The 230,686-nt window shown below is 33.7% G+C and carries 187 protein-coding genes and 6 tRNA genes (1 of these 193 running past the window's edge); 70 read left to right on the top strand and 123 right to left on the bottom strand.

Annotation, left to right across the window (positions count from 1 at the left end; all coding sequences use genetic code 11):
• Window positions 1–164: 164 nt before the first annotated feature.
• The 3 genes from HQN85_RS02270 (at window position 165) to HQN85_RS02260 (ending at window position 2,516) form a co-directional block, all read left to right on the top strand.
• Entirely contained in the window at window positions 165–377 is a 213-nt protein-coding gene (locus HQN85_RS02270; RefSeq protein WP_173268726.1) for a PG1828 family lipoprotein, read from the top strand.
• A gap of 135 nt (window positions 378–512) precedes the next feature.
• Window positions 513–1,859 carry an adenylosuccinate lyase gene (purB, locus tag HQN85_RS02265; protein ID WP_173268725.1) on the top strand — a complete coding sequence of 449 codons (1,347 nt, stop codon included), beginning with the start codon at window positions 513–515 and terminating at the stop codon, window positions 1,857–1,859.
• Between the two features lie 105 nt (window positions 1,860–1,964).
• Complete coding sequence (locus HQN85_RS02260) at window positions 1,965–2,516, top strand: NifU family protein (RefSeq protein WP_173268724.1); 552 nt, start codon at window positions 1,965–1,967, stop codon at window positions 2,514–2,516.
• Between the two features lie 83 nt (window positions 2,517–2,599).
• Here the strand turns inward: HQN85_RS02260 and HQN85_RS02255 are convergent, their stop codons facing one another.
• The 24 genes from HQN85_RS02255 to HQN85_RS02140 form a co-directional block, all read right to left on the bottom strand.
• Window positions 2,600–3,388, bottom strand: coding sequence for an inositol monophosphatase family protein (locus HQN85_RS02255; protein WP_173270184.1), 789 nt, complete (start codon window positions 3,386–3,388; stop codon window positions 2,600–2,602).
• A 2-nt stretch (window positions 3,389–3,390) separates the two neighbouring features.
• Window positions 3,391–4,548, bottom strand: coding sequence for a prolipoprotein diacylglyceryl transferase (locus HQN85_RS02250; RefSeq protein ID WP_173268723.1), 1,158 nt, complete (start codon window positions 4,546–4,548; stop codon window positions 3,391–3,393).
• A 102-nt stretch (window positions 4,549–4,650) separates the two neighbouring features.
• The gene (mtaB, locus tag HQN85_RS02245) at window positions 4,651–5,970 is read right to left on the bottom strand and encodes a tRNA (N(6)-L-threonylcarbamoyladenosine(37)-C(2))-methylthiotransferase MtaB (RefSeq protein WP_173268722.1); all 1,320 of its coding nucleotides are present in this window, start codon (window positions 5,968–5,970) and stop codon (window positions 4,651–4,653) included.
• 179 nt (window positions 5,971–6,149) lie between these two features.
• Window positions 6,150–6,719 carry a UbiX family flavin prenyltransferase gene (locus tag HQN85_RS02240; protein WP_216847204.1) on the bottom strand — a complete coding sequence of 190 codons (570 nt, stop codon included), beginning with the start codon at window positions 6,717–6,719 and terminating at the stop codon, window positions 6,150–6,152.
• A gap of 360 nt (window positions 6,720–7,079) precedes the next feature.
• Window positions 7,080–8,705: an NADP-dependent glyceraldehyde-3-phosphate dehydrogenase gene (locus HQN85_RS02235; RefSeq protein ID WP_173268721.1), complete on the bottom strand. Its 1,626-nt coding sequence runs from the start codon at window positions 8,703–8,705 to the stop codon at window positions 7,080–7,082.
• A gap of 2 nt (window positions 8,706–8,707) precedes the next feature.
• Window positions 8,708–10,282 (bottom strand): MFS transporter, encoded by a 1,575-nt coding sequence (locus HQN85_RS02230; RefSeq protein WP_173268720.1) that lies wholly within the window; start codon window positions 10,280–10,282, stop codon window positions 8,708–8,710.
• A 41-nt stretch (window positions 10,283–10,323) separates the two neighbouring features.
• Window positions 10,324–10,989, bottom strand: coding sequence for a bifunctional 4-hydroxy-2-oxoglutarate aldolase/2-dehydro-3-deoxy-phosphogluconate aldolase (locus HQN85_RS02225; RefSeq protein WP_173268719.1), 666 nt, complete (start codon window positions 10,987–10,989; stop codon window positions 10,324–10,326).
• A complete protein-coding gene (locus HQN85_RS02220; protein WP_173268718.1) occupies window positions 10,982–11,998 on the bottom strand; it encodes a sugar kinase in 1,017 nt (338 codons plus the stop codon). The genes HQN85_RS02225 and HQN85_RS02220 overlap by 8 nt, the downstream gene beginning before the upstream one ends.
• Window position 11,999: 1 nt before the next feature.
• The gene (uxaC, locus tag HQN85_RS02215) at window positions 12,000–13,400 is read right to left on the bottom strand and encodes a glucuronate isomerase (RefSeq protein WP_173268717.1); all 1,401 of its coding nucleotides are present in this window, start codon (window positions 13,398–13,400) and stop codon (window positions 12,000–12,002) included.
• A gap of 70 nt (window positions 13,401–13,470) precedes the next feature.
• Window positions 13,471–14,283: an SDR family oxidoreductase gene (locus tag HQN85_RS02210; protein WP_173268716.1), complete on the bottom strand. Its 813-nt coding sequence runs from the start codon at window positions 14,281–14,283 to the stop codon at window positions 13,471–13,473.
• 90 nt (window positions 14,284–14,373) lie between these two features.
• Window positions 14,374–15,204, bottom strand: a complete 831-nt coding sequence (gene kduI / locus HQN85_RS02205) for a 5-dehydro-4-deoxy-D-glucuronate isomerase (protein WP_173268715.1) — start codon at window positions 15,202–15,204, stop codon at window positions 14,374–14,376.
• Between the two features lie 91 nt (window positions 15,205–15,295).
• Window positions 15,296–16,939, bottom strand: coding sequence for a UxaA family hydrolase (locus tag HQN85_RS02200; protein ID WP_173268714.1), 1,644 nt, complete (start codon window positions 16,937–16,939; stop codon window positions 15,296–15,298).
• Window positions 16,939–18,453: a tagaturonate reductase gene (locus HQN85_RS02195; protein WP_173268713.1), complete on the bottom strand. Its 1,515-nt coding sequence runs from the start codon at window positions 18,451–18,453 to the stop codon at window positions 16,939–16,941. Before HQN85_RS02195 ends, HQN85_RS02200 begins: the two co-directional genes overlap by 1 nt.
• A 172-nt stretch (window positions 18,454–18,625) precedes the next feature.
• Window positions 18,626–20,605, bottom strand: a complete 1,980-nt coding sequence (locus HQN85_RS02190) for an alpha/beta hydrolase family protein (RefSeq protein ID WP_173268712.1) — start codon at window positions 20,603–20,605, stop codon at window positions 18,626–18,628.
• Window positions 20,606–20,634: 29 nt separating this feature from the next.
• Window positions 20,635–21,672, bottom strand: a complete 1,038-nt coding sequence (gene pelA, locus HQN85_RS02185; protein WP_173268711.1) for a pectate lyase — start codon at window positions 21,670–21,672, stop codon at window positions 20,635–20,637.
• Window position 21,673: 1 nt separating this feature from the next.
• Window positions 21,674–23,608, bottom strand: a complete 1,935-nt coding sequence (locus tag HQN85_RS02180; RefSeq protein WP_173268710.1) for a glycoside hydrolase family 88 protein — start codon at window positions 23,606–23,608, stop codon at window positions 21,674–21,676.
• 1 nt (window position 23,609) lies between these two features.
• Complete coding sequence (locus HQN85_RS02175; protein ID WP_173268709.1) at window positions 23,610–25,280, bottom strand: glycoside hydrolase family 28 protein; 1,671 nt, start codon at window positions 25,278–25,280, stop codon at window positions 23,610–23,612.
• Between the two features lie 135 nt (window positions 25,281–25,415).
• Window positions 25,416–27,032: a glycoside hydrolase family 43 protein gene (locus HQN85_RS02170; RefSeq protein ID WP_173268708.1), complete on the bottom strand. Its 1,617-nt coding sequence runs from the start codon at window positions 27,030–27,032 to the stop codon at window positions 25,416–25,418.
• A 6-nt stretch (window positions 27,033–27,038) separates the two neighbouring features.
• Window positions 27,039–27,986: a pectinesterase family protein gene (locus HQN85_RS02165; RefSeq protein WP_173268707.1), complete on the bottom strand. Its 948-nt coding sequence runs from the start codon at window positions 27,984–27,986 to the stop codon at window positions 27,039–27,041.
• Window positions 27,987–28,040: 54 nt separating this feature from the next.
• Entirely contained in the window at window positions 28,041–29,009 is a 969-nt protein-coding gene (locus HQN85_RS02160) for a pectinesterase family protein (RefSeq protein ID WP_173268706.1), read from the bottom strand.
• A gap of 1 nt (window position 29,010) precedes the next feature.
• Window positions 29,011–29,745 (bottom strand): rhamnogalacturonan acetylesterase, encoded by a 735-nt coding sequence (locus HQN85_RS02155; protein WP_173268705.1) that lies wholly within the window; start codon window positions 29,743–29,745, stop codon window positions 29,011–29,013.
• A gap of 153 nt (window positions 29,746–29,898) precedes the next feature.
• Complete coding sequence (locus tag HQN85_RS02150; protein ID WP_173268704.1) at window positions 29,899–31,452, bottom strand: DUF4957 domain-containing protein; 1,554 nt, start codon at window positions 31,450–31,452, stop codon at window positions 29,899–29,901.
• A gap of 10 nt (window positions 31,453–31,462) precedes the next feature.
• Complete coding sequence (locus tag HQN85_RS02145; protein ID WP_173268703.1) at window positions 31,463–33,259, bottom strand: RagB/SusD family nutrient uptake outer membrane protein; 1,797 nt, start codon at window positions 33,257–33,259, stop codon at window positions 31,463–31,465.
• 19 nt (window positions 33,260–33,278) lie between these two features.
• The gene (locus tag HQN85_RS02140; protein WP_173268702.1) at window positions 33,279–36,461 is read right to left on the bottom strand and encodes a SusC/RagA family TonB-linked outer membrane protein; all 3,183 of its coding nucleotides are present in this window, start codon (window positions 36,459–36,461) and stop codon (window positions 33,279–33,281) included.
• Window positions 36,462–36,694: 233 nt separating this feature from the next.
• On the opposite strand from HQN85_RS02140, the gene HQN85_RS02135 reads away from it, so the two are divergent.
• Window positions 36,695–37,711, top strand: a complete 1,017-nt coding sequence (locus tag HQN85_RS02135; protein WP_173268701.1) for a LacI family DNA-binding transcriptional regulator — start codon at window positions 36,695–36,697, stop codon at window positions 37,709–37,711.
• 2 nt (window positions 37,712–37,713) lie between these two features.
• On the opposite strand, the gene HQN85_RS02130 is transcribed toward HQN85_RS02135, so the two are convergent.
• The 3 genes from HQN85_RS02130 to HQN85_RS02120 form a co-directional block, all read right to left on the bottom strand.
• Window positions 37,714–37,944 carry a hypothetical protein gene (locus HQN85_RS02130; RefSeq protein WP_173268700.1) on the bottom strand — a complete coding sequence of 77 codons (231 nt, stop codon included), beginning with the start codon at window positions 37,942–37,944 and terminating at the stop codon, window positions 37,714–37,716.
• A gap of 102 nt (window positions 37,945–38,046) precedes the next feature.
• Window positions 38,047–38,475 carry a nuclear transport factor 2 family protein gene (locus HQN85_RS02125; protein WP_173268699.1) on the bottom strand — a complete coding sequence of 143 codons (429 nt, stop codon included), beginning with the start codon at window positions 38,473–38,475 and terminating at the stop codon, window positions 38,047–38,049.
• Window positions 38,476–38,659: 184 nt separating this feature from the next.
• Window positions 38,660–39,028: a response regulator gene (locus HQN85_RS02120; protein ID WP_262888138.1), complete on the bottom strand. Its 369-nt coding sequence runs from the start codon at window positions 39,026–39,028 to the stop codon at window positions 38,660–38,662.
• Between the two features lie 531 nt (window positions 39,029–39,559).
• On the opposite strand from HQN85_RS02120, the gene HQN85_RS02115 reads away from it, so the two are divergent.
• Window positions 39,560–39,784 (top strand): hypothetical protein, encoded by a 225-nt coding sequence (locus HQN85_RS02115; protein ID WP_173268697.1) that lies wholly within the window; start codon window positions 39,560–39,562, stop codon window positions 39,782–39,784.
• 44 nt (window positions 39,785–39,828) lie between these two features.
• On the opposite strand, the gene HQN85_RS02110 is transcribed toward HQN85_RS02115, so the two are convergent.
• Window positions 39,829–40,893, bottom strand: coding sequence for a phosphotransferase enzyme family protein (locus tag HQN85_RS02110; RefSeq protein WP_173268696.1), 1,065 nt, complete (start codon window positions 40,891–40,893; stop codon window positions 39,829–39,831).
• Between the two features lie 955 nt (window positions 40,894–41,848).
• On the opposite strand from HQN85_RS02110, the gene HQN85_RS02105 reads away from it, so the two are divergent.
• Complete coding sequence (locus HQN85_RS02105) at window positions 41,849–42,670, top strand: hypothetical protein (protein ID WP_173268695.1); 822 nt, start codon at window positions 41,849–41,851, stop codon at window positions 42,668–42,670.
• Window positions 42,671–42,813: 143 nt separating this feature from the next.
• Window positions 42,814–43,674: a hypothetical protein gene (locus HQN85_RS02100; RefSeq protein WP_173268694.1), complete on the top strand. Its 861-nt coding sequence runs from the start codon at window positions 42,814–42,816 to the stop codon at window positions 43,672–43,674.
• Window positions 43,675–43,798: 124 nt separating this feature from the next.
• Here the strand turns inward: HQN85_RS02100 and HQN85_RS02095 are convergent, their stop codons facing one another.
• The 4 genes from HQN85_RS02095 to HQN85_RS02080 form a co-directional block, all read right to left on the bottom strand.
• Complete coding sequence (locus tag HQN85_RS02095; RefSeq protein ID WP_173268693.1) at window positions 43,799–44,248, bottom strand: Hsp20/alpha crystallin family protein; 450 nt, start codon at window positions 44,246–44,248, stop codon at window positions 43,799–43,801.
• 215 nt (window positions 44,249–44,463) lie between these two features.
• Window positions 44,464–45,312, bottom strand: a complete 849-nt coding sequence (locus tag HQN85_RS02090; protein WP_173268692.1) for an NAD(P)-dependent oxidoreductase — start codon at window positions 45,310–45,312, stop codon at window positions 44,464–44,466.
• 94 nt (window positions 45,313–45,406) lie between these two features.
• The gene (locus HQN85_RS02085) at window positions 45,407–47,041 is read right to left on the bottom strand and encodes an ABC-F family ATP-binding cassette domain-containing protein (RefSeq protein ID WP_173268691.1); all 1,635 of its coding nucleotides are present in this window, start codon (window positions 47,039–47,041) and stop codon (window positions 45,407–45,409) included.
• Between the two features lie 128 nt (window positions 47,042–47,169).
• Entirely contained in the window at window positions 47,170–48,405 is a 1,236-nt protein-coding gene (locus tag HQN85_RS02080; RefSeq protein ID WP_173268690.1) for an exo-beta-N-acetylmuramidase NamZ family protein, read from the bottom strand.
• A gap of 259 nt (window positions 48,406–48,664) precedes the next feature.
• On the opposite strand from HQN85_RS02080, the gene HQN85_RS02075 reads away from it, so the two are divergent.
• Entirely contained in the window at window positions 48,665–49,225 is a 561-nt protein-coding gene (locus tag HQN85_RS02075; RefSeq protein WP_173268689.1) for a hypothetical protein, read from the top strand.
• Window positions 49,226–49,356: 131 nt separating this feature from the next.
• Here the strand turns inward: HQN85_RS02075 and HQN85_RS02070 are convergent, their stop codons facing one another.
• Window positions 49,357–49,641 (bottom strand): hypothetical protein, encoded by a 285-nt coding sequence (locus HQN85_RS02070; RefSeq protein ID WP_173268688.1) that lies wholly within the window; start codon window positions 49,639–49,641, stop codon window positions 49,357–49,359.
• A gap of 110 nt (window positions 49,642–49,751) precedes the next feature.
• On the opposite strand from HQN85_RS02070, the gene HQN85_RS02065 reads away from it, so the two are divergent.
• Window positions 49,752–50,729 (top strand): Gfo/Idh/MocA family protein, encoded by a 978-nt coding sequence (locus tag HQN85_RS02065; protein ID WP_173268687.1) that lies wholly within the window; start codon window positions 49,752–49,754, stop codon window positions 50,727–50,729.
• 36 nt (window positions 50,730–50,765) lie between these two features.
• Here HQN85_RS02065 and HQN85_RS02060 read toward each other — a convergent pair whose 3' ends face one another.
• From HQN85_RS02060 to HQN85_RS02050, 3 genes are all read right to left on the bottom strand, one after another.
• Complete coding sequence (locus HQN85_RS02060) at window positions 50,766–52,502, bottom strand: FAD/NAD(P)-binding protein (RefSeq protein WP_173268686.1); 1,737 nt, start codon at window positions 52,500–52,502, stop codon at window positions 50,766–50,768.
• A 324-nt stretch (window positions 52,503–52,826) separates the two neighbouring features.
• Entirely contained in the window at window positions 52,827–54,530 is a 1,704-nt protein-coding gene (locus HQN85_RS02055) for a Kelch repeat-containing protein (RefSeq protein WP_173268685.1), read from the bottom strand.
• A gap of 357 nt (window positions 54,531–54,887) precedes the next feature.
• Window positions 54,888–54,961: transfer RNA gene (locus HQN85_RS02050), tRNA-His, on the bottom strand.
• 175 nt (window positions 54,962–55,136) lie between these two features.
• Here HQN85_RS02050 and rnhA point away from each other — a divergent pair.
• Together rnhA and HQN85_RS02040 are read left to right on the top strand one after the other, a co-directional pair.
• On the top strand, window positions 55,137–55,601 hold the full coding sequence (gene rnhA / locus HQN85_RS02045; protein ID WP_173268684.1) for a ribonuclease HI: 465 nt from the start codon (window positions 55,137–55,139) through the stop codon (window positions 55,599–55,601).
• A gap of 230 nt (window positions 55,602–55,831) precedes the next feature.
• Window positions 55,832–56,470: a DUF6266 family protein gene (locus tag HQN85_RS02040; protein WP_173268683.1), complete on the top strand. Its 639-nt coding sequence runs from the start codon at window positions 55,832–55,834 to the stop codon at window positions 56,468–56,470.
• An 82-nt stretch (window positions 56,471–56,552) separates the two neighbouring features.
• On the opposite strand, the gene HQN85_RS02035 is transcribed toward HQN85_RS02040, so the two are convergent.
• The 5 genes from HQN85_RS02035 to gloA2 all read right to left on the bottom strand — a co-directional run bounded on the left by HQN85_RS02035 (window position 56,553) and on the right by gloA2 (window position 60,143).
• Entirely contained in the window at window positions 56,553–57,143 is a 591-nt protein-coding gene (locus tag HQN85_RS02035; protein WP_173268682.1) for a hypothetical protein, read from the bottom strand.
• A 97-nt stretch (window positions 57,144–57,240) separates the two neighbouring features.
• Window positions 57,241–58,317: a class 1 fructose-bisphosphatase gene (gene fbp / locus HQN85_RS02030; RefSeq protein ID WP_173268681.1), complete on the bottom strand. Its 1,077-nt coding sequence runs from the start codon at window positions 58,315–58,317 to the stop codon at window positions 57,241–57,243.
• Between the two features lie 24 nt (window positions 58,318–58,341).
• Window positions 58,342–58,833 carry a metallophosphoesterase family protein gene (locus HQN85_RS02025; protein ID WP_173268680.1) on the bottom strand — a complete coding sequence of 164 codons (492 nt, stop codon included), beginning with the start codon at window positions 58,831–58,833 and terminating at the stop codon, window positions 58,342–58,344.
• Between the two features lie 220 nt (window positions 58,834–59,053).
• A complete protein-coding gene (locus HQN85_RS02020; protein WP_173268679.1) occupies window positions 59,054–59,758 on the bottom strand; it encodes a tRNA1(Val) (adenine(37)-N6)-methyltransferase in 705 nt (234 codons plus the stop codon).
• Between the two features lies 1 nt (window position 59,759).
• On the bottom strand, window positions 59,760–60,143 hold the full coding sequence (gloA2, locus tag HQN85_RS02015; protein ID WP_173268678.1) for an SMU1112c/YaeR family gloxylase I-like metalloprotein: 384 nt from the start codon (window positions 60,141–60,143) through the stop codon (window positions 59,760–59,762).
• A 68-nt stretch (window positions 60,144–60,211) separates the two neighbouring features.
• On the opposite strand from gloA2, the gene purL reads away from it, so the two are divergent.
• Both purL and asnB read left to right on the top strand, forming a co-directional pair.
• A complete protein-coding gene (gene purL, locus HQN85_RS02010; protein ID WP_317170025.1) occupies window positions 60,212–63,913 on the top strand; it encodes a phosphoribosylformylglycinamidine synthase in 3,702 nt (1,233 codons plus the stop codon).
• 229 nt (window positions 63,914–64,142) lie between these two features.
• On the top strand, window positions 64,143–65,984 hold the full coding sequence (asnB, locus tag HQN85_RS02005; protein WP_173268676.1) for an asparagine synthase (glutamine-hydrolyzing): 1,842 nt from the start codon (window positions 64,143–64,145) through the stop codon (window positions 65,982–65,984).
• Window positions 65,985–66,065: 81 nt separating this feature from the next.
• On the opposite strand, the gene HQN85_RS02000 is transcribed toward asnB, so the two are convergent.
• On the bottom strand, window positions 66,066–66,905 hold the full coding sequence (locus tag HQN85_RS02000) for an energy transducer TonB (RefSeq protein ID WP_173268675.1): 840 nt from the start codon (window positions 66,903–66,905) through the stop codon (window positions 66,066–66,068).
• Window positions 66,906–67,201: 296 nt separating this feature from the next.
• Here HQN85_RS02000 and HQN85_RS01995 point away from each other — a divergent pair, with 296 nt between their 5' ends.
• Both HQN85_RS01995 and HQN85_RS01990 read left to right on the top strand, forming a co-directional pair.
• On the top strand, window positions 67,202–69,385 hold the full coding sequence (locus HQN85_RS01995) for a glutamine synthetase III family protein (RefSeq protein ID WP_173268674.1): 2,184 nt from the start codon (window positions 67,202–67,204) through the stop codon (window positions 69,383–69,385).
• Window positions 69,386–69,503: 118 nt separating this feature from the next.
• On the top strand, window positions 69,504–70,691 hold the full coding sequence (locus HQN85_RS01990) for an AIR synthase related protein (RefSeq protein ID WP_173268673.1): 1,188 nt from the start codon (window positions 69,504–69,506) through the stop codon (window positions 70,689–70,691).
• Between the two features lie 115 nt (window positions 70,692–70,806).
• Here HQN85_RS01990 and HQN85_RS01985 read toward each other — a convergent pair whose 3' ends face one another.
• A complete protein-coding gene (locus tag HQN85_RS01985; RefSeq protein WP_173268672.1) occupies window positions 70,807–71,658 on the bottom strand; it encodes a dienelactone hydrolase family protein in 852 nt (283 codons plus the stop codon).
• Between the two features lie 118 nt (window positions 71,659–71,776).
• Window positions 71,777–75,139, bottom strand: coding sequence for a TonB-dependent receptor (locus HQN85_RS01980; RefSeq protein ID WP_173268671.1), 3,363 nt, complete (start codon window positions 75,137–75,139; stop codon window positions 71,777–71,779).
• Between the two features lie 329 nt (window positions 75,140–75,468).
• Here HQN85_RS01980 and lpdA point away from each other — a divergent pair, with 329 nt between their 5' ends.
• From lpdA to HQN85_RS01945, 7 genes are all read left to right on the top strand, one after another.
• Entirely contained in the window at window positions 75,469–76,857 is a 1,389-nt protein-coding gene (gene lpdA / locus HQN85_RS01975; RefSeq protein WP_173268670.1) for a dihydrolipoyl dehydrogenase, read from the top strand.
• A 96-nt stretch (window positions 76,858–76,953) separates the two neighbouring features.
• Window positions 76,954–77,793, top strand: coding sequence for an MBL fold metallo-hydrolase (locus HQN85_RS01970; protein WP_173268669.1), 840 nt, complete (start codon window positions 76,954–76,956; stop codon window positions 77,791–77,793).
• 45 nt (window positions 77,794–77,838) lie between these two features.
• A complete protein-coding gene (locus HQN85_RS01965) occupies window positions 77,839–78,645 on the top strand; it encodes a metallophosphoesterase family protein (RefSeq protein WP_173268668.1) in 807 nt (268 codons plus the stop codon).
• Window positions 78,611–79,219, top strand: coding sequence for a hypothetical protein (locus HQN85_RS01960; protein WP_173268667.1), 609 nt, complete (start codon window positions 78,611–78,613; stop codon window positions 79,217–79,219). Before HQN85_RS01965 ends, HQN85_RS01960 begins: the two co-directional genes overlap by 35 nt.
• A 240-nt stretch (window positions 79,220–79,459) precedes the next feature.
• The gene (locus tag HQN85_RS01955; protein WP_055130013.1) at window positions 79,460–80,320 is read left to right on the top strand and encodes a sigma-70 family RNA polymerase sigma factor; all 861 of its coding nucleotides are present in this window, start codon (window positions 79,460–79,462) and stop codon (window positions 80,318–80,320) included.
• A gap of 136 nt (window positions 80,321–80,456) precedes the next feature.
• The gene (locus HQN85_RS01950) at window positions 80,457–81,905 is read left to right on the top strand and encodes a glyceraldehyde-3-phosphate dehydrogenase (protein ID WP_173268666.1); all 1,449 of its coding nucleotides are present in this window, start codon (window positions 80,457–80,459) and stop codon (window positions 81,903–81,905) included.
• Window positions 81,906–81,998: 93 nt separating this feature from the next.
• On the top strand, window positions 81,999–82,784 hold the full coding sequence (locus HQN85_RS01945) for a PhzF family phenazine biosynthesis protein (protein ID WP_173268665.1): 786 nt from the start codon (window positions 81,999–82,001) through the stop codon (window positions 82,782–82,784).
• A 107-nt stretch (window positions 82,785–82,891) separates the two neighbouring features.
• On the opposite strand, the gene HQN85_RS01940 is transcribed toward HQN85_RS01945, so the two are convergent.
• Window positions 82,892–83,875: a potassium channel beta subunit family protein gene (locus HQN85_RS01940; RefSeq protein WP_173268664.1), complete on the bottom strand. Its 984-nt coding sequence runs from the start codon at window positions 83,873–83,875 to the stop codon at window positions 82,892–82,894.
• 145 nt (window positions 83,876–84,020) lie between these two features.
• Between HQN85_RS01940 and HQN85_RS01935 the strand changes: the two genes are divergently transcribed.
• Window positions 84,021–84,968 carry a M28 family peptidase gene (locus HQN85_RS01935; RefSeq protein ID WP_173268663.1) on the top strand — a complete coding sequence of 316 codons (948 nt, stop codon included), beginning with the start codon at window positions 84,021–84,023 and terminating at the stop codon, window positions 84,966–84,968.
• 76 nt (window positions 84,969–85,044) lie between these two features.
• On the opposite strand, the gene HQN85_RS01930 is transcribed toward HQN85_RS01935, so the two are convergent.
• From HQN85_RS01930 to HQN85_RS01915, 4 genes are read right to left on the bottom strand one after another with little or no spacing between them, the layout of a single operon-like run.
• Window positions 85,045–86,661 (bottom strand): S41 family peptidase, encoded by a 1,617-nt coding sequence (locus tag HQN85_RS01930; RefSeq protein ID WP_173268662.1) that lies wholly within the window; start codon window positions 86,659–86,661, stop codon window positions 85,045–85,047.
• Window positions 86,662–86,698: 37 nt separating this feature from the next.
• Window positions 86,699–87,307 carry an HAD hydrolase-like protein gene (locus HQN85_RS01925; RefSeq protein ID WP_173268661.1) on the bottom strand — a complete coding sequence of 203 codons (609 nt, stop codon included), beginning with the start codon at window positions 87,305–87,307 and terminating at the stop codon, window positions 86,699–86,701.
• An 11-nt stretch (window positions 87,308–87,318) separates the two neighbouring features.
• On the bottom strand, window positions 87,319–87,810 hold the full coding sequence (locus HQN85_RS01920) for an ATP-grasp domain-containing protein (RefSeq protein WP_173268660.1): 492 nt from the start codon (window positions 87,808–87,810) through the stop codon (window positions 87,319–87,321).
• An 8-nt stretch (window positions 87,811–87,818) separates the two neighbouring features.
• Window positions 87,819–88,469 carry an ABC transporter ATP-binding protein gene (locus HQN85_RS01915; protein WP_173268659.1) on the bottom strand — a complete coding sequence of 217 codons (651 nt, stop codon included), beginning with the start codon at window positions 88,467–88,469 and terminating at the stop codon, window positions 87,819–87,821.
• Window positions 88,470–88,630: 161 nt separating this feature from the next.
• Here HQN85_RS01915 and HQN85_RS01910 point away from each other — a divergent pair, with 161 nt between their 5' ends.
• The 3 genes from HQN85_RS01910 to HQN85_RS01900 all read left to right on the top strand — a co-directional run bounded on the left by HQN85_RS01910 (window position 88,631) and on the right by HQN85_RS01900 (window position 90,390).
• Window positions 88,631–89,260, top strand: a complete 630-nt coding sequence (locus HQN85_RS01910) for a hypothetical protein (RefSeq protein WP_173268658.1) — start codon at window positions 88,631–88,633, stop codon at window positions 89,258–89,260.
• Window positions 89,260–89,556, top strand: coding sequence for a winged helix-turn-helix domain-containing protein (locus HQN85_RS01905; RefSeq protein ID WP_173268657.1), 297 nt, complete (start codon window positions 89,260–89,262; stop codon window positions 89,554–89,556). The genes HQN85_RS01910 and HQN85_RS01905 overlap by 1 nt, the downstream gene beginning before the upstream one ends.
• A gap of 72 nt (window positions 89,557–89,628) precedes the next feature.
• Window positions 89,629–90,390, top strand: a complete 762-nt coding sequence (locus tag HQN85_RS01900) for a ferritin-like domain-containing protein (protein ID WP_173268656.1) — start codon at window positions 89,629–89,631, stop codon at window positions 90,388–90,390.
• A 534-nt stretch (window positions 90,391–90,924) separates the two neighbouring features.
• On the opposite strand, the gene HQN85_RS15675 is transcribed toward HQN85_RS01900, so the two are convergent.
• Window positions 90,925–91,101: a hypothetical protein gene (locus HQN85_RS15675; RefSeq protein ID WP_216847202.1), complete on the bottom strand. Its 177-nt coding sequence runs from the start codon at window positions 91,099–91,101 to the stop codon at window positions 90,925–90,927.
• Window positions 91,102–91,141: 40 nt separating this feature from the next.
• On the opposite strand from HQN85_RS15675, the gene sucC reads away from it, so the two are divergent.
• Window positions 91,142–92,335 (top strand): ADP-forming succinate--CoA ligase subunit beta, encoded by a 1,194-nt coding sequence (gene sucC / locus HQN85_RS01895; protein WP_173268655.1) that lies wholly within the window; start codon window positions 91,142–91,144, stop codon window positions 92,333–92,335.
• A 572-nt stretch (window positions 92,336–92,907) separates the two neighbouring features.
• Entirely contained in the window at window positions 92,908–94,107 is a 1,200-nt protein-coding gene (locus HQN85_RS01890) for a GAF domain-containing sensor histidine kinase (RefSeq protein WP_173268654.1), read from the top strand.
• On the opposite strand, the gene HQN85_RS15850 is transcribed toward HQN85_RS01890, so the two are convergent.
• Window positions 94,100–95,431: a sensor histidine kinase gene (locus HQN85_RS15850; protein ID WP_173268653.1), complete on the bottom strand. Its 1,332-nt coding sequence runs from the start codon at window positions 95,429–95,431 to the stop codon at window positions 94,100–94,102. The two genes, HQN85_RS01890 and HQN85_RS15850, sit on opposite strands and share 8 nt — an antisense overlap.
• A gap of 143 nt (window positions 95,432–95,574) precedes the next feature.
• Between HQN85_RS15850 and asnS the strand changes: the two genes are divergently transcribed.
• Window positions 95,575–97,011 (top strand): asparagine--tRNA ligase, encoded by a 1,437-nt coding sequence (asnS, locus tag HQN85_RS01880; RefSeq protein WP_173268652.1) that lies wholly within the window; start codon window positions 95,575–95,577, stop codon window positions 97,009–97,011.
• Between the two features lie 104 nt (window positions 97,012–97,115).
• On the opposite strand, the gene HQN85_RS01875 is transcribed toward asnS, so the two are convergent.
• Window positions 97,116–98,753: an FMN-binding glutamate synthase family protein gene (locus HQN85_RS01875; protein ID WP_173268651.1), complete on the bottom strand. Its 1,638-nt coding sequence runs from the start codon at window positions 98,751–98,753 to the stop codon at window positions 97,116–97,118.
• A gap of 109 nt (window positions 98,754–98,862) precedes the next feature.
• Between HQN85_RS01875 and HQN85_RS01870 the strand changes: the two genes are divergently transcribed.
• The 4 genes from HQN85_RS01870 to HQN85_RS01855 all read left to right on the top strand — a co-directional run bounded on the left by HQN85_RS01870 (window position 98,863) and on the right by HQN85_RS01855 (window position 108,581).
• Window positions 98,863–99,483 carry an L-threonylcarbamoyladenylate synthase gene (locus HQN85_RS01870; protein ID WP_173268650.1) on the top strand — a complete coding sequence of 207 codons (621 nt, stop codon included), beginning with the start codon at window positions 98,863–98,865 and terminating at the stop codon, window positions 99,481–99,483.
• Between the two features lie 169 nt (window positions 99,484–99,652).
• A complete protein-coding gene (locus HQN85_RS01865; RefSeq protein ID WP_173268649.1) occupies window positions 99,653–105,601 on the top strand; it encodes a lamin tail domain-containing protein in 5,949 nt (1,982 codons plus the stop codon).
• A 41-nt stretch (window positions 105,602–105,642) separates the two neighbouring features.
• On the top strand, window positions 105,643–106,533 hold the full coding sequence (locus tag HQN85_RS01860) for a PorP/SprF family type IX secretion system membrane protein (RefSeq protein WP_173268648.1): 891 nt from the start codon (window positions 105,643–105,645) through the stop codon (window positions 106,531–106,533).
• Between the two features lie 209 nt (window positions 106,534–106,742).
• Window positions 106,743–108,581 (top strand): glycoside hydrolase family 2 protein, encoded by a 1,839-nt coding sequence (locus HQN85_RS01855; RefSeq protein WP_173268647.1) that lies wholly within the window; start codon window positions 106,743–106,745, stop codon window positions 108,579–108,581.
• 67 nt (window positions 108,582–108,648) lie between these two features.
• On the opposite strand, the gene trpA is transcribed toward HQN85_RS01855, so the two are convergent.
• The 4 genes from trpA to trpD all read right to left on the bottom strand — a co-directional run bounded on the left by trpA (window position 108,649) and on the right by trpD (window position 112,442).
• Window positions 108,649–109,419, bottom strand: coding sequence for a tryptophan synthase subunit alpha (gene trpA, locus HQN85_RS01850; protein ID WP_173268646.1), 771 nt, complete (start codon window positions 109,417–109,419; stop codon window positions 108,649–108,651).
• 98 nt (window positions 109,420–109,517) lie between these two features.
• Entirely contained in the window at window positions 109,518–110,699 is a 1,182-nt protein-coding gene (gene trpB, locus HQN85_RS01845; protein ID WP_173268645.1) for a tryptophan synthase subunit beta, read from the bottom strand.
• Window positions 110,700–110,704: 5 nt separating this feature from the next.
• A complete protein-coding gene (locus tag HQN85_RS01840; protein WP_173268644.1) occupies window positions 110,705–111,349 on the bottom strand; it encodes a phosphoribosylanthranilate isomerase in 645 nt (214 codons plus the stop codon).
• Window positions 111,350–111,452: 103 nt separating this feature from the next.
• The gene (gene trpD / locus HQN85_RS01835) at window positions 111,453–112,442 is read right to left on the bottom strand and encodes an anthranilate phosphoribosyltransferase (protein WP_173268643.1); all 990 of its coding nucleotides are present in this window, start codon (window positions 112,440–112,442) and stop codon (window positions 111,453–111,455) included.
• Window positions 112,443–112,644: 202 nt separating this feature from the next.
• On the opposite strand from trpD, the gene HQN85_RS01830 reads away from it, so the two are divergent.
• Window positions 112,645–113,586: an ion channel gene (locus HQN85_RS01830; protein WP_173268642.1), complete on the top strand. Its 942-nt coding sequence runs from the start codon at window positions 112,645–112,647 to the stop codon at window positions 113,584–113,586.
• Window positions 113,587–113,591: 5 nt separating this feature from the next.
• Here the strand turns inward: HQN85_RS01830 and HQN85_RS01825 are convergent, their stop codons facing one another.
• The 4 genes from HQN85_RS01825 to recR are packed head-to-tail and all read right to left on the bottom strand — an operon-like array spanning window position 113,592 to window position 116,622.
• Window positions 113,592–114,413, bottom strand: a complete 822-nt coding sequence (locus HQN85_RS01825; protein ID WP_246249580.1) for an alpha/beta hydrolase — start codon at window positions 114,411–114,413, stop codon at window positions 113,592–113,594.
• A gap of 20 nt (window positions 114,414–114,433) precedes the next feature.
• Complete coding sequence (locus HQN85_RS01820) at window positions 114,434–115,249, bottom strand: SDR family oxidoreductase (RefSeq protein ID WP_173268640.1); 816 nt, start codon at window positions 115,247–115,249, stop codon at window positions 114,434–114,436.
• On the bottom strand, window positions 115,249–115,998 hold the full coding sequence (locus tag HQN85_RS01815; protein WP_173268639.1) for a phosphatidylinositol-specific phospholipase C/glycerophosphodiester phosphodiesterase family protein: 750 nt from the start codon (window positions 115,996–115,998) through the stop codon (window positions 115,249–115,251). The genes HQN85_RS01820 and HQN85_RS01815 overlap by 1 nt, the downstream gene beginning before the upstream one ends.
• Before the next feature lie 6 nt (window positions 115,999–116,004).
• The gene (recR, locus tag HQN85_RS01810; RefSeq protein ID WP_173268638.1) at window positions 116,005–116,622 is read right to left on the bottom strand and encodes a recombination mediator RecR; all 618 of its coding nucleotides are present in this window, start codon (window positions 116,620–116,622) and stop codon (window positions 116,005–116,007) included.
• A gap of 123 nt (window positions 116,623–116,745) precedes the next feature.
• On the opposite strand from recR, the gene HQN85_RS01805 reads away from it, so the two are divergent.
• Window positions 116,746–118,254, top strand: coding sequence for a sodium:solute symporter (locus HQN85_RS01805; protein ID WP_173268637.1), 1,509 nt, complete (start codon window positions 116,746–116,748; stop codon window positions 118,252–118,254).
• A gap of 106 nt (window positions 118,255–118,360) precedes the next feature.
• Window positions 118,361–119,068 carry an LOG family protein gene (locus HQN85_RS01800; RefSeq protein ID WP_173268636.1) on the top strand — a complete coding sequence of 236 codons (708 nt, stop codon included), beginning with the start codon at window positions 118,361–118,363 and terminating at the stop codon, window positions 119,066–119,068.
• Between the two features lie 76 nt (window positions 119,069–119,144).
• Here HQN85_RS01800 and HQN85_RS01795 read toward each other — a convergent pair whose 3' ends face one another.
• On the bottom strand, window positions 119,145–119,735 hold the full coding sequence (locus HQN85_RS01795) for a DUF502 domain-containing protein (protein ID WP_173268635.1): 591 nt from the start codon (window positions 119,733–119,735) through the stop codon (window positions 119,145–119,147).
• Between the two features lie 9 nt (window positions 119,736–119,744).
• Entirely contained in the window at window positions 119,745–122,204 is a 2,460-nt protein-coding gene (locus HQN85_RS01790; RefSeq protein ID WP_173268634.1) for a bifunctional UDP-N-acetylmuramoyl-tripeptide:D-alanyl-D-alanine ligase/alanine racemase, read from the bottom strand.
• Window positions 122,205–122,261: 57 nt separating this feature from the next.
• Between HQN85_RS01790 and HQN85_RS01785 the strand changes: the two genes are divergently transcribed.
• The 4 genes from HQN85_RS01785 (at window position 122,262) to HQN85_RS01770 (ending at window position 123,682) form a co-directional block, all read left to right on the top strand.
• Entirely contained in the window at window positions 122,262–122,753 is a 492-nt protein-coding gene (locus tag HQN85_RS01785; protein ID WP_173268633.1) for a regulatory protein RecX, read from the top strand.
• Between the two features lie 124 nt (window positions 122,754–122,877).
• Window positions 122,878–122,950 (top strand) — tRNA-Gly (locus tag HQN85_RS01780).
• Between the two features lie 53 nt (window positions 122,951–123,003).
• Window positions 123,004–123,088 (top strand) — tRNA-Leu (locus HQN85_RS01775).
• A 165-nt stretch (window positions 123,089–123,253) separates the two neighbouring features.
• A complete protein-coding gene (locus HQN85_RS01770; protein WP_173268632.1) occupies window positions 123,254–123,682 on the top strand; it encodes an SRPBCC family protein in 429 nt (142 codons plus the stop codon).
• A 28-nt stretch (window positions 123,683–123,710) separates the two neighbouring features.
• Here HQN85_RS01770 and HQN85_RS01765 read toward each other — a convergent pair whose 3' ends face one another.
• The 3 genes from HQN85_RS01765 to HQN85_RS01755 form a co-directional block, all read right to left on the bottom strand.
• Window positions 123,711–124,517 carry a PAS and helix-turn-helix domain-containing protein gene (locus HQN85_RS01765; RefSeq protein ID WP_173268631.1) on the bottom strand — a complete coding sequence of 269 codons (807 nt, stop codon included), beginning with the start codon at window positions 124,515–124,517 and terminating at the stop codon, window positions 123,711–123,713.
• Window positions 124,518–124,977: 460 nt separating this feature from the next.
• A complete protein-coding gene (locus tag HQN85_RS01760) occupies window positions 124,978–128,490 on the bottom strand; it encodes an ABC transporter permease/M1 family aminopeptidase (RefSeq protein ID WP_173268630.1) in 3,513 nt (1,170 codons plus the stop codon).
• 5 nt (window positions 128,491–128,495) lie between these two features.
• Window positions 128,496–129,392: an ABC transporter ATP-binding protein gene (locus tag HQN85_RS01755; protein WP_173268629.1), complete on the bottom strand. Its 897-nt coding sequence runs from the start codon at window positions 129,390–129,392 to the stop codon at window positions 128,496–128,498.
• 381 nt (window positions 129,393–129,773) lie between these two features.
• Here HQN85_RS01755 and HQN85_RS01750 point away from each other — a divergent pair, with 381 nt between their 5' ends.
• Window positions 129,774–131,270: a sensor histidine kinase gene (locus HQN85_RS01750; RefSeq protein ID WP_173268628.1), complete on the top strand. Its 1,497-nt coding sequence runs from the start codon at window positions 129,774–129,776 to the stop codon at window positions 131,268–131,270.
• Entirely contained in the window at window positions 131,267–131,989 is a 723-nt protein-coding gene (locus HQN85_RS01745) for a LytR/AlgR family response regulator transcription factor (protein WP_173268627.1), read from the top strand. Before HQN85_RS01750 ends, HQN85_RS01745 begins: the two co-directional genes overlap by 4 nt.
• Window positions 131,990–132,058: 69 nt before the next feature.
• Here the strand turns inward: HQN85_RS01745 and HQN85_RS01740 are convergent, their stop codons facing one another.
• The 15 genes from HQN85_RS01740 to HQN85_RS01670 all read right to left on the bottom strand — a co-directional run bounded on the left by HQN85_RS01740 (window position 132,059) and on the right by HQN85_RS01670 (window position 148,311).
• A complete protein-coding gene (locus tag HQN85_RS01740) occupies window positions 132,059–133,462 on the bottom strand; it encodes an efflux transporter outer membrane subunit (protein ID WP_173268626.1) in 1,404 nt (467 codons plus the stop codon).
• A 10-nt stretch (window positions 133,463–133,472) separates the two neighbouring features.
• Complete coding sequence (locus tag HQN85_RS01735; protein WP_173268625.1) at window positions 133,473–136,646, bottom strand: efflux RND transporter permease subunit; 3,174 nt, start codon at window positions 136,644–136,646, stop codon at window positions 133,473–133,475.
• A gap of 42 nt (window positions 136,647–136,688) precedes the next feature.
• Window positions 136,689–137,858: an efflux RND transporter periplasmic adaptor subunit gene (locus HQN85_RS01730; protein ID WP_173268624.1), complete on the bottom strand. Its 1,170-nt coding sequence runs from the start codon at window positions 137,856–137,858 to the stop codon at window positions 136,689–136,691.
• 33 nt (window positions 137,859–137,891) lie between these two features.
• Window positions 137,892–138,476: a TetR/AcrR family transcriptional regulator gene (locus tag HQN85_RS01725; protein ID WP_173268623.1), complete on the bottom strand. Its 585-nt coding sequence runs from the start codon at window positions 138,474–138,476 to the stop codon at window positions 137,892–137,894.
• Window positions 138,477–138,588: 112 nt separating this feature from the next.
• The gene (locus HQN85_RS01720) at window positions 138,589–139,605 is read right to left on the bottom strand and encodes a WD40/YVTN/BNR-like repeat-containing protein (RefSeq protein ID WP_173268622.1); all 1,017 of its coding nucleotides are present in this window, start codon (window positions 139,603–139,605) and stop codon (window positions 138,589–138,591) included.
• Between the two features lie 81 nt (window positions 139,606–139,686).
• On the bottom strand, window positions 139,687–140,121 hold the full coding sequence (locus tag HQN85_RS01715) for a DUF2147 domain-containing protein (RefSeq protein ID WP_173268621.1): 435 nt from the start codon (window positions 140,119–140,121) through the stop codon (window positions 139,687–139,689).
• Between the two features lie 89 nt (window positions 140,122–140,210).
• Window positions 140,211–140,480, bottom strand: coding sequence for a hypothetical protein (locus tag HQN85_RS01710; protein WP_173268620.1), 270 nt, complete (start codon window positions 140,478–140,480; stop codon window positions 140,211–140,213).
• A 78-nt stretch (window positions 140,481–140,558) separates the two neighbouring features.
• A complete protein-coding gene (locus HQN85_RS01705; RefSeq protein WP_173268619.1) occupies window positions 140,559–140,951 on the bottom strand; it encodes a DoxX family membrane protein in 393 nt (130 codons plus the stop codon).
• A gap of 80 nt (window positions 140,952–141,031) precedes the next feature.
• Window positions 141,032–141,550: a DinB family protein gene (locus tag HQN85_RS01700; protein ID WP_173268618.1), complete on the bottom strand. Its 519-nt coding sequence runs from the start codon at window positions 141,548–141,550 to the stop codon at window positions 141,032–141,034.
• A 14-nt stretch (window positions 141,551–141,564) separates the two neighbouring features.
• Entirely contained in the window at window positions 141,565–142,059 is a 495-nt protein-coding gene (locus tag HQN85_RS01695) for a DinB family protein (RefSeq protein WP_173268617.1), read from the bottom strand.
• Window positions 142,060–142,224: 165 nt separating this feature from the next.
• Window positions 142,225–143,931, bottom strand: a complete 1,707-nt coding sequence (locus HQN85_RS01690) for a PAS domain-containing protein (protein WP_173268616.1) — start codon at window positions 143,929–143,931, stop codon at window positions 142,225–142,227.
• 161 nt (window positions 143,932–144,092) lie between these two features.
• A tRNA-Leu gene (locus HQN85_RS01685) sits at window positions 144,093–144,176 on the bottom strand.
• A gap of 18 nt (window positions 144,177–144,194) precedes the next feature.
• A complete protein-coding gene (locus HQN85_RS01680) occupies window positions 144,195–144,959 on the bottom strand; it encodes an MBL fold metallo-hydrolase (protein ID WP_173268615.1) in 765 nt (254 codons plus the stop codon).
• A gap of 104 nt (window positions 144,960–145,063) precedes the next feature.
• Complete coding sequence (locus tag HQN85_RS01675) at window positions 145,064–145,714, bottom strand: LolA family protein (RefSeq protein WP_173268614.1); 651 nt, start codon at window positions 145,712–145,714, stop codon at window positions 145,064–145,066.
• A gap of 53 nt (window positions 145,715–145,767) precedes the next feature.
• On the bottom strand, window positions 145,768–148,311 hold the full coding sequence (locus tag HQN85_RS01670; protein WP_173268613.1) for an FtsK/SpoIIIE family DNA translocase: 2,544 nt from the start codon (window positions 148,309–148,311) through the stop codon (window positions 145,768–145,770).
• A gap of 295 nt (window positions 148,312–148,606) precedes the next feature.
• Here HQN85_RS01670 and HQN85_RS01665 point away from each other — a divergent pair, with 295 nt between their 5' ends.
• Window positions 148,607–149,263: an ankyrin repeat domain-containing protein gene (locus tag HQN85_RS01665; protein ID WP_173268612.1), complete on the top strand. Its 657-nt coding sequence runs from the start codon at window positions 148,607–148,609 to the stop codon at window positions 149,261–149,263.
• A 57-nt stretch (window positions 149,264–149,320) separates the two neighbouring features.
• Here the strand turns inward: HQN85_RS01665 and HQN85_RS01660 are convergent, their stop codons facing one another.
• From HQN85_RS01660 to pyrF, 4 genes are all read right to left on the bottom strand, one after another.
• Window positions 149,321–149,542, bottom strand: coding sequence for a PspC domain-containing protein (locus tag HQN85_RS01660; RefSeq protein ID WP_173268611.1), 222 nt, complete (start codon window positions 149,540–149,542; stop codon window positions 149,321–149,323).
• A gap of 1 nt (window position 149,543) precedes the next feature.
• Entirely contained in the window at window positions 149,544–150,824 is a 1,281-nt protein-coding gene (locus HQN85_RS01655; RefSeq protein ID WP_173268610.1) for a DUF2851 family protein, read from the bottom strand.
• A 130-nt stretch (window positions 150,825–150,954) separates the two neighbouring features.
• Window positions 150,955–151,860, bottom strand: a complete 906-nt coding sequence (locus HQN85_RS01650) for a DMT family transporter (RefSeq protein WP_173268609.1) — start codon at window positions 151,858–151,860, stop codon at window positions 150,955–150,957.
• A complete protein-coding gene (gene pyrF / locus HQN85_RS01645; protein WP_173268608.1) occupies window positions 151,857–152,687 on the bottom strand; it encodes an orotidine-5'-phosphate decarboxylase in 831 nt (276 codons plus the stop codon). Before pyrF ends, HQN85_RS01650 begins: the two co-directional genes overlap by 4 nt.
• Before the next feature lie 270 nt (window positions 152,688–152,957).
• Between pyrF and rho the strand changes: the two genes are divergently transcribed.
• Entirely contained in the window at window positions 152,958–154,760 is a 1,803-nt protein-coding gene (gene rho, locus HQN85_RS01640) for a transcription termination factor Rho (RefSeq protein ID WP_173268607.1), read from the top strand.
• A gap of 86 nt (window positions 154,761–154,846) precedes the next feature.
• Entirely contained in the window at window positions 154,847–155,548 is a 702-nt protein-coding gene (gene pssA / locus HQN85_RS01635; RefSeq protein ID WP_173268606.1) for a CDP-diacylglycerol--serine O-phosphatidyltransferase, read from the top strand.
• Here the strand turns inward: pssA and HQN85_RS01630 are convergent.
• Complete coding sequence (locus HQN85_RS01630) at window positions 155,545–155,922, bottom strand: Hpt domain-containing protein (protein ID WP_173268605.1); 378 nt, start codon at window positions 155,920–155,922, stop codon at window positions 155,545–155,547. The two genes, pssA and HQN85_RS01630, sit on opposite strands and share 4 nt — an antisense overlap.
• 17 nt (window positions 155,923–155,939) lie before the next feature.
• Window positions 155,940–156,434: a 2-amino-4-hydroxy-6-hydroxymethyldihydropteridine diphosphokinase gene (gene folK, locus HQN85_RS01625; protein ID WP_173268604.1), complete on the bottom strand. Its 495-nt coding sequence runs from the start codon at window positions 156,432–156,434 to the stop codon at window positions 155,940–155,942.
• Between the two features lie 113 nt (window positions 156,435–156,547).
• Here folK and sppA point away from each other — a divergent pair, with 113 nt between their 5' ends.
• Together sppA and HQN85_RS01615 are read left to right on the top strand one after the other, a co-directional pair.
• The gene (gene sppA, locus HQN85_RS01620; protein WP_173268603.1) at window positions 156,548–158,314 is read left to right on the top strand and encodes a signal peptide peptidase SppA; all 1,767 of its coding nucleotides are present in this window, start codon (window positions 156,548–156,550) and stop codon (window positions 158,312–158,314) included.
• A 105-nt stretch (window positions 158,315–158,419) separates the two neighbouring features.
• Window positions 158,420–159,811, top strand: coding sequence for a gluzincin family metallopeptidase (locus HQN85_RS01615; RefSeq protein WP_173268602.1), 1,392 nt, complete (start codon window positions 158,420–158,422; stop codon window positions 159,809–159,811).
• Window positions 159,812–159,822: 11 nt separating this feature from the next.
• Here the strand turns inward: HQN85_RS01615 and HQN85_RS01610 are convergent, their stop codons facing one another.
• Complete coding sequence (locus tag HQN85_RS01610) at window positions 159,823–160,434, bottom strand: hypothetical protein (protein WP_173268601.1); 612 nt, start codon at window positions 160,432–160,434, stop codon at window positions 159,823–159,825.
• 76 nt (window positions 160,435–160,510) lie between these two features.
• Here HQN85_RS01610 and HQN85_RS01605 point away from each other — a divergent pair, with 76 nt between their 5' ends.
• The 8 genes from HQN85_RS01605 (at window position 160,511) to HQN85_RS01570 (ending at window position 166,751) form a co-directional block, all read left to right on the top strand.
• Complete coding sequence (locus HQN85_RS01605) at window positions 160,511–162,199, top strand: DNA polymerase/3'-5' exonuclease PolX (protein ID WP_173268600.1); 1,689 nt, start codon at window positions 160,511–160,513, stop codon at window positions 162,197–162,199.
• Window position 162,200: 1 nt separating this feature from the next.
• Window positions 162,201–162,806 (top strand): DUF4254 domain-containing protein, encoded by a 606-nt coding sequence (locus HQN85_RS01600; RefSeq protein ID WP_173268599.1) that lies wholly within the window; start codon window positions 162,201–162,203, stop codon window positions 162,804–162,806.
• Window positions 162,806–163,840 carry a glycosyltransferase family 9 protein gene (locus HQN85_RS01595; protein WP_173268598.1) on the top strand — a complete coding sequence of 345 codons (1,035 nt, stop codon included), beginning with the start codon at window positions 162,806–162,808 and terminating at the stop codon, window positions 163,838–163,840. The genes HQN85_RS01600 and HQN85_RS01595 overlap by 1 nt, the downstream gene beginning before the upstream one ends.
• Entirely contained in the window at window positions 163,833–164,333 is a 501-nt protein-coding gene (locus HQN85_RS01590; RefSeq protein WP_173268597.1) for a SixA phosphatase family protein, read from the top strand. The genes HQN85_RS01595 and HQN85_RS01590 overlap by 8 nt, the downstream gene beginning before the upstream one ends.
• A 32-nt stretch (window positions 164,334–164,365) precedes the next feature.
• Window positions 164,366–164,719, top strand: coding sequence for a DHCW motif cupin fold protein (locus HQN85_RS01585; RefSeq protein WP_173268596.1), 354 nt, complete (start codon window positions 164,366–164,368; stop codon window positions 164,717–164,719).
• Window positions 164,706–165,221, top strand: a complete 516-nt coding sequence (locus HQN85_RS01580) for a MepB family protein (protein WP_173268595.1) — start codon at window positions 164,706–164,708, stop codon at window positions 165,219–165,221. The genes HQN85_RS01585 and HQN85_RS01580 overlap by 14 nt, the downstream gene beginning before the upstream one ends.
• Window positions 165,222–165,304: 83 nt before the next feature.
• Entirely contained in the window at window positions 165,305–166,369 is a 1,065-nt protein-coding gene (locus HQN85_RS01575; protein ID WP_173268594.1) for a tetratricopeptide repeat protein, read from the top strand.
• Between the two features lies 1 nt (window position 166,370).
• Complete coding sequence (locus HQN85_RS01570) at window positions 166,371–166,751, top strand: hypothetical protein (protein WP_173268593.1); 381 nt, start codon at window positions 166,371–166,373, stop codon at window positions 166,749–166,751.
• 28 nt (window positions 166,752–166,779) lie between these two features.
• Here HQN85_RS01570 and HQN85_RS01565 read toward each other — a convergent pair whose 3' ends face one another.
• The 6 genes from HQN85_RS01565 to HQN85_RS01540 form a co-directional block, all read right to left on the bottom strand.
• Entirely contained in the window at window positions 166,780–167,640 is an 861-nt protein-coding gene (locus tag HQN85_RS01565; protein ID WP_173268592.1) for an AMP nucleosidase, read from the bottom strand.
• Window positions 167,641–167,758: 118 nt separating this feature from the next.
• The gene (gene clpX, locus HQN85_RS01560) at window positions 167,759–168,997 is read right to left on the bottom strand and encodes an ATP-dependent Clp protease ATP-binding subunit ClpX (protein WP_173268591.1); all 1,239 of its coding nucleotides are present in this window, start codon (window positions 168,995–168,997) and stop codon (window positions 167,759–167,761) included.
• A 71-nt stretch (window positions 168,998–169,068) separates the two neighbouring features.
• On the bottom strand, window positions 169,069–169,755 hold the full coding sequence (clpP, locus tag HQN85_RS01555) for an ATP-dependent Clp endopeptidase proteolytic subunit ClpP (RefSeq protein ID WP_173268590.1): 687 nt from the start codon (window positions 169,753–169,755) through the stop codon (window positions 169,069–169,071).
• A gap of 300 nt (window positions 169,756–170,055) precedes the next feature.
• Window positions 170,056–171,402 (bottom strand): trigger factor, encoded by a 1,347-nt coding sequence (tig, locus tag HQN85_RS01550; RefSeq protein WP_173268589.1) that lies wholly within the window; start codon window positions 171,400–171,402, stop codon window positions 170,056–170,058.
• A 140-nt stretch (window positions 171,403–171,542) separates the two neighbouring features.
• A tRNA-Leu gene (locus HQN85_RS01545) sits at window positions 171,543–171,624 on the bottom strand.
• A 351-nt stretch (window positions 171,625–171,975) separates the two neighbouring features.
• Window positions 171,976–172,779 carry an ABC transporter substrate-binding protein gene (locus HQN85_RS01540; protein ID WP_173268588.1) on the bottom strand — a complete coding sequence of 268 codons (804 nt, stop codon included), beginning with the start codon at window positions 172,777–172,779 and terminating at the stop codon, window positions 171,976–171,978.
• A gap of 134 nt (window positions 172,780–172,913) precedes the next feature.
• Here HQN85_RS01540 and HQN85_RS01535 point away from each other — a divergent pair, with 134 nt between their 5' ends.
• The gene (locus tag HQN85_RS01535; RefSeq protein ID WP_173268587.1) at window positions 172,914–173,126 is read left to right on the top strand and encodes a hypothetical protein; all 213 of its coding nucleotides are present in this window, start codon (window positions 172,914–172,916) and stop codon (window positions 173,124–173,126) included.
• 3 nt (window positions 173,127–173,129) lie between these two features.
• Here HQN85_RS01535 and HQN85_RS01530 read toward each other — a convergent pair whose 3' ends face one another.
• The 10 genes from HQN85_RS01530 to HQN85_RS01485 form a co-directional block, all read right to left on the bottom strand.
• A complete protein-coding gene (locus HQN85_RS01530; RefSeq protein WP_173268586.1) occupies window positions 173,130–175,601 on the bottom strand; it encodes an ABC transporter permease in 2,472 nt (823 codons plus the stop codon).
• Window positions 175,602–175,683: 82 nt separating this feature from the next.
• Window positions 175,684–178,104 (bottom strand): ABC transporter permease, encoded by a 2,421-nt coding sequence (locus HQN85_RS01525; RefSeq protein WP_173268585.1) that lies wholly within the window; start codon window positions 178,102–178,104, stop codon window positions 175,684–175,686.
• A gap of 42 nt (window positions 178,105–178,146) precedes the next feature.
• Complete coding sequence (locus HQN85_RS01520) at window positions 178,147–178,830, bottom strand: ABC transporter ATP-binding protein (RefSeq protein WP_173268584.1); 684 nt, start codon at window positions 178,828–178,830, stop codon at window positions 178,147–178,149.
• A gap of 86 nt (window positions 178,831–178,916) precedes the next feature.
• Window positions 178,917–181,313: an ABC transporter permease gene (locus tag HQN85_RS01515; RefSeq protein ID WP_173268583.1), complete on the bottom strand. Its 2,397-nt coding sequence runs from the start codon at window positions 181,311–181,313 to the stop codon at window positions 178,917–178,919.
• Between the two features lie 74 nt (window positions 181,314–181,387).
• Window positions 181,388–183,760, bottom strand: coding sequence for an ABC transporter permease (locus HQN85_RS01510; RefSeq protein WP_173268582.1), 2,373 nt, complete (start codon window positions 183,758–183,760; stop codon window positions 181,388–181,390).
• 72 nt (window positions 183,761–183,832) lie between these two features.
• Window positions 183,833–186,214, bottom strand: coding sequence for an ABC transporter permease (locus tag HQN85_RS01505; RefSeq protein ID WP_173268581.1), 2,382 nt, complete (start codon window positions 186,212–186,214; stop codon window positions 183,833–183,835).
• A 24-nt stretch (window positions 186,215–186,238) separates the two neighbouring features.
• Window positions 186,239–188,608 (bottom strand): ABC transporter permease, encoded by a 2,370-nt coding sequence (locus HQN85_RS01500; RefSeq protein ID WP_173268580.1) that lies wholly within the window; start codon window positions 188,606–188,608, stop codon window positions 186,239–186,241.
• Window positions 188,609–188,634: 26 nt separating this feature from the next.
• Window positions 188,635–191,013 (bottom strand): ABC transporter permease, encoded by a 2,379-nt coding sequence (locus tag HQN85_RS01495; protein ID WP_173268579.1) that lies wholly within the window; start codon window positions 191,011–191,013, stop codon window positions 188,635–188,637.
• A gap of 56 nt (window positions 191,014–191,069) precedes the next feature.
• The gene (locus HQN85_RS01490) at window positions 191,070–191,768 is read right to left on the bottom strand and encodes an ABC transporter ATP-binding protein (protein WP_173268578.1); all 699 of its coding nucleotides are present in this window, start codon (window positions 191,766–191,768) and stop codon (window positions 191,070–191,072) included.
• Between the two features lie 96 nt (window positions 191,769–191,864).
• Window positions 191,865–193,109 carry an efflux RND transporter periplasmic adaptor subunit gene (locus HQN85_RS01485; protein WP_173268577.1) on the bottom strand — a complete coding sequence of 415 codons (1,245 nt, stop codon included), beginning with the start codon at window positions 193,107–193,109 and terminating at the stop codon, window positions 191,865–191,867.
• A 164-nt stretch (window positions 193,110–193,273) separates the two neighbouring features.
• On the opposite strand from HQN85_RS01485, the gene HQN85_RS01480 reads away from it, so the two are divergent.
• The gene (locus HQN85_RS01480) at window positions 193,274–194,644 is read left to right on the top strand and encodes a sigma-54-dependent transcriptional regulator (RefSeq protein WP_173268576.1); all 1,371 of its coding nucleotides are present in this window, start codon (window positions 193,274–193,276) and stop codon (window positions 194,642–194,644) included.
• Window positions 194,645–194,667: 23 nt separating this feature from the next.
• Window positions 194,668–196,026, top strand: a complete 1,359-nt coding sequence (locus tag HQN85_RS01475; RefSeq protein ID WP_173268575.1) for a sensor histidine kinase — start codon at window positions 194,668–194,670, stop codon at window positions 196,024–196,026.
• Window positions 196,027–196,031: 5 nt separating this feature from the next.
• Here HQN85_RS01475 and HQN85_RS01470 read toward each other — a convergent pair whose 3' ends face one another.
• The 15 genes from HQN85_RS01470 to HQN85_RS01400 all read right to left on the bottom strand — a co-directional run bounded on the left by HQN85_RS01470 (window position 196,032) and on the right by HQN85_RS01400 (window position 213,257).
• Window positions 196,032–196,631 (bottom strand): CDP-alcohol phosphatidyltransferase family protein, encoded by a 600-nt coding sequence (locus tag HQN85_RS01470; protein ID WP_173268574.1) that lies wholly within the window; start codon window positions 196,629–196,631, stop codon window positions 196,032–196,034.
• Between the two features lie 83 nt (window positions 196,632–196,714).
• Entirely contained in the window at window positions 196,715–197,986 is a 1,272-nt protein-coding gene (locus HQN85_RS01465) for a glucose-1-phosphate adenylyltransferase (RefSeq protein ID WP_173268573.1), read from the bottom strand.
• 12 nt (window positions 197,987–197,998) lie between these two features.
• The gene (locus tag HQN85_RS01460) at window positions 197,999–199,405 is read right to left on the bottom strand and encodes a glycogen synthase (protein WP_173268572.1); all 1,407 of its coding nucleotides are present in this window, start codon (window positions 199,403–199,405) and stop codon (window positions 197,999–198,001) included.
• 189 nt (window positions 199,406–199,594) lie between these two features.
• Complete coding sequence (cobA, locus tag HQN85_RS01455) at window positions 199,595–200,389, bottom strand: uroporphyrinogen-III C-methyltransferase (RefSeq protein ID WP_173268571.1); 795 nt, start codon at window positions 200,387–200,389, stop codon at window positions 199,595–199,597.
• 147 nt (window positions 200,390–200,536) lie between these two features.
• The gene (locus HQN85_RS01450) at window positions 200,537–201,787 is read right to left on the bottom strand and encodes a sulfate adenylyltransferase subunit 1 (protein WP_173268570.1); all 1,251 of its coding nucleotides are present in this window, start codon (window positions 201,785–201,787) and stop codon (window positions 200,537–200,539) included.
• Window positions 201,788–201,875: 88 nt separating this feature from the next.
• The gene (gene cysD, locus HQN85_RS01445; protein ID WP_173268569.1) at window positions 201,876–202,781 is read right to left on the bottom strand and encodes a sulfate adenylyltransferase subunit CysD; all 906 of its coding nucleotides are present in this window, start codon (window positions 202,779–202,781) and stop codon (window positions 201,876–201,878) included.
• A 1-nt stretch (window position 202,782) separates the two neighbouring features.
• Window positions 202,783–203,505 carry a phosphoadenylyl-sulfate reductase gene (locus tag HQN85_RS01440; RefSeq protein ID WP_173268568.1) on the bottom strand — a complete coding sequence of 241 codons (723 nt, stop codon included), beginning with the start codon at window positions 203,503–203,505 and terminating at the stop codon, window positions 202,783–202,785.
• A 1-nt stretch (window position 203,506) separates the two neighbouring features.
• Window positions 203,507–205,018 (bottom strand): TSUP family transporter, encoded by a 1,512-nt coding sequence (locus HQN85_RS01435; protein WP_173268567.1) that lies wholly within the window; start codon window positions 205,016–205,018, stop codon window positions 203,507–203,509.
• Window positions 205,002–205,778, bottom strand: a complete 777-nt coding sequence (cobA, locus tag HQN85_RS01430) for a uroporphyrinogen-III C-methyltransferase (RefSeq protein ID WP_173268566.1) — start codon at window positions 205,776–205,778, stop codon at window positions 205,002–205,004. The genes HQN85_RS01435 and cobA (HQN85_RS01430) overlap by 17 nt, the downstream gene beginning before the upstream one ends.
• A complete protein-coding gene (locus HQN85_RS01425; RefSeq protein WP_173268565.1) occupies window positions 205,775–207,868 on the bottom strand; it encodes a HEPN domain-containing protein in 2,094 nt (697 codons plus the stop codon). The genes cobA (HQN85_RS01430) and HQN85_RS01425 overlap by 4 nt, the downstream gene beginning before the upstream one ends.
• A gap of 147 nt (window positions 207,869–208,015) precedes the next feature.
• Window positions 208,016–208,444: an RrF2 family transcriptional regulator gene (locus HQN85_RS01420; protein ID WP_173268564.1), complete on the bottom strand. Its 429-nt coding sequence runs from the start codon at window positions 208,442–208,444 to the stop codon at window positions 208,016–208,018.
• A gap of 97 nt (window positions 208,445–208,541) precedes the next feature.
• Complete coding sequence (locus HQN85_RS01415; RefSeq protein ID WP_173268563.1) at window positions 208,542–209,810, bottom strand: NAD(P)/FAD-dependent oxidoreductase; 1,269 nt, start codon at window positions 209,808–209,810, stop codon at window positions 208,542–208,544.
• A 39-nt stretch (window positions 209,811–209,849) separates the two neighbouring features.
• Entirely contained in the window at window positions 209,850–210,848 is a 999-nt protein-coding gene (locus HQN85_RS01410; protein ID WP_173268562.1) for a 4-hydroxyproline epimerase, read from the bottom strand.
• Entirely contained in the window at window positions 210,845–212,329 is a 1,485-nt protein-coding gene (locus tag HQN85_RS01405) for an aldehyde dehydrogenase (NADP(+)) (RefSeq protein WP_173268561.1), read from the bottom strand. Before HQN85_RS01405 ends, HQN85_RS01410 begins: the two co-directional genes overlap by 4 nt.
• A 10-nt stretch (window positions 212,330–212,339) precedes the next feature.
• The gene (locus HQN85_RS01400) at window positions 212,340–213,257 is read right to left on the bottom strand and encodes a dihydrodipicolinate synthase family protein (protein ID WP_173268560.1); all 918 of its coding nucleotides are present in this window, start codon (window positions 213,255–213,257) and stop codon (window positions 212,340–212,342) included.
• Between the two features lie 226 nt (window positions 213,258–213,483).
• On the opposite strand from HQN85_RS01400, the gene HQN85_RS01395 reads away from it, so the two are divergent.
• From HQN85_RS01395 to HQN85_RS01385, 3 genes are all read left to right on the top strand, one after another.
• Window positions 213,484–214,365, top strand: a complete 882-nt coding sequence (locus HQN85_RS01395; RefSeq protein ID WP_173268559.1) for an AraC family transcriptional regulator — start codon at window positions 213,484–213,486, stop codon at window positions 214,363–214,365.
• Window positions 214,366–214,439: 74 nt separating this feature from the next.
• Window positions 214,440–216,215, top strand: coding sequence for an aminopeptidase P family protein (locus tag HQN85_RS01390; protein WP_173268558.1), 1,776 nt, complete (start codon window positions 214,440–214,442; stop codon window positions 216,213–216,215).
• A gap of 222 nt (window positions 216,216–216,437) precedes the next feature.
• Window positions 216,438–216,755, top strand: a complete 318-nt coding sequence (locus HQN85_RS01385) for an HPF/RaiA family ribosome-associated protein (protein ID WP_173268557.1) — start codon at window positions 216,438–216,440, stop codon at window positions 216,753–216,755.
• A 155-nt stretch (window positions 216,756–216,910) separates the two neighbouring features.
• Here the strand turns inward: HQN85_RS01385 and HQN85_RS01380 are convergent, their stop codons facing one another.
• Window positions 216,911–218,890: a DUF2075 domain-containing protein gene (locus HQN85_RS01380; RefSeq protein WP_173268556.1), complete on the bottom strand. Its 1,980-nt coding sequence runs from the start codon at window positions 218,888–218,890 to the stop codon at window positions 216,911–216,913.
• A 607-nt stretch (window positions 218,891–219,497) separates the two neighbouring features.
• Here HQN85_RS01380 and HQN85_RS01375 point away from each other — a divergent pair.
• Window positions 219,498–219,947, top strand: coding sequence for a hypothetical protein (locus HQN85_RS01375; RefSeq protein ID WP_173268555.1), 450 nt, complete (start codon window positions 219,498–219,500; stop codon window positions 219,945–219,947).
• A 19-nt stretch (window positions 219,948–219,966) separates the two neighbouring features.
• On the opposite strand, the gene HQN85_RS01370 is transcribed toward HQN85_RS01375, so the two are convergent.
• Complete coding sequence (locus tag HQN85_RS01370) at window positions 219,967–220,377, bottom strand: VOC family protein (protein WP_173268554.1); 411 nt, start codon at window positions 220,375–220,377, stop codon at window positions 219,967–219,969.
• Window positions 220,378–220,523: 146 nt separating this feature from the next.
• Here HQN85_RS01370 and HQN85_RS01365 point away from each other — a divergent pair, with 146 nt between their 5' ends.
• The 6 genes from HQN85_RS01365 to HQN85_RS01340 all read left to right on the top strand — a co-directional run bounded on the left by HQN85_RS01365 (window position 220,524) and on the right by HQN85_RS01340 (window position 225,895).
• Entirely contained in the window at window positions 220,524–221,510 is a 987-nt protein-coding gene (locus HQN85_RS01365) for a GlxA family transcriptional regulator (protein WP_173268553.1), read from the top strand.
• Window positions 221,511–221,581: 71 nt separating this feature from the next.
• Window positions 221,582–222,352 (top strand): non-homologous end joining protein Ku, encoded by a 771-nt coding sequence (gene ku, locus HQN85_RS01360; RefSeq protein WP_173268552.1) that lies wholly within the window; start codon window positions 221,582–221,584, stop codon window positions 222,350–222,352.
• Between the two features lie 86 nt (window positions 222,353–222,438).
• On the top strand, window positions 222,439–223,341 hold the full coding sequence (locus HQN85_RS01355; protein ID WP_173268551.1) for an SDR family oxidoreductase: 903 nt from the start codon (window positions 222,439–222,441) through the stop codon (window positions 223,339–223,341).
• A 26-nt stretch (window positions 223,342–223,367) separates the two neighbouring features.
• The gene (locus HQN85_RS01350; RefSeq protein WP_173268550.1) at window positions 223,368–223,544 is read left to right on the top strand and encodes a hypothetical protein; all 177 of its coding nucleotides are present in this window, start codon (window positions 223,368–223,370) and stop codon (window positions 223,542–223,544) included.
• 9 nt (window positions 223,545–223,553) lie between these two features.
• Window positions 223,554–224,291: a DNA-formamidopyrimidine glycosylase family protein gene (locus HQN85_RS01345; protein WP_173268549.1), complete on the top strand. Its 738-nt coding sequence runs from the start codon at window positions 223,554–223,556 to the stop codon at window positions 224,289–224,291.
• A 134-nt stretch (window positions 224,292–224,425) separates the two neighbouring features.
• Window positions 224,426–225,895 (top strand): glycoside hydrolase family 130 protein, encoded by a 1,470-nt coding sequence (locus tag HQN85_RS01340; RefSeq protein WP_173270179.1) that lies wholly within the window; start codon window positions 224,426–224,428, stop codon window positions 225,893–225,895.
• 19 nt (window positions 225,896–225,914) lie between these two features.
• On the opposite strand, the gene HQN85_RS01335 is transcribed toward HQN85_RS01340, so the two are convergent.
• Window positions 225,915–228,194, bottom strand: a complete 2,280-nt coding sequence (locus tag HQN85_RS01335; RefSeq protein WP_173268548.1) for a glycosyltransferase family 4 protein — start codon at window positions 228,192–228,194, stop codon at window positions 225,915–225,917.
• 222 nt (window positions 228,195–228,416) lie between these two features.
• Between HQN85_RS01335 and HQN85_RS01330 the strand changes: the two genes are divergently transcribed.
• Window positions 228,417–228,496: transfer RNA gene (locus HQN85_RS01330), tRNA-Leu, on the top strand.
• 102 nt (window positions 228,497–228,598) lie between these two features.
• Here the strand turns inward: HQN85_RS01330 and HQN85_RS01325 are convergent.
• Entirely contained in the window at window positions 228,599–229,264 is a 666-nt protein-coding gene (locus HQN85_RS01325; RefSeq protein ID WP_173268547.1) for a M15 family metallopeptidase domain-containing protein, read from the bottom strand.
• Window positions 229,265–229,598: 334 nt separating this feature from the next.
• The gene (locus tag HQN85_RS01320) at window positions 229,599–230,267 is read right to left on the bottom strand and encodes a response regulator transcription factor (protein ID WP_173268546.1); all 669 of its coding nucleotides are present in this window, start codon (window positions 230,265–230,267) and stop codon (window positions 229,599–229,601) included.
• Between the two features lie 94 nt (window positions 230,268–230,361).
• Here HQN85_RS01320 and HQN85_RS01315 point away from each other — a divergent pair, with 94 nt between their 5' ends.
• On the top strand, window positions 230,362–230,686 hold the 5' portion of the coding sequence (locus tag HQN85_RS01315; RefSeq protein ID WP_173268545.1) for a hypothetical protein. The gene runs 89 nt beyond the window's last position; 325 of the gene's 414 nt are visible here — the first part of the coding sequence; the start codon lies at window positions 230,362–230,364; the stop codon falls past the right edge of the window.

Here is a 230,686-nt window from a genome sequence, read left to right as displayed (position 1 = left end):
AATGATAGCTCGCAGAAAAGAATTATATTTTTTAAATGATTGTTTATTCTATTAAAAAGACCATTTAAAAAATAATTTTAACTTTATTTCACATTTGCGGGTTACCTTTTTACCTTTGCGGTATTAACATGTAAATTAATTAATTATTTAAACAGAAAATTAAAATGAAAAACTTATTCAAATTTGGCTTTTTAGCTTTAGCATTATCTTTAGGAGTAGCAGCTTGTAATTCAGAGAAAAAAGCAGATGCAACTGATTCAGCAGCTATCGATTCAGCTAACATGGCAGTAGATTCAGCTAAAGCAGCAGTTGATACAGCTAAAGCAGCAGTAGATTCAGCTAAAGCAGCAGTAGATTCAACTAAAGCTGTTCACTAGTCAATAGTAAATCTTACAAAAAAGTCCTGGCAATTTGCTGGGACTTTTTTGATTCTAGGGATTTTATGGGGTTTTAACTATCATAAAATGCTTGATAAATGTTACCTTTGCGGCTGAAACAATTTCCTCAGTCAAATGAATTTATCTCCGCTTCAAGCCATTTCTCCTGTAGATGGTCGTTATAGAAAAACCACTGCAAAACTTGCTAATTATTTTTCTGAATATGCATTAATAAAATATCGTGTTTTTGTAGAAATAGAATATTTTATCGCACTTTGTGAAGCAAAAGTACCTGGATTAGAACAATTTGACACCTTACTTTATCCAAAATTAAGAACCATTCATCAAAATTTTAATGAGGTAGATGCACAACAAGTAAAAGATACTGAAAGCATCACCAATCATGATGTTAAAGCCGTAGAATATTTCATTAAAACAAAATTTGATGAACTTAATTTACAGCCTTATAAAGAATTTATCCATTTCGGTTTAACTTCTCAAGATATTAATAATACTGCAATACCTTATTCATTTAAACTCGCATTAGAAGAAAGTTATTTCCCAGCTCTTACTGAACTTATCGAAAAAATAAAAGGTTTGGCCCAAGAATGGAAAGATGTTCCTTTGCTAGCCCATACCCATGGACAACCTGCATCGCCAACAAAATTGGGTAAAGAGTTTATGGTTTTTGCAGAACGTTTGAACATTCAATTACAAAATTTAAATAACATACCTAACAGCGCTAAATTTGGTGGAGCTACAGGAAATTTCAATGCACATCATATCGCTTATCCTCAAATTAATTGGGTCGATTTTTCAAATAACTTTGTAAATAAGAGTTTAGGTTTAACTCGTGCTCAGTATACCACGCAAATAGAACATTACGATCAATTCGCAGCACAATGCGATGCATTAAAACGTATAAACAATATTATTATAGATCTTGATAGAGATATTTGGGCCTATATTTCTAAGAATTATTTTAAACAAAAAATTAAAGAGGGTGAAGTTGGTTCTTCGGCAATGCCACATAAAGTAAACCCAATCGATTTTGAAAATGCTGAGGGAAATGCCGGGATTGCTAATGCTTTATTTGAATTTTTCGCTGCTAAATTACCTATTTCACGTTTACAAAGAGATTTAACAGATTCTACTGTACTAAGAAATGTTGGTGTTCCTATGGCGCATACCATTATAGCCATCAGTTCTACGTTAAAAGGTTTAAATAAGATTATTCTTAATAATGATGCAATTTCATCAGATTTAGAAAATAACTGGGCTGTTGTTGCAGAAGCAATCCAAACGGTATTAAGACGTGAAGCTTATCCAAACCCATACGAAGCATTAAAAGCATTAACACGTACTAATCAGAAAATTACTGCACAAACTATGTCGGTATTTATTGATGCATTGGATGTGAATGATACGATCAAAACAGAATTGAAGCAAATTACCCCATTTAATTATACAGGAATATTTTAATCTCTATTTGTGAATAGGATTTTATTATAAATGACCTAAAATAGACATCTACTATCTATTATTTAGAATTAGAATTAATTATTTTTGTACCATAAAATTAAAGACATGACTATTAACGTATATACTGAGCAAACACCAAATCCTGCTACCATGAAGTTTATGGTTAATAAACTTTTAATTAATGGTAGTGAAGATTTTGCGACTAGAGAGAGTGCTGAACATTCTCCTTTTGCTAAAGAATTGTTCAAATTTAACTTTGTAAATGGTGTATTTTTCGCAAGCAACTTTGTAACGATTACTAAAACTGAAGATGCTGAATGGAATGATATTGAAGCTATTTTAAAAGAATTTGTTAAAGGTGCCGTAGAATCTGAGCTTAAAATAAAAGACAATACAAGTGAAGAAACTCCTGCTTTTGAAGGAACAGATTTAGAAGTTAAAATTCAGCAAATATTACATGATTACGTACGCCCTGCTGTTGAACAAGATGGTGGTGCAATTAGCTACAAATCATTTGATGAGGGTGTGGTAACTGTAGAATTAAGAGGATCTTGCAGTGGATGTCCATCATCTACAATCACCTTAAAATCAGGTATTCAAAATTTATTACAGAGAATGGTCCCTGAGGTTAAAGAAGTAGTTTCTGAAGCTTTATAGAAGATTGTTGCAATTAAATTGCCTAATTATAGATAAGTCGTAGCATTAGTTACGACTTTTTTATTGCTATAAAAATTAATCCATTAAAAATATTTCTTAATGGTATCTAAAATTTCATTGGTGACTTTTCCATTGGTTGCTAAAACTTCGCGAGTTTCTAAGAACTCATCTCCACCGGCAAAATTCATAATCTTGCCTCCAGCTTGTTGCACTAAATATGCTCCAGCAGCAACATCATAAGAGTTTAAATTATATTCGAAATAAGCATCAAATCTGCCGCAGGCCACATAAGCAAGATCAACCGCTGCTGAGCCTATACGTCTCAATCCATGACACTTTTGCATCATTTCTGTAAAAAGCTGAATGTACTGTGCTTGTTTATCAAATTGGTAATATGGAAAACCTGTTGCCAAAAGGCTTTGGGATAGATTTGCATTCTCTGAAACACGAATTTCTTTATTGTTTAAGTAAGCTGCACCACCTTTAAATGTAAAAAACATTTCCCCTCTATTTACCTCATATACCACACCGATTACAGGCTTATCTTCTTCATATAAAGCAATGCTGATAGAGTATGTTGGTATACCGTGAATAAAATTTGTTGTTCCATCTAAGGGATCAATAATCCAAGTATAGGTTTTTCCTTTTGTATTAATGGTTTCTTCTTCAGTAATAAAGCCAGCATCAGGTATTAATTTTGTTAAATTTTTTACCAAAAGCTTTTCCGCATTTTTATCTACATAAGAAACTAAGTCGTTTAGTCCTTTATATTCAATTGCATTCGCATCAAATGCCATCGCTTCTTTGCGAATAAAATTACCCGTTAGACGTGTAATCGCAATTACTTTTGAGCACAATAATTCGTAATTCATCATTAGTAATTTGCCAATTTTTCTTTATTCTTTATTGAATATGCTACCAAACACCAACCACCTACAAATAATATTGCAGAAATAAGTTCGGCTTGTGTAAAAGAGAATCCTGCAATAGTTCCTAGTTTACTATTTACTCTAATCAATTCTATGAAGAAACGCTCTATTCCATTTAAGATCATATAGATACCAAACATCATCCCTGGCAATTTGATACGGGTGCGGATTTTCCATAAGATTAAAAAAAGTATAAAGGCCATAATTACTTCGTAAATTGGCGTTGGATATACTGGTTGAGGTAGTTCATTACAATATTTCCCTATGCAGCCTGCAATGTGGTTACCTTCTGTGGCTACGTTATTTGGATATGTATAAGCCCATAGCCAATCTGGCAACCATGTGAATGGCTTAGGATTTAAATTAGGAATTCCCCAGTCTCCATCTCCAGATAAATGACACCCGATCCTACCTACACTATATGCGAGCATCATTCCAGGGCCTCCTACATCTAACATATGCAAAGGTTTTATTCCGTTTTTACGAGCAATATAAATTACAGCTGCACCGCCACAAATTAAACCTCCGTAAAATGTTAATCCACTAAAAGAAAGTAAACCTCCTATTGGATCTTTAATAAATGTATCCCAATGTTCAAGATTATCGAAAATTTTTGCTCCTAAAAATCCCCATATTGCAGCCCAAACCACCATATGGCTCATCAACTCATGTGGATGAACAGCCACTTCTACTGTTTTTGGTTTAGCTAATTTTACTTTATCTTTTTCTTTGTAAGCCCAGTATGCAAACAAGGCGGCTAATGCAAGACCACCTAAAAGGTTTCCTTTAGTAGAAAGTAGCACTGTCTGTGCATCGTTTACAAATAATTTATAATTGATGAGTGCATAAATTAATTTATAACCAATTAAAAACCCAAAAAAGGTATTTGAAACAAGTTCGAATGTAGAAGCAGGCTCACCAATTACTACATTTCTTTTCGTAGGATGAAGAATACCTAATGCTTCTTTTCGTTGCAACTCTTTAGTAAACGCCCAATAGCCTGCTACAAAAGCTAGGGCTACAAAAACACCAAAAGTATTGAATGGAAGTGGCACATCGATGCCAAAAAGATAAGATAAAAAGTGTGAAACGGTAGGAAACATAAAATAAAGTTTAAGCGAAGATAGGAAAGAGTTTTCGGTTTTTAGTTTTGAGTTTTCTGTTACTAGCTTAATTGTTAGTCATGAATAGTTAACTAATATTGACTAGTGGGCGTAAACAGTTTCTACTTCTTCTACTGCTACTTCTCCGTCTGCTAACAACTCAACTAATTTTACCTGTTTAAGTTCGTTTACCATTACCGGATCATATTTAGCTCTAACTTTTACATAGTTTTTGGTAAAGCCATGCATAAAGCCATTTTTCTGATCATCTTCAAATAGTACTTGTCCTGTTGAGCCAATCTGAGATTCGTAAAATGCTCTTCTTTTTTTATCTGAAAGAATATGCAACATTTTATTTCTATCAAAACGAGTACTACCAGCAATTTTGCCTTTCATTTCTGCGGCCTCAGTTTGCTCACGTTCCGAGTATGTAAATACATGTAGGTAAGAAATATCCAATTCGTTTAAAAACTGGTAGGTATCTAAGAAATCTTCTTGTGTTTCACCTGGAAAACCAACAATAACATCTACCCCTATGCAACAATTTGGCATAACAGCTTTAATTTTAGCTACACGTTCTGTATACAATTCGCGTTGGTAGCGTCTTTTCATCAAGCCTAATATTTTGTTAGAACCTGATTGTAAAGGGATATGAAAGTGTGGTACAAAACGTTTGGACGTGGCTACAAACTCTATAATTTCGTTGCTTAATAAGTTTGGCTCAATTGATGAAATACGAATGCGTTCAATACCTTCAACTTCATCTAATGCTTTAACTAAATCAAAGAATTTATCTTCTCTTTGGCCATTACGGATACCAAAATCACCAAGATTTACACCTGTTAACACGATTTCCTTTACTCCGCTTTGCGCAATTTGTGTAGCTCGATTAATTACATTTTCAATGGTATCGCTTCTACTTCCACCACGTGCTAATGGAATGGTGCAATAGGTACATGGATAATCGCAACCATCTTGTACTTTTAAAAAGGTACGTGTTCTATCGCCAATAGAGTAGGCTGCAATGAAATTATGATTTACTTTTTCAATGTTTTGCTGATGAACAATTGCTTTTGGATTTTTGGTTAAATCTGAAATAAATTCTACAATTCTGAACTTTTCAGCTGCGCCTAAAACCATATCTACACCCTCTATTTCGGCAATTTCTGTTGGCTTTAATTGTGCATAGCAACCTACAATAGTTACGTAAGCATTTGGTGAATATTTAAGTGCTTCTTTAACTACTTTTCTGCATTTTTTATCTGCATGTTCGGTTACAGAGCAGGTATTAATTACATACACATCTGCCGCATCGGTAAATTCTACTACAGAGTAACCTGCATCAGTAAACAATCGGCCAATGGTTGATGTTTCTGAGAAGTTTAGCTTACAGCCGAGTGTATAAAATGCAACTTTTTTCATTTGTTAGAAAATGTTTTTCAGCGGTAATGAAGCTAATATAATTTTGATACTAATTTAACTCAGTTATGTTGAAAAATTATAATGCTTTATCCGGCTGCAAAGATAATAAAATTAGTTATGAGTTGTGGATTGCGAGTAATTGCTTAGTAGAAATGACAAATGAACGATTGAACAATGAATTATTCTTCATTCCAGCGATAGCTTTCTTGCTCTAACCCTGCTAAATCTATAACTCTGTTCACTACTGTTTGTGCTACTTCTTCGATGGTTTTAGGTAGACTATAAAATGATGGATTTGCAGGACAGATAATTCCTCCTGCTTCTGTTACTGTTTTGAGATTGTTAATATGAATTAAACTAAACGGTGTATCTCTGACTACGGCAATTAATTTACGACGTTCTTTTAAAATTACATCTGCTGCTCTTGAAATTAAATCGTTAGATATGCCATGGGCGATGCGACCTAATGTGCCCATTGAGCATGGAATTATGATCATCGTATCAAATTTGGCAGAGCCTGATGCAAATGGCGCATTAAAATCCATTTTATGATAAAAAGTAAAAGGATAATTATCGTATTCTTCATTACCTAATTCAAAACGCCATACTTCTTTTGCATTATCAGACATTACTATACCTACGTTTTCAATTTGAGAGGATAGCTTTAATAAATTATCTAATAAGAGTTTAGCGTAAATAGAACCACTGGCTCCAGTAATTGCAACGATGATTTTTTTCTTTTTGATCATATGATTAACAAATATACAATAGAAAAGAATACTAAAAGGATATAAAGAGAAACCATACTGTGAGAAATGGAATATTCTACATTTCCATGAATGGAATAATTAAGCACTAAACCAATAGAACTGCAAATAATATCTCTATGAAATGCTTTCAACTATAATCTCAGAAGTGAGAAAACAAAAAAGGGCCAAGAATAAATTCTTGACCCTACATCTACCTATGAAAAACATACCCCCGAAAGGGTAAGCTCAAATGTAACTAAATTTGCAAATAAAAGAAAGTTTAAATAGGCTTTTTTTTATTATAGTGTAATTGTGACACATTTAAATTTTAAATATATATTGAATAATCTCTTTAGAGGGTTAAAACAAGTATTTTGTACTTAAAAAATTAGAGCTGTGGCTATCGATAATTTCGTTTAGCAAATGTTTATTATTCTCGTTTAACTTTGTTGCTACCAATGAGCGAATAGAGAATGAACGCAAGGCATCTACCACCGACAAAGTTCCCTCTGCACTATCTTTTCTTCCTGTAAAAGGAAAAACATCTGGTCCGCGTTGGCATTGGCAATTGATATTTACTCTGCTCACTTGATTAACTAATGGATCTATTAGTGCTGCTACTTCTTGGTCATCGTTACTAAAGATACTTACTTGTTGGCCGTGAGTTGATTCGATTAAATATTCTATGGTTTCTTCTAAGTCATCAAAAGGAACAACTGGTACAACGGGTCCAAATTGCTCTTCGGTATATAGTTTCATGGAGGCATTTACGGGATAAACAATTGCAGGATATACAAATGATTCGTTAGTTGCACCACCATTTTCATTTATGATTTTTGCACCCTTTGAAATTGCATCATCTAAACATTCTTTTAAATATGCTGGTTTGTGAGGTTCTGGAAGTGGTGTTAAAGAAACTCCATCAACCCAAGGCATTCCGAATTTAAGTTTAGCAACCGACTCGGAAAGTTGTTTTAAAAACTCATCTGCTAAGCTACGGTGTACAAAAATGATTTTTAATGCTGTACATCTTTGACCATTAAATGAAAGTGAGCCTAAAACTGTTTCTTGAACTGCTAATTTTAGATCGGCTTTTGCTGTAATAATTGCTGCATTTTTAGCATCTAAACCCAAAATAGCACGTAAACGATTTACTTTAGGGTGCATTTTTTTTAACTCGTTGGCAACTTTACTTGATCCAATTAGGGTTAACACATTTATTTTCCCTGATTCCATTAATCCTGGAATAATTTTATTTCCACGGCCGTAAATAGTGTTCACTACACCTTTTGGAAAACAGTTTTTAAATGCTTGTAACAAAGGGTAAAACAATAATGTACCATGTTTAGGTGGTTTGAATAAAATGGTGTTACCCATGATTAATGCTGGTATTAGCGTTGTAAAGGTTTCATTTAATGGGTAATTGAAAGGGCCCATGCATAAAACCACGCCTAATGGGGAGCGACGGATTTGGGCTACAATTCCTTGTTCCATTGTGAAGCCTGCAGATTGACGATCCAAATCTTTTAAGGCATCAATTGTAGCTTGGATATATTCGATTGTACGGTCAAATTCTTTAGTGGAATCGGCGAATGTTTTACCGATTTCCCACATGATAAGTTTTACAACTTCTTGCTTTTTCTCAATAATTTGATGCGTAAATTTCTCTACGCATTCTATTCTTTGAGCTACATTCATGGTGGGCCATTCGCCCCTACCGTTGTTATATGCCGCTACAGCTGCTTCTAAAGCTGCATTTGCTTCTTCCTTATCGCAAAGCGGATATGTACCAATTATTTTGCGTTCTAAACCTTTTGGGGTTTTAATGCAAATTGGTGATAAAACGGTGTGTACATCTCCTTTCCATGATAACATTTCGCCGTTGGATAAATATTCTCGTTGGTTTACTTCTTCCGCCAGTTTAAAGGCAGCTGGAATTTGCTCTTCAGTTAAAAAGAGTGAATTCAATTCTTCTTGAAAGCTCATAACTATAGGTCGGTGATTTTTTTGTATTTAGGAACTAATGATTTCATTACAACCCATGCAACTAAGTAGGCAACAGCACAAAATGCGAACATAATGGTATATGCAACTGTCATATTTGATTGAACTAATGGCTTTTGAATTTCTGAGAGTTGATTGAATAAATTTGAATCAATGGATTTTAATTTATCTGCTACTTCAACTGGTAGTTTACTTAAAGCCATTATATTGAGATTTATTTTATCGCCATATTTACTAGCTAAATCCATTGATGTAATTTGGTTAACAAATACATTATTACCTAATTCGTTGAATTTGCTGAACGATTCTGAAATCCCTTTGTGTGCGTAGCTATCAAAAATCCAACCGCCAACTTTGGTGACTAAAACACCACCTATACCTCCAGCCATACCGCCTATACCTACTACAGAGCCTATTGCTCTTTTAGGGAACATATCTGAAACTGTAGTAAAAATATTTGCTGACCATGCTTGGTGTGCTGAAGTACCAATACCTATTAAAATAACAGGAACCCAAAAAGAATAGTGACCTAGAGGTTGTGCCAACAATACTACCAAAGGGAAAAGTGCTATGATGAGCATAGCTTTCATTCTTCCATCATATACAGCATACCCTTTATCTGCAAAGTATTTAGGAAACCAACCGCCACCGATACTTCCAATCATTGTCATGCTATATAAAACAGCTAATGGCAGTACAATATCTGAGCCTGTCATTCCATATTGATCTTTTAAGTAACCAGGCAACCAGAATAAGAAAAACCACCATACACCATCTGTCATGAATTTACCAAAAGTAAAGGCCCAAGTTTGTTTGTAGGTTAATAACTTAAACCATGATACTTTTTCTGAGTTTGCTTTATCAGCAATTTCATCTTCATCACTATTAATATAGGCCAATTCGGCAGCTGATAATCTCTTTTGTTTTTCTGGAGATTCATAAAAATATAACCAAAAGAATAACCATAAAAATCCAATTGCACCAACTAATTCAAAAGCTTTTTCCCAGCCCCAATGTTCGGCAATCCAAGGCACAGTTAGCGGAGCTAAAACCGCCCCAATATTTGCTCCAGAATTAAAAATTCCTGTTGCTAATGAACGTTCTTTTTTAGGGTGATATTCTGCTGTGGCTTTAATAGCTGCTGGAAAGTTACCTGCTTCACCAATTGCCAAAACAGCTCGGGAAAACATAAAACCAAGTATAGATACAGGCAAAGCAGATAAACCAAATGTTGTTAAAATGAATGCAAGGCCGGTACCAATTGAAATAGAATATGCATGTATTATTGCACCGATTGACCAAATAATGATGGCAATTCCGTAGCCCCATTTTGTACCTAATTTATCTACAAAACGACCAGCAAAAAGCATGGAAATTGCATAGGTAAATTGAAAAATAGCCGCTATATCCGCATAATCACTATTTGACCATCCAAATTGCTCTTCTAAAGTGGGTTTTAGTAAACTAAGTACTTGCCTATCGAGGTAGTTTACTGTTGTTGCAAAAAACAAAAGGGCGCATATTGTCCATCTGTAATTGCCAATTTTAACTTGGTTCATAATTTTAGGTTTATAATTGGTTGATTAGTGTGTTTTTTATTTTATGGTTTAACTTTATTTATGATTTCGAATGCTTTCGTGGTTAGCGAATACAGTTCATCATAACCTTTATTTTCTAGTATTTTCTTACTTACTAATTTACTCCCCATCCCTACTGCGCAAACGCCTGCTTTAAACCAGGTATCTATATTGTTTTCTTCAATTTCTACTCCGCCAGTTGGCACAAATAATTGTCCCTGAAAAAGTTCCTTTATGGATAACAAATATTCTGCGCCTAAAATGTTAGCCGGAAATAGTTTGATAATCCCTGCTCCAAATTGGTGAGCAACATTAATTTCTGTAGGTGTCATACATCCTGGAATCCATAATAAACCAGCATCGTGCGTTAGTTTACCAACTTCTATGTCGACTACGGGACAAACAATGAAATCGGCACCTGCATTTAAAAAAGCTTTTACTTCTGCTATATTTTTAATTGTTCCAACGCCTAGGAATAAATCTTGCATTTCGGTTTTTAACGCTTCTTTTAAAAACTTAAAATTTTCGAGCGCAGCTTTACCCCTATTTGTGTATTCGAAAACTCGAATGCCTGCACGGTATAATGTGCGGACAATATCCAAACTTACCTGTGCATCGTCGTAATAAAAAAGGGGCAACATCCCTTGATTTTTGATGGCTGCTATTGTAGTTTCTTTATTCTTAGTCATTTTCTGCTAATGTTTTTTTAACCTCTGCAACTGTTGCTGTTGTACAATCGCTTGGTATAAATAATTTATTAAATGCTGCTGCAGTAGCGAAGTTTAGGGTTTCTGATGGGCTGTTACCGTGATAAAATCCATAAATCAATCCTGCCATAAAACAATCTCCACTACCTACTTTATCAAGTATTTTTTCTGAAGCATATTCTTTCGAGACGGTAAGTTCGTTTTCTGTATACAGTGTGGTGTAATATTTTATCCCTTGTTTATAATCGAACCTAAATGTATTTGCAACCGATTTACATTTTGGATAATTTTTAATTATTTGTTGAGAAGTAGCCTTTGCTTGTTCTAAGTAAACATTTTTGTCGCTTGTTTTGTGAATAAACTCTGGCAAACTAATGCTCAACATTTTTTCTGCAGCCCAAATATTACCCATAATCAAATCGCAGTATTGAGCTAATTGAGGAATAATTTCTGATGGTTGTTTACCATATTGCCATAATTTAGCTCGGTAGTTTAAATCGATAGATATAGTAATTCCTTTTGCACTTGCTGCTTTAACTGCTTCTAAGCAAACATCGGCAGCTGCCTGATTTAATGCTGGACAAATAGCGCTAAAATGAAACCAAGTAATTCCGTCCAAAACTTTATCCCAGTTGATAGTTCCAGTTTGCAACATTGCAAAAGCAGAGTTTGCTCTATCGTAAATTACGCCTGCATTTTTTAAGTCTTTTCCTTTTGGCAAATAATATAAACCTATTCTATCGCCTCCATGATGAATTTTAGAAGTTTCGATATTGGCAGAATCCATATAACCTATGATTTGCTCTGACATGAAATTCTGTGGCAAGGCTGTAAAATAAGCTGAAGGAATATCCCATAATGCCAATGCTGTAGCTACATTTAGTTCTGCTCCACCAATGTAAAAAGGTAGTTTATTTTCTGCAAGCCATTCACCATCTCCGTCTGGACTGATACGCAATAGTAGTTCACCAAAACTTAAAACTTTGCCCATATTAGAAATTGAAATAGTTTTTAGCGTTATTATAACAGATATCTTGAATTATTTTTCCCAGCCATGCTTCATCATACGGTAATTCTCCATTTTCGACATCTGTACCAAATAAATCGCATAAAATACGTCTAAAATATTCGTGACGAGGAAAAGAAAGGAAACTTCTAGAATCGGTGAGCATGCCTACAAACTGACTTAACAAACCCATATTAGATAGTGTATTGATTTGCTTAATCATTCCATCTTTTTGATCTAAAAACCACCATCCAGAACCCCACTGCACTTTGCCAGCAACTGTTCCATCTTGATAATTCCCGATCATGGTTGCCATTAGCTCGTTATCGGCTGGATTTAAATTATATAAAATTGTTTTTGCCAATTTGTTGTTCAAATCCAATTTGTTTAAAAACTTCGCTAAGGATTTTCCTTGTGGGAAATCTCCAATTGAATCGAAACCTGTATCTGGCCCTAATGACGCTAATAAACGATCGTTATTGTTTCTTAACGCACCAAGGTGAAATTGCTGAACCCAACCTTTTTCGTGATCCCATAAGGCAAAATTGAAAAGCATGGCCGATTTAAATTTTAAATTATCTGTTAGGCTAATCGCTTCATTATTTCTTATTTTAAGGAAGATATTTTTTACTTCTTCTTCAGTATAATCTTCAGCATAAATTTGTTCTAATCCGTGGTCAGAAACAGATGCACCATTGGCTGCAAAGTAATCATGACGAGACTTTAACGCTGATAAATATGTATCGTAATCTGTAATTTTTGATCCTATTAAGCTTTCTAATTTATTAATGTAGGCATTTAAACCTGCAACATCATCAGCATTCATCGCTTTATCCGGTCTAAATGCGGGAAGAACTCTTAAATCGATGCCACTATTTTTTATTTGCTGATGAAATTCAAGATTATCGAGCGGATCGTCTGTAGTACATAGCGTTTTCACGTTCATTTTACGCAATAAACCTTGTACACTATATTCTTTAGTTTGTAATTTGGCATTACACTCATCGTATATTTTTTTCGCATTTGCGGAAGATAAAACTTCATGAATATCGAAATAACGTTGTAATTCTAAGTGCGTCCAATGATAAAGTGGATTTCTTAAAGTATACGGAACTGTTTCTGCCCATTTCTCGAATTTTTCCCAATCTGATGCTGCTCCTGTAATAAAATATTCATCAACGCCATTTGCACGCATCGCTCTCCACTTATAATGATCACCATACAACCACACCTGAGTTATATTATCAAAATTTTTGTCTTCGGCAATTTGATCAGGCATTAAATGATTATGGTAATCAATTATTGGCATCTGCTTAGCAAACTGATGATACAGCGTTTGTGCTGTTTTGGTTTGCAGTAAAAAGTTCTCGTCTAAAAAGTTTTTCACACTCTATATTTTTTTTACCACATAGGCACATAGAAAATCTCACTATGTTATCTATGTGGTTAATTTAATTTTATACTCCACTAAAAATTGAGAAACCACCGTCTACGCAAATCATAGCGCCAGTTACAAATTGTGATGCATCGCTCAATAACCAAACTAGAGCACCTTTTAATTCATCTGGATCTCCAAAACGTTTAAATGGAGTTTGTTTAATTACTGATTGTCCACGAGAGGTAAAACCATCTGGTGTAGTTAATAAATTACGGTTTTGTTCGGTTAAGAAAAAGCCCGGCGCTAACGCATTCATTCTAATTTTGTCACCATAACGATTTGCTAATTCTACCGCAAACCATTGTGTATAGCAATCTACCGCAGCTTTACCCATATTATAACCCAATACTTTGGTTACTGCCTTTTTTGAATTCATAGAAGAAATATTTACAATACTTCCTCTTCCTGTTTTAGCAATGGCCTCTCCAAAAATTTGAGTTGGAATAAGTGTTCCCCATAAATTGAGGTCTAACACTTTTTTCATACCATCCATTTTCATGCTAAAAATGTCTTCATCTGGTTGTAAAACTCCATCAGGCATATTACCACCTGCTGCATTTACTAATCCATCTATTTTACCAAAAGCAGCAATAACTTTTTCTCTTGTAGCAATTAATTGTGCTTCATCCATTGCATCAGCAATTAAAGCAATTGCTTTACCACCGTTTTTATTAATAGCATCAGCTCTTTCATTAGCAATTTCAGCATTCCTACCTAAAATGCCAACTGCGCCACCAGCTTCTACAATTGCGTTTACAAATGAATTACCTAAAATTCCCGTTCCGCCAGTTACTACGATTACTTTACCTTCTAAAGAAAATGATTGTTCCATTATTATTTAAATATTTTTAGCACAAGTGAATTATTTATTTCGCTTTAAGATTGCTTCGTTCCTCGCAATGACGAAATAGACTAATTGACTTTATTTAAGTTCTTTTACTCCAAATGTATCCATGTCAGCATAGTCAAGATTTTCGCCTGCCATACCCCAAATAAAACTGTAATTTTTTGTCCCGCTACCAGCGTGAATGCTCCAAGTTGGAGATAAAATTGCTTCATGGTTAGCTACAATGATATGGCGGGTTTCTTGTGGTTCGCCCATATAATGGAAAACTCTATGTTCTTCATCTACATCAAAATAGAAATAAACTTCCATTCGGCGATCGTGCGTATGTGGCGGAATGGTATTCCAAACGCTACCAGTAGAAAGAATGGTTAAACCCATAACCAATTGGCAACTTTGAATTCCATCTTTATGTATGTAGCGCATAATTTTACGTTCGTTTGCTGTTTCTACACTTCCTAATTGCGCAGAAAAAGCATCGGCGTTTTGCAAATATGTTGTAGGATAGGCTGCATGAGCTGGAGCTGATAAAATATAAAACACAGCTGGTTCATTTGCATTCTTGCTACTAAACTTTACATCTTTTACGCCCTTACCTAAATATAAACAATCTAATTTTGCTAAGTGGTAAGTCGTTCCATCAGCTTCAATTGTTCCTGCAACTCCAACATTAATTACGCCCATTTCTCTTCTTTCCAAAAAGAAGTCGGCACGTAAAATATCATATGTACCCAAAGGCACAACTTCTGTGGTTGGTGTTATTAAACCAGTCACCATTCTATCGTAGTGTGAATACACAAAATTGGCTTTGTCTTTTTCTTTTAACCCATCTAACAAAAATCTTTCTCTGATTTTATCAGTTCCGTAAGTCTTGAAATCTTCTGAGTGTACGTGTTGTATAATTTTCATTTTATTGTGTTTGTCGTCATGAGAGATACAAAGTAATATTGTTCCTTCTATCGTTTAAGATTACTTCGGTCCTCACTATGACGGTTGTATATTATAAAGATACTCCTCTTTTCCAAGGAATAAAATCATCTTGATTTAGTAAAACAGCTTTGGGAATTACTTCGCCACTAGCTGCTTTAATGCAATATTCTAAAATATCTTCGCCCATTTCTTCAATGGTTTTTTCACCTTCAATTACTGGCCCAGTGTTAATATCTATAATATCGCCCATGCGATTTGTTAAGGAATTGTTGGTTGCTACCTTAATTACTGGGCAAATTGGATTTCCTGTTGGTGTTCCTAAACCTGTGGTAAATAAAATTAACGTTGCTCCGCTTGCAGCTTTACCAGTAGTCGCTTCAACATCATTGCCTGGTGTACAAACTAAGTTTAAACCACTTTTTGTGGAAGGTTCAGTATAATCTAAAACATCTACAATTGGTGATGTCCCACCTTTTTTAGCGGCTCCGTTGCTCTTTATAGCATCTGTAATTAAGCCGTCTTTTATATTACCCGGAGATGGATTCATATCAAACCCAGAACCTGCGTTTTCTGCAGACTGACTATAAGCACTCATCAACTTAATAAATTTCTGAGCTGCTGCTTCGTCTTTAGTTCGGTCAATAATATTTTGTTCTGCTCCACACAATTCGGGAAATTCTGCTAATAAAACTGTTGCCCCTAAGCCAACCAATAAATCTGAACAATAACCTACTGCTGGATTAGCAGAAATACCACTAAAACCATCGCTACCACCACATTTAACTCCTATATTTAATTTACTTAATGGCGCTGGTTGTCTTTCTATTTTATTTACTTCAATTAAACCTGTAAAAGTTTTCTTAATTGCCTCAGCAATCATATTTTCTTCGCTTTGCGATTTTTGTTGTTCGAAAATGTATAAAGGTTTATCGAAACTTGGGTTTCTTTCTTTTAAATCTGCAAGGAAATCTTGCACTTGCAAATTCTGGCAACCTAAACTGAGCACAGTAATTCCTGCAACATTTGGATGATCAGCATAAGCAGCTAATAATTTACTTAAAATTGCTGCATCTTGTCTAGTTCCCCCGCATCCACCTTGATGGTTTAAAAATTTAATTCCATCTATATTTTTAAAGACCCTATTGTTTCTCTCATTTTCAACAGAAAACGATGCTTCGAAAGTCGAAATATCAGTTCCATTTTTAAAAGCTTCTACAAGTTGATGAGTATATGCTTTATATTTTGCAGTTACGGCATAGCCTAATTCATTGTGTAAAGCTTCTCGAATAACATCTAAATTGCGATTTTCACAAAAAACAGTAGGAATAAATAACCAATAGTTTGCTGTCCCAACTTTGCCATTTTGGCGATGATATCCGTTAAATGTGCGGTTTGCAAATTTCGAAACATCTGGAGCTTGCCATTCATAATTATACGGACGGTATTGGTAAGCTGCTGCTGCATGTTTTAGATTTTCAACAGTCATTAATGCACCAGCTTTTAATGCGTATTGTGTTTTGCCAACTAAAGTTCCATACATGAAAACTTCGTCTCCAGCATTCATATCTTTTATATAAAATTTATGCTTTGCATGAATATCATCTACTAAAGTATAGGTTTCACCTTGATAACTTATTACCTCACCAGCTCTTAAATCAGCTAATGCGATAAGTACATTATCTTTTGGATGAATTTTTAAAACCTTATTCTTCATTACACTGCATTTATTTTTGAGATGTTCAGTTCTGTTAAAACTTGAGATATTTCACCAGAAATTATCTTATTGTATTTTTCTTTTACAGACTTTGTAAATCCTGTTAGCAGGCTTAAATCAGTATCCCAAAAATTTACATCATTAAGTACGTTTGTCACATAATTTGTATGACTAGTAGATATTTGATCGTAAAAATATTTAGCATTATCATCTGTAATAAGATATTCAAGTCCCTGATATGATCCGTAAAATTTACTTCCTTCTCTATGATCAACTTTCATGAAAACTAGGTAGGCAGCAAAACCAAGGGCAATATGTTCTGGAACACTATTAAATAATTTGTAATAGTTCAATAGTAAAGGCAAGATGCGAATTTTCATTTTCATGGTGTATTGAAAAGTGATATTAATCCACAAATGCTCAATAGAAGGATTTGCAAAGCGATCTTTCACAGTATTTGCAAAAGCTGTTGTTTGATCTTCCGTAACTTCATAAGGTATAGCGGGACCAATTTCTATCGCCATTAAATCTTCAATGTACGTTTTTAACTGCTCATTAGTCATTGCTTTTTTAACCGTATCAATACCTGATAGGAAAGCAAGACCAGAAGTCAATGTATGTGTTCCGTTTAATAAACGAACTTTTAATTCTCTATATATTTCTATATCTTTTGCAATAACAACACCCGAATCAATTTTTGCAAAATCTAAAACGTTTGCTACTTTTTCATCTCCTTCAATTGCCCATAAACGATAAGGCTCTGTCATTGAGAGTAAGTTATCGGTATAACCTAATTCACCTTGTAAATTCGCTAATGTTGCTGCATCTGGTTTGCCAGGAACAATTCTATCGACTAATGAATTACAAAAAGTATTTGATGAAGCGATCCATGCGATAAAACCAGGTTCCAACTGATTAAACTGTGCGAGCTGTAATACAATAGATGCTAATTTAATTCCGTTATCTGGAATTAATTCTGTGGCAATTATGATTAAACCACTTTCTTTTGAACCGTTAAATGCTTTAAATCTTTCATATAATACGGCCAAAACTTTTGCGGGAAAAGAATTTGGTGGATTTAAAGCGATGCTTTCATTCAAAAGGGTGATGCCTACTTCTGTCGTATTTGAAACAATAAGTTTCAACTCTTTTGATTTCGCAATAGTTAAAATTTCTTCCCAATTTTCTTCAGCAGAGATAACTCTACTTATTGCTGAGGAAATAATATTTTCGGATACGGATTGACCATTTTCTATTCCGCGTACACAAAGGGTATATAAAGAATTTTGCGAATCAAATTCGTTTGTTGATCCACTGGTAGATTTTACAACAGCTATTCGACCATTAAAAATTCCGTGACGATTTGCTTTATCAATGAAATAATCTGGCAAGCCTCGTAACAACACTCCTGTTCCAAACTGAAGTACCTTCTCTGGAAGTTCGAAAGTGCTCTCCTGAGGTACAATCACGTTTTTCGGATTGATTAAATTTAGATTTTCCTGAGATAAAATCATTTCTAATGAATACTGCTTTTCAATTTTAAAATTTGCTCACAAAAAGGCAGTAATGACCCTTCAAAGCATATTGGTTAAAGCAATTATACTTATTAATTGCTAGTAAAAACCTGATTTGAACGCAAATATTTGCGCAATCGTTCCCGAGAACGTTGCAAAAAAAATGGTTTATTTAAGGATTGAACTTTACTTTTTCTTCCCCTATCCAATTTATCAAATCTGGGATGTCATAATAGCTCAGTACATTGTGAACTACAACTCCATATCTATCTTTTGCCAATGGTTGATTTAAAATCTCTTGATAGGATGAAATACATTGAAATAAATTGATTTTAGCTATGCTGAAGTTTAAAAATGCAGCATGTAAAACTGACAACCCGTTTAATCCTATGGAATTGATTTCTATAGGCAATTCTTTCAATGTTATATCATTATTAATAAATTCCAATACACTTAATATATCAGTAACTCGTTGACCAATAATAGGTTTATTTATATGAAGGGCTAACATCGCATTGCGATATTCGATATTGAAATATTTAGGATCATTTAGTGCTGGTTTATCTGTGGTTTCTCCAGTTCCACGAAGATCAACAGCAATTATAATCTCTTCATTTTTATCGGATAAGGATTGAGAAATAATACTGTCTTTCTTTTTTGTATCGTCACTTACCCAAATTCTTATCTTCTTAGCATGAACTGAAGGATAGTAAATACGCATTGGCAAGGGAACTTCATCCCTTTTGCGAAGAATTAGTTCCTCGAACTTAGTATCAAAATGACCTATCTTTCCTTTTCCAACTTTTTCTATTTCTATTTTTCCGGAAGTTGATGGTATCCCTAACAATTTTCTGATTTTCTGTTGTTTTTCAGCTAGAGGTTTTAGTGCAAATAATCTTCTTTGCTCAGCTTTTTCTTTAAACATTTGAAGATTTTTTTGGGGAATATTAACTTCATCCGGATAGCTAATATTAACTTTTCCTTCTGTACTAGCAAATAAATCCTTATCTGTTAGAGTCTCTAAATTTCCTTCCTGAATGGGCTTTGCATCGTTATAAAACCATTTTCTAAACCATTGAACTGCAGCTTCTCGCTTTGGCTTAGAAATTCCATGTCCATCATCAAACGTAAAAAGTGATAACTTTTCTGGTGACTCTAATTTTTGATAAACTTTCTTGAGTTCATCTACTGATTGCAGTGTGCCAGTGTAATCTATGAAATCATATCGTCCTGCCAATACTAAAATTGGTTTGGGAGCAGCCGCTATTAAATAATCGCTCATTTCTAATTGTGCACTTCCTTCTCCTGGAATTTGCGCACAACCATCAGCTGCTCCAGTTGTCTCTAAAGTTCGTTCTCTACTTGCCAAATAACTACAAGGAGCAATAATCTTCACTCGATCATCAAAACCTGCAAAATAAATCGCCTGCATGGCACCACCACTATTTCCGATACAGCCAATTTTGGTATTATCAACTTCTGATCTTGTTTCCAAATAGTCTAATCCGCATATATTATCCAATAATTCATACGCAGCAACAGAAGTTCCCAAAAGGTTCGATGAAAGATTCAACAAGGTATGCTCAGTTGTTGAACCTCGTGTGAGTGCTTTTCCAGTTTGATCCGTTAATTGAACTCTCTCACTTTGAGAAATGGGATCAATTACAAATACCACGAAACCATTTTTTGCAAAAAGAATAGCAGTTTGTTGATATGATTCTGTAGCCTTCGCTAAATCTTCATGTCCACAAAAAAGTAAAACAGTGGGAAATTTCCCTTTTCCTTCTGGGATATACAAATTTGTAGTTACGTGATGATTTTTAAAACTTTGGTAGACTATTTTCTCTATTCGATAACCTGATTTTTGGATTGTCCCAGTTATTTGTGGATTTAAACTTGCTTTTTGAGGCAAGGTCCCAATAACTGCCTTAATTTTTTGTTTTACAGATTGGATATACGCAATTGTATTTGTTTTGGAAGTTAAAGCTTTATTAAATGTTACTTTCCTCGCATCGTATTGTAAATGCATTTGCTGAACGAGATATGTATTTAAACTTACATCTGTTTTCCAGTCGAGTATATTTGATTTTTGTGCAAAAGCAGTACAAATAAGAAATTGAAATAAAATGAAAATGGCTAAATTTTTAATCATGATCGATTCTTAGCATTTTTGTATGACAATTACGGATTAGCTTTTAACCATTTGGGAAATTCTTTGTTTATTAGATTATTGGGCCATGCCCCGTACCAAGCATATCCATTTCTGCGTTCGAAACTGATGTCTGCTACGTTAGTTTTTATCGAATTATCTCGATCACCAAATATGGGTTTGTTGGTTTGAAAATCGTAAAATCTAGCCCAAATTACAGCAGTTGGATCGGCAATTAAGCCTCTATCCCTTCCGTCAGGAAACTTTTCAAATTTGTAACCAGTAATTTTTGTTGCTTCAAACCAAGTGATTGCATTTGTAATTGAATTTTTAATTTCTGTTGAAGGATTTTTAAATCGCATTAAAAATCGAACAATACCTACAGATTCTGATGTACTTAAAGATGCTGGTTCAAAATTTCTAGCTTTAGCTGGTCTCAATGTATTTTGATCGTATTGTGCAGCCCAAATAGTTGGTTTGCCATTTTGTAAAACCTGAGTTTTTAAAATACAGTCTACTCCCCGTTTAACAGCATTTTCAGCTTTGCTTCTATAATTTTGGTCAACAACATCAAAATCATTAGTTTGTGTAGCGATATCTTGCATAATGTTCAGCACATTTACAATTGCATCATCATTATATGTTATTTCAGCTCTGTAAATGCTTTTATCTGGATAATATTGTGGCCAACCACCATTTGCATATTGAGCTTCTAATAAATAATCTATCCCTTTTTTTGCTGCTTGTAAATATTTTTTGTTGTTTGTGGTTTTATAAGCTTTTACTAAGAAATTGATTTCTCTACTTGTTGCTTTGTTATCAATTGTAGCATGTTTATCTGTTGTGGCTTTAATTTTAGCCATTAATGCATCACTTATTGGAGTTTCATATTTTACCACACTCCCATCTTCCAATTGTTTTGGCCAAGCACCATTACTTAATTGATAGATCAACATTTTCTCTGCTAGTGAATCTGTTTGTACAGTTGCATTTGTAGCATTTTGAGCTGAAGCGCATGAAAACAAACACAGGCAAATAAAAGTATAAATTATTGTTACTAATCTTTTCATCTTATTTCTTTTGGCTTGTTTGTTTTGCTAGCCAATTCATTAAATCAGCTGCTGCTTTTAAATTATCGTAGCTTGATGGTAATTTTCTACCATCAACATATTCATTATATAACCAAGGGTCGCCAATTGCATATACTGTACCTTTGCCAAACTTAGTCACCGACATTACATTATCTCCATCTTTATCTTTTAAAATTGATTTCGCATTGCCTGAAAGTTTTAAACTGCTGTATTCTTTAATAAAAAGATTAGTCGCATTTTTAAAAATTAGATTTCCTGGCGGAACTACAACTTTTGCAGTTTCAAAATTTGAAGGTACTGGTACTGTTCCCTTACTATCTTTATTAAATTGAACACCAAATTTTATGGCCAATTCATTAAAATGATCTAACTCGCAATTTGGCGCATCGTTTGCCATTAATACTAAAACCCCACCTGCTTTTACCCACTCAGTAATTGCTTTAATATGTGCGCTTATTACAAAATTTGGTTTTGGATTTTCCTTTTCAAAATCTGGATCTACAATAATATAAATAGATGATTTTTTTAAGTTTGCCGTTGTTGGTGCTTGATATAAGGTATTAGTTTTAAAACCTGCATTATTGAATTGATCTCCCCAAAAAGAAAAACCACCATTCGCGAGTTCATCCCATTTATAATGCCATGAAATTGTATTATTGCTTTGATCTTGTTTAGTTTCATTATTGAAATAAGAATCTAAGGTCACGGTTTTTCCTAAGCCAGGTTTTGGTAATGCAGCAATTTCCATTTCATTGGCCGCTAATAAAAATGCACCAACACCTTTGGGATCATTTGTAATTACTTTTTCACTTAAATAATAGGCATAACTCCCATCACGATAAGGTTTACCACCTAAACCAGACACATTCACTGTTCCTTTTAAATTGATTTTACCTGTAGACGCTTGTTCAACAAATTCAGTTTTAATGCCTTTATATCCTTTGGCTGCAACTGTGAAATACGATGAAGGCAAATAACCCATGCGCACAGCTTTTGCAAAGGTGTACACAAACATATTCGCTGCAGATGCTTCGTGATAATTGCCTTTGCCATTTGGCTGATCTAAAACATCGTACCATAAACCCGATTTTGGATCTTGTACTTTTTGAACAGCTAATGCATAACGATTTAAAATACCTAATAAAGCATCACGTTTAGGATGGTTTTTTGGAAAATTATCTAACACATCAACTAATGCCATTCCATACCAGCCCATTGCTCTAGCCCAAAAATTAGGTGATTTTCCTGTTGTTTTATTTGCCCATTGTTCGGTTTTAGACTCATCCCAGCCGTGGTAAAGCAATCCTGTTTTAGCATCTCTCGCATTTTTTTCCATCCATATAAACTGGTTTGCGATATCATCAAATGCTTTTTCATTTTTAATCAATGCGGCATATTCTGCATAAAATGGTTCGCCCATATATAATCCATCTAACCACATCTGATTTGGATAAACTTTCTTATGCCAAAAACCTCCTTCTTTTGTTCTGGGTTGTTGTTGTAATTGATCCCACAATAAGGTTGCAGCTTTAAAATATTTTTGCTGACCAGTTACTTTATATAATGTGAGCAGCGAACGACCATTTTTGACATTATCAATATTATAGTCTGCTTGTTTATAGCGGTTAATTGTTCCTTCTTTAGTTACAAAAAAATCCATGCTTTTTTGCATGTATTTAAAGTAGTCGCCATTTCCCGTTCTTTTCCAAATGCCATTTATTCCTTCTAAAATTACACCTTGATCGTATGCCCATTTTACAGGTTTTGGATTAGCTGGGTCTAGATTTAATGAATCTTTCCAAATTTCCATTACCGTACTTGCCATTTGTTGCGATAAAGGTTGTTGTGCCTTAACATGTAAAGTTAGACCTAAGAAAGTTGCTATGCTTAAATATTTAAAAATGGACGCTTTCATGCTATTTATTAATCTGTAATGATGTTTCTGTTGCCCCAGCTAAAAATTCTGTCTTATTTATCGCTTTCGAGACGTCTAAACCAGATGACTTAATAGCGCTATTTCTATCTCCGCTTATGCGGAAAAGCAATTGTGCTGTATTATAATTTATAGTCGAAAAGTTGATATTATTTCCATTTTGGACATTAATTAATGGATTAGCTTTATCAACCACTAAATTTATTCTACTTAAGCTTACGTTTTTAGCTTCCTGAATATCAATACCCTCAGTAGCTTTAACGCTAAAATTATCAATGGTAATATTGCTAATGCTCAATTCGGGCAAACCTCTAATAAAGACTGCTTTTGTGGCGCCATCGCATACTAAATTACTAATGTGGAAATCTTTAAATACTGGAGTTTCTTCAGTTATTGGCAATAATTGAATTTTAGGTGCGTCTCTTTTTTCGCCAGTTAAAGGAACAGGATCTACGGCTGCATAATACATATCAAACAAAACTGCTTCCCCTACAATATCTTTCATATTGATATTTTTAACAAAGATTTTTTCAACAACACCGCCTCTACCACGAGTGGTTTTAAAACGAAGTCCAATGTCAGTACCAATAAATGAACAATCTGAAACGAAAATATTTCTTGCACCTCCAGACATTTCACTTCCAATTACAAATCCACCATGGGCATGATAAACTGTACTATTTCGGATAATTACATTTTCGGTTGGCATTCCACGTTTCCTACCTGCAGCATCACGACCAGATTTAATACAAATCCCATCATCTCCCACATCAAAAGTACTCCCCTCAATTAATACGTTTTTACAAGATTCTATATCAATTCCATCACCATTTTGTGCATACCATGGATTTTTAACATATACATTTCTAACCGTTAAATCTTCACACATCAGTGGATGAAGATTCCAAGCAGGCGAATTTTGAAAAGTAACTCCTTCTAATAATATTTTTTTGCAAGAAGTAAATACCAATAAATTGGGGCGTAAAAAATCCTTAATTGATGCATAAAAATCAGGTGTTTTATCTGAAGTAATTTCTCCTGGATTTTTTAACGATGAACCTTTAAAAGTTTTTTCTGAAGGATACCATGTTTTTTTATCCTCACTAGTTAATCCACCAGATGCTGTTAATTTCTTCCATTGACTTTCTGTTAATTTATCTTTTTTAACCATTCGCCAAGCATCTCCACCACCATCAATAATTCCATAACCTGTAATAGCAATGTTTTCTTGTTTACTTGCAGATATAGGAGATTGATTTCGCATTTGTGGCAATCCTTCCCAATTTCCAGCTACTAATGGATATTGATCAAAATCTTTTGTAAACTGAAGAATTGCATTTTTTTGGAGATGTAAATTTACATTGCTTTTTAACTCAATTGGTCCAGTTAACCATAATCCTTTTGGAATAACAACCACCCCACCACCTTTTCTATTACAAGCAATAATAGCTTCGTTAATAGCTTTCGTATTTAAAGTCAATCCATCGCTTTTAGCACCATATTTTACAATCGTAATAGTGTCTGCTCTAAATGAAGTTTTAGCAATAACTGGAAGGTTACTAAATGAATAATTTGGTTTAGCACCAGACTGGGCATTTGCAAAGAGAGAGGCATTAAATATGAAGAAAGCGATAGTATAAGCTATTTTTTTCATGTTTGTAATTACAATTTATATTGGTTTTTGGAGCTTTATATTAACAAGTCTACATAGTTTTAAACAGGAATGAAACAAAATGACTGAAAATAACTATGCAATCGTTACCGTTTTGGGAGTTAAAAAATATAAATATTACTGATCTATTGTAAACCAGTCAAAATCTGCATAACCAGAATCGTTAGTTTGTTGTTCTCTAACACAAAACAAACCTACTTTAGCACCAATCCATTTGCCAGGCTCAGCTTGAAAAACATCATTTACCTCAATAAACTCATCGCCATTTAAACTATAACTGAATTGACATTTCGCTCCTTCACTTACTTTTACACGAAGATAAATTTGAGATTTACTAATTTTTACTAATACCTTTTCATCTTCTGCTTTCCCTTTATCTGCATTTTTGCAAGTTGTGTAAACCAAATAAATTCCATCTTTTTTGCTTTTAACAGCTAGGTTAGCATAACTTAATCCTGTTACTATTAATCCCGATTTTTCGTTTTCAAGTTTAGTATTAGGAGTAAAATTCAATTTTGTAGTTACTGTAAATTTCTCAGTCGGAAACTTTTGTAGCAGTAAATTTGGTACTTCCCAATAGTTTTTGGCACTATCAGAAATTTTTACAGAATATAATCTTAACGAACCTGTTGATGGATTTAAAAAAGACCAAGTTGCAGATGGATTAGCCTGCCATTGCCATTGGAGGCCTAAATTTATACCATTAAATTCATCACTTTCTGCAGGCGTAGATAATGCTATAGGTTTTGAAACCAAAGGTTTTTTATATGTTAAAACGGGTTCACCAATTCCATCACCATCAGCATCAATTCCAATTACTGGCCAATTGTTTATCCATTTCATAGGTTGCAAATGCACAACTCTGCCATAAGCGTTTTTATCTTGAAAATGCAAAAACCAATTCTCCCCAGCCGGCGTATTAACCCATGCACCTTGATGTGGACCGTTTATTGGAGACTTCCCTTGATTCATCACAACTTTACGTTCATATGGTCCGTAAATATTTTTTGAACGTAAAACCAATTGCCAACCGGTACTTACTCCACCAGCAGGAGCAAAAATGTAATAAAAACCATTGCGTTTATAAAATTTAGGCCCTTCTATTGTTGGGTCTAATTCGTGTCCATCGTATACCAATTTGCCTTCATCTATTACTTTATCGCCTGTGGCATTCATTTTTTTTACTACGATAATGCTTTTAACCCCAGCCCTACTACCTGCATATGCATGAACCAAATAAGCTTTTCCGTCTTCATCCCAAAGGGGACAAGGATCAATTAATCCTTTTCCTTTTTCTACTAAAATAGGTTCAGACCATGGCCCTGCTGCATTTTTAGCTTTAGTTAAATAAATGCCAAAATCCGGATCAGGATAATAAATATAAAATTCGCCATTATGGAAACGAATTGCTGGCGCCCAAACACCATTGCCATGTTGTGTTTTAGAAAAATGCTCAAAAGGTAATTGTGTTTTTAAGGCATGGCTGATAATTGTCCAATTCACCAAATCTTTAGAATGTAAAATTGGCAAACCCGGAACGGCATCAAAACTTGAAGCTACTAAATAGAAATCATCACCTACACGGACTACATCTGGATCGGAATAGTCAGCGTCTATTACTGGATTTTTATATTTCCCATTGCCTAAGTCTGGTACCCACACTTTTGAAATTATTTGTTGAGCACTTACAATTAGCGTAGAAAAAGTAAATAAAATGGTGAATAATTTCTTCATTATATTCTACTTAATAGGAATCCATGCTATATTTCCCTTGAAAATATTTGTTAACGTATATTGTTTTACTTCTTTTTTAGTGAGCTGTTTAGACCAATTCACCCTACTTTCTTTCACAAAACCGGGTCCGAAAGAGCCATATTCTCCATAAAAAGTAGTTTCATGGTTTTTATTTTCATTCCAAACATGCCATCCCTCTGGTAAAATATGCGCACCCATTTCTGTACGAATAAAAACCGTTTTGGCATAAGGTCTCCATGGTCTACCTAAATACACTTTTTGAAACTCAAGATCAGCGGTAAGTTTACAATCCAAAAATACAAAGCCATAAGGTTGAGCTTGTGTAGTTGATGCTGCTGTGATGTATGAATTTTTCTTGCTATGAATATGACAATGCTCAAAAACTACAGTTGCTGCACCAAATATAAAATCGGTTGTGCCTTCAATATAGCAATCAACATAGTACTGCCTGCTGGTATCCACAGATGGGAAAAGTGTATCTTGATTACCTAAAATTCTGCAGTTTTTGATGATTACTCTATCTGCTTCTACATGCAATGCCACTGCTTGTCCAACAGGACCAGCTGAGTTTTCAAACGTTAGGTTTTCGGCTTTAAAATCGTTTCCCTGAATTAAAACAGAATGAGAGGTATAAGTATTAATTCCATTTTTACCAGAATAATCATCAAAAGTAATGATCGTTTGGTTTTTGTCTTCTCCAATTAAGGATATTTTAGATTTTTGAGCTGGAACAACTAACTTCTCTTTATAAATTCCTTTTTTAATATAGATAGGTACTTGAACTTCAGATAAATCTCGGACAGCATTTACCGCTTCTTGGATAGTTTTAAAATCGCCACTACCATCTTTAGCTACAGTAAAAGATTTTGGATATGTTTGCGCATGAGCAGATATAATGGTAAGTAGGAAAAGGGAAGTTACTATAGTTTTCATTTATCGTTTTTTATGCTTTTACTTTTTGGATTCTTCTTCGCTCTGAGTGACAAACTACTCTTTTGGATTCCATCCGTTAAAAATTTGATCCAATGTATATTCTTTTATCGTTTTTTCATTTAATTGATGCGACCAAGCTACTCTAGCTTTAGGATTTGCACCTGCACCTGTATTATTGTATTCGGCATAAAATGCAGTTTTTTCATTTGTTTCTTTTCCCCAATTGTCCCATCCTTCTGCTTTAATTATTTTACCCAAATCGCAATTGATAAAAACGGATTTTGCAAATGGGCGCCAAGGACGACCTAAATAAAAGGAGTTTGCTGGAGCATTACCTAAAACCTTACTATTTAGAAAAACATATCCATATTTTGAGGTATCTGGAGAAGATGACGCAGTAATATATCCTGCATTTTTACAGAATATTTCGCATTCTTCAAAAACAGCAGTAGACGAACCAAAAATAAAATCAACTGTACCTTCTATATAGCATTTATAATAATATTGACGACTTGCGTAACCATAAGTATACAATGTATCTTGGAAACCCAACATTCTGCAGTTCACAAACTTAGCTTTATCGCCTGCTACGAATAAAGCAACTGCCTGTCCGACAGGGCCAGCTGTATTTTGAAAAGTTATATTTTCTGCAGAGAATTGTGGTCCGTAAATATAAAAACTTGCTGAGCCTGATGTTCCTTTCTCTTCTCCAAAATTATTTTTTCGTTGTGCCCAATCATCAAATGTTAAAATAGTTTTTTCTACGTTTTCTCCAATCATTTTCACGAGTTGCTTAGAAGCAGAAAGGTTTAATTTTTCTTTGTAAATTCCGTTCTTAATAAAAATAGTGGTTACAACTTTTCTGAAATCGGGTACTGCATTAATTGCTTCTTGCACTGTTTTGTAATTACCTGAACCATCTTGTGCAACTATAATATCGTATGCAGATCTGAAGTTTGATGCCTTAATAACAGAAGAATTCAACAGTAGAACAATCGAGCAATAAAACAATATCTTTTTCATCTTATTTCAAATACTTAGATAGATTGACTTTAATTTCTTTAATTCCTGCAACAACCAAGCCTGCAACAACCTTAGCTCCATCTGGACTTAAATGTGTATCGTCTTTTTTTCCAGCAGGATAGTTCACATTCCCAGAATCTACATAATTAAATAACCTTTTTGATGGTTCATCACCCAATCCAGTCAATAGCTTTTTTGTTTTAAGTTCCATATCAATTAATGGAATATGCAATGAATCAGCTAATTTTCTCACCACGTTAGGATAACCCTTGTGTGTATCTACTAAAATTCCATTTTTAAAATTTCGACGAGCTATTGGAGTTAATAAAATTGGAGTTGCTTTTTTTGCCTGGGTTTCTTGGATATATTTTATCAAATTGATTTTAAATTCATTTAATGATGTTCCGATTTCAGGTTTGTCTATTTTTTCATCGTTATGACCAAACTCAACTAAAACATAATCACCTTCTTTTAAAGTTGTTAAAATAGCATCCCATCTTTTTTCATTGATGAAAGATTTTGTACTTCTTCCATTTAGGGCTCGATTATCAACTTTAACATTTGTATCAAAAAAAGATTGTAACTCCATTCCCCATCCAGTTTCTGGAAAAGCCTTAGGTTGTTTATTGGCTGCAGTAGAATCACCTATAATGTAAAGTGTAATAGGTTCTCTTTTTATTGCAGTAAATGATGAGATTAGAACAAATCCTAATCCTATTAAAAAATTTTTGTGCATGCTATACTTGAAGATTTAATTAACATTATTTTAAATTTAGAAAGCAAATTAATTAACTTTCATAGCATTTACGATAATTAATTAGGCAAAGCCGCCAATTGATTTCATAAAAAATGGGCAGAGTAATCTGCCCATTTTAATATTAATAAAGTATTATCTCCATCTTGGATCACCTATTCCATTTGCTTTCAATGTGCTTTCACTAATGGTAAAATTACCCGTAGTTGGGGCTGCAAAACCTGGATTTAAAGTTGTGAATGTTCCAGTATCATTTTTAGCTCCAGATGTGGCACTAGCCGTAAAGTTAGGGGCATTATAGTAATTATTGCCTGAAACTGAGGTAAGTGTGGTTGCCGCCTGATTTGTATAATAATTTAAGCTTTCTGCAATTATATTTTTAGTAAAATTAATTTGATTTGAAGCTATACGAATATACAAGTATCTACCAGCTGCCCTATTCAGTGCGTTGTAAAAAGTATTTGTTCTAATTGTAATTACACTTGTAGTACTTGTAAAAGAAGAAGCAGCATCCATACGGAATAAATCTCTACTACCATCTTCTATTATGTTATACACTGTATTATTTTCAAACAAGAATGTTTTAGCAAATCCAGTTCTAAAATCTATAAAGCCTGCTCCAGTACATGATATGTCGTGAATGAGGTTTCCACTATAAGTAATGGATTCTGCTAATGCCGCAACATTAATGTATAATATACCTTTCACATAATTTTTAATTTCACTATCCTTTACCGATAAAGCACCGTAAGTACTAGCTGGAAGGGCTTCATCATAGATAATAGTTTGTGCAGCTATAGAACCAGTTCCATCAAGGACTAAATCTTTTAATTCTAAGCCAGCAGCACCTCTAATTTTAAAGGCAGCTCCTACTATTTTAGGCTTATCAGTTGGTCTTGCACCTTTAATCGAAATCGATTTAGGTATTGTTAAATCCGCATTAATTGTATAGGTACCCGGGAACAACGCAAATACATCGCCTGTATTAGCATTTGCAATTAAGGTAGCTAAATTATCTGTTGGATAAACGGGAAGGGCACCACCTAAATCTAATAAAGTTGTAAAAGTAATTGTACCTCTAACTTTGGTTCCATTGAGTAATTTAGCCGTATATAAGGTTTCGCCAGTTAATCCAGTTATTGTAGCCTCACCTGCGGTAATTTCTGCAGCAGTAACTGTATGTGTTATATTACCTGGAGCTAAAGTAATTGTTGTGGCAGTTTGTCCAGCTGGCCAATTTAGCACCACAGAATTTGAGGTTAGTTTAGCAGGATTTACGGTTTGAAAAATTTGTTCTGAATCAGTTTTTACAGTTGCAGAAATCCATTTCGAATCATCTACACCATCTCCAACAGCTTTAACTCTAATTGAGTATTGTGTATCCCCACTTAATCCTGTAATTGTGTAAGGAACTTGCAGAAAGTTAATGTCTTTAATTGTTTTACTTGCAGTGCCTGAAAAATCTGCATTTTCAAAAACTTCTATTGTATATGTTTTTGCATTATTAACTGCATTCCAAGTTAATTTAACCCCTGTTTTATTGACAACACTAGCCGTTAAACCAGTTGGAGAAAAAGCTCTGTCAACATCGAGCTTTGTTATTTCAGTCATCATGTCATCTTTACAGCCTGAAAAACCAACTAAGGTTAACAGAAAGAAAATGCTGATATATATATTTTTTCTATTCATCACCTTGATATTATAAGTTTAGAGGTTTATTGTTTAACATTCCGTTCGAAGCATCTAAAAATACTTGCCATATTGGCCAATATTGTTGAAGATTAGGCTGCTTTACATATAATGCATCCCAATATTTTATTGTCTCTGTTGTTGTGCCTAATGCCCAGGTTTTGTTGGCAGTATAGCCAGCGGCCGCACCAATTGCATCTGTATCTCCAAAATTTAATCCATAAATTTCGACAGTTTCTCCATTAGCTAAAGTTTTATAGTAAATCTTAGCAGGAAGATTAGCATATTTCCCTGTTCTGTTTTCTAGTTGTTGTAATTTAACTTTAGCTTCTGCCAATTTTGTATCTAATAGATTCCAACGAATTAAATCAGCTTTTCTTAACATTTCTCCTGTAAATTCTAAAGCTCTTTCGTTTACAATTGCATCAAAGAAAGTTGCTTTGGAAGCTGTAGCAGCCGCCATAAATGTCGTAACTTTTGCCGGAGCTGTTGGATATGCTCTATCACGAATCATTTTTAAATATGGAGCAGCGGCTGTAGGGCCATCAATATCATTAACTGCTTCAGCAGCCATTAAGATCACATCTGCATAACGCATGTACATCCAATTTAAGCCATCGTCGTTAGTAGAAGTAACTCTGCGTTTCATCCATTCGTAACGATATTTACCAAAATATAAGGCATTTAAATTCGATGGAACTTGAGCAGCACCTTTTGTACCATCTCCACCATCCCAATTATAAGGAACAATGCTCACATCTCTACGAACATCTTCTTTTTCATATTCATACAACATGATTGGATTAGGACCATTTGTGCCACCTTTATTTTGACCTGTATATTGATCTGTTTTTAAATGTCTTACACCTAAATCAAAAATTACCCTTCCTCTACCCTCACTAAATGGAATTTCCCACATAGATTCCAACCCTGCAGCCCCAGTCTCTTCATTTAATTTCCTAAATACTTCTTCATATCCGAGCAGTTTCAACTTATTACTAGCTATAATTTCTAAACATTCTTTTTTAGCTATGGCATACATTTTATCATGAGATAATTCTGGATCTGTACTTAATCTTACAGTACCATCTAAACGTTGTGCGTAGCCACCCGCTGCTAATGCTAAACGAGCTCTTAAACCTTTGGCAAATGCTTTATTCACTTTTTCTACACTGGTAACACTTGAATTTTCATTTGGCCAAGGCAAATAACCTGCTGCTTCATTCAAATCTGCCAACAACTGTTTGTAAATAACGTCTCTATCACTTCTTGGCAAATAACTTGTTTCGCTAGTAACTGGTTCAAATCTTGCAGGAACATCACCCCAGCCTTTGATTAAATCATTATATACAACCGCTCTTAACGTTAAGATTTGACCTAAAATTTGTGCCATTTGCGGGTTACTCTCTATCTTCCCATAAGTTCTAATTCCTCTAATTGCTAAATTTGCCCTTTCAATACCTTCATAAAATTTAGCATAGGCATTATCCAATGTATTCATTTGGCTATTGTTTACGTTGGTGTTATAATTACTCAATCTCGCCTTATCATCACCAGTTGATTTTAAAGAGTTATTTACTTCGGTATCATTATTAATTCCGTAGTAAACCAAAAAGCGACCTCTATAAGAATTAGTTTCCCCGAATGACTGAAGTACCCCTGCAATTGCACCTTCAGCTAAACCTGGTGTAGAAAAAATCACTGATTCATCTAATGTAGATTTTGCTGGAGCATCCAAAGCATTTTTACAACTACTAATTGCAGCAAATCCAGCGAAAACAAATAGTATATATATTATCTTTTTCATGTTCTTAATTTAATATGTCTTAAAAATTAACATTTAGCCCAAAAATGAATGATTTGCTTCTTGGGTAAGCAGAATAATCTACTCCAGGTGTTAAATTATCTTTTCTTCTTGTAGATACTTCGGGATCAAAACCTGTATAATTTGTCCATAACCACAAGTTATATCCAGAAGCATAAACTCTCAATTTTTTCATCTTCAATTTTTCAGAGATTTTAGCGGGAAGTGTATAACCTAAAGTAACAGTAGATAACCTTAAAAACGAACCATCTTCTACTGCCCAATCACTCAGTACAAATGACTTCATGTATGGTGACCATAATGTAGTATTGGCATTCATTGCTGATAATTCTGCTGGATCATTACTAATTGTACCATCGGCACGTAGATTTGTCCAACGCTTACCTGTTGCCATGATATCGATCATATTTCTAGAGCTGTACTTACTAGTTGATGTATATTCAATTTTGTTGGCATTATAAATATCATTTCCATAACTCCAGTTAAAATAAGCGCCAATATCAAAATTATAAATTCGAGAGTTTAATGAGAATCCTCCTGTATTTAGTGGATTAGCATTACCAATAACAGATCTGTCTGATTGGTCAATTTTACCATCACCAGAAATATCCTGGATTTTCATTGTACCAGGACGAATGGTTCCTAAAAATTCTTTGCCATCAACAACACCAGCTTTTAATGTCCAAGTATCTGTTACTGAATTATATCCAGAAAAATCTGAAACCTCATATCTACCAGCATTTTTATAACCATAAATTCGACCAATTGATGCTCCTGTCTCTACCAAATAATCTATACCAATTTCAGTTGATGCCCAATTAGAAGTACCATTAAGATTTTTAAGAGGACCCAATGAAATTACTTTATTTCTATTGAAACTAATATTGGCGTTTACAGAAAGATCAAAGTTTGTTTTTTTCACAGCATTCCAACTCACAGAAAACTCTAAACCTTTATTTTCTGTTTGGCCCACATTACGATATTGTATATCATACCCCGTACCTGGAGTTTGAACCGCAAGCAATAGATCTTTAGTTTTATTTAAATAGGCATCTATTGTCCCTGTGATTTTAGAATCAAGTAAAGCAAAATCTAAACCTATATTTCTAGTTACGTTTGTTTCCCATTTTAAATCTGGATTTGCCATTGTTTTTGAAGCTGCCCAATAATTGCTAGCTCCATTTATCCAAACAGTATTAGAATTTAAAAAAGATTGGGTCATTTGACCGGTAGGAATATTATTGTTTCCGGCAGCACCATAACTTGCTCTTATTTTCAAATCGCTTAACCAAGATTTTGTACTACTCATGAAATCTTCTTGAGATACTCTCCAGGCTCCAGAAGCTGAAGGAAAATATCCCCATTGATTACCAGGAGCGAATCTTGAGGAACCATCTGCCCTTAAGGCTAAGCTTAATAAATACTTTCCTTTATAATCATAATTGGCCCTTCCGAAAAACGATAGTAATTTATCGTCAGGTTCGTAAATATTAGCAATAATAGAAGCCTTGCCTTGAGTTGTTAATACTCTTGTTTGATCAAATCCGAAAGTTTTCGGATAACCACGAACCTCATTTGTTAAAACATTTAATTCAGTTTTATTGTATTCATGACCCAATAACACATTTAGGTTATGATCTTTATTTAAAATTTTACCAAAGCTATAATTTAAGGTATTGGTATTTCTTATCCCATTTCTATTTGTATTCATGCTATTGAGAACAGGTAGATTAGGGAAATCAGAAAGGTTTTTCACATAATATGTTGTAAGCCCGTAAAAACGATCTTGATCATTTCTTAAACCATCATAACCTACTTCAGAACGGAGCTTCAGATTATCAATTATCTCATAAGTTACCGCTCCGTTTAAGTTGTAAGTTTTACGGTGAATGTTTTGATCATTATCGGTAATGGATGTTAAAGGGCTATATAAGTTAAACTCATCATTGGTTTCTGTAGATGATGTTAAGCCGGCCACTGGAAATGGAGGAAATAACATGGCATTCTTTAAGCGGGAATCTGCAGAAGATTTTTCATTTTGCTCATTTGCACCACCGCCATTGGTTTTAGTATCAGAATAACGAACTCCAAAATCTAATGTCAGGTTATCAAACAATTTATGATTAAGCTTAAAATTAACATTATGTCTTTGAAAATCAGACATCTGCATAATCGCCTTATCTTTAACAAAATTATGGCTTAAACTATATTTAGTTTTATCACTTCCACCACTAATACTTATATTACTATTAAAAGTTGTTCCCGTACGTCCGAATATGATGTCTTGCCAATCGTTTGGTTGTACATTGGCATATAAATCAATATCCTGATAATTCCCGAAATACTGAGTGTAATCTGTTGGGGATTTATCCAAGAGAGATCTTTCGTATTGCCAGGTAACATAATCTAACGGAGTAAGTACATTTAACTTATTTGCCATTTCTCTTGTACCTGCAAAAACATTATAGCTAATGCTAGTTTTGCCAGCCTTACCACTTTTTGTGGTTACCAAAACCACACCATACGCACCTCTAGCGCCATAAATGGCCGTTGAAGAAGCATCTTTCAAAATATCTATGCTTTCTATATCTTGAGGGGCAATATCTGCAATTGAACTAACAGTAAAACCATCTACAATATATAATGGTGCATTGTCGCCAGTAATTGAACCTCCTCCCCTAACTCTCACATTTATTTGTGCATCAGGCGATCCTTCTGTTGAAGAAATGATAATTCCAGGTACACGGCCTTGGATGGCCTCCAGTGCAGAAGAAACTGGTGCAGCAGCAATCACATCAGCACTAACTGATGATACTGAAGCGGTTAAATCCTTTTTACGGACTGTTCCATAACCTACATTAATTACAACTTCATTTAAATTTGAAACCTCTTCTTCAAGTGCAAAGTTTAGTCTGGTCTCATTACCAACAGTCATTTCAAGCATTTTAAAACCTAAATATTTGGCTTGTAAAACAACAGTACCAGCTGTAGGAACAGTAATTGAGAATTGACCATTTGCATCGGTACTTGCTACAGTTGAAGTACCTTTTAAGGTAACAGAGGCACCTGGAATTGACATTTTAGTTGCCTTATCGGTTACCTTTCCTGTAATTTGCCTAGTTTGTGCTTTAGCTATATTTATGCCCATAGCAAGCACACAAAAGAACAGTAAAATTTTTTTCATACAATTAGGTTATATTTTGGTTGGTTATGACGACGTATTAAGTCATCTATTAACAAGTCTACATTGTTTTTTTTATAAAGCATATCAGTACATGACACTAAATTTGTGCAATCGTTCCCGACAACGTTGCCAAAAATTCAATCTAAAAAGTTATATTTAAAATCATAAACAAATACTACTATTATTAACTTAGCTTTTTATTCCTTCTACTTGTCAAAATATAGCGTTGAACCATGTTTGAGCCCGTAACCATAAAAGATATTGCAAAGGCCCTAGGCTTATCCACTTCTACTGTTTCAAGAGCACTAAGAGATACACATGAAATAAGCGCTGCAACTAAACAAATTGTTCTAGCCTATGCAAAAGAGATTAATTATCAACCAAATCCAATTGCTTTAAGTCTCAAGGAACGCCGCAGCAAATCCATTGGAGTTATAGTGAGCGAGGTTGCAAACAGTTACTTTTCTCAAGCAATTAATGGCATAGAATCCATTGCATATGACAGAGGTTACCATGTTATTCTTACACAAACTCATGAGTCTTATGATCGTGAAGTAATCAATGTTCAGCATTTAGCTTCAAGATCTGTAGATGGCTTATTAGTTTCTTTATCGTCTCAAACTAACGACATTTCACATCTTAGTTATTTACATGAAAAGGGCTTACCTATTGTTTTTTTTGATCGAGTAGCAGATGAAATTGAAACGCATAAGGTTATTGCAAACAATGAAAAAGGCGCTTTTGAAGCAACTAGTCATCTCATCAAATCAGGTTATAAACGGATTGCTCATTTAACAAGTTCAACTCAATTATCAATTAGTATAGAGCGATTAAAAGGATATGAAGGTGCTTTAAAGGCCAATAACATAACAATCAATCCATCTTACATCAAACATTGTCCACATGGTGGAATGATTTATGAAGAAACTGAAAATGCAATTAAAGAGTTAATGGCTTTAGATGAAAAACCAGATGCCATTTTTGTTGCTGGCGACAGATTAAGTACTGGATGTTTAAGTGTATTTAAAAACCTTAAAATTAGCGTTCCAAAAGATATGGCCATTGCTGGCTTCAGCAACTCTGATGTATTAGACTTGTTTAATCCTTCTTTAACTTCAGTTCGACAACCTGCTTTTGAAATTGGTCAGCTCGCAACACAAATGCTTTTACAATTAATTGAAGCTAAATATCCGGTAGAAGAATTTGAGAAAAAAATATTAGACACCAGTTTATTTGTACGAAATAGTTAGGACTATCCTATTTCAAAACCACTAGCTAATTGCTGTAATTCTTCTTTAGAAATTAATTTAGGGTTATTGTATTGTTTTTCCAACATAGACAATGCTACTTTGATATGTCCTGTTGTTGTATTAATTAAACACTCACCATTATCAATTGTGGCAGAGATGTACCTTCCAATTCCTCTATTAACATCAGAAAACCTAAGTACTAATTCATGGAATATAAACACTGGATAATTCATGAGTTAAAAGTAAAAAGCCAATGTTAAATTTATATGAAGTTAAAGTTATTTTTTGTTAACATTAACTTAACATTGAAATGATTTAAAACTATGAATAGAAACTTAAGGTATTTTATAAGCCTGTCTGCCTAATAATTTCCAATCCTTACCTTGCTTTTGCCATACTAAAAGAATACCCAAATGAACTTCACCAGGCTTTCCACCATCATTAGTTTTCGCATGTAACTCATGACGTACTATTGCGGTTTTGCCAGTAACTTTTACAGTTTGATTTTTAAATTCTATACTTACAAAATCTGAAGCACCGCTAACTATTCCTTCTACAAAAGCAGCTTTATCTTGTATTTTCCCGCTAGAATGTCCATAGCTTAAATCATCTGCTGCAATATTTTCTAAAGCCAATTTTTCCCCACTAATTAATGCTAGCCTTAGATTCTCTACAGCATTAAGCACTCTTTTTTCTTCAATAGTTTGAGCTTTTGCCATCACATTTATACTTAGAAATAAAAAGAGAATAATATACTTTTTCATACTTATAAATTGAATTCCGTCACTGTTATATTTCCCCAATATACAGTTTTTAGCATCATTTTTAAAAATGCAAAGAGAAGGAATAATCAGCAAAAGATTTTCTATTAATGTTTTGCCATAAAAAAACCCCTCATATTATAAGGGGTTTCTACAAAAAATTATGAGGAGCTTAACTTAAAAAATTCTATATAATCGGAGCAAAAGCATTTTTATCTAATGGCTTTAAAATAAGTTTTGATACATTTGGATGCGCTTGGATATGTTCAATATCAGCTTGTATTTCTGAAGCAGTAAGCACTACAATACGACATATACTTTTCACTTCTCTACTAAATTTTTCAAATTTCCTTAAGAACCCTAATCCATTTAGTTCTGGCATATCCAAATCAAGCACTATAAGTGATGGCATCGCTAATGGGTTATTTTGGTTTTCGTAAAGATATTCAAGTGCTTTCATGGCACTCTCCATTACTATTACTTCTCCATTAGTATTGACATTCTTCAACACATGTGCAGTGATCATCTGATCTATGAGGTTATCATCGACCACCATTATCCTATTCCTTTGCTCCATCAATACTAATTATTGCTTTACTGTTCCTAAAACATGACCAGCATATTAAATTATAGACAAAATAAACGCCATACTATTTTTATTTATAATACAGCCAGTAAAAGATGGATACTTTGTAATGAAGTTTTAAATTTAATGCTAAAATCGTGTTTTTAAGAGTGTAACATTTTAGTTTTATAATCACTGCCTGTTATTGATTTTATATAAATAGTAGAATATTTTCCACAAAATGTGTAAAATATATTAAAATTGAGGAATTAATTCCCATTAACCAAGTGTTATAATTGTATATATTTTTTATCAAGAACCAAGAAGTGATTTCCCCATAATTCCCCGATTTTTCCTAACCTTTAAAAAAGTCCACACTTCCCACTTATAGCTGCCTTTTTTATAATTTATAAAAAAACATGGTTAAACATCTAATTTTCGGGGTTATAATCAATACAGCACACTTAGAAAGGCAAATGGCATTGCTCTTGCCTAGTTGGTAATATAATAAATCAATCCCTAATGAAATATTCGAAATTATTTATCAGCATTCTTTTTTTAGCTTTAGCTGTTACAGTAGCATCTAGCCATAGTGTGTTATTAGCTAAAAATAAATCTACCTCAACTTTACCAGTTAAAGAAAAGGTAAATCATGAAAACAAAAATTTGCCTTTACGTGGCGATGTTTGGTTTGCATTTGCAGCAATGGGCGCCATAAGTACCTACCTAACATTTAAAAGAAAATAGATTTAATTTGTTTAAACAAATTAAATCTATTCATTTGAAGTTGCTTATTTTACCAATGAGTTTTCTTGAAAAATCTTTTCAAAAATATACTCTGAAGCTAAATATGACTTCAATAGTTGAACCTGATTTTTTGCTCTCACTAAATTATGTTCACTATAAGTAGTGTGATAATAGATATCGTCATTTAAGAAATCAGTTAAAAATCTTAGTGCCTGCATATAAATCATAAACTTACCACTAAAAATAAATTGTTCTTTTTCAGAAATTGATAACACCTCTCCCATTTCTTCCATATACCCTCTATAAATAGCAAAAAACATTTCTTCCCTCACAAAAACTTTAGTTAACTCTTTTTCCTCCTCATTTGCCTCAGATAAGTAAGTTCGCATCATATCTCCTACATCGCTGATGTAATAACCAGGCATTACCGTATCCAAATCTATTACACAAATTCCTTCACCTGTTTCATCGTGAAGCAGAACATTATTAATTTTTGTATCATGATGAACTACTCTTTCTTTAAGTTTTCCATTTTGAATAAGTTCTTGATATTTTATTGCGATATAATCAAGATGAGTTAGTTCCTCTATTTCCGCTGTTGCTTGTTGCAGACGATCTATACTTGCATTTTTTAAAGCACTTTTAAATTGCTCCACACGAAGTGAAAGGTTATGGAAGTCGGCAAGTGTATACTTTAATTTTCTCGTATCAAATCCATCTAATTCTTTGGCAAATTGCCCAAATTGTCTTGAGGCCTGATACGCCTCATCTGCATACTTTACATAATCAGCTGATTTAGAGTTTTTAATAAAAGGGAAAATTCGGTAATATTCTTCGTTAACCACCACCATCGTTTCATTTTTTAAATTAGGCAATGGAGATACAAATAAGTAATCTGGCGAATATTTGTCCAGAAATTTTCTCAATTCTACTAGATTTTCATCTATATGTATGGGGTCCTTAAAAACAGTTGTATTTATTTTCTGTAACAGATAGTCATTTTCAACACCTGAAACTTTCCAGGTGTAATTAATTAGCCCAGAACCGTGAAGTTCTATTTTATAATCATCGAATTGCAAACCATAGCTAGCTAAGATTTCTTGAAACATATTATTTAGTGTGGTATAAAAAGTTTAATTGAGCAAATTATAGTAATATTATGCTAAACCCTTTGCTATCAAGATAGCAAAGGGAGTATGCAACCAATTAAAACTATTATTTAAGAACTCGAATGCTGTGTTTTTCAAAATGTAGTATCTATTGATAAGAATCTTAATAGCTAAAATTCTTATCTACTTTAGATTTAAAGAGAATATTCTCTGGAATACAATGTAATTTTTTTGATCATTTGTGTTAAATTTAAGTTGTTTAATCCTTGCCATAAAAAATAGAGCAAGAACGGTAATTGTATTTTATTCTACCTTGGTTAAAGATTTCTTCTTCTTCATGCTTCTTTTATAGCTCAAACTTTGTCTTATCGTTTCTAGTTTGTTAATGCAAGATATATATTCAAAAAGCACAGATTTTATTTTTTATAGCGCAAACGTTTGTTTAAAATATAGCAACTTTCATAAAGTATAAAAGAAGAAATGACCCAGAAACCATCCCCTTCTTCTTATTTCATCATCTCTATCTTGCTATATGACAAGCAAAAATTCCAACATAAATTATTAATTCTTCGAAAAGGTTTATTTATAGCCTTTCCCCTATATGATTAGCAGTTAAAATAAATCAACAAATTGATTTCAAAAACTGAGTGCAAACGTTTGTTTCCCAATAAATTGCATAACTATTAATCAAATCGCCTTAAAACTATGTTATTCTTCTTTCAATTATCGAAATCTCGGTTTATGAATGGAAAAAGAGGAAAATAATTTTCTTTTAAAGAAACTATAATTCAAAAAAATCACCCATAAGAGTGATCTAGCTTTAGGATTATACATAAGGGCACGAAAAAACGCACCTTAAAGACGATTTTTTAAACCTTTAGCTAGCTATACCTTTGTTTTATAAATAGTTAACAAAATCATCCAAATTTCTAAACAAACATTTAATCCCTAAAAAATGAAACAAAAAGCCATTTATTGTCTATTGGCAACCGCTGCTATATTTTCATCATGCAAAAAGAACATCTTTCGTAAATCAGAAACACAGACAGCAACTTTAAATAATCATTCTTACGTTGGTTCCCGTCTCACTCAAATTGTCAATTCTATGGGCGATGTTACCGTATTACAGTATAATGATGATGAAAAACTTAAACGTACACTTCAATATACTTCTAGCACTAAATCAAATAGATCACTTAGTTGTATTAGAACATTTAGTTATGATAAACAAGGTCGTTTAATTAAGACAGTTGTAGAAAACCAGTATGATAAGAAGAATTTGAACGTCTATCAATATAGTTACATAGGCAATCAACTTACTAACTATACACTTTCTACAATGAACATTCAGAACCCTAATCAGCCGATTTTAACATTAAATTTCAGTTATAGTTACCGCTACTCAAATGGACATTTAGCTAGCTATTCTATCAGTAATGGTGTTGGTGAAATTGTAATGGAAAGCACTTACAATTACAAACATAATGGTAAAAATACTATCCTTACAGGAACCAATAAACAGCCTGGCCAACCTGAAGAAAGATTTGCAACAGAGTTTTATGGAGATATCGCAGATCCTTCATCAATTTTTATCCCTGGAGCAGCAAAACCAAGCACCTTACTTACTAGAGATTTTGCTTATACATCAGATATTACTGGGAAATTTATCCAAAACTATAAAACAGATGTTAAAGGAAGGGTAATTTCAGTGGAAACAACCTATCCATATCAAGTAGGCGCAAAATCAAAAACTTGTTATATCTACGAATCTATATAACCATAGCCTTAAAAATCGCTACAGTTTAACGTTACAAAAATCACCCAAAAAGATTATTTTTTTGATTTTAATACAGCAATAACTTTGAATTAGCAAGTGATGCTGCACTATTAAATAACTGATAATCTACTTAAATCAATCAGATGAAAGAAATTGAAATTGAAAAGAAAATACAATCCATTCTGAAAAAAATTTACATAGAAGATGAGGGTGTATTTAATTCAAAAAGTCAAAGAATTGAAAGAATAATTAAACCAACATGTTCAAGAAGTGAGTTTGATTTGTTAGAAAGCAGAGGACTTATTCCTAATCGATTTGAAACTTTTGAACATGATAATGCACTTGAAAGATTATTAACCTTTCAATACGACAGTAAGGTAACTTTAGACTATGTTGCTTCTCTTTTTCTTAAAGGTTTAACTGGTGAGTTATTACGGGGTCGTCAACCGTTGATGAGTTTTACTTACATTAAAAATCTAAAACCACACGCTTTTACTGGAGATACGCACTGTGTAATTTGCGGACTTCCAAAGAAGCAAACAATTGATAAAACCTACCAGCTTTACACCTATTACAGAGGAGAATCAACTAACCAAGATCCCATTAATTTCTTAATAGATCTTGAAGAAATTAGAAAATTTGATACTGTTCAAAGAAATCAAGCAGATAATCAAAAGGCTGCTGAGCTTTTAGAGGTAATTTTGGCAAGTGAAAATTCAGACGTTCCATGGGAGCTTGAAAAAAGAATAGCAAAAAATAGTGTCATCCCAGATGCTGATAGAGATAAAAGATATGGAATATTACAAACACTTGCAGAGTGTGGTATTCTTGAAAATGATTTTATTCAATCAAAATATGATGAGTTTACAACTCAAATGGATATTTCCCATGCCTTAAAAAACGTGAGAACTTCTCATCGTTCTAATATCCCATTACCTTATGGTGCATGGAGAGGTACGAACGGTATTAATTTCAATAGATTTCATGAAATATTCGGGAAGTAATTCTTCGCAGATTTATTCTGCTTACACTCTGTATACAATTAACGTATTTACCTACGAATAACAATAACTACAAACAAAAAGGGCTGCTCATACCTAGCAGCCCTTTTACTTTAGTTTTTATTAATTAACTGATAGAAATCTGACGACTAACATGCTTAGCCTCTTCCCTTTTCGGAATATCTACACTAAGTACGCCGTTATTGTATTTTGCGACAATGTTGTTTTCGTCTGCGCTGTCAGGTAATGTAAACGAACGGGTAAACGAGTTATAACTAAATTCTTTTCTTGAATAATTTTTGTCTTCTTGTTCGTTTGACTGTTCTCTTTGTACAGATATGGTCAACATCTTGCGTTCTAAGTTTATCTTGAAGTCCTCTTTACTAAGACCTGGCGCTGCAAGTTCTACATGATAATGATCTGTAGTTTCGCAAATGTTTACCGCAGGTACCAAACTCATGTCTGCTCTTGTAAAGAAATTGTCGGTAAAAATAGAATCAAATACATCACCGAATGTTGGCACCAAACCTCTTTGGTTGTTATTTGATTTGTCTGAATTGAATTTAACCAGTGTCATTGGTTTTTCCTCCTTAATTTTTTTTAATGATTAAAACTATGATTAATTAAAGTTGGGAACTGTTCCCAAAAATCAGGGAACAAGTGCTATACCAATGCATTTAAGAAACATTTCAGCTGAAAAAATTTCAGCTGAAATGAAAATTTTGCAGTTTAGATTGTCAAAATTTCAGTAAGCAATAAAGCCATTTAAAATACTATATTCAGCAATAACTGCTATAGGTTATCCTTTGCAATAATGCTCCAATCTTGACTGCCATGTCCTTTTGCAATCCAGTTATCCATTTCTTTAGCTATTGCTGGAATAACAGTAAGTTTTGTGTTTCCGTCTTCCGCTGCTTTAATCATTAATACAGCATCCTTACGAGCCATATCCAATTCCCATGATGGATTGTTAAAATTCCCTTCTAGAATTCTACCTAACCTCGCTGGCATTCCTGCACCAGGATTCCAGGTATTAAATAATGCAGCTACATCGCTAGAGGGAATTCCCTGAGCCTTTGCCAGAGATAAGGTATCAGAAAGCCCAGTAGTCATGGCCAACAAGAAAGAATTGCCTACAAGTTTTAACCCTGCTGCCTTACCTTCTTCTGGTCCAAGGTTAATAAGCTTACCCGTCATTTTCGACAACTCTGCTTCTACTTTTGTAATTACTTGTTGATCGCCCGAAACGAGCATGCTTCCACTACTTTCTAATGCATTGGGTGGCCCCATAAATACTGGCGCATGCAAATAGGTAAATCCCTTTGCTTTCCAGTCTGCTGTTCTTTGGATAGCTCCTTTAGCAGAAGTTGTTGTATGATCTATGATGATAACACCAGGTTTAAACCCTGAGCTTGCAGCCTCCAACACTTCGTTTACAGTTTCATCATCCTTTAAAGTAAGATGGATAAGATCTACTCCCTTAACAGCATCAACAATATCTTCCATAACCCTCGCTCCATCGTTTTCCAATGCTTTTGCTTTTGAAAAAGTCCTGTTCCAAACTTGAACCTGATCTCCTTTAGCGAGCATTGCTTTTACAAAATTCGAACCCAAAAGGCCCATTCCTAAAAATGCTTTCATAACTTATTTTTTTGTTAATTATGGGAAGCCAAAAATCTTCCCCAATATAAACGAGATTTATTATATTTAGTTTTCCTGCTAACCTTATAATGGATTAGTTTTGCTCAATTTCTTTTAAGCTGTTCACTTTTTTGTAGGCCAAAAATCCTTTGATATCTTCAAAATGTTCACGAACACGCTTGTTACCAAATTCAAATACCTTTTGAGCCAATCCATCTAAGAAATCACGATCGTGTGATACCAAAATCAAAGTACCATCAAAATCTTTTAGTGCATCTTTAATAATATCTTTGGTTTTCATGTCCAAGTGATTGGTAGGCTCATCGAGGATCAATACATTTACTGGCTCCAATAACAATTTAATCATAGCCAAGCGGGTCTTTTCGCCACCAGAAAGAACTTTAACCTTTTTAGTTACATCATCGCCACTAAACATAAAGGCTCCTAAAAGATCTTTGATTTTAATGGTGCCATCACTTAATGGAATTTGGTCGATAGTATCAAATACAGTTAAATTTTCATCTAACAATGCTGCCTGATTTTGAGCGAAATAGCCAATTTTAGCATTGTGCCCCACCTTTAAACCGCCTTCAAAATCAATCTCGCCCATAATAGCTTTAATCATCGTCGACTTACCTTCTCCATTTTTACCTACAAAAGCTACCTTTTCTCCTCGTTCAATCACCATGGATGCTTTTTCAAACACTACATGATCGCCATAAACTTTTGTTAACTCTTCTACCATTACTGGATATTGACCCGAACGTGGTGAGGGTGGAAATTTTAAGCGTAGTGCCGAAGTATCGACTTCATCAATCTCAATCACTTCCAGTTTTTCGAGCATTTTAACTCGCGACTGCACCTGCAAAGTTTTAGAATAAGTTCCTCTAAATCGATCTATAAATTCTTGGTTATCAGCTATAAAACGTTGTTGCTCTTCATAAGCCTTTAATTGATGTACTCGTCTATCCGCTCGCAACTGCAAATAATGCGTGTATTTAGCTTTATAATCATAAATTCTACCCATTGTTACCTCAATGGTACGATTGGTAATATTATCTACAAAAGCACGATCGTGAGAAATCACCATTACCGCTTTAGCCGAATTAATCAAGAAATCTTCCAGCCACTGTATACTTTCAATATCCATGTGGTTGGTAGGTTCATCTAATAAAATTAAATCAGGTTTCTGTAATAATATTTTAGCTAATTCGATTCGCATCCGCCAGCCCCCTGAAAATTCAGAAGTTTTCCGGTCAAAATCTTTACGATCAAAGCCTAAACCTTTCAATACCTTCTCTACTTCTGCATCATAATTAGTTTCTTCAATCGAATAAAACTTTTCACTCAACTCCGATACGCGTTCAATCAGCTTCATATAGTCATCGGTTTCGTAATCTGTACGAATAGTCAACTGCTCATTCAGCTCGTCGAGTTCCTTTTGCATTTGGTTCACCTCTTGAAAAGCCTTCATTGTCTCTTCAAAAACGGTCACGTCATCTTGGGTAAGCAAATGTTGAGGTAAATAGGCAATCACAGCATCTTTAGGACCAGTTACATTACCAGAAGTAGGTTTAGCTGCATCAGCAATAATTTTAAGAATGGTAGATTTACCAGCACCATTTTTGCCCATTAGGGCTATTTTATCGTTCTCATTAATAGAAAACGTTACGTCGCTAAATAGCGTTGTTCCTCCAAATGAAACGGAGATATTATTTACATTAATCACAAATTGGAATATTAATTGAGGCGCAAAGATAAAAGAAAGGGACTATATTATCAGGAGAAATAAAGCAGCACAAACAAAAAAAGCAGCCCTTAAAAGAACTGCTTAAATTATTTATAGCGAAAGCAAAATCAATCTGGATATAAAAGATACTTTGCACGTATCGCTTTAAATTTCGATAAACCTGGTTCCCAACTTTTTCTAATATCAGCTTCAGAAACTCCTGCTATAATTTGCTTCCTTAACTGATCTGTACCTATGCGCAAATCAAAGGCAGAAACTCCATTCGCCCTAACTGGACTAAAGAATTTATCTTTATCAGGAGAAGCTTTGTACAATTCAATTACCCAGGACAAATTAATCTGGCGTTTCTGCATAAGCTCTTTGATATCATACTGACGAAGATCAAGACCATAACAAACAGAATCTTTATTAATTGGACGTTCGCTCATGCCAGGAATACTTACAGGCTTGTAAGAGAAAGCATATTTACCTTTTAATGCAGGCGATCCTAAAATAGTAAATGGCATATAAGTTCCCCTACCCTCATTAATCGTTGTTCCTTCAAACATACATAGGCTTGGGAAAAGCATTACCGCTTGTTGCGTATTTAAATTGGGTGATGGATGAATTGGTAGTTCATAAGACATATTGTGATCATAATTAGCCACTTTTATAATTTTTAGTTTGCAAGGCTGCTTCAAATAACCTTCTCCGTTAAGATATTGAGCAAACTCTCCAATAGTCATACCATGGGTCATTGGTGTATAATGTATACCAATACCCGATTTAAATTTATCATCAGTGAGTACTGGTCCATCTACCACATAGGCATTTGGATTTGGCCTATCTAGAATAAGCAGTTCTTTGTTGTTTTCTGCGCAGGCTTCCATCACATATTGCAAGGTATTAATATTGGTATAATAACGACAACCTACATCCTGGATGTCGAAAACCATCAAATCAATATCTGCTAGCTGCTCTTTACTTGGCTTTTCATTTTTACCATATAAAGAAACAATTGGAATTCCTGTTTTAGCATCTATCTCATTGCTTACTGGAGCCCCATTACTTGCATTACCCCTAAAACCATGCTCTGGTCCAAACACCTTTACAATTTTAATTCCAAGGCTAATTAAACTATCTACGCTACTTTTTTTACCAATCATCGAACTCTGGTTTGCTACTAAACCAATCCGCTTTCCTTTCAAATATGGAAGGTATTTTTTAGTCTGATCTGCACCGGTAGTGATCACCTTTGCATAAGCTGTTGGTTTTTCAGCTATAGGATTAGCGTTTTTAAAAAATAGTGTGGGTAAACAGGTACTAAGTAACCCGAAAGACCAAATCAATACTTTTGTTTTCATTTCTTATATGTGATTGTGTGTTATGGAGCATTATTAATTATGACACCATAATTTAAAGTTATACTTATTCTGAAATAAAAATAAGGATTGAGATGATATTAATAAAGAATCTGTGAATTCGGGTCTTATAAATTACCCAAGTTAATTCGTCAGTTGTGATATCACTATTTACTTAATCATCCTAAAAGACGATATACTGTTCATATTCCTATATATAATTTCGCAGAGCGATAATTAAATTATGATCAACAATTACCTTATGAAAACCAACATCCTAATCATTGCCTTATCTTTTTCCGTGCTATTCAATAATCCGACAGCTATTACAATAGGAAAAATACAAAAGGAGCAAAATAAAATCCAAAATCAAGCTACTGTAACACCAGAACAAACGGTACGTTCTTTTATATTTTGGTATAGTAAAAATATGCAAAGGCTCAACAATATTCAGCTTGTAAATCAGCTTCAAGCACCGGCCAAACCATACTATGTTAATAAGGCTAACGTAGCCATATATCTCGCAGAATTAAAAAAGAGCGGTTTTTTAAGCAATAAATTTTTGAATTCTATTGAACATTACATCGGTATGTGTAATGAAAATTTGTTAAAGACAAAACAAATAGAAGGTCCGCCAGAAGGCTTTGATATGGATATGATATTATTAACCCAAGATTATGAAAGCAACATTAAGTTGCTCAATCAAGGAAAAATTACCCGGTTAACTAAAAACAAAGTGAGATTTACATTTGACTCTGAAGATTTTTTAGTATTTAGTTTATCACAAGGAAAAGGTAAATGGCTCATTGATAGCATTGAATAATTATTAACTACTCTGCATTCTATTGTTTTACCCTCAACCTGTTAGAATAACTTTTTTTATGAAATAACAGTTCCATTGCTGGAGATCATATAAATATTGAATTATAATATTGTTTCTCTAACATTTAGAACTTATTTGTTCAATTGCTCAAGTTTCTCTAGAATAGGTTTAAAGTAATTTTCATCATCACGATGCGCACCTTTTGGTTGCTCAAAACGTTGAATGTCTCCATTGTCGTCTCTGCAAAAACTACCAAAATCTTCACCATCTAAGTTGAGATGGTATTGTTGCCCATCTTTAATGACAATTACATGAGCCAACGTTTCTTTAATGAGGATATCAAAAATGATTTTCTCGCCTTTAATGTCACTCTCTTTAATTACAAGCGAGGTATCTCTTTTTCTGTCGTTTTCCATAACCTTTAATCGTAATAATAATCTTTTAATTAACAGCTGGTTGAATAACTTTGTTTCAATTTGCTGTGATTAGGTATTTTCTAAATTAAGCAGAATAGATACATTTGATCATGCATACTGAACAACTATTAAATTGGGGTATTATTGGCTGTGGCGATGTTACAGAAGTAAAAAGTGGGCCAGCCTTTAATCAAGTTCCAAACTCCAAACTTTACGCTGTAATGCGGAGAAATGCCGAAAAAGCAGCAGATTATGCTAGGCGTCATGACGTTCCAGTTTGGTATTCATCAGCGCATGAGTTAATTCATGATCCTCAAGTAAATGCTATTTATATTGCCACTCCTCCTTCAAGTCATGAATTTTATACTATTGAGGCACTTAAGGCTGGAAAGCCAGTTTATGTAGAAAAGCCAATGGCGTTATCTGCAGAGAGCTGTCAGCTTATGGCCAAAGCAGCCGAAACATACAATGTTAAACTAACTGTTGCACACTACAGGCGAGCAATGCCTTATTTCATTAAGATTAAAGAATTGATTACTGAAATTGGTGATCTACGTTTTGTAAATATTAAATTTTATCAACCTCCGTTTTCATCTATAATAGCAAGTTCCGAAGAAAATTGGCGTGTAAATCCCGAAATTTCAGGAGGTGGTCTTTTCCATGATTTAGCTCCTCATCATATCGATCTGCTCAATTGGTTTTTTGGAGAGCCTACAAGAGTCAATGGATTTTCAGCTAACCAGTCCCAACAAAGCAAAGCCGATGATATTGTTTCAGCTCTGCTAACCTATAATACATTACCCGTTACAGGCATTTGGTGTTTTGATGCGCCGATGAAGGAAGATTTGTGTGAAATTGTTGGCGCTAGAGGAAGTATCCAATTTGCCTTTCATGGCAGTAAGATTGTCCTAACTAAAGATGGTGAAATTACACACTTCCCTTTTATTCATTCCAAACATATACAAGAACCTATGATTGCGGAAGTTGTCAAATACTTTACAAATGAGATCGCAACAAACCCCTGCCCCGCTAAAGAAGGAATAAATACGATGGCAATAATTGATCAGCTTACAGGTAATAAATTTTAGGTGTTAGCTTATACCTAAAAGGAACAGATCAATTCATCAAGCCGATATCTGTTGCGAAAAACGCTCATCCTCATCTAAACCAGCGCATATGGAATCCATTACTTTCTCCGAGGCTGCATCTCCAAAATCAAGGCCAGAATAATCTGGATTATAACCGCCAATGAAGGGAACCCCTAGCATGTGTATTCTTTTATTAGCCGTTCCCTTTGCATCAAGAACCTGAAAATTATCATTAATCGATATCCCTGGCACACGAAGATAGTAAACCTGCCCTTCCTTAATTATATCATTACTTCCATTTGCATACGCTATAGCTGCATTTTTTTGATCTGCAAAGCGTAATTTTGCTATAGCAACAGTGCCTGAGCTAACAAGGCTTGGATAAGGCAGATCATCAATTTCAAGATGGGGCTGGCCTATGCAATCGATAAACATAGGATAGTGAACAGATCTTTGCTGACCATTGTCATCCTTGAAATGGTAATTGATTCCTCCTTCTTTACAAGTGCTTATTTCGCTATCGTTTCCTACACTTTGGATATCTAGAACACCGGCCTGATGCAGCGCAAGCAGTTCGCTCACCGAACTCTGTGGAACAAAAGCAATAACCACCGAGATCAGTGGCATAAGTGAACCCTTTAATCTTTTCATGTCCTCTGCCGAGAAGTACTTGGCTGGATAATTCATCGCAAAACTGAGAACCGCAAGCATTTCCTTCCAATAGATCGGCTCCTGATTTTCAATCGAAATCCTGGCCTCGGCAAATTCGTTACGCAGCAGTTCAAAGGCAGGTGTATTTTCCCTTCTTTCCATCATCATCTGCACAAATTTCTCTAACGGTAAATGTTTAACCAGTGCATGAAAGATGGGATGCGATCTTTCAAGCCTATCTAAAAAATTACGTTTGTAAATATAGTCCAGTGGCACAAATCCATTGTTGGCCGCCCTTACCTGATCTACCTCACTAGCACTTAGTACTGAATCCTTAGCTAACATGGAATCTTCTAGGTGAAAACGTACCGCAGGCAGCAGGCCATTACGCGAATGAATGGTCATTTTGAATGCAGGGTTCTGGGTATCTAGCTTGTAAACTAGTTTTTCGTTGGGCTCCTTTTCAAATCGCCCATTACTGCGGGCAAGCGTCCTTATAGCATCAATTGCAGTTAAAGAGGAACCCCTTATCGCTACACTGTGATTGGTTCTAAATGCTATCTTCTGCGGAGGGTAAGGCGAATCGAAATAACCAGCGTGGGAAAGTTCCATTTTTTTGGGCCAGTAATGGCCCGAACAAATAATCACCCGCTCAAAACTATAGCTGTCCCCCATACTTGTCACTATGCATGTAGAATTCTCTGCTTCCATATCAATGATATCTGCAATCTCTGTATTCAAATGTACTTCAACCTTTAAACCTAAAGCTTTGGCCTGTTCCAATAGCAGTGCAAACTGATCGGACAGGTATGCTCCGAAAAGCAGCCTTGGCAAGACTTTGTAGTCATTAAAATTTGCGCTATCAAGGTCAAATCGCTGGAGTAAACTGTCCTTGCAATCTAGCGTCCACTGGCGCACGCTGGTTACCAGTTCTGGTATCTCATTGCCCGAAACATTGGTAATATGTTCCTTGCATGCGCCTTCGGAACTATAGGGCATACCAGCACCCAAAATACTTTTGCGCTCAAAAATGCTAATGGATAGGTCGGGAATATTTTTTGCGATGAGTTTTTTGAACATCAATAAGCCAGTTGGCCCCGCTCCGATTATAGCAACTCTCATATACAGCTGGAATTGGTCATAGTGTGTATTTAATCTAATAACTTAACAAATTCTAAGATGAAATGTTCTATGTCCATATAATATGGTGTTAATTTCTTACGATACTTACTAAGATTATTTCCACACTTTTTAGTTTAGTTATGCAAATTCTTCACCTTTCTGGGCATTATAAAGATTGATTTCCTATTTTTTATACGAATTCTTTTACGGTTGTACTTATTCCATAGCTGAAATGGCCCATCATGGTTCCAATAGATATATCACTTATTAGGGTTATCTTAGTTAAACGAGGTTCAGAGACTGCAATAATTCTTTGGTAACAGCCTATTTTATTGAAAGTTGAGAAATAGTAAAATTCCTTACGCTTCCATATATATTGCCATTAGTATACCTATCTAAACCTAGTCCTATATAGAGCTTATTATTGATTGGCAGCATGAATCCATTAGTTTGACTTACCCAAGCCGTAAAGTAACTATAACCGCTTACTGGGCTCCATTTATCTATCGAAGGATCATACACTGCAAAAAGTGATGAATATAGACTGCTATAACCGGAAGAATACTGTCCGCCATATACATAGATCTTATTCCCAAAAGCTGTTAGATATGGCTTTTGGGTGCCAGCGTTTTTATTAGAGATCCAGCTCTTTTTAGAGAATGACTTGCTTTGCAGGTCCAAAATCATGAATTCATTTTTGAAAGTATCTGTCGCACCTTCCTGAACGTCATAACCACTGGTCAAAACATAGACTTTACCATCCAATACTGTAGCTTTATATAATTTATTTGGAAGCTCCATGTATTCCTTCCAGCTTTTATCCTTTACATTGAATACTTTAAGCACACAGCGAACTATGTTTGTGTTTTGAGGTGTTTCCCTAATGATACTATAGATATTATCACCAATTACAAAACTTTCCAATACATCGAGCCCCCTATCGAGATTTATATCTTTGGTATTCAGCAACTCAATCTCACTCCAGGTATTGGTTGCCAGTTCGTAAGTTGTTATTACTTCTTTGTAGTAGTATGGATTATATTGACTGAAAATGCCCCACGGACGAATGTTGGCAGGAGGAAAATAAACTATCCCATTTAAAGAAAAAGCCCTATCAATATTGCCTATGTGTAGTGTAAAATTTGGAATTGAAAGCGTGGATAATGTTTTTGTGTCTGTATTCCATTTATAAAATTTACTTTCACTAGGAATAAATCCATTGAAAAATGTATAAAGTTCGTTATTATGAACAAAAATGCTCTGCCAAGCCGAAGAGTTTAACACATGTTGATCCTTAGTCAATAATCCTCCGTTTACAATGTTCACCTGCTGAGTTAAGACCAGTTTATTTAAATGGTACAATTTGAAAATTGCCTGCCCAAGCGGATAATCGTCAGGAACATCAAAAACTACCTGTTTATGGCTGGCTGGATATACCATTAGATCGACTTTATTTATGGAAACATTGACATCATTTAAGGTTCCCTTATAGTTTTGAGAATTTACATCAGATGTAACTGCTTCTACCATAAGCGAATTATCATAAGTCCCAATAGCAACACCTTCATAATTCATGAAAAAATCTTTGGGATGCTTATTGAAGGATCCCTTACCATTAACAATATTGACATTCTTTATTTGATAAGTCGCTATTGCTTGTCGAAATACTGGTGAATATGTTCTGGTACCATCTTCATTATTCATGTATAGACGAAACCAAAAATTGTCGTTAGTAGGAGGCAGATTGTATGGCCATTCGATTTTCCCGTAATACCTGTTATCTCGAAAAACTAAATCTCGTTTCATATAATCTTCTACACGATTTACAAGTGATAGAGAATCTAGCGAAGTTAATATACCTACTATCTTTGCTGGTTTGGTAAGTTGAAAAGAAACCACAACAGAAAGCATTTGTATACTATCAATCTTTAAATCTTTATAAAAAGATACTTCTGATTCCTTAGGGGTGGGAGGCTGCTCAGGTTCTTGTCTGCTTTTTTTGCAGGAAAACAAAAAAGAACTTAGCATTATGAGTAATAATATCTGGCAAGAGCGCATAAACGGTAAAATTTAACTAAATATAGTGAGAATAGTTAAAATGCAAAGTGTAATATAGATGGACGAATTTCAATCATTTACTTCTGAGATATGTGTCATCATGAATAGAAAGAGCGGTTCTATATAAAAAAAATGATTATAACGCAACTCGATGATGGAGCTCCAACAAAAACAATCTAGATCAGCCTACAAAGGCATTTTTTAAAGCTATATTTTGACATTAAAGCATAGAACCACTTTTCCATGATTGAATATTCTTCAACTTATTAAAAATAAACTATTTAAACAAAAAAAGCAGGTCTTTTCAGAACTGCTTTTAAAACTAGGGGTGGCTGATGGGGCTCGAACCCACGACCCTCGGCACCACAAACCAATACTCTAACCAACTGAGCTACAGCCACCGTGTTTTTTAGTGTCACAAAAGTACGATTTTTAATATTTATTGCAAATATTTTTGACAAAGCTTTATTAAAATTTTTTAATCGATTAGCATTCAATTATTTGAAAGGCTATTTGCCGATTAAAAAAATTCAACATAGCTGATTTTAATGCTAAAAAGCTAGCTTTGCTCTGTTTATGATAGAAATTTATACAGACGGCGCAGCAAGCGGCAACCCTGGCCCAGGTGGTTATGGTGTAATTTTGCGTGCTGGTGCACATTATAAAGAATTAAGCGGTGGTTTTCGTTTAACCACCAATAACCGAATGGAGTTATTGGCTGTCATAGAAGGTTTAAAAGCAATCAAGAAGCCGGGGCAACAAGTCACCATCTATTCCGATTCAAAATATGTAGTTGATTCTGTAGAAAAAGGTTGGGTATTTGGCTGGGTAAAAAAAGCCTTTAAAGATAAAAAGAACAAAGATCTTTGGTTGCAATATTTAGCCCTCCACAAAATCCATCAAATTAAATTTATATGGATCAAAGGCCACAATGAACATCCAGAAAACGAACGGTGCGATCGCTTAGCGGTAGCAGCTTCGCAAAATAAGGGCGAACTCGCTATTGATGCTTTTTTTGAAGCAGAGCGCAAAAACGCTTAATCCAAAATCTTTCCTTAAAAATAATTCGACCTTCTTTTGGAGTGGTTTAGTTGTTTACACATCTAATTTTAACAGGGAGTTCACAGGGTGCAAACAAGGTGATAACAGGGTGCGAACTATATCGTTCACCTAATTATATACGTGTAAACATCTAATTATTAACATTTTATAACTTTTCCTGATTTGGATTAGCGAGATGCATCATCTACATTTGGTCAAAACGAAACAATATGGCAAGGTTAATTAACGGGATTTTGGGCGGCTTTTCTGGCAAGGTGGGCACAGTGGTAGGTGTGATCAGGGATGGGGACTGTCTGATCAGGTCGGTGCCTAAAAAGAGAACACACTTCACCTCTAACGAACTCATCAACCAGCAGAAAATGGCAATGGTGCAAGCCTATCTCAAGCCGTTAAAAGATTTAGTACAAGTTGGCTTTGCTAATTATTACACCAAAACAGGAGGCTTTCGTGCGGCCTTGGCCCATACCAGAAGAGAAGCTTTGGCTATTGATGCTGATGGGAATTTCCATATCGACCCTGCCCTATTTAAAATAAGTGGTGGCACATTGCCCCAGGCTATAAATCCTGCTGTAGTATGTAGTGGTTTAGAAATGCGTATTACCTGGGACATCACTGATGTAGGTTACGAACATGAGTCAGATCAACTGATGGTATTGGTTTATGATCCTTTAAAAGGAAATACGATTAAAAGGATATTTAACGGTGCCTTTAGAAGGGATGGAGAATTAAAGCTCCAACTGGATTCTGATTTTTCAAGTGTAGCAGTTCATGTGTATATAGGTTTTGTTGCTGCCGACCGTAGCTCTCAATCTGATAGCCAGTACTTGGGTAAGGTGATTGTGGTATAACTCATCCGATTTGTTAACAATAAAAAAAGCCCTACGAAGTAATTAATACCATGTAGAGCATTTTTTTATATATAAAATGATATTATGCCTTTTTAAACATCTTATTGATAGCAAGTTGGACTTTGGCAATATCATCGGTAATCGTTTTCTGAATACCTGCATCAAAAGAAGCTACAAACCTTGGTTCCAAAATAATTGCAGTTGGTTCGTTTGTAATATTTAATCTAAAAATGTGCTTACCAAATTTAAAGCCTGCTCCTATTTTAGTGACATTCGTTTCAACAGTTTGCACAAATTCATAGCTATTACTTACCTGATCAAGAAAGTCTTTAACAGCTTGGAATACAAAGTCAGTTTCAATATCTAATCCGTTGATAATAATGAGTGTTTCCTTTAAAGAAGTTTTAAGCTTTTCATCTCCCCTTACATTGTCATGAAGGTTTTGTAAGGTTTCTAATAAGTCTTCACTGAAAATAATATTCCTTTTATCGGTGATTAATATGGCATTAGGATTATCGTTAACACTTGATGTTTGTTCCAAAACGATTTCATCATTTCCATCCTTAATGGTATATGCAGTTGCTGATTTTTGCTCCACTTTCGAATCAGCTATGGCTTTCGTTAATGTCTTAACTATATAATCTAATGCTGGAAATTCCTCTGTCTTTTTCATCTCGTTCTTTTTTTGCAAAGATAAGACAGCAAATTCTTTTTCCTAGTAAAGGATGAATAAACTGTATTTGTAAAAATGAGGTTAATATAAAATTGGATTAATCTATCCCTCCTACAACACCCATTTGCTGTAATTTTTCTTCGGATCTTTCGTTCGATAAGCTTTTAACTGGGGAATATTCGGCCATTAAGGCCTCTGCCATTCTCACCATTTTTGCTGAGCCGATAAAGATCGAAGTACGCTGGTGCAATTCTGTAGGCTCGATGTCTAAAATTCGATTTAAACCATCTGAGGCTATACCGCCAGCTTGTTCAATAATAAAAGCCATCGGGTTACATTCATACAATAATCTCAACTTTCCATTTGGTGAAGCTGCAGTGGTTGGGTAAATATAAATACCGCCTTTTATTAAATTACGGTGAATATCAGCAACCATCGAACCAATATACCTTGATGTATAGGGTCTTTTCGTAGCTAAATCTTCTACCTGAGCATATTTAAGGTATTTCTTTACACCATCTGGAAAATGCACATAATTACCTTCATTTATAGAGTAGATAATACCATCCTCTGGTATTTTCATGTTAGGATGTGATAAACAAAATTCACCGATGGATGGATCTAAGGTGAAACCATTTACCCCTTTGCCTGTGGTGTACACCAGCATGGTTGAGGAACCGTAAATTACATAACCTGCTGCAACTTGTTCTGTTCCTTTTTGTAAAACATCGGCTAATGTAGCATTGCCATCTACTGATTTTCTGCGATAAATTGAAAATATGGTACCAACGGCAACATTACAATCAATGTTTGATGACCCATCTAAAGGATCGATACACACAATATATTTGGCATTTTTAGAAACCGGTGAGTCGATTGGGACGAACTCATCTTCTTCCTCTGTCGCAACAATACAACATTCCCCGCCACTGGTTAAGGCAGATATAAATTGCTCATTAGCGTATACATCTAACTTTTTTTGTCCTTCTCCTTGGATATTTGTTGTGCCGGCATCGCCCAAAATATCTACCAAACCTGCTTTATTTACTTCTCTATTTACAATTTTTGAAGCGATACCAATGTCTCTTAATAATCTTGAAAGTTCGCCTTTTGCATAAGGAAAGTCTAACTGTTTTTCAATAATGAATTGACCTAATGTTTTTATACCCGACATATTTTACTTAGTGTATTTGTTACGTTATCTATTCCCTAACTCTATGGCCTCTAAGGTATGTATTTTTTCTGCCGAAATGCAAAAACGAATCAAAGTTCTTACTTTATGCCAGCCATGTTTTCCAGCCGCACCGGGGTTAATATGTAAACATTTTATTTTTTCATCAAAAATCACTTTTAAAATATGTGAGTGGCCGCTGATAAATAGCATTGGCGGCTTAGTGTATATTTCCGCTTTTACTTGTGGAGCGTAATGATTAGGATAACCGCCAATGTGCGTCATCCAAACATCCACATCCTCACACATAAACCGTAAATTTTCGGGATAGGTCGACCGAATATCCTTTCCATCGATATTACCATATACTCCACGCAATGGTTTAAACGCCGCTAAAGGCTCAGCTACATTTGCACCAAAATCTCCAGCATGCCATATTTCATCACATTCATCAAAATATTTAAATACTGCATCGTCTAAAAAACCATGTGTATCAGAAAGTAGGCCTATCTTTTTCATCAATATATCGTTTGTTTTAATGAGATGAAACTAACATGAACATAACATTGCTGTATGCTTTGATGTTTCATCGATCAAATTTATAGATAGAAAAGCGAATTCAGCAATTCTAATTTAACGCAAGGAAGTTTGCTAAAAAGAAACCATTTGTAAAAGGTCTCTCCATTTCGCTGCGCTGCAGTCGAGATGACGGGAAAACAATGAGATGACGAAAAAGGTGTTAATATCCTAAAAAGAAATCCTTTAGTAAATTCTTATAAGCTTTAGTGTACACTTTTTCACTTTCATAAATATAAAAGTGTTCGTAAATAGGAACTTTCGAAGTTCTTTTTAAACAAACTATGCGTCGAAATTCTGGTTTGCTTTCATCAGAATGCAAATGAATTTGTTTAGCGACCGATAAACCACACTTCGCTCCATTATCGATCAGAAGTTCTGTTTGTTTAATTGGCAATACAAACCAAAAACTCCCATTCTCAGTCAATAATGCATTTACTTTTATAATTAAGTCATTAAAAAACTCTTCATTTGTATGTCTAGCAATTCCCTTCTTTTCTTCTGTATTTTTTAAATCATTAGTAAAATAAGGTGGATTAGAAACAATCAAATCGAATTGATGAGCACTGGTATATTGTTCTATTGAAATATTGTTATTATTTAATCTATTGCTAAAAATTGAGGATTTGAAGTTTCTATCTGCGGTTTTTGAGGCTTCGTCATCAATCTCTATCGCTTCAACGTAAGCATTATTAAATCTTTGCGCTAACATTAAGGCGATAACTCCTGTTCCAGTACCAATATCTAAAATGCAATGTGGTTGGTCGCTTTCTACTAATGCTGCTAGCAGTACGCCATCTGTGTTTATTTTCATGGCACAGCCCTGCTGGTCCACTTCAAACTGTTTAAACTTAAAAAGTGAACTCATTTTATTGTTGATAAATCTCTAAAGGCAATCCATCAGGATCTGTAAAAAAAGTAAATTTCTTCCCTGTAAATTCATCCACACGAATAGGCTCAGTTGTTATTCCTTTTTGGTTAAGTACTAAACTTGTTGCTTCAACATTGTCAACTTCAAAAGCTAAATGCCTTAAACCTGTAGCTTCTGGTCTTGATGGTCTGTCTGCTGGACTTTCAAAAGAAAAAAGATCAATTTGATAAGTGCCATTTACAGCTAAATCTAATTTATAAGATTTCCGCTCTGCTCGATACACTTCTGCTATGATCTCAAAGCCTAATTTATTGACATAAAAATCTTTAGAAACTTTATAATCTGCACAAATAATAGCAATGTGATGAATGCGCTTGAACATTTTTAAATATGATGATTTTTTAAACAAAAGTATCGAATATATTCCCTGCTTTAACTGGTGTTTTTAAAATTTTAAAGCTAAATTTGCATCTTCAAAAAACAAGCATGATTCATTTCTTCTTAAGTCAATCTGAGGCGGTTTTTGTTTTACAAACAGAACAAACCTTATCTGCAACTGATATTACAAAACTTGAATGGTTATTTGGCGGTGCTAAAAAACAAAATGAAGACCAATTAACTGGATATTTTGTTGGCCCTCGTGCGGCTATGATTACGCCTTGGAGTACTAACGCTGTAGAAATTACTCAGAATATGAGTATCACAGGTATAATCAGAATAGAAGAATTTAAAAAGGTTACTAAAGATTTTTCTGATTATGACCCAATGCTTTCTCAAAAATATGAAGTTTTAGATCAAGATGTTTATACCATTAACATTAAACCTGAGCCCATTTTAGAGATTACAGATATTGCAGCCTATAATAAACAAGAAGGGCTTTCTTTAAGTGATGAAGAAGTTGATTATTTAAATTCATTAGCTAAAAAACTTGAACGCCCATTAACAGACTCAGAGGTGTTCGGTTTTTCTCAAGTGAATTCGGAGCATTGCCGTCATAAAATTTTTAATGGGAAATTTGTCATTGATGGCGTAGAACAACCTACATCTTTATTCAAATTAATTCGTAAAACATCAGAAACAAATCCAAATGATATTGTTTCTGCCTATAAAGATAACGTTGCATTTATTAAAGGTCCGGTTGTACAGCAATTTGCACCAAAACGTGCCGATGAACCAGATTATTATGCCACAAGCGATTTCGAATCTGTAATTTCATTAAAAGCAGAAACACATAATTTCCCAACAACCGTTGAACCTTTTAATGGCGCAGCTACTGGTTCTGGTGGTGAAATTAGAGATCGTTTGGCAGGCGGACAAGGCTCATTGCCTTTAGCCGGAACTGCAGTTTACATGACAGCACTTTCTCGTTTAGAGGAAGGCCGTCCTTGGGAAAATGGTGTAGAGGAAAGAAAATGGTTGTACCAAACACCAATGGATATTTTGATCAAAGCATCTAACGGTGCTACTGATTTCGGCAATAAGTTTGGTCAGCCTTTAATTACAGGTTCTGTTTTAACTTTTGAACACGAGGAGAACAACCGTAAGTTAGGTTTCGACAAAGTAATTATGTTGGCTGGTGGTGTAGGTTACGGAAAAGCTAGTCAGGCGAAGAAGAAAAAGCCACAAGAGGGCGATAACATTGTCGTTCTTGGTGGTGAAAATTATAGAATTGGAATGGGCGGAGCGGCAGTTTCATCTGCTGATACTGGCGAACATGGAACTGGAATCGAATTAAATGCGATTCAACGCTCTAATCCAGAAATGCAAAAACGTGCTGCTAATGCAGTTCGTGGAATGATAGAAAGCGATCACAATTCGATTATTTCCATTCACGATCATGGAGCTGGTGGACATTTAAACTGTCTTTCTGAATTGGTTGAAGAAACTGGAGGATTGATCAATTTAGATAATCTTCCAGTAGGTGATCCAACACTATCTGCAAAAGAAATTATTGGAAACGAATCTCAAGAACGTTTGGGATTGGTGATTGACAACGAACATATTGAAACTTTGCAAAAGATTGCCGACCGTGAACGTTCGCCAATGTATACTGTTGGGAAAGTAACAGGCAATCATCGTTTTACTTTCAAATCTGCTACTTCTGGCGCTAAACCAATGGATTTGGCTTTAGCGGATATGTTTGGTAGTTCTCCGAAAGTAGTAATGGAGGACAAAAAAATCGTCCAGAATTATCAAACGATTACCTATAATAACACACTATTAAACAATTATTTAGAACAGGTTCTACAATTAGAAGCTGTTGCAAGTAAAGATTGGTTAACGAACAAAGTTGATAGATGTGTGGGTGGTAGGGTTGCCAAACAACAATGCGCAGGACCATTACAATTACCATTAAACAATTGCGGGGTAATGGCATTAGATTTTCAAGGAAAAGAAGGCATTGCAACTTCAATTGGTCATGCTCCCCTATCTGCATTAATTGACGCAGGCGCAGGAAGTAGAATTGCCATTTCAGAAGCGCTTTCAAATATAGTTTGGGCACCATTAAAAGATGGGTTAAAATCCGTTTCTCTTTCGGCAAACTGGATGTGGGCTTGTAAAAATGAAGGCGAGGACGCAAGATTATACGAAGCTGTAAAAGCTTGCTCAGATTTTGCTATTGAACTTGGAATCAATATCCCAACGGGAAAAGATTCACTCTCAATGAAGCAAAAATACAAGGATGGTGATGTAATTGCGCCAGGAACTGTGATTATTTCTGCAGGTGGCAATTGCGATGATATTACGAAAGTTGTTGAACCTGTTTTACAAAAAGATGGCGGCTCAATTTATTACATCAACCTTTCTAACGACAGTTATAAACTAGGAGGTTCTTCTTTTGCACAAATTTTAAATAAAATCGGTGCAGAAACTCCAGATGTTAAGGATGCCGAAGCATTTAAACAGTCATTTAATCTCATCCAACAGTTAATTAAGGAAGAGAAAATTCAAGCAGGACATGATATTGGTAGCGGTGGTTTAATTACTACTTTACTAGAAATGTGTTTTGCCGATCGCAATTTGGGTGCAACATTAGATTTAACCTCTTTAGGCGAAGCTGATAGTGTTAAATTATTATTCTCAGAAAATATAGGGATCGTTTTCCAAGCTGATGCTACAGTAGAAAGTGTTTTTGCTCAGCACAATATAACATTACACAAAATTGGTAACGTTACTACTTCAGCTGCGCTAGAAATAAAAAATGCAACTGACAATTTCTCTTTTGAAATAGACCATTTACGTGATGTCTGGTTCAAAACTTCTTATTTATTAGACAGCAAACAGACTGGAAACGGTTTAGCAAAAGAACGTTTTGACAACTATAAAAATCAGGTTTTAAATTATACGTTTCCACAGCAATTTGATGGGAAAAAACCAGTAATTGACAGTACTAAACCAAGACCTAAAGCTGCGATTATTCGCGAAAAAGGAAGTAATTCTGAGCGTGAATTAGCTAATGCGATGTATTTAGCAGGTTTTGACGTGAAAGATGTGCACATGACGGATTTAATTTCTGGCAGAGAAACATTAGAAGACATTAAGTTTATCGGTGCAGTTGGCGGTTTCTCTAACTCTGATGTGTTAGGCTCTGCGAAAGGCTGGGCTGGTGCATTTATGTACAATGAAAAAGCAAGAGTTGCCTTAGAAAACTTCTTTAACCGTGAAGATACACTGTCTGTGGGGGTTTGTAATGGGTGTCAATTATTTGTAGAGCTTGGATTAATTAATAAAAACCACGCAGAAAAACCAAAAATGTTGCATAACAAAAGTGGCAAACACGAAAGTATTTTCACATCCTTAACCATACAAAAAAACAATTCGGTAATGCTTTCTACACTAGCAGGAAATACATTAGGCGTTTGGGTATCACATGGTGAAGGAAGATTTCAATTGCCTTACAGCGAAGATCAATATCAGATCGTTTCTAAATATGCATATGAAAGTTATCCTGCTAGCCCTAACGGATCTGACTACAATACAGCTATGTTATGTGATGAAACAGGTAGGCACTTAGTGATGATGCCACATATTGAGCGTTCGTTGTTTCAATGGCATTGGGCCAATTACCCTAAGGGAAGAAAAGATGAAGTTTCCCCTTGGATGGAAGCTTTTGTAAACGCTAGAAAATGGGTAGAGCAACACAGTAAATAAAACCTGAAAGCTATCCATAATTAGGGTAGCTTTTTTAATATTTAGCCATTTTTAAAATAACTAACTTGGCTCAATATTTGTAAGTTTGATGCTAATAAAACCTCAAACTAAAACATTTCATAGAATACTATTTAAATTATTTTAGAATTGACGAATAGAATTTTATAACAAATAACCAAATATTAACGGAAGATAGAGGAGCAATTATGCTCAAATTCTAATTAAACTTATGTGTGGAATAACGGGATTTATTGATCATAACCATAGCATAAGTGAAGCTAATCTTAAAAAAGCCTCTGCAGCTTTAATCCATCGAGGTGGTAATGGTAGCGGCCTTATTTTCGACCAAAAAGAACATTACACCCTAGGCATAGCTAATGAGCGCCTGGCTACAATAGATTTAAGTGAAAAAGCATTACAGCCCTTAACATCAACCTGTGGCAATTACAGCATTACGTTTAACGGCACCATTTATAATTATTTAGAGTTAAGGGAAACGCTAATCAAGTACGGCGTTATATTTTCTACCTTAACAGATACTGAAGTTATTATAGAGAGTTATAAGAAATGGGGCACAAAATCATTTGAAAAACTGGATGGTTCTTTTGCTTTTGCGTTAATAGATAGAAAATTAAATCAATTAATTATTGCTAAAGATGAAATTGGCGCCAAACCCATATACTATTATAAAAATAAGGGTTGCTACATATTTGCTTCAGAAATTAGCGCATTATTTGCCTATAATGTAGTTCAGAAAAGCATCAATAAAAATGCACTAGCATCCTTTTTTAGGTATGGGTATTTTACAAATGATGAAACAGTTTACGAACATATTTTCAAATTTAAAAAAGGAACGTTTACAACTTTAGATTTACATAGTGGAAATAGTTATGATAGTCTTCTTAAGTTAAACTTCCCTCCTGTAGTAAAATCTGATGTAGAAAATGAAACTCAAATTTCAGAAAAAATAGAGGAACATTTAACAGAGTCTATTTTGAAAAGAAATGTTGCTGATGTACCTGTAGGCGTTTTATTAAGTGGTGGATATGATAGTTCTACCGTAGCTGCCATTTTACAAAAAAATCAAACGAAGCGCATAAAGACTTTTACAGTTGGCTTTAAAAATGAAAAACTAGACGAAGCTCCGCAAGCGAGTAAAATTGCTGAATATTTAAAAACTAATCATCACGAATATTACCTTAACAAAGATGAGGCTTTAACAATAGTTAAAAATTTGCCTCATATTTTTGATGAACCAGTTGGAGATAGCGTAGTTCTTCCCTTACTTTTTATAGCAGAAAAAGCAAAGAAAGAGGTTAAGGTTTTGTTAGGAGCCGAAGGTGGAGATGAATTATTTGGAGGTTATAGAACATATGCCAAAGCAATTAAATTAGAGGAATTAGTACATAAACGTATTCCAAAGTTTTTAAAAGACACTTACATCAGTTTCTTGAAGAAAACTCAGCCGAAAATGGAAGAAGTTTTAGAAGCTGACGGTTTACTAAATAAATACCTTGCAATTAATGCCTGTTTTACCACAGTAGAAATTAATAGGTTGTTAAATGGCGAGTACAATTTTTCTACTCGATCTAATAATAAAGCGCAAAACATAAAAGATCTTTTAATTCACGATTTACATGATTATTTACCTAATAACATTCTTTCTATCAGTGACAAATGCTTTATGCATTATGGTATTGACAATAGAGACGCGTTATTAAAAACGGATTTAATAGCTTATTTAACCACGCTTGATTCCAAATGGTTTATTAAAGATGGTGAGCAAAAATATCTGCTTAAAAAGATTACCAATAAATACATCCCAAAAAGCTTGATGAATAAACCTAAAAAAGGATTTGTTATTCCTTTAGCATCGTGGCTCAAAACAACTTTTGCTCCTTTAATAGCGCATCACTTATCTCCAGAAAATTTAAATCAGCATGATTTTTTAAAAACTGATGAAGTTTTAAGAATTAAATCTGCCTTTTATGCAAATTCAACTGCACATAATGCTCAAAAGGTCTGGTTATTACTACAATTTCAAATGTGGTATCAAAAATGGATGGCTTAAATTAGTTTGGATCAAAAAATCCATAACCTTTAATTGATTAATAATTCAAGATTATGGATTTATAAATGAGTATTACAAAAACTATTGACTTAGCATATAACTAATAGGCATACTATAACGAACTCTAACCGTTTGGTTATTTTGCGAGCCAGCTTTCCATCTAGGTGATTTCTTAATTACCCTTACCGCCTCATCATCACAACCATATCCAATACCTCTTGTAACTTGAACATCAGTAATAGATCCATCTTTCTCCACTACAAAACTTAAAAATACCTTTCCCTGAATTCCAGCATCCTGAGCCATATATGGGTATTTTAAATTCTTCTGAATAAATTTAGACCAAGCCGCCATTCCACCTGGGAATTCTGGATAGTTTTCAACTCCACCTTCATATATTTTAGTATCGTTAGCTCCATCTGGAGCGGTACCCAAACCACTTCCACCAGTATTCGATATAGGTTCAATATTTCCTTTTCCTTCTGCCCCCTCTTGTGGAGTACTACTGATAACTGAGTTTTGTATTTGTGCAGTTGTTGGTGGAGGAGTATTATCAACTGGATCAGCAACTACTTTAACACTAATACTTACACTCTTAGCAGCAACTTGTTGTTTAACCGGCTCTGCTTTTTTAATCGGTTCTTCTTTTTTGGGCTCTTCTTTTTTCATTTCATGAATAGCCTCAGGATTTGCAATTTCAATTACCCTAGTTGTTAAAACCTCAGGTGCTGGTTTAAAATGCGCATATAACAATGGAATAACAAACATGGAAATAAACACAGCACCGGCGATAAACAAAGACTTGGTTAAAATTGATGAAGATTGAGATCTTAACTCATAAGCTCCATAATTTTTGTTTCTGTTACTAAATACGAGAGCGAGCCACTCGCTACCATATAAATTTGATGAGTTGTTAAACATAGTTTTAAGTTTTTTAACTATGATGTTAGGTATCGAACTATTCCATAAGTTTCTGAAAAAATATTTTTAGGATGTATTTCTAAACATTTTTTGAATTTTCAACAAAAAAATCATGTTTTCACTAAAAAAATTGAAAAATCAACATAAAAATTTAAAATTGATCGAAAAAAATAGATTAAAAATTATATTTTTGAATAAAATTTAAATAAATCAATGAAACCATCATGAGTTTACATTTTAAAACCACAAAAAAAACTCATGATAGCTTCATAACAGATAAAAATAATTATTAATCAATGAAAAGTCTAAGAACAATTGCTCTAAAAGAGGCGCAAAATAGAATTTCACCAGAAGTTCATGCACCATCATCGAAAATTTCTGAATTTTTTGGTTCGAATGTTTTTGATAAGAAAAAAATGAGAGACTTCTTATCTAAAGAAGTTTATGAAAAATTAATTTCTACAATAGGTCAAGGAGAATTAATTAATCAAGACGATGCAAATCAAATTGCCTCTGCAATGAAAACTTGGGCAATGAGTAAAGGCGCTACTCATTATACACATTGGTTTCAACCTTTAACTGGATCTACTGCAGAGAAACATGATTCATTCTTTGAACCTAGTGGCGACGGAGCAATTGAAAAATTTGCTGGTAGCGCACTAGTTCAACAAGAACCAGATGCTTCAAGTTTCCCAAATGGTGGTATCCGTAATACATTCGAAGCTCGTGGTTATACAGCTTGGGATCCTTCTTCTCCTGCATTTATTATGGAGAGCAAAGCTGGAAAAACACTTTGTATTCCAACTGTATTTATTTCATATACAGGGGAATCTTTAGATTATAAAGCACCTTTATTAAAAGCATTAGCTGCTATGGATAAAGCAGCTGTTGATGTTTGTCAATATTTCGATAAAGGTATTACTAAAGTAACTGCTTCATTAGGTATAGAGCAAGAATATTTCTTAGTTGACCTCGCTTTATTTAATGCTCGTCCAGATTTAGTAATGACTGGCCGTACCTTATTCGGACATATGTCTGCTAAAGGTCAACAATTAGAAGATCATTATTTTGGTTCTATTCCTGAGCGTGTATTTGCTTACATGGTAGATTTCGAAAATGAAGCTTTAAAATTAGGTATTCCTTTAAAAACTCGTCATAATGAGGTTGCTCCTTCTCAATTTGAATGTGCTCCTATTTACGAAGAAATCAACTTAGCGATTGATCACAATCAGTTGTTGATGGATTTAATGGAAAAAGTTGCCCGCCGTCATAACTTTAAAGTTTTATTACACGAGAAACCATACGCAGGCATCAACGGTTCTGGGAAACACAATAACTGGTCTTTAATCACAGATACTGGTAAAAATTTATTAGCACCAGGAAAAACACCAAAAAACAACTTGATGTTCTTAGCATTTTTCGTGAACACCATTAAAGCTGTTCATGAACATGCAGATTTATTAAGAGCAAGCATCACTTCAGTAAGCAACGATCACCGTTTAGGCGCTAACGAAGCTCCACCAGCAATTATTTCTATCTTCCTAGGTCAACAATTAGATGAAATATTAGATGAAATTGAGCATTCTCGCATCAGCAAAAAAACCAAAGAAGATAATGGTTTATGGTTAGGTATTCCTAAAATTCCGCAAATTACTTTGGATAATACAGATCGTAACCGTACTTCTCCCTTCGCATTTACAGGTAACAAATTCGAATTAAGAGCTGTAGGTTCTACAGCGAATTCATCTGCTCCAATGACGGTTTTAAATGCGATCGTTGCAGATCAATTGGTTAAATTTAAAACCGATGTAGATAAATTGATTAAAAAAGGCGATAAAAAAGATGTTGCCTTATTAACGGTTATCAAAAGATATATCAAAGAATCTAAAGACATTCGTTTTGAAGGAAATGGTTACAGTCAAGAATGGGCTGATGAAGCTGCAAAACGCGGTTTATCAAACATTAAAACTACACCAAAAGCTTTAGATGCTTATGTAAGCGATAAATCGACTGAATTATTTACTAAAACTAATATCTTCAGCAAACGCGAATTACACGCTCGTCATGAGATTTTATTAGAAAGTTTCTTCAGAAAATTACAAATTGAAGCTCGTGTAATGGGTGATGTGGCAAACAGCCAAATTTTACCTGCCGCTATCGCTTATCAAAATGTATTAATTGAAAATGCAAAAGGATTAAAAGAACTTGGTTTAAGCAAAGAAGCTATCGCTACTCCATTAGCAATTATCAGCAAACTATCTGAGCACATTAATATTGTTAAAACTAATATCGATGCAATGTTAGAAGAACGCAAGAAAACTAATGCGATTGAGGATAGCCGTGAGAAAGCGATAGGTTATGACGAAAAAGTGAAAGTTTACTTTGACACTATTCGTTACCATACTGATAAATTAGAGCAAATTGTTGACGATAGCGTTTGGCCATTGCCTAAATTCAGAGAATTACTTTTCTTAAAATAGTTTTTTCCAGTTTTAATACTAAAAGCGTTCAGATATAAATTTGGACGCTTTTTTTATGCATACTTTCGAACATTCTAACTATATACTTTCTGACTAAAACATTATCTTTGCAAGCAATATGAGCGATAACAGGTATAACCAGCGTGGTGTTTCTGCATCAAAAGAAGATGTTCATGCTGCTATCAAAAACATTGATAAAGGTATTTTCCCACAAGCATTTTGTAAAATTATTCCAGATATTTTAGGAAATGATGAAACCTACTGCAACATTATGCATGCCGATGGCGCTGGAACCAAATCTTCCTTAGCTTATACCTATTGGAAAGAAACTGGTGATATTTCGGTTTGGAAAGGCATAGCTCAAGATGCAATTATCATGAATTTAGATGATTTAATTTGTGTTGGTGCTACCGAAAACATCCTATTATCCTCAACCATTGGACGTAATAAAAACCTTATTCCTGGGGAAGTTATTGCAGCAATTATTAATGGCACTGAAGAAATTTTAGCAGATTTAAGAGCTTTAGGAATTTCCATTTTTTCTACTGGCGGAGAAACTGCTGATGTTGGTGATTTAGTAAGAACTATTATTGTTGATTCTACCGTTACTTGTCGTATTAAGCGGGAGGAAATTATCAGTAACCATACTATTCAAGATGGTAATGTAATTGTTGGTTTAGCTTCATATGGTCAATCAACTTATGAAACTGAATACAATGGAGGAATGGGCTCTAACGGATTAACATCCGCTCGTCACGATGTATTTGAAAAATCTATTGCGAATAAGTACCCTGAAAGTTTTGATCCAGCTGTACCTTTAGATTTGGTTTTTTCTGGGGGTAAGCGATTAACAGATACAATTGAAATAGATGCTTCGACTTCGCTAAGCATAACGATTGGAAAATTAGTGCTCTCTCCTACACGCACTTACGCTCCGGTGATTAAAAAGATTTTAGATGCATATCGCAAAGATATTCATGGTTTAGTTCATTGCAGTGGTGGTGCACAAACCAAAGTATTGCATTTCATTAATAATGATGTTCATGTAATTAAAGACAACCTATTCCCTATTCCACCTTTATTTAAATTGATACAGGAACAATCTGGCACCGACTGGAAAGAAATGTACAAAGTATTTAATATGGGGCATAGAATGGAGATTTATATTCCTCAAGCAATTGCTGATGATATTATTGCAATCTCTAAAAGCTTTAATATTGATGCGCAGATAATTGGTCGAGTAGAAAAAGGAAACCAAAAACAAGTTACATTAACGAGTGAGTTTGGAGAATTTGTTTATAATTAAACAAATTGTCATCTCGACTGGAGCGCAGCGTAACGGAGAGATCCTTAAGGTGCCTCGTACTCGATGTAATTTTAATTAGTAGAAAGATTTCTCCACAAGGGCGAAATGACGAGCATTATCCTATTTTTGCTTTAAATAAATCAATAGTCCTTTGCCAAGCTAGTTTAGCGGCTGCTTCATTGTACCTTGTTGGTGAAGTATTGTTATTAAATGCATGATTTACATCATCATAAATAAAGATTTTATACTCTACGTTGTTTTGCTTTAATGCGGCTTCATAAGCAGGAATTCCAGCATTAATACGTTCATCCAACCCACCATAATGGAGCATAATACTTGCTTTAATTTTAGATACATCTTCTGCTTTTGGCTGAGCTCCATAGTAGGCAACAGCGGCTTGTAATTTAGAATCATTTACAGCTAATTTATTAGCCATGCCTCCACCCCAACAAAAACCAATGCAAGCTGTTTTTCCATTGCTATTTTTATGGTCTCTTAAAAATTCTAATCCTTTCAAATAGTTTTGAAGATTTTTTTCAGCATCCAGCTTTCCAATCAATTCCCTTCCCTTATCTTCATCAGTAGGTGTACCACCAAATGGCGACAAAGCATCAACACCTAAAGCCAAGAAACCTTCAGCAGCCACCCTTTTAGTTACATCAATAATATGCGGATTAAGCCCCCTATTCTCATGTATAACTAGAACGCTCCCTAATTTATTTTTACCTTTTGGTTGCGCTAAAACAGCTTTCATATCTCCATCAACACCTGGATAAGTAATGTTTTCACTCATCACATTCTCATTATTAAATGGAGCTGCAGCTACATAGTTATTTTCTAATAAAGGCAAAACAGTTAAAGCTAAAGCAGTACTACCTGTTAAAATAGCTAGTTTTTTCATAAACTCTTTTCTACTTAGTTGACTGTGAGTATACGAATCGTAAAGTGTAATAATTTTTTGATCCATGGTTTTGAGGTTTGTTTTCATCACAAGATACGAATTGTGAATTGTTTAAACTGCAATCCAAAAAAAATCCCGCTAACCAATTCAGGTTAGCGGGATTTTACATTAAATGTATTTAATCTTAGTTAAAGTTATAACGTAAGCCAAATTGCATATAAAATGTAGATGAAATAGTTTGAGAAGTACCAAAAGTAGTTCTTACAATATCACCATTTGCAGTGTTCATTCTAAATGTTGGTTTAGTAGTAGCATTAATTGCTGTCACATTTTGAGGAACTAAAATTGCAGCATTATTTACGAAATTAATGTTACCCCAATTTTTGTTCAACATGTTACCTACGTTGAAAATATCAACAGAGAACTGTACTGAATTTTTAGTATTTCCAACATTTTTGAAAACTTCTTGTGTTAATCTAAAATCAACTTGATTTCTCCATGGAGATTTAGCACCATTGCGCTCTGCATATTGACCTTTGCGTGTTTTCAAGTAATCATCTTGCTCAATGTAAGCCATGAAAATATCACTTTGTTGTTGAGGTGTATAGGTTTTAGCAGGAGTTGTTGCAGTAGCTGCAATAACAACATTTCCACTGAAAGTAATTTCAGATGCATCTTTCGGCACATAAATCAAATCGTTTGTTTGTCCATCGCGGTTAAAATCTGCTGAATAGGTATAAGAGAATCTTCCTTGTTGAGAACCTTCATAGAATAATGCGATTGAAGTCGCTAAGTTTTTGAAGTATTCTTTTTTGTAAGAAACCGATGCAATTACACGATCAGGATTCAAGTTAGATGAATAGCTTAAAGATGCAACATTAGGGTTTGAAGATGTTTGAGGAATTGACCATAAGTTTAACAATTGATCACCACTTCCATCTCCAAAGTTACGTTGATCTGATTTTGTATATGCAACCATTAAGCCCAAACCTCTACTAAATTGTTTGCTTAACTGACCTGTTAAACTCCAATTGTATCCGCCTTTAGCATTTTTCATTTTAATTGCATTGAACAAAGTGTTTGAAGTTGTTGCAGAACTAGCTGCAACTAAACCACCTGAAGTCAATGGAACTGCTTGTTTATCAAATGCTGTAGCAGCGAAGAAAGGTCTGTTATCTGGGTAACCAGCAATATTTAATGGAGTTGGATCTTTTAAGTTAACGTTAACCGCAACTGCCGAATACAAATCTTTACCATAAATTCCTTCTAATGTACCAACGATACCCCATGGTAATTTAGCATCAACTGCCAAACTAGATTTCCAAGTAGAAGGGAATCTTAAGTCTTTAGACATTGCACTAATTGTACTTGGTATAGTTGTACCCGCAACACCTTTTGGACCTACTAAATTAGGTGCAATGCTTGGGTTAAAGAATGGAGTAGTTGCACCAGAATAAGCTTGAGTATACTGGATTAAACCAGCATCACCAGATTGAGAAACAATCCATACAAATGGAACTCTACCTGTAAAGATACCTGTACCACCTCTAACTTGTAAAGAACGATCACCATTTACATCCCAGTTAAAACCGAAACGAGGAGAATAAGTCATTTTATTTTCTGGTAATTCGCCAGTATTGATTTTTTCACCATTAGCAAAAGTTTGTGCAGCAACCAATGGATGAGTTTTAATTTCATCTACACCTGGATATGTTGCTTGTTCAAATCTAATACCTGCAGTTAATTTTAAACGATCAGAAACATTAAACTCGTCTTGTAAATAAGCTGAATATTGAGCAAATTTGAATGAAGGGAATGCTTGCGAACCATCAGCAGTTAAAGGATAAGTAACTGAATATTGTAATGGTCTAGCATTATTCACGAAATCATCCCATGATTTAAAGGTATAGAAACCAGTACCAAAACGCTGGAAACCATTTTTGGTAGTACTAAATTCTGCTTGTAAACCTAAAGTTAAATTATGTTTGCCTAAAGCTAAACTTAAATCATCACTATAAGTATACGAAGTAACGTCTCTTAAGTTACCATATGTGAAAGCTTCGTAACCAAACGTAGTTAATACGTTACCTGCACTTGTTCCTGTTTGAGTGTTATCTAAAATATCAACTAAAGGGAATGGAGCACTATCAGAGTTTCTTGGATCATTTTGGTGAGAATAGGCAACACGTAAAGTGTTAGTTACTTTATTTCCAAATGAAGAGTTTAACTCAGCAGTTGCTGAATATAAGTTTGCAGCTTGATAATAGTTTGAATTAAAGAAAGGTAAACCTGCAGTTGAAGCATTACCAGATCTAACGTTTCCATACCCTAAAGAGCCAGCAACTGCCGAACCTGTAACTGAAGTACTTGCTGGACTTGGACTTTGGCTTTCTACTTGGTTATAACGAATGCTAAAACGGTGATTTTTTGCAATATTCCAATCTAAACGAGCAAAGAATTTTTCATTCTCACTAATATTTTCATAATTCTGATAAGGACCTGTTTTGTAACCATACTTAGCATCTAAATACGAACTAACTGTATTCATGAAATCAGCAGTTGTTTTGGTAACTGTTGAAATTGAACCATAAGGTAAAGCTGGAGTAGCCGCAATTCTAGATGTTCCTGGAGCTTTAGTAATTTTTCTCTCATAGTTCACAAAAAAGAATAATTTATCTTTAATGATTGGACCACCAAAACTAGCACCATAGTTTTTCTCATCTAATTTCTGTAAATTTTGGATAGTGTAATCACCAATTTTACGACCTTGTTGATCATCACCACGCATGGTGTAAAATGCGTTACCAAAAAACCTGTTACCACCCGAACGAGTTACTGCATTAACAGAACCACCAGTAAAACCAGTCTGACGAACATCATATGGAGTTACATTGATAGAGATTTGCTCTAATGCATCAATAGAAATTGGAGAACCACCTGCAGGAATATTAGCTCCAATACCGAATTGGTTATTGTAGTTAGCACCATCTACAGAAAAGTTGTTAGAACGGTAGTTACCACCACCAATTCCATTGTTGCTATTAGACTGAGGTGTTAAACGAGTAATATCGTTTACACTACGTGAAATAGTTGGTAAAGTTTGGATTTGCGCTCTACTCACTACAGTATTTGCTCCGCTTTTGTTAGAGTTCAAAATAGCATTTGTACCTGTACCAATAATATTAACAGTAGCTAAAGTTGAGCTATTGTCTGATAATGTCACATTTAATACAAATGGCTCACCTAATTTTAGGTAAACATCATCAAATCTTTGTGGTTTGTAACCTACAAAGCTAACTTCAATGGTGTAAGGACCACCAACACGCATGTTACCAATAGTGTAACGTCCATCAGCATTAGTAATCACGCCATAAACCGTTCCGGTTGGCGTATGTGTAGCTTTAACGCTGGCACCAGGCAAAGACTCTTTAGAGTCTTTAATTGTACCTGTCATTGACGATGTAGTTATCTGTGCATTAGCAACAGAGGTGAAACCAACAAAGGCAAAAACAATTACTACAACTTTTAATAGTAAAGATTTCTTCATACTCTTTTAATTATTTTTTTGTTTTTGTTAAGATATGTTAAAATATCGCCTGCAAAGGTAAATATTTATTTCATTCTGATTCTTATTTCCAATGTTAAATAATTATTAATTATCCCAAAACTTATTAACACTTAACATAAAGATTAAAACCTCTAACTAACACTTTATCAATCGCTTGATATTTATGTGTTTCAACCTATACATGATTATTAACTAGATTAGAAAACTTATAATTGTCAAATTGTAGTGTGTAACATCTTTAAGGTAATTTTAATCAACATTTTTTTTAATTTTGACCATTGTTTAAGTTAATTTTCCTTTAAAAAGATATGAACTACGATTTAATTGTTATAGGCAGCGGTCCTGGCGGATATGTAACTGCGATAAGAGCTTCTCAATTGGGTTTAAAAACTGCAATTGTAGAAAGAGAATCTTTAGGAGGCATATGCCTTAACTGGGGATGCATACCAACCAAAGCTTTATTAAAAAGTGCACAAGTATTTGAATATATAAATCATGCTGCTGATTATGGCATACAGGTTGGTGAGGCAAAGACAGATTTTGCTGCTGTAATTAAACGTAGTCGTGGTGTTGCAGATGGCATGAGTAAAGGCGTTCAATTTTTAATGAAAAAAAATAAAATTGACGTTATTATGGGTACAGGCAAAGTAAAACCTGGCAACAAAGTGGATGTGAAAGCTGCTGATGGAACCCAACAAGAATTAACAGCCAAAAATATTGTAATTGCAACAGGCGCTCGTTCAAGAGAATTACCAAACTTAAAGCAAGATGGTAAAAAAATAATTGGCTATCGCCAAGCAATGGTTTTACCTGAACAACCTAAATCTATGGTAGTTGTAGGTTCTGGTGCTATAGGTGTAGAGTTTGCGTATTTCTACGCAACAATGGGTACGAAAGTTACCATTGTGGAGTTTATGGAAAATATTGTGCCAGTAGAGGATGAAGATGTTTCTAAACAATTACTACGTAGTTTGAAAAAAACCGGAATTGAAATCATGACCTCTTCAAGTGTTGAATCTGTTGACACAAGTGGAAATGGATGTAAAGTCCAAGTTAAAACAGCTTCAGGAATGCAAACGATCGAATGTGATATTGTTCTTTCTGCTGCCGGCGTTGTAGCTAATATTGAAAATATTGGTTTAGAAGAAACTGGTATTAAAACTGAAAAAGGCAAAATCGTAACTGATGAATTTTACAATACTTCTGTAAAAGGATATTATGCTATTGGTGATGTAGTGGGCGGTCAATCTTTAGCGCATGTAGCTTCTGCCGAAGGCATTATCTGTGTAGAAAAAATTGCGGGTCAACATGTTGAACCTTTAGATTACAACAACATTCCAGGATGTACCTACTGCACTCCCGAAATTGCATCTGTAGGTTATACCGAGAAAGCCGCTAAAGCAGCGGGTTATGAATTAAAAATTGGCAAATTCCCATTTTCTGCGTCAGGTAAAGCAAGTGCTGCTGGTGCAAAAGATGGTTTTGTAAAATTGATTTTCGATGCTAAATACGGAGAGCTATTAGGCGCACACATGATTGGTGCTAACGTAACCGAAATGATTGCGGAAATTGTAGTTGCTCGTAAATTAGAAACTACTGGCCATGAAATGATTAAAGCTGTACATCCTCACCCTACTATGAGTGAAGCGATTATGGAAGCTGCAGCTGATGCATATGGAGAAGTAATTCATTTATAAAATATAGATAACAAACTGTTAAATTGGTTAATTGTTAATACAGTTAACCAATTTTCATTTACAGCGGATTATTTGCAAAACTAAAATCAGAATACGATGAAACTCTATACAATAAATACAGGCTTTTTTAAATTAGATGGTGGCGCCATGTTTGGCGTTGTGCCCAAATCTATTTGGCAAAAAAGCAATCCTGCAGATGCAAACAATTTATGCAGCTGGGCAATGCGTTGTTTATTGATTGAAGATGGAAATAGATTAATTTTAGTTGATAATGGGATTGGAAACAAGCAAGATGACAAATTTTTAAGTCATTATTTTCTGCATGGCGATGATACTTTGGACAAATCTTTAGCAGCACAAGGTTTTAGTAGAGATGATATTACAGATGTTTTTTTAACTCATTTACATTTTGATCATTGTGGTGGTTCAATTGAAAAAGTTGGCGATAAACTTCGCCCTGCGTTTAAAAATGCCATTTATTGGACTAATCAACAACATTGGGACTGGGCTGTGCATCCTAACGCAAGGGAAAAAGCTTCTTTTTTAAAGGAAAACATTCTTCCTATTCAAGAAAGTGGACAATTAAGATTTATCCCTTCGCAGAATGGAGTGGTTTTTCATGAGGATATTAAAATCCGCTTTGCATATGGACATACCGATGCAATGATGTTACCTCAATTGAATTATAAAGATAAAACCATTGTGTATATGGCAGATTTATTACCTTCAGTTGGACATATTCCGCTTCCCTATGTGATGGCATATGACATGTTCCCATTACAAACCTTAAAAGAGAAGAAAGAATTTTTGGAAGAAGCAGCGGCTAATGAATATATTCTTTTTTTAGAACATGACTCTATTCATGAATGCTGTACTGTACAGCAAACGGATAAAGGTATTAGGTTAAAAGAGACTTTTAAACTGACGGATATTTAACACTTATTTTTGCGAACATTCTATGCAAATAATTGTTTAATGTTTGTGAAAAATCTCTTACCGTATTGTGTTTTCTTTATTTATATCATTTCATTAAGCTGTAATTCAGACGAATACAGCCCTAATCAAGTATTTAATAGAAACACGGCAACTGATGTAAACGCTAAACAACTCGCGTTACTCTCTCAAAAACCAGCAGGCACACCGATAAAAGTTATCATTTCTGGTGATACACAAAGAAGTTATGAGGAAACTAGAATTTTTGTAGATCAGATTAACCAACGTAATGATATCGACTTTGTTATTTTAAATGGAGATATTTCTGATTTTGGTTTACTACTTGAATTTGATGGTATTTATAAGTTGTACAGTAAGTTACATGTTCCGTTCATAAGTGTTATTGGTAACCATGATCTCGTAGCAAATGGTAGAGCCGTTTATGAACGAATGTTTGGCCCTCTGAATTTTACATTTAACTATGCAGGAATTAAATTCGTTTGTCATGATACTAATGGTAGAGAATATAACTTTGATGGCTCTACACCAAACCTAACTTGGTTAAAAAGCAATTTAAAATTAGATGCTGGAATTTCTAATCTGGTTGCTATATCTCATGTACCCCCTACTGATGCAGATTTTGACCCAAAATTAGTAGCACCCTATGAAAATTTGTTAAATCAAACCCCTGGATTGTTAGCCTCTATACATTCTCACAGACATAGCAAATTAGAATTTTATTACAAAAATGGGACTGGTATACCTTTTATTATTACCAATGCCATCGTAAACAGAGCTTATACATTAGTTGAAATTAAAAATGGACAAATTACTGCAGAAGAAATTAACTTTTAAAATTATATTAGTCCTGTCGCTCTGCTTTTCTCAGCAATTATTTGCTCAAAAAACTTTCTTACAACGACTGGAACCAGATCAAATTAATTTGCAATATGCCGGAAGTATTGGTTTCTTGAGTGCTGGTGTTGGATATAATTTTTTTAAAGAAAAAACAGCTTTGAGCTTTCACATTGGATATGTTCCAGAAAGTTTAGGTGGGGAGTTAACTATTATCGCCATAAAATATGATTACAAACCATTTTCTATCAACATTAAAGACAAATTAATTATTCATCCTATAAATCCAGTAATTTTCACATCCTATACTTTAGGTAAAAATTTCGATTTTAAGTTCGAGAAACCTCAATATAGGAAAGATTACTATTTTTGGTCATCAGCGTTTAGAATACACATGGGTGCTGGTTCTGAAGTAAAGATATTGTCCAAAAAACAAGCAAAAATTAAATCAATAAGCTTATATGCGGAGGCAAACACAAACGATTTATATGCGATTAGTTGGTTTAAAAACAGAACAAGTACACCATTTTATGAAATTTTTAAATTAGGATATGGAGTGAAAGCAAATTTCTGAGAACACAGTATATAAACTTATTATTTGTTCTTTAAACATACTTGAATGCAGTAAACATTGGAAAAAATTAAATCATACATAAACCACTGCCAAACTTAATTTGGAATGATTTTTGTAGTTAAGTTTTTGTTAAAAAATATGACGTAAAGCGTAACATTTTCAGCAATTTACCCTTTCATTCTGTACAAAAATTCATACTTTTGCAGAATCGAAATTAACACACAGGACTAAAACACATAAATGAGACAACTCAAAATTACCCAATCCATCACCAACCGCGAAAGTCAATCGTTAGACAAATACTTGCACGAGATTGGAAAAGTAGATTTAATTACCGCAGAAGAAGAAGTAATATTAGCTCGTAAGATACGTGAAGGTGATCAAGCAGCTTTAGAGCGTTTAACTAAAACCAACTTACGTTTCGTTGTATCTGTAGCAAAACAATACCAAAATCAAGGTTTAACATTAGGTGATTTAATTAATGAAGGAAACTTAGGTTTAATTAAAGCGGCTAAACGTTTTGATGAAACTAAGGGTTTTAAATTCATTTCATATGCTGTTTGGTGGATCCGCCAGTCAATTTTGCAAGCTATTGCAGAACAAAGCCGTATTGTACGTTTACCTCTTAATCAGGTTGGTTCATTAAGTAAAATCAGTAAAGCTTTCTCTAAATTAGAGCAGGAATATGAACGTGAACCTTCTCCTGAAGAATTGGCAGATATTTTAGAAACAACAGTTGACAAAATCTCTGACACCTTAAGTAATTCTGGCCGTCATGTTTCTATGGATGCACCATTTGTGCAAGGTGAAGAAAATACACTACTAGATGTACTTGAAAATCACGAGCCAAATACTGACAGCAACTTAATTAACGAATCTCTTTCTGAAGAGATTAAACGCTCTCTATCTACTTTAACAGAGCGTGAACGTGAAATTATTGTTTTATTCTTTGGCTTAAGTACAAATCACCCACTTTCACTAGAGGAAATTGGCGAGAAATTCAACTTAACTCGTGAACGTGTTCGTCAGATTAAAGACAAAGCATTACAACGTTTACGTCATACTTCACGTAGTAAAATCTTAAAATCTTATTTAGGATAATCCTAAAAAAACGATACTTAGTGTGTTTTAAACACCTTGTAACATAGATTTTTACAAGAAAATAAATAGAAAAAGATTGGGTACTCACCCGATCTTTTTTACTTTTGTGCCATTCTAATCAAATAAATTTTCTTGTATGTTAAATAAGTATCAATCAGAGTTTCAAAGCTGGATTGAAAAAGAAAAAAAAGCGCTTGAATTAATCAGTGTAGTAGGACAATTATGGTTTGATCGATCAATCGAACTTGTTCTTTTTCGTAAACCTTTATTCGATGTTGGTAGCAGCGAAATACTCGCCTATCACCAATATGCAAAAGATGTAAGTGGTAAAGACATTTCTATTTACGAAACTCTTGAATTAGCCTCTACCATTGCAAAATGTAGCCTAGCTCCTTCTCGTGTAGATGTTGGTCGTTTAGCCGCTGAGTGGCTAGATGAAAACAATAAGCATTCTACAATGCGAGATTTTGTAATTAGCAAACTTAGTAAACACATAGGCAAGGACAAAATTAGCTTAAAACCCAAAGATGTTGTTTTATATGGTTTTGGAAGGATTGGAAGAATTGCCGCCAGAGAATTAATTGTGCAAGCTGGAAAAGGAGAACAATTGCGTTTGAGAGCTATTGTAACACGTTCATATAGTGATGAGGAATTGATAAAAAGAGCAGAGTTATTACGTACCGACTCTATTCATGGTCCTTTCAATGGCACTATTATAGAAGATTTTGAAAATAAGGCATTAATTATTAATGGACAAACCATTTATCTTATAGTAGCTAAAAACCCTGAAGAAGTTGATTACACTTCATACGGCATTGAAGATGCTTTATTAATTGACAATACCGGCGTTTTTCGTGATCGTGAAGGCTTGGGCAGGCATTTAAATGCAAAGGGAATTAGTAAAGTATTATTAACTGCACCAGCCAAAGGCGATATTCCAAATATTGTTACTGGAATAAATGATGGAGATTTCGATTATCAAACCGAGACTATCTTTTCAAATGCCTCTTGTACAACAAATGCAATCATTCCTGTATTAAAAGTTATTGATACTGCTTTTGGTATCGATAAAGGTCATATTGAGACTGTGCATTCTTACACTAATGATCAAAATTTATTAGATAATTACCATAAAAAATATCGCAGAGGTCGTTCTGCAGCATTGAACTTAGTCATTACAGAAACTGGAGCAGATAAAGCTGTCGCAAAAGTAATTCCTCATTTAGCTGGAAAACTTACCGGAAATGCAGTTCGCGTACCTACACCTAACGTTTCGCTAGCCATTTTAAATCTATCTCTTGATAAAATTACCTCTAAAGAGGAAGTTGAAAATGTTTTAAAACAAGCTTCATTATTTGGAGATTTATCTGAACAACTGGAATATTCGGTTTCTAATGAATTGGTAAGCACCGATTTGATTGGAAACAGCCATGCCTCCATTATTGATGGTCCTGCAACTATTATTTCACGCGATAATAGATCTGTTGTTCTATATGCGTGGTATGACAATGAATACGGCTATACGCGTCAGGTTATTCGTTTAGCAAAAAGATTGGCTGGAGTTGTAAGATTAACATATTATTAACTTCTACCTTAACTTTGTCAATCCTAATAAGCATGTAATTAATTTGGATTGACAAAGCTTATAATTCGTAAATTTGAATATTAATTAGCCCATATGAAACTTCAAATTTATCAAGCAGATGCTTTTACAGATCAACTTTTTGGTGGAAATCCTGCAGCAATTGTGCCTTTAAAAGAATGGTTATCGGCACCTTTAATGCAAAAAATTGCAGCAGAAAACAATTTAGCAGAAACTGCTTTTTTCGTTCCACAGGGTGAAAATTTTGAATTACGTTGGTTTACACCTGAAGTAGAAATAGATTTATGCGGCCATGCTACTTTAGCTACAGCACATATTTTATTTACAGAATTGGGCTACACAAAGGATATTATCCATTTCCATACTTTAAAAGCTGGAACGTTAGCTGTAAGTAAAACCGATGATGTATATACATTAGATTTTCCATCACGACCATTAGAAACCTGCGATGCACCAAATGGATTATTAGAAGCATTAGGAAATACCAACGCTGTTGAGGTTTTGAAATTAAGAGATTATGTGGTTGTCTATAAAACAGAAGCAGAAATAGCCAACTTAAAACCAGATTTTAATGCGCTACTGAAAGTAGATGCATTTGCCATTACTGTAACTTCAAAAGGCGATAATAGTGATTTTGTTTCAAGATTTTTTGCCCCTGCAGCCGGTATAAACGAAGACCCAGTAACTGGATCTGCTCATTGCAACTTAATTCCCTATTGGTCAGAAAAATTAGGTAAGACGAAATTACATGCTTTCCAAATTTCGGAACGTAGAGGAGAATTGTGGTGTGAATTAAAAGCTGATCGTGTGTTAATGGCTGGAAATGCAGTAACGTATTTAAGAGGAGAAATCTATATTTAATTGTAGTTTGAGATAGACCATAAAGAGTCATTGCGAGGTACGAAGCTATCTAAAGCGCTATAGTTGCAGGATTGCTTGTGCCTCGCAATGACAATTAATATCATATCTTAAAACGGTGACAATTCAGGTTTTGTTCCCATAATTTTATCGATATCTTCCATTACTTTATCGGTTAATAATGGTACTACTTCTAAAACTGTTAAATTTTCTTTCAGCTGTGATGTTTTAGATGCACCCAAAATCATTGTACTTACATTCGGATTTTTAAGACACCATGCTAGTGATAATTTGGCCAAAGGTAAATTCATTTTATCAGCTAATTTTTGCAGTTCAACAACCTTTTTCATTTTTTCTTCTGCCATTACTCTATCTTTGAGCCAATCCATTCCATTCAAATCTAGTCTAGTATTTTTAGTATCACCTGTGGTATATTTGCCAGATAACAAGCCCGATGCTAAAGGTGACCAAATAGTAGTACCTAAACCATGTTCTTTAAACAAATGCAAATATTCATTTTCTAACTTGTTTCGTTCTATTAAGTTATATTGAGGTTGTTCCATTGTCGGACCAATCAAGTTATATTGCTTGGCTACAACAATTGCTTCCATAATTTCTGCAGCACTCCATTCTGATGTGCCCCAATATAAGATTTTACCTTGTTGTAAAAGCGTATTCATTGCCCAAACCGTTTCTTCAATTGGCGTTTGCTTATCTGGTCTGTGACAAAAATAAAGATCTAAATAATCAACCTGTAAACGTTTCAAAGCCGCATTACATGCCTCAATTACATGTTTACGTGATAATCCAACTCTATTTGGCCCTTTATTTTCTGTCCCAAAAAACACTTTACTAGATACGATAAAAGATTCTCTTTCCCATTTCTGAGATTTTAAAATCTTTCCCATTACTTCTTCCGATTTTCCTTCTGCGTATCCTTCTGCATTGTCAAAAAAATTCACTCCTGCATCGTAAGCAATTCCCATTAATTCATCAGCAACTTTGTCACTAATTTGGTTTCCAAAAGTTAACCAACTCCCTAAAGAAAGTGCGCTCACCTGCAAGCCTGATTTTCCTAAACGTCTATATTCCATTTTCGTCTATTTTTAATAAAATTATGCTCCAAATTAAGATTTAAAAATACAACATTTTGTGAGTTCATTAAGTTTTTACAAAACTTACACTCTTCTTTTATCAGACAATATCTTTACCTTTATTTTAGAAACAAATCAAAATCGAATGAAAAAATTACTTTTAATTTCACTAGCGTTCTTACTAAGCTGTAGTACAGTAAAAAACAATCAAAGTGACCCTAAGACTGGCGAACAATTACTTAAAGATGTAGAAACACTTTCCTTAGATAAATATGAAGGTCGTAAAACCGGAACTAAAGGCTCAGAAATGGCTAGAACTTATTTAGTTGGTCGTTTAAAAGAAATAGGATTAAAACCATATCCAGGTATGAGTAGTTATGAACAAAATTTCGAAATTAAAGGTCGTAATGGTGCTGCTGCCATTCAAGGTAAAAATTTGATCTCTTATATTCCTGGCAAAAGCGATAATATAATTGTAATTTCTGCACATTATGATCACATTGGGGTGATTAAAAATGAAATTTATAATGGAGCTGATGATAATGCTTCTGGAACTGCAGGATTATTACAGTTTGCAAAGTATTTTTCTAAAAACAAACCAAATAACACACTAATCTTCGCACTATTTGACGCAGAAGAAATGGGCTTACAAGGCGCAAAAGCATTTGTTGCGAATCCTCCAGTAGCAATAGAGAAAATTAAATTGAATATTAATATGGATATGATTAGCCATAATGATAAACAAGAATTGTATGTGGCTGGGACTTTTAAATATCCAGAACTGAAATCATTTTTAGTGACAACTAATCCGAATTTAAAATTGTTAATGGGGCATGATGACCCTAAACTTGGTCACGATGACTGGACAAACCAGAGTGACCAAGGAGCGTTTAACGCTAAAAATATTCCGTTTCTTTATTTTGGAGTAGAAGATCATAAAGATTACCACAAAGCTACAGACGAATACCAAAATATTAACAAAACTTTCTTTATTGATGCTGCAAATGCGATTCAACAAGTTATTGTGAATATTGATACCCAACGTGATATACAAGCAATTTTTAGAGAAAGATTGCAGATGAAAAAACAGTAATCTATTTTACTTTTATAAATAAAAAAGGCCGCATTTAGCGGCCTTTTTTATTTATAACTTTCAAAGAATATATGTATTAATTTTTCCTTCTAGTTCTATTTTCAATCATCCCTTTAAACTCATTGTTATTGAGATCAGAATTGATGACTTCTGATGATTGTACAGCTAAACTTCTTTCTTTAGCAGCTGATAATTTGGCCTGCCCTGTAACCACTACTCCAGGAGCTAGTGCATTAAGTGCCAATTTCAAATAATTATCATTCACGTTACCAAAATCATACATCACAGTATTTGCTGGTACTTCTGATGCCGAAATATCTGGAGCAATTCCAGTATAATATCCTCCGTTTCCTAAAGAGTTTTTAGTTTCGAATAATGAAAAGTATACATCATATTTATTTTCGATAGTAATAGGGAAAAAGCCAACAGGTTTGCCATATGTTGTTAGCCCTACTAATTTCACATTCACATGAGGTTTTAAACTATTGATTACCAATTCACTCGCAGAAGCTGTTCCACTTGAAACAATAAACACTACGTTTGTTACCCCATTTAAAGAACCTTTTTTTGCAAATTTAGAAGTATTATTTTCCACAGAATATGGATCCTTTGTATAATCGAACAGGTTTACAATTTTTCCATTTGAATATTGAACTTTATTGTTTCTATCTAGTAAAGGTTGATTTTTTAATATCGTTGCTTGATTATTCTGCATAGTGGCATTATAATGCTCTGTGAACATAGTAGAACCAGTTAAACTTGGAGGTGCAATTAAATTTATTAGATACTCTGCGGTTTCAATATATCCTCCTCCATTATATCTTAAATCGATAATTAAATCATTTACGCCAGCAGCTGCAAAACTTGAAAAGGCAGCATCAAACTCCGCCTGAGAGTTAGTCATGGATGAAAATCTAGCATAAGCTAAATAGCCAATTTTTTTTGTGCCTGCTGTCAATATTTTAGTTTTATAGATTGGGCTACTTTTAAACACTGCTTTTGTTAAAGTGATATTAAAAGGATTTCCTAAACTATTAATTCCTTCTAATTTTATTGTAGTTCCATTTAATGCGGTCTCAATTGCAGAGACCTGAGATGGGAAATTAGTTCCATACTCTGCACCATTTATTTTTGTAATCTTATCTCCACGTAAAAACCCTGCTGTTTCTGCTGGAGAGCCTTGATAAATAGCTGTTGCATAAATAACATAACTTGCATTTGACCCATAAAAACCTAATCTTATACCAAAATCATTCCCATTTCCTTCCAAATCCACAGAGCTCTTCTGACTAGCAACAAACGCAGATGGATTTTTAGTAGTAACATCTTGTATATATGAATACTTTGTATCTGTAGGATCAGCTTCATAGTACTCATATGATTTACCAGTACTAGGGTTAATTTTATATCTTGTGATGGCAAATAATTCGTTGTTATAATTTGCTAAATCTGTAGTTGCACTAGTATAACTTCGTGGATTAAAAGCCTGATAAGTTGGTAATGCATCGTTCCAATAATATATTTCTTTAGCATAAAGAAATATAGAATCTAAAGACAATTGCTGTCGTGTTGCAGTTGCTACAGGAGGGTCAACAATAGGTGGATCTGGGGTTGGTGTTACTTTTGATTTTTTGCAACCAGTTATGGTTAAAACAGAAAGTGCGAGTATACTAACAAGTAGTTTAATTTTCATTTTCAATAGATTAGAATACTAATTAACGTAAAAAAAATTACAATAGTTTCGTTATAGCTAAATAATCTACACCCAAATTGAGTGCGAAATCTTTATCTTCAGCTGTATTTCCAATAATTAAAATCTCACTCTTTTTTAAACTATGTTGATCAAGAATAAAATCAACACTTTTTGATGAAGGTTTTGGCTCAAATTCTTGAGAAAAATAAACTTTAAGATATTTTTCTAACCCATGCCATTCCATTTGTTTTATTTTGTTAACCTGTTGTAGAGGTTCTCCATCAATCAGTAAAAAAATCTCTTTTCTTTCTAAAACTATTTCTTGCAAAAATGAGAGTACCTGCTGGTATAAAAGCAGCTTTAAAGGTAAACGAGCATTTTCATGCAATAACTCAAAGTTTACTTTATATTTTTGTGGGATATTAAAATTTACAGCTGTTTTCTCAAAGATATTTTCATCACCATTATTTTCAAATTCAGCTTTCATAAATGCTGTAATTTCTGCCGCGTTTAGTTGCTCAGTGTATTCAATAAATTCAGCAAACAGATAATAGACTTGTAATAAATAATCCTTTTCTGGATATAAAACATTATCCAAACCTAAAACAAATGCCTTTTTATCTTTAATAAATTCTTCAAAAGCCATAATCAAACTAATTAAATCGTTATTAAACTAAATTTAACTCTTTTATTACCTATTGTTAGATGAAATGCCCCACTTAAGTTTTCATTATTTATATCACTTAACCTAACTTCATCATTAGATGCAAAAATAATTTCTCCATCTTTTAAAACTACCCAATCACTTACTTTAGAGATTTCTTCAACAACATATTGATCTAGTTCTTCTTGACTTGGTAATAAAAGCTGAATGTTAAATTCATTAAATAGAGTCTTTGCCTTAGCGACAGCTTCTATCTCAAAATGGTGAATTGGTAAAAGTAAATCTATTCCTTCATCCAAACACTTATTTAACAGTGTATGTGCTAGTGTATCTTCATTTTTAATACCTAAACTAATTAATGAATATGCTTTTGAGGTAAAGGTTGGCACTTCAGCATAGTCTGCTAGCACAACTTGGTAGTTTCCAAATGCCTTAATTAATTTAAGCGCTGTAGCAGATTTGCCACCAGTAATTAATATTTTCAAAATACGATTTATATAATAAAACCATCTTTCATTGTAACTACCCTATCGCTAATTTTTGCCAGATCTTCGTTATGAGTTACAATTACGAAAGTCTGATCAAAATCATCACGTAGATTAATAAACAATTGGTGCAAAGCCTTGGCATTGGCCGAATCTAAATTACCAGAGGGCTCATCTGCTAAAATAATTGCGGGATCATTAACTAGCGCTCTTGCTACAGCTATACGCTGTTGTTCACCACCAGATAACTCGTTAGGTTTATGGTTTGCTCGGTCACTTAAACCTAAAAGCGCTAATAATTCATATGCTTTTTTTTCTGCTTCTTTTTTACTCTTTTTAGCAATAAATGCTGGAATGCAAATATTTTCTAAAGCAGTAAATTCTGGTAAAAGATGATGAAATTGGAAAATAAAACCAATATTTTCATTTCTAAAAACACTTAGCAATTCACCCGATAATTTATTGATTTTTGTACCCTTTAACTCCACAACACCTTCATCAGGTTTATCTAAGCTTCCTAAAATATGCAGCAAAGTACTCTTTCCAGCTCCAGAAGCACCAATAATACTTACAATTTCTCCTTTAGCAACTTCAAAATCTACTCCTTTTAAAATAGGCAAATTTCCGTATGCTTTTTTTATTCCTGTGGCCTTTAGCATTTGGTAAAGTTACATATTTGTTAAATGGTAAGATTGTTAAATTATTAAATTGTTCTTTTCACTAAAACAACATACAGCATTAAACACTTCAACAATTTATTTTAAAAAGATTTGCAATTCCAATATTCTTATTTAACTTTGAAAAACAAAGCACTTTTAACATGAGCAATCACGAAGAACAATTAAATGCCTTGAGCGACATTAGAAAAATGATGGATCGCTCATCTAGATTTATCTCTTTAAGCGGTTTATCTGGTGTATTTGCTGGACTAACGGGCTTGGTAGGTGCTTATCTAGCACACCTTGAATTAAAAAAATATACAAATGGTGACTATGGATATGGCATTGATGCTGACTCTGAAATTGAAGCTAACCTAATTAAAATCGGCTTTAGCGTATTAATTATTGCTATTGTAGGCGGATTTTTATTCACACTTCGTCAAAGTAAAAAGAAAAACCTTCCTTTTTGGGATAAAACAATTAAAACTTTATTGATCAATTTAGCTATTCCTTTATTGGCAGGAGGCTTTTTTATTATTGCATTGTTATTTAATGGTAATACCACTGGCCTTATAGCACCAACTTGTTTAGTATTTTATGGGTTAGCATTAATAAATGCTAGTAAATACACTTATACTGATATTCGTTTTTTAGGAATTTGCGAAGTCGTTCTTGGTATCATAGCTATGTTTAATACCACATATGGCTTATATTTTTGGGCATTTGGTTTCGGTGTACTTCATATTTTTTATGGCCTATTGATGTACTTTAAATATGAAAGGACAAAATAATGGTAAATCCAATTGAAGCCCTTAATAAAATATTCGATAGTCGAATAAGGCTCGGCGTAATGTCTATACTTATTGTAAACGATTCGGTAAGTTTTAACGAATTGAAGCAAATGCTAGAATTAACCGATGGAAATTTAGCTTCTCATCTCAATACACTAGAACAGGCTGACTATCTAAAAGTTCAAAAAGCATTTATCGGCAAAAAAACAAACACAACCTACTTTATCACGGATTTAGGTAGACAGGCTTTTAAAGCGCATTTAGATGCATTAGAAAAAATGATAAAAGGAGTTTAATTTTTTTTAAGTTATTACTTTGTATTTCAAAGTACTTTAAAATATTCAAAAAACAACAAAATTTAATCAGTTATGCATAATTCATTGTATTGGATAAACTATTTTACCCAAAACCTCAAAAACAAAAGAATAGATTGGAGTATTAAACCCGTACTAACCCAAACAGAGAGGGTTAACATTTTAAAATCTTTACAAGCTTGGCAATTAGGCGAAACTTCTGAAGGTAATAATTTAATAAATGCAGCGACAAAACACGCTAAGCAACTTAATGATAGGCATTACACACCTGCCATTAAGTTGTTCATTACAGAAGAGCAAAAACATGGCAATAACTTGGGCAAATACTTAGATCTTATTGGTGAAGAACGAATTAAAAAAGACTGGGGCGATAGTTTATTTAGAAAAATAAGAGGTTTAAACACACACATGGAATTTTGGACGATCGCTGTAATTACTGTTGAAAGTACTGCGCAAATATTTTATCAATGTTTAAAAGATGCAACGGAATGTAAACTACTAAAACAAATATGTACAGATATTTTAATTGATGAAGCAGCACATATTACTTTTCAAACTGAAAGGTTGAGCTTGCTTTATAATCATAAAAATGGCTTTATGAGATTTACTAGCTATTATTTTTACACATGTTTTTACTTTTCTACGCTACTTGTAGTCTGGTTTGCACATCGCAAACTGTTTAAGGCCGGACATGTAAATTTCACTAAGTATTGGATCAAAATGAAAGCCAAGTTCAAAAAGACAATTAAAAAACTAAAGTCAGAAAAACCTATAGCATTTAAAATTCGAAATATTGAAGAAGTTTTGGGTATATAATTTGAAAAGTTTCAAAGGAGTTCCTTATTGACAAATACAGTAAAGTGATTGACGCCATTAAGCCTATTTTTCTCTCTACTACAAATTGTACAACTATCATTAATCTGATAATTTTTTACGAATTAAAGTTTAAACACCGAAAAATTTTAAGTTTCCAAAGGCTTATATTTCTTTATATCTGTCGACCTCTTTTTCAGTTATATGATGCAATTAAGTTTGTTAAAAGATTAATTGTTGCGACGGACTTAAGTCGGGGTTAGTTCGGAGTTTGTTCGGACTTGTGACAATTGCATCCGACTTAAGTCCGTCGCAAATACGAACAAAGGCCAAGCTAACAATTAAGCTGTTAGATTATGAAATTATTCTTTCTTACCCAAGCTAACCATTCTAGTATTTAGTGTTCCAACTTATATTTAACTTCCGAATAATTCTCTCAGCAAAAAAAGTTCTCTAATAATATTGCAGAGAATACAAAGGTCAGATACAAGCCCTAGTAAAGCGATAGCAGAGCTGAATTGAAAAGTGCTCTAGTATTTAGTTTTCGAAAGAAAATCCAATTTTTTGAGTCATCATATCGTTTGTTTTTATTTTATAAGAAATAGTTTGTGCTAAAATGCATCTTGGACTTTGTATAAAGGTTTTGAAATTGTAGATTTGAGCAAATTTTTGAGCAAATGAACCCGGTGTGATTAAAATATTAATTTTAATCATTTAGGCTCCATCTGACAGATAAAAACAAAATTACAAACAGATGAATATCCACGAATATCAAGGTAAACAAATTTTAAAGAGTTTTGGCGTTGCTGTACAAGAAGGCATTGTTGCTGATACTGTTGATCAGGCTGTAGAAGCAGCTAAGAAAATGAAAACTGATTATAACTCTGATTGGGTTGTGATTAAAGCGCAAATTCATGCTGGTGGTAGAGGTAAAGGCGGTGGTGTTAAGCTAGCTAAAAACTTAGATGAGGTTAAACAACGTGCTACCGATATTTTAGGTATGCAATTGGTTACTCCTCAAACTGGTGCTGAAGGTAAAAAAGTAAATAAAATTTTAGTAGCTCAGGATGTGTATTATCCAGGTGCTTCTGAAACTAAAGAATTTTACGTTTCTGTTTTGTTAAACCGTGCTAATGGAACTAACATTATTATGTATAGTACTGAAGGTGGTATGGATATCGAAGAAGTTGCTGAACACACTCCTCATTTAATTTTTAAAGAAGAGATTGATCCTAAAGTTGGATTACAAGGTTTTCAAGCACGCAAAATTGCTTTCAATTTAGGTTTAAGTGGTAGTGCACATAAAGAAATGGTAAAATTTATTACAGCTCTTTATAAAGCTTATGATGCGACTGATTCATCAATGTTCGAAATTAATCCAGTATTAAAAACTAGTGATGATAAAATTATCGCAGTTGATGCTAAAGTTGATTTAGATGAAAATGCCTTGTTCCGTCATCCTGATTATGCAGCAATGCGTGATAAGTTAGAGGAAGATCCGACAGATGTTGAAGCTAGCGAAAGCAACTTGAACTATGTTAAGTTAGACGGGAACGTTGGCTGTATGGTTAATGGTGCTGGTTTAGCAATGGCTACAATGGATATTATTAAAATTGCTGGTGGTGAGCCTGCTAACTTCTTAGACGTTGGTGGAACTGCGAACGCAACAACCGTTAAAGCTGGGTTCAACATCATTTTAAAAGATCCTAACGTAAAAGCAATTTTCATTAATATTTTTGGTGGTATTGTTCGTTGTGATAGAGTTGCACAAGGTGTAATTGATGCATATAATGAAATTGGAGATGTTCCAGTTCCAATTATTTGCCGTTTGCAAGGAACAAATGCTGTTGAAGCTAAAAAATTAATTGATGATTCTGGACTTAAGGTTTACTCTGCAATTGCTTTAAAAGAAGCTGCTGATTTAGTTACTAAAGTATTAGCTTCATAAGTTTTTAGAATCTTTAGATAGATTTTAAAATATAAAATCAAGAAGACCAGTCGTGAAAACGATCTGGTCTTTTTTATGATAGGTTAATTATTAGTTCCTTTAAAATTTCTACTTCGCTCCTATTCAAAAAGTTTTTATAAGAATATAGTAAAATGAAAAAGCTCTGGCCATCCAACCAGAGCTTTAATCAAACCAAATATAAATGTACTTTTTGTATGAACAAGACAAATATAACATATTTTTAATGAAATTATATTATAGTTTACATATTTTTTTATTTTTTTAATTAAATAATTAAGATTAATAATATAAAAAATACCTAAATTTTAAATTTCAATTAAAATAACAACAAAATAACCTTAAAAAATACCTAAAAATTAAAATTTATCTAATAATTTGTTCATTAATAAAGATTTTATGAAATAATAAGCTGAATTTACACTTTAAAATGTTATAAAATGTAAAAATCACCCTAAATATTAATTAATTTTTTAAAAAAACTTAAAATCAGCACAAAAAAAATATTACATCTTATTAGATTATATTTGCTAACTACAAACTGGTAATTTATTATGAACGATTTTCAAATACCATCATCCATAATTCCATTAAACGATAATGAGCGTATTCAAAAACTTCATACCTATGATATTCTAGATTCTCCGCCAGAAGATGCTTTTGATAAAATAGCTATACTTGCGGCACAAATTTTTAACTCGCCAATTGCCCAGGTAACTTTTGTAGATCGCGGACGAGTCTTTTTCAAATCTAACATTAGCCCTCTATCCGCAACAGAGATAGAAAGAAAGGATAGTTTTTGCTCAATTGCCATTTTAAACAATGATGTTACCTTGTTTGAAAACACACTTAACGTCCCAGAGTTACTAAGCAACCCTTTTGTTTCAATGGAAAATGGAATCAGATTTTATGCAGGAGCACCACTTAGAACTATTGAAGGTTTACAATTAGGAACAGTTTGTGTATTAGATACTGAACCTAAACAAGTAACACAACAACAATTAAAAATGCTGGAAACATTGTCATCCATTGTGATGGATGAGCTGGAATTAAGACTCTCTACGCGAAAAGCATTGCGAACCCAGACCGATATGATGAACAGAATTGTTCACGACCTTAAAAACCCAAACACAACTATTGCTCTTTCTGCAGAACTGATCAAAAGAAAAGCCGAGGATCCAAAAATTGTAGCAGATTTTGCTGATCGGATAAAAAATGCGGCAAATGGAATGTTAACTAACTTGAACAATATATTAGAATTATCACAAGTAGAAAGCGGTGGATTTAGATTAAACCTTCAGGAAGTTGATGTTTTTCAATTATTAAATGCTGTAAAAAAGAATTTCGAACTTTTAGCGAAACAAAAAAAGCAAAATATTAAAATTATATGTAATTGTCCAACAACAATTTGGGCAGACATCGTAAGATTACAGGATGCTTTCACAAATTTACTGAGTAATGCTTTAAAATATGCAAATGCTGGTACTGAAGTTATAATTAATGTGAATGCGGTAAACAACGATTTAATTATCGAGTTTAAAGATCAAGGACAAGGACTTTCTGACAAAGACATGGGTAAATTGTTCACAAAATTCGCTAAACTAAGCGCTGTGCCTACGGCTAGGGAGCACTCTAATGGATTAGGCTTATCGATAGTTAAAATGTTAATTGAACTTCACAATGGTAAGGTTTGGGCAGAAAGCGAGGGCAAAGATAAAGGTGCGTCATTCTATATTTCTTTACCAATTAATTAGCCAATTTGAACGAAAGGAAAAAATTAGAACCTTTGTCAATATTACGTTCAAACCCTATAGTTCCTCCTTGTAAATCAGTAAATTCTTTACATAGCAACAAACCTAGTCCAATTCCTCTTTCATTATTAGTACCGAAGGTAGATGATGCTTTAAGCTTAAACAGCGTATCTTGTTGTTTTGGATCTATACCTAAACCGTTATCTTTAATAGAAATACAGCAATTATCTTCATTTTTATGTGTAGATATTGTAATCGTACCTCCAGCCGGGGTAAATTTAATTGCATTATTTACCAAATTACGAATCACCAATTGAAACATATTTTTATCTGCCAAAATAATAAGATTTTCATCAGCTTTTATTTGAAGCTCCACCCCTTTTATTGTAGCCGCATTTCTTTCAACATTCAGACCTTCATTGATAGCTTTGCTAACATTTAATTGAGCTAATTCTACATACGAACCTTCCATCTGTGTTTTTGACCACGACAGTATATTCAGTACCATATCAGAAGTATCACGGGTTAATTGCAATAACTGTTGTTTTAGATATTCTTTTTCTTCCTCAACAAGATCATGTTCAGATAACATTTCTAAATAACCTTGTATAGAGTTTAATGGCATTCTTATATCATGAGAAACAATAGAAAATAACTTATCCTTCTCAGAGTTTAAACGCTCTAATTCTTTTTTTTGCAATAAAATTTCTGCATGTTGCTGTTCTATTGCGATGTTTTTCTCCATTGCAGAAACACGTTCATGATCATAGTTTTGCCTTATGTAACTAACAATTAAGTAAATTAAACAACCAACGATAAGATAGGTGAAACTATAATCAATCGTCTTAGTCAATTTATCAGTATAAATATTTGGAATTAGTTCTGGATATAAATATTCAACTACAATAATTGATAAAACTAAAAGAACATTAAGTGGCAACCATATTTTAAAATTCTTTTTAGGAATAATGGATACACTCAAGAAAAAGACTAACACAAACATTAATAAGTTTGGTCCGTTTATACCAGAATTATAAAAATAACTCCCTGTTATTGCCCCATTACACAACAAACAAAAAAGATTAATTCCTAATTTGGATTTTCTCTTAAACCGCGACAAATAATAAAGTACCGTACAGAAAAATAACCCAAATATCGAAAGGAAAGCAGATACCATTAACCCCATATAAAGGTTAAATGGTATTTCAAAACACATTGAAATTAAGACAAAAAGGCAAACTGTATTAAATATTCTCTCCTCTAAAGAAAACAATTTAGGATCACCGATAAATCTTTTACTAGTTAGCTCTTTTCCTAGATATAACACAATTAACGACAGGTAATTTATGTAACAAACTTAACGATATTAAAATGAAAAATAAAAATTGATTTTAATAAAAGTAAGCACAAACAAATAAGGAAATTACTGATTAAATCCTTATTTTTGACGCCTTTATAAAGCTACTTAGCATGATCAAGAGAGAAAAAATAATAGACTTGCTGGATTCTACAGCATTTGATACAGAGGTTACTGTGATGGGTTGGGTGCGGACTTTTCGCAACAATCAGTTTATAGCATTGAACGATGGTTCTTGCATGGGAAATATTCAAATTGTGGTTGATTTTGCTAATACAAATGAAGATTTATTAAAACGCATTACAACTGGAGCAGCAATCGCTGTAAAAGGAATTTTAGTAGAGTCTTTAGGTAAAGGACAAAAGGTAGATATCAAAGCAAGCTCAATTGAAATTTTAGGAGATAGCAATGCTGAAGAATATCCATTACAACCTAAAAAACATAGTTTAGAGTTTTTAAGAGAAAAAGCACATTTACGTTTCCGTACTAATACATTTAATGCAGTATTTAAAATTCGTCATGCTTTAGCATTTGCTATTCATCAGTTTTATAACGAAAGAGGATTTGTATATATGCATACTCCTGTAATTACTGCTAGTGATGCAGAAGGGGCTGGTGAAATGTTTAAAGTAACTACATTAGATTTCGATAAGACCCCAAGAACTGAGGATGGAAAAGTAGATTTTTCATCAGATTTTTTTGGTCGTGCAACAAATTTAACGGTTTCTGGTCAGTTAGAAGGCGAATTGGCTGCAATGGCTTTTGGTCAGATTTATACGTTTGGACCAACTTTTAGAGCCGAAAATTCAAATACCACACGCCACTTGGCAGAATTCTGGATGATTGAACCTGAAATTGCTTTTGCAGATTTAGAAAACAACATGCAATTGGCTGAGGATATGATGAAATACATCATCAGCTATGCTTTAGAAAACTGCAAAGATGAAATAGCTTTTCTAAATGATCGTTTATTAGACGAAGAAAAACAAAAACCGCAGCAAGAAAGAAGTGAACTATCATTAATTGAAAAACTTAATTTTTGCTTAGCAAATGATTTTGAGCGTTTAACATATACAGAAGCTATTCAAATATTAAAGCATTCTAAGCCTAATCAAAAAAAGCAGTTTAAATATTTAATTGACGAATGGGGAGCTGATTTGCAAAGTGAACATGAACGTTATTTAGTTGAAAAACACTTTAAAAAACCGGTTATTTTAACAGATTACCCGAAGGACATCAAATCATTTTACATGCGAATGAATGATGATGGAAAAACTGTTGCCGCTATGGATATTTTATTTCCAGGAATTGGAGAAATGATTGGAGGATCGCAACGTGAGGAGCGCATGGATATGTTAACTAAACGTATGGAAGAAATGAACATTCCTCAAGAAGAACTGTGGTGGTATTTAGATACACGTCGTTTTGGCTCTGCACCACATGCAGGTTTTGGTTTAGGTTTTGAGCGCTTAGTTTTATTTGTAACTGGAATGACCAATATTAGAGACGTAATCGCTTTCCCAAGATTTCCAAAAAGCGCAGAGTTTTAAACTGAGTTAGAGAAGTAAATTGTCTGAAAGTCGGAAAGATATAATTTAATTAAAAGTCGCTTAGTAAATGTTAAGCGACTTTTAATTATCCGGATTACGGATATTTAATTATTAGAACTCGCGTTTTGATAATCTACAGCAGAAACTTTATAATCTGTTGGAGCAAAACTTGCAGATGTACTTAGTGCCATTCCTAATTCGTGTTGCGATGGATAAGGCGTTTGAGTTAAACTTCCTTCTGGAATATAAGGAAAAGTTTCCATGTAAGATTGCATTACATTCTGACCAATTCTTCTGTTAATATAAGCTCTAGTTAATTGATATGGATGTCTTAATCCAGCGGCACCTAATAATTCTACCGCACTTTGAACAGTTAATCGATGAAAATTAAACACTCTTATCGTTTTATCTTCAACTACCAAACCTTTCATTAAACTTGCATCTTGTGTTGCAACACCTGTTGGACAAGTATTACTATTACATTCTAATGCTTGAATACAGCCTAAAGCGAACATCATTCCTCTTGCCGAATTACATAAATCTGCACCAAGGGCGATGTTTTTCACTAAATCAAATCCTGAAGAAACCTTACCAGAAGCGATAATTTTAATATGCTTTTTTAGATTAAACCCACTCAATACATCATATACAAAAGCAACACCTTCACGTAAAGGCATTCCGACTGCGTTAGAAAATTCTTGAGGAGCTGCACCAGTCCCACCTTCTCCCCCATCAACAGTAATAAAATCTACATAAATTCCTGTTTCTATCATTGCTTTGCAAATGGCAAAAAATTCACTTCTTCTACCAATGCACAACTTAAATCCGATAGGTTTTCCATTAGATAATTCTCTAAGTTTCTTTACAAAATCCATCATTTCTAATGGTGTAGAAAATGCAGCATGCGCTGGAGGGGAAATTACGTCATACCCTTCTTTTACCAAACGAATACGGGCAATTTCTGGGGTCACTTTCGTTGCTGGTAATATACCACCATGGCCAGGTTTTGCGCCTTGAGAAAGTTTAATTTCAATCATTTTAACATTTTCAGTTTTGGAACGTTCAGCAAAAGCTTCATAGTTAAATGAGCCATCATGATGCCTACATCCAAAATATCCAGTTCCTATTTGCCAAATTAAATCTCCTCCAGGACCAGCGTGATAATCGCTGATACCACCTTCTCCTGTATTATGAGCAAAATTTCCCATTTTAGCACCACCATTTAAGGCTAAAATCGCATTCTGACTTAATGATCCAAAACTCATTGCAGATATATTATAAATACTAGCCGAATAAGGTTGTTTACAATCTGGTCCACCAATCATTACGCGTGGATTTGGATCCAATTCATGATGACTAATGGCTGCAATACTATGGCTTAACCATTCATAACCATTTTCATAAACGTCTAATTGCGTACCAAAAGGAATGGTATCGTTTTCTTTCTTTGCTCTTTGGTATATTAATGATCGATTTAATCGGCTAAATGGTTTTCCATTGGTATCGCTTTCTACAAAATATTGATAGATTTTGGGTCTTAATTCCTCCATAAAATATCTCAACCGACCAAAAACAGGATAGTTTCGTACAATACTGTGCTTAGGTTGGTACAAATCGTAAATACCGAGAATAACAAATGGACCAGTAAAAATAAAAATCCACCATAAAAATGGATGATACAATCCTAACATAATAGTTAAGGCTACTAAAAATGCGGCAATGGCTATAAATGCTTTTCTCATAATTATTTTTTAATTCAGATAACCTCAAAAATAAGCAAAAACCTATCTGTTTAAGTAATATTAATCTAATGATATAAACAACTAGCTCCTTATTTTGTTATTTTTACATATGTTAATTAAGATCTACCCAGAAAACCCAAATCCAAAAGCAATTGAGCAGATTGTTGAAATTTTAAAAAAGGGTGGTTTAATCATATATCCAACGGATACTGTTTATGGTTTAGGTTGCGACATCACTAACCAAAAAGCAATTGAAAAGATTTGTCGCATTCGAGGTATAAAACCAGAAAAGGCTAATTTTTCATTTATTTGTTCAGATTTAAGACATATTTCAGATTTCATTAAGCCTATTGACACCGTAACTTTTAGAGTATTAAAAAAAGCACTACCTGGGCCTTTTACTTTTATTTTTAATGCAAATAATAATGTACCAAAACTGTTAAGCTCAAATAAAAAAACAGTCGGTATTCGGGTTCCAGATAACGATATCGCTAGAGCAATTGTAGCAGAATTAGGTAATCCAATTATCTCTACTTCTATAAAAGATGATGATGAATTGATCGAATACTCGACAGACCCAGAATTAATTTACGAAAAATATCAAGAACAGGTTGATGCAGTAATTGATGGCGGATATGGTGATAATGAAGCTTCTACAGTTATCGATTGTACATCTGGAGATTTTGAAATTATTCGTGAAGGTAAGGGAAATATTGAAGATTTCTTTTAAATCGATATTTCTTTAAAAGTTAAATCATTAACTAATGGTTTCATAAAATTCTGACAACGATAAAATTAACAGAAGATTATATTTAGTTTTCCACAAAACGAATATTTAACACCAACTTAACTTTGAAATATTGTTTTTGCGTATACATTTGTTATTTAAAACAAATAATATGAGAAAACTTCTCCTTCTTTTTCTTTTTGCTATTAGTCTTTATTTACCAAATACAGTTTGTGCGCAAATTGCAAACTGGGACTTTACTGGCCAAAATCAATTAGCAACTTCAACAGCTAGTAGTTATCATGCAGGCCTTGCTACTGCACCTATCCTAACTCGAGGAAGTACAGCTACAGCAAGTGCTGGCGCAAATTCCTTCCGTACACAAGGATTTAAAAATGATGGTATTTCTATCTCAAACACCGATTATTTTCAAGTAACGCTAACTCCAGGAACTGGAAAGCAGTTTTCTCTAACCAGTATTGATGCGAAATTTGCAGGCACAGCAAGTTTCTTTGCTACTCCAGGGGTATCATCACAATTTGCATATAGTTTAAATGGAACAACTTTTACTTTAATTGGTTCACCAGTAACTTCAACAGCTACATCATTAACAACTGTAAATTTAGCAGCTATATCAGATTTACAAAATGTTGCAGAGGGTACAACCGTAACACTGCGCTATTATGCTAGTGGACAAACGGCCACTGGAGGTTGGGGCTTTAACTCTAGTTCATCTGGGACTAGCGGTTTTGCTATTGGTGGTACCGTTACCAATGCAGCTACAAATACTCCAACACTTAATGCTACTCCAACCAGTTTAGCTTTTGGTAGTCAAAACGTAGGTAGTACAACTTCTCAGAATTATGTTTTAAGTGGATCAAATTTAACTTCAAATGTAAATGTAACCGCATTAGCACCATTTACAGTCTCTAAAAACAACATAGTTTATTCCAATTCAATCAGCTTTAGCACAGCAGAAATAGCAGCCAATCCAACGGTATATGTTAATTTTACGCCTACAGTAGGAGGAAGTGTAACTGGTAATATAACGAATACTAGTAGTGGCGCAACGCAAGTTGATGTAGTAGTAGATGGAACAGGAATTTCTGGAACGGTAAACGCAAGCAAAACATCTCTTGATTTTAGCACTCAAAATGTCGGAACAAACTCTGCATCTCAAAATTATATATTAAGCGGAACAGGGTTAACAAATGATGTAACAGTAAGCACCACAGCTCCATTTACCTTATCTAAAGACAATATTAATTTTACTTCTTCTATAACCTATACAACTCTAGAAGTAGGTGCTAATCCAACTGTATATGTTCGTTTTAGTCCAACGAGTGCGACTGTTGCAAATGATAATGTTTTGAATGTAAGCACAAATGCAGTTTCAGCAAGTGTTGCATTAACTGGAACAGGAACTAATCCTCCTGCCGCACCTATTCACGTAGTAATTAGTGAAGTTTATGGTGGTGGCGGTAACGCTGGCGCTACTTATAAAAATGATTTTATTGAACTATATAACCCGAGCAATACAGCTGTAGATTTAACAGGTTGGTCGGTACAATATTTAAGTGCAACAGGAACTGGAAACTGGGCTGTTACACCATTAACAGGAAGCATCCCTGCAAAAGGATTTTATCTGGTGCAAGAAGCAGCTGGTGCAAACGGAACAGTAAATTTGCCAACACCTGATGCAATTGGAACTTTGGCACTCTCTGGCACAACAGGAAAAGTTATTCTGAGTAATTCAATTTCAGCTTTAGCTGGTGCAAATCCATCCAGCGCAGTTGTAATTGATAAAGTTGGATTTGGTCCAACAGCCACAGGATTTGAAGGCGCTCCAACCCCTGTAATATCAAACACTACCTCTATCGAGCGTAAAGCCACTGCTACTTCTACCACAGCAACATTAACAACTGGTGGCGCAGAAGAATTTGCTGGTAACGGACAAGACACTGATAATAATAATGCTGATTTTGTAGTACAAGCACCAAACCCCCAAAATTCATTAGTCATTGAACCAACAGGTGCAAATCACATAGTGATTAGTGAAGTATATGGTGGTGGTGGAAACTCCGGCGCTACCTATAAAAACGATTTCATTGAATTATACAATCCTACAAATGCAACAGTAGATTTAACTAATTGGTCAGTTCAATATACAAGCGCTACTGGAACTGGAACATGGCAAGCTACTGTTTTATCTGGCAGTATTGCTCCAAAAGGTTTCTATTTAATCCAAGAGGCAGCTGGTGCAAATGGAACATTAAATTTACCAACTCCTGATAAAATAGGTACACTTAATTTATCTGGCACAACAGGTAAAGTTCTTTTAAGTAATGTATCCACTTTACAAACAGGTGCAAACCCAAGTGGCTTAGCTATTGTTGACAAAGTTGGTTTCGGTCCTACTGCAAGCGGATTTGAAGGAACAGCTCCTGCAGTGGTCATTACAAATTCAACTTCTTTAGAACGTAAGGCAAGTTCTACTTCAACAGTGTTAACATTAGGCGTTGGTGGCACAGAAGAATTTGCAGGGAATGGTTTTGATGGTGATGAAAACTCTACAGATTTTGTAGCCACAGCTCCAAATCCTCAAAACTCAACAATTACAGAACCGGCTTCAACAAGTGGGCCATACTTAGCAACAACACCGACAAGTTTAGCATTTAGCAATCAAGCTATAGGTACTACATCAACTGCAAAAACATTTGTATTAAGTGGCGGCAACTTAACTAATACCACCACCGTTTCTGTAAGTGGTGCATTTACAATTTCGAAAGATAACCTTGCTTACACTAGCTCACTAACATTTAGCCCTGCAGAAATAGCAACTAGTCCAACAGTGTATGTTAAATTTACCCCAAGTGTTGCAGGTAATGCAACCGGTTCAATTTCAAATGCAAGTGCTGGTGCTACGACAATGAATGTTGCATTAACAGGTCCAGGAATAGATCCAAATCAAACAGCGTTTAATTTCGAAAACTGTACCACTGTAGGAAGTTCCGCTTTATCTGATGGTTTTTATCAATATAGCGTAACAGGCCCACAAACTTGGGGCTGTACCACTACATTTGGTCATGATGCTACAGATGCAACAGGTAAAGCGAGTATAGGCAATGCCTTACAGATAAATGGTTTTTCAAGTGGCAACATCCTTAATGAAGATTGGTTAATTTCTCCTGCATTGAATTTATCAGCTATGAATTATGCGGTGTTATCTTTTTGGACAAGATCTGCATTTGCGGGTGATAAACTTCAACTTAAAATATCAACCAATTATACAGGAACTGGAAATCCTAACTTAGCAACGTGGACAGCTATTGATGGTAAATTCTCTGAAACCGCATCCGATACTTGGACAAAATCAGACTTTATAGATTTATCAGCGTACAAAGCTACTCCAGTATATGTGGCATTTGTCTACACCTCTACTACTTCATCGGCTAGTCGTTGGACAATCGATGATTTTGCAGTTACAAATTCCCCTACTGTTCCGCCAGTAGATATTACAGCTTCTCCTAGTAGTTTAAACTTTGGTTTTCAATCTGCAGGCACAACCTCAACTGAAAAAACTTTCGGTTTCTCCGCAGGTAATTTAACAGATGATGTTACATTAACCGCTCCTGCAAATTTCACCATATCAAAAACAAGTGGCGGTACTTTTGGTTCAAGCCTAACCTATACCAAGGCAACCATCAATAATAGCTCACAAACGGTATATGCTAAGTTTTCACCAACAGCTATAAATTCAACATATGCAGGTAATGTTAGTATTACCACAAATGGTTCTGCTGGTAAAAATGTAGCTCTATCTGGTAATACATTTGATATTGCTAACACACTCGAAGTTGTAAACTGGAATATCGAATGGTTTGGCAGTCCAGCACAAGATCCATCAAATGATACCCAACAAGCCGCAAACGTTAAAACAGTAGTCAATAATATTAATGCAGATATATATGGCTTTGCCGAAGTAGTAGATACAACTTTATTTAGAAATACAGTTTTGCCAGCAGGTTATAATGTAATCTTCAGCGAATTTGGTTCTTATGCAGATAATAAAGCAGATGTAGATTATCCGCTAGCACAAAAATTGGCATTTATGTATCGCACTGATCTTATTAAACCAATTAGAACTTACGGCGTATTACAAGACACTTATAATCCAGCTGTTGCTTCTACTTTTGTTGATGGAACACCTTATAAAAACTGGTCATCTGGTCGTTTTCCTTTTGCAGTGGAAGCCGAAGTAACCATTAACGGCAAAAAAGATATTGTTACGTTTATAGAAATACATGCAAAAGCAAATACAGGTCCTGTTGCTGATCAAATTGATGCTTATAACCGTAGAAAAGGTGGAAATCTTCAATTTAAAAATTGGATAGACGCAAACCTTAGCGGAAAAAAAGTAATCATTTTGGGTGATTTTAACGATGTTCTAGATCCTGATAAAACAATTGCGCCAATGCCTGCTGGTACTGGAACTTCGTATTCAGATTTTATTAATGCGCCGACAGACTACTTTCCTATTACTTTACCTTTAAGTTTAGCCGGAAAGCAATCAACTGCAGGTTTCCCAACTGTTATTGACAATGTAATTATTACAAAAGCCTTAAATGCAAATTATGTACCTGGCACTGCCGAAGTATTAGATGCAGTTAAAAACTTAGTTACAAATTATAACACAACTACAACGGATCATTATCCAATAAGATCAAGATATTTATTTGGTAATGATGAACCAACTTTAGCAGCTATTGCAAATCAATCGATATGTTATACTGGAGTAAACCAAACAGTAGCTTTAACAGGAATATCTGCAGGCGCAGAAACCTCACAAACTACAACATTAACGGTGACTTCTGATAATGCAAATTTATTTGATATCCTAACCGTTGCACCCAATGGAACTGATAAAGGTACACTAACTTATCATTTAAAAAATAATGTGAGTGGTGTGGCTAACATTACAGTAACCGTTACAGATAATGGCAATACAGATTTTGATGGAATTAATACCACAAGCAAAACCTTTAAATTAACCGTAAATAGCTTAGCAACTGCTACAATAGCTGGGACTACAGCAGTTCCTGCAAATGCAACTGCCCCATTTGTTACATTTACAGGTGCAAATGGAACTGCTCCGTATACTTTTACCTATAATATTAATGGCGGCACAAATAAAACAGTAACCACCACAACTGGAAACAGTGTAACTGTAACCGCTCCAACCAATGTAGTTGGCATTTTTGCCTACAATTTAGTTAGTGTAGCTGATGCAAATTGCGGACAAGTACAAACTGGTACAGCAACAATTACCATTCGTCCTTTACCAGTTGCAACAATAGCAAGTTCAGGTCCAGTATGTATTAACGGTACATCACCTGTGGTTACCTTTACTGGCGCTGCTGGTACTGCTCCATATACATTTACCTATACTGTAAACGGAAGTAGCAATAGAACTATTACTTCTACATCAACTACAGTAAGTTTAAATGCGCCAACAAATGTTGCAGGTACATTTATTTATGCTTTAGTTAGCGTAGCCGATGCTTACGGAAGTCAGGCGCAAACAAATACAGCAACTGTAACTATAAACGCTTTACCAGTTATCAATGTAGCAAGTAACAATGGTATAACTATTTCTAAAGGCACATCTGTAATACTATCAGCAAGTGGTGCAGTAAGTTATACATGGTTGCCAAGTTCAGATATTATTGCTGGACAAGGAACTGCTACGCTAACTGTTAGACCTAAACAAACAACTACCTATACGGTAACAGGAACAAATGCAACTGGTTGTACAACTAGCCAGTCAATTACCATTCAGGTTTCAGATGACTATCAAATTACTGCACTAAACATTTTAACGCCAAATGGCGATGGTAAGAATGATAAGTTTGTTATTCAAAACATAGATTATTATCCTAACAATACGGTTAAGATTTTCGATAGATCTGGCAGAACAGTATATACTAAAAAAGGGTATGACAATCAATGGGATGGAACATTTAACGGAGTTCCACTTGCATCAGATACCTATTATTACACCATAGATTTTGGCACCAACATCGCTCCGTTTAAAGGTTATATCACTATTGTAAGAAACTAATTGTATTAAATCACATGAAATTCAATTCTAAAATATATAGTATGTTTAAGCATATCTTTTGCTTGCTTTTGTTAACAACAATTTTAACATCACTAACTAATAAAGCAAGTGCACAGCTTAACCCTTTAAGTTCACAATATTTTTTAAATCAATACCAAATTAATCCCGCTTATGCGGGATTAACTGATGGCTTAAACTTGAACTTAAACTATCGTAAGCAATGGAGTAATATTCCAGGTTCACCTAGTACCCAATCTATTACAGCAGATTATAAACTAAACAAAGTGGGTTTAGGTATTAATGTTTACAATGAAAAAGCAGGTTCTTTACAGCGCACTAAAGCAATGGCAACTTATGCTTATCATTTGCCTTTAAACAACGATGATCAGAAATTAAACTTTGGCGCATCAATAGGTATCATGAATGAGCATGTTGATTATAATGGTGTAAATGGCGATATGACCGACCCCACTATTGCTCAATTTAACAATAAAGGTTCTTTATTTGATGGAGATTTTGGCATTGCCTATACCAGTAATACCTTAAATGTAGAAGGTGTAATTCCAAATATTAGAAGTTTTATTAAACAAGAGGATGATAATAATGTAGATCGTTCTTTGTTTTATGCAGCTATTAGTTATAAAATTAATACTGGAGTTGGTGCTAACGCGATAGAAATTGAACCGAAAGTTGCTTATAGAGATATTAAAGGCTATGATAATATTTGGGATGCAGGTGCAAACTTAAATTTTACCAATAAAGTGTATCTAATGGGAATGTATCATAGTAGCAAAAGTGCATCTTTTGGGGCAGGTATAAATTACAAGTCATCTTTAGCTATTATGGGTTTCTACACTACCGAAACATCTGCCTTGCAAGGCTCTGCTAACGGCACTTTTGAGATTAGTTTAAAAGCGACACTATTTAAGTAATTTATGCTTCGAATAGTTGAAGTTAAAGGTTGAAAGAGCAAAAAGTCTAATTTCATAAGCGAGAAGTCTTCCGGCACAAGCAAGAAGTCTAATTCCCAACTACATATACATTTTAATTGGGCAAACTGCAAACTGCTTTTCTGAGATGACTAATAATTATATTAAAATAAACTATATTAGTTTTAGTTCTGAACTAATCTAATACAATTATGCAGATAAGATGCTTTTTAATAGCGATTTTGACATTATTTATTGTGCAATTACATGCCCAATCTCAATGGAAACTCAAAAATGATAAGATTTTAACTCCATGGGCAACGCAGGTAAACCCTAATTTGCCATTACCAGAATACCCAAGACCGCAATTAGTAAGAAACAACTGGCAAAATTTAAATGGTTTATGGGAATATGCTATTGTGCCAAAAAATGAAACTCCAACTAAGTATGATGGAAAGATTTTAGTTCCATTTGCAGTCGAATCGGCTTTGTCTGGCGTTCAAAAAACTGTTGGAAAAGACAGTGTGCTATGGTATAAAAATGAAATTACTATCTCATCTGCATTGCGAGGAAAACAAGTTTTATTAAATTTTGGTGCTGTAGATTGGCAAACAGAAGTTTTTATAAATGGCAAAAGCGTAGGTACACACGAAGGTGGATTTGATCCGTTTAGTTTCAACATTACTTCGGCATTAAAAAAAGGAGCAACTCAAGAAATTAAAATTCGTGTGTGGGATCCAACAGATGATGGTCCACAACCAAGAGGCAAACAGGTAAAAAAGCCACATGGCATTTGGTATACACCAGTTACAGGGATTTGGCAAACCGTTTGGCTTGAAGCTGTACCGGAAAGTTATATTGTTGCTACTAAACAAACACCAGATATTGATGCGCATACCATAACTGTTTCGGGAACATTTAGCGCTACGCAACCAACCGATAAATTTAAAGTGGAAGTAGTTGAAGGAAATCAGGTAATTGCCGAAAATACTTCAGCAACTGCTGATGCTATTGTGCTTAAACTGAATAATGAGAAATTATGGTCGCCGACAAGTCCGTTTTTGTATGATTTACGCATCAGTTTAATTAGAAATAATAAAACTATAGATCAAGTAACTAGTTATTTCGCAATGCGGAAAATCTCTGTCGGAACAGATGCCAAAGGAATAAAACGAATGTTGCTGAACAATCAATTCTTATTTCAATTTGGTCCTTTAGATCAGGGTTGGTGGCCAGATGGTTTATACACTCCTCCAACAGAAGAAGCCATGAAATTTGATATAGACGAGTTGAAGAAAATGGGTTTTAATATGATCAGAAAACATATTAAAGTAGAATCGGCTAGGTATTATAATTACTGTGATAAAGCGGGAATGTTATTATGGCAAGATATGCCAAGTGGAGATTTAGGTAATGGCTGGAACCCAAATCCTGGAACAATTAATAATGAAACTGATAAAAATCGGACTTCTGAATCTGAAGGTTATTATAAAAAAGAATGGAATGCAATTATGGATGCATTGCATAATTTCCCATCAATAGTAGTCTGGGTTCCTTTTAATGAGGCTTGGGGTCAGTTCAAAACGGTAGAAATTACAGAATGGACAATGAAGAAAGATCCTTCTAGATTAGTAAATAGTGCTAGTGGTGGGAATTTTTTTAATACTGGTCATTTTACTGATATTCATAGTTACCCGCAGCCTGCAATGCCTAGACCAGATTTATTTGGAAAAACGAGCATATTGGTTTTAGGCGAATATGGTGGTTTAGGACTTCCGGTAGAAGGAAATACTTGGCAACAGAAAAATAATTGGGGTTATCAGAGTTTTAAAACTGCTGATGAATTGTTTGCCAAATACGATTTGTTTACCACACGTTTAACAGAACTTATTCCATTGGGACTTTCTGCCGCAGTTTATACCCAAACAACTGATGTAGAAGTTGAGGTAAATGGATTAATTACTTACGATAGAAAAGTAATTAAAGTGCCTTCGGCAATTTTTAAGTCAAATGCTAAGGTGTTTAATCCAGCATTGGTACAAATGAAATAATGATATTGAACTAAAGGTTATAATTTATCAAATAAAGATAGATTATAACTTTTAGCTCTATTGAAGCTTAGTTTCTAAACTCTTTCATAAACGTTTTTACATTTTTCTCTACATCACCATTAGCTAAACATTTTACAAAAGCACTGCCTATAATTGCACCACTAGCATATTCGTTTGCAGCATCAAATGTTTGTTTATCAGAAATTCCAAATCCAATCATTAAAGGATTTTTTAAATCCATTGCTTTAATACGAGCAAAATAAGTTCTAGCGTTTGCTGAAACATCAAGGTTTTTACCTGTAGTAGCTGCTGATGATAAAAGATAAATAAAGGCATTACTTAAACCATCTATTTTACGAATACGCTCTTCGGAAGTTTGAGGTGTAACTAAAAAAATATTACTCACACCATGTTCCTCGAAACAGCTATGATATAATTCTTCATATTCATACATTGGTAAATCGGGAATAATGCAACCATCTATTCCTATTTCAGCACAAGCTTTACAGAAATTTTCTACTCCAAATTGTAAAACAGGATTAACATAGCCCATTAATAGAATTGGAATAGTTACCGTTTTACGGAGATCTTTCAACTGACTAAACAATATTTGCAAGGTCATTCCCTGATCTAAAGATTGCTTACTACTAGCTTGTATAATTGGTCCATCGGCAACAGGATCTGAATAAGGGAAACCTATTTCTAAAAAATCTGCACCTGCTTTTTCTAAAGCTTCGGCAATTTGTAAAGTGTCATTTAAATTCGGGTAACCAGCTGTATAGTAAATGGAAAGAATATCTTTCTTTTTATTTTGGAAGAGTTGTTGTAATCTGTTCATAATTTTATTGTTGCTGTTGTTGCGAGCTTTATGAAGTAATTTCCTGCAAAAGTTAAATCGTTTTAAGATTGCTTCGTACCTCGCAATGACGAATTATTTTATAAATTAAAATGCTTCATGTAGGTTTCCATGTCTTTATCTCCCCTACCGGATAAACAAACGACTACATTTTCGCCCCCCTTAAATTTCATGTATTCTAGATAAGCTAAGGCATGGGCACTTTCAATTGCCGGAATAATTCCTTCTAATTGGGTTAACAATAAACCAGCATTTAGTGATTCGTCATCGGTGATAGAAACGTATTTGCCACGACCGGTTTTAAATAAATGTGCATGTTGTGGTCCAATACCAGGATAATCTAATCCCGCAGAAACCGAATGTGGTTCTACTACTTGTCCATCTGGTGTTTGCATTAAAATACTTCTGCTGCCATGCAAAACTCCTTCTTTACCTAAATATGTTGTAGCAGCTGATAAACCAGAATCTACACCTTTACCACCAGCTTCTACAGCAATTAATTTTACGCTTTCATCATCAATAAAATGATAGAACATACCAGCAGCATTACTGCCACCACCTACACAAGCCATTACATAATCGGGTTGGTCTTTACCTGTTTGCTCTAATAATTGTTTCTTAGTTTCTTCGGAAATTATAGATTGAAAAATAGAAACCATATCTGGATATGGATGAGGGCCAACAACCGAACCGATGATATAATGGGTATCGACAGGATTGTTAATCCAATCTCTCATCGCTTCGTTGGTTGCATCTTTTAAGGTTTTACTACCCGATGTTGCAGGAACAACTTTTGCTCCCAACATTTTCATACGTGCTACGTTTGGCGCTTGGCGTTTGATATCAACTTCTCCCATATACACTACACATTCTAAACCACGTAAAGCGCAAACTGTTGCTGTTGCTACTCCATGCTGACCAGCGCCAGTTTCGGCAATGATACGTTTTTTACCTAATCGTTCGGCAAGTAAAATCTGTCCGATGGTATTGTTTATTTTGTGCGCACCTGTATGGTTTAAGTCTTCTCGCTTTAAAAAAATATTTGCACCATATTTTCCAGATAAACGTTTAGCTAAATACAATGGTGATGGGCGGCCAACGTAATCTTTAAGTAGCGCTTTAAACTCTTGCTGAAAGCTCTCTTCATGAATAATTGACAAGTACTGTTGTCTTAATTCTTCCACATTTGGATATAACATTTCAGGAATGTACGCTCCACCAAAATCTCCGTAATACCCTTTCTCGTTTACAAAATAGCTCATAATTATTATTGCTTTACTCTACCATTGTTTTTAACAACAGTAATAAATTCTTTTAATTTTTCAACATCTTTTAATCCAGGCTCAAGTTCAAATTTGCTATTTACATCTATAGCATAAAGCCTTGGATCATTTATTTGTTTCAATATGCTTGCATGAGATAAATCAATGCCTCCGCTTAGGAAATATGGTTTATCGAATGGGTACTTTTCTAATAATTTCCAATCGAATACTTTACCAGAGCCGCCATGAGCAGGTGTTTGTGTATCGAATAAAAAATAATCGATAGCATTTAAATATGTTTCTAATTGAGAGAAATCAAAGTTTTCATCTATACCAAAAGCTTTAATTACTTCCACACCTGTGGATTTTATTTCATTGCAATATGCTGTACTTTCTTGTCCATGTAATTGTACCGCTTTTAAGTTGTATTTTAAGATGTAGGTTTTAACAGTTTCTATATCTTCATTTACAAAAACACCAGTTGTTTTTATTGTTGATGGCACATATTTAATCAGTTCTGCAGAAATATCACTAATAAAACGTGGAGATTTAGCATAGAAAATAAAACCAATATAGTCTGGTTGCAATTCTGCCACGGCAGCAATATTAGCTGCTTGAGTCATTCCGCACACTTTTATTTTCAATTTCATAATATTTTCTTATCGTCATTGCGAGGCATGAGGCAATTGTAAAGCATAAAATCTACATATTTCGCATTAAGATTGCTTTGTCGTACCTCCTCACAATGACGTATTAAACAGCTATCAACTTTGTAAAACTTTGTAACGCTTTTTTATTCATCAATGATTCTTCGGCTTCATAGAAACAATCGGCGAAAGTATTACCTTGCTTTATGGTTTGAATTGCTAATGCGGCATTGCATAGCACCACATTGGTTTGTGCATCAGTTCCTTTTCCATTTAATATATTGGTAAAAATTTCTGCAGATGATTCAACTGTATCGCCACCTTGAATTTCCTTTTCGCTGATTTCCTCAAAACCTAAATCTGTTATTTTATTTAATGCCTCTCCTTTTTTACTGAATGTTTTAAAATCGCAGGTTAAAGAAACTTCATCAAACCCATCCACAGCATGTATAATCGTATAATTTTTTTCAGTTTGCTGATATAAATAAGCATATAAGCGTGCCAATTCTAAACTAAACACACCTACTATTTGGTTTTTCGGCTGCGCCGGATTTACCATTGGTCCTAACATATTGAAAAATGTTTTTACACCTAATTCTTTTCGTATCGGAGCTACTGTTTTCATCGCAGGATTAAACAATGGCGCATGTAAAAAACAAATACCTGCTTCATCTAAACTACGTTTTAAAATAGTTTCATCATTGGTAAAAGTATAGCCTAAATATTCCATTACATTACTTGAACCGCAGCCTGAAGAAACTCCATAATTACCGTGTTTAGCTACTTTATGACCTGCACCTGCAACAATGAAAGATGCTAAAGTAGAAATGTTAAAGGTGTCTTTTCCATCTCCACCTGTACCGCAAAGATCAACTAATTCATAGTCTGACAAATCGACCTTTAAACATAAATCTAACATTGAATCGCGGAAGCCTTGTAGTTCTTCTACAGTGATATTTCGCATCCCGTAAGCCGTAATAAAGGCAGCAATTTGTGAAGTATTAAACTCTCCTAAAGAAATAGAAGTCAAGATTTTTTGTGCTTCTTCTCTGCTAAAGGTTTTGTTTTCGAATAAGTGGTTAAGTATTTTCTTCATGGGTATAAAACAAAAAAGGTTGCCTTTTTACAAGCAACCTTTACTATATTTTTATAAAAAATAAAACGTACAAAAAAAGGTTACATCACGCTATTGCGTTATGCCACCACCAATTTTTATTTACGTTTATCTGTATCATTCTGTCACAAATATGGAATAGTTTTTATTATTTGCAAAATGTTTCTCAAAATAATTTAGAATTATGTCATTTATCAAACGAAAACATCAAAAAGATGATGATTTAGGCTTTGGATCTACTCCAATTATAAAAAACCAACGCATGCTCAATTCAGATGGAACTGCTAACATTGAACGTACAGGTTTACCTTGGTTTAAATTTGATGATACTTATACTCGTTTGGTTACCATGAGCTGGAGCCGATTTTTTGTGGTTATTTTAATTACCTATTTAATTGTAAATACCATCTTCGCGTTAGCATATAATTTAATAGGTATTGAAAACTTGAATGGAGCAAAAGGTCTAACCCCACGTGATCAATTTTTTGATGCTTTCTTTTTCTCTGCACAAACCATTTCTACAGTTGGATATGGACATATCTCTCCGCAAGGATTTATCACAAGCTGTTTAGCAGCCTTTGAAAGTATGCTCGGCTTGCTCGCATTTGCCTTGGCAACAGGTTTATTGTATGGTCGTTTCAGCAGGCCTACCTCTAAAATCAAATTCAGTAAAAAAATGGTGATTGCACCTTATAAAGATGGCAAAGGTTTAATGTGCAGATTAGTGAATTTAAGAAGAAACCAATTAATAGATCTCGAAGCGCAGATGTATTTAACATTCAATGAAACTATAGAAGGAAAAGAGACCAGAAGTTTTTATCCATTAGAATTGGAACGTGATAAAATCAGCATATTATCTTTAAACTGGACTTTAGTACATCCTATAACTGAAAATAGCCCTCTTTTTGAAAAGGAAATAGCGGATTTAATAGTCGCAGAAACAGAGATATTTGTGATTATGAAATCTTTCGATGATACATTTTCACAAACGATACATACTCGTATCAGCTATCAGGACGAGGAAATTGAAATGAATGCAAAGTTCCAAAAGATGTTCTTCCACAATGATGAAGGAAGGATGGTATTAGATTACGATAAACTAAGTGCTATCGAAATACTCGAATAGAAAAACTACTGAGTTTCCTTCAAAAAATCAGTAATGCTCATATATAATCGATTACTGCCAAAAACCATCTGGATAATCATACCTACATGTTTTTTACCTTCTATTACCTCTAATTTTACAGGCACATTTTGATCTTTTAATGTTTTATATATTCTTTCAGATTGAATCTGTATGGCTTCATAGGTTTTACTTCCATAAAAAAGAAGATGTGGATTTGTAATATTTTTTACGTAGAACAAAGGTGAACCTAATTGCCATGTTTTTTGTTCTGTACTAAACGTTCTTAGAAAATCGGTATAGTTTTCGTCTTTGTCTGCTTTGGTTAAGTATTCATCCATATCTAATCCAAAGGGATCATCTAATATCACACCTTTTATTGGATTAGTAATTCCTACAGCTTTAAAAAACTGAGGATCTGCATTAATTAATTCGCATAAATGGCCTCCTGCAGAGTGTCCCATTACAAAAATACGATTTGGATTACCTCCATAACTTGCAATGCTATCTTTAACCCATTTTACAGCTTTTGCACTCGCCATACCCATTTCTTTATACGTAGCATTTGGCGCTAAAGGATAATTAATTACCACAGTTACGATGTTATTTTTAGCTAAATTTCTACCTAACCACCAATACGTTTCTTTTTTACCGCTGCTCCAAGAACCCCCATGTATAAAAACAATAACATCCTGATTTTGTAACTCACCTTTTTTATGGTAGATATTTAAAGTATTTGCTTCATCTGCGTTGCCTGCATAATTCATATTTTTTTCGACACGTATTTGGGCAGAGCCAGTAAAAATCTGACCCAGGAAAGCGAAAATCATAAGTATTAATTTAAAATGCATTATTTTATCAACGGATTTTTCTCTTTTGCAAATAATTCAAAAACTTTTTTATCAGCAAATGCAGGAAATAATTTATTTACCCAAACCGCTAGCTTACCTTGTCCTGTCATAATTAGCGTTCGTTTTTTAGCTATAATCCCATCACTAATTCTAACTGCTACTTCTTCCGCTGTCATCATTTTACCTTCTTCCATGCTGGTTTCACCATGTGCCAACCCATCTTTCGCTAAAGCGGCAACACGAATATTCGAGGTCGTAAAACCTGGGCAAGCAACCATTACATGTACTCCTGTTTTTAATAATTCTGTACGCAACGATTCCATAAAACCATTCATAGCAAATTTTGATGATGAATAACCAGTTCTACCTGGTAAACCTCTATAGCCAGCAATAGAAGATACGCCAATAATACTACCTTTGGTTTTTAAAATTTCTGGTAAAGCATATTTTGTACAATAAACAGTTCCCCAAAAGTTAACATCCATTAGATTTTTCAGTACCGATAAATCTAAATCTTTAAATAAAGCACGCATAGATAGACCTGCGTTATTGATTAACACATCAATTTTACCAAAAGTGTGGAGAGTTTGTTCAACTAATGCTGCACAATCTTCCTCTTTACTCACATCAGCTTGTACAGCTAATGCTTTAATTTGATAGTTTTTTTCCAGTTCTGCTGTAATTTCGCAAAGTGTGACGTATTGACGGGCGCCTAAAACTAAATTTGCTCCACGTTTCGCTAATTCTTCTGCTAGTGCTTTACCAATGCCTGATGAGGCACCAGTAATGATGACTACTTTATTCTTAAAATCCATTATTTATGTTGTTCAAAGTAGGTTTTACATTCACTTACTTTATCTGTATTTATAATATCTACGCCTAAATCGTGTAGTTGTTGCCAACATTCTTTAGTATCAGGCGCTCCCCAAAAACGAATTGGTTTATTTAGTAAATGAGCTTGATCAATTATCTTCTTGAGCTTTGCTTTATCTGCCGTAGGAATTTCTCCATTCCCTTTCCATTTGCAGTAAGTTGCAAAATTATCGCTAATCATGGTTACGCGTTTTAAATCTTTTTTAGCATACCTGATGTTTGGTAAACCATCAAAAAATAACCATTTGGGATACGAATGGAAAGTGGAATCAGCTGGTCTATTACCGCTAATTACAATTTGAATTGCGTTTTTATGTTCACTTCTGTCGAAAATAGCCCCGTATTTTTCTATTTCTTTCCGCAATGCAGGATACGTTAAATCCCAATTATCTTTAATATCAATCATTAAACAGAAACCATACTTTGTGCTTTTGTCTTTGTGTAATTGAGCAATAGGCGATAAATACATGGATCCAAGTGTTCTTGTAAGGTTTTTATCTTTTTTGCTATGCGCAACAATTAGTGAATCTTGAATTAAAAAAACATCCGCTTCAATTTCATAAACTCTATTAGCGTAGGCTTCTGTTAAAGGTTGCTCATGCGTATAATCGTTATGAGAATGGATTTTAACCTGTGCAAAGCCTGGGCTAGTGAATAGAATTAATAATGCAAAAACAGCTAGTTTCTTCATCAGATTTTATTTAATAAAAGAGCCTTCATATGGAATTCTAGTTAAAATAGAACGGCCTAACGTTATTTCATCTGCATATTCTAATTCTCCGCCAAAGGCGATACCACGAGCAATTGTGGTAATAGGAACTTGAAAATCTTTTAACCTTTTATGTAGATAAAAAAGCGTTGTATCGCCTTCCATATTTGCACTTAAAGCTAAAATAATTTCTTTTACGGGCGTTGTAGCAACACGCTGCACTAAACTATCTATAAACAAATCTGACGGGCCAATACCATCCATTGGAGAAATTAAGCCTCCTAAAACATGGTAAACGCCAAAAAACTGATTGGTATTTTCTATCGCCATTACATCACGTGTATCTTCTACTACGCAAATAACTTCTTTTTCACGTTTCACAGCAGTACAAATGCTACAAGTATGGTGATCTGAAATATTATGGCAAATATTACAGTGTTTAATTTCCTCTTTTAGTCTGATTAGCGTTTTGCCAAAATGGGAAACTTCTTCTTGCTCTTTACCTAATAAGTGTAAAACCAAACGCAATGCGGTCTTTTGCCCAACACCAGGTAATTTTGCAAATTCATTTACTGCATCTTCAAGCAGTTGAGAAGAAAAGTTCATCTTACAAAAATAACAAAAAAAGACGGCCATCAACCTCTGATAATCAAATCTCTTCTATTTATTTTCTCTTCAACAATTGATTTAAAATTGTAAATTCTTACATTTAACAGCTAAATATAAATTATGAGTCCAACTATACTACTTTGTTTTCTAATCGGCTATTTTGCTGTTTTAATTATTATCGCTTTTGCTACTTCAAAAAATTCATCAGATAATTCTACCTTCTTCTTAGCCAATAAAAATTCAAAATGGTATTTGGTAGCCTTCGGAATGATAGGAACAGCTTTATCTGGAGTAACTTTTATTTCAGTTCCTGGAGAAGTTGGTTCACCAAATGGTAATCAATTTCAATATTTCCAATTTGTTTTAGGTAATGCAGTTGGCTTTATCATTATTGCAACTGTGCTTTTACCACTATACTATAGAATGAATTTAACTTCTATTTATAGTTACATAGAAAAAAGATTAGGCCATTATAGCTACAAAACCGCAGCATCAATCTTTTTGTTGAGTCGTACATTAGGTTCTGCTACAAGATTATATTTAGTTGTTATTGTTTTACAACGTTTTATATTCGATAGTTATGGTGTTCCATTTTGGGCAACCGTATTAATTTCTTTAGGCTTAATTTGGTCTTATACTTTTAAAGGCGGTTTAAAAACAATCATTATTACCGATACACTGCAAACTTTCTTCTTAGTGCTATCTGTATTTTTAACTATTTATTTTGTTTGCAATAGTTTAGATCTAGGCATCTCTCAAGCATTTGAAACAATTAAAAATAGTAGCTATTCTAAAATTTTCTTCTTAGATGATTTCTTAGCCAACAAATTTTATCTGAGCAAGCAATTTATCGGAGGTATTTTTGTAACCATTGCTATGACAGGATTGGATCAAGATTTAATGCAGAAAAACCTAAGCATGAAAACAATCGGTGAAGCAAAAAAGAACATGTTTACTTTCACTGGGGTATTTGTGATTTTAAATATCTTCTTTTTAAGTGTGGGCGCTTTACTATATGTTTACGCTTCTAGAAATGGCATTGAAATTCCATTAGATCATGTTACTGGTAAACCACGTACAGACTTCTTGTTTCCAGAAATTGCCTTAAACCATTTAACTACAATACCAGCAATTGTATTTATGCTAGGCTTAACCGCTGCAACATTTGCTACAACAGATAGCGCTCTAACGGCATTAACAACCTCATTCTGTGTAGATTTTTTAGGCATGAGTAAAAAAGAAAACCTAGACAAACATGATGCAGTTAAAAAACGTCACATGGTACACGTGGGATTCTCTATTTTAATGTTCTTAGTAATTTTAGTAATCAATGCTTTAAATAGCTCTTCGGTTGTGAGCTTAATATTCCAAATAGCTTCCTATACCTATGGACCATTATTAGGTTTATATTCGTTTGGTTTATTTGTAAGAAACCGAGGATTACACGATAAATTAGTTCCAATCGTTTGTATTATAGCTCCATTTTTATGCTACCTACTTGCTACATATTCTAAAGAATTATTAGGTGGCTATGTTTTTAGTGTTGAGCTTATTTTAGTAAATGGATTAATAACTCTTTTAGGTCTATTACTGATCAGTAAAAAAACAGATCAACAAACAAAGTTTTAAACAATCATTAGTTCATTAGCATCATTGGTTCATTAGACCTTGATGATTAACACAAATGAACAATTGAACGGATGAACAAATATCTAATAATGAAAATATACGAAGAATGACAAGTGAAGAAAAGATAAGAAGTGCTTTTGCAAATAAAGATTGGCAAGAAATAAAAGTAACCGATAGCTGGCAGATTTTTAAAATCATGGCAGAATTTGTAGATGGATTTGAGAAATTAGCCAAAATTGGGCCATGTGTTAGTATTTTTGGTTCTGCTCGTACTGCAGAAACTAATCCGTATTATCAAATTGCGGTTGAATGTGGGCGTTTATTAACTGAACGTGGTTATGGCGTGATTACAGGTGGTGGACCAGGTATTATGGAGGCTGGAAATAAGGGAGCTCACATGAACGGAGGAAAATCTGTAGGTTTAAATATTGATTTACCTTTTGAACAATTCCATAATAAGTACATTGACCATAATAAATTGTTAGAATTCGATTACTTTTTCATTAGAAAAGTAATGTTTATGAAGTATTCTCAAGGGTTTGTTGTATTACCTGGCGGGATGGGAACAATGGATGAATTATTTGAAGCGATTACCTTAATTCAGACTGGTAAAATTGCTCGTTTCCCAATCGTTTTAGTAGGAACAGCGTATTGGGGAGGTTTGGTAGAATGGATTAAGTCAACCATGTTAGAAAAAGAACATAATATTCATGCAGAAGATTTAAACTTATTTAGGTTAGTAGATACTGCTGAAGATGCGGCAGAACACATCTTTAGATTCTATGATAAATATGTTTTAAAGCCGAATTTTTAATTCAGGTTTTAAAATTTTCTGTACATACAAAGAGCCGATTAATTTCGGCTCTTTTTTTTTATAAACTAATGTGCTATTAGAAATGACTTACTCCACCACTTACTACTAATTTCATCGCATCAGCAGCAGTCATTTTTAAAGGTTTTATTTTCTCTTTGCTTACAATATAAACTTGTCCTGCAAAAGAATAAGAGAAAGGAAAATAAACAACAACATCTCCCGGCAAATCTAGCTTGGTTAAATCACTTTGTGTTAAAAAACCTATTCTTTTCATTCCTCCTTCAACTTCAACTAATACTGGGTTATTAAATTTCTTTTCATCACCTACAAAAGCCTCAGTTAAATCTTTAATGGACGAAAAAATGAAATTGAGTAAAGGTAACCTATTCAATATTCTGTGAAACCAATTGTACATTGGTTCGGTAACAAAATTGGTAACAAAAATACCTGCAATTAAAATGATAAATATAACTAAGCCCAAGCCCAAACCTGGAATATTCCTATTTGCTCCAGTAATTGGATTTACCCCTAGGATATTATTTATATTTAACCAACTATCTACCGTTGTAACTGCCCAAACAACAATAAAAATGCTTAAGGAAATTGGTACTACAATCAATAGTCCTTTAATCAGATAATTTAATATCGCCCTTCCTATCCTATTCATATTGCAAAGTTACTCATAAAAATATACGCGTTTAACTCTTTGTGAGATATTGGTTAAGATTTCATATGGGATAGTGTTAATTTGGTTCGCCAAATCGACTATAGTTTGCTCGTGATTAAATACAATAACTTCATCCCCTGTTTTTACGTTTAGGCCAGTTATATCCAACATACACATATCCATACAGATTGAACCAATGGTAGGAACCAACTTTCCATTAATCAGCATCTTACCAACCCCATTACCAAAATTTCGATTATACCCATCGGCATAGCCAATTTTTACAGTGGCAATTTTTCCGCCACTTGGCAAAATACCCTTACGACTATAACCTACCGTTTCACCCGCTGCTAATTCTTTAACCTGAGTGACAGTCGTTTTTAAAATAGCTACCGTTTGCAAGCCTGCATTATGATCTAAAGCACTATCGAAACCATATAAACCGATACCAATACGTACCATATCTAGTTGCGCATCTGGCCAACGTGTAATTCCAGAAGTATTTAAAATGTGCTTAATAGGTTTATAACCAATTACTGCTGTTAATTGAGCATATAAAGCAGAAAATTCATCCACTTGATGTGTGGTAAATCCATCGTGTTGTGCATCATCACTAGCTACCAAATGTGTAAAAATGGATACTACTTTTATGTTAATGTTATTTTTTAAAACCTCCAATAACTCTGGCAAATCTGTTTTTTCAAAACCAAGTCTATGCATTCCTGTATCCAATTTTAAATGTATTGGAAAATCCTTTTCATACTCTGGTAAAAAATTAAGGAAGCTTTTTAAAATGCTTGTATTGTATATCTCAGGTTCTAATTTATGTTTAACCATTGCTTCGAATGCAGATGGCTCTGGGCTCATTACCATAATTGGCAAACTAATTCCGGCTTTTCTCAGTGCAATTCCTTCATCTGCGTAAGCTACGGCCAGATAATCTACTTTTTGATATTGCAATAAATTAGCGATTTCAAAACTTCCACTTCCATAAGAAAACGCCTTAACCATTGCCATCACTTTTACCCCAGGCTTTAATTTAGAACGATAAAATTGTAAGTTAGATGCCAGGGCGTTTAAGTTAATTTCTAAAACTGTATCGTGTATTTTCTGGGTAAGTAATTTACTTATTCGACCAAATTCAAATCTACGGGCACCTTTCACCAGAATGGTTTCATTTGCAAAATGGATACCTGGAAGTTCATCTATAAACGCTTGCGTACTTTCATAAAATGATGATTCAATTTTGAATAAATCGGCAAAAGCAGAAATATTTGAACCAATACCAATTAAACGATTTAAGTTTTTTTGTTCTAGCAACGCTGAAATTTCTGTATACAATACTTCGTTATTTTTTCCTGTTTCATAAATATCAGAAAGTATCAATGTTTTTTTAGGATGCTGGTTTTGGAGGTTTAAGAAATCTAATGCGATGGCTAACGAAGAAATATCTGCGCTATATGAATCATCTATAATAGAACAATTCTCGATACCGTTAATTAATTCTAAACGCATACTCACCTGCGTTAATTTTTCTAAGCGCAGATCTGCCTCTTCTGGTGTATATCCCATAGCAAGCAAAGTTGCCCAGCATATAATTCCATTCTCTACTGATGCTTTATCGCTAAAGGGAATTAAACATTCAATTTCTCTATCCTGATAAGTAGCTCGAATATAATTTTTGCCTTCAATAGGTTCTATAAAAGAAACATGTAAATCTGCAGGTTGACTTGTACTCCATGAAAATTTTGTTTTCCCAGGCAAATCAGCTTCCTTTAAATCAGCAACATATTCTGGTGCATATACAAACAGTTCTACATCTTTAAATAGCTTTAATTTCTCTGTTAATTTCTCTGTTTTATTTTCAAAACCTTCCGCATGTGCTTCGCCAATATTAGTTAGCACCCCAATAGTTGGAGCGATTATATTAGCCAATGCTTCCATTTCTCCTTTTTTAGAAATACCTGCTTCGAATATGCCCAAAGTATGCTCTGGTTCTATTTGCCAAACCGATAATGGCACACCAATTTGTGAGTTAAAACTTTTAGGACTACGAATGATGTTAAAATCGGAAGCTAATAATTGATAGAGCCATTCTTTAACAATTGTTTTTCCATTACTACCAGTAACCCCTATTACTTTTAAATCGTTAATTTTTCTGTTATAAGTGGCTAATGTTTGCAAAGCAATTAACACATCATTGACCAACAAAAAATTAGCATTAGCGTATTTTTGCACATAAGCAGGCTCTGCTATTACAAAATTCCGAATTCCACTTTCATAAGCATTACTTATAAATTCATGCCCATCACGTTGCGCCTTTACAGCAAAGAATAATGAACCTTCTGGGTCAATTACTGTCCTGCTATCTGTCAACAGCTTTCTTATTACAGTTTCTGGCCGCGGCAGAGTTGCATTTGCTTTTAATATTTGGGCAATACGCTGGATGGAATTAATTTCTTGGCTCATTATAAAAAGAAAAATACTTGATTGCTGTTATTTTTTTACGAATTTCAACAATTAATTATGAATACCCATAAAGATAAGCCACTCATTTTAGATAAAAAAACCGCCCTGCTTAAAGCAGAAAGTTGGTGCGCTTACCAAGAACGCTCTCAGCAGGAAGTTCGCAATAAATTGTATGAATATGGTTTACACCAAAACGAAGTTGAAGATTTAATATCCGAACTGATTACAACCAACTTTATCAATGAAGAAAGATTTGCGATGGCTTATGTTTCTGGTAAGATAAATATCAAGAAATGGGGAAGAATTAAAGTTAAGCAGGGACTTAAATTGAAGAAAGTACCTGATAAATTGATTCAAAAAGCCCTGAATAGTATTGATGGAGATAAATACCTAGCGAATTTGTTAGCAACTGCCGAGAAAAAATTAAGTGTTTTAAGTGAAAAAGAACCGATGAAAAGGAAATATAAGCTCATTACCTACCTTCAAAGCAAAGGTTTTGAAAATGATTTAATTTTTGATGTACTGAAAGCCAATAACTTAACCATATAGTTAAATTTATTATAAAATATTTCTTGACAGAAATATAAATCTGTTTATATTTGCATTCCCAAACGGAGAGAGGCACTTTAAAAAGTCACAATCAAAAGGGATAACATCGGATGATGTTGCAAATGCGAAAGTAGCTCAGTTGGTAGAGCACGACCTTGCCAAGGTCGGGGTCGCGAGTTCGAATCTCGTCTTTCGCTCTAAATGCCTTCCTACCAGGAGGCATTTATTTTAAAAGCGTTATCGCTTTTAAGCTCGGATGGTGGAACTGGTAGACACGCAGGACTTAAAATCCTGTGCCCTCAACAGGCGTGCGGGTTCGATTCCCGCTCCGAGTACGAACAAATCGAATTGAAAGCTATCAGAAATGATAGCTTTTTTTGTTTTATTACTTTTAATTGTAATGCAATTATTTGATAACCACCCCCATATTTGTCGCAATTACCCTTAACGGGTTTAAAAATGTTGCCCTACCTTTATCTTATTAATTTAAACTATTAAACATGGAAACAGCAGATAAAACAACAATTACTGTAGAAAGCGTAGTAAACGCTCCAATAGCACGAGTTTGGGAACTTTGGGGAAAACCAGAACATATTACACAGTGGGCACATGCTTCTGATGATTGGCACGCTCCTCATGCTGAAAATGATTTACGTACAAATGGCTTATTTAAAACTACTATGGCTGCTAAAGATGGCAGTTTTAGCTTTGATTTTGAAGGTGTTTACACAAACGTGATCGAACATAGTTTAATAGAATATGCCGTTGCAGATGGTAGAAAAGTAAATATCACTTTTAAAAGCTTAGGTAATACAACTCAAATTATAGAAACATTTGAGCCAGAGGAAATGAATTCTTTAGAAATGCAACGTGGAGGGTGGCAAGCAATTTTAGATAATTTTAAGAAATACGCTGAGGCAAATGTTTAGCTATGAATTAAGAGTATTATAGATTATGCTATAACCAGCCATTTAAAATGCCCTTTTTAATCATTTCGCTTGAAGAGGTGCATTTTAATTTTTCTAACATATTTCTTCTGTGCGTATTAATGGTATGTTGGCTAAGAAATAGTTCGCTAGCTATTTGCTTGCTGCTCAATCCATCAGCTATGAGGCGTAAAACCCTTTTTTCAGCTTTGGTTATTTCTTCTTCCCCCTCATTAATTGGTAGTTCTATGGCTACATTAATATCTATCCTCTTAACATTTTGAATATCAGAGCTGTCTATAATGTAATGCAGTACATTTTTATCCTTTTTAAATAGGCTGATGTCAGTAATGATATTTAGGAAATAAATCGGTTCCATCTCATCATTAAATAAAACAGGAATGCTTTGATTCATGCATTGAAATCTTTTCCCATCTTTTGTTTTAAGCTCGAATGTATAATTCACTTTGATATACTTTCGATCCTCTAAAGGTCTACTAAAAAGATATTCGAAGTATTTTACTCCGCCCTTGGTAATTTTTAAAATTTCCCAAATTGAATGTGTTTTTAGCGTACTGTAATATCCTTTTCCTTCAAAATCCGAAGGCTTATATCCTGTTAAGCTTTCTACCCCACCTCCTACTTTAACAATGGTATGATTAACACTATCTGCTAGTACATAAAAAAAGTTATCAATACAATGATATAATTTAAGGTGCTCTTCTAAATTGAAAGTAGTTTTAGCTAAGATGGTAGATTTTTTCCCAATTACGCGATTGGTAAAGTGTGTAAATTGATGCCAATAAGTTAATAGTTCTTTATATTGCTTTATTTCCATCAGTTATTTATAGCCGCTTATCTAATGATAAATTTCTTAAAAAAATTCGATAAAAAAGATTTAGCAAGTGTTTAAATTCAGACAGAAAAAATTTACTTGCTGTCATGCTGAACCTTTCGGCATTTTTAGAAATAAATATTCCATAAAAATGTATATTTAAACCATCAAATATAAAAACGATTTCCGTTTACAATTTCTAATTATTTCTTCATGCTTACCGCGACATTAAGGCGACCTTATAGCGACCTTACCGCGACTTATGTTCTAGTAGAGTCCCAGTCAAGTTCTAGTTTGGCTTTGGTTAACTATTGGTTTTAATTTATACACGTTTCCAAAATTGCAATTTATCTGAACAAGACTCGAATTAATCTCGAAGTTGACCAATACACTGACTAATTCAGCATATATACCGCAACCTATGTAAAATTGATTTCACCAACTTTATTAAAAATAAACCAGTTTATTTAACCTCTTGACTATTATCAGCTAAGTTTCCATCTAGTAGGTAAGCATAAGGATCTAGCGCAACCGTTTTCGGTTTTTTATTGGTTATTATGGTCAATTTTGTTTCTAGTTTATTGAATCGATGTTTTTTTAGGTAAAAAGGTTTGGTATTTCTATCCCATTCTATTTCGGGTTTGCTAAAAAAAGCGACATCTACATCCATATCTGGCGGAAGCAATTTATTTACTCCTTGTTTATTTTCGCCAATATTTACTTGTAAATCGACTATAAACTTTCCGTTATTTAGTGATTTGCAGGATAAAACTTTGATTTTCATTTGATAGTTTACCACTTGGTTAAAACTATCATCTATAAACTTTTTTTGGTTTGCTGGTGCAAGTCGATATAATGCTCTAATTAAATCTTGGGTTTTAGCTCTTGTATTTGGATTAGCATGTTTTATTATTAAGTTACTTAATGTTTGGTTAACTACTTTTTCTCCTAAAATTTCTTTTGTAGCGTACATAACTAACCCACCTTTTTGGTAATGAACTTGATTTTGACCCATCGTTTGTGCTAATGGAGTTTCTGGCATATTAGGGTTGTGATATGCGAAATAGATGTTATTATCGTCTCTGAGATAATTACTTAGGTACATTTTACCATACTTCTTTTCTAAAAGAATAGCTTCTGTGTATTTAGCTAATGATTCTGTAAGCATGGCATAACCTTTTCCATAAGCCGGACTTAATATATTTGCCCACCATTGATGTGAAACTTCATGTGTGGTAATGGCATAACTTTGGTCTACTTTATTTTTATCATTAAAATTAGTTAGGAAATTAATTCTTTCTGCATTAAAAATAAGACCGGGGTAAGCGGTTGCAGCTCCTTTATATTGAGGGATTTCGGCTAGGGTAAATTGCTTAAACGGATAAGGGCTGAAATTTGCATTTCCATAATCTAACGCATCTTTAATGGCGCTAAACATGGTTTTTACATTGTATTCGTGCCCAAATTGGTAATACACACTTAACATTACTCCTTTATAACTCTCTTTTTTAAGTTGATAATTTGCGGAACTTAATGCAAACATGAAATTAATAGGTTTTGTTGTTTTGTAGTTAAAGTAGCGGCGATTATTAGCAAGCCATGATTTTTGCAATGTACCTACAGTAACCACATGTTGGTTTTGTGCAGTAGAAATAGTCGTTTCTAAATCTATTAAATGATAAATACTATCATAAGAGTTTGAAATTGTATAGGGCTGCAATCCTGCATTTTTTCGTAATCTGTTATCATCTATTTCTATGCTTTCATTGTATCCAAATTGAGGTACAAATTTTTCTAATTCGATGTAACTACCATTTGAAACAATTGTATTCTCAGGATCAAAAGGCACAAAACCAGATCGTATAATTACTAAAGAAAAATCCATATTTATTTCTTTGCCCGGCTGTAAAGGCGTTTTTAAATCTATAAACTGTTGATTAAATTCTGCATCTACTTCATGTTTCGTAGAATTTTGCACAGAGATTTCGAAATGATTTACGGCTTGCCTCAAATAAACCAACAATTTAGTAATGGGTTGTTTGGTTTCATTTTTTAAACGATAACTTCCTTTTACTGTATACCTGTTTTGATCCGTAAATAAATCTACTTGCGTTTTAATTGATTTTATTGTTGGCTGAGGAAGTTGAGCAAATGGTTTATATTTTTTTTCGTAGTTAATACTCCAGCTTACCTGGGCTTCTTTATTTTTATATTTCCCTACAATATTGGTTTGTTGGTAGATAAATGCACCGCAAGAAATCCAAATCAGTGTTGCCGTTAGCATAACTAATTTTGATTTGTATATTGACTTTGGAATTGATTTTAAACGTTCTAAGAAAGTCAGTTGAATACTACTTTGCCACATACTTATTGTTAAAACTGAAAGAATGCCAGCAAAGCCAAACCAATACAACATATACCAATTAAATGCTTTGGAATAATGTCCAAAACCATTAAAATATGAGAATTGAAGATCGGGAACTGTTGCAAACCTTAGCAAGAAATGTTCAATACCTAATCTTGGGGCAAAAACAACTATAAACACGACCACCATGCTTAACATCATTCCTAAATATTTATTTGTTGTTAAGTTTTGAATAAAAACTATGAGGATTATAAACAGGAAAAGTGGAAATGCGCTGTAATAATATAAAGAAAGATATGTAGGAAATTCGATGGAGAAATAACCATTGAACACTTGTAAAGCAATACCAATGATGATATTTGCGGTAACTAAAACTATTACCAAAACTCCTAATGTTAAGCATTTTGCTGCCCATAATGTTGAATTTTTAACGGGCGTGCTATAAATTAAGGATTGGATATTGGTCGTTCTTTCTCTGGCAATTAATTCAGCTGCATAAAAAATAAGCAGCACTAGGCTGAATTTCATTGAGCGCATTTCTTCTATTATCGCACCAGTTGTGGGATAATACTTAATTCCGTAAGGGCCATATAGAATGGAATCTTTTAGTTCTACTGAGAAAAGGAATATCCATAACAAAAGCATTACCATAAAAGGGATGTGCTTAAATAAGGAGATCACTTCTAGTTTAAACTGTGATTTGAAGGTGGATAGGTTGTAGGAAAATCCCTCTGGGAAAACATTGAAATGTTTAAATGGGATTAGTTTAACTTGTTTTTGTGCTTTAGCTTTTTGCTTTGACTGACTTTGATTTTGTAATCTGAAATTAAAAAGCCGATAACTTATTGTAATCACTAATGCACTAAAAGACAACCAAAGCAAACGGTTAGCTAAAAAAACCGATTTTACCGGGAATAACTGTTGATTTCTTTGTATATCTGACCAGCTACGCGTATCACTAAAGAAAGAGGCTAAACCAAATGGATCTATTAAAAATGGTAAAATATCGGGAGTTCCAGCTCTTGGTGTTGATGTTGCTAATAATGGTGAATTGCCTAAAATAGAAGCTGCCATGTATAAAATGTATAGCAATACGCCTGCTGCATAAATTGCTCGAACATTTTTAGTTAAAATGGCTGTGCAAAAAATTAAACTTATTGAAAATAACACATTTGGAAAACCGAACACAAAAAGTGGTTGTAGGTAATTAAAAATTTTAAATGCACCTAGATTTTCAGCATCTACAAAAAAACCACCTATATAAATTCCTAAAACAGTTATGACAAGTAAGGAAAATACGGCAACAAATAAGCCTAAAAACCTAACTAGAAAATAAGGGAAACGTTTAACGCAGGTTGTAAATATTACAGATTCCATTTTATAAATGTTATCTCTTAATACTACGTTTGCACTAAATAATGTGCCCGCAAATATGGAAAATAAAGAAAACAGCGCAACAATATTAGTAATTACATAAGGGGAGTTTTTATGCACTTCACTCCCACCAAAACCTCCCTGAACAGCAGAGAAACAACCTAATACAAAAAATAAAAGAACCGCTATGATAAAGGAAATTTGGCTAAAATGATATTTCAGTTCGAATTTTAACATGGATTTTAACATACTACTCCCTCCTTATTCTGAATGCCAAATAATGCTGCAAAATATACTTCTTCTAAACCTGGATTGAATGGCTCGAAATCTACATCTGGACAATTATCAGCCAATACATATAGTTGTATTTTACCTGCAATCATTCGAGTAGAAATTACATTGTATGTTGATGTGTATTCGCTTAATGTTGATTTTTCTATTTCCTTATGCCAAACCTGACCTTTTAATTTTGAAATTAAATCTGCGGGTTTACCTTTCAAAATAAGTTTCCCATTAGCTAAAACAGCCATTTCTGGACAAAGGTCATTCACATCTTCAACAATGTGTGTAGAGAGCATAACTACTTTTTGTTCGCCAATTTCGTTCAACAAATCATGAAAACGATTACGTTCTAACGGATCTAAACCTGCAGTTGGTTCATCAACAATAATTAATTGCGGATTACCCAATAAAGCTTGTGCAATACCAAAACGTTGGCGCATACCGCCAGAAAAGGTACTTACATAGCGTTTTCTTACCTCATACAAATTAGTTTGTTGTAGTAATGCCATTACTTGCTCTTTTCGTTCGCTTGTGTTTTGTAAGCCTTTTAATATTGCCATGTGATTGAGTAATTCAGTAGCAGATATTTTAGGATACACGCCAAAATCTTGAGGCAAGTAACCAAGCTGTACACGCATTTGTTGAGGGTTTTCGAGTACATTGTTTCCATCAAAAAATATTTTACCGGTATCTGGTAATTGTAGCGTCGCCAACGTACGCATTAGTGATGATTTTCCCGCTCCATTGGGACCAAGTAAACCAAACATCCCATTAGAAATATTTAAGGATACATTATCTAATGCCTTTACACCATTTGTATAGCTTTTGCTAAGGTTTTGTATAATAAGTCTTGCCATGTTATGTGAATAAGATGAGTGCAAATTAAAAGGCATACTTACATGACATAAATTTATGTGATGAACGATGCGATAATGATGATGAATGATATTAGTATGACCTGTAATTGTACAATTCTTATAAAAAATTCTTTCGTCATGAATAAACCGCCATTCATCACTTAAATTTTCTCCATTAAGATATTTATCGTTCTTTTATTATTTTAACATGAGTTTTGTGTCTTTTTTCGTCATTGCGAGGCACGAAGCAATCCTACAACGTCAGAAAGATATATAACCTGCTTTAAGATTGCTTCGTGCCTCGCAATGACGAGATTTTATAAAAAGATGCATATACTTGAAAATAAACGATAAACACCCAAAACACATTCCTTTAATACCATGAATAAATCTTTTAGCTTATCTAATTTCCTACTTAAGCGTGCAGAGTTTTTGGCTTTTGTTGGTTTATGGCTATGGATAGGAATTTTCCAGGTCCAAGAAAAAGATGCCGAAAGCTGGAAACCATTTTTAATGGTTTTACTAGTACTTCTTCCCATTCAAATACCAGGGTTTATTTTTTCGTGGTATAAATCAACACTACTAAGCAATTTTACTCGCCGTCAGTTTTTAACTTATTGGACGAGTTGTTTTTTAGTTTGCCTACCCATTATTACAGATGTCTGCATTTTATTATTTCCAAATTATGATCCTTCACTTTTCATAGGTGCTGTTCTTGCAAACGTATCTCTTGAATTGGTTTTATCAGCAAATTCTTATTATTTAAAAAAAGTACAACACATTAAATGGATTAAGAAAATAGGTTTAGAAAATGCGGTTTTATTGAGTATCATTTTATTATCTATCGTTATTTCAGCTATGGCAGTATCAAGTATTGGCAATCCTAAATTCGATACAAAAGAACAACTGCTAATTGGGTTTGTATTTACGCCAGCCAAGCTGATTACTCATTTTTGGACTTTCTTAAGTTTTACACTCCAATTTCTATTTATGTATCTGTGTGGCTATCTATTATTTATAGTGAATAGCAGATTATTAGTTTCTAAAATATTAAAGCAAAAAGGACTTATTTTATATATCTTAAGTGCTTTAGCTTGCATCGCTATTCTATATCCAATAATTGGGCAGCTCTTAATTCTATTACCAATAAATCAGATATTTGGCAGGGATATTTTTTCGCTTAATCCTTTTTTATTAGAAAATGGTTTTGGTGCAATGGCAATAATTGCATTGAGTTTACCAATTGTACTAGCCATACAATGGGGCGCTCAAAACACACATATTCTTTCTTTACAAAAGGAAAAATCGCAAACCGAATTAGATTTAATGAAGCAGCAATTAAACCCCCATTTCTTTTTTAACACCTTAAATAACTTGTATGCATTAAGTCTCCAGAAATCTGAAAAAACTCCTGAAAGCATTTTGAGATTATCAGAATTAATGCGCTATACTATTTACAAAGGGCAGGAGGAAAAAGTTACAATTAGCCAAGAAATTAATTACTTAGAAGATTATATAGCGCTGCAACAAATTCGCTTAAAAAAACCGCTAAGTTTAAATTTCAAACAGCATATCAGCAATCAAAATATACAAATTGCACCATTGCTACTCATTATTTTATTAGAAAACGCATTTAAACATGGCATTGAACCAGCAGAAGAAGCTACTTTTTTAAATTTATCGTTAAGTTGTACCGATCAAGAACTTATCTTTAGTTGTGAAAATTCTATCGAACCAGATAAAACAGCTACAAAACCTGGTATTGGACTTAATAATTTAAAAAAACGCTTAGAATTACTCTATCCCAACGCTTATTCATTAGATATTACTTCAAATAATATTATATTTAAAACAACCCTCTATCTCAAATTATCATGAGTTTACACTGTTTAATTATAGATGATGAACCTTTAGCTCATGAGGTAATTTTAGAATACAGTAAGGATATTCCTTTTTTGCAAATTTCGGGGCAATGTTATCGTGCAACTGAAGCGTTTGAATTTTTAAGTAACACTGCAGTTGATTTGATATTTCTAGATATTAGAATGCCTAAATTAAATGGTTTAGACTTTTTGAGGACTCTACAACGTAAACCTTTAGTTATTATAACCTCAGCATACGAAGAATATGCTTTAGAAAGTTTTGATTTAGCTGTGTGTGATTATTTATTAAAACCTTTTCGATTTGATAGATTTTTGAAAGCAGCTAATCGTGCATTAGAAAACTATAATTTAAAAAATCAAGTAATTAAAACTGCTAATTCCTTACCGACTGGTGAAAATGAACAGATTTCCATTAAATCGGATAAAAAGCATGTATTGGTTAACACAAAAGATATTCATTATTTAGAAAGCTTAGGTAATTATGTGAAGGTTTGGATTGATTCTAATTTTTTATTGACACCAAGAACATTAAGCAGTTTTGAAGAGCAATTACCCTCTGGAATTTTTATTCGCATTCATAAATCATTTATACTGAATAAAAAATTTGTCCATTACGTGGAGGGAAATACCATTTTTTTAAAGAATAATCAACAAATTCCTGTAGGTAAAAATTACAAGTCTGTAATTAAGCAACTGCTTGATATGGAAGATTAATTGTAAATTGAATTGTACAAAAAAGGTCCGCATTGCTACGAACCTTTTAGAAATTAAAAATGAAAAATCTTATTTCCAACCACCACCTAAAGCACGGTATAAATTAACTACAGCTTGTAGCTTTTGTAATTTATCACTTACACCACTTAATTGAGCAGCTAATAAGCTTTGCTCTGAGGTTAAAACATCTGTATAGTTGGTTGCTGAACTGTAACGCAATAACTCTTGGGTAAAATCGACAGCTTTGGTTAAAGAAGCAATTTGTTTAGCTCTGGTTGTTTCTTTTTCTGTTGCAGTTTGGTAAGCATATAAAGCATTAGAAACTTCTTGACCACTAGTTAATAGTGTTTGCTGAAATGTATAAAATGCTTGTTGTTGTTGCGCTTGTGCAGTTGTTAAACGAGCTTTATTTTGACCTTTCGCAAAAATTGGTTGTGTTAATCCTCCAATTAAATTATAGAAAATAGAATTATTAAAGAAGTCTTTCAACTGCAAACTAGATAAACCACCACTTGCTGTTAATGTTAAGGCCGGATAAAAATAAGTCTTCGCGACATTCGTATTTTCAAATGCAGCTCTAAAACTAAATTCAGCAGCTTGTACATCTGGTCGATTTTGCAATAATTGAGCAGAAACTCCAGTTTCTAAATTGCTATAAGCAGATTGACTGTCTAAATCAGAACGCAAAATACTTCCCGGTGCTCTGGCTAACAAAATGTTTAAAGCATTTTCAGTTTCTCTTATGCTTCTTTTCAAATCTGGAATTGTAACTTCTGCAGCATATAAATTTGCCTCACTTTGTACAACTGCAGCACCATTCACCTTTGCACCATCTTTTAAAGCTTTCATGGTTGCTACATTATTGGTTCTGCTTTTTATGGTTTGCAATGTAATTGCCAACTGTTTATCTAGAGCTAATAAATTGTAATATGTATTTGCAATGTTTGCGATTAACTGCGTTTGCACAGCTCTTTTTGCCGCATCTGTTTGTAGTAAACTTGCATAAGCCGAACGTTTGGCACTGCTCAATTTACCCCATATATCAGCTTCCCAGCTTGTACTTAATTGCGCCCTATATGTTTGTGTTTCGAGGTTAATATTTACTCCCGCTGGAAAGTTTAACGCTGCTTTGGATTGTTTTGCATCCGTTACGGAAACATCGCCTTGCAAACTTGGCAAAAAAGCTGATTTACTTTGCTGTAAACTTGCTTGTGCAATTTTAATACGCTCAATTGCCTGCTTTAAGTCTAAATTTTCATTTAAACCTTGCTGAATTAAGGTTTGCAAATTAGCGTCGGTAAACAAATTTTGCCAAGGTAAATTTGCAATTGTTGCGGTATCTGTTGTATTCTGATCACGGTATAAATTCTGGGTAACAACTTTCGGGTGCTCGTATTTTTGAGTAACACAGGCGCTTAAAGTTAATACTGCAAAGCAGATGATAAGAAGTGAATGTTTATATTTTAAATTCATGTGTTTAATATTAATGTTCGCGGTTATCAACTTCCGGAAATTCTAATTTTGGTTCTACATCTACGCCTTCTATAAAAGGAGATTTATTACTTACTTTTTCCTGTAAGGTTTGAAAAATGATAAATAATGCAGGAATTACAAAAATTCCGAAGATAGTACCAATTAACATTCCGCCTACGGCACCTGTACCAATTGATTTATTTCCGGCTGCTCCTACTCCTGATGAAAGCATTAGCGGTAATAAACCTAATATAAATGCAAATGAGGTCATTAAAATTGGACGTAAACGGGCTGTAGCACCTTCAATTGCCGCGTTAACAATACTCATTCCCTTTCTTCTTCTATCTACCGCATATTCTACAATTAAGATTGCATTTTTGGCTAGCAAACCGACCAACATAATCAATGTAATTTGCGTATAAATGTTATTATCAACTCCAAAAATCTTATCGAAAATAAATACACCAGCTAAACCAATTGGTAAAGAGATTAATACAGCTAATGGTAAAATATAGCTTTCGTATTGTGCTGCGAGCAAGAAATAAACGAAAATAACGCAAAGCAAGAAGATAAAAATGGTTTGATTACCCCCTGCCATTTCTTCACGAGACAAACCTGAGAACTCATAACCATAACCAGCTGGCAAATGTAGTGCTGCTTCTTCTTGTACTGCTTTAAGTGCATCTCCAGAACTAAATCCTGGTTTTGGCGCTCCTGTTACTGCTATAGAAGTATATAAGTTAAAACGTGAAATTGCTTGTGGACCATAAACTTTCTCAAGATTAATAAATTCGCTTACAGGTGCCATTACTCCTTTGGAATTACGGACGTAAATGCTATTTAAACTTTCTGGATTAGCACGGTATTGTGCATCTGCCTGATACATTACCCTAAACTGCTTTCCAAATTTATTAAAGTTTGAAGCATAAACTCCACCAAAATAGCCTTGTAATACACTTAAAACATCAGTAACAGTTAGTCCAGCTTGTTTAATTTTAGCCACATTAACATCTATTTGATATTGTGGGAAATTCGGATTAAACGAGGTTGATGCATATTGAATTTCTGGTCGTTTGGCTAAAGCGCCTAAAAATGCATTTCCAACTTCATTAAATTTATTGATATCACCACCGGTTTTATCTTGCAATTGGAATTCGAAACCACCACTTGTACCAAAACCTTGTATAGTTGGCGGAGCGAAGAAAATTACTTTTGCACCTTTAATGCCCGCTGTTTTAGCAAATAGTTCGCCAATAATTGCTTTTACATCACGCTTACGCTCATCCCAAGGTTTCAGCCTCGCGATAACCATACCATAAGAACTACCTGAACCACTAATTAAACTTCTACCTACAATTCTTAATGCACTTTGAACCTCTGGAACACCCCTAACTATATCATCAATTTTAGTAATGATTACTTTGGTTTCTTCTTGTGATGTTCCTGCAGGCAAGGATATATCAGACATGATTACACCTAAATCTTCATTTGGTACAAATCCTTTTGGAGTGGTATTCATTGTCCAGATTAAAATACCTGTAAAAGCTAAGATACCTACACCAGCTATCCATTTTTTACGAGACAAGAACGATACTGATTTTTTATATCTGCTTGTCATTAAATCGAATGAGGTGTTAAAGCCGATATAAAAACGCTGTAAAAAGTTTTTCGGCTTATCATGATCATCTTTATGAGGCTTTAAAAGCAAAGCACACAATGCAGGACTTAACGTTAATGCATTAATAGCTGATAAAATAATCGCTATGGCTAACGTTAAACCAAATTGTTTGTAAAATACCCCAGATGAACCTTTAATAAAACTTACCGGAATAAATACCGCAGCCATAACTAGCGTGATGGAGATAATTGCGCCTGTAATATCTTCCATTGCATCTACAGTAGCCTTTTTTGCAGATTTATAACCATGATCTAACTTCGCATGTACGGCCTCGACGACTACAATAGCATCATCTACCACAATACCAATAGCGAGCACCAAAGCAAACAAGGTTAATAAATTGATCGTAAACCCAAAGAGACTGAGGAAGAAAAATGTACCAATAATCGCAACCGGTACTGAAATTGCTGGAATTAAAGTAGAACGAAAATCTTGTAAGAAGATAAATACTACAATAAATACCAAAATAAAAGCTTCAATTAAGGTATGTAATACTTTTTCAATTGATGCATCTAAGAAATCGTTCACATTTACCAAAGAGGTATAATGAATCCCCTTAGGAAATGATTTTGAGGCTTCATTTAAAGTTTTAATTGAATTTTCAATTACTTCTTTAGCGTTAGAACCCGCTGTTTGGTTAATAGCAATACCAATTGAGGCATTTCCATTATATTTTGAAGTACTTGCATAACTTAATGCACCTAATTCTATACGAGCAACGTCTTTTAAACGAAGAACTTGTCCGTTTGCATCCGCTTTGATAATGATATTGCTAAAATCTTGCTCACTTTTAAGTCGGCCTGTATATTTTAAGGTGTATTGAAAAGATTGATCACCTTGCTCTCCAAACTGACCTGGAGCGGCTTCAACGTTTTGTTCTGCTAATGCTGCACTTACATCACTTGGAACCAATCCATAAGTTGCCATAACTTCTGGCTTAAGCCAGATACGCATACTATAATCCATCTGACCAAATGAACTTGCATCACCTACACCTGTTATCCTCTTAATTTGTGGGATGATGTTGATGTTAGCATAGTTTTGCAAAAACTTTTGATCGTACTCTGGGTTATCGCTATGGATAACAAAAATTAACACATTACTCGCTTGTCGTTTAGCGGTAGTTACGCCCGCACGTGTTACCTCTGCAGGTAATAAGCTACTGGCTCTTGCAACTCTATTTTGTACGTTAACGGCTGCTAAATCTGCATTTGTACCTAACTTAAAATTAATTGTTATTGATGCAGAACCATCGTTACTAGAACTAGAAGTCATATAAGTCATGTCTTCTACACCATTTATTTGTTCTTCGAGCGGTATAACAACACTATTCATCACCACATCTGCATTTGCACCTTGATAAGATGCAGAAACTTGTACAGTTGGCGGTGCAATTTCGGGATATTGAGATACAGGTAAGGTAATTAGCCCCAGTATCCCCAATATTACAATGATAATTGATATCACAGTCGATAAAACTGGTCTATCTATAAATTTCTTAAACATACGTTTGATTTATTACAAATGTGTTTTTTAAGGATTAACTAGTTATTTTTTAATTTCAGCATATACTGAATCAGCATTTAACTCTTGAGGTTTGATTTTTGTTCCATCTTTTAAAGATTGAAAACCTTCTAAAACAACTTTGTCTCCAGCTTTTAACCCTTTTGTAACAACATAAAACTTACCTTTTGTAATTTCCATTACTTCCACAGGAGTATTAGTTACTTTAGCCGAATCTCCCAATAGGTATACAAATTTCTTTCCTTGTAAATCTGTTGTAGATTTTTGAGGGATTAATATAATATCATTTACGTGTTGAGGGATACGAACCATTGCACTTGCACCATTTTTTAATATAGAATTCGCATTAGGGAAAGTAGCTCTTAAACTGGCAGAACCTGTACTTGTATTAATCTGCCCATTTATAGATTCTATTTTTCCATTTTGAGCATATACTGTTCCATCAGCCAGTATTAAACTAACAGCTGGAATATTTTTCATTTGCTCCGTTAAATTTTTCCCTTTATAAATATTTGAGAAGTCTAATAACTGTTTTTCATTTAATGAGAAGTAAGCATATACTTTAGATGTATTTGAAATTGTAGTTAATGGTTGTGTACTTGTACCACTTACTAAACTACCAGTTTTAAAAGGCAAACTTCCAACTACTCCATCTACTGGGCTTGTAATTCTAGTATAGCCTAAATTAACTTTAGCATTTACTAAAGCCGCTTTTGCTTGTGCTAATGCAGCTCTTTTACTTTGTAATATTAATTGAGCAGATTCTAATTCATACTTACTGATGATGTCTTTATCTACAAGTGGTTTAGTTTTATTTACTTGTAATTGAGCAGCACTAACATCGGCTTCTGCGCTACTAATAGCAGCACTGGCTGTTCTTACTTGTTGCTCATATTGTGGGGCATTAATTGTAAATAACATTTGACCTTTTCTTACAAAAGCACCTTCATCCACATAAATTCTTTCGATAAAACCATCAACTTTTGGTCTAATATCTATATTCTGAATTCCTTGTATTGTTGCAGGATAATCAGAATCTAGTGTTGTATTCTGAGTACTCACTTCAAATACAGGATACGGTTGAGGTTCGCCTGCGGCTGCAGCTGCTTGTGCTGCCTTTTCATCCTTGCCGCTGCAAGAAGCAAGTATAGCCCCTAAAAATAGAATAATTGATAATCGAATTGTTGTTTTCATTTTATATGGTGTTGCTTTTGTGTTTCTATTTAATTATTGATATATCATGTCGAAAATTAATTGCTTACGCTCCTGCATTAATTTCAGATATTCTTTATCATTTATATTATAAAGTGATTTATTTATGCATGTCGTAATTAATGGATAAGCCATTAAAGAAAATAAATTCATTAAAAATTGTCTAGGATCCATTTTTTTTATTCGGCCAAGTTCCATTTCTTCTTTTATTTCAGCTAGAAATTTCTTAATTCGGTTCTTCTTTTCATCTGGAACAGTTTTATCTGTACGCTTAAATGCAGTTACCACATACATTTCTCTATAAGGGAACTTAATAGCCTGATCCATAAAGACTGTAATCAATCGCTGTACTTTTTCTTTAAATTCGATTTTAGCAGAAAAAACTGATTCCAATTGCTCTGACATTTCTGCTCTGGCTTCTTCTGCAACCTGTTCAAAAAGAATATCACGTGATCTAAAGTAGTAATTAACTAGTGTTCTATTTACACCAGCTGCATCTGCAATATCTTGCGTTGTAGCATGTAATTTCCCTACTGAAAAAAAAATCCGCTTAGCGGTATCCTTAATTAATTGCTCTGTTCCTGTATCTCTCTGCGCCATTTACAATTATGTTTAACATTTTTGTTAAACTACAAAAGTAGAGATATAATTAAATTGACACACTGTCTATCAAAAATGTATCTCATTTATGACAATGGATTGATAATTTGATTTAGAAAGAAGTAATTTGATAAATCTGCCCTCTATTTCCAGTTAACAGGATTAACTTACCGTTTTTCGCTTTTTGAATAGCATTGAAGTTTAAGGTAGAAATATTTGTCCAATTTTTGCCGCCATCAGTAGAAACGTCTGTACCTGAAGAGCCTGTTGCAAAGCACAATTGATCTGTAATATACTCTACAGCAGAACGATAACCACTCACAGATTTTTGTGGCTTAGACCATGTTTTACCACCATTAGTAGTGAGAACAGCATTATTTATACTTTCTTTATCCTTTAAGTAATTACCCCCAACTGCAATTCCTTTTTTTGCATCATAAAATGCAATTGAAAATGGTCCTGTGCTACTTTCCCCTTGTATAATTGGGCAGTCGTACACTTTCCATTTTTGTCCATAATTGTTAGAATAATAAATTTTAGACGTCGATCCCCCACTGGCAATCCATACCTTGCCATCTTTTGTGGTTCTTATGGTTGTTCCACTTGCAGCAAAACCAGCTTCGCCAACTTTTAAATCTTTCTTTAAGTTCTTTGAAATATCCTGCCAAGTTAAACCGCCATCAGTGGTTTTTAAAAGCTGCATTTTATTGTTAATTGGGTCGCCAAAAATAATTCCTTGTTGTTCGTCCCAGAAACCCATTCCATCTAAAAAAATAGCTGAATCTGTGTTTTTGTAAACCTCTCTCCAACTCTTTCCTCCATCAATGGTAGAAAGGATGTAAGCGGGAGAGCCTGCGTTTACCACAATTGCTTTTAAACGATCGAATGCTTCAATATCCCTAAAATCTAATTTTTCATACCCCTTTGGTTGAGTCCATTCCCAAGTTTTACCACCATCTAAGGTTTTACCTACCTGTCCGTTACTGCCACTTACCCATGCTGTAGAATCTGATACAACTGATAAACCACGCATACTTGTGTTTTTACCGGATGTTAATGGTTTTAATGTATAGCTTTGCGCATAGCTGAAAGAAGAAACAAGTAATAAAAGCCAGAAAATATTTTTCATATGTAGATTATTTGTGATCAATGGTTATGATGGTTTACGGTAGCGTTGTTGTTTGAATTAACCAGATGAAGATAAGAAAGTTTATTTTACTCTCTTCCAACTTTCTGATCTTCCAATGATCGAAATACCAATATATCCTCTAATATTTAATTGACCGTTTTCTTTTATTGATAGATTAGAGCTATAGGTTTTACCTGTTTTAGGGTCATAAATTGTTCCATCAGTCCATTTTCCATCTTCAAAAACAAAATTCTTCAATATTTCTAGTCCCATCACTGGTCTTGAACGTAAACTCGCTGTTGGATTTTTAATATCCAATTTTGGTCTCCCATTATCATCGTTTGGTTCTTTAATCCAAACTAATTTGCCGCAATATTTATCAGCTTTTTTATAAATTTCAATTTGACCTTCGCCCGTAGGATTGACCCATTTACCTAAAATATCGTCTTTTTTTTGTGCAAAAACGGAGAGCGTACAACTAACAAATACGAATAATAAAGATAAGTTCTTGAGCATAGGGATAGGTTTTAACTGTTCATAAAGTTAATAAATAGGTTTTAAAAATAAAATTTACAATTTAACTCGGACAATAGATAATTATGATCTTATTGTTCAGAAACACGTAGGTTTTGGAATGTAGCAAAGTTAGGTTCCAGATTATCGGGTAAAACTTCTGCATGAAATCCTCTTTCTTTTAAAAATTGAATAATTGATTTAGCATTTATTAGGCTAGTAGAACATTCAATTCTGAGAATTAAATCGCAATCTTCCAAATCGAAGTTTGCGAGATATCCATTAAAGTTTTCATGTAGCTGATCAATCAGCTTTTGTGCATCATTACAGTTTACTACATCTGTTTTAAAAACTTCAACCATGATTTATTTTTTATTACCTGTCGATTATCTTTTATTTAGACCATCGACAGGTGAAACGTTACAATTTTGTAACGGATTTTATTGAATTGGTTTTGACATTAATAGTCCTGCATAGTTTTTACGATATGCGTATGCTAAAAACAAGTTCGCTCCAATTAAAAATAATGCACTTGGCAAATTCTTAGGTTCATCAAGAAATGCATGAAAGCACAGAATATTAACGGTAATTGGAAATAATACTACAGTTGCCAATGGTGCCCAAAAATTAATAAGCAGTAAAATACCACAAACTAATTCAATCACTTTCAGTAATGTCATAAAATAATTCCCTGACATTAAGCCGGTCATAAAAGCTGTTGCACTGGGTGTCATTGGTGGTTGTTCCATTGGAATTTTAAAAAGAACGACAACTGCAGCAAAAACAAACATTAAGCCGAGTAGGCTTCTAACAATGATAATTGCGATTTTCATATTAATTTAGTTTAAGTTTATTACAAGATAATTCATTTTTTAAAAATTATCTTGAGTTTTCAGTTGAATTTTTTTAAGATTTATGGTTTATTAGACAAAGCAATCGCTATGTTATTTAATTGATGTGAATGTCTTTGTGTATGATAGATTACAAAGTAAATGGCTTCTAATCGCGTTAAAAAGCCGTAAACTGGTAATTCGAAAGCTAAACATGTTTGAGTAAGGTCTAAGGTTTCTATCTGTTTGTTAATATCAGTTTTAATTTCCTTTATCGTTTTCAATAGGTCAACTTTATCATACATTTTTTCCTCTGGTAAGATAAAATCTGGAGACTTCATTTTTATATCAAAGTTTAGAAAGTCAGTTTTAATTCTAGGAATTAATTCATCTGCAGCCCTATCGCTAGGTTTAACTTTTGCATTTAGAACTTCTGAAAAGCCCGCACTAGCTAATATAATGTGTTGTACTACCTGTCCAGCTGTCCAGCTATTTGGAAAAGGAATGCAATTAAAATCTTCTTCTTCAACTAATGAAATTGCATTTTCTAAATCGGAAAAGGTTGTATTGAAATCGTTTAGAACTTGTGTTGTTGCTATCATAACGTATTTATTAATTACATATATTTCATTGCATCATAATTTAATAATCTGCGCCATAATGCAATTTGACCAATGCAGTTTGCTTCGCGATAGGTGTTAAACGAAACCATTTCGAACATAGGGAAACTCATACCTGGAAATTCTAATACTTTATCTAATTGTTCTTCGGTAGTTTGCATCAGTCTCTCTCTTAAAATTGGAGAGATTTTTTCCCAATCTTTCTTAAAATCAGCTAATGCTGGATATGTTTCATTTTCTTGAATGCCTTTATGATCTGCAAAAAGTTCGTGGGCAGTTTGTTTTAGATCTAAGCCTAATAGTTTTGCTAATTCATATCTTTCTTCTACTAAACTTCCACTAATCCATGCTATATGGTTAGCTTTTGTATTTAAACGCTGATGTGCATCTTCATCAGAAATGCCGTCAATAGCACTAATGAAAAAGCTTGTATTCATATCGTATAATACGATGAGTGCATATAGGCGATTGCTTACTGGTTTTATTTCCATTTTTAAATTGATTTAAGGTTATACTAAGATATGGCAACTTTAATTGAAAAATGGTTGGCAAAAAAGTCAACATTAGGGGGTGATTAAGACTCGAGGAGTTGAGGGTTAGAAGTTATTGGGATCATCAATTAGATTGTAATGCGTATTAAGAAAATATCCTGTTGATTAATTGGTATTAGCTATTTCCCTAATAATTCGATCAAGTTCATCAGAAGAAGTTCTCATATACGTTAAAAGTTCAAGCTGTTGTGGGCTTGCATCAGTATTTTCTAGTAATTCTACTAGCGACATTATTCTGGCAAGAGGTGTACGTACTACGTGCGATTGCAACCAGCTGATATCTTGAAGTTTCCTATTTTTTTCCTCTATTTGCTCCACATATCTACGTTGCTCACTAACATCGCGTTGAATACTAATCCACCTCATCAAATGGCCATCCTCATCAAAAATTGGCGTTAGGCTCACACTGACATCATATTGCTCGCCATTTTTGGTATAATTTATTAATTCTACCTTAGTAGAAGTTCGAGTTTCAATCGCTGATTTTAATTTTAAAAGTTCGACCTGACTAGTATTACTACCATGAAGAACATCTGGATATTTGCCAATCAACTCTTCTCTAGTATATCCTGACATTTCTACCATAGCCTGATTGACATAAATAATTATTGGAGAGGGGCTAGATGTATCCGTAATGAGCACTCCATCTGAGGTATTTACGACTACGGATTCTAATAGTTTGGACCACTCCTCTTCTCTTTTTCTATCTGTAATATCTTGCATTGCTCCAATCATCCTATAAGCTTTTCCTGCATCATTAACCATCACAAATCCTCTATCAAAGATATTTTTATAGGTGCCATCCCCACATAAAAATTTGTACTCATCCATCCATCTTGAGATTCCTTTAGAAATATGCTCTTCGAGTTTTACCATGACCCGATCTCGATCTTGAGGATGAATGTGTTCTTTCCACCAATCGAGACTGGTTCGTTCTTTCGATTGATGCTTTAAAATACCATCAATTGCCCTATTCCATAAAATAGTTCCCTGTTTGATATCACAATCCCATATTACATCACTTGTAGCTTTTGAAACAATATTAAATCGTTCTACATTTTCTGCAACTCGTTGATCTGCTATAATTCTTTCAGTAATATCTTTTGAAGTACATACTATTCCGGCAACGGCAGGATCATCAAATAGATTAGTTGCCTTCGTTTCAATCCATAACCATCCGCCCACTGCATCTTTATAACGATAAGGTGATAACTGTATCGTCTTCTTGTTCCATATTTCCACTGCTTCTTGTTCTACCCGTGCTATATCGTCTTTATGAATAAAATCAAAAGCCTTCTTTCCTATAAAGAACTCAGGTGAAACCCCAAACACTCTTTGGGAAGCAGGGCTAACGTAACTGTACCTAAATTCTTTATCAATAATTGTAATCATATCCGAGCCGTCCTGCACTAGTGCCTTAAAGCGACGCTCATTCACCAAAAGTGCTTGCTGAACCTCAAATTTTTCAGTTACATTTACTGCCAATACTAATCTAGCTGGAACACCTTTATAGTTAATAGCATTGCTTGCTATTTGTACATAAAGTAATTTTCCATTCTTAGTAAGATGTCGAAACACATTTCTAAAAAATGATCCTGTTTTTGAATTTTCCTCTACTATACCCTTTACTTCTGATACATCTTCAATGGGTCGAATACTCATTATATCCATTAAAAGGAACTCTTCTTTTGTATATCCATATTCTATTGTTGCAGCAACATTAACATCTAAAAAACGTAAGCTCTTCACTTCAAATACCCACATAGGCACTGGAGATAGTTCAAAAAGATTGTATAGATCGGTGTTATTCATACTCGGTAACTCACAGTAGATTGGTCTTTTGTAAGTTAGTGAATGTTCTAGATATTATCGCATGAAAAATCACATTACCTAAATTGATTGAACCTATGCTCTCAGAATAAGGAATGTTAAAGAAAATCAAAAGCCTTCTCAAATAAGAAGGCTTTTGTTCGTATCCAAGAGGAGATTCGAACTCCCACACCCCTAAGGGCGCCAGCCCCTCAAGCTGGTGCGTCTACCAATTTCGCCACCTGGATAAATGGAATGCAAATATATCAATCTAGTTCAAAACTTAAACCATCATATGCTAATTTGATGTAAGACGGTAATTCTTTTTCAATATCGGCATGCAAACCTAAGTTATGGCTCATATGTGTAAAATAAGTAGTTTCGGCACCAGCTTTACTCGCGAAAGTAATTGCCTCCTTTAAAGTAAAATGAGAGATGTGATCTTCTTTTTGAAGGGCATTTATCACTAAATATTTACTTCCTTTTATTTTTTCTAAAGACTCTTCAGAAATTGTTTTAGCGTCAGTAATATAGGTGAAATCTTTAAATCGATAACCCAGTACTGGTAATTTATAATGCAAAACCTCAATTGGAGTGATAGTTGTTTCTCCTACTTTAAAGGGTTTATCTGTTACTGTATGGAGGTTTATTTGTGGCAGGCCGTGATATTTGGTGTCAGCAAATATATAGGAGAATTCTCTTTTTAAAGCTTCCTGTACTCTTTCAACTGCATAAATATCTATTCTTTTTTTTAGTATATAATTAAAAGGTCTGATATCATCCAAGCCTGCAACATGATCTTTATGTTCGTGGGTAAAAAGAATAGCATCTAAATCTTTTACTCCTGCCCTTAACATTTGATATCTAAAATCAGGGCCACTATCAATTACAATAACTTTATCTTCAGTTTCCACCAACACTGAAACTCTCAATCTTTTATCACGTTTATCTGTAGATTGGCAAACAGAACAATTACATCCAATTACTGGAATGCCTTGTGATGTACCTGTACCTAAAAATGTGATCTTCAAACTATTTTAATATGTTTTAAGGTTAGCAATAATACTTAAAAAAGCGGTAAAATAAAAAGGGTTTGAACAGTGTCCAAACCCTTTTAACATGTAAATTGTATTAATTATCTTAAATCCACTACCTCAACACCTGGATATTTTTTAGCATCAAAAGCAAATGTAGTTTCTGGTATTTTTACATTAGGAGAGAAAGTTTTCACATTATATGTATAAGTATTTCCATTTTTTTCGAAAATAACCACATTGGCAATTTGCTTAGAAACCTTATCAATACTTAAACGAATTTTAAAGACTGATTTTTTAGCATCTGTTGGAGATAAATCTATCATTTGATACACTTTAGTTCCAACTTTGCTCTCGCCAGTATATAAATATTTAAATCCTTTTTCATAAATGGTAAAAATCTTTGCTGGATTAATAGCATCTCCACTATTATCTACATTAGAGATTTGTACTTCCTTATCACCTTTAAGATAAGTCCATTGAACTTTACCATCACTAATCAAATCTTGATTAGTCATTGCAACTTTATATTTATTTGCATTTGCTTTTACATATAAAGTACCTTGCTGAGTTTCTTTGACTTTAGCTTGTGCATTGTTCAATGTAAATGTGAAATCTGTTTTCACCACATCGTAAGAACGATATTTTTTACTTACCTCTGCTAAAATCGCTTTCGCTTTTGCATCTGTTTGCGCATTTGCTGTAAAACTAAATGCACTTAATACTACTAATCCTACTATTATCTTTTTCATGTTTTTTAAATTATGTGCTAACAACACTTCAAAACTGGTTAGCAGCGATACATCTATTGTTTGTTGTTTAGGTTATTCAAGAACTGTTCCAAAGCATATTGATCTGGCAATAAAACTTCTCGTGCCTTACTACCCTCAAACGGGCCAACAACTCCTGCGGCTTCTAATTGATCAATAATTCTACCAGCTCTATTGTAACCCAATTTCATTTTACGTTGAATTAAGGAAGTAGAGCCTTGTTGATGTGTTACAATCAATTGTGCTGCATCTTCAAACAAAGGATCCCTATCATCTGGATCAAAATCACCTCGGGTTGATTCTGCATTTTCGTCTATATATTCTGGCAATTGATAAGCATCAGGATAGCCACGTTGGTTACCAATAAATTCTGATATGCGGTCAACTTCAGGTGTATCAACAAAAGCACACTGTAGCCTTATTAAGTCGCTACCGGTTGATAAAAGCATATCCCCTCTACCAATTAACTGATCGGCACCGCCACTGTCTAAAATAGTTCTTGAATCGATTTTTGAAAGTACCCTGAATGCCAATCTAGCTGGGAAATTCGCTTTAATTGTACCTGTAATGATATTTACTGATGGACGTTGTGTGGCTAAAACTAAATGAATACCGATTGCACGGGCTAATTGTGCTAAACGAGCAATTGGCGCTTCTACTTCTTTACCAGCTGTCATCATTAAATCTGCAAACTCATCCACCACTAACACAATGAAAGGCAAAAATCTATGCCCATTATTAGGGTTAAGTTTACGCTTGATGAATTTATCGTTGTACTCTTTTAAATTTCTTACTTGTGCATCTTTCAACAAATCATAACGCTGATCCATTTCAATACACAGCGAGTTTAAAGTATTTACAACTTTTTTAGTATCGGTTATAATCGCATCGGCTTCACCAGGTAATTTGGCCAAAAAGTGTCTTTCAATTCTATTAAATAAAGTTAATTCTACTTTTTTCGGGTCAACTAATACAAACTTCAGCTGTGCTGGATGTTTTTTAAATAACAATGAAACTAAAATAGCATTTATACCAACCGACTTACCTTGGCCAGTTGCACCAGCAACTAATAAGTGTGGCATTTTAGCCAAATCGGCGATAAAAACCTCATTACTAATTGTTTTTCCTAAAGCAATCGGCAAATCCATGGTATTTGTAGCCCACTTTTCTGTATTTAATATACTTCGCATGGATACCATTTCTGGATGCTGATTTGGCACTTCAATACCAATTGTTCCTTTACCTGGCATTGGAGCAATGATACGAATACCTAAGGCAGCCAAACTCAGTGCAATATCATCTTCTAAGTTTTTAATTTTAGATATACGAACTCCAGGAGCTGGAATAATTTCATATAAAGTTACCGTTGGCCCAATTGTCGCTTTAATTTTATCGATCTCGATATTGTAATGATTTAAAGTCTCTACAATTTTATTTTTATTAGCTTCTAATTCTTCGGCATTTACTGAAATTTTGTTAGTGCCATAATTTTCTAACAAATCTAAATGTGGGTGTTGATATCCTGATAAGTCTAATTTCTCATCGTAATTACCAAACTGCTCAACCAATCCATCGGCTTTTACTTCATCCTCACTTTTCTCAATACTAAAAGAAGGTTCTGGTAAAACTTCAAGAGGAGTTGCAGCTACAGCAGCGGTTGGAGTTAACATTACATTTGTACCTAATGGAGCTGCAATTACATCTTCTTCATCCTCTTCTATCTTCTCGAATCGATTAGGTGTTAAAACGATATTTTGATCTTTTTTAGGTTCGTTTTTAAACCTATCATTAATGCTAAATTCAACGGGTTCAGATTTATCTTCATTTTCTAATTCTATATCAGTTGGAACAACTGGCAAAAAATCATCTTCCTTATTTCGTTTTGGTATTTTAAAATCGATATTATAGGCAATAATTAAAATAGTTAATCCTAAAAAGACAATTAATCCACCAACACCTGCTTGTCCAATTTGAGCAACCAATAATTTATTACTCCAATACCCAAATTCTCCTTCTAGAAAGTGTGGTGTATCTGTAAAGAATGAATGTCCAAAACCAAAGGCCAAAGAAATAAATAGTAAAAAGAAAAAACTATAACCTAAAACTTTCTCAATTGCGAAAATTTTAACCTTAAATAATAAACGATAACCAATTACAAAAAATACAAAAACGAAAAGGAATGAAGCAATTCCAAACCATTCGTATATAAATTGATGTGACAGTAAGGCACCAATTTTGCCTAGCCAATTTTGAATGGCTGGTGCATCTACACCATTATTTTTAAGCTCATCTACTGTTTTAAATAGATTACTCCAACCGCCATTTGCATCAATTACGTAACTCTGATCTTCTTGCCAAGTAAATAAATAAGAAGTAAATGCAACCAAAAAGTAAATAGAAATGATAAGGAAGAAAAGTCCAACTATTTTAACCAATCTACCGTTTTGTAAATCAAAAGAAGGTAAAATATCAGCCTTAGCTCGGGGCGCTTTACTTGTAGTTTGTTTCTGTCCAGTTTTTGCTTGTCCAGTTTCCTGCTTAAATGAATTGGATTTGAATTGATTTCCCCTTAGCGACATCTTTCGTTTACTATATTTAATCAACAAATATAAAACATATACTTGTTTGTGATGTATAAAACGAATACGATTTAAACAAATTATTTTGAATTGCCAAAAGCCTTTTCCTAAATTATTATCTCACATTAAACTTTCTTTCAAAACAATTGTCATAATTAAAAGCTGAAGAATATCGGTTTGAATAGTTTTGTTTTAGGTTAATCCTGCTTGATATTTATTGAGCAGGATTTTTTTCATCTGAAAATCTCAATTTATTTTTGTTAATTTAACATATAAGTTTTAAAACTATTTTATAATGGATATTACGCATCTCGAAGCACTTATAGAAAATGATCAGATTGAAGAACTTACTGCTCTGCTTACTCAAAAACCAGAGCTAGCAATTAAGACTACTTCTCATCAAATTTCTCCAGTTTTGTTAGCTTGTTATTATAAAAAACAAGAAATAGCAAATGTAATTGCAGAATTTGCTCAAGATCTAAATATTTTTGAGGCTTGTGCAATTGGAAAATTTGATGATGTTACTTTATTAATTTTCAAAGATCCACAATTAATAAATTCTTATTCTGTTGATGGTTTTACGCCACTAGGGCTTGCCTGTTATTTTGGACATGAAGAGATTGCCAGATTTTTAGTTCTAAAAGGTGCCGAAGTAAATATTCCTAGTAAAAACGGTTTTAATGTTTTCCCAATCCATTCTGCGGTAGCTGCGAATAATTTTAACATTACTAAAATGTTATTAGATGCTGGAGCTTATCCAAATGTTTGTCAAAAATCTGGTGTTGCACCTTTGCATTCTGCAGCTCAATTAGGTAATATCGAGCTTATTATCTTATTATTAGAACATGGTGCTGAAGTTTCTTTACGTATGGAGGGTGGTAAATTACCAGCAGATTTAGCAGAAGAAAAAGGATTTCATGAAATTGCGGAGATTTTAATGCCTGAAGATTAAAGAAGCATAAAATTAAAAGGACAAAGTTCAAATTTATATCCTACAACTTTAAACTCTCTAAATATCCCAAACTCTTAACCTTACTTTTTTCATATAGTTTCTGATATCTAAAACTATGGCAGCTAAAATGTAAAATAGAATTGGAAATCCTACTGCCAAAAATGACGAATAGATAAAGAATAAACGTACTTTACTTGTACTCATATTAAACTTATTTGCTAAATAAGTAGAAACTCCAAAACTTTGCTGTTCGAAAAAGGTAACAATACGTTGAAACATTTTATTGTTTTAAGATTTTAATTCCGATAACACAATTTAAGCATTTTTTTTCATTACAATATGTTTTTTTCAGCTGTAATATTGCTTGCGAGTTAAAGGCATTCATAATATTAACTCCCGCAGCGATATATTGTTGTATAATTACATTGTTTTCGGCAGATAAATTTTCTAATAAAGCAAATGCTCTATTTATCAATCTGTATTGATCCATTACTTTTCCGTAAGTAAACAGAAACAAACTCAAAGTATTAATAAAGATATTATGAATTGATTTTTTGCCTAATTGTACACTAACATCTTCTGTGCTTTTATTAAAATGATAATGGGTTTTCCAGAATGGATGAACAGGTAAATTTTCGAAAATTCGTTCCAAATCTTTATGATTTTTAATCAGCAAAATTTTAGAAAATAAATGATTAGAGTTCACAATCAATGCGGCAAATTGAGCTAATCTCAGCGTTGGAAAGTTCTGTGGTCGAGTACGCATAAATTTCCAGAGTGAAATATCTATAGGCTGAAGGTTATATTTCTTTTGCAAAAATTGATATTCTCTTTTAAGTTGTTCTGGATATTCATCTTCAAAACTCTGATTTAAAAATCCAGCCTGACCAAAAATTAAAGCCTCAATTTGTAATGGATTGTCTTTATGCTTAGCAAATAAGTATTGTGGTAAAGATTGAGCCAACATCTCCATAGGAATAGCATTCAGTTTAAATCCAAAATTTTTGGCCATAAAATGATAAAATGTTTCATCCCAATCGCCTTTTAAAACATTCAATTTCTCTTTAACTTCTGTAGATTTTTGTTCTAAACGTTCTACCAATACACGAGATAAAAATCCATTAATTTGAAATTCATCTACTTCGTGAATTTGTTTTTCGCATGGAAAATTATAAGCCGAAGTAATTAATTGCTCATAATTATTTAAAAGATTTGATGGAAAAAGCCCTTTTAATAAAAGAACAGGTAACAATGTCCCATCTTTTCGATAAACAGGTATATCATCTTCATAAACTACATGTAAAATTACATTTTCATAAGCACTGTCAAGATAATGCTTATGTGCTAACCAATCCGATGATTTAATATGAATTTCAACATTTCCAACCCAAGTGGTATCTTTTATTTTTAGTTTGACATTATTGAAATCGGGCCCAGCATTTTTATTTAAAATTCCCTGCTGTATAATTTCAATATTATCACCATCTGTGGTGTATAATTTTTGGGAGCCATATAATCTAAATTGCCAAATGAAATGCAAAAATTCTTCAGGAAAGTTCATGAATGAAATTATACAATAAAATAGATTCTGAATACTTTATTGTAAAATTTAACTCATAGATATCAGCAATAAATTTATATGAAACGAGATTTTATCGTTAATTAATTAAATTACCTTTAAAGAAAAGTGTCTAAACAGTTTCTGATGATTTTCTCTTATAGTTAGTAATGAAAACCCCTGTAATAATAAGGACAGTTGCGATAAGTAAATCGAAGGTAATTACTTCATCTAAAATAAGCCAACCTAAAAAAATCGCGATAATTGTGTTGAAATAAGAAAGTATAGAAACCTCAGTTGCAGTTACTTTTTTAAGCGCATAATTATAGCAAAAATAACCAATAACTGAACCAAATAAACCTAAATATACTACTGCTGAAAGACTTTCTAAACTCCAAGAATCTGGTGCTATTTTCTCAGAAAACAATAAAGCTAAAACGAGCTGAACTACAGCCGAGAAAACAAATTGATAAAATAAATCGAGGAAGATGTTAGAACTTTTACGTGTATATTTTTTAGTGTAAATAGTTCCGCTTGCCCAGCCCAAAATAGCTATAGCCAAAAACATAATTCCTGTTTTATAGTTTGGATCGAGTAAATCATTTAATCCATCTCTAAAAATAAAAGCTACCCCTAAAAATCCTATAGTTACGCCTATAAAACCTTTTAAACTTGGTTTTTGCAATCCTATTAGCACACTTCCTATAAAAACAATAATTGGTGATAGTGCATTTAGCAAAGAAGTTAGACCGCTAGGAATACTTTGTTCGGCTACGGTTGTCATTCCATTTGCAATTACAATCATCAAAATAGAAAGTAGCATTTGTCTTCTAAAAGCTGACCAACCAATCCATTTTAATTCTTTTTTGCGCAATAAAATAATTAATAAAATAAGCGATGCAATAGTTTGGCGCATAGCGGTTACAAACCAAGGCGGTATAGTTTGTACAGCAATTCGGATACCTAAATAGGTAGTACCCCATACAATTGCTACGGCTAATAACGCTGCAATTAACTTGAAATCTGGTTTTGATTTCATATCAACTTGGCAGTTATTAAAATTTGCTCCATTTCTTGTTGTAAGGTTAACGCTTCTTCTCTTGCTTTTTCGGCAAAATCTAAACCATCACTAGCATAAATTATATTTCTAGCTGAGTTAATTAATAATCCACATTGTGAATTTAATCCATTTTGGCAAACAGCCGATAAACTTCCACCTTGTGCACCAATTCCTGGAACTAATAAAAAATGGTCTGGTGCCAGCTGGCGAATATTTTGAAATTCTTCAGGTTTTGTAGCACCAACTACATACATCATTTGATCACTAGTAGCCCATTTTTGAGATGTAGTTATGACTTGTTCGTATAATTTTTGATTGTCGCTTTGCTTAATTTGAAAATCTTGGCTACCTGAATTTGATGTTAAAGCCAAAAGAATAACCCATTTATTTGGATGATTTAAAAATGGAGCTACAGAATCTTTGCCCATGTATGGAGCTACAGTAATTGAATCGAAGCTCATTTGTGAACTTTCTTCTTTAAAAAAGGCTTCAGCATACATAGCTGATGTATTTCCAATATCTCCTCGTTTCGCATCAGCTATGGTAAAAACATCTTTTGGAAAATGCTTCCATGTATTTACCAATGTTTCCCAGCCTTTAACTCCCCTACTCTCGTAAAATGCGGTGTTAGGTTTATAAGCAACACAAAGATCATTTGTAGCATCGATTAATTGTTTGTTAAATTCTAATATAGGATCATTGTACTTTAACAAATGCTTTGGTAATTTATCTAGCACTGGATCTAAACCAATACATAAAAAAGATTTTTTCTTTTGTATCTGCTCAAAAAGCTCTTGTTTGTTCATTTTAATGGGAGAATTGGTGCACAAAGATGTCAATTTTTGCCGATTTTTAGGATTAGAATGTTTACACAAACTAAACTTTTTTTAAACAATTTTCAATTTTAGTTGGTTATTAATTTTCAAATACATACAATTGTGCCATAATTTCCGAATGTTTATCTGAATATCCCAGAAAAATCTCAAGCAATATTGTTCTATAAGTGTTTTTAAAGCATTTTTCCGTTATATTTTTTTGATAAACTCAATTTAAAATTTCTCGACATACACATATAAATGTTTAATAAAACAGAATTAACTGAAAAGCTTACTGCAGAATTACGTGAGTTAGCAAAAAATGAAGGCATAAATAACGCAGATGATTTGCGCAAAAATGACCTAATTGAACAAATTTTACAGCAACAAACTACTAAAAGCACTACTGCTGAAGTTGTAGCAGAAACTGAAAGACCAATTGTAGTTGCTGCTAAACCTAAAGTTGTTAAAGAAAATATTGCTTCTTCTGATAAACCGTTGGCGAAAAAGAGAGCTCGTATTTCTAAAGATGACAAAAACACTCAGCTACAACGACCAGAACGCGAAAGAATTACATTATTTGACGAACCACAAACGCGTAAACCCGAGGCTGAGCCAACTATTGAAGTTCCTGAGGTTGAGCCACCAGCAGTTACTTTACCCCCAGATTTTGTAAATGATCCTGAAAAGCTAGAGACCATTGCAGAAAAGTTGCAAAATCAAGCAAATAAACCTGCTCAATCTAATCCAAATCAGCAAAATAAAAAAGATAGATTGCCTAGAGAAGCAAGACCTGTTAAAGAAGTTGCAGCTGGCGAAGAAAAACAAGCTAGAGAAGAAAGAGCTCCTAGAGAGGATAACAATAACCGTCCACAAAAAGGGCAAAATAATCCAAATCAGAATGGCGGAAATCATAAACAAAATGAAACAAGTTATTCTAATTTAGATTTCGACAATACCATTACTAACGAAGGTGTTTTAGAAATTATGCCTGATGGTTATGGCTTTTTACGTTCTGCTGATTATAACTACTTATCATCACCAGATGATATTTATGTATCACAATCGCAGATAAAATTATTTGGTCTAAAAACTGGCGATACCGTTAACGGAAGTATTCGTCCACCAAAAGAAGGTGAAAAGTATTTTCCTTTAGTAAAAGTGGTAAGTATCAATGGTCGCATACCTGCTGATGTGCGTGATCGTGTTCCTTTCGATTATTTAACTCCACTTTTTCCAACAGAAAAATTAAATTTATTTACCGATTCATCCAATTATTCAACACGAATAATGGATTTATTTACTCCAATTGGTAAAGGTCAGCGTGGTTTAATCGTAGCGCAACCAAAAACTGGTAAAACAAATTTATTAAAAGAAGTTGCTAACGCGATCGCTAAAAACCATCCAGAAGTTTATTTAATTATCCTACTAATTGATGAGCGTCCTGAAGAGGTTACCGATATGGCCCGTAGCGTAAGAGCAGAAGTTATTGCTTCAACATTTGATGAACCAGCAGAACGTCATGTTAAAATTGCCAATATAGTTTTAGAGAAATCTAAACGTTTGGTAGAATGTGGTCATGATGTAGTTATCCTATTAGATTCGATTACTCGTTTAGCTAGAGCTTACAACACAACTGCACCGGCATCTGGTAAAATATTATCAGGTGGTGTAGATGCAAATGCTTTACACAAACCAAAACGTTTCTTCGGAGCTGCTCGAAATATCGAAAAAGGTGGTTCATTAACTATTTTAGCAACTGCTTTAACAGATACAGGTTCTAAAATGGATGAGGTAATTTTCGAAGAATTTAAAGGCACAGGTAATATGGAGCTTCAGTTAGATCGTAAATTATCTAACAAACGTATTTTCCCAGCTATCGACATTACTGCATCTAGCACTCGTAGAGATGATTTATTATTGGATAGAGAAAATCTACAACGTATTTGGGTATTACGTAATCACTTAGCAGATATGAATTCTCAAGAAGCGATGGAATTGGTACAAGCTCAAATAAAAGGGACAAAAACCAACGAAGAGTTTTTAATGGGAATGAATGGATAAAAAGTTAAAGGTTGAAAGTTAAAAGTTTCTTACTTAGATCTTCTAACAAATTAAACCTTTAACTTTATACTTTCAACATCTTACAAATGAAAAAACACATCCCTAATGCCATTACCTGTGCCAACCTATTTTCTGGTTGTGTAGGAATTGTTTTTGCTTTTAAAGGCGAATTAGAAATTGCAGCTTATTGCGTTCTATTTTCAGGGATTTTTGATTTTTTTGATGGAATGGTTGCTCGTTTACTGCATGTAAAATCAGCCATCGGAAAAGAATTAGATTCCCTTGCTGACATGGTTAGTTTTGGTTTTTTGCCAGGTGTTATAATGTTTCAGTTACTTAAAACCAGTGATTACAGTTCTGAATATTTACCTTATTTAGGTTTTATCATTACTATTTTTTCCGCTTTGCGTTTAGCTAAATTTAATATCGATGAAAGACAAACTGAAGAATTTATTGGTTTAAACACGCCAATGAATACGTTGTTTATTGTTTCTTTACCTTTTATTGCAAAAGATTATCCTACAGTTATAGGCTCTACGATGTTGCTCTTAGCAATAGTTGCCATTACTAGTTTTTTACTGGTAAGCGAGATCAAAATATTTTCGCTAAAGTTTAGTAGCATGGCTTGGGCAAAAAACAAGTTCAAGTTTATTTTCCTTATTTTATCAGCATTGCTGATTGCCTTTTTACAGTTTGCTGCAGTGCCCTTTGTGTTAGTGCTCTACATAGCCCTATCAGTTCTACATTTTAAGAGTGAGAGCTCAAAATCTAACCCTAGTATATCTTAAAGTTGTTTTTTCAACTCAACTCTTGCGTCGTCTAGCTGTTTGTACAATACATTCATAAAATTTTTCACTTCCAAAAAAGCGGTTGGGATATTTTCTACCTCCTTCATTTCACGAGCATTACGTTCAATTTCCTGAATATGATCTCTCACATCTTCCCTACCTACATAGTAAAAAGTAGGTTTCATTTTATGTGCACATTCAGAGGTTGTTTTCCAATCTTTCGCTTCAATGGCATTTTCTAAATCTGCCAAATAAAGTGGAGTTTGCTTTTGAAATACATCTAACATTTCAATCATAAAGTCGGCACTATCGCCAGACATATCTCTTAAATAGGATAAATTAAGAGGTTGGTTGTTCTTTTGGTAATCAATCATTTACGTAAATCTAATAATTATCTTTTTGAAACCGATAAAGTATCTGTTAAAGTTGTTAATATTTCTGTGATAGTTTTCCTAAAAACGGGATGAACTAAGTTTGGTGCAATTTCAGCTAAGGGTTCTAGTACAAATTTTCTATTTTGCATTTCAGCATGTGGAATCTGAAGTTGATCATCAACTATGATAATATCATCGCCATACAAAATAATATCAATATCAATTAATCTTGATCCCCATTTCTCATGCCTAATTCTTCCTAACATTTTTTCAATTTCTAGCACCGCTTGTAGCAATTCAAAAGGCAATAATCGCGTATCAACCCCTAATGCCAAATTTAAAAAACCTGGCTGATTTGTGTTCCCCCAAGGTTCTGTTTCGTAAATAGAAGATCTAGCGATCACCACACCAACTTTTTCCGAAATCAATTGTATAGCCCTTTCTAGATATAATTCACGGTCGCCCAAATTACTACCGAGTAACAAATAAGTTCTATTTATATCTAAATGCATATTAGCTATTTTTCCAATTTTTTATCAAAAATCATTTACCATTGAGGGCATAAATTTACTATTAGATGCCCAATTCGTTTTATATCTTTACAAAATAAATATTTACCCAGCACATGAGAGAATTTTTTAAATATGTTTTTGCAACAGTAGTCGGAATTGTAATTTCAACATTCATTATAGCCTTATTGTTTTTCTTTATTATTCTAGGTTTTATATCTTCAGTAGGTGAAGAAAAGGCTGTAGTTGTTAAAAATAATTCTGTACTGTTTTTAGATTTAGATCAGGCAATTACAGAGCGTACTCCAGAAAATTCAATTATTGACAAATTTGTTGGTGGTGAAGAAAAAAGTATTGGTTTTTATGATGTAATTAAAGCGTTAAAAGCAGCAAAAACAGATGATAAGATTGAATGTGTGTATATCAATGTAACTGCTCCAAATTCAGGAATGGCTACCATGCTTGAAGTAAGAAATGCAATATTAGATTTTAAGAAAAGTAAAAAACCAGTTATTGCCTATAGCGAGATTTATAGTCAGGGTGCTTATTATTTAGCTTCCGCAGCGAATAAAGTATATCTAAATCCTCAAGGCGCATTAGAGTTTAAAGGTTTCAGTTCTGAACTTACATTTTTCAAAGGCGCACTAGATAAATTAGGCATTGAAGCACAAATTATTAGAGTTGGTAATTACAAAAGTGCAGTTGAACCGTTTATTACCACAAAAATGAGTGATTATAATCGTCAGCAAGTAACTACTTATGTTGGCGGATTATACCAAACTTTTTTAGAAGGGATTTCACAAACAAGGCACATCAGCACAGATAGCCTGTTTATGTTAGCTAATGATTATAAAATTCAACTACCAAAAGATGCTTTGAATTATAAGATGGTAGATGGTTTGCGCTATAAAGATGAAATTTTAAATGAGTTAAAAAATATTACAGGTAAAGACAAAAAAAGTAATTTAAACACTGTTAGCATTAACGATTATATTGCAAATTTACCTTCAGCAGCTTTATCTACAAGTAAAGATGAAATTGCTGTTATATATGCGAATGGTGATATTGTTGGAGGTGAAGGTTCTGATCAGCAAATTGGTTCTGAACGCATTTCTAGAGCGATTAGAAAAGCTCGTTTAGATGATGATATTAAAGCGATCGTTTTACGTGTAAATTCTGGTGGTGGTAGCGCTTTAGCTTCTGATGTAATTTGGAGAGAAGTTGTGCTCAGTAAAAAGATCAAGCCTGTTATTGCTTCTTTTGGAGACGTGGCTGCATCTGGCGGTTATTACATTGGTTGCGCCGCGGATAGTATTTTTGTACAGCCTAATACTATTACAGGTTCAATTGGCGTATTTGGTATTATTCCAAACTTCCAAAACCTGTTAAATAATAAATTAGGAATCACTTTTGATGGAGTTAAAACAGGTAAATACGCTGATATTATGAGTGTAAATCGTCCTTTAACTGCAGGCGAACGCTTTATTATCCAATCGGATGTAAACCACGTGTACGACAGTTTTATTACTCGCGTAGCTGATGGTCGTAAAAAAACAAAAGCACAAATTGATAGCATTGGCGGTGGTCATGTTTGGATTGGAACAGATGCAGTGAAAAATGGATTAGCAGATCGTTTAGGTAGCTTTAATGACGCAATAAAAGCAGCCGCTAAAAAAGCAAAGTTATCCGATTTCAAAGTAGTAGAATATCCAGAAAAAATAGATCCATTAAAGGGTTTTCTAGCTAGTGCAAAAGAAAATATTAGTGTGTTTTATGCAAAAAAAGAATTAGGAGAAAATTATCTCATCTTCAAGCAAATGCAAAAAGCAATTGTGAATTCTGGTATTCAAGCTAGAATGGATTATGAAGTGAAAATCAAATAATTAGCAATCATAATTTAATTTTGCAATTGGTTCGAAATCTTTAAAAATTTTATCAATTGAATTTTCTAGCATTTAACTATATTGAGAAATATTAGATTATTTGCTATGAAATTATCCATTTTAATCCTCCTATTTTTTTGCTGTGTAACTCAAACAAAATCCCAAGATACAATACCAGTGTTAAAGGGTAATGTTACAATATCAATTGAAAAAGGCACAATAGCTTGTGATTTTACGTTAAGTAACATACCTAATATTGAAGATTATGTTATTCGGATAAATTCTGGAATGAACATTCTCTACTTCAAAAACAAAACTTCAGGAAGCTTATTATATTTTGATCGGGATCGCTCAGATTCTACCTCATTTGGAGAATCTATCGCCTACTTTTTTGGTGGTACGAAAGGTGTTAGAAAATTTTTGCCAAAAGAAATTGAAGTACGCTATGTAGGAATGTTCCCTGTTATAGATACTGCTAAAGAAACAATGGTAGAGGATTGGAGGGGTAATATTGCATTTGTTGGAAAAACTTTACGTGCAGACGGTTATCAATCAGCTTGGTATCCGATAATATTTGACATGAAAAAACAAATTCTATATCAAAAAGTAAAATACGATGTTCAAGTTAACTGTTCTGACTGTAAAACATTGTATGTGAATGGAAGTAAACCGATAATTGGTCAATCTAATAATTTTAAAAGTGACACTCCTCAAGAACTCCTACTTTATTGTGGAAATTATGATTTTGAAAATTTAGATAATACCTATGTATTAAATGGCAAAATGACTAATACACAATTGAGTGATTTTGGAAGTTTAGTGAACGGCTTTAAGAAGTATTACGAAACCAAATTAAAACTAAAATATAATGGGGACATTACTTTCATTAATACTATTCCAACAGCAAAAAAATATGGCTTTTTGTTTGTAAGCTACCCAACTATAACTAGTGTTAATGCGCAACCATCCGGTCTAAATCGCTTCATAGATACAAAAGCTAGCGCTTTTTATAAACCTTATGTCGCACACGAACTTGGGCATTATTATTTTGGAGAACTACTGCGAACAAACTCCGAATTTGGACCAGTTTTTAATGAAGGATTTACTGAATACATTTCATTAAAATTAACGAAGGATCTCATTTCTGATAGTCTATATAAGGTTAATGTAGCTAAGAAAATAAAATCTCTTAAAGATTTCAAACCAAAAGCATTTTCACAATTAAAAACTCAAAGTGACTTCAATAATAGAGATTTATATGTTTATTATTATGTGCCAATTGTATTATTAGCACTAGAACATGAATTAGGTGAAAAAAAAATGTGGGAATGGTTAAATGAAATAATCTTATCAAAAACAGATTTTACAAACTATGATTTTCTAAAAAGATCGCTTGTTAAGTCTCTCGATAAAAAGTTATACGAACACATTATCAATAGCTACTTCGAAACTGATGAATCGCTTTTAAATGCAATTAAAAAAATATCTAACCAATAAATGTTAGAAAATTAATCTAATTTTTTCCATTCTGGATAAAGGGTGAGATAGGTTTCATTAACTATTTCACCTTTTTTATGTACAATAACTGCTCTGCTTATATCTCTAATAAATTCAACTGCTATCCCATTTGCTCTTGAATCATAAAGTAAGATTGTATCTCCTATTCCATCATTTACATAAGTAGCTACTTTCTTAAAATCAGGATATTTTTCAGTAAAATTAACTAGCGAGTTCTCTGTATTTAAACCTGTAATTGTGGTGAATTTACTAGAGTTTACTCTAATCTGCTTCACATCTTTTCCTGTCATTGTACTATCAACGTATGAAGAGTAGATGGCAATTTCGTTTCTACCATATTTGGTATTCTTTTTACCATACCAAATACCCCATGCTTTTCCCATTGCAGCATCACCAGCATCTGGTTTACCTAAAATACTATCTAATTCATTTACATTTTGCCCCAAATAAATTCGACCAATAGATTTACCTGGTGTTACCAAAAATTTTGCTTTTACACTATCAGTTTCTAAACTATCAGCATTTAATTTAATGGAGTTAGAATTAGAATTGCAAGAAAAAAGAGCTGCTATGAAGGGAATTAAGAGATTTTTAAGTTTCATCTATAAAAAACAAAATAGCGGGTTTATTGTGTTCATAAATTTAATTTTAAGGTTTTAGTTTTATAATTTTACAGCAATGGAAAACAAAACCATATCACGTACATTAAGGCTTTTTTCTCAACTCATGGAGTTGAATGATGAAAATCCTTTTAAGATTAGATCTGTAGCTAATGCAGCATTTAAAATAGATAAACTTCCTTTCCCAATTGCTAAAAAACCTTTCGAAGAAATTGATAAAATTGATGGAATTGGTAAAAGTATAGCTGCTAAAATTATCGAACTGCTAGAAACAGGAACTATCCAGGAACTAGAAAGTAGTTTGCAGCAAATTCCTACAGGTGTGGTAGAAATGTTGAGCATAAAAGGCATTGGGGCAAAAAAAGTAGGTATTATTTGGCATGATCTCAAGATAGAAAATGTTGGTGAACTTTATTATGCTTGCAATGAAAACCGTTTAATTGAAGCCAAAGGTTTTGGACTTAAAACTCAAGAAGAAATTAAACAAAAGATTGAGTTTCGAATGGCTGCCAATGGTAAATTTCTGTACTCACATGTCGAAGGAATTGTCAATCAATTATTTACTGATTTATCGGTTTGGTTAAACAAAGTTGATAGCAGGGAAACTTTACTAGGTGTTGCCGGAGAATTTAGACGTTATGTAGAAATTGTTGAGGAAGCCAAATTTATTATCGGAACTGATAATATTACAGGTTTAATAGAAGAAATTCCATCTTTTGAACTTTTAAAATTTGAAAATAACGGAGATAATACATTTACTGCCTATACAGAAAGCGGTTTACAAATTAATTTGTCAATAGTTCAAAAACCTGACTTTTATCTTGAATATTTTAAACTAACAGGCAATGAAAATCATGTGAATGAGGTTCTAAAATTGGCTGGAAGTGGACCTTTTAAAACTGAAAGAGAAATTTACGAAAAAGCTGGATTAGATTTCATTGAACCCGAATTACGTGAAGGCTTAAATGAGATTGAACTAGCTAAAAAGCATCAACTCCCAAATTTAATTAGCTATACCGATTTAAAAGGAAGTTTACACAATCACTCTGATTGGAGCGATGGTGTGCATACATTGGAAGAAATGGCACTATATTGCAAAGAGGATTTAAAATTGAAATATTTGGGTATTTGCGATCACTCTAGATCTGCGTTTTATGCCAAAGGATTGAATGAACAACGTGTAATCGCTCAGCATCAACAAATTGAAGAGTTAAACAATAAGCTTGCTCCTTTTAAAATTTTTAAAGGCATTGAGAGTGATATTTTAAATGATGGTTCATTAGATTATAGCGATGACATTTTAGCAACTTTCGATTTTGTTGTAGCATCTGTGCATAGTAATTTACGAATGAATGAAGAAAAAGCTACAGCACGATTAATTAAAGCAATTGAAAATCCTTATACCACTATTTTAGGTCATCCAACTGGACGACTATTATTAAGCCGTAAAGGTTACGAAATTGATTATAAAAAAGTAATTGATGCCTGTGCTGCAAATAAAGTGGTAATCGAAATTAATGCTAACCCCCTACGCTTAGATTTAGATTGGCGATGGCATCATTATGCGTTAGAAAAAGGAGTTTTACTTTCTGTAAACCCTGATGCGCACCGAAAAGAAGGTTTTCATGATATGCGTTATGGCGTTATGGTAGCTAGAAAAGGGGGATTGACCGCCCAAAAATGCTTAAATGCTTTTTCTTTAACCGAGATTACCGACTATTTTAATCAAAAAAAAATATCTTTGTGAGATGATAAGTGAATTAGCCAATACAATTTTCAACCAATCCATTACTGATTATCACAAATTCGATAATATAGATCAAGCTGCAATTAGTCCTCATGATACTTCTAGTTTGGCACATCTACTTTATTTAAAAAATTGGATTGATACCGCACAATGGCACATGGAAGATGTAGTTAGAAATCCAGAAATTGATCCGGTTGAAGGTTTAAATTGGAAAAGACGAATTGATGCACAAAATCAGGTTCGTACCGATATGGTTGAATTTATCGATGGTTATTTTTTGGACTTATATAAAAGTATAACTCCTTTACCGGATGCAAAAGTGAATACTGAAAGTCCAGCATGGGCAATAGATCGTTTATCCATTTTAGCACTTAAAATATATCACATGCAGGAAGAGGCCGAAAGACCTACTGCAAGCGAGGAACATCGTCATCAGTGTTTACAAAAACTTCAGATATTATTAGCTCAAAGAACAGATTTATCGACTAGTATTGATGAGCTTTTATCAGATATTGAAGCAGGTAAAAAATACATGAAAGTGTATAAGCAAATGAAAATGTATAATGATCCAAGCTTAAATCCTATACTCTACAACAACCTTAAATAATGCCTTTAAAAGGTAAAATAATCGTTTTACGTTTTTCGGCCATGGGCGATGTTGCTATGGTAGCATCTGTTTTACGAGAGTTTTTAGTTCAAAATCCAGAGACAGAGTTGGTCATGGTAAGTCGAGCTGCTTTTAAATCTTTTTTTGATGAAATACCAAATCTAACATTTCATCCTATTGAACCTAAAACTTCTCATAAAGGCATTTTAGGTTTATATAAACTGCATAACGAATTACGAAAATACAATCCAACTGCAATAGCAGATTTACATGACAATTTAAGGAGCAGACTACTCTCAACCTTTTTTCGTTTAGCTGGTTATAAAATTGAAAGAATTGATAAAGGTAGAACAGAAAAAAAAGCATTAACACAGTCAAAAAATAAAATTTTCAAACCTCTAAAACAAACTGTAGAACGTTATGCTGATGTTTTTAGAATTTTAGGTTTTAAACTAAATTTAAGCCATCAATTAATTAAATCATTAAAAAAAATCCCTTCAACTGCGAAAGAATTCTTTACCAATAAAACTGTAAAAAAAATTGGGATCTCGCCCTTTGCACAACATATTTACAAAGTTTATCCATACGATAAAATGGGAAAAGTTATCGAGCAATTAGATGGCTTAGGTTACGAAATTTTTATTTTTGGTGGCGGTAATATAGAAAAAGCAATTGCCGATGGCTGGAAAAACCAATTTAAAAATGTTAAAAATTTAATCGATAAATTTACATTAAGAGAAGAACTCGATATTATTGCTAATCTTGATATAATGTTAAGCATGGATTCGGCTGGAATGCATATGGCATCTTTAATGGGTGTGCCGGTAGTTTCTATTTGGGGACCAACGCATCCTTATGCTGGATTTTTAGGCTATGGGCAATCTCTATCTGATTGTATCCAGATTGATCATCCAAACAGGCCAAACTCTATTTATGGAAACAAACCCTGCATGTGTGGTGTTCATCCTTGTATAGAGTTAATTAGTTCGGAGAGTGTTGTAAATAAAATAAAAGAAAGGGTAGAAAATGGCTAAGCAATTATTAATAATTCGTCATGCAAAATCAGATTGGGGCAATGCAAACTTACATGATTTCGATCGACCTTTAAATAAAAGAGGTACTGCTAATGCTCCAGAAATGGCTCAACGTTTAAGTAATCAACAGATTATACCTCAATTAATAGTTAGCAGTCCTGCATTAAGAGCAATAACTACCGCCAAATATTTTGCAAAAGCATGGAAAATTTCCTCTAAAGATATTCAGCAAGAATCAGAAATTTATGAAGCTAATGTAAAAGCACTTTTATCTGTTATTACTAATTTCGATAATGAGTTGGATATAATTGCATTGTTTGGACATAATCCAGGTTTAACAGATTTGGCTAACTATTTAAGCAATGCTCATATTTACAACATGCCTACATGTAGTGTAGTATTTATAGAATTTCCATTTGATGATTGGGAAGAAGTAAGTGCAAATACAGGAAAAGTTTTGTTGTTCGACTATCCAAAGAGCTTGGATGATTAATCGCTTTCATTTTTTAATTCAGTAAAATATAAATGAGTAATATTCCTTTCCAATCCATAAACTGGAGCAAAGTAGAAAAAACTGAACATCAAGGAAATACTGGAATCTCATATTGGCAAACGCTTCAATTTGAAGGTCTTCGCATACGCTTAGTCGAATATTCTAAAGGTTATCTTGCAGATCATTGGTGCAAAAAAGGACATATTGTACATTGTTTAGAAGGAGAATTTAGTAGTGAACTTGAGGGTGGAGAAGTATTTATCTTAACCAAAGGGATGAGTTATATTGTTTCTGACGATTTAAGTTCTCATCGTTCTATAACTAAAAATGGAGTTAAGTTGTTAATTATCGATGGTGATTTTTTAAAATTAGATGGACATTCCTAATTCACTGTTACTAGCAAAATCTTTAATTTATGATACTTGTGAGCTTGGTATTTCTGAATTAAAAATAGAGAAAGAAAGTACAGATTATGATGCTTGTAGTTTTAAATTAAATGGAAAATCGATTTTATATAGAACAGCAAAGATAACTCCTACCAAAATTGGTCAGTTTGTAACCATTTGGAAAAGAAATGATAATGGACAAACTCAACCTTTTCATGCAGATGATGATTTTGATTTAATCATCATTAATACTAAATATCAAAACTTCTTAGGACAATTTATCTTTCCAAAATCTATTTTAATGGAGAAAGGAGTAATTTCTAGTAGCAAAAGACAAGGGAAAAGAGGAATTAGAATATATCCATTGTGGGATGTAACTCTTAATAAACAAGCTCAAAATACACAACAATGGCAACTAAATTACTTTATAGAGATATTAAACCCTACTTACGACTCCAAAAATATTTGTCTATTATTGAAATCGTTACTACAATTGATTTAATAAATATTATTTTTAAAAAGATAAGCCGGAATCCACAATTTGTGAAAACTGCCACTTTTCTGCATCATCTTAAAAAAACTTTTATGAAAAAAATCATTTTAACACTCTTACTTCCACTCTTATGGACTATATCATTTGCTCAAAACAAAGTTGAGGCAGAAAAAATTGTTGATGAAGGAATTGCATTCCATGATAAGGCTGAGTATGATAATGCCATTGCAAAATATGATAAAGCTTTAGCACTAGATAAGGATAATTTATTTGCTTTAACTGAAAAAGCATTCAGCTTACTCGCTCAAAAAAAATATGAAGAATGCATCAAAGTATCGGAAATTGCTTTAGCAAAGCATAAAACTGGCAATGAGCTCCAAACATTGTACGTTACATACGGTAATGCACTCGATATGGTCAATAAATCTATTGAATCAGTTGCTGCTTATGATGCAGGAATTAAATTATTTCCTACTTATCAGATGTTATATTTCAACAAAGCAGTAACATTACGTACTTTAAAGAAAAGCGAGGAAGCGCTATTATCTTTACAAAAAGCTGCTACACTCAATCCAGATCATCCAGGTTCTCACCATGTAATGGGATTAACATTAAAAGAGCAAAATAACGCGATTGGAGCTCTTCTTGCTTATTGGAGATTTTTTACGCTTGAACCAGTAAGTAGTAGAGCATCATCAAATTTTACGCAAGTTCAAGAAATAATGAAGGGTGGCGTAACTACAAATGGCGATAAAAATGTAAATATTTCTATCCCCTCAAACTTATTAACTGATTCTAAAAAAGGTGAAAAACCTAAAGAAAATACATTTGGCACTACTTTTTTGATGTTATCAATGGCAGCTGCATTAGATAATGGCGCTGATTTTAAAAATGAAAGCGAAATTCAACGTTTTACTAGAAAATTCGACATCGTTTGTGCTGCTCTTGCAACAAGCAAAAAAGAAAATTATGGCTTTTTATGGGATTATTATGTGCCCTATTTTTTAGAGCTTAAAGAAAAAGGATATTCGGAAATGTTTGCTCATGTTGTTTTTGCTTCCTTAAAAAAACCAGAGGTAACAAAATATTTTCAAGATAATCAGCCTAAGCTTAACGAATTTGCGGCTTGGTCTTCTAATTATAAATGGCCAAAATAAAATGAGCTTAGGCAAGAAACTTCCATTCGATTTTGTACTTGATTATCTTTATCCATTAGAGATTGAAATCAAATCAATGTTTGGCGTGTCAACACTTTATGTACACCATAAAATTGTATTAGCATTGAGAGATAAACCCCAAGCTCTAGAAAGTAATGGGATCTGGATTGCAACAAGTAAAGATCATCATGAAAGTTTAAGAAAAGATTTGCCATCAATAACGTCTATTCCCTTATTAGGAGATGGAGAAACTGGATGGCAAATCTTATCTTCTGCTGATGCTTATTTTGAAGAACAAGCAATTAAAATCTGTGAGATGATTAAGAATAATGATCCTCGGATTGGAAAAATCCCAAAGATCAAAAAGAAAAAATCTAATTAACTAATGAAATTAGTTAATTAGTCCATTCTTAAAACTTCAAATGTTTAACCGTTAATCCACCATTAATTAACTGTTTTAACGAATCAATTCCTATTTTAAGATGTGTTTCTACGTAATTAGTTGTTACAGCACTATCACTTTCTGCAGTTTTTACGCCTTCTGGTATCATCGGTTGATCTGAAACTAATAACAATGCACCAGTGGGAATTTTATTAGCAAAACCAGTAGTAAAAATCGTAGCAGTTTCCATATCTACTGCCATTGCACGTAAAGTTTTTAAGTATTTTTTAAACTCTTTATCGTGCTCCCAAACTCTGCGGTTTGTAGTATAACATGTTCCTGTCCAATAATCCCTAGAATGATCTCTAATAGTAGTAGAAATCGCTTTTTGCAAAGCAAATGATGGTAACGCTGGTACTTCTGCAGGTAAATAGTCATTTGAGGTTCCTTCTCCTCTAATGGCTGCAATTGGTAAAATTAAATCGCCCAATTGATTTTTCTTTTTTAAACCACCACATTTTCCTAAAAACAAAACTGCTTTAGGTGTAATAGCAGTTAATAAATCCATCATAGTTGCTGCAAGCGGACTTCCCATACCAAAATTTATGATAGTTATTCCATTTGCGGTTACGCTTTGCATAGGTTTATCTAAGCCCATAATCGGTGCATTGTCATTCCATTCGGAAAACATGGTCAAGTATTTACTGAAATTGGTTAATAAAATATATTTACCAAATTCTTCTAACGGTCTACCAGTATATCGTGGCAACCAGTTTTTAACAATATCATCTTTAGATTTTAAGCCTGATTTTACCGGAGTTTCTACTTCTTTTACTTTCTTTATTTTACCAACTAATGCGTCTTTTTTTACGTCTTTTTCTTCGTTCATATTTGTACTCCTTTTTATAAATGTATTAAATTTTCTCCTATAATTAATAGTTGTTTAGGCTATTAATTAAGGATGATATGGTTAAAAAAAATCCCCTAGATTTTCTAGAGGATTTAATTTATGCTGCTTTTAACTTTTTAAAATCTGCTTTTTCAAATTTTTCTATCGCATAATCTAATGTAATATGCAATTCTTTTAAGCTTTCATCAGATGGAGTATCGTACATCGCATCTAACATAATTGCCTCGCAAATTGATCTTAATCCCCTTGCCCCTAGTTTATATTCCATTGCTTTATTTACAATAAAATCTAATACTTCGTCATCAAATTGAAGATTTACATTTTCATATTCAAATAACTTGGTGTATTGTCTTAATAACGAATTTTTAGGTTCTGTTAAAATATTACGTAATGCTTGAATATCTAACGGATTTAAGTGGGTTAAAACTGGCACACGACCTATTAATTCAGGTATTAATCCAAAAGCTTTTAAATCTTGTGGCGTGATGTATTTGTAAAGATTTTTTAAATCTAAATCTACATCATCCTTTTTTACCTTATAACCAACAGCCTGTGTACGCAAACGATTTGCAATTTTACGTTCAATTCCATCAAATGCCCCTCCACAAATAAATAAAATATTATTAGTGTTCACAGGGATCATTTTTTGGTCTGGATGCTTTCTTCCTCCTTGTGGTGGAACATTTACAACTGTACCTTCTAAAATTTTAAGTAAGGCTTGTTGTACTCCTTCTCCTGATACATCTCTGGTAATTGATGGATTATCACTCTTGCGAGCTACTTTATCTACTTCATCAATATAAACAATACCACGTTCAGCAGATGCTACATCATAATCTGCAGCTTGTAATAAACGAGTTAAAATGCTTTCTACATCTTCTCCAACATAACCAGCTTCGGTTAAAACCGTTGCATCTACAATACAGAAAGGCACATGCAAAATTTTAGCAATTGTTTTAGCTAATAATGTTTTTCCCGTACCAGTTTCGCCAACTAACATTATGTTAGATTTTTCAATCTCTACTTCATCCTTGTCAATTTTCTGACTTAAACGTTTATAATGATTGTAAACCGCTACAGAAAGCACTTTCTTAGCATCATCTTGACCAATTACATATTGATCGATGTGCGCTTTAATTTCAGCAGGCTTTAACAACCTAAACGATTCATCGAATGCTTTACTTTTTTTATTACCTAATTCTTGGGCAAGTAAAACATTAGCTTGCGTTACACATTTGTCGCAAATGTATGCATCTAAACCCTCAATAAGCATTAAAGTTTCTTGCTTTGGAGAGTTACAGAAAGAGCAACGCGATTCTTTATTTTGTTTAGCCATTTTTTCAGTTCTTAGTTCCCAGTTTCAGTTATCAGTTTTAAACCGGCAACCAAAAACTGTGAACTGATTAATTACTTTGTTGATCCTAAAACTTCATCAATCATACCAAAACTTTTAGCCTCATCAGCTTTCATCCAGTAATCACGATCTGAAGCTTTTTCTACCCATTCGTAACTTTGTCCTGAGTGAGTAGAAATAATATCGTATAATTCTTTTTTCAATTTTAACATTTCTCTTAAGTTAATCTCCATATCTGAAGCCACACCTTGTGCTCCACCAGATGGTTGGTGAATCATTACTCTTGAGTGTGTTAATGCAGCACGTTTTCCTTTTGCACCTGCAACTAATAAAACCGCACCCATTGATGCCGCCATACCTGTACAAATTGTTGCCACATCTGGCGTGATGTACTGCATAGTATCGTAAATACCTAAACCTGCATATACAGAACCACCTGGCGAATTGATGTAAATTTGAATATCACGGTTGGCATCAGTTGATTGTAAGAACAACAATTGAGCTTGAATGATATTTGCATTCTGATCATAAATTGCATCTCCTAAAAAGATGATACGATCCATCATTAAACGTGAAAAAACGTCCATTTGTGCAACGTTTAACTGACGTTCTTCAATGATATAAGGTGTCATTGATTTTGGTGAATTGTTAGTTGCACCAATATAACGATCAACATTTAATCCGTTAATTCTATGATGTTTAACTGCGTATTTTCTAAATTCTTCTTTATCTATTTTCATGATATATAATATTTCTTTTTGTAAGCTTATCTATTTTTGGTTTGGTTTTAACGTTGATAGCCATTGCTAAATTATTTAAAACTTCCAATAAATGAACAAATATTGGTCAGTTATATGCAATCTTCTTTTAAAGCTTGCATTTGAGTAGATAGGCAATGATTAACCAACCATTAGATAAAGCAAGAGCAGCTAAAAAAGCTGCTCTTAAAAAGATATCTCATGATAGCGTTGTCATGCTGTGTTTACGAAGCATCCCAATGAGAGATTCTTCACTTCGCTCTAAATGACAAGCCTTAGTAATTATTTCATCTCTATAAACTTGTTATAGTCAATGTCTTTTTTATCTAAAGTTGCTACCGATTGTATGTATTCGAATACTTTTAATGCTTTAACCTCATCGAAAATACGATTTGCATTTTCTTTTTCTTGCAAGAAGGTAGTTGTGTATTGTGCTAACTGATCTTCTGGCATTGGTTGTGGGCTGTACATTCTAAACTGCGCATCTAAACGTTGTTTAGCAGTTTCAAATACATCCTTATAGTCAATTTTAATTTCGTTATCTGTAATGATTTTGTTTTCAATCAAAGTCCATTTAAGGTTCTTTGCAAAATCAGCATACCCTTGCTCTAACTCTTCGTCAGTTAATTTTTCGTTAGTAGCTTTTAGCCATTTACGTAAAAATTCATCAGGCAACTGCATTTTAGTTTGCTCAGTAAGTTGTGTATAAATATCGTTTTGTAATTTACGATCTGCATCTTGCTTAAACATGCTTTCAATTTCTTCAGTAATTTTAGCTCTAAAACCAGCTTCATCACTTACTACTCCTTCACCAAATATTTTATCAAAGAACTCTTGATTTAAATCTGACTCTTCTAAACGATTTACATTTTTAACCGTTACCTGAAACTTCGATTTCAAATCTTTTGCATCCTCTTCGCCTATGTTTAACAATTTCGCAATTACTGTTTCATTGTTGTCAAAAGCTTTTTGAATGTCTAATTCAAACACATCATCTTTCTTTAAACCTACTAAAGATTTCAAAATCTTTTTATCAGTAACTAAATCTAAACGAATAGAACCTGTGCTTGCAATTCCACCTTCAAAAATTGCTCCATCTGGAGAAAGTTGTGCCAAATCAGCATAAAGCACATCACCTTCTGCCGAAACTTCAGGATTTGTCATTTTGCCATAGCTTTTACGGATGTTTTTAATACGAGCTTCTAACGTTTCGTTATCTGCTTTCACATTGTATGCTGTGAATTTATCTTTCGATGTAATTTCAACATCCACCTTTGGTGCTAAACCTAATTCGTAGTTAAATTCAAATTCGTCTGTATTATCCCACTTAAATTCTTTGGTATCATCCATTACTGGTAAAGGTTGACCTAGAACTTCAACTTTGTTATCTGTTAAGTGTTTAGATAAATTTTCGCTTAACATATTGTTGATTTCTTCAACTAAAATGCTTTTGCCATACATTCTTTTCATGTGGGCAACTGGAACCATTCCTTTACGAAAACCAGGTAGATTTGCTTTTTTAGCTTGCTCTTTAAGTGCTTTTTCTACTCTTGGGCTATAATCTTCAGGTGCAATAGTAATTTTTACTACTGCATTTAAATCGTCAACTTTTTCCTGTGTGATGTTCATTCTTAATTTGAGTATGGAGATATGAGATTTGAGACCTAATTAGGAGCTCAAAGTACATATCGATTTACATTTAATTTCTTATCAATGTCTTTAAAAATTAAAACCGTTCTGACTTGCATCGGAACGGCTTCATTTGTTTGTGCGGATGAAGGGACTCGAACCCCCACGCCGTGAAGCGCCAGATCCTAAGTCTGGTGCGGCTACCAATTACGCCACATCCGCAGTTAGGACTTATTTTGGATTGCAAAGATAGCGTTTTGCATCAATAATCAAAATTAAGATAAATTATTTTTGATTATTAGGCATAAGGGTTTAAGGTTAAAACGTTCATAAGCTTAAGATGATTAAATGGAGAGAGTTGTTACTTATTTCTATCTAGTTAATTTTGAGAGATTAACAGATCTGAAAAGCAATTTCTGTTGAGTTTATCAAAGTTAGTCGGGCTTTGTGCTACAATCTTTTGTGCTTCGACAGGCTCAGCATGACAAAAGGATTTTCCCTTCAATCCCGTTTATAAATAAGTGACAGTAATGCTATTTTCGGTTGTTAAACGCCCAATCAAATTAACTAATATCACGATTGAACTAATTCATCTTGTAAATGAAAAAGATAATTTACCGCCTTAATCAACCTACTTCCGTACCACGAAAACATTTCTCCATCTACTAGTTTTACTTTTGCATTTGGTAAAGCTACTTCTATTTCTTTTATATGTTGTTCTTTAAAAGGATAGGGTTCTGAAGAAAGGAAAATCAGTTTACAGTTGGTAGCTTGGAGTTCTGTTAGACTAAATTCTGGATATCGACTTTGTTCTATTACGTTGTTTAAACCTATCTTTCTTAAAATATCATCTATAAAGGTGTTTCTACCAGCAAACATGTACGGGTCTTTCCATATTAGATAGGCAACGCTTTGATGGATATTCTTGGAGACAGCTAGGGTTTGTAAATCTGTGAAGCCTGTATGAATGAGGTGATTTAAATAGGCGGCTTCGGGCTGTCTATTAACCAACTCTCCTATTTCAGTAATGGTTTTCAGTGCCTCTTCCAAGTTATGGATATCGCTCATCCACACGGGAAATTCTTGCATTAACGTTTCGATTTCACTTTGTGTGTTTTCTTCTTTATTACCTATAATTAAATCGGGCTTTAAATCTCTGATTTTTTCGAGGAGGAGTTTTTTGGTTCCGCCAATTTTAGTTTTAGAAGCAAATTTTTCTATCGGATGGATGCAAAATTTGGTTATACCGATTACTTCTTCATCTAAACCCAAATCGAACAATAATTCGGTTTGCGATGGTACAATAGAAACAATCCTTTTAGGTGGATAATTGAATGTTATCTCATTTCCAAGCTGATCTGTGAAGGTTCTCTGCATTTGGTAAAGGTAGGTGTTTACTTACAAATTTGCAGTTGCCAGTTTACAGTATGCAGTTGTCAGTTTATAGTATGCAGTTGTCAGTTTACAGTATGCAGTTGCCAGTTTACAGTATGCAGTAGCCAGTTTACAGTATGCAGTTGTTAGTTTATAGTATGCAGTTGTCAGTTTACAGTATGCAGTTGTCAGTTTACAGTATGCAGTTGCCAGTTTACAGTATGCAGTTGCCAGTTTACAGTATGCAGTTGCCAGTTTACAGTATGCAGTTGCCAGTTTACAGTATGCAGGTCGTAGGTACAACTTTGCAAGTGCTGGCTACAACCTTGCAGTGCGTAGTTGCAACTTGATTTTTATTCGTACTTAAGTGCTTTTACTGGATTTTCTTTAATTGCTCTGATGCTTTGCCAACTTACGGTTAAAATAGTTAGAAGGATAATGGATAGGTTTACTATTATAAAAATACCAAATGGCATAGGAATGCGATAAGCAAATTCATTGAACCATTTTTGCATATAGATATAAGCCAAAACATCTGCTAATAGCATAGATACTATTACTAGTTTCACAAAACCTATATTCAACAGTTTCAATAAAGATGTAGTTGTGGCTCCTAAAATTCTTCGCACTGCGATTTCTTTTATTCTCATTTTAGCATTAAATGCTGCAAAACCAATAAGTCCAAAAATTGAAACCATAAGTGTTACTATTCCAAAAGAGAAGATTATCTTTTCGCTTACTTCGTAGCTATTGTTCATTTTTGCAAAAACTTCATCTGCATACACAAATTTTGGTTGTGCTCCAGTATCTATTATTGCCCAAGCGGCTTTAATGTTGGCCATTGTTTGATGTAAATTTTGTGTACTTAAACGGAAAATAACATTTGCTCTCCAATGTGTTGGATAATCATTTACCAAATAAGCAGTTGGCATAATTTCCTTATCAAAACCATAGGCCTGGATGTCTTTTACTATACCAACAACATTAACTTTTACCTTATCACCGTTTCTAGTAATAGATATTTGATGATCAGTTTTACTTAGACCTAGTTGTTTAACAGCGGTTTCATTTAATACTATACTTTGCACAGAGTCTGTAGACAAGAGATTATAATTATAGGATCTGCCTTGAATTATTTTTGCTCCGATGGTTTCAAAGTAATTTGGATCAATAAATCTAGATTCTACACTAAGTGTTGTATTGTTAAATGTAATATCATCAGAAAAGCCAGAATCGTTTATTGGTTGTTCGGTAGCCCTTGTTACATCTTCTACACCTTTAATAGCTAATAATCTATTCTTAATTCCTTCAAAACCTGCTGGGTTTAAATGTCTGGTTTCATATTTTGCAATTCTCACAGACATAAGTTGGTTTTTCTTTAAACCTAAGTCTTTCTGCTTCATAAAGTTTAATTGCGCATAGATAACTCCAAAACTTATAACTAAGGCAATAGCCACTGTAAATTGAAATACCACTAAAACTTTTCTTAAACTACCAATATGAGTTGAGCTAGAAAAGTTGCCTTTTAGTACTTTAGCAGGTAAAAATCCTGCTAAAACCAGAGCTGGATATGCTCCTGACAATAACATTATACCAATTAAAATAAGTGTTACTTGCCCTAAGATTAGCCAAACGTCTTTAGTACCAAACAGGGTTAAATTATCCGACAAAATTTGATTGACTTGAGGCAAAATCAATTCGGCAAAAATTAAAGCTAATAGAAATGAGATAATGCATTGAATTCCTGTTTCAGAGAAAAACTGATGTATTAAACTCGATTTAAATGCGCCTAAAACTTTCTTTACACCTACTTCTTTGGCTCTGGTTTGTGCCAATACTAAGGCTAGATTTGTGTAATTAATACAAGAAATAATAATTAGAAATGAGGCCAGCGCACACAATATATAAATGGTTGTTTGCTTAGGGTTTGAAGTATAAAAACTGCTCAAATTAAGATTAGCAATAGGTTCTGTAATTAATTTAATGGCAGTAATTCCTTCCTTTTCGTTTAAAATTTTAAGTGCTTGACTTTTTGTCGGGCTAAAATTAGCATCACTATTTCCGCTTTGCATTTTTGCGAAGGCGATGATATAGGCATCATTAATTTTTTGGATAGTTTTTTCTTGGTCCATTCCATCTTTTAATTTAAAAATAGTAGTAAACGGAGTCATTGCTAATTGGTTGCCGTACTCATCGAGGTTCTCTTTAAAAATTAAATCAAAACCAAATGAGGAAGGTTGTTTTCTATCGTCCCAAACTGCCTTAATTACTAATGAAGCTTCTGGAGCATTTACACCTCTATTGTTTATCAGAACTTTATTTAACACATCTGTTGTTCCAAACATTTTTTCGGCTGCAGTGTAACTGATGGCAATGAAATTTTGATCTAGATAAATATCTTCCATTTTGCCATAATAGGCTTGCAATGGATAAACTTTAAAGAAATTGCTGTCTACACTGGCATATTCAAATTGAGTGCTATTCTCTTTATCTTCTTTTTTAATCCTAACATCTAATTTTCTCCCTTCTATATTTCCAATACTTACTGCATTTACTTCACTAATTTGCTCAGTAATCACATTAGAAAGTAATCCTTTTATTTTGGAACCCTTGTTTTCAGAGCCATTTTTAGTGAAATCTGCCGCGACTATGTACGTTCTCTTTAAATCTGGATTCCACTTATCATATCCGGTTTCTTTATTAATGTAAAGTAGGATGATCATAAATCCGGCTAAACCAGCTGCTAAGCCAAAGATATTAATGGCGCTGTATGCTTTGTTTTTCCAAAGATTTCGCCAAGCGATTTTCAAATTAAGTTTGAACATAGTTTGTTGGTTAGTTGTTGGTTGATTAGTTTACATCTCCACTAGTATTTATTAATTAGTTTGTTGGTTGGTTAGGTCATCTCTATTCGTATTTTAAAGCATCGACAGGATTATTTACCGCAGCTTTTCTAGCTTGTAGACTAACCGTAAGTATTGCTATTATTACGGATGTTAAGGTTGCAATTGCAAAGGGCCAAAATGGCATTTCAATTCTGTACGCAAATCCTTCGAGCCATTTACGCGTTAAAATAAATGCTATTGGCCAGCTTATTAAGTTTGCGATAATGACTAGGATTAGAAATGATCGATTTAACATGTTAATGAGCTCTAGATTTGATGCGCCTAATATTTTACGGATGGCTATTTCTTTGGTTCTTCTTTTTGCCATGAATGTGGATAGGGCGAACAAACCAAGTAGTGATAGAATAACTGAAATAACGCTAAAAAGGACTACAATTTGCATTAATCGCAGGGATGGTTTTAGTTCCTTTTGAAAGGAATCTTCTACAGAAGTATACATCATCGGAAAATCTGGATATACTTTCTTCCACTCTGCTTCTATTGTTTTTATTGCTGATTGATAATGGTCATTATCAAAACGAACTAGTAAATTGTTGGTGTTTGAAGAGCCACCTAAATGGGTAACTTTATAAATGGTTGGTAACACTGCTTTTTCGAAGCTTTCGTTATTGTAATTTTTAATCACACCAACAATTTGAAAAACATCCTTATTTGAACCACTGGTAAACGTTTTACCAACTAAATTTTTGCCCAATAAATTAGCAGCTGCTTGGTTTATTACTACTGAATTAATGGTGTCTTGTGCGTATTCTTTGGCAAAAATTCTTCCGCTTATTACTTTTACGCCGAGTGCGGGAAGTGCATCCATGGTAACAGTAACTGCATTAATATCGAATTTTTGATTATTGAAAGTAAGTTCTCTTGGCGTATTGAACGTATTGCCCATTACTTGGGTGGTGGTTGCTACATATTTTACACCAGCAATTCGTTTTACGCTTTCTACAAATGGATCGTCGGTATCATAATTTGTGGAAATATTTATAAGTTTATCTCTATCAAAACCTAAATCCTTGTTGGCCATGTAGCTGTTTTGTTTGTACATCACACCAATGCCAATAATAAAGGTTACTGCAATTATGAATTGTAATACTACTAAACCATTTCTTAAGGCCATACCCTTAAAACTACTTTCGTAATTTCCTTTTAATACTTTAACAGGATTGTATTTTGCTAGAATTATGGCTGGATAAAAACCTGCTAATAGGGTAATGAATACAAATAAACCAAATAGTTGAGCTATAATTGGGAGGAGATGATTGCTATGCCAAAAGCTAAGTTGCACATCAAAATGACTGCTAAAAGATGGTAATAAAAGCTCTACCAATATGATGGTTATAAATAAAGCACTAAGTGTTTGGATTGCCGATTCGATTAAAAATTGTAATACCAATTGCTTTTTATAGGCTCCCAACACCTTTTTTACGCCAACTTCTTTGGCACGTTGAACTGATTGGGCTGTAGCTAAGTTCACAAAGTTGATGACAGAAATAATTAGCAAAAAGATAGAAAGTGCTATAATGGGTTTTATTTTATCTAACCAATTCTCTGAAAACGATGGGTTTGAATATACTTCACTTAAGGGCAGCACCTTTAGACCTGGTTTTCTGCTTTTAGCTTTATAAAAATCGTTAAAAGTTTCTCCTCTAGCTTTTAATAAGGCTTTTTTATAATCTGTGTATACATTTAATAGTGTTTTGTTTAATACATTGGTGTCTATTTGCTTTTCTGTTTTAGCGTAAATCCCTGTATAGTTTGAACTGCTAATTTGATCTGGGTCTTTTTCTCTTTCTCCAGTATGTATAACGGCAGTAAATGCTAAGCTTTCTGATGCAGATGGATTTTTAACTACGCCAGTAATGGTCATCAGATTTCCTTCGTCGCTTCTCCATCTTACTAACTTTAACTGTTTACCTACTACTTTATCAGTACCAAATAACTGAATGGCTACGCTCTGTTTTAACACAATGGTGTTAGGTTCATTCATCGCTGTTGATCCATCTCCATTTATAAATTGATAAGGAAATACTTTGAAGAATAGTGAATCTGCATCAACAATATCTTTGACTATCACAGGAGCATTTCTATCAATTTTTATGGAATATCCGTCTCCCCAACCTCTACTTGCTTTAGTTACATATTTGAATTGCGGTACTTTTTCTTTTAGCACTCCAGCAATTCTGGATTCGTTTATTTGTTGCCAATATTGTTTGTTATCGGGTGTAAAAAAATCGTGGTATTCTCTAACTTGGTAAACATTTTTTAGTTCCGGACTCCATTTATCATAATTTGCTTCGTGATTTACAAACAATAATAAAAGCACGAACGCTGTTAAACCAATGGCTAATCCGCCAATGTTTATAGCTGCATACCCCTTGTTTTTAAATAAATTACGTAGGGCGATTTTTAGGTTGAGTTTGAACATGGTTGGTTGGTTTTTTGGATGTTTGGTTCGTTGGTTTAACCGCTAATTATTAACCGAAACGTCTTCTTTAATTACTCCATCTTCTATGGTTAAAATTCGATTGCCATATTGTGCATTTTTTTCTGAATGTGTTACTTGTAAAATGGTTATCCCCTCTTCTTCGTTTAGCTTTTTAAACAAATCCATGATCTGCTCAGCTTGTGCAGATTGTAGATTTCCAGTTGGTTCATCTGCCAAAATAATAGATGGCTGAGCAACTAAAGCTCTTGCAATACCAACTAATTGTTGTTGTCCGCCAGAGAGCTGATTTGGAAATAGATCCTTTTTTGCCACCATATTAAAACGATCTAATACATCTGCTATGCGACTTTTACGTTCTGCTCCTGGAATTTTCTTATATAATAGAGGCGCTTCAATATTTTCTGCAACTGTCATTTCATCAATTAAATGATACGCTTGAAATACAAAACCAATATGGTTACGGTACAACTCTATCCTTTTTCGCTCGTTCATTGCGGTTACATCTTCTCCCATAAAATGATATTCGCCATATGTTGGTTCTTCGAGCATGCCCAAAATATTTAACAAAGTCGATTTTCCGGCACCTGATGGTCCCATAATGGAAATAAATTCGCCTTGCTTAATACTTGTTGTTACATGGCGTAAGATGTAGCTTTTTACACCTTTATTGGCATAATATTTTTCTATGTTTTTAAGTTCAATCATTTTTTTGGGTATTTAGTAGTTAGTACAAAGTATTTAGACTGAAATCTTTAATCCTTGCTCTTTTATCTTTGGTCTTTCTGCTTAAATTATTCGTATTTTAATGCATCTATTGTATTTGCTTTTGCTGCTCTGTAAGACCTCAATGTTACTGTTATGAGTGTTATTGTCATTGAAATAAACATGGCAACTACAAATGGCCAAATGCTTAGCTCAATTCGGTATTGAAAACCTGACAGCCATTCTTTTATGAAGATATATGCTATTGGCCATGCTATCATATTAGCGATTAAAACCATCCACATAAATGAACTATTCAGCATTTTTATGAGTTCAATATTTGATGCACCTAAAACTTTACGAATAGCAATTTCACGTGTCCTTTGCGTTGCTATAAAGGAGATTAAACCAAACAAACCAATAAATGAAATGAAGATGACTACACCTGCGAAAACCTTAAATAGTGTACCGGTTACTTGCTCTGTATGGTAATAATTTGTAATTTGATCATCTAAGAAATCTGCTTCATAAACATAATCAGGAAAGTTAGCATTGAATGTTGCTTCAATCTCTTTCATGGTATTAACTAGATCTTTCGCCTCAAGTTTTACAGCAATTGTATTGTATCTATTCTTACGAGAGAAAATAGCTATTGGAGCAATTTCATCGTGCAAAGAGTAATTATTAAAGTCCTTCACAACTCCCACAATTGGTCCTTTCGACCCCCATAAACTTAATATTTTGCCTATAGCATCATTTGGATTTTTTACATTTAATTTTTTAAGTAATGTTTCATTTACTACAAATTCCTTAACTGTATCGCTTTTAGCCAATATTCTTCCTGCAACTATGGATAAGCCAAACGTATCAAAATATTTGTCATCAGCTACTTTTGTGTTTACTTGAAAATCGGCAGTTTTAGAACTGTTGTAGGTAAAGCTTGTTTCGTTATTACTACCCGATGAAGGTGGAGCACTGTTAAATGATACATTCTTTACTCCTTTTTTTGAAAGAATTTGCGTTTTAACTGTTTCAAATTTTAATTGACTAATACTATCTCTTGGTATTTCTATAATGGCGATTGCTTTTGTATCAAACCCTAATGATTTATCACGGATGTAGCTCATTTGTTTGATAATAATTAAGGTGCTAACAATTAATATTGCTGTAATTGCAAATTGCACTACCACTAAGGTTTTACGTAGCCCTACTCCACCAGCATTTGCTGTGCTTACTCTATTTTTAATTGCTAAGGCTGGGCTAAAACCAGACATAATTAGTGCTGGGTATAATCCCGCTAAAAAACTTACAAGAATTAACAATCCAAATAGGAATACAAAAACAATAGGATGACTGAACAATTCGAAAGAAACATTCGCTCCGAAAAGACTTTCCATCCCTGGAAGTGCTAATTCAGTTAATACACATGCAATTAACAAAGCAATTAGTGTAATTAAGGAGGTTTCACTTAAAAATTGCGTGATTAATTGTTTGCGTCTGCTGCCCATCACCTTACGTACACCAACTTCTTTTGAGCGACTAATAGCTTGTGCTGTGGCTAAATTAATAAAATTGATACATGCAGTGAGTAACAAGAAAAGTCCAATGATACTAATTCCCCATAATTGTTTATATGGTGTAGTTACTTCTGCAAAATTGCTATATCTATCGTTATGATGAATGTCATTTAACGGTTGAAACTGATGACCTACTTTGCCTGGTGCGTTAGGATCATGTTCATATTTCTTAATGAATTGTTGAAGTTGACCTGTAAGTTGATTAATAGTAACACCCGGTTTAAGCAATACATAACACTCTGAATTTGATGACACCGAGCCCCATTCTTTTAAATTTCTATTTTGATAGCTTGCATAGCTTAATATAATATTGAGGGGAAAGCTGCTGTTAGGTCCATTTTCTTTAATAATACCTGTAACCTTAAAATCTGTTTTATTATCCAAATTAATGCTTTTTCCGATAGCTTTATGCCAATCTCCAAAGTAATCTGTTGCTACTTTTTCTGTTAATACCACCTGATTAGGTGCACCTAAAGATTGATTTGGGTTTCCGTACAGCCATTTGTGCTTAAATATTTCGAAAAAACTTGGTTCTGCATAATATACATCTTCAGATTTTTTAATATCTGATTTACCAACTTCTGCTTTAATTTTTATAGTTCCACCATCGTGTTGAATAGATGCTACTTTCTCGAATTGAGAAAAATCGTTACGTAATGCCTGACCCATAGGAAGTGGGACTCCCTGAGAATAATCCTCATTTCCATCTGTATAATTCCATTCAGTAACTGCTCTGTAAATGCGATCGCTATTTGCAAAATCTTTGTCATAGCTAGTTTCGTATCTCACAAAAATAAAGATGAGGATACAACTTGCTAAACCAATTGAAAGGCCAAAAATGTTTATTATAGTATAGCCCTTATATTTCCAAAGGTTTCTTAGGGCAATTTTTAGGTTTAATTTGAACATAATGTGTTATAGTTTGGATTATGAGTTACGTGCCCAGGTATTTAACCTGAAAACCTTAACTTTTACTTATTTTCTTATTCGTATTTTAAGGCATCTACCGGGTTTGATTTTACTGCTTTTTTAGCTTGAATACTTACTGTAATTACTGTTAAACAAATTGTGATAAATGCACTCAGAGCGAAAGGTAACATTGGTATATCTATCCGATAAGCAAAAGTTGCTAACCATTTTTTTATTAAAATATAGGCTAAAGGCCAAGCAATTAAATTGGCTATGATCACCATTACAAAAAACGAAGTATTGATTAATTTAAAGATTTGTATATCGTTTGCACCTAGGATTTTTCGCACTGCGATTTCTTTTATTCTACCATTGGTGATGTATTTGGCAAAGGCATATAAACCTAGGATAGCAATGAAAATTGTAATTAGCGCAGCTACAAAAAATACCGATTGAAGTTGCTCTTGTTTTTTGAAAAGTTTACCATAAAGTTCATCTAGAAACTCATATCTAAAGTTTTCACCATCTCGTTTATTTATGGTAGGCCATTGCGATTTTAAAGCTGCCAACGCAGATGTCATGTACTGTTCATCTATTTTTAGCAAAATTTGGGTTTTGCTATTTCCACATGGATTTTTCATGGCATATATTGTTGGTTTTACAGCTTCTTGAAAGCCTTGGGTTTTAAAATCTTTTATCACCCCAACAATTTTATAATCGGTATTACAACCTCTAATTATTTTTCCAATTGGATTTTTCAAGTTGTACTTTGCAATGGCACTTTCATTTAAAATTGCAGAATTAACTGTATCTGCATTAAAGGTTTTTGAGAATGATCTACCTTCTTTTACTTTAATGTTTAAGGTTTCGAAATAATCAAAATCAACATCTAGAAATTCTATGTTTGCTTCTTGTCCTTCAATACTATAACTATTTGACCCATTCTCTGCACCCACAGGAATTTCCGAAGCCACTGTTGCTGATTTTACACCTTCAATTTTTAACACCTTTTCACGAAGTGGTTCAAAATCTTTTGCCGTATTAAAATAGGTAAGGTTTTTTATGTTAACCACTTGATTGGTATTAAAGCCAATATCTTGTGTGCGCATGTATTTTAATTGTGAATTGATCGTTAACAATCCAATAATAAAAATAACAGCAATGGTAAATTGCATTACTAATAATCCGTTTCTTAACCAATAGCTTTTCTTAGTGGTAGAAAAATTACCTTTTAAAACCGCAGCCGGATTAAACTTTGATAAAACCAATGATGGATACAATCCTGCAACAATGGTAATAAAGATTAGTACTAGTATTAATTGCCAAAACAAGTTATTTTCAAATCGCCATATGGTTAAATCGACCATAAAAAGGGAATTGAACTTAGGTAAAACGAGCTCAGCTAAAATTAATCCTAGTAAGGTGGCTACAAAACATTGCATGAAAATCTCCAATAGAAACTGAGTGGTTAATTGCAAACGAAACGCACCCATTACTTTTTTTACACCAACTTCTTTAGCTCTTTTAGTAGCTTGTGCTATGCTTAAATTCGTAAAATTAATGCCAGCAATAACCAAAATCAAAAATCCCAATACAGAGATGGCAATTAACACTTTATAGTTCGCGTCATTTCCGGCTTTTGGTTTAAGATGAAGGTTTTTTAAAGGATCTAAAAAAACATTTATTGCCTTAATTTCATTAATCGTGCTTTGATCGGTTTCTCCTTTTAGTAATTCTTTTCTATATAATGAAGTTATTTTAGATGTCAGATTTTCGATATCTGTTCCAGGTTTTACCTGGATATAAGTGTTGTAGTTGTTGTAACCATAATCCAGATAAGTATCTAATTCTTTAGCTATGGCTACACCATCAAATGTAAGGTTAGATTGCGGGTTGGTTAAAATTGTACCACTTATGGTTGCCGTTTGGCCTGAAGATTTCCCTCCTACTGCAACAATTTCTGGTTTGTTGTCTTTCTTGTGAGGAAAAAGGATTTTCATTCCCTCATTATTTACATACATCAATCTATTGTCTGCATGTGGTTCGGTTAAGCCGCCACTTGGCTTAAGATCAAACATCTGCGCTGCATTATAATCTAGAATCAAACAGTTTTTCATAAAAAAAACTTGAGCATCTTTTGATAAAGCAAATTCGAAACCAGCTGCTTTCGTAACTCCAACTTTTTCTACTTCACCAAAATTCTGTTTAATTGCTTTAGCCAACGGCGGAGCAGTGTAATTCGTTTTAAAATCTGGGTATATTCTACCTACCAAATAAATATTTTTATAGTTTGGAAGTTTTTTATCGAAACTAGTTTCATAAGTAGCATATAACATTACCAAGATAAATGCAGCTAAAGCAATGGCTAATCCTCCAACATTTATTGCTGTAATTCCTTTGTTTTTCCAAAGGTTGCGTAGGGCGATTTTTAAGTTAAGTTTAAACATAATGTGTTATAGGTTGTGAGTTTCGAATTATGAGCTTAGGTCTTTAACCTGAAACTCCTAACTTTTAACTATCTATTCGTATTTCAAGGCATCAACTGCGTTTGCTTTTGCTACTTTAAAGGTTTGCAAGCTCACAGTTAGTACTGCTATAAAAACAGACGCTAACAAAGCCAATACAAACGGCCAATAATTAATTGCTATTTTAAAATCGTATTTCTGCAACCATTTATTAACTAGTATATAAGCTAGCGGTATAGCAATTACATTTGATATCAATACCAGCTTTAAAAAATTCTTATTTAACAGCACTAAAATATCACTCATATTTGCGCCTAAAACTTTTCTAATGCTGATTTCTTTACTCCTTTGTTCTGCCATATACAAGGCCAATCCTAATAAACCCAAACAAGAAATGAAAATTGCAAAACCACCAAATAGATTTGAAAGCACACTTAAAAGCCTTTCACTTTTTAGCTTTTCTGCCATTCCTTCACTAATGAATTTAATTTCAGCTGGATAAGCTGGATTTATCTGTTGACTGATATTTTTTACCTTGTTTAATGATAAGTTTAATGGTTGATTTGGGTTTAACTTTAACAACAGTACACCGCTTGTTTTAATGTTGTAATAATATATACAGGGCGTAACCAATTTACCTAAACCCACACTAAAATAATCCTTAATTACACCCACAACTGTTAATGGAGGATTATCGCCCCAAGTTATAATAGTACCAACAGGATTTTTTAAACTCATCAGTTTTACTGCTGCTTCATTTAAAAGAATTGATGTACTAGTATCTGCTGTAAATTTTGGAGACAAATCTCTCCCTGCAATTATTTTTGCACCAATAGTTTTGGAAAAATCAAATCCAATACTTCTATAATCAAGTATAGATTTGTCTGTTATCGCTTTGCCTGGCCAACTTATATCGCCAGTAATAGAGCCATTATTTGTAAATGGACTTGCAAATTCAGAGGCAGAAACAATTGCCCCATCTTTTATTAATTGAGTTTTAAATAATTCTAATTTGGAAGGATTTTTTAGTTCACCTTCTAAATCTAGTTGAACCATGTTATTTTCATCAAATCCTAATGGTTTATCATTTAAAAATTGAATTTGATTATAAATAAAAATAGCACTGATAATCATACAAATTGAAAGGCTAAACTGTACAACCACCAAAACTTTACGAATGGAGAATGAAGCTGCACTACTTTTAAAACCTTTTAAAACCTTAACAGGAATAAATGACGAGAGGTAAAATGCTGGATAACTACCTGCTAAAAATCCAGTAATTAAAACTAAACTTAAAAGTGTTAACCAAAATAAATAAGATGAATAGTTAATTTCAATATTAATGTCTAAAAGATTATTAAAGTATGGAAGCGATAATTCTAAAAGAGCGAAGGCAAATAACATCGCAAAAAAGGAAATTAATAATGATTCTATGATAAATTGCCCCATTATTGATTTTCTGGTAGAACCTAAAGCTTTGCGAACACCGACTTCTCTTGCTCTTTTTTCTGAGCGAGCGGTAGAAAGATTCATATAATTTATGGTAGCGATTAAAAGCACAATAATTGCTAGAAATAAAAATAACTTTACTTCATCTATTTTACCTCCAATTATTTTTCCGTTCTGAAACTCATTATATAAATGTGTTTTAGCAATAGGAAATAGAAATGGTTCGTATATATAAGACTTAAGTTCTGGCTCTTTAGCAACGATGAAATTTTTCAGAGCTGCATTTACTGTAGTTAGTGAAACATTATCTTTCAGCGTAAACAGTGTTAAACAATCAATACTTCCCCACCCTGCAGTTTTAACTTCTGGATTTAATTGTTCAAAAAACGACCAAGGCTGCAAAGCCTCAAATTGTAAACTCTGATTTTTAGGAAGATCTTCTATTACACCAGTAACTTTAACATTTTTTAAATTATCCCATTTTAAACTTAAGCCCATCGGATTAATATTCCCGAATAACTTTTTAGCGGCAGAATTGGTTAAAACAATTGAACCAGGATCACTTAAGGCAGTTGTAGCATTGCCATAAATAAAAGAATAGCTGAGTATTTTTAAAAAAGAAACATCAACATACTGAGCTTTTAATTTGAACTTATTCTCTCCATTACTAAACAATTTATTGCCTTGTTCCATAGAAATTCTACTTGCATCTTTAATGCCCGGAATTTCCTGCAATGCAGCACCTGCTAATTTGTAAGGTAAAGCTCCGGTTGTAGCTACATTTCCGTTAAACTTTAAATTAAGTTTACCCAAATAAATATTGTCAACATCCTTATATTGCTTATCGTAACTCCATTCATAATTCACATACAATAACAACATTAAGCAAGATGCCAAACCAATAGCCAAGCCACCAATATTTATTAAAGAAAAGCCTTTGTTTTTCCAAAGGTTGCGCAATGCGATTTTTGTATTTAATTTAAACATCTTTTTAGGTTTATAGCTTAATAACTATTCGTATTTTAATGCGTCTATTGGATTTGCTTTAGCCACCTTTATCAACTGCATGCTCACTGTTAATACTGCAATCACAATGGAGACTGATATAGCCAATGCAAATGGCAAAAAGGATATAGAAATTCGATATTCAAAAGTAGAAAGCCATTTATTAATGATAATATAAGCTAGAGGAAATGCTATTAGGTTTGCAATAGCGACTAATTTTATAAATTCTTTATTTAATAGTGTTAGGATATTACCTGTAGTTGCGCCCAAAACTTTTCTGATACTGATTTCTTTTTTACGTTGTTCGGCCATATAAAGTGCTAAGCCAAGTAAGCCTAAGCAGGAAATAAAAATGGCGAACCCACCGAACCAATTGGAAAGTGTACCTAAAAGCTTTTCATCCTGGAACTTTACTTCAAAAGATTCGTTCACAAACTTGCGATTAACAGGATAATTAGGTTCAATTCCTTTAACTATTTCGTCTATTTGAGCCAAAGATGAACTGATATTCTGATCCGGATTTAAACGAACAAGCATCACACTAGCATCACTATGGTTATCGATGTAAAAAATCATTGGGGCAACCTTTTGATAAGCACTTTCTACCACAAAATCTTTAACTACACCAACATTGGTCATCTTGTTACCCCAAAATGTAATTGTTGCACCAATAGGCCACTTTAAGCCCATCATTTTCACTGCAGCCTCATTAAGCATTACATTATTGGTATCATTTTTAAGTTGAGACGAAAGCGCTCTACCACTCATCAATTCTGTACCCATGGTTTCAATAAAGTCGTTACCGATTGCCCTGTGGTTAAATGAGATCAGTTCCTTAGGATTTTTTCCCTCCCACTCAATATTTGTGGTATTATTACCACCTTCGGTTACATCTGAGCTGAAGGAAGTTACATGAGTTGCAGCACCAGATTTTAATAGCTGTGTTTTAAGTAACTCGAGTTTAGAAGAATCATGCATTTTGCCTTCAACAGCTATTTGCATCAAATTAGCTTGATTATAACCAATAGGCTTATTCTTTACATAATTCAGTTGCTGATAAATTACTGCGGTACATATAATTAAACAAGCAGCAAAAACAAACTGACCAATTACCAATACTTTCCTTACAGAAACTGATGAATCTGTCTTAATTTTCAAGCCTTTTAATACTTTAATTGGTTCAAAAGAAGAAAGATATAATGCCGGATAGCTCCCAGCAACGAAACCAGTGAAAATCATTAAACTGAAAAGCGCTATCCAAAAACCACTATTGGTGTAATCAATTGTTAATTTAATATTCAATAAATTATTAAAATATGGCAAGCTAATTTCTACTAGTATAAAAGCTAAAACGGTAGAAATAAAAGTTATAAGAATAGACTCAAGGAAAAATTGATTAATTAGAGATTTACGTGTAGATCCAATTGCTTTACGAACACCAACTTCTTTTGCTCGTCGTTCGGAACGAGCTGTAGATAAGTTCATGAAATTTACACAGGCAATTAACAGAATACAAAATGCAAGGAGCAGAAATATCTTAAGTTGATCAATTTTGCCACCAACAGATTTACCATTTTCAAAATCACTATATAAATGCCATTTGGTTAAAGGATGCAACAAGGCAACTGCTACATTGTCTTTACTATTGCGTTTATAAATCCCTTCCATAGCGGCATTAGCTGATGAAAAAAGGTTATTATCCCGCAATTGAACTAATGTTAAGCACATGTTATTACCCCAATTACTTTCTTTTACCCAAGGCTCACGTTTTTCGAATAAAGTCCAAGGCATTAAACATTCAAATACAATGCTACTGTTTGCTGGTGCATCTTCAATTACTGCCGAAACTTTCAAGACATCTTGATTTTCGAGCTTCACAGTTTTATTCATCGGATCTTCATTACCAAACAGCTTTTCGGCAAAAGATTTAGTTAGAATAATTGAATTGATATCCTTTAAAACTTGATTTGAATTGCCTTTAATAAACTTATAATCTAATATTTTAAGAAAATTTGGATCAGTGAAAACTACTTTAGCGCTTAACCTATTTTCGCCAACAGTAATTAAGTTTGGCCGAGGATAGGTAGAATGTGATGCATACTTAACACCTGGAATTTTTTCTTGTACTTCATTAGCCATCACGTTAGGTGTCCATGGCCAGCTAAAAGTCTTTCCGCTAGCAACTAAATTTTGATAAACTACATATGTTTTATCACTATTCTTAAATTGCTTGTCATAGCTCCATTCATAAGCTACATATATCAACAAAATCATACAGCTAGCTAAACCTATGGCCAAGCCACCAATATTGATTAGAGAAAATCCTTTGTTTTTCCAAAGGTTGCGTAAGGCGATTTTTAGGTTTAATTTAAACATGTTTTAAATTTTTTATGACTTAGCAATTATTCGTATTTTAAAGCATCTACCGGATTTGCTTTAGCTGATTTAAATGCTTGGAAACTAATGGTAATCAATGCTATTGCTAAAGTTCCAAACGCTGCAATTGGTATAATCCACCAGCTTATTTCGGTATGAAATTCGAATTTAGTTAGCCATTTTCCCATCAAATAATAACTTAACGGAACAGCGATAACAATGGAAACCATAATCATTTTCACAAATGAGAATGACAGTAATTGCATCAAATTAAACAGGGAAGCGCCTAATACTTTTCTCACTCCAAACTCTTTTGTCCTTTGCTCTGCGCTATAGGCAACTAAGCCAAATAGCCCTAAACAAGAAACAAAAATTGCCAGTCCACCAAAAAGGTTAGAAAGAATTCCCAGCTTCTTTTCAGCATTATATTTCTCTAAATAAATAGAATTTAAGAAGCTAATTTCTGTAGGATAAGCCGGATTTAATCCTTTTGTGATTTTGGTAATTGTGGAAATATTTTGTGCAATTGAATTTGCTTCATTTAAACGCATTGTGATTGTTCCTGTTCTATTTTTATCAAAAAACACAACCATCGGATTATTCGATTTATAGGGAGAATCCCATACATAATCATCAAAAACACCTACAATAGTATATTTACTATCAAAAATAGTAACAGATTTTCCAATTGGATTTTTGTAACCAAAAGTCTTAATTGCAGATGCACTAACCATAATAGCGGCAGTATCTGAAGCAAAATTTTCTGAAAAATCTCTTCCTTCTATTAATTTAATTCCATTGGTTTTTATGAAATCATATGATGTACTCACTTGATTAAATAGCTGTGTATTTACTGCCTTAATCATTCCATCCCATTTTATATCTGCAAAATTTTGTCCGCGATGTGATAAACCTACAGATGATTGCGACACTGAGGTTACAGCTCCTGATTTTAGTAATTGTGATTTGATGACTTCAAATTTCGTTTTCAACTCACCATCTTGTGGAATTTCTACAAGTGCATTTACATCAAATCCAACTGGTTTATTTTTTATAAATTGTATCTGACGATAAATCACCAGTGTCGAAATAATCAATACGATTGCAAAACAAAACTGACCAACAACGAGCACTTGTCTTAAGTTGATTGCAAAAAGACCACCAGATTTGATTTTCTTTTTTAAAGTTTGAATTGGGTTAAAAGCAGACAAATAAAATGCGGGATAACTACCAGAAATTAATCCTGTTAAAATCACTATTCCTAAAATCCACATCCAGCTTGATGCTTTGAAATATCCTATACTTAATTTAATACCCAAAAGGTTATTGAAGGTAGGCAAGAGAATTTCTAATAAAGCAATGGCAACAATTATGGAAATAAAAGTTAATACCATCGACTCTGTTAAGAATTGCAAAATTAAAGAAGACCTATTTGCGCCAATAGTCTTTTTGATACCCACTTCTTTGGCACGTTTCTCAGACTTTGCCGTGGCCATATTCATAAAATTGATGCAAGCGATTAGTAAAATTCCAAATGCTAATCCAACAAACAAATAAATTTGCTCAATATCTCCACCAATACTTTTACCATTTTCAAACTTACCATAAAGATGAAGTTTACTAAAAGGATAAATCATATAAGGTTGCTCGGCTTGCTTTAAATGTGCCTTTACCACTTTAGCTATTTTTGCATTCACTTGATCAACATTAGCTTGAGGATCTAATGAAAGCATTGTTACAAAACTGAAATTCCCCCAGTTTAAATCTTTTGCACTTTGATCCACAGTTTCATAAAAAGCCCAAGGCATTAAGAAATCAAATTTTAATAATGGAGAAGTATTGTCTGGCATATCTTTAATTACTCCAGAAACCATCAAATCTTCCTTATTCTGATATTTAACTGTCCTGTTTAATATATTAGTTGAGCCAAATAATATTTTTGCTGTACTTTCGGTAAGAATAACTGATTTTGGATTTTGCAATGCAGTACTGGCACTTCCAGTAATAAACTGATAATCAAATAATTTTAAAATCTCTGGCTCTGCAAATTTCCCTAATTTCTTAAATCCATTTTCCCCAACTGCAATTAGAGCTTGTTTAAGGTAATTCATTCGTGCTAAATGCTTAATTTCTGGAACATCAGCTTTTAACAAAGGTCCAAGTGCAGTTGTAGAACCTTCAAAAGTATTAGCAATATTTCCATCATCACCTGGAATATTAGTCATTACCGTATAGATGTTCTCTGAATTTTTCGATTGTTTATCAAAATTTAACTCGTAAGTAACATATAACAGCAACATTAAACATGCAGCTAATCCAATAGACAAACCAATCACATTTATAAATGAAGAAGTTTTATTCTTCCACAAATTGCGTAAAGCGATTTTTATGTTGAGCTTAAACATTGTAATGTGTATTAAGTATTTAGATGAAATCTTTAATCCTAGGTCTCTTATCTTAATTAAATCAGTTCTTCTGTTCTTCCTTTATTAATTTTCTCAGAAATTACATGACCATCCTTTAGGTTGATAATTCTGTTAGAGAAACTCGCATCGTGACTAGAGTGCGTTACCATTACGATAGTTGTACCTGTTTCATTTAACTCACACAGCAATTCCATTACTTCATTACCATGGGTACTATCCAAATTTCCTGTCGGCTCATCGGCTAAAACTAATTTTGGTTTGGTAACTAAAGCACGTGCAACGGCAACACGTTGTTGCTGACCACCTGATAATTGCTGTGGAAAATGACTTGAACGATTTACAATATTCATTCGGCCTATAATTTCATTTACTAATTTTTTACGCTCACCTGCAGGAACTTTGTTATAAATTAAAGGCAATTCAATATTTTCAAACACCGTTAATTCATCAATTAAATTGAAGTTCTGAAACACGAAACCCATATTACGTTTTCTAAAATTCGAACGCTCTCTATCATTTAAGGTTAGCAGCTCAGTTTCTACAAATTTATAGCTACCACTTTCAGGTTTATCTAAAAGGCCCATTACGTTCAATAAAGTTGATTTTCCGCAACCCGAAGGTCCCATAATAGAAACAAATTCTCCTTCTTTCACATGAAGATTAATTCCATTTAACGCAGTAGTTTCGATTTCTTCTGTTTTGTAAACTTTTTCCAGATTTTCAATTTTTATCATTGCTGTATTTTTATCGGTTTATATTTTTAAAGGTTGGTGCTCCGATCAACGCACCTGATACAGAGCTTAACCAACCTAAATTTTCTTTTTTAAATTCTATTTATTAATTTCTATTACATCGTATTGATTAAACTGATCATATGATGATGTAATTACGTCTTCGTCTTTTTGCAATCCTTCCAAAACTTCGTAATACAAGTAGTTTTTACGTCCAATCTTCACATTTCTTTTTGTTGCTTTTCCATCCTTTACCACAAACACCCAACTTCCTCCAGTACTTTGAAAAAACTGTCCTTGAGCTAATAAAAGTGATTTGCTATTGTCAGATAAAGTCAATTTTACTTGCATTGATAATCCACGTCTTAATTCATCTGGCGATTTTCCTTCAAAAGATAGTTCTACTTGGAACTGTCCTGAAATAATTTCGGGAATTACTTTTCTAACTGTAAGTGAGTACGTTTTACCATTAAATTCACATTGAGCAGTCTGCCCTTCTTTTACGCGGTTGAGGTAATATTCATCCACACCAGCTTGTAATTTATAGCCTTGTAAAACATCAATTTTTCCAAGCATCTCATTTGCTCCATAAGATTTTCCGATGATGGGATCATAAGATGATAAACGACCAGAAACAGGTGCTTTAATCGTCATATTTTCAATATTCTGGCGGATAGTTTGCAAGCTTTCATTCATTCTAGAAATAGAAACCTCAATCTGCTGCAATTGCATCACACGACTTTGGTTTTCTTGTTTTACAGCTTGTTTTAATAGGGCTTTTCTACCTTGATAATATTCATAATCTTGGCTAGATGTATTGAATTCTTCTTTAGTGATTACTTTTTTTGAATATAAAGCACTATCAATTTTGTACTTACGAGTAGATGTTCTTAAGCTGTTTTCAATATCCATCATATCTTGGCTCATCACTCTTTGATTTTGCTCTAAATCCAATCTTAGCTTACGTAATTGATTAATTTGTTCTGTTATGCTAGTTTCACTTGAGGTATAGCTTGATAATGCGTTCGGATTAGCAATTCTTAATAATGGAGTTCCAGCAACAACAGTAGCACCGTTCTCTGTAAAAATTTGAGCGACTGTACCTCCTTCAGATGAACTTACAATTACTGAAGTTAATGGCACTACACTAGCGTTTAATAAAACAACATCTTCAAAATCGCCATATTGCACTTTACTAATGGTAATTTTATCAGCATCTGCTTTATATACTTTATTTAGAGATAAACTATATCCATAAGCAACTAAGCCAATAAAAACCACGGCACCAACCAGTATCAGGATTGTCTTTTTATTAAATTTCTTTTTCTGTATTACTTTGTCCATTTAAATATGTGTTATTATTGATGAGCCATTTGCCAAGTTTATGCCAAGAGGGAAATAAATTTTAATTTACTGTAAATCAAGTTATTAAAATTAATGCTCAAAATTTTATGTTCAATATCGAACAGTAGCTGTACATCATCGAACAGTTTCAATTATTTTTGAATATGATTGATGCAAATATTTTAGTAATTGATGATGACGATGACATACTTTTAAGCGCTAGGCTTTTTTTAAAACAGCATTTTAATCAAATACTTACCTGTAAATCTCCTAGAGAAATTAATGTATTGTTAAGTAAAAACGATGTTGATATCATTTTACTTGATATGAATTACCAAAAAGGAGCTAGTGATGGTCGTGAAGGATTGTATTGGCTTGAACATATTTTATCCATAGATAAAGATTATGTAGTCATTCTAATGACTGCTTTTGGCAATGTAGAATTAGCTGTTCAGGCAATAAAAAAAGGTGCAACAGATTTTATCCTTAAACCATGGGAAAACGAGAAATTATATGCAACGCTATCTGCAGCTGCTCGCTTAAGACAATCGAATAAAAAAGTAAAAAAATTAGAGAAAATACATACCTCAATGCAAAGCGATATGGCTCGAAAATTTGAGCACATTGTTGGCAATGATGATAGTGTACAACAACTCCAAAAAACATTATTGAAAGTAGCTCCGACAGATGCAAATGTTTTAATTTTAGGAGAAAATGGAACTGGAAAACAAGTTTTCGCCTATGAACTGCATAAAAATTCGCTAAGAAGAAAACAGTTTTTTATGCATGTAGATTTAGGTTCATTAAATGAAAACCTATTCGAAAGCGAATTATTTGGCTATGCAAAAGGTGCTTTTACAGATGCAAAAGAAGATAAACCTGGTCGCTTTGAAATGGCAGATGGTGGTACAATCTTTTTAGATGAGATTGGAAACCTTTCTTTACCACTACAAGCTAAATTATTAAGTGTTTTACAAAATCGTACAGTTACACGTTTAGGCGAAAGTAAGGAAAGAAAAATTGACGTCCGGTTAGTTAGTGCTACAAATATGCCTTTAAATGAAATGGTTGCAAAAGGAACATTTAGACAGGATTTATTGTTCCGCATTAATACTGTAGAATTACTTTTGCCACCTTTACGCCAGCGGGGTAATGATATTGTGCTTTTAGCTTATCATTTTTTAAACGTATTTGGTAATAAATATCATAAAACAATAAAAAGCATTCATGCTAAAGCAGAGCAAACGATGTTAAATTATAGTTGGCCTGGAAATATTCGCGAATTACAACACGTAGTGGAAAGAGCTATAATTATGGCCGATGGGCTGGAAATTACTGAAAATGATTTGCAATTATCTCCACAAAAATTTGGCAATCAAGCGGTTTTACAGGCCGATATGCCTTTAGAAGAAATGGAAAAAATGATGGTAAATAAAGCAATAGAAAAACACAAAGGAAATATTTCTAAAGCTGCTGCAGAATTAGGCCTAACTCGTGCTGCTTTATATCGCAGAATTGAAAAATTTGGATTGTAACTTATAATAACTCTCAATAAAAAATGTTTTACCAAAGATTTACCTTCCGCTTAATAAGCCGCGTGTTATTTATCAACTTGCTAGCTATAGTGTTGGTTTATCTAATCCATGCTACTCAATTATGGTTTACAATTACAGGGGTAAGCATTATTTTATTAGGTAGTATAATTTCGCTCTACTTTTATATTAATCAAATTAGAGATGATATTAAACGTTTCATATTAGCTGTTAAAACAAGAGATCATACTTTAAATTTTAAAAATAAAGCAACCAAAGGAAGTTTCCCAGAATTATACGAATCATTTAATGAAATTATTCAAATTCATAAAGATATACAGCTAGGACAAGATGCTATTTTTCAACTTATTAAAACCATACTAGAGCAAGTACCTGTAGGTGTAATTGTAGTTAAAAAAACCAAAACTGGAAATGAAAAATCTGAAATTTCCTTCTTCAACTTAGCAGCTAGCAATTTATTAAATGTTCCTGCATATAGCTACTGGCATCGATTTGAACAACATTTACCAATTTTTGCTCAAGAAATAGAAAAGATAGATTTGGGTGGCAAACGTTTTCTAGAATTAAAAATACAGGATAAATTTATTCAACTTTCTATAGAAGTTATTCCTCTTAACCTTTATGGTTCCGATCATATTATCATCTCATTTCAAAATATTAAAGATGAAATTGAACAAAAAGAAACTGAAGCTTGGAATCGTTTAATTGGTGTTATTTCTCATGAAATTTTAAATTCTATCACTCCTATTAGTTCGCTTTCAGCTACTGTTAACCAAATGATTAGTGATAAAACAAGTTTAAACAACGAAGATTTAGCAGATTTAAAACCAGCTTTACAAACCATTAAACGTCGCTCTGAAGGTTTATTAGATTTTGTTAAAGATTATAGATTAATTGCTGAATTACCTACCCCAAATGCCGAACAACATAGCGTTGGTGAAATTTTACAACATGTAAAAGTGTTAATGCAACCAATGGTGAGCGCAAAACATATTAAACTACAAGTATTACAAACATCATCGAAAATTTCCTTACAAATTGATTTTAAATTGGTTGAGCAAGCACTAATAAACCTAATTACCAATAGTGTATATGCGCTAGAAGATGTAGAACAACCTGTTATTGAAATTACTTACCGTTTAGCGCACAATAAAGTTTATATCGATGTAATTGATAATGGTAAAGGAATTGAAGCGAGCAATATTGAGAAAATATTTGTTCCTTTTTATACGACTCGAAAAAATGGATCTGGTATTGGTTTAACTATTACTCGCAATATCATGAAAATGCATAGAGGTAGTTTAGAGGTAAATTCTATCCCAAATCAACAAACAACATTTTCATTGGTATTTAATTATGCTTAAGGATTTTAGCTATTTAAATACTTACTCTTTTTAAATTTAATTCCTTTTCTAATTAGAATAGCATGATAAAAACTTGGAATATCATGTGTCCATTTAGGTAAAAATAAGATGATTAAAATTACATCCAATTGTGAAATTAGACCTAAAATAATACAGATTTTCATCATCCATCCGCTGTATGCGAAACCTAAAATAGAAGTAAAAGTAGCTAACAATGTAAGTCCCCAAATTTTAGACACAAATGCATGTGTGCATGTTTCTTTACCAAATTTGATTAAACTCACCCCATAGCATAATGCTTCCATAAAAATAACTGCAAACATACCAATTAAATTTTCTTTAATTAATTCTGGATAAATTAAATAACAGCTTACAGCAATACTGAGCCAAAAAATCAAATCTGTTTGACTATCTAACCTTCGCATTTTTTCAGTATCGATTTTCATTTTTCTAGCTATAATTCCATCAAAAATATCAGAAATTAAACCCAAAAACATTAACACTAAAACTATAAAAGAAGCATATTCTGTCATAAAATAAGAAAGTAGCAATACAGTTGGTGCTAATAAAAATCTAAATAGAATTAATAAATACGGTATGCTCATAAGTAGGGATGGGTTAGATTTTTCAAGGTAACAAAAAGCCCTTACTTTTCAGTAAAGGCTTGTATTTATCAAAAACGAAAGTATTAAATAACAGTTCCATTTGGTATGGTCGCACCTTTTTTAACTACAACAATACCATCTTTCACAACATATAATCCATAATCGCCTTCAGTTAAATGACTACCGCCATTAATGCGTACATCATTTCCAATACGACAATTTTTATCTACAATTGCATTATTAATATAACAACGATCGCCAATACCCAATAGTGGTTGACCAGCACTTGAAGCTTCTTGTATTTCTGCTAAAGTTTGATAATGGTCGCTACCCATTACATATGTATTTGCAATAGTTGTTCCTTTACCAATTCTAGATCGAATACCTAAAACTGCTCTTTCTACCCTACTAGCTTGTATAATACAGCCTTCAGAAACAATAGTTTTTTCTAAAGTTGTACCTGATACTTTTGACGGCGGTAACATCCTTGCTCGAGTAAATATGGTATGTGCATTGTCAAACATATTAAAATGAGGAAGCTCATCTGTTAAACCAAGGTTAGCCTCAAAAAATGAAGAAATATTACCAATATCTGTCCAATAACCTTCATATTGATAACTTAAAACATGATTACTCAATAATGATCTAGGAATAATTTCTTTACCAAAATCTTTCTCCTCAGGGTTTTCATTCAACAGTTTAATCAATATATCACGATTAAAAATGTAAATACCCATTGATGCTAAATAATTTCTTCCAGCACCTTTCATTTCATCACTTGTTTCAGAGGTCCAATCTGGTAATAAATCTGCTTTAGGTTTTTCGATAAAAGAAGTGATAAAACTTTCTTCATCAGTTTTTAAAATACCAAAGTCAGTTGCATCTGAAGCATTTACTGGAATAGTAGCGATAGAAATTTCTGCTTTTTTATCAATATGGGCATTTAGCATTGCTTTAAAATCCATTTGATACAATTGATCACCTGATAAAATCAGTATGTAATCAAATTCATGATTTACAATGTGATGCATACATTGTCTCACTGCATCTGCTGTACCCTGAAACCATGTTGGATTTTCTGGTGTTTGCTCTGCAGCTAAAATATCTACAAATGCTTTAGAAAAATGGCTAAAGTGATAGGTATTTTTAATATGTTTATTTAAAGAAGCCGAGTTAAACTGAGTAAGCACAAACATGCGGTGAATACCAGAGTTTAAACAGTTAGAAATTGGAATATCAACTAAACGATACTTACCACCTATTGGTACAGCAGGTTTTGAACGGGTTTGTGTTAGCGGAGATAATCTTGATCCTTGGCCGCCACCAAGAATTACACCCAATACTTTGTCGGTCATATCTATTTAGTTTTATATCTGATATACATCAATATACTGTTGAGCAGCTCTATCCCATGAATGGTCTAAAGTCATGATAAACTTACGAATTTCTTTCACTTTTTTCTGATCTAAAAATAAATCAAAAGCCCTTCCAATGGCATGTCCTACGTCCCAAATACTAGTTTGATCGTGGCAAATCCCAAAGCCTCCATCACCAATATCTATTACCGTATCTTTTAATCCACCAATGCGCCTAACAATTGGAATTGTACCGTAACGCAACGCATACATTTGATTTAAACCACAAGGTTCAACTCTCGATGGCATTAAAAGAAAATCAGCTCCTGCATAAATTTGGTGAGATAATGCTTCATTATATCCTATATAAGCGTTGTATTTTCCAGGAAATTGATGAGTTAAAGCATTTAATCTATCTTCCACGTCTGTTTCTCCTGAACCTAATACCAAAATATTGATTTCGCCATCACTTTGCTGTAGTGCATTATAAAAGATTTCTGGTAATAAATCTGCTCCTTTTTCTCCGACTAATCTCCCAATAAAAGTATAAAGGGGTTTTGTTGGATCTAGATTGAAAACATTACATAACTCCTCTTTGTTTGCTTTTTTTCCATTTTCTACTGTTCGAATAGTAAATCCTTTAGTTAGCATTGGATCTTTTTGTGGATTCCAAACTTCATTATCAATACCATTTAAAATACCTACAGATTTTCCTCGTTCCTGGGCAAACAAATTCTCCAATCCATTTGCTTTATGGCTAATTTCTTCTAAATAACTTGGTGAAACCGTGGTAATCCTCCAAGCACATTTTATAGCAGATGCTAAAGGATTGATAGAATTATCCCAATCCAATTTACTGGTATTGCGTAAATCAAAAGATGGTAAATAATGTAATTTATCCCAACCAAATTGACCTTGATATTGAGCGTTATGAATGGTTAAAATGGTAGGAATATGATTTAAGTGACGGTAATTATGACAATTTCCCAGCATAAAAGGAATTAAACCTGTATGATGATCATGGCAATGAATTACATTTGGTTGATGTTCCCACTGCGCAATCCAATCTAATGCAGCAATTTGAAAAGCTAAAAAACGTTCTGTATCATCATCGTATCCATATACTTTATCGCGATCTAGTAAATCGGCAATATGTACTAAAAATAAATCGAAGCCTAGTTTGTTGGTTTTTTCCCTAAATATTCTTACTTGATAATTAGCAGCGCCTAATCTCACCCAACCATCATACACTACTTCAAATTCATTTTGATGTAAGAACTTGGTATTGTAAGCTGGCATTACCACTTTAGCGACATGACCTAACTTATTTTGATATTTAGGTAGAGCTCCAACAACATCACCTAATCCGCCAACTTTAGCAACCGGATAACATTCTGCACTGAAGTGTATAATTTCCATAAGTAGAGGTTTCAAAAACTTAGTCAAAATAGGCAATAGATTGAGTATTGCAAACATTTCTAAAAAATAATTTTCAAAATTCTAATATTAGAAAAGGTATTTAATGATAAAAATATATCAAAAAGAAAAGCCCTGATAAACTACCAGAGCCTTTACAACAAAACAAAAAAATAAGTAAAATAAGACGTACTATTCTTCTTGTGAAAGAATAGCGTAAAACTCTTTTATTGCATTAAATTGAGGATGTAGAGATACCACGTTTCCAAATACCAATAGTGCTGGAGAACTAATATTTTTTTCGATAATGAGTTCTTCTATCGTATCTACAACGCCAATCACTACATTTTCTTTAACAGATGAACCATTTTCTATCACAGCTACTGGTAAATTATCCTTTCCTTCTGCTTTAAATATCGAGGCGATTTCTGCAATCTTTTCTACTCCCATTAACACTACAATGGTAGCATTAGATTTTGCGGCTACATGTAAATCTGGTGAGATTTCTCCAGCAGCATTTGTTCCTGTAACTACCCAAAAACTTTCACTAAGTGTGCCATAAACCATAGGGATTTTTTGCAAACCCGGTACGCCTAAAGCACTTGAAACTCCTGGAACAATTTCAGTCGGAATGCTATATGATTCTGCAACATCTATTTCTTCGTAACCACGAGCAAAAACAAATGGGTCTCCACTTTTAAGTCTAACCACATGTCCGTAGTTTAAAGCGTAATCAATCATTAATTTGTTGACTAATTCTTGAGAGAAAGACTCATCACCTGAACGTTTACCTACATACACTTTAATCGCTTTTTCTGGAGCATAATTTAACAAAGCTTCATTTACCAAGGCATCATACAACACAACATTTGCAGTTTTTAAAGCTTTAACACCTTTTAATGTTAACAAATCTGGGTCTCCCGGACCAGCACCTACCAAAGTAATTTTTGGTTCAATTGTAGTTTTTTCTAGCTGCTTTATAATCATCACTCAACGAATTAATATAACAATAAACAAATATACAATAATATCTATAGAATTAGTAGTATTAATTTAAAAATAGATTGCTCCTGAAAAACTTGACACTAATAAACGTTCCATTGTAATTGCTTCATCTTCGCAATGACGATGTGATCACTCTACAGCTGCTCTAAACATTAAAGCGCCTACTGTTAAATTTGTACGACTATCTACCAAAATTGCCGAACCATTCGTGCGGTTTTCATTATAAAGGTCAAATGATAAAGCTTCAGCAGTTTTAAGAATTACTCTACCAATATCATTCAATTTAAACTCCTCGGCATTGTGTTTTTCTAATGTATTGATATCCACTTTGTGCAAAATTTCACTGATTTTACATTTAATTGTCTTACTATTATGCTGAACTAAATATACTAATGATGTATCTAATGCTCGACTATCCATCCAGCATAAATCAGCTTCTATAAGTTTGGTATCGTGTGGCAAAGCCGATGAATTTACAATACTATCTCCTCTGCTAATGTCAATATTATCTTTAAGATGAATAATAACCGACTGACCAGCAAGCGCTTCTTTTAATTCATGATCAAAAAATTCTATTTTACTGATAGATGATGTAGCTCCAGATGGTAATACGGTTATTTTATCGTTCACTTTAAATGTACCACTTAATACACGACCTGCATATCCTCTATAATCATGCAATTCATCTGTTTGAGGTCTAATTACCCATTGCACAGGAAAACGTGCTTGAGTTAAATTTTCCTGATGATCGGTATCTACTTTTTCTAGAAAATGCAATAAACTTTCTCCTTCATACCATTGCATATTAAAGGAAGGCTGGACAATATTATCACCTTTTAATGCACTCACCGGAATATAAGTAACATCTTCTAAGTTGAGTTGCTGTGCTAATATTTTATATTTATTGGTAATGGCGTCGAACATGGTTTCACTATAATCAACCATATCCATTTTATTAACACACACCACAATGTGTTTAATTCCCAACAGGGAAACTAAATAAGAATGACGAATAGTTTGCTCAACAACCCCATTTCTAGCATCTATTAAAATGATAGCTAAATTCGCTGTTGATGCACCCGTAACCATGTTTCTGGTATATTGAATGTGGCCCGGAGTATCGGCTATAATAAATTTTCTCTTATCGGTCTGAAAGTATTTATAGGCCACATCAATAGTAATTCCTTGTTCGCGTTCTGCTCTTAGCCCATCGGTTAAAATGGCTAAATCTATTGTTCCATCATCGTTTTTACGATTAGAATTTTGTAATGCTTCTAATTGATCTGCTAAAATGGAATCTGTATCGTATAACAAGCGGCCAATAAGGGTACTTTTACCATCATCTACACTACCTGCTGTAAAAAATTTTAATATGTTCATATTGTTGGTTGTTTAGATGATTGGTTGTTTGGTTGTTTGGAAGGAATAAGCCTAACCAACTAAAACCCAAAACAACTAACCAACTAGATTAAAAATATCCGCCTTTTTTTCTGTCTTCCATTGCGGCTTCAGAAACTTTATCATCCATACGAGCGCCACGTTCTGATATTTTAGAATCACTTATTTCTTGGATAATATCATCAATTAAATCAGCATCGGATTCTACGGCAGCAGTACAAGACATATCTCCTACTGTACGGAAACGCACTTTTTTATTCACTACAACATCTTCATGATCCATATTTAAAAATGGAGAGGCTGCCATTAACTGACCATTTCTTGTAATACAATCGCGTTGGTGCGCAAAATAAATACTTGGCAATTCAATTTTTTCTCTGCGGATATAATTCCAAACATCAAGCTCTGTCCAATTACTTATGGGAAAAACACGCACATTTTCGCCCTTATGAATTTTACCATTGTAAATATTCCATAACTCTGGTCGTTGGCGCTTTGGATCCCATTGACCAAATTCATCTCTTACTGAAAAAATACGCTCTTTTGCCCTGGCTTTTTCTTCATCTCTTCGAGCGCCGCCAATGCAGGCATCAAAACCATTTTCTAAAATTGTATCTAATAGTGTAACTGTTTGCAATGTATTTCTACTTGCATTTTTACCAGTTTGTTCTATTACTTTTCCTTCATCTATTGATTTTTGTACCGAACCCACTATTAATTTTTCGCCAATTCTAGCTATCATTTTATCACGATAATCAATGGTTTCTTCAAAATTATGTCCTGTATCAATATGTACCAATGGAAAAGGAAATTTACCAGGTCTAAACGCTTTTTCTGCCAAACGCACTAGTGTAATAGAATCTTTACCGCCAGAAAAAAGCAGTGCAGGTTTCTCAAATTGCCCCGCTACTTCACGTAAAATGTGAATAGCCTCGGCTTCTAGTTCATCTAAATAATCTAAATTATATCTACTCATCTTAACTCTCTACTTTTAATTCGGTTGTTGAATGCAACCCACACTCTTTTTTGGATTGATCTTCCCACCACCATCTTCCTGCTCTAAAATCCTCTCCAGGTTGTACAGCTCTTGTACATGGAGCGCAACCAATGCTCGGAAAACCTTTATCGTGCAACGTATTGTAAACTATGTTATTTTCTTTTATGTATTGCTTTACCTCGTCTAAAGTCCAGTTAAAAATTGGATGAAATTTTAAGAGTTGATTGCCTTCATCCCATTCCAAATCCTTCATGTCTTCTCTATTCGGACTTTGCTCTGCTCTAATTCCTGTTATCCAAATCTCATTACCGTTTAAGGCTCGCTTTAATGGTTCTATTTTTCGGACATAACAACATTCTTTTCTGTTCTCTACAGATTCATAAAAACTATTTGGCCCTTTCATATTGACCATATTTTGTACTAAATCTGTTTGCGGATAATAGGCGTGAATAGGTTGCTGATAAACTTCTAATGTTCTATTCCATACGTAATAGGTTTCTGGAAATAAACGACCTGTTTCTAACGTGAACACCTTAATAGGAATGTTGTTCGCAAAAATAAGATGCGTTATGACCTGATCTTCCCAACCAAAACTTGTACTAAACACTATTTTTCCTTCAAACTTGCGAGCCAAATACCACAACTTATCTATTGTTGTTAAACCTGTTAATTCTGCTTTTATATTTTTTTCTAATTGCTCCATCTTAAATCAATTTTAAAATGAAAAGAATTACACTTCTCGCACTCACCAACATTACAATAATACCTACCGCTACCATAATGGTTTTTGCAGAAATTTTATTAGAAACTTTTGCCGCTATTGGTGATGCTAAAGCACTTCCTATAATTAGTCCCAAAACTGCTTCCCAATAACGACCACCTAACATGGTGAAAAATGTTAGCGAACTTAAAGTGGCAATAAAAAAACGTGAAATCTTTACTGTTCCTAAAGAAAATAAAGGATGTCTACCACCTGCAATTAACGATGAAAGTACAATTGATCCCCATCCGCCACCGAAGGCTGCATCTATAAATCCTCCAAAAAAACCTAAAACCCCAATTTTCTTTATTTTATTTTCTGCTTTTTTTCTTCGGATATTAAAGGCTTTCATTAAAATAATTCCGCCTAAAATGAGCGTATAAATTGCTACAATAGGTTTTGTGTACTGACTGTAATGTTCTAATGATGATAATAAATAAGCGCCTAAAACCGCCCCAACTATCGCTGGAAGAATTAATAATTTAAATAGTTTCCAGTTCACATTTCCCATTCTAAAGTGCATCCATCCGGCTATGCCATTACTTAAAACTTCAGAAATATGAATAGCCATGCTGGCTGATGCTGGCGGCAAACCCATTGCTAATGAGAAAGATGCAGAGGTTACACCATACGACATTCCAATTGCACCATCTATCATTGCAAAAACAAATCCTGCTCCTAAAAACCAGTAAAATAATGGATCAATGTGAATAAGGAATGATTGGAATTCAGGTTCTGTATTCCACAATGTCAAACCTACAGCACCCAATAAAACTACAACAGATAACCATATTAATCTGTTAATATTAGTTTCCAAAAAGCTTTTTTTAGGATTTATTAAGCTTTCTGTAACCTTGTTCAGTTTTTTCACTTTTACAGCAAAATCACCATTCAATGTTTGGCGCAACGCACTCATGTTTTGCAATGTGGTGTCTAATTCGGCTGGCAAACTCTCATTTAAGATTTGTTTTAAACGTTTTGCTATTGTTGGAGATTTTCCGTTGGTAGAAATTGCAATCTTTAAATCTCCTTTTTGAACGATAGAACCTAAATAAAAATCACACAATTCTGGTTTATCAGCAACATTAATTAATAGGCCTCTATCGTGTGCTGCATATCTGATTTTTTCATTTAAATCATTGTTATTAGTCGCTGCAAATACAATATCAATATCATTCAAATCGGTAGCATCAAAACCTTTTTCTTTCAGTTTTATACTAGGATGATTTGCCAAAAGCTCCTTAAACTCTAAAGAAACTGTAGTCGCAACAACTGTAACTCTCGCGTATTGACTGTTGTTTAAAATAGCCTTTAACTTTTCTAAACCAATATTACCTGCACCAATTAATAATGTGCGCAACTGATTCAGTTTTATAAAAACTGGAAACAGCTGATTTCCTTCTTCTCGTTGAGAAAAAGCCACATGATCAGTTTGTAGGTTAGGCAATGGAAGCATAGTTTTTAATTAACGATTTAAATGATGGATGAAGTGATACTACTTCTCCAAAAATTAATAATGCAGGTGCTTCAATTTTTTCCTTCTTAACGATCTCGCGAATTGAATCAACTGTACCAACTACTAGTTTTTCATCCTCAGATGAGCCATTTTGCACTACTGCAGCAGGTAAATTATGTTTACCCGAAGCTTTAAAAATCTCTACAATCTCAGGCAATTTCTTTAAACCCATTAATATAATTACGGTTGCTTTTGAATTCGCAGCTTGATAAATATCTTCCGAAATTTCGCCAGATGTAGTCATACCTGTAATTACCCAAAAGCTTTCACTCATACCACGATGGGTAACTGGAATTTGTTGCAAACCAGGTACACCAATAGAACTCGAAATACCAGGAATAACGCTTACTGGAATGCTATATGAAGCAGCATAATCTAATTCCTCATATCCTCTGCCAAACACAAATGGATCTCCACCTTTTAAACGCACTACATGCCCATAGTTTAAAGCGTAATCGATCATTAATTTATTAATCGCATCTTGAGCATACGAATGCTCTCCAGAACGTTTGCCCACATAAACCTTAATCGAATTTATAGGTGCATAAGTTAGCAAAGCTTCGTTAGTTAAGGCATCATACAATACTACATCGGCAGTTTGTAGCGCTTTTACTCCTTTTAAGGTTAATAATTCTGGATCTCCAGGACCTGCACCTAAAAGTGTTATTTTTGGTTCTTTATTTATTTTTTGCTCTATCATGATAGTAATGCTGTTGATCTAACGGCCTTAACTTGTTCTAAAAATTGATTTGCTGTGGCCAAATATTCCTGTGCAAATGCCGCAGATGGTTCGTTCTTATTAATTTTTAAAACCAAATCAGAAAAACTAGTTCCGAAAGCAAATTCTTCAGTGGTTACATAATGATTATCAAATTCACGAATTACCCCAATTTGAGTGCTACTATTGATGCCTTTATCAAGTAACAAAGCTTTAGCGCCACTCACAAATACACTATATGCATGGTAAATTGCGTCAGCAAAGGCACGCTCATTTAAAGCTTGTTTTGCCCAATTAAATTTTTCTTCTGCTTCTAATAACAAGGTCGCAACCAAATCAATTACCACACCCGCACATTCCCCAACACCAATTGCAGTTTGAAAAACTTCTTCATGTCCCCAATCCACAAATTCTTCTGTTTTGAGCGTAGTTAAATCTGCCAAAGGTTTTAATAGCTGGTAGAAATGATCTTTCCCCTTTCTATCATAGTACAGATGAAAGTTCTCATCAACCAAATTATTAGCTTTAAAATCATTCAGAATAAAATGTAAAACTTGTGTTGCCCTTTTTGATGGAACCTTAATTACACGTTCGGCTACTCTACCTACTCCATCACCAACGGTACCGCCACCTAACATAACTTGTACTGCTGGCACCACTTTACCTTCTGCTTTTACTGAACTTCCATGAAAACCAATTTCGGCCAAACCATGCTGACCGCAAGAATTCATACAGCCGCTAATTTTTATTTTGATATTTTTCTCATAAATAAACTCCGGAAAATCTTCGTAAATCACTTCCTCTAAGACTTCTGCTAAAGTCATGCTGTTTGATATGCCAAGATTACAGGTATCAGTACCTGGGCAAGTAGTAATGTCTGCTAAACTGTCAAAACCTGCATTAGCAAAACCGATAGTAAATAATGCGTTATATAATGATGGAAGTGCATTTTCTTCCACAAACTTTAATAATAAGCCCTGATTTTGGGTAACTCTTATTTCATCTGCTACAAACGGCTCAATAGCACGGATAAATGCTCTTGCCCTATCAGTTTTAATATCGCCTACTTGCACTTTTACATATACACCAAAATATCCACGCTGCTTTTGTTCAAATACATTTGTGGCCAACCAATGTTGGTAATGGTTTTCATTAGTAATTTCTACTGGCGGATAATTTTGACTTATTGGCAAAACAGGCTGAGATACTGCAGTTAAATCTATTTTGAAGGTTTTTACTTTGTTGGCTAATTGTTCTTCTTTAACCAAATGTAAAACTTCTTCTATCTCTAATTTTTGGACTAAATATTTTAAACGAGCTTTATTTCTATTGGTACGTTCACCATAGCGGTCAAAAACTCTTAACACCGATTCAGAAAAAGGAATTAACTGGTCTTCTGGCAAAAACTCATAAATTGGAGCTGCTAAAAACGGTTGTGCACCTAATCCGCCTGCAAATAAAACTTTAAAGCCACGTTCGCCGTTTTCATTTATTTTAGGAATAAAACCTAAATCATGAATGTAACTAAATGCTGTATCCTTATCACTACTCGAAAATGAGATTTTGATTTTCCTACCCATCTCCTGGCAAATAGGATTGCGCAAAAAATAGGCAAATACGGCATGTGCATAAGGCGAAACATCAAAAGGTTCTTCTGGGTCTATACCTGAAGTTGGCGATGCGGTTACATTACGGACGGTATTTCCGCATGCTTCTCTAATCGTTACATCATCTTGTTCTAATTTTGCCCAAAGTTCTGGCGTTCTATCTAAACTCACATAGTGAATTTGTATATCCTGACGGGTTGTAAGGTGCAAATTTCCACTTCCATATTCATCAGCAATATCCGCAATGCGCAGAAATTGTTTAAAAGTTACCTTACCAAATGGCAATTTAATACGAACCATCTGTACTCCAGACTGTCTTTGTCCGTAAATACCACGAGCTAAGCGTAAACTCCTAAAACGTTCGTCGTGAATTTTACCAGAGCGAAAATCATTAATCTTTTTTTCAAGATCGATGATATCTTTTTCTACAATAGGATTTTCTAATTCTGTTCTAAAACTCTGCATAAAGTTATTTTTCGCCAAATATCATTTGCTTTAGACCACCTATTTGTAAGCAAAACAAATAATGATTTGGCAAATATATATAAAGTACATAGAATTAGTAGACTTTATTTATAAAATAATTTTCAACAAGATAAATAGTGTTTTAATTTAGGCTGGTAGCTTTTCTCTTTCGATAATATTAGCTATGCTAGTTTCGCTTAAAACCTTTAAGCTAGCATCTCTAACATCAATAAATGCCTTACGAATACCGCAAGTTACTTCATCATGGCATTCTTCACATTTGTGATAAAATTTTAAACTGGCACATGGTACCATTGCAATCGGACCATCCGTAATACGTAAAATATCTACCAAGTAAATATCTTCTGGATTTTTATTTAGGCTATAACCACCTCCAGCTCCTTTTTTACTGTATAAATATCCCGCATTGCGGAGATCTAGCAAGATTTGTTCTAAAAATTTCTTTGGAATATGCTCTTCCTCTGCGATACGAGCGATTTGCATTGGTGGTTGAGATAGGTTCTTCCCTAAAACTACCAGCGCTTTTATAGCGTACTTTGTTTTCTTGGATAGCATATAAAAACAAAGCTAATATTAAAATGCGAGTTTTGAAAAAAATTCATTGGAAGTGATTTTAGCAGGAACAAAGATGATTTATAATCAAATTCACTCACTAATTAAATCGGTTTGGCGAATAAATAGTAATGGGTGTAGACAATTTGGCATCTGTTATTAATTCTGAAACTAATTTACCAGTGATGGGTGCTAAACTAACTCCCATCATCCCATGACCACTGGCTACAACGAGATTTTTCAATCTTTTACTATAACCGATATAAGGCAAACCGTCTGGGGAACATGGTCTGAAACCATACCATATTTTATCGATTTGAGGAATAGCAACTTGGTAATCTGGATAATATTGAGGGATAGAATTTACAATACCCTGAACCCTATTCATATTCACTTTGTGATTAATCGGTGCAATTTCCATGGTGCCACCAAAACGTACCTGATCATTCATTGGCGTTACTGCAACTCTAGCTTCTAATAACAAGGCTGGATGTTGAATTTGCTTAATCGGATCAACCATAAAAGAATACCCTTTACCTGGCATAATTGGAATGTTCATATGAGCTTGATGGGCCAATTCTGGCAACCAAGAACCGCCTGTCATCACGACTGTATCAGCTCTAAAATCTCCACTTGAAGTATGAATAGTTTTAATCTCTCCATTTGTAGTTTCTAATCCGTTAACCTTACAATTGGTAATGATTTCAGCACCATTAGTTTTTAAATAGGCAATCAACTGTTTTACCAAATCATTGGGATATAGATGTGCATCACAACGATAATGCACTGATCCTAGGATGTCTAATTCTGTATTTGGCTCTAAATCCTGTGTTTCTTTGGCATTTAGAATTGCTACATCTAGCCCTAATTGTTGTGCTTTTTTAGCCAAATGGATTTCTTCATCACCTGTAGCTTGATTTTTATACAGCATTAAAATACCCCTTTTCTCTAGACCAAAATTCAATTCTGGTTCTTTAGCAAGCTCATCATATAATTCTTTACTCAATAAATGTAAATCTCGTAAGGGTTCTGCAACACGATCTACATGCTGTTGGTTGGCGTATTTCCAGAATTTTAATCCCCAAGAAATCAGTTTCGGGTTTAAAGAAGGTTTCACATAAAATGGACTTTTACTATCGAACATCCATTTGATACCTTTGCTAATCATTCCAGGTGCTGCTAAAGGAACGAAGTGACTTGGTACAATCATACCCGCGTTACCTGAAGAACAGTTGTTGAGTAAGTCACCTTGATCTAAAAGTGTTACTTTAAAACCTTGTTTTGTGAGATAATATGCAGAACACAAGCCGATAATTCCTGCGCCGATGATCGTGATATTGCCTTTATTTTTTAGAGATGATTCGTTCATTAGTTCATTAGTCACTGGTTCATTATTACTTCATCAAGCCTATATTACCTGAAAACCATGTGCGTATGGATCATCATCATCTATAAAAATGGTATTGTACCCTGTAACTTTAGCCCAACCTTCTATACCTGGCACAATTGCTGGTTGACCATTGATAGTAGTTTCTTCTTCTATCGTGCCAATAAATTGAGAACCAATAATACTTTCATGTACAAATCGATCACCTTTTTTTAATTTCCCTTTCGCAAACCATTGCGCCATACGGGCCGATGTTCCTGTACCACAAGGTGAACGATCGATCGCTTTATCACCATAAAAAACGGCATTTCTAGCTGTTGCTTCAGGAGAGATTGTCGCTCCTGCCCATAAAAAATGACTTAATCCATTAATATTCGGATCTTCTGGATGTACAAAAGTATACTTTTGATTCATCAACTTGCGACATGTTCTACTCCAACTAATTAATTGATCTGCAGTATAATTCTCTAAGCCTTTAAAGTTTTTTTGTGGATCTACAATTGCATAGAAATTCCCACCGTAGGCCACATCAACTATTAATTCTCCTAACTCTGGGCATTCCACAGTTAATCCTTCGGCGGCTAGAAATGACTTAATGTTAATGAGTTTTACGGATTTAACTTTTCCATCAATTTGTACATATTCTACCAAAACTAAACCAGCTGGAGTTTCTAAACGTAACTTTCCAGGAACTTTTGGAATGACTAATCCTTCTTCAATAGCAATAGTTACTGTACCAATTGTACCATGACCACACATGGGTAAACATCCGCTGGTTTCAATGTACAACACGCCAATATCGTTTGTTGGATCTATTGGCGGATATAAAATACTTCCGCTCATCATATCATGTCCACGAGGCTCGAACATTAATCCTTTGCGAATCCAATCGTATTCCTTAATGAAATGTAAGCGACGTTCCATCATACTATTTCCTACCAATAATGGACCACCACCTGCTACTACTCTTACTGGATTTCCACAGGTGTGAGCATCTATACAGCTAAATGTTTTCTTCATGAAATTTGTTCGCGGGTTAATTCATTATTTACTGTTCTCCAAATTTGCAATGGATTTGTGTTTTTCAATTCATCTGGCAAAAACTCATCATCCCAATTTTGATAAGATAAAGGGCGAGCAAAGCGTTTAATGCCGTCTGCACCAACAGATGTAAAACGACTATCTGTACTTGCAGGAAATGGCCCACCATGATGCATTGGTAAACTTACATCCACACCTGTAGGTACGTTATTCAAAATAAAACGTCCGCAAATATCTTGTATGTAATTTAACAAATCTTGGTGTGCTCTAATGTCGTTTGGCGTAGCCATTAAGGTAGCTGTCAATTGTCCTTCTAATGCTTTGGCAACTTCTAAAAATTCTTTTTCATCTGCACATTGTACAATCAAAGAATATGGGCCAAAAACCTCTTGATGCAAAATTGGGTTCTCTAAAAAGGTTTTCCCATTTGTTGTTGCTAAAGTAATTAAACCTTTGCCTTCTTCTATTTCTTCATCAGTTTGAGAAATCAATTGCACTCCTTTTTGCGCCAATGCCTTTGTTAACTTTTCTGCGTAATTTGTAGCAATTCCTTGATGCAACATTTTTGCAGGGCTTACACTTTTTATTTCTCTTTTCAGGTGTTGGATGAAGCGTTCTAAACCTTCACTGTTTATTGTAATGAGTAAACCTGGATTGGTGCAAAATTGCCCCATACCTAAGGTAATAGAACCTGCTAGTTGCTTTGCTAAACTTTCAGATTCTAATTCTACTTTTTCTGGTAAAATAAAGATTGGATTTACACTCCCCATTTCTGCAAAAACAGGAATAGGATTTTTACGTTGGTTTGCCCAATCAAACAGTGCTTTTCCCCCACCAAAAGACCCGGTAAAACCAATGGCTTTTACAGCATCGTGTTTAGCTAAGTATTCTCCAACTTCAAATCCTGCACCATAAACATGACTAAAAATACCATCGGGCATATTACATTTCTTTGCAGCTGTTAAAATCGCATTAGCCATTAATGTAGATGTTTGAGCATGTGCTGGATGCGCTTTAACAATTACCGGGCAACCCGCAGCAAATGCACAGGCAGTATCTCCACCTGCAGTTGAGTAAGCAAAGGGAAAATTACTAGCACCAAATACAACTACTGGCCCCAAAGGAACTAACATTTTGCGTAAATCTGGCTTTGGTGGAGTTTTGTCTGGCACAGCTGTATGGATACTAGCTTCTAACCAATTACCTTGCTCGGCCGCCGCTGCATAACTTGTTAATTGAAACATAGTTCTTGCTCTCTCCCCAACTAAGCGTGCTTCTGGCAAGTTGGTTTCTGCCATAGCTGTTTGAATTAATTCATCTCCTAATGCTTCTATTTCTTGAGCAATGGTGCGCATAAAATTTGCACGTTGCGCCAAAGAAAATGTTTTATACTGATGAAAAGCATTTACAGCTTTTACTAACACTTGATCTAGCTCAGCCTGTGTGGTATCGTTATACATAAATGTTCTTTTATAAATTTAAGTAATCAGGTAATTGAGGGCGACTTGCTAATGCATCATTTATAATTTTCATTACACGTTCTCGTTCTGCTCCTTTTACCATAAGTCTTGGTGCTCTTACATATTCAGAACCAATACCTGCAGCAGTTGCAGCGAGTTTAATGTACTGTACTAATTTAGGATGAATATCTAATTCTAACAACGGCATAAACCATCTATAAATTGCAACTGCTTCATCGTATCGTTTGGCTTTTACCAATCTGTAAATAGCTACTGTTTCTTCTGGAAAAGCATCCACTAAACCTGCTACTAAACCATCCGCACCTAATACTAAACACTCTAGAGAAATCGTATCAACTCCACCTAAAATCTTAAATCTGTTACCAAATTTATTAATCATATTGGTCACATTTGCCAAATCTCGAGTACTTTCTTTTACTGCCTGAATGTTTTCATAAGGCATCAATTCTTCAAACATTGCCAACGTTACTTTAATCCCATAATCTACCGGATTATTATAAATTAAAATAGGCAATTTAATAGCAGAAGCTATGGCTTTAAAATAAGTAACCACTTCGTTATCATCTGCTTTATATTTTAACGGCGGTAATAACATAATGCCATCAGCACCTAATTGTTCCGCTTCTTGAGCCATAGCAATAGCCACGCTTGTGATTTGCTCGGCTACATTAATAATTACAGGAACTTTACCATTTACCGCCTTAACTGTATAGGTTAAAAATTCAGCTTTCTCTTCTTTTGTCAAGGTACTAGCCTCGCCCAAAGAGCCACAAATAATAATCCCATCTACACCTGCAGCCAATTGAGCATCTAAGTTTTTTTGAAATAAAGGATAATCAATCGTATCGTTTTCTGTAAAAGGAGTTAAAAGCGCTGGATAAACGCCTTGCCAAGCAACATGTTTCATATTCAATTTAGTTTAGTCAAATGTAATAGGAGATCGACTATCTTATTTAACCAGATTTAATGAATAATAGACGGATATTAACTTTAAAGTTCATTTCTTAATAGAATGAACTAATATTAGCAAGTTATTTCTACCTAGCGTAAATAATTGATTTAATTTATCTTATTTTAACCTAATAATTTATTTTAACTCATTAATTAAGTTAATATTAGATTAATTCATTGAAATGAAAGTTTTACAGTTCACTATTCCTGTAGCCCATGATCGTACAATTATTGTACAAGAAGATAATATGGCGCATTTTTACCCTTATTTACATCGCCATAAGGAAGCTCAATTAATCTGGATAAAAGAAGGCGAAGGAACGCTAGTAGTGGACAATAATATGCATGCGTTTAGAAAGAACGATATTTATTTATTAGGCGCAAACCAACCTCATTTGTTTAAAAGCAATCCAGAATATTTTGAAGAAGGAAGTGATTTAAAAATTCAGGCATTGATGATTTTCTTTGATCCCAATGGGAAATTAGCTCCTATTTTGGCCTTGCCTGAAATGCAATTGCTACTTTCATTTTTACAGCAAAAACAAAGTGGCTATAAAATTCCAGAATCACATACCGAAAGTATTATCCAACGCATGCTAAGTGTACAGTATGCTAAAAATCAAGAAGTTATTATTAAATTTTTAGACTTATTACAAACGCTTTATCAAATTGGAAATCAAGGAGAAACCTTGTCCACTGCAAAAATGGCTAGCTTTTCTGAAAGTGAGGGTATACGCATTGGGAACATATTTAATTACTTGATGCAACATTACGAACGTCAAATTAGTTTGGAAGAAGTTGCAGCAGAAGCCCACATGACGCCACAAGCATTTTGTAGATATTTTAAAAGGCACACTCGACAAACCTTCGTTTCCTTTTTAAATGAATTACGAATTAATGAGGCATGCAAGAAATTAACCAGTGGCAAATTTGAAAATATTGCAACAGTGGTGTACACCTGCGGTTTTAATAGCGTGACCAATTTTAATAGGGTATTTAAATCTGTTAAAGGCGAAGCGCCTAAAACATATCTCAATCATTATTTTAAAAATCTTAAAGTTTAGTACTAGTATTTAACAATTAACAATGAAATGATTAAACAATTTCTTCATTTCCTATTTCTTTATCACATTTGCACATGACTTATCCTGAAAAATTGAATGCCATCCGTCAACAAATGAAAACTGACGGTGTAGCTGCTTACATTATTCCTTCTGCAGACCCTCATATTAGTGAATATTTACCTGATCATTACAAGTGCATTACTTTCACAACAGGCTTTAAAGGCTCTGTAAGTACAGTAGTAATTACACAAGATTTTGCAGGTTTATGGGCAGATTTCAGGTATTTCGAACAAGCGGAAGAGCAATTAAAAGATAGCGGTTTTGAATTGGTAAAACTTAAAATCCAAGGTAATCCAGAATATATCCAATGGCTTGGCGAAACTTTACCAAAAGGCGCTATTATTGGCTTTGATGAGAAACTGGTTTCTATCCTATTGGGAGAGCTTTTGCACAAAGAGCTGGCCTACAAACAAATTAATTTTCAACACAAAGATTACCTAAGCCCAATTTGGGAAAACAGACCAGCCTTACCTACTCATCCAGCATTTTTAGTAGCTGATGAATGTATTGGCCAGTCGGTTAGTTCAAAGCTAGAAAAAGTTAGAGAAGCCTTAAAAAAACATCATGCAGAATACCATTTAATCTCCTCGTTAGATGATTTAGCATGGTTATTTAATATTCGCGGAGCTGATGTAAGCTATAATCCTGTAGTTTTAAGTTTTGCATTGATTTCTGAAAATCAGGCTACTTTGTACATTCAACATGATAAATTAAATGCAGCAGATAAAGCTAGTTTAGCAAAAAGTGGTGTAGAGATTTTGGCTTACGACTCTATTGCCAATGATTTAAAATTTTTACCAGCTGAAAGTTCAATATTAATTGATCCAAAGCGCAACTGTTTTGCATTATATAAACTTATCCCTACCTCTGTTAAGCGTATATTAGAAACTAATCCTTCTACACAATTAAAAGCAGTAAAAAATGAAATAGAAGTTGCCAATACACGTCGGGCAATGATTAAAGACGGTGTTGCAATTACACAATTCTTAAAATGGGTAAAGGATACCATTGGCAAAACAGAAATTACAGAATTATCTGCTGCTGCTCAATTGAAAGCATTTAGAGCTAATCAAAATGGTTTTATAGGTGAAAGTTTTAACACTATTGCTGGCTATAAGTCACATGGTGCTTTGCCTCACTATGCAGCTTCAGCAGAAAGTGATGTAGCCATCCAATCAGACGGCTTATTTTTAGTGGATTCGGGCGGTCAGTATCGTTATGGAACTACCGATATCACACGTGTGCTTCCAATGGGAAATAACACTGAAGAAGAGAGAATTGATTATACCTTAGTGTTAAAAGCAATGATTGAAGGTTGTAAAACTCGTTTTCCAAAGGGCACTTGTGGTTATCAGATTGATGCCATTACACGCAGACCAATGTGGGATTATGCTTTAAATTATGGTCACGGAACAGGTCATGGTGTAGGTTATTTCTTAAACGTACATGAAGGACCCCAAATCTTTAATGCTACTGCAACTCCTATTCCCGTAGAATTAGGTATGATTACTTCTATCGAGCCTGGCATTTACCGTTCTGGCAAACATGGTATTCGTATAGAAAATTTAGTATTAACCATTGCCGACCAAACCAATGAGTTTAATGAGTTTTACGCTTTTGAAACCTTAACACTTGCACCAATTGACACTACATTAGTTAAAAAAGAATTATTAGAAAAAGCACATATCGATTGGTTAAACACCTACCATGCTAATGTGTATGCCAAATTAAGTCCTTTTTTAAATGAAGAAGAAAAAGTGTTTTTAGGAAAGATGACCAGTGAATTGTAGCGCCTACCTCTAAAAGACTGTATCAAAAAGAAAATTTAAAAATCGTTAATGAATTTATTTTGGAATTTGCGTCATTCCCACGCAGGTGGGAATCTTAATGCACTTTTTACTCACTATCAATGAGGGTTTTAGGTTTAATCATTAGGCTTTTCACTTATGATAAAAACATCCCAACTATATTGCTGTTATTGTAGTATTATTAATCACAAAAACTAATTATATATGATTATTCAACTGAACGCCGACAAAAACTTGACGATACATAGCGAATACGAATCGCAGATTACTGAGAAATTAAACAAAGATTTAGAAAGATATAGCGAACACATCAGCCGTATAGAAGTCCACTTGAGCGACGAAAATGGAAGTAAAGGTGGTGTGAATGATAAAAAATGCTTTCTAGAAGCTAGATTTGAAGGAAAACAACCTATCGTAGCCAGCGATTTAGGTGATACGTATGACCTTGCTTTAAAAGGTGCAACTGAGAAATTGAAACATGCTTTAACTACTGTAATCAGTAAATTGCAGGCGAAGGTTTAAAACGAATTCCTATTTACAATTATAGATACAAAAAAGACCGATTTATTCGGTCTTTTTTTTGTTTGCTAGGCATTCTGTTTATATATTTCGTTAAATGATTACCTATTTGGTTTTAGTAGGTAAAATAAATTTTATAAATCAATAATAATCTATTATTATTCTAATTCTTTTACTCCAATAGATTTAAAATAATTATAAGTCAAATCATAATATTCAGGCTTTCTTGTATGGTCAAGCACATCCCCTTCGGGAATTACGATAACCATTCCCTGTCTTGCCCTCGTCAATAATACTCTATATGCGTTTAATAGATATTTCTTTCTCTCAATTTTATGAATGTTTTGCCACTTTGAGCCTACAAATGAAAAAGTTTTCCACTCCCCCTTTGAATATCTAAAATCCCCATCCCATGTAACGCATGCCCAGTCTAATTCTAAGCCTTGCACTTGAAATTCAGTCGCAACATCTTCTAAATAATAGGATGATCTAACATCATCTTTATCATCAAGAAACCAATGCACTGGGTCAATTGGAGACTTGATGTCTATAGCTAAAGGTTTTAATCTTTGAGCCTGAGAAGAAACAACAATTCCATATCTTTCTGTGCCTCTTGCTTTATCCTTAAGCCATTGTTTTGCTTTGCTTAGTTCTCTAGTTATTAGAATAGGATAATTGCTACTAATTTGACTATATGTTAATTTAGCTTTATCAATATCTAAATCTAAAAGTTGTTTAACAAATAGAGATACGTTTTCCGCTCGGTATGAGCGCATAGAAACTGCTAAGTGCAGATTTTTATCAAAATTTATAATGCATTTTTCCTCTATTCTTTTTATTGTTGATAAAGCATCATATTCATTATCCTTAAGATTTGGAGAGATATTCACTTCCCAGTCTGGGAATGATTCATGTATCGCATTTAACCATTCTGAAATACCAGCTTCACCTTTATTTATTTCCTGTCCCCCACCAACCAAACATATAATTACTGCCCAATGTTTATGTCTATCTAAGCAAGAAATTAAATATTCAGGTTCAGAAAATCTAAAATTAGGTTGATTTTTCTTACGACGCATAAAGTCAATAGTTTGCTCTTTATTCCATGCTCTTTGAGCTTCATCAAAAATAGCAACATGATCATAAGGGGCATTTTGATCTACCAAATATGCATCTCTATAATGATGAATAATTTGAATAAAAGCCTTTACACCTTCTTTAGCGGATGCTTTTGTTATTTTATTTCCTCTTAAGCTTTCTCTTTTTACTTTATCTCTAACTAATGCTTCTTGCAAAATAGCAACCAAAGGACCATTGCCAGATAAAAAAACACTTGTATCACCTTTAGATCTATCTAAATGAGTCGTTGCTACTTTTAAACCAACTAATGTCTTGCCTGCTCCCGGAACACCTGTAACAAAGCATATTACTTTTTTAGAGTTTTGCTTAGCATAAGAGATAGTATCAGAAATAGACTTTGTTGTTTTAGTTAAGTTAACAGCTTCAGCATCATTACGAGTTATTTCACTTACTGAATGTTCATTATAAAGATTTACGGCTGCTTCAATAATTGTGGGTGTTGGAGAGTAGCTTCCAGTTATATATTCTAAGCTATTTAAATCTAATTTTCCAGTATAGAATAGTAAAACTTGATTTATAATGTTTTTAATTTCAAGCTTATTTGTTCTTATAGGATAAATTAAATCATCATTATGACTAGATATAATAATATCCGTATAATTATAACTTGCTTCTGTAGCAACGAGTATTGGAGCAATTACAGCATCATGGCTAGGCTTATGAAAGTTTTTTAAATCAAGTGCATAATCCCAAACCTGATCAATATGATATCGCAAATAATTCCTTTCTCCTACTTTAAATTCTATAACAAAAACAACGTTTTTTATAATGAGCAAACAATCTATTCTTTTACCCATTCTAGGAATTGAAAATTCAAAAAAGATATCTCCTACAAAATACTTTAACTGATCTTTTAAAATTAATATTTGCTGTTTCCAAGCTTCAACAGTATCAGAATTGGCATCAAATTTATTTGCAAGCGTTATTTGCCCAATGATTTCTTTGATATTTTTTCCCAAAAATGATTCTATCGAATCTTGGTAATAGGCAGTTAACATATAATTCAATTTAGACTATGAAGATGCATATTATTTTACTTTTTAATCCAGCATTAAAATTTATTTCTAAATGCAGCAAGATTTACCTAGCAAACTTTAAAAATCACACCGCATTTCTCCTATACTCCTCCTAGTCTTCTCCTACGTTTCTCCTTAAAAACGCCCTTTGAGAAGAAGAAACCTAGGACAATCCTCGAACAACTCTAGAACAAAACTACTTTTTTACTGACATTTTAGGACATAATCAGACATTTTCGGACATTTAAATTCAACCTATTTATCTTACTAAAAATTTAATGTTTCTTTATGGCATGGAAATATTAAAAGCCACCAACAAAATAGCTCAACAACTCAAAAACAAATCTTGTCCATTTTCTACTGATTATAAATGGGGAAAAATAGACAGAATATTCCCCGATTTTCCCCGTTAATATTTTTTAAATAGTTAATTTTATGTGATTAATTATTTAATGTAAACTTAAAGCAATATTTATTGTTTAAACATTGAAATATTTTAGCTTAACTTACAACATCAAAAATAATACAGATTGATAGTTTAAGTGGCATAGCTATTGTTTGATATAGGCTATAACAATCAGTTCCTTTAATGAGATTTTTAAGATCACTATTTATATTAACGCTTTTCACTCTTTTAAGCAATACGTCATTTGCAACTACCGTATCTGGGTATGGTTGTAGAATTGGAGATGTTGTTTTTACTCAATACTTAGGAAGTACATATTTTTGGGGCACTACGTACAAAGTCTATAATAGAAATGGACAAGTTTACAGTGTAGATTATAGTCCTGGACAACAATGCAATTATATCGAAAGTAACAACATCTATGATCAAGGAAGACAGTGTTGGGTAAACACTTATGTCAATCCAATGAATAATCAAGATGGTGCAAGCTACGGTACTTACGTTTATTATTCAGTAGATATCTGTAATGTCAACTTACCTTTAGATGATTATGTTTGGATAATGGTTTTAGTTGCTGGCGGTGTTGGAGCGTACGTTATTTCGAAGAAAAGAATGATTTTTCCCACACAGTAATAATAGAGAATTATCTATATTAATTCCTTTTATAATTTAACAGCCAATTATTCCCAAATACATCTGTAACTGAAGCAACTAATGTATTCCAAAAGTTAACTTCAATTCCTTGTGTTGCTTTTGCACCCACAGAAAGTTTGGCATAATAAGTAGTTAATTCTTCTTCAGAATTGCAATTCAAAAGCAAGGAAACAGCATTGCCTTTAGTTAGTCCTTCATCTGCAACCAAGTCTGTACCCACTAAAATCAAGTCTTCTTTAGTAAGCATAGCTTGAACCACATATCCTTTCATTTCATCTGTCATTTTTTTAGATAATGTAGTTTCTCCTATCGTCTGAAAACTAAGATTGCCACCAAGACAGTTCTGATAAAAGGTCATCGCCTTGCGACAATTACCGTTAAATGTTAAATAGGAATAGATATGTGCCATTTGGTAGAAAGCTAGTTTGAAAAATCGTCTATCGAAATTGATATAAAGTTTTATTCAAAGATAATTACTCGAATACCTACCTAAATAGTGCATAAAGGACAATTGAAGGGGTTGTTTACGACAAACACATCGATTATATTTGTTTAATGAAGCATGTTACAATTTTAGTTCCCGAAACGGCTGTGATAGAAGCTATCGCAGATCCAAGGTATTTATTTACGGCAGTAAATGATTTTTTAGCTGCTGCCGGTAAAGCACCTATGTTTAACATTCAATTAGTTGGATTAAAGAGGGAAATAAAATTAAATAACAATCTTTTCTCGGTTCATACCGATTTGCTAATTGACGAACTTCCAAAAACAGACTTGATTTTCATTCCTGCCTTAAGTGGTGATATGAAAACAGCTATCGAATTAAATAAGGATTTACAACCTTGGATAATTGAACAATACCAAAAAGGTGCAGAAGTGGTTTCCTTATGTATTGGTGCTTTTTTATTGGCATCAACAGGTTTATTAGATGGTAAAAAATGCTCTACACATTGGCTGTCTGCTACCGATTTTAGAGAAATGTTCCCTGCGGTTGACTTAGTGGATGGAAGTATAATTACCGAAGAAAAAGGTTTATATTCTAGCGGAGGAGCTAATTCATATTGGAATTTATTACTTTATTTAGTAGAAAAATACACAGATCGTGATACCGCAATTCTAGCTTCAAAATATTTTGCTATTGACATTGACAGAGAAAGTCAATTGGCATTTATGATGTTTCAAGGACAGAAGAAACATGAAGATCCTGAGATTAAAAAAGCACAAGAATTTATAGATAATAACTATCAGAATAAAATTACGGTAGATCAGCTGGCTGGAATGTTAGCCTTGGGCAGAAGAAGTTTTGAACGAAGATTTAAAAAAGCCACGAATAACACTGTTATTGAGTATTTACAGCGGGTGAAAATTGAAGCGGCAAAACGAAGCTTTGAATCGAGCAGAAAAAACATTACAGAAGTAATGTTTGATGTTGGCTATACAGATACCAAAGCATTTAGAGATGTATTTAAGAAAATTACAGGCCTAACCCCTATCGATTACAGAAATAAATACCACAAAAAAGTTCCTTTACTACTAAATTAAGAGCAGAAGCTACTATGCCTTAATTACAAACAATACCATCGCACAGCTGTTTATAATTAAAAAGTTATGCTATGAGATCTATTTGGAAAGGTGCCATTGGTTTTGGCTTGGTAAATATTCCCGTTAAACTTTATTCTGGGGTACAGAACAGCAATCTAGATTTAGATATGCTAGATGAACGCGACCATGCGAAAATTAAATTTCAACGTATTAATGAGGATAGTCGCAAAGAAGTTCCATATGATAAAATTGTTCGTGGTTATTTTTTGAAGGATAGATATGTAATCTTGGATGAACATGATTTTGCTGAAGCAGCTCCTGAAAAAACTAAAATCATCGAATTAGAGAATTTCGTCGACATAAAAGACATCAACCCTATCTATTACGAAACATCCTATTATACCGAGCCAGAAAAGCAAGGAACAAAAGCGTATGCGCTATTGCTACAAGCACTAATTAAATCAAAAAAAGCAGGAATAGGACGTTTTGTACTACGAAGCACGGAAAATTTGTGTGTTATCCATCCGATGGATGATGTTATTGTCATCACTAAAATTAGATTCCAAGAAGAAATAAGAAGTCTAGAAGAAATCAAAAAAGTAAGTGACACTAACATTACCAAAAAAGAAATGGAGGTCGGCTTAGCCTTAATAGCGCAATACAGTTCAAAATTCGATATCGCTGCATTTAAGGATACTTATAGCGATGAATTATTAAAAATTATCAAAGCTAAAGCAAAAGGTAAACGTGCGGTTGTGAAAAAACTAAAACCACAAAAAGCAACTAGTGATAACTTATACGATCAATTGATGCAAAGTTTGGGGAGTAAAAAAAGAGCGTAAACAAAAACATTTTAAAAATGTTAAAACTTAAAAATAGTCAACTGATTTTTTAAAAAGTTGATGTTTTGATATCAAATTCTACCTATATGAAAAAGATAAAAAAACAAGAACCACCTAAACAGCCCGATACAAAATATCCAGTGCCGCCATATCCAAAACAAAAACAAGCCATTCCTGGAACTGAAGATCAAATGAAACCTTTGGCCGATCATGGAGAAAAATCATACAAAGGTTCTGGAAAATTAAAAGGCAAAAAAGCGATTATCACCGGTGGAGATTCTGGAATTGGGAAAGCTATTGCCATTGCTTTTGCAAGAGAAGGTGCTGATGTACTAATTAGTTACTTAGATGACATCGAAATTAAAGATGCTGAAGACTCAGCTAAATATGTGGAAGAAGCCGGTCAGAAAGCAATTTTGGTTAAGGGCGACATTAGAAAAGAAAGTCATTGCAAAAAAATTATAGATACTGCCGTTAAAGAATTTGGACAAATTGACATTTTAGTAAATAATGCTGCTTTCCAAATGGGAAGAGAAAGCTTAGAGGAAATACCGGCCGACGAATGGGTAAAAACATTTGATGTGAACATTCACCCAATGTTTTATTTAAGTAAAGCTGCTGAACCTTTCATGAAAAAAGGGAGTAGCATTATTAATACAACCTCGGTAAATGCATATAATCCTAGTCTAGTATTGTTGCCTTATGCAGCCACAAAAGCTGCTATTCAAAATTTCACTGCTAACTTAAGTCAGATTTTATTAACTGCAGGTAAAGGAATTAGAGTAAATGCGGTAGCGCCTGGACCAATTTGGACACCCTTAATTCCATCTACTATGCCAAATCCAGAAGAATTTGGCAAAGATACCCCAATGGGAAGACCAGGGCAGCCAGTTGAAGTTGCACCAGCCTACGTGTTTTTAGCTTCTGATGACGCTAGTTATATTTCTGGAGCTACTTTACCGGTTACCGGAGGAAGAATTACGATTTAAGATCACTAAGAATTAAAAATATATTTATGAAAAAGCAAGCTGAAAAATCAAACGATAAAGCGCAAAAGAAAACGAGTGGTGATGCTAAAGGCAAAGCTTCTTTTGACCAGAATGGACAAGGTGCTGCACCAAAATATGGACAAGCTGGAGATGCACCAAATGAATCTGGAGATAGTGCGAAGAATAACAAGGAAACGCTCTAATTAAATTATATGCCCGAAGGACCGTCTATTGTTATACTTAGAGAATTAATTGAAAACCTCCATTTAGAAGGTGCTGAAATTATAGAGGTTGGAGGTAATACTAAATTAGATAAAGATCGTTTGCTTCACCAAAAAGTGATTGCATTTAAAAGCTGGGGCAAACATTTCTTAATATGCTTTAGTGATTTTGCCTTACGAGTCCATTTCATGCTTTTTGGTACGTATCGGATAAATGAAGAAAAGGAAAGTACGCCTAGAATCAGCCTAGTTTTTAAAAATGATGTATTGAATTTTTATACCTGCTCATTAAAATTTATTGAAGGAGATATCAATGAAGTTTATGATTGGGAATCCGATGTACTCTCTAATGATTGGAACGAGTCGAAAGCTTTAAAAAAATTAAGGGAAAAAGAGGATGTGCTGGTTTGCGATATCCTTTTAGATCAGAATGTTTTTGCTGGGGTCGGGAACATCATTAAAAATGAAGTATTGTATCGGATTGGTGTACATCCCTTATGCACTGTAGGTTCACTTTCTATGCCTAAAGTAAAAGAGCTTATTAAGGAAGCTAGAAATTACAGCTTTGATTTCCTCCGATGGAAGAAAGAGTATACACTTAAAAAACATTGGCTCGCTTATAGTAAAAAAGTATGCCCTAAAAACCATCCCATTATTAAAGAACAGTTAGGAAAAACTAACAGACGTACTTTTTATTGTCCTATTTGCCAAAGCTATGAAAAGGCTTAAGCCTATTTCAATAGATAACTCGCATCAAACATTACCTTATAATTATTGTTATATTTAACCTGAGGTACATTATTAAGTACTTTTAACTAGACCTTAATCGTTTATTTAGCTAAGCGCATAATCAATTTTATATGATGAGACTTCCAATAGAACGTAAACACGTAAAAGTTTACCCAGACCCAAAAAGAGTAATTGCAAGATTTTTTTTTAATGGAGATGAGCGTGGCAGAGAAGTGATTAATAAAGTAATGACACTAACCGATGAACAGGTTTTTAATATCATTTCGCCACTTTTACAAGAATATTCTAAACGACACCGCAACATTACCAAGATTTTATCAAGGCATTGCAAAAAACTAAAGCCTTTGTTCGAAAAAATGGATATTGATTATAAAGACCTCGATACACATCGTAGTCTTTTAATTGGTTCTTATTTTACACATGAATACTCTATAGAATCAGCAGCATTCTTTAATCCATCTATCATTGAAGATCCAGACCAGAGTAATTTGGAAGAAGGTGAAAAACGTTTAATTATAAGCTTTAGAGCAGTTGGAGAAGGTCATATTTCGTCAATTGTATTTAGAAGAGCTTTAATCGACAGAAATAATAACATTACAGTAATTCCAGCGGGAAATTATATTGATGAAGCAGAAATTATAAGAAATGCATCTTATAACAAAAAGCTCTTTTTAGACAAAGGCTTAATTGCGCTCATTAACGAAGATGTATTAAAAGAATTAGATAAAAAATTAGCCGATCAATTTGATTATGCAACGCTGAAAAGTGTAATTGCAGAAAGTCAGGAATTAGAGCCAGATCCATTAAAAGACATAGAATTAGAAAAGGTACTATGGTTATCTGATTCATATTATGAGATTATTTTCTCTATGGATACTGATATTTCTGATCGTGTTATCTTCCCAATATCTGAATTTGAAAGAAAGGGAATTGAAGATGCCAGATTTGTTAAATTTATAAATGACGATGGATCTGTTACTTATTATGCAACATATACCGCTTATGATGGACATATCATTATCCCTAAACTCTTAAAAACTAAAGATTTTTACGACTTCACAGTTGGTCCACTATTTGGTGATGGTGCACAGAATAAAAACTTAGCCCTTTTCCCACGTAAAATAAATGGTAAATACGCCATGTTATCCCGTATTGATGGTGTAAATAATTACATCATGTATTCGAACAAAATTAACGTATGGGAAAATCCAATTAAATTACAAGAACCAAAATACAATTGGGAATTTGTACAAATAGGAAATTGCGGTTCTCCAATTGAAACTGAAGAAGGTTGGCTAATTATCACCCATGCTGTTGGTCCAATGCGCAGGTATTGCTTAAGTGCTTGTTTGTTAGACCTGGAAGATCCGACTATAGAAATTGGAAGATTAGAAGAACCTTTACTTATTCCAAATCCAGACGAACGTGAAGGTTATGTTCCAAATGTGGTATATTCTTGTGGGTCAATTGTCAATAATGAACATTTGATTATTCCTTATGGTTTATCAGACTACTCTTCGTCATTTGCTTCAGTTGATTTAAAAGCACTGTTAGATAAATTAAAGGCATCACCAAAACCTTAACAATAAAAAAAAGTCTGGTTTATTTAAAAACCAGACTTTTTTGTTCCTTAACTCCACTTAAGAGTTGGTCATACTTAAATGCCTTTACAACGGTTAAGTGAGATATTAAATACGCTAATGTGCTTTCTGCACCTTGATTTCTATTTACACCTCCACGATGCAAGCCATCGGCACAACCTTTTGTTTCTGCGTCATATAATGGAATTCTCAACGAATTTTCCCCTAAGAACCATAGATAACTCGTAAACATTTTCTTCATATATGAAGTATCTTTAGTTACAATAAACGCCTGATGATACATTAAGACCATCGCCATTATTTCAATAGCTTGTTGGTCATACAATGGCATTACTCTATTGTCTCTATTGTACCAGCCATCATTACCTACCGGATTAAACAAGTTTAAGTTAAAGGTTAATTTCTCTAAATACTGTAATGATTCGTTTGCGATTTCCTTCACTTCTTCATTACCAGTTATTTCTGCAGAATGGAAAAGTGCCAATGGGAAAATAGCATTATCATAAGTCATTTTATCTTCAAACCAATGCCAGTCATCACCTCGCGTAGTTTGATAAGCTGATACTAACTTATCTGTTAAAGACTTGAGTTCATTTAAAATCATTTCATCATAAGGATGCGATTGCAAATAATAACTCAATCCTGTTATTGTATTACATATTCCTCTTAAATGTGTTAATTTTTTAAAATGTGGAACCGCTTTAAAAAACAGTTCTCTTCCAAACTCTATGTAAGAACGGTTTGGTGCAGAATGGATAAGATAACCTAATGCCCAAATGGTACGTCCAAATGAATCGTCGGTTCCCTCTTCATCTAAATATTGGCGATTGAAACTCATGAAATTCCTAAAATTTCCATCTTCCAACTGCATATCATGAGTAAAACTCAAATAAATTGGTAAAAGGTCTAAAGCTTCAACATTATTCTTCTCTTTATATGCCATTAAGGCCATAATTATAGCTCTCGAATTATCATCAACACAATATCCTTCCTTCCTATTTGGAATTCCAAATTTAGCATGCTGAAAAATTCCTGTATCATCTGTTAAGCGTTTTACATAGTCGATATTAAATTCTGGCATTAAACCAGGATCTATAATTTGACTTAAAATCTTATCACTATAATCTGGATGCTTAACTGCTTTTTCTATTAATGAAATATATGTTTTACCAATTTTAGGCCATCTAGTACTTAATCCAAAAGTATAAGCATTTTTCTTTAATGTACTTAACATCTCAGGATCAACTAACAATTGATTAACGATGTTTGCTAATCCATCATGATCTTTAAAATTGAATAAACGACCACGATTTTTGTCTAAAAGTTCTTGTGCATGCCAATATGGAGTTGAAACTACCGCAGCCCCAGCACCAACCGCATAAGACAATGTGCCACTTGTAATTTGAGCCTCGTTAAAATACGGTGTGATATAAACATCTGCAGCAGATAAGTAATTGATTAATTCTTCCTCTTCTACAAACTTATTCATAAACACCAAGTGCTGGCTCACATTTAATTCTTCTGCCAACGTTTTTAGGTATTCACGATATTCTTCGCCAGAATTTTTTACTACGCCAGGATGTGTATTACCCAATATTACATACACAGCATTCGGATTTTGCTTTACAATAGCGGGAAGTGCCTTAACAACGGTCTCTAAACCTTTATTTCTGCTAATCAATCCAAATGTCAACAACACCTTTTTGTCCTTTAATTGAGGTAAATCCTTGATAGGGTTAACAATAGGTGCTTCTAAATCCGGTACTCCATGCATTACAAGCTGAATTTTTTGTTCAGGCACTTGGTAAATGTCAGTTAAAAAACCAACTGCTTTGCTACCCATTACTATCACCTTAGCCGACTTTTTAGCTACCTCTTTAATAATAGCTTTTTGTAAAAAAGTAGGAGAATTTAAAACGGTGTGTAAAATGGAAATAATCGGTTTTTCTATCTGGTTTAAAAATGGAAGGACGAATAATCCATCTTCACCCCCATAAATTCCGAACTCATGTTGTACAATACATGCATCAACATCACTGCTATTTATAAATGCAGCTGCTTCTGTATAATCTTCTTGGACTTGTTGTCTAATTACAAACTTTACTTCTTCTGGATATTGATATTCATTTTTATCATCAGCGTTGTTCATGGCAATAACAACACTTGTTTCTAAAAGATTTTTATCGTCAAAATTACTACAAATAGCCTTAATTAAATTTTGGTTAAAGGTAGCTAAGCCACATTCGCGTGGCGGGTAAGTAGAAATATATGCTATTTTCATATCTCAGGATATTATGCTTTAAAAATTAAGAACTTGATAAAAAATTGAGAGATACTTGTTTAACAACGAAATAGCTATGTTGTTTTGCGTTATGGCACATTTCACGGTAAAATAGTATTCTTAAAAGGAGAGAATGAGTTTTCTAGCTTACAAAATATTAGAAAAATAGTTTGTTTATATGTCTCGTAATCTATAGATTTGCATCCCGCTGAACAAGCAAATGCCCAGCTGGCGGAATTGGTAGACGCGCTGGTCTCAAACACCTGTGGGAAACCGTGCCGGTTCGACTCCGGCGCTGGGTACTAACCCTCTTTATGAAAGTAAAGAGGGTTTTATTTTATAATCTTTAGCGTTTGTAAGCCCCTAGATTAGGGAAGATTACTTTTACGATGAACGTAGCTGAATTAAATAAAAGCTAGAAAATTGATATTCTGTTGTTTTCTTCTTTGAAGTTCTTTTACCATCTCACTTTCTTTCATAGCAACCGCCCATGCTGGTCTTAATTGAAAATGTTGCTGACTTGTAAACGTTCTTAAATCTCCAGACCATGTAAGACCTATTGATTCTCCTAATTTTGCTACTTCTTCATACAATTTAGACTGGTCTTTATCTATGAAATTTCCATTCTCTGCTTCCTCTACTATTTTAATACTGAAAGTAAGTCCAAAATCTTTAGTAGCTTTAGTAGAGGTAGTAACTAACTTAATTTGAATACCTTGAGCTGTAGAAAGATGTAATAATTCCTTAGCAAAAGGCACCATTTCTTTTGCCATTTCATTAAGTACAATTTCATTATGTTGTTGAATAGAATTAATCTCTTCCACCTCATTGTGTTGATTAACAATTAACAATTGATATAGGGCATCCCAGGTTTTTGTCCAAGGGTAACCATCTGCTCTTACTTCTATCTTTTCTTGTATTGCTTTAATAATTGCACTTACGTTAATATTATATGGCAGTGAATTAAATAATAGAAAATAAATATTAAGCCATGTTTTAGAAGATGCTATACCATCTGCTTCAATACCAGCTTTTTCTTGTAATGCTTTAATTTTGTCTGAATAGTCCATCTCTTTTAATAATTAGAATTAATAGTAATTTATTTAGCTGCTTCAATTTGTTTGCTTACTTAGCGAAGCTAAATGACCAATTTAACAGCAAAATTTTGAACGTAGTTTTGCTTAAAATACCAATTGGGTATATCTACGCATTGATATAGGTATAAATACCCGCATTCAATTAAAGAAACTGGATGTTATTAACTAAACCTGAGAGTAACGGAAATACTTTTTTGTTTTGCTGGGCTTGTCGAAGCACAAAAAAGATTGGAGTGGATAGCAGGAATTACTCAAATAGGTGCTACAGCTTTTGCTTTTCGAAAAAACTATATTTGGGTTTAACATACTAGTTTGAGGTTATATCTAGCTCAAAAAGTTTATGTTTAAGCGCATACAAAACAAGTCCGGCTATATTGCGGCTACCTGTTTTTAATAAGAGATTATTTCTGTGCCCTTCTATCGTACGCGTACTAAGAAATAGTTTTTCTGCAATTTCATTACTACTCAATTGTTTGCAGATTAATTGTAATACTTCTTTTTCGCGATTAGTTAATCTATTTATATTTTCTAGGGATGTTGTATTTGTTTTTTGCGTTAAACCTTTACGCATCATTTCTAACATAGGTACAGTAAAATAGAAATCATTTTTATATACTTCTCTAATGGCTAATTCTACTTCTTCGGGTTCCGCATTCTTAGCTAAATAACCATTTGCCCCTGCTTGTATTGTGGTAAGAATAAAATTTTCGGCTTCGTGAATGGTTAAAACTATTACGCCTATTTTGGGATATTTCTCTTTTAATACCTTCAAAGCATCTAATCCATTCATTTCTGGCATGGAAAGATCTAGCAATATGATATCAGGTTTTACGACAGCAGTTTCACAGAGTGATAGCAATTCTTTACCGCTTTCGGCTTCGAAAATTAGCGACATATTTTGAAAAGTACTGACAAGTGCTGCCATTCCTCTTCTAAAAAGTTTTTGATCGTCTGCTATTGCTATATTGATATTCATTAAGGATGATTTTAAAGCCTGAAATTATAAAATTTGTATGCATAAGTTATACAATGTTGATTTTTTTTTAGATTAGTGAAATTTTAAAAAAATCATGAAACCAATTAACGTTCCAACTATTCCTCTCAATGCAGCTGTTGCCAGAGTTACTCGTTTTAGAGAACAACTTTCTAAACAAGCTTCAGAGTCTACTGTAATTCCTCGTGCCATTCTTATTCCCATAAATGATTTGATGGCAATTATTGAGAAATACTCATCTGTTGATGATGAAGGAAATGTTATAAATTCACTTCAGGGTGTTAGGGCTTATTTTGCTGTTAAATTAACTGATGAAAAACTAGAAGATGATATTACTGCATTAATTGTGGCAGTAGACAAAAACGGAAAGGATATTATCCCTACCACCAACGCAGGTTTAG

Origin of the sequence: Pedobacter boryungensis, assembly GCF_013204825.1 — a bacterium.
GTDB classification, from domain to species: domain Bacteria; phylum Bacteroidota; class Bacteroidia; order Sphingobacteriales; family Sphingobacteriaceae; genus Pedobacter; species Pedobacter boryungensis.
Note: the sequence above shows the minus strand (reverse complement) of the source record. Positions and strands in the feature narration are given on the sequence as shown.

What these genes read in the sequence shown, in the direction of transcription:
- HQN85_RS01600 (WP_173268599.1), top strand. Translation starts at nt 162,201, where the DNA reads ATGATAAGTGAATTAGCCAATACAATTTTCAACCAATCCATTACTGAT.
- HQN85_RS02070 (WP_173268688.1), bottom strand. Translation starts at nt 49,641, where the DNA reads ATGGAAAACGACAGAAAAAGAGATACCTCGCTTGTAATTAAAGAGAGT.
- HQN85_RS02035 (WP_173268682.1), bottom strand. Translation starts at nt 57,143, where the DNA reads ATGAAAAAGACAGAGGAATTTCCAGCATTAGATTATATAGTTAAGACA.
- HQN85_RS01970 (WP_173268669.1), top strand. Translation starts at nt 76,954, where the DNA reads ATGAAACTCTATACAATAAATACAGGCTTTTTTAAATTAGATGGTGGC.
- HQN85_RS01500 (WP_173268580.1), bottom strand. Translation starts at nt 188,608, where the DNA reads ATGTTTAAATTAAACCTAAAAATCGCCTTACGCAACCTTTGGAAAAAC.
- HQN85_RS01405 (WP_173268561.1), bottom strand. Translation starts at nt 212,329, where the DNA reads ATGTATAACGATACCACACAGGCTGAGCTAGATCAAGTGTTAGTAAAA.
- HQN85_RS01875 (WP_173268651.1), bottom strand. Translation starts at nt 98,753, where the DNA reads ATGAGAAAAGCATTTATAGCCATTGCCGCATTTTTAGTAGCCTTAACT.
- HQN85_RS02120 (WP_262888138.1), bottom strand. Translation starts at nt 39,028, where the DNA reads ATGGTGGTCGATGATAACCTCATAGATCAGATGATCACTGCACATGTG.
- HQN85_RS02150 (WP_173268704.1), bottom strand. Translation starts at nt 31,452, where the DNA reads ATGAATAGAAAAAATATATATATCAGCATTTTCTTTCTGTTAACCTTA.
- HQN85_RS01540 (WP_173268588.1), bottom strand. Translation starts at nt 172,779, where the DNA reads ATGCAGAGAACCTTCACAGATCAGCTTGGAAATGAGATAACATTCAAT.
- HQN85_RS01725 (WP_173268623.1), bottom strand. Translation starts at nt 138,476, where the DNA reads ATGGCGCAGAGAGATACAGGAACAGAGCAATTAATTAAGGATACCGCT.
- kduI (WP_173268715.1), bottom strand. Translation starts at nt 15,204, where the DNA reads ATGAAAATTATACAACACGTACACTCAGAAGATTTCAAGACTTACGGA.
- HQN85_RS01930 (WP_173268662.1), bottom strand. Translation starts at nt 86,661, where the DNA reads ATGAAAATTAAACTACTTGTTAGTATACTCGCACTTTCTGTTTTAACC.
- HQN85_RS01325 (WP_173268547.1), bottom strand. Translation starts at nt 229,264, where the DNA reads ATGGACTATTCAGACAAAATTAAAGCATTACAAGAAAAAGCTGGTATT.
- HQN85_RS01340 (WP_173270179.1), top strand. Translation starts at nt 224,426, where the DNA reads ATGAGACTTCCAATAGAACGTAAACACGTAAAAGTTTACCCAGACCCA.
- HQN85_RS02040 (WP_173268683.1), top strand. Translation starts at nt 55,832, where the DNA reads ATGGCAAGGTTAATTAACGGGATTTTGGGCGGCTTTTCTGGCAAGGTG.
- HQN85_RS15675 (WP_216847202.1), bottom strand. Translation starts at nt 91,101, where the DNA reads ATGATTAAAATTAATATTTTAATCACACCGGGTTCATTTGCTCAAAAA.
- HQN85_RS01495 (WP_173268579.1), bottom strand. Translation starts at nt 191,013, where the DNA reads ATGTTTAAGCTCAACATAAAAATCGCTTTACGCAATTTGTGGAAGAAT.
- HQN85_RS01425 (WP_173268565.1), bottom strand. Translation starts at nt 207,868, where the DNA reads ATGCAGAGTTTTAGAACAGAATTAGAAAATCCTATTGTAGAAAAAGAT.
- HQN85_RS01420 (WP_173268564.1), bottom strand. Translation starts at nt 208,444, where the DNA reads ATGCTATCCAAGAAAACAAAGTACGCTATAAAAGCGCTGGTAGTTTTA.
- HQN85_RS01585 (WP_173268596.1), top strand. Translation starts at nt 164,366, where the DNA reads ATGAGTAATATTCCTTTCCAATCCATAAACTGGAGCAAAGTAGAAAAA.
- HQN85_RS01985 (WP_173268672.1), bottom strand. Translation starts at nt 71,658, where the DNA reads ATGGATCAAAAAATTATTACACTTTACGATTCGTATACTCACAGTCAA.
- HQN85_RS02235 (WP_173268721.1), bottom strand. Translation starts at nt 8,705, where the DNA reads ATGAGCTTTCAAGAAGAATTGAATTCACTCTTTTTAACTGAAGAGCAA.
- tig (WP_173268589.1), bottom strand. Translation starts at nt 171,402, where the DNA reads ATGAACATCACACAGGAAAAAGTTGACGATTTAAATGCAGTAGTAAAA.
- HQN85_RS01820 (WP_173268640.1), bottom strand. Translation starts at nt 115,249, where the DNA reads ATGGATTTTAAGAATAAAGTAGTCATCATTACTGGTGCCTCATCAGGC.
- HQN85_RS02260 (WP_173268724.1), top strand. Translation starts at nt 1,965, where the DNA reads ATGACTATTAACGTATATACTGAGCAAACACCAAATCCTGCTACCATG.
- HQN85_RS02140 (WP_173268702.1), bottom strand. Translation starts at nt 36,461, where the DNA reads ATGAAAAAAATTTTACTGTTCTTTTGTGTGCTTGCTATGGGCATAAAT.
- trpB (WP_173268645.1), bottom strand. Translation starts at nt 110,699, where the DNA reads ATGAGCTATTTTGTAAACGAGAAAGGGTATTACGGAGATTTTGGTGGA.
- HQN85_RS01690 (WP_173268616.1), bottom strand. Translation starts at nt 143,931, where the DNA reads ATGAATAACACCGATCTATACAATCTTTTTGAACTATCTCCAGTGCCT.
- HQN85_RS01870 (WP_173268650.1), top strand. Translation starts at nt 98,863, where the DNA reads ATGTTAATTAAGATCTACCCAGAAAACCCAAATCCAAAAGCAATTGAG.
- HQN85_RS01460 (WP_173268572.1), bottom strand. Translation starts at nt 199,405, where the DNA reads ATGGAAATTATACACTTCAGTGCAGAATGTTATCCGGTTGCTAAAGTT.
- HQN85_RS01490 (WP_173268578.1), bottom strand. Translation starts at nt 191,768, where the DNA reads ATGATAAAAATTGAAAATCTGGAAAAAGTTTACAAAACAGAAGAAATC.
- clpX (WP_173268591.1), bottom strand. Translation starts at nt 168,997, where the DNA reads ATGGCTAAACAAAATAAAGAATCGCGTTGCTCTTTCTGTAACTCTCCA.
- HQN85_RS01755 (WP_173268629.1), bottom strand. Translation starts at nt 129,392, where the DNA reads ATGGCAAGACTTATTATACAAAACCTTAGCAAAAGCTATACAAATGGT.
- HQN85_RS01720 (WP_173268622.1), bottom strand. Translation starts at nt 139,605, where the DNA reads ATGAAAAATATTTTCTGGCTTTTATTACTTGTTTCTTCTTTCAGCTAT.
- HQN85_RS01520 (WP_173268584.1), bottom strand. Translation starts at nt 178,830, where the DNA reads ATGATTGAACTTAAAAACATAGAAAAATATTATGCCAATAAAGGTGTA.
- cobA (WP_173268571.1), bottom strand. Translation starts at nt 200,389, where the DNA reads ATGATTATAAAGCAGCTAGAAAAAACTACAATTGAACCAAAAATTACT.
- cobA (WP_173268566.1), bottom strand. Translation starts at nt 205,778, where the DNA reads ATGATAGAGCAAAAAATAAATAAAGAACCAAAAATAACACTTTTAGGT.
- HQN85_RS02170 (WP_173268708.1), bottom strand. Translation starts at nt 27,032, where the DNA reads ATGAAGAAATTATTCACCATTTTATTTACTTTTTCTACGCTAATTGTA.
- HQN85_RS01790 (WP_173268634.1), bottom strand. Translation starts at nt 122,204, where the DNA reads ATGAGCCAAGAAATTAATTCCATCCAGCGTATTGCCCAAATATTAAAA.
- HQN85_RS02065 (WP_173268687.1), top strand. Translation starts at nt 49,752, where the DNA reads ATGCATACTGAACAACTATTAAATTGGGGTATTATTGGCTGTGGCGAT.
- HQN85_RS01865 (WP_173268649.1), top strand. Translation starts at nt 99,653, where the DNA reads ATGAGAAAACTTCTCCTTCTTTTTCTTTTTGCTATTAGTCTTTATTTA.
- HQN85_RS01955 (WP_055130013.1), top strand. Translation starts at nt 79,460, where the DNA reads ATGAGACAACTCAAAATTACCCAATCCATCACCAACCGCGAAAGTCAA.
- HQN85_RS02075 (WP_173268689.1), top strand. Translation starts at nt 48,665, where the DNA reads ATGAAAACCAACATCCTAATCATTGCCTTATCTTTTTCCGTGCTATTC.
- HQN85_RS02155 (WP_173268705.1), bottom strand. Translation starts at nt 29,745, where the DNA reads ATGCACAAAAATTTTTTAATAGGATTAGGATTTGTTCTAATCTCATCA.
- HQN85_RS02190 (WP_173268712.1), bottom strand. Translation starts at nt 20,605, where the DNA reads ATGATTAAAAATTTAGCCATTTTCATTTTATTTCAATTTCTTATTTGT.
- HQN85_RS02195 (WP_173268713.1), bottom strand. Translation starts at nt 18,453, where the DNA reads ATGATTTTATCTCAGGAAAATCTAAATTTAATCAATCCGAAAAACGTG.
- HQN85_RS01815 (WP_173268639.1), bottom strand. Translation starts at nt 115,998, where the DNA reads ATGAAGAAACTAGCTGTTTTTGCATTATTAATTCTATTCACTAGCCCA.
- HQN85_RS01525 (WP_173268585.1), bottom strand. Translation starts at nt 178,104, where the DNA reads ATGTTCAAACTCAACCTAAAAATCGCCCTACGTAATTTATTTAAAAAC.
- HQN85_RS02220 (WP_173268718.1), bottom strand. Translation starts at nt 11,998, where the DNA reads ATGGGCAAAGTTTTAAGTTTTGGTGAACTACTATTGCGTATCAGTCCA.
- HQN85_RS01900 (WP_173268656.1), top strand. Translation starts at nt 89,629, where the DNA reads ATGCATAATTCATTGTATTGGATAAACTATTTTACCCAAAACCTCAAA.
- HQN85_RS02145 (WP_173268703.1), bottom strand. Translation starts at nt 33,259, where the DNA reads ATGAAAAAGATAATATATATACTATTTGTTTTCGCTGGATTTGCTGCA.
- HQN85_RS02200 (WP_173268714.1), bottom strand. Translation starts at nt 16,939, where the DNA reads ATGAAGAATAAGGTTTTAAAAATTCATCCAAAAGATAATGTACTTATC.
- HQN85_RS01590 (WP_173268597.1), top strand. Translation starts at nt 163,833, where the DNA reads ATGGCTAAGCAATTATTAATAATTCGTCATGCAAAATCAGATTGGGGC.
- HQN85_RS01750 (WP_173268628.1), top strand. Translation starts at nt 129,774, where the DNA reads ATGAATAAATCTTTTAGCTTATCTAATTTCCTACTTAAGCGTGCAGAG.
- HQN85_RS01765 (WP_173268631.1), bottom strand. Translation starts at nt 124,517, where the DNA reads ATGGAAATAAAGCAATATAAAGAACTATTAACTTATTGGCATCAATTT.
- HQN85_RS01345 (WP_173268549.1), top strand. Translation starts at nt 223,554, where the DNA reads ATGCCCGAAGGACCGTCTATTGTTATACTTAGAGAATTAATTGAAAAC.
- asnS (WP_173268652.1), top strand. Translation starts at nt 95,575, where the DNA reads ATGATCAAGAGAGAAAAAATAATAGACTTGCTGGATTCTACAGCATTT.
- HQN85_RS01995 (WP_173268674.1), top strand. Translation starts at nt 67,202, where the DNA reads ATGAAAAGTCTAAGAACAATTGCTCTAAAAGAGGCGCAAAATAGAATT.
- ku (WP_173268552.1), top strand. Translation starts at nt 221,582, where the DNA reads ATGAGATCTATTTGGAAAGGTGCCATTGGTTTTGGCTTGGTAAATATT.
- HQN85_RS01960 (WP_173268667.1), top strand. Translation starts at nt 78,611, where the DNA reads ATGGACAAATTACTGCAGAAGAAATTAACTTTTAAAATTATATTAGTC.
- HQN85_RS01480 (WP_173268576.1), top strand. Translation starts at nt 193,274, where the DNA reads ATGATTGATGCAAATATTTTAGTAATTGATGATGACGATGACATACTT.
- HQN85_RS02180 (WP_173268710.1), bottom strand. Translation starts at nt 23,608, where the DNA reads ATGAAAGCGTCCATTTTTAAATATTTAAGCATAGCAACTTTCTTAGGT.
- HQN85_RS01855 (WP_173268647.1), top strand. Translation starts at nt 106,743, where the DNA reads ATGCAGATAAGATGCTTTTTAATAGCGATTTTGACATTATTTATTGTG.
- sucC (WP_173268655.1), top strand. Translation starts at nt 91,142, where the DNA reads ATGAATATCCACGAATATCAAGGTAAACAAATTTTAAAGAGTTTTGGC.
- folK (WP_173268604.1), bottom strand. Translation starts at nt 156,434, where the DNA reads ATGCATTTAGATATAAATAGAACTTATTTGTTACTCGGTAGTAATTTG.
- fbp (WP_173268681.1), bottom strand. Translation starts at nt 58,317, where the DNA reads ATGTCGGGTATAAAAACATTAGGTCAATTCATTATTGAAAAACAGTTA.
- HQN85_RS02125 (WP_173268699.1), bottom strand. Translation starts at nt 38,475, where the DNA reads ATGAAAAAGTATATTATTCTCTTTTTATTTCTAAGTATAAATGTGATG.
- HQN85_RS01630 (WP_173268605.1), bottom strand. Translation starts at nt 155,922, where the DNA reads ATGATTGATTACCAAAAGAACAACCAACCTCTTAATTTATCCTATTTA.
- HQN85_RS02055 (WP_173268685.1), bottom strand. Translation starts at nt 54,530, where the DNA reads ATGCTAAGTTCTTTTTTGTTTTCCTGCAAAAAAAGCAGACAAGAACCT.
- HQN85_RS02025 (WP_173268680.1), bottom strand. Translation starts at nt 58,833, where the DNA reads ATGAAAAAGATAGGCCTACTTTCTGATACACATGGTTTTTTAGACGAT.
- HQN85_RS01515 (WP_173268583.1), bottom strand. Translation starts at nt 181,313, where the DNA reads ATGTTCAAATTAAACCTAAAAATTGCCCTAAGAAACCTTTGGAAATAT.
- HQN85_RS01335 (WP_173268548.1), bottom strand. Translation starts at nt 228,194, where the DNA reads ATGAAAATAGCATATATTTCTACTTACCCGCCACGCGAATGTGGCTTA.
- HQN85_RS01485 (WP_173268577.1), bottom strand. Translation starts at nt 193,109, where the DNA reads ATGGACAAAGTAATACAGAAAAAGAAATTTAATAAAAAGACAATCCTG.
- HQN85_RS01505 (WP_173268581.1), bottom strand. Translation starts at nt 186,214, where the DNA reads ATGTTTAAATTAAATACAAAAATCGCATTGCGCAACCTTTGGAAAAAC.
- HQN85_RS02100 (WP_173268694.1), top strand. Translation starts at nt 42,814, where the DNA reads ATGAAAGAAATTGAAATTGAAAAGAAAATACAATCCATTCTGAAAAAA.
- HQN85_RS01390 (WP_173268558.1), top strand. Translation starts at nt 214,440, where the DNA reads ATGACTTATCCTGAAAAATTGAATGCCATCCGTCAACAAATGAAAACT.
- HQN85_RS01400 (WP_173268560.1), bottom strand. Translation starts at nt 213,257, where the DNA reads ATGAAACATGTTGCTTGGCAAGGCGTTTATCCAGCGCTTTTAACTCCT.
- trpD (WP_173268643.1), bottom strand. Translation starts at nt 112,442, where the DNA reads ATGAAGAAAATACTTAACCACTTATTCGAAAACAAAACCTTTAGCAGA.
- HQN85_RS01670 (WP_173268613.1), bottom strand. Translation starts at nt 148,311, where the DNA reads ATGTCGCTAAGGGGAAATCAATTCAAATCCAATTCATTTAAGCAGGAA.
- HQN85_RS01450 (WP_173268570.1), bottom strand. Translation starts at nt 201,787, where the DNA reads ATGAACATATTAAAATTTTTTACAGCAGGTAGTGTAGATGATGGTAAA.
- HQN85_RS01695 (WP_173268617.1), bottom strand. Translation starts at nt 142,059, where the DNA reads ATGGAAATAAAACCAGTAAGCAATCGCCTATATGCACTCATCGTATTA.
- HQN85_RS01380 (WP_173268556.1), bottom strand. Translation starts at nt 218,890, where the DNA reads ATGTTAACTGCCTATTACCAAGATTCGATAGAATCATTTTTGGGAAAA.
- HQN85_RS01925 (WP_173268661.1), bottom strand. Translation starts at nt 87,307, where the DNA reads ATGGCTTTTGAAGAATTTATTAAAGATAAAAAGGCATTTGTTTTAGGT.
- HQN85_RS01915 (WP_173268659.1), bottom strand. Translation starts at nt 88,469, where the DNA reads ATGCTAAAGGCCACAGGAATAAAAAAAGCATACGGAAATTTGCCTATT.
- HQN85_RS01770 (WP_173268632.1), top strand. Translation starts at nt 123,254, where the DNA reads ATGGAAACAGCAGATAAAACAACAATTACTGTAGAAAGCGTAGTAAAC.
- HQN85_RS02135 (WP_173268701.1), top strand. Translation starts at nt 36,695, where the DNA reads ATGTTTGAGCCCGTAACCATAAAAGATATTGCAAAGGCCCTAGGCTTA.
- HQN85_RS02210 (WP_173268716.1), bottom strand. Translation starts at nt 14,283, where the DNA reads ATGGAACAATCATTTTCTTTAGAAGGTAAAGTAATCGTAGTAACTGGC.
- HQN85_RS02095 (WP_173268693.1), bottom strand. Translation starts at nt 44,248, where the DNA reads ATGACACTGGTTAAATTCAATTCAGACAAATCAAATAACAACCAAAGA.
- HQN85_RS01740 (WP_173268626.1), bottom strand. Translation starts at nt 133,462, where the DNA reads ATGAATTTAAAATATAAACATTCACTTCTTATCATCTGCTTTGCAGTA.
- pelA (WP_173268711.1), bottom strand. Translation starts at nt 21,672, where the DNA reads ATGAAAAGATTAGTAACAATAATTTATACTTTTATTTGCCTGTGTTTG.
- HQN85_RS01980 (WP_173268671.1), bottom strand. Translation starts at nt 75,139, where the DNA reads ATGAAGAAATCTTTACTATTAAAAGTTGTAGTAATTGTTTTTGCCTTT.
- HQN85_RS01715 (WP_173268621.1), bottom strand. Translation starts at nt 140,121, where the DNA reads ATGCTCAAGAACTTATCTTTATTATTCGTATTTGTTAGTTGTACGCTC.
- HQN85_RS01710 (WP_173268620.1), bottom strand. Translation starts at nt 140,480, where the DNA reads ATGGTTGAAGTTTTTAAAACAGATGTAGTAAACTGTAATGATGCACAA.
- recR (WP_173268638.1), bottom strand. Translation starts at nt 116,622, where the DNA reads ATGAACTTTTCTTCTCAACTGCTTGAAGATGCAGTAAATGAATTTGCA.
- lpdA (WP_173268670.1), top strand. Translation starts at nt 75,469, where the DNA reads ATGAACTACGATTTAATTGTTATAGGCAGCGGTCCTGGCGGATATGTA.
- HQN85_RS02130 (WP_173268700.1), bottom strand. Translation starts at nt 37,944, where the DNA reads ATGAATTATCCAGTGTTTATATTCCATGAATTAGTACTTAGGTTTTCT.
- HQN85_RS02240 (WP_216847204.1), bottom strand. Translation starts at nt 6,719, where the DNA reads ATGATCAAAAAGAAAAAAATCATCGTTGCAATTACTGGAGCCAGTGGT.
- HQN85_RS01435 (WP_173268567.1), bottom strand. Translation starts at nt 205,018, where the DNA reads ATGCTTCCATTGCCTAACCTACAAACTGATCATGTGGCTTTTTCTCAA.
- HQN85_RS01935 (WP_173268663.1), top strand. Translation starts at nt 84,021, where the DNA reads ATGAAAAAATTACTTTTAATTTCACTAGCGTTCTTACTAAGCTGTAGT.
- HQN85_RS01905 (WP_173268657.1), top strand. Translation starts at nt 89,260, where the DNA reads ATGGTAAATCCAATTGAAGCCCTTAATAAAATATTCGATAGTCGAATA.
- HQN85_RS01415 (WP_173268563.1), bottom strand. Translation starts at nt 209,810, where the DNA reads ATGAACGAATCATCTCTAAAAAATAAAGGCAATATCACGATCATCGGC.
- sppA (WP_173268603.1), top strand. Translation starts at nt 156,548, where the DNA reads ATGAGAGAATTTTTTAAATATGTTTTTGCAACAGTAGTCGGAATTGTA.
- pyrF (WP_173268608.1), bottom strand. Translation starts at nt 152,687, where the DNA reads ATGAACAAACAAGAGCTTTTTGAGCAGATACAAAAGAAAAAATCTTTT.
- pssA (WP_173268606.1), top strand. Translation starts at nt 154,847, where the DNA reads ATGAAAAAACACATCCCTAATGCCATTACCTGTGCCAACCTATTTTCT.
- HQN85_RS01735 (WP_173268625.1), bottom strand. Translation starts at nt 136,646, where the DNA reads ATGTTTAAGAAATTTATAGATAGACCAGTTTTATCGACTGTGATATCA.
- HQN85_RS01440 (WP_173268568.1), bottom strand. Translation starts at nt 203,505, where the DNA reads ATGGAGCAATTAGAAAAAAATATAAAAGCAGAATTAACAGGTTTAACA.
- HQN85_RS02060 (WP_173268686.1), bottom strand. Translation starts at nt 52,502, where the DNA reads ATGAGAGTTGCTATAATCGGAGCGGGGCCAACTGGCTTATTGATGTTC.
- HQN85_RS01320 (WP_173268546.1), bottom strand. Translation starts at nt 230,267, where the DNA reads ATGAATATCAATATAGCAATAGCAGACGATCAAAAACTTTTTAGAAGA.
- HQN85_RS02080 (WP_173268690.1), bottom strand. Translation starts at nt 48,405, where the DNA reads ATGAAAACAAAAGTATTGATTTGGTCTTTCGGGTTACTTAGTACCTGT.
- HQN85_RS01910 (WP_173268658.1), top strand. Translation starts at nt 88,631, where the DNA reads ATGAGCAATCACGAAGAACAATTAAATGCCTTGAGCGACATTAGAAAA.
- HQN85_RS01470 (WP_173268574.1), bottom strand. Translation starts at nt 196,631, where the DNA reads ATGAGCATACCGTATTTATTAATTCTATTTAGATTTTTATTAGCACCA.
- HQN85_RS01830 (WP_173268642.1), top strand. Translation starts at nt 112,645, where the DNA reads ATGTCATTTATCAAACGAAAACATCAAAAAGATGATGATTTAGGCTTT.
- HQN85_RS01575 (WP_173268594.1), top strand. Translation starts at nt 165,305, where the DNA reads ATGAAAAAAATCATTTTAACACTCTTACTTCCACTCTTATGGACTATA.
- HQN85_RS02270 (WP_173268726.1), top strand. Translation starts at nt 165, where the DNA reads ATGAAAAACTTATTCAAATTTGGCTTTTTAGCTTTAGCATTATCTTTA.
- HQN85_RS01565 (WP_173268592.1), bottom strand. Translation starts at nt 167,640, where the DNA reads ATGAACGAAGAAAAAGACGTAAAAAAAGACGCATTAGTTGGTAAAATA.
- HQN85_RS01730 (WP_173268624.1), bottom strand. Translation starts at nt 137,858, where the DNA reads ATGAAAACAACAATTCGATTATCAATTATTCTATTTTTAGGGGCTATA.
- HQN85_RS01700 (WP_173268618.1), bottom strand. Translation starts at nt 141,550, where the DNA reads ATGATAGCAACAACACAAGTTCTAAACGATTTCAATACAACCTTTTCC.
- HQN85_RS01615 (WP_173268602.1), top strand. Translation starts at nt 158,420, where the DNA reads ATGAAATTATCCATTTTAATCCTCCTATTTTTTTGCTGTGTAACTCAA.
- HQN85_RS02110 (WP_173268696.1), bottom strand. Translation starts at nt 40,893, where the DNA reads ATGTTTCAAGAAATCTTAGCTAGCTATGGTTTGCAATTCGATGATTAT.
- HQN85_RS01475 (WP_173268575.1), top strand. Translation starts at nt 194,668, where the DNA reads ATGTTTTACCAAAGATTTACCTTCCGCTTAATAAGCCGCGTGTTATTT.
- HQN85_RS01805 (WP_173268637.1), top strand. Translation starts at nt 116,746, where the DNA reads ATGAGTCCAACTATACTACTTTGTTTTCTAATCGGCTATTTTGCTGTT.
- HQN85_RS01950 (WP_173268666.1), top strand. Translation starts at nt 80,457, where the DNA reads ATGTTAAATAAGTATCAATCAGAGTTTCAAAGCTGGATTGAAAAAGAA.
- HQN85_RS01825 (WP_246249580.1), bottom strand. Translation starts at nt 114,413, where the DNA reads ATGATTTTCGCTTTCCTGGGTCAGATTTTTACTGGCTCTGCCCAAATA.
- HQN85_RS01410 (WP_173268562.1), bottom strand. Translation starts at nt 210,848, where the DNA reads ATGAAGAAAACATTTAGCTGTATAGATGCTCACACCTGTGGAAATCCA.
- rnhA (WP_173268684.1), top strand. Translation starts at nt 55,137, where the DNA reads ATGATAGAAATTTATACAGACGGCGCAGCAAGCGGCAACCCTGGCCCA.
- HQN85_RS01530 (WP_173268586.1), bottom strand. Translation starts at nt 175,601, where the DNA reads ATGTTCAAACTTAATTTGAAAATCGCTTGGCGAAATCTTTGGAAAAAC.
- HQN85_RS01510 (WP_173268582.1), bottom strand. Translation starts at nt 183,760, where the DNA reads ATGTTTAAACTTAACTTAAAAATCGCCCTACGCAACCTTTGGAAAAAC.
- HQN85_RS02255 (WP_173270184.1), bottom strand. Translation starts at nt 3,388, where the DNA reads ATGAATTACGAATTATTGTGCTCAAAAGTAATTGCGATTACACGTCTA.
- HQN85_RS01570 (WP_173268593.1), top strand. Translation starts at nt 166,371, where the DNA reads ATGAGCTTAGGCAAGAAACTTCCATTCGATTTTGTACTTGATTATCTT.
- HQN85_RS01745 (WP_173268627.1), top strand. Translation starts at nt 131,267, where the DNA reads ATGAGTTTACACTGTTTAATTATAGATGATGAACCTTTAGCTCATGAG.
- HQN85_RS01605 (WP_173268600.1), top strand. Translation starts at nt 160,511, where the DNA reads ATGGAAAACAAAACCATATCACGTACATTAAGGCTTTTTTCTCAACTC.
- gloA2 (WP_173268678.1), bottom strand. Translation starts at nt 60,143, where the DNA reads ATGTTCAAGCGCATTCATCACATTGCTATTATTTGTGCAGATTATAAA.
- HQN85_RS01655 (WP_173268610.1), bottom strand. Translation starts at nt 150,824, where the DNA reads ATGAACTTTCCTGAAGAATTTTTGCATTTCATTTGGCAATTTAGATTA.
- HQN85_RS02250 (WP_173268723.1), bottom strand. Translation starts at nt 4,548, where the DNA reads ATGTTTCCTACCGTTTCACACTTTTTATCTTATCTTTTTGGCATCGAT.
- HQN85_RS01795 (WP_173268635.1), bottom strand. Translation starts at nt 119,735, where the DNA reads ATGAATAGGATAGGAAGGGCGATATTAAATTATCTGATTAAAGGACTA.
- asnB (WP_173268676.1), top strand. Translation starts at nt 64,143, where the DNA reads ATGTGTGGAATAACGGGATTTATTGATCATAACCATAGCATAAGTGAA.
- HQN85_RS01350 (WP_173268550.1), top strand. Translation starts at nt 223,368, where the DNA reads ATGAAAAAGCAAGCTGAAAAATCAAACGATAAAGCGCAAAAGAAAACG.
- HQN85_RS01990 (WP_173268673.1), top strand. Translation starts at nt 69,504, where the DNA reads ATGAGCGATAACAGGTATAACCAGCGTGGTGTTTCTGCATCAAAAGAA.
- HQN85_RS01580 (WP_173268595.1), top strand. Translation starts at nt 164,706, where the DNA reads ATGGACATTCCTAATTCACTGTTACTAGCAAAATCTTTAATTTATGAT.
- HQN85_RS01705 (WP_173268619.1), bottom strand. Translation starts at nt 140,951, where the DNA reads ATGAAAATCGCAATTATCATTGTTAGAAGCCTACTCGGCTTAATGTTT.
- HQN85_RS01610 (WP_173268601.1), bottom strand. Translation starts at nt 160,434, where the DNA reads ATGAAACTTAAAAATCTCTTAATTCCCTTCATAGCAGCTCTTTTTTCT.
- HQN85_RS01890 (WP_173268654.1), top strand. Translation starts at nt 92,908, where the DNA reads ATGAACGATTTTCAAATACCATCATCCATAATTCCATTAAACGATAAT.
- HQN85_RS01940 (WP_173268664.1), bottom strand. Translation starts at nt 83,875, where the DNA reads ATGGAATATAGACGTTTAGGAAAATCAGGCTTGCAGGTGAGCGCACTT.
- HQN85_RS01860 (WP_173268648.1), top strand. Translation starts at nt 105,643, where the DNA reads ATGTTTAAGCATATCTTTTGCTTGCTTTTGTTAACAACAATTTTAACA.
- cysD (WP_173268569.1), bottom strand. Translation starts at nt 202,781, where the DNA reads ATGAGTAGATATAATTTAGATTATTTAGATGAACTAGAAGCCGAGGCT.
- HQN85_RS01760 (WP_173268630.1), bottom strand. Translation starts at nt 128,490, where the DNA reads ATGTTAAAATTCGAACTGAAATATCATTTTAGCCAAATTTCCTTTATC.
- HQN85_RS01785 (WP_173268633.1), top strand. Translation starts at nt 122,262, where the DNA reads ATGAATACCCATAAAGATAAGCCACTCATTTTAGATAAAAAAACCGCC.
- HQN85_RS02230 (WP_173268720.1), bottom strand. Translation starts at nt 10,282, where the DNA reads ATGAACCAAGTTAAAATTGGCAATTACAGATGGACAATATGCGCCCTT.
- HQN85_RS01660 (WP_173268611.1), bottom strand. Translation starts at nt 149,542, where the DNA reads ATGTTTCAACGTATTGTTACCTTTTTCGAACAGCAAAGTTTTGGAGTT.
- HQN85_RS01395 (WP_173268559.1), top strand. Translation starts at nt 213,484, where the DNA reads ATGAAAGTTTTACAGTTCACTATTCCTGTAGCCCATGATCGTACAATT.
- HQN85_RS02225 (WP_173268719.1), bottom strand. Translation starts at nt 10,989, where the DNA reads ATGACTAAGAATAAAGAAACTACAATAGCAGCCATCAAAAATCAAGGG.
- HQN85_RS01665 (WP_173268612.1), top strand. Translation starts at nt 148,607, where the DNA reads ATGGATATTACGCATCTCGAAGCACTTATAGAAAATGATCAGATTGAA.
- HQN85_RS02175 (WP_173268709.1), bottom strand. Translation starts at nt 25,280, where the DNA reads ATGAAAAAAATAGCTTATACTATCGCTTTCTTCATATTTAATGCCTCT.
- HQN85_RS01535 (WP_173268587.1), top strand. Translation starts at nt 172,914, where the DNA reads ATGCAGTTGTTAGTTTATAGTATGCAGTTGTCAGTTTACAGTATGCAG.
- HQN85_RS01375 (WP_173268555.1), top strand. Translation starts at nt 219,498, where the DNA reads ATGAGATTTTTAAGATCACTATTTATATTAACGCTTTTCACTCTTTTA.
- HQN85_RS01800 (WP_173268636.1), top strand. Translation starts at nt 118,361, where the DNA reads ATGACAAGTGAAGAAAAGATAAGAAGTGCTTTTGCAAATAAAGATTGG.
- HQN85_RS01595 (WP_173268598.1), top strand. Translation starts at nt 162,806, where the DNA reads ATGCCTTTAAAAGGTAAAATAATCGTTTTACGTTTTTCGGCCATGGGC.
- HQN85_RS01840 (WP_173268644.1), bottom strand. Translation starts at nt 111,349, where the DNA reads ATGAAATTGAAAATAAAAGTGTGCGGAATGACTCAAGCAGCTAATATT.
- clpP (WP_173268590.1), bottom strand. Translation starts at nt 169,755, where the DNA reads ATGAAAATAGATAAAGAAGAATTTAGAAAATACGCAGTTAAACATCAT.
- HQN85_RS02165 (WP_173268707.1), bottom strand. Translation starts at nt 27,986, where the DNA reads ATGAAAACTATAGTAACTTCCCTTTTCCTACTTACCATTATATCTGCT.
- HQN85_RS02105 (WP_173268695.1), top strand. Translation starts at nt 41,849, where the DNA reads ATGAAACAAAAAGCCATTTATTGTCTATTGGCAACCGCTGCTATATTT.
- HQN85_RS01385 (WP_173268557.1), top strand. Translation starts at nt 216,438, where the DNA reads ATGATTATTCAACTGAACGCCGACAAAAACTTGACGATACATAGCGAA.
- trpA (WP_173268646.1), bottom strand. Translation starts at nt 109,419, where the DNA reads ATGAACAGATTACAACAACTCTTCCAAAATAAAAAGAAAGATATTCTT.
- HQN85_RS01365 (WP_173268553.1), top strand. Translation starts at nt 220,524, where the DNA reads ATGAAGCATGTTACAATTTTAGTTCCCGAAACGGCTGTGATAGAAGCT.
- HQN85_RS01650 (WP_173268609.1), bottom strand. Translation starts at nt 151,860, where the DNA reads ATGAAATCAAAACCAGATTTCAAGTTAATTGCAGCGTTATTAGCCGTA.
- HQN85_RS01465 (WP_173268573.1), bottom strand. Translation starts at nt 197,986, where the DNA reads ATGACCGACAAAGTATTGGGTGTAATTCTTGGTGGCGGCCAAGGATCA.
- rho (WP_173268607.1), top strand. Translation starts at nt 152,958, where the DNA reads ATGTTTAATAAAACAGAATTAACTGAAAAGCTTACTGCAGAATTACGT.
- HQN85_RS02090 (WP_173268692.1), bottom strand. Translation starts at nt 45,312, where the DNA reads ATGAAAGCATTTTTAGGAATGGGCCTTTTGGGTTCGAATTTTGTAAAA.
- HQN85_RS02020 (WP_173268679.1), bottom strand. Translation starts at nt 59,758, where the DNA reads ATGAGTTCACTTTTTAAGTTTAAACAGTTTGAAGTGGACCAGCAGGGC.
- HQN85_RS02000 (WP_173268675.1), bottom strand. Translation starts at nt 66,905, where the DNA reads ATGTTTAACAACTCATCAAATTTATATGGTAGCGAGTGGCTCGCTCTC.
- HQN85_RS01945 (WP_173268665.1), top strand. Translation starts at nt 81,999, where the DNA reads ATGAAACTTCAAATTTATCAAGCAGATGCTTTTACAGATCAACTTTTT.
- HQN85_RS01675 (WP_173268614.1), bottom strand. Translation starts at nt 145,714, where the DNA reads ATGAAAAAGATAATAGTAGGATTAGTAGTATTAAGTGCATTTAGTTTT.
- HQN85_RS01370 (WP_173268554.1), bottom strand. Translation starts at nt 220,377, where the DNA reads ATGGCACATATCTATTCCTATTTAACATTTAACGGTAATTGTCGCAAG.
- purB (WP_173268725.1), top strand. Translation starts at nt 513, where the DNA reads ATGAATTTATCTCCGCTTCAAGCCATTTCTCCTGTAGATGGTCGTTAT.
- mtaB (WP_173268722.1), bottom strand. Translation starts at nt 5,970, where the DNA reads ATGAAAAAAGTTGCATTTTATACACTCGGCTGTAAGCTAAACTTCTCA.
- HQN85_RS02115 (WP_173268697.1), top strand. Translation starts at nt 39,560, where the DNA reads ATGAAATATTCGAAATTATTTATCAGCATTCTTTTTTTAGCTTTAGCT.
- HQN85_RS02160 (WP_173268706.1), bottom strand. Translation starts at nt 29,009, where the DNA reads ATGAAAAAGATATTGTTTTATTGCTCGATTGTTCTACTGTTGAATTCT.
- HQN85_RS01355 (WP_173268551.1), top strand. Translation starts at nt 222,439, where the DNA reads ATGAAAAAGATAAAAAAACAAGAACCACCTAAACAGCCCGATACAAAA.